225 protein-coding genes, 4 tRNA genes and 1 riboswitch (2 of these 230 cut by a window edge) are annotated in these 230,141 nt (G+C 60.3%); of the genes, 74 read left to right on the forward strand and 155 right to left on the reverse strand.

Translation table 11 applies throughout. The features are described 5' to 3' along the window. Both CAG47_RS01820 and CAG47_RS01825 read left to right on the forward strand, forming a co-directional pair. On the forward strand, window positions 1-110 hold the 3' portion of the coding sequence (locus CAG47_RS01820; RefSeq protein WP_085723209.1) for an alpha/beta hydrolase. 889 nt of this gene lie to the left of the window's left edge; the window shows 110 of its 999 coding nt (coding positions 890-999); the start codon falls outside the window, past its left edge; it ends in the stop codon at window positions 108-110. An 88-nt stretch (window positions 111-198) separates the two neighbouring features. Beyond that, the gene (locus CAG47_RS01825; RefSeq protein ID WP_085723210.1) at window positions 199-990 is read left to right on the forward strand and encodes a hypothetical protein; all 792 of its coding nucleotides are present in this window, start codon (window positions 199-201) and stop codon (window positions 988-990) included. A gap of 131 nt (window positions 991-1,121) precedes the next feature. Here CAG47_RS01825 and prmB read toward each other — a convergent pair whose 3' ends face one another. Further along, window positions 1,122-2,030, reverse strand: coding sequence for a 50S ribosomal protein L3 N(5)-glutamine methyltransferase (gene prmB / locus CAG47_RS01830; protein WP_085723211.1), 909 nt, complete (start codon window positions 2,028-2,030; stop codon window positions 1,122-1,124). A 239-nt stretch (window positions 2,031-2,269) separates the two neighbouring features. On the opposite strand from prmB, the gene CAG47_RS01835 reads away from it, so the two are divergent. The 5 genes from CAG47_RS01835 (at window position 2,270) to CAG47_RS01855 (ending at window position 5,057) form a co-directional block, all read left to right on the forward strand. Beyond that, a complete protein-coding gene (locus CAG47_RS01835; protein WP_085723212.1) occupies window positions 2,270-2,860 on the forward strand; it encodes a cysteine hydrolase family protein in 591 nt (196 codons plus the stop codon). 131 nt (window positions 2,861-2,991) lie between these two features. Further along, window positions 2,992-3,312, forward strand: coding sequence for a hypothetical protein (locus tag CAG47_RS01840; RefSeq protein WP_085723213.1), 321 nt, complete (start codon window positions 2,992-2,994; stop codon window positions 3,310-3,312). 88 nt (window positions 3,313-3,400) lie between these two features. After that, window positions 3,401-3,958 (forward strand): Smr/MutS family protein, encoded by a 558-nt coding sequence (locus CAG47_RS01845; RefSeq protein ID WP_085723214.1) that lies wholly within the window; start codon window positions 3,401-3,403, stop codon window positions 3,956-3,958. 77 nt (window positions 3,959-4,035) lie between these two features. Further along, the gene (gene folE, locus CAG47_RS01850) at window positions 4,036-4,581 is read left to right on the forward strand and encodes a GTP cyclohydrolase I FolE (protein WP_003204506.1); all 546 of its coding nucleotides are present in this window, start codon (window positions 4,036-4,038) and stop codon (window positions 4,579-4,581) included. Window positions 4,582-4,685: 104 nt separating this feature from the next. Then, window positions 4,686-5,057 (forward strand): glutathione S-transferase N-terminal domain-containing protein, encoded by a 372-nt coding sequence (locus CAG47_RS01855; RefSeq protein WP_085723442.1) that lies wholly within the window; start codon window positions 4,686-4,688, stop codon window positions 5,055-5,057. A gap of 159 nt (window positions 5,058-5,216) precedes the next feature. Here CAG47_RS01855 and CAG47_RS01860 read toward each other — a convergent pair whose 3' ends face one another. Continuing rightward, on the reverse strand, window positions 5,217-6,383 hold the full coding sequence (locus CAG47_RS01860) for a PLP-dependent aminotransferase family protein (protein WP_085723215.1): 1,167 nt from the start codon (window positions 6,381-6,383) through the stop codon (window positions 5,217-5,219). Window positions 6,384-6,465: 82 nt separating this feature from the next. On the opposite strand from CAG47_RS01860, the gene CAG47_RS01865 reads away from it, so the two are divergent. The 3 genes from CAG47_RS01865 (at window position 6,466) to CAG47_RS01875 (ending at window position 9,276) form a co-directional block, all read left to right on the forward strand. Beyond that, window positions 6,466-6,912, forward strand: coding sequence for a MarR family winged helix-turn-helix transcriptional regulator (locus CAG47_RS01865; RefSeq protein ID WP_085723216.1), 447 nt, complete (start codon window positions 6,466-6,468; stop codon window positions 6,910-6,912). Between the two features lie 315 nt (window positions 6,913-7,227). Then, on the forward strand, window positions 7,228-8,577 hold the full coding sequence (locus tag CAG47_RS01870; protein WP_085723217.1) for an NCS2 family permease: 1,350 nt from the start codon (window positions 7,228-7,230) through the stop codon (window positions 8,575-8,577). 72 nt (window positions 8,578-8,649) lie between these two features. Next, window positions 8,650-9,276, forward strand: coding sequence for a LysE family translocator (locus tag CAG47_RS01875; protein WP_085723218.1), 627 nt, complete (start codon window positions 8,650-8,652; stop codon window positions 9,274-9,276). A gap of 192 nt (window positions 9,277-9,468) precedes the next feature. Here CAG47_RS01875 and uraH read toward each other — a convergent pair whose 3' ends face one another. Then, window positions 9,469-9,822 (reverse strand): hydroxyisourate hydrolase, encoded by a 354-nt coding sequence (gene uraH / locus CAG47_RS01880; protein WP_085723219.1) that lies wholly within the window; start codon window positions 9,820-9,822, stop codon window positions 9,469-9,471. Window positions 9,823-10,257: 435 nt separating this feature from the next. Here uraH and puuE point away from each other — a divergent pair, with 435 nt between their 5' ends. The 8 genes from puuE (at window position 10,258) to CAG47_RS01920 (ending at window position 18,405) form a co-directional block, all read left to right on the forward strand. Next, window positions 10,258-11,184 (forward strand): allantoinase PuuE, encoded by a 927-nt coding sequence (gene puuE, locus CAG47_RS01885; protein WP_085723220.1) that lies wholly within the window; start codon window positions 10,258-10,260, stop codon window positions 11,182-11,184. Further along, a complete protein-coding gene (uraD, locus tag CAG47_RS01890) occupies window positions 11,181-11,696 on the forward strand; it encodes a 2-oxo-4-hydroxy-4-carboxy-5-ureidoimidazoline decarboxylase (RefSeq protein WP_085723221.1) in 516 nt (171 codons plus the stop codon). Before puuE ends, uraD begins: the two co-directional genes overlap by 4 nt. Before the next feature lie 88 nt (window positions 11,697-11,784). Continuing rightward, on the forward strand, window positions 11,785-12,780 hold the full coding sequence (gene alc, locus CAG47_RS01895; RefSeq protein ID WP_085723222.1) for an allantoicase: 996 nt from the start codon (window positions 11,785-11,787) through the stop codon (window positions 12,778-12,780). 120 nt (window positions 12,781-12,900) lie between these two features. Further along, complete coding sequence (locus CAG47_RS01900) at window positions 12,901-13,404, forward strand: ureidoglycolate lyase (protein WP_085723223.1); 504 nt, start codon at window positions 12,901-12,903, stop codon at window positions 13,402-13,404. A 51-nt stretch (window positions 13,405-13,455) separates the two neighbouring features. Beyond that, entirely contained in the window at window positions 13,456-14,757 is a 1,302-nt protein-coding gene (locus CAG47_RS01905) for a urate hydroxylase PuuD (RefSeq protein ID WP_085723224.1), read from the forward strand. A gap of 164 nt (window positions 14,758-14,921) precedes the next feature. Next, complete coding sequence (locus CAG47_RS01910) at window positions 14,922-16,274, forward strand: nucleobase:cation symporter-2 family protein (protein ID WP_085723225.1); 1,353 nt, start codon at window positions 14,922-14,924, stop codon at window positions 16,272-16,274. Window positions 16,275-16,457: 183 nt separating this feature from the next. Then, window positions 16,458-17,243, forward strand: a complete 786-nt coding sequence (locus tag CAG47_RS01915; RefSeq protein WP_085723226.1) for an outer membrane protein OmpK — start codon at window positions 16,458-16,460, stop codon at window positions 17,241-17,243. 376 nt (window positions 17,244-17,619) lie between these two features. Continuing rightward, window positions 17,620-18,405 (forward strand): outer membrane protein OmpK, encoded by a 786-nt coding sequence (locus tag CAG47_RS01920; protein WP_085723227.1) that lies wholly within the window; start codon window positions 17,620-17,622, stop codon window positions 18,403-18,405. Window positions 18,406-18,504: 99 nt separating this feature from the next. Here the strand turns inward: CAG47_RS01920 and CAG47_RS01925 are convergent, their stop codons facing one another. Together CAG47_RS01925 and CAG47_RS01930 are read right to left on the reverse strand one after the other, a co-directional pair. Further along, window positions 18,505-19,659: a patatin-like phospholipase family protein gene (locus CAG47_RS01925; RefSeq protein ID WP_085723228.1), complete on the reverse strand. Its 1,155-nt coding sequence runs from the start codon at window positions 19,657-19,659 to the stop codon at window positions 18,505-18,507. Window positions 19,660-19,824: 165 nt separating this feature from the next. Further along, window positions 19,825-20,757, reverse strand: coding sequence for a lipid A biosynthesis lauroyl acyltransferase (locus CAG47_RS01930; protein WP_085723229.1), 933 nt, complete (start codon window positions 20,755-20,757; stop codon window positions 19,825-19,827). 118 nt (window positions 20,758-20,875) lie between these two features. Between CAG47_RS01930 and minC the strand changes: the two genes are divergently transcribed. The 7 genes from minC (at window position 20,876) to CAG47_RS01960 (ending at window position 27,748) form a co-directional block, all read left to right on the forward strand. Then, window positions 20,876-21,613: a septum site-determining protein MinC gene (gene minC, locus CAG47_RS01935; protein WP_085723443.1), complete on the forward strand. Its 738-nt coding sequence runs from the start codon at window positions 20,876-20,878 to the stop codon at window positions 21,611-21,613. Between the two features lie 202 nt (window positions 21,614-21,815). Beyond that, window positions 21,816-22,628 (forward strand): septum site-determining protein MinD, encoded by an 813-nt coding sequence (gene minD / locus CAG47_RS01940; protein WP_085723230.1) that lies wholly within the window; start codon window positions 21,816-21,818, stop codon window positions 22,626-22,628. Window positions 22,629-22,631: 3 nt separating this feature from the next. Further along, complete coding sequence (gene minE / locus CAG47_RS01945; RefSeq protein ID WP_007974947.1) at window positions 22,632-22,886, forward strand: cell division topological specificity factor MinE; 255 nt, start codon at window positions 22,632-22,634, stop codon at window positions 22,884-22,886. Window positions 22,887-23,027: 141 nt separating this feature from the next. After that, window positions 23,028-23,663, forward strand: coding sequence for an RluA family pseudouridine synthase (locus tag CAG47_RS01950; RefSeq protein WP_007974948.1), 636 nt, complete (start codon window positions 23,028-23,030; stop codon window positions 23,661-23,663). 212 nt (window positions 23,664-23,875) lie between these two features. Next, window positions 23,876-25,165 (forward strand): M18 family aminopeptidase, encoded by a 1,290-nt coding sequence (locus CAG47_RS01955; RefSeq protein ID WP_085723231.1) that lies wholly within the window; start codon window positions 23,876-23,878, stop codon window positions 25,163-25,165. A 174-nt stretch (window positions 25,166-25,339) separates the two neighbouring features. Then, on the forward strand, window positions 25,340-25,516 hold the full coding sequence (locus tag CAG47_RS28630; protein WP_177408902.1) for a hypothetical protein: 177 nt from the start codon (window positions 25,340-25,342) through the stop codon (window positions 25,514-25,516). Window positions 25,517-25,642: 126 nt separating this feature from the next. After that, on the forward strand, window positions 25,643-27,748 hold the full coding sequence (locus CAG47_RS01960) for a mechanosensitive ion channel family protein (RefSeq protein WP_085723232.1): 2,106 nt from the start codon (window positions 25,643-25,645) through the stop codon (window positions 27,746-27,748). A 49-nt stretch (window positions 27,749-27,797) separates the two neighbouring features. Here the strand turns inward: CAG47_RS01960 and CAG47_RS01965 are convergent, their stop codons facing one another. After that, window positions 27,798-28,511, reverse strand: coding sequence for a UTRA domain-containing protein (locus CAG47_RS01965; RefSeq protein WP_085723233.1), 714 nt, complete (start codon window positions 28,509-28,511; stop codon window positions 27,798-27,800). A 363-nt stretch (window positions 28,512-28,874) separates the two neighbouring features. Here CAG47_RS01965 and CAG47_RS01970 point away from each other — a divergent pair, with 363 nt between their 5' ends. The 6 genes from CAG47_RS01970 (at window position 28,875) to CAG47_RS01995 (ending at window position 34,295) form a co-directional block, all read left to right on the forward strand. Beyond that, window positions 28,875-29,942 (forward strand): ABC transporter substrate-binding protein, encoded by a 1,068-nt coding sequence (locus CAG47_RS01970; RefSeq protein ID WP_085723234.1) that lies wholly within the window; start codon window positions 28,875-28,877, stop codon window positions 29,940-29,942. A gap of 165 nt (window positions 29,943-30,107) precedes the next feature. Next, window positions 30,108-30,914 carry an alkaline phosphatase family protein gene (locus tag CAG47_RS01975; RefSeq protein ID WP_085723235.1) on the forward strand — a complete coding sequence of 269 codons (807 nt, stop codon included), beginning with the start codon at window positions 30,108-30,110 and terminating at the stop codon, window positions 30,912-30,914. A gap of 5 nt (window positions 30,915-30,919) precedes the next feature. Beyond that, window positions 30,920-31,756, forward strand: a complete 837-nt coding sequence (locus CAG47_RS01980; RefSeq protein WP_177408903.1) for an ABC transporter permease subunit — start codon at window positions 30,920-30,922, stop codon at window positions 31,754-31,756. After that, window positions 31,743-32,543, forward strand: a complete 801-nt coding sequence (locus tag CAG47_RS01985) for an ABC transporter permease (RefSeq protein ID WP_085723237.1) — start codon at window positions 31,743-31,745, stop codon at window positions 32,541-32,543. The genes CAG47_RS01980 and CAG47_RS01985 overlap by 14 nt, the downstream gene beginning before the upstream one ends. Beyond that, entirely contained in the window at window positions 32,540-33,529 is a 990-nt protein-coding gene (locus tag CAG47_RS01990) for an ABC transporter ATP-binding protein (RefSeq protein WP_085723238.1), read from the forward strand. The genes CAG47_RS01985 and CAG47_RS01990 overlap by 4 nt, the downstream gene beginning before the upstream one ends. Window positions 33,530-33,641: 112 nt before the next feature. Next, a complete protein-coding gene (locus CAG47_RS01995) occupies window positions 33,642-34,295 on the forward strand; it encodes an HAD family phosphatase (RefSeq protein WP_085723239.1) in 654 nt (217 codons plus the stop codon). Between the two features lie 111 nt (window positions 34,296-34,406). On the opposite strand, the gene CAG47_RS02000 is transcribed toward CAG47_RS01995, so the two are convergent. Then, window positions 34,407-35,369 carry a zinc-binding dehydrogenase gene (locus tag CAG47_RS02000; protein ID WP_085723240.1) on the reverse strand — a complete coding sequence of 321 codons (963 nt, stop codon included), beginning with the start codon at window positions 35,367-35,369 and terminating at the stop codon, window positions 34,407-34,409. A 138-nt stretch (window positions 35,370-35,507) separates the two neighbouring features. On the opposite strand from CAG47_RS02000, the gene CAG47_RS02005 reads away from it, so the two are divergent. Together CAG47_RS02005 and CAG47_RS02010 are read left to right on the forward strand one after the other, a co-directional pair. Next, window positions 35,508-37,589 carry a carboxy terminal-processing peptidase gene (locus CAG47_RS02005; RefSeq protein WP_177408904.1) on the forward strand — a complete coding sequence of 694 codons (2,082 nt, stop codon included), beginning with the start codon at window positions 35,508-35,510 and terminating at the stop codon, window positions 37,587-37,589. Window positions 37,590-37,733: 144 nt separating this feature from the next. Beyond that, the gene (locus CAG47_RS02010; RefSeq protein WP_085723242.1) at window positions 37,734-39,524 is read left to right on the forward strand and encodes a bifunctional diguanylate cyclase/phosphodiesterase; all 1,791 of its coding nucleotides are present in this window, start codon (window positions 37,734-37,736) and stop codon (window positions 39,522-39,524) included. A gap of 24 nt (window positions 39,525-39,548) precedes the next feature. Here CAG47_RS02010 and CAG47_RS02015 read toward each other — a convergent pair whose 3' ends face one another. The 5 genes from CAG47_RS02015 to CAG47_RS02035 all read right to left on the reverse strand — a co-directional run bounded on the left by CAG47_RS02015 (window position 39,549) and on the right by CAG47_RS02035 (window position 42,245). Beyond that, window positions 39,549-39,956: a hypothetical protein gene (locus tag CAG47_RS02015; protein WP_085723243.1), complete on the reverse strand. Its 408-nt coding sequence runs from the start codon at window positions 39,954-39,956 to the stop codon at window positions 39,549-39,551. Next, window positions 39,957-40,328, reverse strand: a complete 372-nt coding sequence (locus CAG47_RS02020) for a hypothetical protein (RefSeq protein ID WP_003223109.1) — start codon at window positions 40,326-40,328, stop codon at window positions 39,957-39,959. Further along, window positions 40,325-40,666: a helix-turn-helix transcriptional regulator gene (locus CAG47_RS02025; RefSeq protein ID WP_085723444.1), complete on the reverse strand. Its 342-nt coding sequence runs from the start codon at window positions 40,664-40,666 to the stop codon at window positions 40,325-40,327. Before CAG47_RS02025 ends, CAG47_RS02020 begins: the two co-directional genes overlap by 4 nt. Window positions 40,667-40,780: 114 nt before the next feature. Continuing rightward, entirely contained in the window at window positions 40,781-41,236 is a 456-nt protein-coding gene (locus CAG47_RS02030) for a YkvA family protein (protein ID WP_085723244.1), read from the reverse strand. A gap of 292 nt (window positions 41,237-41,528) precedes the next feature. Continuing rightward, complete coding sequence (locus CAG47_RS02035) at window positions 41,529-42,245, reverse strand: FKBP-type peptidyl-prolyl cis-trans isomerase (protein ID WP_085723245.1); 717 nt, start codon at window positions 42,243-42,245, stop codon at window positions 41,529-41,531. Between the two features lie 269 nt (window positions 42,246-42,514). Here CAG47_RS02035 and CAG47_RS02040 point away from each other — a divergent pair, with 269 nt between their 5' ends. After that, window positions 42,515-44,317 carry a di-heme-cytochrome C peroxidase gene (locus CAG47_RS02040; RefSeq protein ID WP_085723445.1) on the forward strand — a complete coding sequence of 601 codons (1,803 nt, stop codon included), beginning with the start codon at window positions 42,515-42,517 and terminating at the stop codon, window positions 44,315-44,317. Window positions 44,318-44,345: 28 nt separating this feature from the next. After that, window positions 44,346-45,482: a catalase family protein gene (locus tag CAG47_RS02045; protein WP_085723246.1), complete on the forward strand. Its 1,137-nt coding sequence runs from the start codon at window positions 44,346-44,348 to the stop codon at window positions 45,480-45,482. A 129-nt stretch (window positions 45,483-45,611) separates the two neighbouring features. On the opposite strand, the gene CAG47_RS02050 is transcribed toward CAG47_RS02045, so the two are convergent. From CAG47_RS02050 to CAG47_RS02065, 4 genes are all read right to left on the reverse strand, one after another. Further along, window positions 45,612-45,688 (reverse strand) — tRNA-Asp (locus tag CAG47_RS02050). 15 nt (window positions 45,689-45,703) lie between these two features. Then, window positions 45,704-45,779 (reverse strand) — tRNA-Val (locus CAG47_RS02055). 199 nt (window positions 45,780-45,978) lie between these two features. Next, window positions 45,979-46,055 (reverse strand) — tRNA-Asp (locus CAG47_RS02060). A 19-nt stretch (window positions 46,056-46,074) separates the two neighbouring features. After that, window positions 46,075-46,150, reverse strand: a tRNA-Val gene (locus CAG47_RS02065). A gap of 159 nt (window positions 46,151-46,309) precedes the next feature. Here CAG47_RS02065 and rdgC point away from each other — a divergent pair. Both rdgC and sugE read left to right on the forward strand, forming a co-directional pair. Then, window positions 46,310-47,230, forward strand: coding sequence for a recombination-associated protein RdgC (gene rdgC / locus CAG47_RS02070; protein WP_007969735.1), 921 nt, complete (start codon window positions 46,310-46,312; stop codon window positions 47,228-47,230). Window positions 47,231-47,495: 265 nt separating this feature from the next. Then, complete coding sequence (gene sugE, locus CAG47_RS02075) at window positions 47,496-47,810, forward strand: quaternary ammonium compound efflux SMR transporter SugE (protein WP_007977599.1); 315 nt, start codon at window positions 47,496-47,498, stop codon at window positions 47,808-47,810. 111 nt (window positions 47,811-47,921) lie between these two features. Here sugE and CAG47_RS02080 read toward each other — a convergent pair whose 3' ends face one another. The 3 genes from CAG47_RS02080 to CAG47_RS02090 form a co-directional block, all read right to left on the reverse strand. Next, window positions 47,922-49,796 (reverse strand): MFS transporter, encoded by a 1,875-nt coding sequence (locus CAG47_RS02080; RefSeq protein WP_085723247.1) that lies wholly within the window; start codon window positions 49,794-49,796, stop codon window positions 47,922-47,924. Between the two features lie 97 nt (window positions 49,797-49,893). Further along, window positions 49,894-51,045: a TDT family transporter gene (locus tag CAG47_RS02085; RefSeq protein WP_085723248.1), complete on the reverse strand. Its 1,152-nt coding sequence runs from the start codon at window positions 51,043-51,045 to the stop codon at window positions 49,894-49,896. A gap of 130 nt (window positions 51,046-51,175) precedes the next feature. Then, window positions 51,176-52,366, reverse strand: coding sequence for an MFS transporter (locus tag CAG47_RS02090; RefSeq protein WP_085723249.1), 1,191 nt, complete (start codon window positions 52,364-52,366; stop codon window positions 51,176-51,178). Window positions 52,367-52,514: 148 nt separating this feature from the next. On the opposite strand from CAG47_RS02090, the gene CAG47_RS02095 reads away from it, so the two are divergent. Then, window positions 52,515-53,051: a TetR/AcrR family transcriptional regulator gene (locus CAG47_RS02095; protein WP_085723250.1), complete on the forward strand. Its 537-nt coding sequence runs from the start codon at window positions 52,515-52,517 to the stop codon at window positions 53,049-53,051. Between the two features lie 216 nt (window positions 53,052-53,267). Next, window positions 53,268-56,738, forward strand: coding sequence for a PAS domain-containing hybrid sensor histidine kinase/response regulator (locus CAG47_RS02100; RefSeq protein WP_085723251.1), 3,471 nt, complete (start codon window positions 53,268-53,270; stop codon window positions 56,736-56,738). 108 nt (window positions 56,739-56,846) lie between these two features. Here CAG47_RS02100 and rmuC read toward each other — a convergent pair whose 3' ends face one another. After that, window positions 56,847-58,211 carry a DNA recombination protein RmuC gene (gene rmuC, locus CAG47_RS02105; protein ID WP_177408908.1) on the reverse strand — a complete coding sequence of 455 codons (1,365 nt, stop codon included), beginning with the start codon at window positions 58,209-58,211 and terminating at the stop codon, window positions 56,847-56,849. 175 nt (window positions 58,212-58,386) lie between these two features. After that, the gene (locus tag CAG47_RS02110) at window positions 58,387-58,710 is read right to left on the reverse strand and encodes a hypothetical protein (RefSeq protein ID WP_085723253.1); all 324 of its coding nucleotides are present in this window, start codon (window positions 58,708-58,710) and stop codon (window positions 58,387-58,389) included. 1,004 nt (window positions 58,711-59,714) lie between these two features. Between CAG47_RS02110 and CAG47_RS02120 the strand changes: the two genes are divergently transcribed. From CAG47_RS02120 to CAG47_RS02130, 3 genes are all read left to right on the forward strand, one after another. Continuing rightward, window positions 59,715-59,939, forward strand: a complete 225-nt coding sequence (locus CAG47_RS02120; protein WP_008051046.1) for a hypothetical protein — start codon at window positions 59,715-59,717, stop codon at window positions 59,937-59,939. Window positions 59,940-60,214: 275 nt separating this feature from the next. Continuing rightward, window positions 60,215-60,697, forward strand: a complete 483-nt coding sequence (locus CAG47_RS02125; protein ID WP_007984504.1) for a hypothetical protein — start codon at window positions 60,215-60,217, stop codon at window positions 60,695-60,697. Window positions 60,698-60,843: 146 nt separating this feature from the next. Further along, on the forward strand, window positions 60,844-62,115 hold the full coding sequence (locus CAG47_RS02130) for an OmpP1/FadL family transporter (protein WP_085723254.1): 1,272 nt from the start codon (window positions 60,844-60,846) through the stop codon (window positions 62,113-62,115). 87 nt (window positions 62,116-62,202) lie between these two features. On the opposite strand, the gene CAG47_RS02135 is transcribed toward CAG47_RS02130, so the two are convergent. The 14 genes from CAG47_RS02135 to cobO form a co-directional block, all read right to left on the reverse strand. After that, complete coding sequence (locus tag CAG47_RS02135) at window positions 62,203-62,754, reverse strand: glutathione peroxidase (protein WP_085723255.1); 552 nt, start codon at window positions 62,752-62,754, stop codon at window positions 62,203-62,205. A gap of 70 nt (window positions 62,755-62,824) precedes the next feature. Then, window positions 62,825-62,947: a hypothetical protein gene (locus tag CAG47_RS28890; protein WP_256577361.1), complete on the reverse strand. Its 123-nt coding sequence runs from the start codon at window positions 62,945-62,947 to the stop codon at window positions 62,825-62,827. Continuing rightward, a complete protein-coding gene (locus tag CAG47_RS02140) occupies window positions 62,944-64,152 on the reverse strand; it encodes an MFS transporter (protein WP_085723256.1) in 1,209 nt (402 codons plus the stop codon). The genes CAG47_RS28890 and CAG47_RS02140 overlap by 4 nt, the downstream gene beginning before the upstream one ends. A gap of 52 nt (window positions 64,153-64,204) precedes the next feature. Beyond that, window positions 64,205-64,609, reverse strand: coding sequence for a MarR family winged helix-turn-helix transcriptional regulator (locus CAG47_RS02145; protein ID WP_085723257.1), 405 nt, complete (start codon window positions 64,607-64,609; stop codon window positions 64,205-64,207). 55 nt (window positions 64,610-64,664) lie between these two features. Next, window positions 64,665-65,396, reverse strand: a complete 732-nt coding sequence (locus CAG47_RS02150; protein ID WP_085723258.1) for an adenosylcobinamide-GDP ribazoletransferase — start codon at window positions 65,394-65,396, stop codon at window positions 64,665-64,667. A gap of 2 nt (window positions 65,397-65,398) precedes the next feature. Further along, window positions 65,399-65,974, reverse strand: coding sequence for an alpha-ribazole phosphatase family protein (cobC, locus tag CAG47_RS02155; RefSeq protein WP_085723259.1), 576 nt, complete (start codon window positions 65,972-65,974; stop codon window positions 65,399-65,401). Continuing rightward, window positions 65,971-67,026: a nicotinate-nucleotide--dimethylbenzimidazole phosphoribosyltransferase gene (gene cobT, locus CAG47_RS02160; RefSeq protein ID WP_085723260.1), complete on the reverse strand. Its 1,056-nt coding sequence runs from the start codon at window positions 67,024-67,026 to the stop codon at window positions 65,971-65,973. The genes cobC and cobT overlap by 4 nt, the downstream gene beginning before the upstream one ends. After that, window positions 67,023-67,544 (reverse strand): bifunctional adenosylcobinamide kinase/adenosylcobinamide-phosphate guanylyltransferase, encoded by a 522-nt coding sequence (gene cobU, locus CAG47_RS02165; RefSeq protein ID WP_085723261.1) that lies wholly within the window; start codon window positions 67,542-67,544, stop codon window positions 67,023-67,025. Before cobU ends, cobT begins: the two co-directional genes overlap by 4 nt. Before the next feature lie 93 nt (window positions 67,545-67,637). After that, window positions 67,638-69,089 (reverse strand): cobyric acid synthase, encoded by a 1,452-nt coding sequence (locus CAG47_RS02170; protein ID WP_085723262.1) that lies wholly within the window; start codon window positions 69,087-69,089, stop codon window positions 67,638-67,640. Continuing rightward, window positions 69,086-70,078, reverse strand: a complete 993-nt coding sequence (gene cobD, locus CAG47_RS02175) for a threonine-phosphate decarboxylase CobD (RefSeq protein WP_085723263.1) — start codon at window positions 70,076-70,078, stop codon at window positions 69,086-69,088. Before cobD ends, CAG47_RS02170 begins: the two co-directional genes overlap by 4 nt. Further along, window positions 70,071-70,979, reverse strand: a complete 909-nt coding sequence (gene cbiB, locus CAG47_RS02180; protein ID WP_085723264.1) for an adenosylcobinamide-phosphate synthase CbiB — start codon at window positions 70,977-70,979, stop codon at window positions 70,071-70,073. The genes cobD and cbiB overlap by 8 nt, the downstream gene beginning before the upstream one ends. After that, complete coding sequence (bluB, locus tag CAG47_RS02185) at window positions 70,976-71,626, reverse strand: 5,6-dimethylbenzimidazole synthase (protein WP_085723265.1); 651 nt, start codon at window positions 71,624-71,626, stop codon at window positions 70,976-70,978. The genes cbiB and bluB overlap by 4 nt, the downstream gene beginning before the upstream one ends. Then, a complete protein-coding gene (locus CAG47_RS02190; RefSeq protein ID WP_085723266.1) occupies window positions 71,623-72,960 on the reverse strand; it encodes a cobyrinate a,c-diamide synthase in 1,338 nt (445 codons plus the stop codon). Before CAG47_RS02190 ends, bluB begins: the two co-directional genes overlap by 4 nt. Further along, window positions 72,957-73,568, reverse strand: a complete 612-nt coding sequence (gene cobO, locus CAG47_RS02195; protein WP_085723267.1) for a cob(I)yrinic acid a,c-diamide adenosyltransferase — start codon at window positions 73,566-73,568, stop codon at window positions 72,957-72,959. Before cobO ends, CAG47_RS02190 begins: the two co-directional genes overlap by 4 nt. Window positions 73,569-73,649: 81 nt before the next feature. Beyond that, window positions 73,650-73,883, reverse strand: a riboswitch (cobalamin riboswitch). A gap of 152 nt (window positions 73,884-74,035) precedes the next feature. Here cobO and CAG47_RS02200 point away from each other — a divergent pair. Continuing rightward, entirely contained in the window at window positions 74,036-74,620 is a 585-nt protein-coding gene (locus CAG47_RS02200) for a hypothetical protein (protein ID WP_085723268.1), read from the forward strand. Between the two features lie 67 nt (window positions 74,621-74,687). After that, the gene (locus tag CAG47_RS02205; protein WP_085723269.1) at window positions 74,688-76,001 is read left to right on the forward strand and encodes a sorbosone dehydrogenase family protein; all 1,314 of its coding nucleotides are present in this window, start codon (window positions 74,688-74,690) and stop codon (window positions 75,999-76,001) included. A gap of 115 nt (window positions 76,002-76,116) precedes the next feature. Here the strand turns inward: CAG47_RS02205 and CAG47_RS02210 are convergent, their stop codons facing one another. The 6 genes from CAG47_RS02210 to CAG47_RS02235 all read right to left on the reverse strand — a co-directional run bounded on the left by CAG47_RS02210 (window position 76,117) and on the right by CAG47_RS02235 (window position 81,444). Then, window positions 76,117-76,779 (reverse strand): class I SAM-dependent methyltransferase, encoded by a 663-nt coding sequence (locus tag CAG47_RS02210; RefSeq protein ID WP_085723270.1) that lies wholly within the window; start codon window positions 76,777-76,779, stop codon window positions 76,117-76,119. 18 nt (window positions 76,780-76,797) lie between these two features. Next, window positions 76,798-77,334: a C40 family peptidase gene (locus CAG47_RS02215; RefSeq protein WP_085723271.1), complete on the reverse strand. Its 537-nt coding sequence runs from the start codon at window positions 77,332-77,334 to the stop codon at window positions 76,798-76,800. A gap of 165 nt (window positions 77,335-77,499) precedes the next feature. Then, entirely contained in the window at window positions 77,500-78,132 is a 633-nt protein-coding gene (locus CAG47_RS02220; RefSeq protein ID WP_085723272.1) for a C40 family peptidase, read from the reverse strand. A gap of 221 nt (window positions 78,133-78,353) precedes the next feature. Next, entirely contained in the window at window positions 78,354-79,058 is a 705-nt protein-coding gene (gene hda, locus CAG47_RS02225) for a DnaA regulatory inactivator Hda (RefSeq protein WP_007898944.1), read from the reverse strand. Between the two features lie 220 nt (window positions 79,059-79,278). Continuing rightward, window positions 79,279-80,352, reverse strand: coding sequence for an AI-2E family transporter (locus tag CAG47_RS02230; RefSeq protein ID WP_085723273.1), 1,074 nt, complete (start codon window positions 80,350-80,352; stop codon window positions 79,279-79,281). Between the two features lie 39 nt (window positions 80,353-80,391). Then, window positions 80,392-81,444, reverse strand: a complete 1,053-nt coding sequence (locus CAG47_RS02235) for a DUF2066 domain-containing protein (protein WP_085723274.1) — start codon at window positions 81,442-81,444, stop codon at window positions 80,392-80,394. 385 nt (window positions 81,445-81,829) lie between these two features. On the opposite strand from CAG47_RS02235, the gene purM reads away from it, so the two are divergent. The 3 genes from purM to CAG47_RS02250 are packed head-to-tail and all read left to right on the forward strand — an operon-like array spanning window position 81,830 to window position 84,260. Then, window positions 81,830-82,888, forward strand: coding sequence for a phosphoribosylformylglycinamidine cyclo-ligase (purM, locus tag CAG47_RS02240; protein WP_077047458.1), 1,059 nt, complete (start codon window positions 81,830-81,832; stop codon window positions 82,886-82,888). Continuing rightward, a complete protein-coding gene (gene purN, locus CAG47_RS02245; protein WP_085723275.1) occupies window positions 82,888-83,538 on the forward strand; it encodes a phosphoribosylglycinamide formyltransferase in 651 nt (216 codons plus the stop codon). Before purM ends, purN begins: the two co-directional genes overlap by 1 nt. Window positions 83,539-83,546: 8 nt before the next feature. After that, window positions 83,547-84,260 (forward strand): DUF3108 domain-containing protein, encoded by a 714-nt coding sequence (locus CAG47_RS02250; RefSeq protein ID WP_085723276.1) that lies wholly within the window; start codon window positions 83,547-83,549, stop codon window positions 84,258-84,260. 53 nt (window positions 84,261-84,313) lie between these two features. Here CAG47_RS02250 and CAG47_RS02255 read toward each other — a convergent pair whose 3' ends face one another. Then, window positions 84,314-85,939, reverse strand: a complete 1,626-nt coding sequence (locus tag CAG47_RS02255; RefSeq protein WP_085723277.1) for a methyl-accepting chemotaxis protein — start codon at window positions 85,937-85,939, stop codon at window positions 84,314-84,316. Between the two features lie 237 nt (window positions 85,940-86,176). On the opposite strand from CAG47_RS02255, the gene CAG47_RS02260 reads away from it, so the two are divergent. Both CAG47_RS02260 and CAG47_RS02265 read left to right on the forward strand, forming a co-directional pair. Further along, window positions 86,177-86,593 carry an OsmC family protein gene (locus CAG47_RS02260; protein WP_008049704.1) on the forward strand — a complete coding sequence of 139 codons (417 nt, stop codon included), beginning with the start codon at window positions 86,177-86,179 and terminating at the stop codon, window positions 86,591-86,593. Between the two features lie 62 nt (window positions 86,594-86,655). After that, on the forward strand, window positions 86,656-87,516 hold the full coding sequence (locus tag CAG47_RS02265; RefSeq protein ID WP_085723278.1) for a pirin family protein: 861 nt from the start codon (window positions 86,656-86,658) through the stop codon (window positions 87,514-87,516). 130 nt (window positions 87,517-87,646) lie between these two features. Here CAG47_RS02265 and CAG47_RS02270 read toward each other — a convergent pair whose 3' ends face one another. From CAG47_RS02270 to CAG47_RS02285, 4 genes are all read right to left on the reverse strand, one after another. Further along, the gene (locus CAG47_RS02270; RefSeq protein WP_085723279.1) at window positions 87,647-88,375 is read right to left on the reverse strand and encodes a dienelactone hydrolase family protein; all 729 of its coding nucleotides are present in this window, start codon (window positions 88,373-88,375) and stop codon (window positions 87,647-87,649) included. 67 nt (window positions 88,376-88,442) lie between these two features. Then, window positions 88,443-90,347, reverse strand: coding sequence for a molecular chaperone HtpG (gene htpG, locus CAG47_RS02275; RefSeq protein WP_085723280.1), 1,905 nt, complete (start codon window positions 90,345-90,347; stop codon window positions 88,443-88,445). Between the two features lie 82 nt (window positions 90,348-90,429). Then, window positions 90,430-90,882: a PaaI family thioesterase gene (locus CAG47_RS02280; RefSeq protein WP_085723281.1), complete on the reverse strand. Its 453-nt coding sequence runs from the start codon at window positions 90,880-90,882 to the stop codon at window positions 90,430-90,432. Beyond that, window positions 90,879-91,355, reverse strand: coding sequence for a PaaI family thioesterase (locus CAG47_RS02285; protein ID WP_085723282.1), 477 nt, complete (start codon window positions 91,353-91,355; stop codon window positions 90,879-90,881). Before CAG47_RS02285 ends, CAG47_RS02280 begins: the two co-directional genes overlap by 4 nt. A gap of 158 nt (window positions 91,356-91,513) precedes the next feature. Between CAG47_RS02285 and CAG47_RS02290 the strand changes: the two genes are divergently transcribed. Further along, window positions 91,514-91,786, forward strand: coding sequence for a hypothetical protein (locus CAG47_RS02290; protein WP_085723446.1), 273 nt, complete (start codon window positions 91,514-91,516; stop codon window positions 91,784-91,786). Between the two features lie 149 nt (window positions 91,787-91,935). Here the strand turns inward: CAG47_RS02290 and CAG47_RS02295 are convergent, their stop codons facing one another. From CAG47_RS02295 to sdhC, 11 genes are all read right to left on the reverse strand, one after another. After that, a complete protein-coding gene (locus tag CAG47_RS02295; protein WP_085723283.1) occupies window positions 91,936-92,673 on the reverse strand; it encodes a DUF599 domain-containing protein in 738 nt (245 codons plus the stop codon). 263 nt (window positions 92,674-92,936) lie between these two features. After that, complete coding sequence (gene brnQ / locus CAG47_RS02300) at window positions 92,937-94,250, reverse strand: branched-chain amino acid transport system II carrier protein (RefSeq protein ID WP_085723284.1); 1,314 nt, start codon at window positions 94,248-94,250, stop codon at window positions 92,937-92,939. Window positions 94,251-94,659: 409 nt separating this feature from the next. After that, complete coding sequence (gene sucD, locus CAG47_RS02305; RefSeq protein WP_085723285.1) at window positions 94,660-95,541, reverse strand: succinate--CoA ligase subunit alpha; 882 nt, start codon at window positions 95,539-95,541, stop codon at window positions 94,660-94,662. Next, the gene (gene sucC / locus CAG47_RS02310) at window positions 95,541-96,707 is read right to left on the reverse strand and encodes an ADP-forming succinate--CoA ligase subunit beta (RefSeq protein WP_085723286.1); all 1,167 of its coding nucleotides are present in this window, start codon (window positions 96,705-96,707) and stop codon (window positions 95,541-95,543) included. Before sucC ends, sucD begins: the two co-directional genes overlap by 1 nt. Window positions 96,708-96,888: 181 nt before the next feature. Next, window positions 96,889-98,325, reverse strand: a complete 1,437-nt coding sequence (gene lpdA, locus CAG47_RS02315) for a dihydrolipoyl dehydrogenase (RefSeq protein WP_085723287.1) — start codon at window positions 98,323-98,325, stop codon at window positions 96,889-96,891. A 105-nt stretch (window positions 98,326-98,430) separates the two neighbouring features. Continuing rightward, window positions 98,431-99,651, reverse strand: coding sequence for a 2-oxoglutarate dehydrogenase complex dihydrolipoyllysine-residue succinyltransferase (odhB, locus tag CAG47_RS02320; protein ID WP_085723288.1), 1,221 nt, complete (start codon window positions 99,649-99,651; stop codon window positions 98,431-98,433). Between the two features lie 42 nt (window positions 99,652-99,693). Beyond that, complete coding sequence (locus CAG47_RS02325; protein ID WP_085723289.1) at window positions 99,694-102,525, reverse strand: 2-oxoglutarate dehydrogenase E1 component; 2,832 nt, start codon at window positions 102,523-102,525, stop codon at window positions 99,694-99,696. Between the two features lie 261 nt (window positions 102,526-102,786). Beyond that, on the reverse strand, window positions 102,787-103,491 hold the full coding sequence (locus CAG47_RS02330) for a succinate dehydrogenase iron-sulfur subunit (RefSeq protein ID WP_085723447.1): 705 nt from the start codon (window positions 103,489-103,491) through the stop codon (window positions 102,787-102,789). An 11-nt stretch (window positions 103,492-103,502) separates the two neighbouring features. Beyond that, complete coding sequence (gene sdhA, locus CAG47_RS02335) at window positions 103,503-105,275, reverse strand: succinate dehydrogenase flavoprotein subunit (RefSeq protein ID WP_085723290.1); 1,773 nt, start codon at window positions 105,273-105,275, stop codon at window positions 103,503-103,505. Window positions 105,276-105,278: 3 nt separating this feature from the next. Continuing rightward, complete coding sequence (sdhD, locus tag CAG47_RS02340) at window positions 105,279-105,647, reverse strand: succinate dehydrogenase, hydrophobic membrane anchor protein (RefSeq protein WP_008049683.1); 369 nt, start codon at window positions 105,645-105,647, stop codon at window positions 105,279-105,281. Beyond that, window positions 105,641-106,015, reverse strand: a complete 375-nt coding sequence (gene sdhC, locus CAG47_RS02345) for a succinate dehydrogenase, cytochrome b556 subunit (RefSeq protein ID WP_085723291.1) — start codon at window positions 106,013-106,015, stop codon at window positions 105,641-105,643. Before sdhC ends, sdhD begins: the two co-directional genes overlap by 7 nt. A 364-nt stretch (window positions 106,016-106,379) precedes the next feature. Between sdhC and gltA the strand changes: the two genes are divergently transcribed. Next, window positions 106,380-107,669: a citrate synthase gene (gene gltA, locus CAG47_RS02350; RefSeq protein WP_085723292.1), complete on the forward strand. Its 1,290-nt coding sequence runs from the start codon at window positions 106,380-106,382 to the stop codon at window positions 107,667-107,669. 310 nt (window positions 107,670-107,979) lie between these two features. Here the strand turns inward: gltA and CAG47_RS02355 are convergent, their stop codons facing one another. The 3 genes from CAG47_RS02355 to CAG47_RS02365 all read right to left on the reverse strand — a co-directional run bounded on the left by CAG47_RS02355 (window position 107,980) and on the right by CAG47_RS02365 (window position 111,040). Further along, window positions 107,980-109,638, reverse strand: a complete 1,659-nt coding sequence (locus CAG47_RS02355) for a cation acetate symporter (RefSeq protein ID WP_085723293.1) — start codon at window positions 109,636-109,638, stop codon at window positions 107,980-107,982. Next, window positions 109,635-109,946, reverse strand: a complete 312-nt coding sequence (locus CAG47_RS02360) for a DUF485 domain-containing protein (protein WP_085723294.1) — start codon at window positions 109,944-109,946, stop codon at window positions 109,635-109,637. The genes CAG47_RS02355 and CAG47_RS02360 overlap by 4 nt, the downstream gene beginning before the upstream one ends. A gap of 242 nt (window positions 109,947-110,188) precedes the next feature. Beyond that, the gene (locus tag CAG47_RS02365; protein WP_085723295.1) at window positions 110,189-111,040 is read right to left on the reverse strand and encodes a glycine betaine ABC transporter substrate-binding protein; all 852 of its coding nucleotides are present in this window, start codon (window positions 111,038-111,040) and stop codon (window positions 110,189-110,191) included. A gap of 301 nt (window positions 111,041-111,341) precedes the next feature. Here CAG47_RS02365 and CAG47_RS02375 point away from each other — a divergent pair, with 301 nt between their 5' ends. After that, complete coding sequence (locus CAG47_RS02375) at window positions 111,342-112,937, forward strand: beta (1-6) glucans synthase (RefSeq protein WP_085723296.1); 1,596 nt, start codon at window positions 111,342-111,344, stop codon at window positions 112,935-112,937. A gap of 51 nt (window positions 112,938-112,988) precedes the next feature. Here the strand turns inward: CAG47_RS02375 and CAG47_RS02380 are convergent, their stop codons facing one another. After that, window positions 112,989-113,357: a hypothetical protein gene (locus CAG47_RS02380; protein WP_085723297.1), complete on the reverse strand. Its 369-nt coding sequence runs from the start codon at window positions 113,355-113,357 to the stop codon at window positions 112,989-112,991. Window positions 113,358-113,582: 225 nt separating this feature from the next. On the opposite strand from CAG47_RS02380, the gene CAG47_RS02385 reads away from it, so the two are divergent. Next, the gene (locus CAG47_RS02385; protein ID WP_085723298.1) at window positions 113,583-114,881 is read left to right on the forward strand and encodes a serine/threonine protein kinase; all 1,299 of its coding nucleotides are present in this window, start codon (window positions 113,583-113,585) and stop codon (window positions 114,879-114,881) included. Further along, window positions 114,874-115,662: a VacJ family lipoprotein gene (locus CAG47_RS02390; RefSeq protein ID WP_085723299.1), complete on the forward strand. Its 789-nt coding sequence runs from the start codon at window positions 114,874-114,876 to the stop codon at window positions 115,660-115,662. The genes CAG47_RS02385 and CAG47_RS02390 overlap by 8 nt, the downstream gene beginning before the upstream one ends. Window positions 115,663-115,792: 130 nt before the next feature. On the opposite strand, the gene CAG47_RS02395 is transcribed toward CAG47_RS02390, so the two are convergent. Continuing rightward, window positions 115,793-116,707: a DUF808 domain-containing protein gene (locus CAG47_RS02395; protein WP_085723300.1), complete on the reverse strand. Its 915-nt coding sequence runs from the start codon at window positions 116,705-116,707 to the stop codon at window positions 115,793-115,795. Between the two features lie 134 nt (window positions 116,708-116,841). Here CAG47_RS02395 and CAG47_RS02400 point away from each other — a divergent pair, with 134 nt between their 5' ends. After that, the gene (locus CAG47_RS02400) at window positions 116,842-117,450 is read left to right on the forward strand and encodes a TetR/AcrR family transcriptional regulator (RefSeq protein WP_085723301.1); all 609 of its coding nucleotides are present in this window, start codon (window positions 116,842-116,844) and stop codon (window positions 117,448-117,450) included. A gap of 126 nt (window positions 117,451-117,576) precedes the next feature. Here the strand turns inward: CAG47_RS02400 and CAG47_RS02405 are convergent, their stop codons facing one another. Further along, the gene (locus tag CAG47_RS02405; RefSeq protein WP_085723302.1) at window positions 117,577-118,017 is read right to left on the reverse strand and encodes a heme-binding protein; all 441 of its coding nucleotides are present in this window, start codon (window positions 118,015-118,017) and stop codon (window positions 117,577-117,579) included. A gap of 268 nt (window positions 118,018-118,285) precedes the next feature. On the opposite strand from CAG47_RS02405, the gene gcl reads away from it, so the two are divergent. From gcl to CAG47_RS02450, 9 genes are all read left to right on the forward strand, one after another. Then, window positions 118,286-120,061, forward strand: coding sequence for a glyoxylate carboligase (gene gcl / locus CAG47_RS02410; protein WP_085723303.1), 1,776 nt, complete (start codon window positions 118,286-118,288; stop codon window positions 120,059-120,061). A gap of 136 nt (window positions 120,062-120,197) precedes the next feature. Then, window positions 120,198-120,980 (forward strand): hydroxypyruvate isomerase, encoded by a 783-nt coding sequence (gene hyi / locus CAG47_RS02415; RefSeq protein WP_085723304.1) that lies wholly within the window; start codon window positions 120,198-120,200, stop codon window positions 120,978-120,980. 84 nt (window positions 120,981-121,064) lie between these two features. After that, entirely contained in the window at window positions 121,065-121,958 is an 894-nt protein-coding gene (locus CAG47_RS02420) for a 2-hydroxy-3-oxopropionate reductase (RefSeq protein WP_085723305.1), read from the forward strand. Window positions 121,959-122,168: 210 nt separating this feature from the next. Continuing rightward, the gene (locus tag CAG47_RS02425; protein WP_085723306.1) at window positions 122,169-123,449 is read left to right on the forward strand and encodes a glycerate kinase; all 1,281 of its coding nucleotides are present in this window, start codon (window positions 122,169-122,171) and stop codon (window positions 123,447-123,449) included. Beyond that, a complete protein-coding gene (gene pyk / locus CAG47_RS02430) occupies window positions 123,439-124,854 on the forward strand; it encodes a pyruvate kinase (protein ID WP_085723307.1) in 1,416 nt (471 codons plus the stop codon). Before CAG47_RS02425 ends, pyk begins: the two co-directional genes overlap by 11 nt. A 109-nt stretch (window positions 124,855-124,963) precedes the next feature. After that, window positions 124,964-125,878 carry an urea transporter gene (locus CAG47_RS02435; RefSeq protein WP_085723308.1) on the forward strand — a complete coding sequence of 305 codons (915 nt, stop codon included), beginning with the start codon at window positions 124,964-124,966 and terminating at the stop codon, window positions 125,876-125,878. 21 nt (window positions 125,879-125,899) lie between these two features. Then, window positions 125,900-126,724 (forward strand): ion transporter, encoded by an 825-nt coding sequence (locus CAG47_RS02440; protein ID WP_085723309.1) that lies wholly within the window; start codon window positions 125,900-125,902, stop codon window positions 126,722-126,724. Window positions 126,725-126,817: 93 nt separating this feature from the next. Then, window positions 126,818-127,816, forward strand: a complete 999-nt coding sequence (locus CAG47_RS02445) for a sulfate ABC transporter substrate-binding protein (RefSeq protein WP_085723310.1) — start codon at window positions 126,818-126,820, stop codon at window positions 127,814-127,816. Window positions 127,817-128,249: 433 nt separating this feature from the next. Continuing rightward, window positions 128,250-129,455: an MFS transporter gene (locus tag CAG47_RS02450; RefSeq protein ID WP_085723311.1), complete on the forward strand. Its 1,206-nt coding sequence runs from the start codon at window positions 128,250-128,252 to the stop codon at window positions 129,453-129,455. 42 nt (window positions 129,456-129,497) lie between these two features. Here CAG47_RS02450 and CAG47_RS02455 read toward each other — a convergent pair whose 3' ends face one another. Next, on the reverse strand, window positions 129,498-129,902 hold the full coding sequence (locus tag CAG47_RS02455) for a type II toxin-antitoxin system HicB family antitoxin (RefSeq protein WP_085723312.1): 405 nt from the start codon (window positions 129,900-129,902) through the stop codon (window positions 129,498-129,500). Continuing rightward, complete coding sequence (locus CAG47_RS02460; protein ID WP_085723313.1) at window positions 129,902-130,114, reverse strand: type II toxin-antitoxin system HicA family toxin; 213 nt, start codon at window positions 130,112-130,114, stop codon at window positions 129,902-129,904. Before CAG47_RS02460 ends, CAG47_RS02455 begins: the two co-directional genes overlap by 1 nt. 185 nt (window positions 130,115-130,299) lie before the next feature. Between CAG47_RS02460 and CAG47_RS02465 the strand changes: the two genes are divergently transcribed. Continuing rightward, complete coding sequence (locus CAG47_RS02465) at window positions 130,300-131,187, forward strand: LysR family transcriptional regulator (RefSeq protein WP_085723314.1); 888 nt, start codon at window positions 130,300-130,302, stop codon at window positions 131,185-131,187. A gap of 67 nt (window positions 131,188-131,254) precedes the next feature. Here CAG47_RS02465 and phnN read toward each other — a convergent pair whose 3' ends face one another. The 11 genes from phnN to ccmA form a co-directional block, all read right to left on the reverse strand. Further along, entirely contained in the window at window positions 131,255-131,848 is a 594-nt protein-coding gene (gene phnN, locus CAG47_RS02470; RefSeq protein WP_085723315.1) for a phosphonate metabolism protein/1,5-bisphosphokinase (PRPP-forming) PhnN, read from the reverse strand. 14 nt (window positions 131,849-131,862) lie between these two features. Next, window positions 131,863-132,270, reverse strand: a complete 408-nt coding sequence (locus CAG47_RS02475) for a hypothetical protein (protein WP_085723316.1) — start codon at window positions 132,268-132,270, stop codon at window positions 131,863-131,865. 15 nt (window positions 132,271-132,285) lie between these two features. After that, a complete protein-coding gene (ccmI, locus tag CAG47_RS02480) occupies window positions 132,286-133,488 on the reverse strand; it encodes a c-type cytochrome biogenesis protein CcmI (RefSeq protein WP_085723317.1) in 1,203 nt (400 codons plus the stop codon). After that, window positions 133,481-133,954 carry a cytochrome c-type biogenesis protein gene (locus CAG47_RS02485; protein ID WP_085723318.1) on the reverse strand — a complete coding sequence of 158 codons (474 nt, stop codon included), beginning with the start codon at window positions 133,952-133,954 and terminating at the stop codon, window positions 133,481-133,483. Before CAG47_RS02485 ends, ccmI begins: the two co-directional genes overlap by 8 nt. Then, complete coding sequence (locus tag CAG47_RS02490; protein WP_085723319.1) at window positions 133,951-134,487, reverse strand: DsbE family thiol:disulfide interchange protein; 537 nt, start codon at window positions 134,485-134,487, stop codon at window positions 133,951-133,953. The genes CAG47_RS02485 and CAG47_RS02490 overlap by 4 nt, the downstream gene beginning before the upstream one ends. Next, window positions 134,484-136,472, reverse strand: a complete 1,989-nt coding sequence (locus CAG47_RS02495) for a heme lyase CcmF/NrfE family subunit (protein WP_085723320.1) — start codon at window positions 136,470-136,472, stop codon at window positions 134,484-134,486. The genes CAG47_RS02490 and CAG47_RS02495 overlap by 4 nt, the downstream gene beginning before the upstream one ends. Window positions 136,473-136,475: 3 nt before the next feature. Then, the gene (ccmE, locus tag CAG47_RS02500) at window positions 136,476-136,931 is read right to left on the reverse strand and encodes a cytochrome c maturation protein CcmE (RefSeq protein WP_085723321.1); all 456 of its coding nucleotides are present in this window, start codon (window positions 136,929-136,931) and stop codon (window positions 136,476-136,478) included. Then, the gene (gene ccmD, locus CAG47_RS02505; RefSeq protein WP_057398391.1) at window positions 136,928-137,104 is read right to left on the reverse strand and encodes a heme exporter protein CcmD; all 177 of its coding nucleotides are present in this window, start codon (window positions 137,102-137,104) and stop codon (window positions 136,928-136,930) included. The genes ccmE and ccmD overlap by 4 nt, the downstream gene beginning before the upstream one ends. Beyond that, window positions 137,101-137,856: a heme ABC transporter permease gene (locus tag CAG47_RS02510; RefSeq protein ID WP_085723322.1), complete on the reverse strand. Its 756-nt coding sequence runs from the start codon at window positions 137,854-137,856 to the stop codon at window positions 137,101-137,103. The genes ccmD and CAG47_RS02510 overlap by 4 nt, the downstream gene beginning before the upstream one ends. 74 nt (window positions 137,857-137,930) lie before the next feature. Then, complete coding sequence (gene ccmB / locus CAG47_RS02515) at window positions 137,931-138,599, reverse strand: heme exporter protein CcmB (protein WP_085723323.1); 669 nt, start codon at window positions 138,597-138,599, stop codon at window positions 137,931-137,933. Next, window positions 138,596-139,231: a cytochrome c biogenesis heme-transporting ATPase CcmA gene (ccmA, locus tag CAG47_RS02520; RefSeq protein WP_085723324.1), complete on the reverse strand. Its 636-nt coding sequence runs from the start codon at window positions 139,229-139,231 to the stop codon at window positions 138,596-138,598. The genes ccmB and ccmA overlap by 4 nt, the downstream gene beginning before the upstream one ends. 199 nt (window positions 139,232-139,430) lie before the next feature. Here ccmA and CAG47_RS02525 point away from each other — a divergent pair, with 199 nt between their 5' ends. Then, window positions 139,431-141,005: a flagellar hook-length control protein FliK gene (locus CAG47_RS02525; protein WP_085723325.1), complete on the forward strand. Its 1,575-nt coding sequence runs from the start codon at window positions 139,431-139,433 to the stop codon at window positions 141,003-141,005. Continuing rightward, entirely contained in the window at window positions 141,002-141,331 is a 330-nt protein-coding gene (locus CAG47_RS02530; RefSeq protein ID WP_085723326.1) for an EscU/YscU/HrcU family type III secretion system export apparatus switch protein, read from the forward strand. The genes CAG47_RS02525 and CAG47_RS02530 overlap by 4 nt, the downstream gene beginning before the upstream one ends. A 122-nt stretch (window positions 141,332-141,453) precedes the next feature. On the opposite strand, the gene CAG47_RS02535 is transcribed toward CAG47_RS02530, so the two are convergent. From CAG47_RS02535 to CAG47_RS02880, 70 genes are all read right to left on the reverse strand, one after another. Continuing rightward, window positions 141,454-141,846 (reverse strand): DUF2802 domain-containing protein, encoded by a 393-nt coding sequence (locus CAG47_RS02535; RefSeq protein WP_085723327.1) that lies wholly within the window; start codon window positions 141,844-141,846, stop codon window positions 141,454-141,456. Beyond that, window positions 141,847-142,332, reverse strand: coding sequence for a chemotaxis protein CheW (locus CAG47_RS02540; protein ID WP_007980742.1), 486 nt, complete (start codon window positions 142,330-142,332; stop codon window positions 141,847-141,849). 73 nt (window positions 142,333-142,405) lie between these two features. Continuing rightward, window positions 142,406-143,347: a CheW domain-containing protein gene (locus tag CAG47_RS02545; protein WP_085723328.1), complete on the reverse strand. Its 942-nt coding sequence runs from the start codon at window positions 143,345-143,347 to the stop codon at window positions 142,406-142,408. A gap of 114 nt (window positions 143,348-143,461) precedes the next feature. Then, a complete protein-coding gene (locus CAG47_RS02550) occupies window positions 143,462-144,250 on the reverse strand; it encodes a ParA family protein (protein ID WP_085723329.1) in 789 nt (262 codons plus the stop codon). A 43-nt stretch (window positions 144,251-144,293) separates the two neighbouring features. After that, entirely contained in the window at window positions 144,294-145,184 is an 891-nt protein-coding gene (gene motD / locus CAG47_RS02555) for a flagellar motor protein MotD (RefSeq protein WP_085723330.1), read from the reverse strand. Between the two features lie 19 nt (window positions 145,185-145,203). Next, window positions 145,204-145,944, reverse strand: a complete 741-nt coding sequence (locus CAG47_RS02560; protein WP_085723331.1) for a flagellar motor protein — start codon at window positions 145,942-145,944, stop codon at window positions 145,204-145,206. Then, window positions 145,944-147,074, reverse strand: a complete 1,131-nt coding sequence (locus CAG47_RS02565; protein WP_085723332.1) for a chemotaxis response regulator protein-glutamate methylesterase — start codon at window positions 147,072-147,074, stop codon at window positions 145,944-145,946. Before CAG47_RS02565 ends, CAG47_RS02560 begins: the two co-directional genes overlap by 1 nt. A gap of 48 nt (window positions 147,075-147,122) precedes the next feature. After that, window positions 147,123-149,378 (reverse strand): chemotaxis protein CheA, encoded by a 2,256-nt coding sequence (locus CAG47_RS02570; protein WP_085723333.1) that lies wholly within the window; start codon window positions 149,376-149,378, stop codon window positions 147,123-147,125. Between the two features lie 53 nt (window positions 149,379-149,431). Continuing rightward, the gene (locus tag CAG47_RS02575) at window positions 149,432-150,220 is read right to left on the reverse strand and encodes a protein phosphatase CheZ (protein WP_085723334.1); all 789 of its coding nucleotides are present in this window, start codon (window positions 150,218-150,220) and stop codon (window positions 149,432-149,434) included. Window positions 150,221-150,241: 21 nt separating this feature from the next. After that, window positions 150,242-150,613: a chemotaxis response regulator CheY gene (locus tag CAG47_RS02580; protein ID WP_003183998.1), complete on the reverse strand. Its 372-nt coding sequence runs from the start codon at window positions 150,611-150,613 to the stop codon at window positions 150,242-150,244. Between the two features lie 167 nt (window positions 150,614-150,780). Then, window positions 150,781-151,521 (reverse strand): RNA polymerase sigma factor FliA, encoded by a 741-nt coding sequence (gene fliA, locus CAG47_RS02585; RefSeq protein ID WP_085723335.1) that lies wholly within the window; start codon window positions 151,519-151,521, stop codon window positions 150,781-150,783. Continuing rightward, window positions 151,518-152,348: a flagellar synthesis regulator FleN gene (gene fleN / locus CAG47_RS02590; protein WP_085723336.1), complete on the reverse strand. Its 831-nt coding sequence runs from the start codon at window positions 152,346-152,348 to the stop codon at window positions 151,518-151,520. Before fleN ends, fliA begins: the two co-directional genes overlap by 4 nt. A gap of 116 nt (window positions 152,349-152,464) precedes the next feature. After that, on the reverse strand, window positions 152,465-153,793 hold the full coding sequence (gene flhF / locus CAG47_RS02595) for a flagellar biosynthesis protein FlhF (protein ID WP_085723337.1): 1,329 nt from the start codon (window positions 153,791-153,793) through the stop codon (window positions 152,465-152,467). An 11-nt stretch (window positions 153,794-153,804) separates the two neighbouring features. Continuing rightward, window positions 153,805-155,934: a flagellar biosynthesis protein FlhA gene (gene flhA, locus CAG47_RS02600; protein WP_085723338.1), complete on the reverse strand. Its 2,130-nt coding sequence runs from the start codon at window positions 155,932-155,934 to the stop codon at window positions 153,805-153,807. 261 nt (window positions 155,935-156,195) lie between these two features. Next, window positions 156,196-157,335: a flagellar biosynthesis protein FlhB gene (gene flhB, locus CAG47_RS02605; RefSeq protein WP_085723339.1), complete on the reverse strand. Its 1,140-nt coding sequence runs from the start codon at window positions 157,333-157,335 to the stop codon at window positions 156,196-156,198. A gap of 3 nt (window positions 157,336-157,338) precedes the next feature. Beyond that, on the reverse strand, window positions 157,339-158,121 hold the full coding sequence (gene fliR, locus CAG47_RS02610; RefSeq protein WP_085723340.1) for a flagellar biosynthetic protein FliR: 783 nt from the start codon (window positions 158,119-158,121) through the stop codon (window positions 157,339-157,341). A 3-nt stretch (window positions 158,122-158,124) separates the two neighbouring features. Continuing rightward, entirely contained in the window at window positions 158,125-158,394 is a 270-nt protein-coding gene (gene fliQ, locus CAG47_RS02615) for a flagellar biosynthesis protein FliQ (protein ID WP_057398373.1), read from the reverse strand. Continuing rightward, window positions 158,391-159,149, reverse strand: a complete 759-nt coding sequence (gene fliP, locus CAG47_RS02620) for a flagellar type III secretion system pore protein FliP (protein ID WP_085723341.1) — start codon at window positions 159,147-159,149, stop codon at window positions 158,391-158,393. The genes fliQ and fliP overlap by 4 nt, the downstream gene beginning before the upstream one ends. Beyond that, on the reverse strand, window positions 159,149-159,604 hold the full coding sequence (fliO, locus tag CAG47_RS02625) for a flagellar biosynthetic protein FliO (RefSeq protein ID WP_085723342.1): 456 nt from the start codon (window positions 159,602-159,604) through the stop codon (window positions 159,149-159,151). Before fliO ends, fliP begins: the two co-directional genes overlap by 1 nt. Next, entirely contained in the window at window positions 159,605-160,051 is a 447-nt protein-coding gene (gene fliN, locus CAG47_RS02630) for a flagellar motor switch protein FliN (protein ID WP_085723343.1), read from the reverse strand. A 67-nt stretch (window positions 160,052-160,118) separates the two neighbouring features. Further along, the gene (gene fliM / locus CAG47_RS02635) at window positions 160,119-161,087 is read right to left on the reverse strand and encodes a flagellar motor switch protein FliM (protein ID WP_085723344.1); all 969 of its coding nucleotides are present in this window, start codon (window positions 161,085-161,087) and stop codon (window positions 160,119-160,121) included. Window positions 161,088-161,096: 9 nt separating this feature from the next. Continuing rightward, on the reverse strand, window positions 161,097-161,597 hold the full coding sequence (gene fliL / locus CAG47_RS02640) for a flagellar basal body-associated protein FliL (RefSeq protein ID WP_085723345.1): 501 nt from the start codon (window positions 161,595-161,597) through the stop codon (window positions 161,097-161,099). 231 nt (window positions 161,598-161,828) lie between these two features. Next, entirely contained in the window at window positions 161,829-163,193 is a 1,365-nt protein-coding gene (locus CAG47_RS02645; protein ID WP_085723346.1) for a flagellar hook-length control protein FliK, read from the reverse strand. Between the two features lie 99 nt (window positions 163,194-163,292). Further along, on the reverse strand, window positions 163,293-163,646 hold the full coding sequence (locus CAG47_RS02650; RefSeq protein WP_085723347.1) for an Hpt domain-containing protein: 354 nt from the start codon (window positions 163,644-163,646) through the stop codon (window positions 163,293-163,295). 30 nt (window positions 163,647-163,676) lie between these two features. After that, window positions 163,677-165,383 (reverse strand): fused response regulator/phosphatase, encoded by a 1,707-nt coding sequence (locus tag CAG47_RS02655; RefSeq protein ID WP_085723348.1) that lies wholly within the window; start codon window positions 165,381-165,383, stop codon window positions 163,677-163,679. Between the two features lie 5 nt (window positions 165,384-165,388). Beyond that, the gene (locus CAG47_RS02660; protein WP_085723349.1) at window positions 165,389-165,688 is read right to left on the reverse strand and encodes an STAS domain-containing protein; all 300 of its coding nucleotides are present in this window, start codon (window positions 165,686-165,688) and stop codon (window positions 165,389-165,391) included. 90 nt (window positions 165,689-165,778) lie between these two features. Further along, the gene (fliJ, locus tag CAG47_RS02665; protein WP_085723350.1) at window positions 165,779-166,228 is read right to left on the reverse strand and encodes a flagellar export protein FliJ; all 450 of its coding nucleotides are present in this window, start codon (window positions 166,226-166,228) and stop codon (window positions 165,779-165,781) included. Window positions 166,229-166,234: 6 nt separating this feature from the next. Next, window positions 166,235-167,593, reverse strand: coding sequence for a flagellar protein export ATPase FliI (fliI, locus tag CAG47_RS02670; RefSeq protein ID WP_085723351.1), 1,359 nt, complete (start codon window positions 167,591-167,593; stop codon window positions 166,235-166,237). Then, window positions 167,583-168,386: a flagellar assembly protein FliH gene (gene fliH, locus CAG47_RS02675; RefSeq protein WP_085723352.1), complete on the reverse strand. Its 804-nt coding sequence runs from the start codon at window positions 168,384-168,386 to the stop codon at window positions 167,583-167,585. Before fliH ends, fliI begins: the two co-directional genes overlap by 11 nt. Window positions 168,387-168,390: 4 nt before the next feature. Beyond that, complete coding sequence (gene fliG / locus CAG47_RS02680) at window positions 168,391-169,410, reverse strand: flagellar motor switch protein FliG (protein ID WP_085723353.1); 1,020 nt, start codon at window positions 169,408-169,410, stop codon at window positions 168,391-168,393. Further along, window positions 169,403-171,190: a flagellar basal-body MS-ring/collar protein FliF gene (gene fliF / locus CAG47_RS02685; protein ID WP_085723354.1), complete on the reverse strand. Its 1,788-nt coding sequence runs from the start codon at window positions 171,188-171,190 to the stop codon at window positions 169,403-169,405. Before fliF ends, fliG begins: the two co-directional genes overlap by 8 nt. Window positions 171,191-171,206: 16 nt before the next feature. Beyond that, the gene (fliE, locus tag CAG47_RS02690) at window positions 171,207-171,533 is read right to left on the reverse strand and encodes a flagellar hook-basal body complex protein FliE (protein WP_008021337.1); all 327 of its coding nucleotides are present in this window, start codon (window positions 171,531-171,533) and stop codon (window positions 171,207-171,209) included. Window positions 171,534-171,762: 229 nt separating this feature from the next. Continuing rightward, window positions 171,763-173,148 (reverse strand): sigma-54 dependent transcriptional regulator, encoded by a 1,386-nt coding sequence (locus tag CAG47_RS02695; protein ID WP_085723355.1) that lies wholly within the window; start codon window positions 173,146-173,148, stop codon window positions 171,763-171,765. A gap of 5 nt (window positions 173,149-173,153) precedes the next feature. Beyond that, on the reverse strand, window positions 173,154-174,365 hold the full coding sequence (locus CAG47_RS02700; RefSeq protein WP_085723356.1) for an ATP-binding protein: 1,212 nt from the start codon (window positions 174,363-174,365) through the stop codon (window positions 173,154-173,156). Window positions 174,366-174,474: 109 nt separating this feature from the next. Then, window positions 174,475-175,950 (reverse strand): sigma-54 dependent transcriptional regulator, encoded by a 1,476-nt coding sequence (locus CAG47_RS02705; RefSeq protein WP_085723357.1) that lies wholly within the window; start codon window positions 175,948-175,950, stop codon window positions 174,475-174,477. 172 nt (window positions 175,951-176,122) lie between these two features. Beyond that, entirely contained in the window at window positions 176,123-176,419 is a 297-nt protein-coding gene (locus CAG47_RS02710; RefSeq protein ID WP_015096255.1) for a hypothetical protein, read from the reverse strand. A gap of 11 nt (window positions 176,420-176,430) precedes the next feature. Beyond that, window positions 176,431-176,826 carry a flagellar export chaperone FliS gene (gene fliS / locus CAG47_RS02715; RefSeq protein WP_085723358.1) on the reverse strand — a complete coding sequence of 132 codons (396 nt, stop codon included), beginning with the start codon at window positions 176,824-176,826 and terminating at the stop codon, window positions 176,431-176,433. Between the two features lie 129 nt (window positions 176,827-176,955). Next, window positions 176,956-178,392 (reverse strand): flagellar filament capping protein FliD, encoded by a 1,437-nt coding sequence (gene fliD / locus CAG47_RS02720; protein ID WP_085723359.1) that lies wholly within the window; start codon window positions 178,390-178,392, stop codon window positions 176,956-176,958. Between the two features lie 83 nt (window positions 178,393-178,475). Next, a complete protein-coding gene (locus CAG47_RS02725) occupies window positions 178,476-178,829 on the reverse strand; it encodes a flagellar protein FlaG (protein WP_085723360.1) in 354 nt (117 codons plus the stop codon). A gap of 71 nt (window positions 178,830-178,900) precedes the next feature. Then, window positions 178,901-179,752, reverse strand: coding sequence for a flagellin domain-containing protein (locus CAG47_RS02730; RefSeq protein WP_085723361.1), 852 nt, complete (start codon window positions 179,750-179,752; stop codon window positions 178,901-178,903). A 242-nt stretch (window positions 179,753-179,994) separates the two neighbouring features. Continuing rightward, the gene (locus CAG47_RS02735; RefSeq protein WP_085723362.1) at window positions 179,995-180,261 is read right to left on the reverse strand and encodes a hypothetical protein; all 267 of its coding nucleotides are present in this window, start codon (window positions 180,259-180,261) and stop codon (window positions 179,995-179,997) included. Then, entirely contained in the window at window positions 180,258-181,550 is a 1,293-nt protein-coding gene (locus tag CAG47_RS02740; protein ID WP_085723363.1) for a motility associated factor glycosyltransferase family protein, read from the reverse strand. The genes CAG47_RS02735 and CAG47_RS02740 overlap by 4 nt, the downstream gene beginning before the upstream one ends. Window positions 181,551-181,640: 90 nt before the next feature. Next, window positions 181,641-182,567, reverse strand: coding sequence for a ketoacyl-ACP synthase III (locus tag CAG47_RS02745; RefSeq protein ID WP_085723364.1), 927 nt, complete (start codon window positions 182,565-182,567; stop codon window positions 181,641-181,643). Window positions 182,568-182,793: 226 nt separating this feature from the next. Next, a complete protein-coding gene (pseI, locus tag CAG47_RS02750) occupies window positions 182,794-183,846 on the reverse strand; it encodes a pseudaminic acid synthase (protein ID WP_085723365.1) in 1,053 nt (350 codons plus the stop codon). After that, window positions 183,839-185,344 carry a UDP-2,4-diacetamido-2,4,6-trideoxy-beta-L-altropyranose hydrolase gene (pseG, locus tag CAG47_RS02755; protein ID WP_085723366.1) on the reverse strand — a complete coding sequence of 502 codons (1,506 nt, stop codon included), beginning with the start codon at window positions 185,342-185,344 and terminating at the stop codon, window positions 183,839-183,841. The genes pseI and pseG overlap by 8 nt, the downstream gene beginning before the upstream one ends. Continuing rightward, on the reverse strand, window positions 185,341-186,048 hold the full coding sequence (pseF, locus tag CAG47_RS02760; RefSeq protein WP_085723367.1) for a pseudaminic acid cytidylyltransferase: 708 nt from the start codon (window positions 186,046-186,048) through the stop codon (window positions 185,341-185,343). The genes pseG and pseF overlap by 4 nt, the downstream gene beginning before the upstream one ends. Next, window positions 186,045-186,665 carry a pseudaminic acid biosynthesis-associated methylase gene (locus CAG47_RS02765; protein ID WP_085723368.1) on the reverse strand — a complete coding sequence of 207 codons (621 nt, stop codon included), beginning with the start codon at window positions 186,663-186,665 and terminating at the stop codon, window positions 186,045-186,047. The genes pseF and CAG47_RS02765 overlap by 4 nt, the downstream gene beginning before the upstream one ends. Continuing rightward, window positions 186,665-187,855 (reverse strand): UDP-4-amino-4,6-dideoxy-N-acetyl-beta-L-altrosamine transaminase, encoded by a 1,191-nt coding sequence (pseC, locus tag CAG47_RS02770; protein ID WP_085723369.1) that lies wholly within the window; start codon window positions 187,853-187,855, stop codon window positions 186,665-186,667. Before pseC ends, CAG47_RS02765 begins: the two co-directional genes overlap by 1 nt. Window positions 187,856-187,986: 131 nt before the next feature. Further along, entirely contained in the window at window positions 187,987-190,911 is a 2,925-nt protein-coding gene (locus CAG47_RS02775) for a TIGR00180 family glycosyltransferase (protein WP_085723370.1), read from the reverse strand. Between the two features lie 52 nt (window positions 190,912-190,963). Beyond that, window positions 190,964-191,692, reverse strand: coding sequence for a cephalosporin hydroxylase family protein (locus tag CAG47_RS02780; RefSeq protein ID WP_085723371.1), 729 nt, complete (start codon window positions 191,690-191,692; stop codon window positions 190,964-190,966). A gap of 30 nt (window positions 191,693-191,722) precedes the next feature. Then, a complete protein-coding gene (locus tag CAG47_RS02785) occupies window positions 191,723-192,388 on the reverse strand; it encodes an acetyltransferase (protein ID WP_085723372.1) in 666 nt (221 codons plus the stop codon). Further along, entirely contained in the window at window positions 192,385-193,506 is a 1,122-nt protein-coding gene (locus tag CAG47_RS02790) for a DegT/DnrJ/EryC1/StrS aminotransferase family protein (RefSeq protein WP_085723373.1), read from the reverse strand. The genes CAG47_RS02785 and CAG47_RS02790 overlap by 4 nt, the downstream gene beginning before the upstream one ends. After that, complete coding sequence (locus CAG47_RS02795) at window positions 193,503-194,729, reverse strand: class I SAM-dependent methyltransferase (protein WP_085723374.1); 1,227 nt, start codon at window positions 194,727-194,729, stop codon at window positions 193,503-193,505. Before CAG47_RS02795 ends, CAG47_RS02790 begins: the two co-directional genes overlap by 4 nt. Continuing rightward, window positions 194,726-195,286: a dTDP-4-dehydrorhamnose 3,5-epimerase family protein gene (locus CAG47_RS02800; RefSeq protein ID WP_085723375.1), complete on the reverse strand. Its 561-nt coding sequence runs from the start codon at window positions 195,284-195,286 to the stop codon at window positions 194,726-194,728. The genes CAG47_RS02795 and CAG47_RS02800 overlap by 4 nt, the downstream gene beginning before the upstream one ends. Further along, entirely contained in the window at window positions 195,283-196,365 is a 1,083-nt protein-coding gene (rfbG, locus tag CAG47_RS02805) for a CDP-glucose 4,6-dehydratase (protein WP_085723376.1), read from the reverse strand. The genes CAG47_RS02800 and rfbG overlap by 4 nt, the downstream gene beginning before the upstream one ends. After that, window positions 196,347-197,120 (reverse strand): glucose-1-phosphate cytidylyltransferase, encoded by a 774-nt coding sequence (rfbF, locus tag CAG47_RS02810; RefSeq protein ID WP_085723377.1) that lies wholly within the window; start codon window positions 197,118-197,120, stop codon window positions 196,347-196,349. Before rfbF ends, rfbG begins: the two co-directional genes overlap by 19 nt. A gap of 278 nt (window positions 197,121-197,398) precedes the next feature. Further along, window positions 197,399-200,989, reverse strand: coding sequence for a glycosyltransferase (locus CAG47_RS02815; RefSeq protein WP_085723378.1), 3,591 nt, complete (start codon window positions 200,987-200,989; stop codon window positions 197,399-197,401). Between the two features lie 114 nt (window positions 200,990-201,103). Continuing rightward, a complete protein-coding gene (locus CAG47_RS02820) occupies window positions 201,104-202,675 on the reverse strand; it encodes a flagellar hook-associated protein 3 (protein WP_085723379.1) in 1,572 nt (523 codons plus the stop codon). A 13-nt stretch (window positions 202,676-202,688) separates the two neighbouring features. Continuing rightward, the gene (flgK, locus tag CAG47_RS02825; protein ID WP_085723380.1) at window positions 202,689-204,734 is read right to left on the reverse strand and encodes a flagellar hook-associated protein FlgK; all 2,046 of its coding nucleotides are present in this window, start codon (window positions 204,732-204,734) and stop codon (window positions 202,689-202,691) included. 23 nt (window positions 204,735-204,757) lie between these two features. Continuing rightward, a complete protein-coding gene (flgJ, locus tag CAG47_RS02830; RefSeq protein WP_085723381.1) occupies window positions 204,758-206,047 on the reverse strand; it encodes a flagellar assembly peptidoglycan hydrolase FlgJ in 1,290 nt (429 codons plus the stop codon). Between the two features lie 11 nt (window positions 206,048-206,058). After that, a complete protein-coding gene (locus CAG47_RS02835; protein WP_085723382.1) occupies window positions 206,059-207,168 on the reverse strand; it encodes a flagellar basal body P-ring protein FlgI in 1,110 nt (369 codons plus the stop codon). Window positions 207,169-207,186: 18 nt separating this feature from the next. Continuing rightward, window positions 207,187-207,882 (reverse strand): flagellar basal body L-ring protein FlgH, encoded by a 696-nt coding sequence (gene flgH, locus CAG47_RS02840; protein ID WP_085723383.1) that lies wholly within the window; start codon window positions 207,880-207,882, stop codon window positions 207,187-207,189. 52 nt (window positions 207,883-207,934) lie between these two features. After that, a complete protein-coding gene (flgG, locus tag CAG47_RS02845; RefSeq protein WP_085723384.1) occupies window positions 207,935-208,720 on the reverse strand; it encodes a flagellar basal-body rod protein FlgG in 786 nt (261 codons plus the stop codon). Window positions 208,721-208,765: 45 nt separating this feature from the next. After that, window positions 208,766-209,506: a flagellar basal body rod protein FlgF gene (locus tag CAG47_RS02850; RefSeq protein ID WP_085723385.1), complete on the reverse strand. Its 741-nt coding sequence runs from the start codon at window positions 209,504-209,506 to the stop codon at window positions 208,766-208,768. A gap of 203 nt (window positions 209,507-209,709) precedes the next feature. Beyond that, complete coding sequence (locus tag CAG47_RS02855; RefSeq protein ID WP_085723386.1) at window positions 209,710-210,306, reverse strand: cytochrome c3 family protein; 597 nt, start codon at window positions 210,304-210,306, stop codon at window positions 209,710-209,712. 9 nt (window positions 210,307-210,315) lie between these two features. Then, complete coding sequence (locus tag CAG47_RS02860; protein ID WP_085723387.1) at window positions 210,316-210,807, reverse strand: nitrate reductase cytochrome c-type subunit; 492 nt, start codon at window positions 210,805-210,807, stop codon at window positions 210,316-210,318. An 11-nt stretch (window positions 210,808-210,818) separates the two neighbouring features. Next, window positions 210,819-213,323 (reverse strand): nitrate reductase catalytic subunit NapA, encoded by a 2,505-nt coding sequence (gene napA / locus CAG47_RS02865; RefSeq protein ID WP_085723388.1) that lies wholly within the window; start codon window positions 213,321-213,323, stop codon window positions 210,819-210,821. Next, complete coding sequence (locus CAG47_RS02870) at window positions 213,314-213,580, reverse strand: chaperone NapD (RefSeq protein WP_085723389.1); 267 nt, start codon at window positions 213,578-213,580, stop codon at window positions 213,314-213,316. The genes napA and CAG47_RS02870 overlap by 10 nt, the downstream gene beginning before the upstream one ends. Window positions 213,581-213,617: 37 nt before the next feature. Then, a complete protein-coding gene (locus CAG47_RS02875; RefSeq protein WP_085723390.1) occupies window positions 213,618-213,785 on the reverse strand; it encodes a periplasmic nitrate reductase, NapE protein in 168 nt (55 codons plus the stop codon). A gap of 82 nt (window positions 213,786-213,867) precedes the next feature. Further along, entirely contained in the window at window positions 213,868-215,427 is a 1,560-nt protein-coding gene (locus CAG47_RS02880) for a sigma-54-dependent transcriptional regulator (protein WP_085723391.1), read from the reverse strand. 370 nt (window positions 215,428-215,797) lie between these two features. Here CAG47_RS02880 and phhA point away from each other — a divergent pair, with 370 nt between their 5' ends. The 6 genes from phhA (at window position 215,798) to CAG47_RS02905 (ending at window position 220,178) form a co-directional block, all read left to right on the forward strand. Beyond that, window positions 215,798-216,583: a phenylalanine 4-monooxygenase gene (gene phhA, locus CAG47_RS02885; RefSeq protein WP_085723392.1), complete on the forward strand. Its 786-nt coding sequence runs from the start codon at window positions 215,798-215,800 to the stop codon at window positions 216,581-216,583. 105 nt (window positions 216,584-216,688) lie between these two features. Continuing rightward, entirely contained in the window at window positions 216,689-217,045 is a 357-nt protein-coding gene (locus tag CAG47_RS02890) for a 4a-hydroxytetrahydrobiopterin dehydratase (RefSeq protein ID WP_085723393.1), read from the forward strand. After that, window positions 217,045-218,238 (forward strand): amino acid aminotransferase, encoded by a 1,194-nt coding sequence (locus CAG47_RS02895; RefSeq protein WP_085723394.1) that lies wholly within the window; start codon window positions 217,045-217,047, stop codon window positions 218,236-218,238. Before CAG47_RS02890 ends, CAG47_RS02895 begins: the two co-directional genes overlap by 1 nt. A gap of 249 nt (window positions 218,239-218,487) precedes the next feature. Then, on the forward strand, window positions 218,488-218,619 hold the full coding sequence (locus CAG47_RS28895) for a hypothetical protein (protein WP_256577362.1): 132 nt from the start codon (window positions 218,488-218,490) through the stop codon (window positions 218,617-218,619). Window positions 218,620-218,693: 74 nt separating this feature from the next. Further along, entirely contained in the window at window positions 218,694-218,879 is a 186-nt protein-coding gene (locus CAG47_RS02900; RefSeq protein ID WP_085723395.1) for a hypothetical protein, read from the forward strand. A gap of 99 nt (window positions 218,880-218,978) precedes the next feature. Beyond that, complete coding sequence (locus CAG47_RS02905; RefSeq protein WP_085723396.1) at window positions 218,979-220,178, forward strand: MFS transporter; 1,200 nt, start codon at window positions 218,979-218,981, stop codon at window positions 220,176-220,178. On the opposite strand, the gene arfB is transcribed toward CAG47_RS02905, so the two are convergent. From arfB to CAG47_RS02950, 9 genes are all read right to left on the reverse strand, one after another. Beyond that, the gene (gene arfB / locus CAG47_RS02910) at window positions 220,175-220,588 is read right to left on the reverse strand and encodes an alternative ribosome rescue aminoacyl-tRNA hydrolase ArfB (protein ID WP_085723397.1); all 414 of its coding nucleotides are present in this window, start codon (window positions 220,586-220,588) and stop codon (window positions 220,175-220,177) included. The two genes, CAG47_RS02905 and arfB, sit on opposite strands and share 4 nt — an antisense overlap. A 777-nt stretch (window positions 220,589-221,365) precedes the next feature. Then, window positions 221,366-222,055, reverse strand: a complete 690-nt coding sequence (locus CAG47_RS02915; protein WP_085723398.1) for a DUF4225 domain-containing protein — start codon at window positions 222,053-222,055, stop codon at window positions 221,366-221,368. Then, the gene (locus tag CAG47_RS02920; protein ID WP_085723399.1) at window positions 222,048-222,548 is read right to left on the reverse strand and encodes an Hcp family type VI secretion system effector; all 501 of its coding nucleotides are present in this window, start codon (window positions 222,546-222,548) and stop codon (window positions 222,048-222,050) included. The genes CAG47_RS02915 and CAG47_RS02920 overlap by 8 nt, the downstream gene beginning before the upstream one ends. A 230-nt stretch (window positions 222,549-222,778) precedes the next feature. Further along, window positions 222,779-224,191 carry an amino acid permease gene (locus tag CAG47_RS02925; RefSeq protein WP_085723400.1) on the reverse strand — a complete coding sequence of 471 codons (1,413 nt, stop codon included), beginning with the start codon at window positions 224,189-224,191 and terminating at the stop codon, window positions 222,779-222,781. Window positions 224,192-225,044: 853 nt separating this feature from the next. Next, window positions 225,045-226,256, reverse strand: coding sequence for a 23S rRNA pseudouridine(2605) synthase RluB (gene rluB, locus CAG47_RS02930; RefSeq protein WP_085723401.1), 1,212 nt, complete (start codon window positions 226,254-226,256; stop codon window positions 225,045-225,047). Between the two features lie 292 nt (window positions 226,257-226,548). Next, complete coding sequence (gene scpB, locus CAG47_RS02935) at window positions 226,549-227,538, reverse strand: SMC-Scp complex subunit ScpB (protein ID WP_085723402.1); 990 nt, start codon at window positions 227,536-227,538, stop codon at window positions 226,549-226,551. An 11-nt stretch (window positions 227,539-227,549) separates the two neighbouring features. Further along, window positions 227,550-228,308 carry a ScpA family protein gene (locus CAG47_RS02940; RefSeq protein ID WP_177408910.1) on the reverse strand — a complete coding sequence of 253 codons (759 nt, stop codon included), beginning with the start codon at window positions 228,306-228,308 and terminating at the stop codon, window positions 227,550-227,552. A gap of 60 nt (window positions 228,309-228,368) precedes the next feature. Continuing rightward, entirely contained in the window at window positions 228,369-228,998 is a 630-nt protein-coding gene (locus CAG47_RS02945; RefSeq protein WP_143515798.1) for an L-threonylcarbamoyladenylate synthase, read from the reverse strand. A gap of 13 nt (window positions 228,999-229,011) precedes the next feature. Beyond that, window positions 229,012-229,875, reverse strand: coding sequence for a PHP domain-containing protein (locus tag CAG47_RS02950; protein WP_085723405.1), 864 nt, complete (start codon window positions 229,873-229,875; stop codon window positions 229,012-229,014). 87 nt (window positions 229,876-229,962) lie between these two features. Here CAG47_RS02950 and CAG47_RS02955 point away from each other — a divergent pair, with 87 nt between their 5' ends. Beyond that, on the forward strand, window positions 229,963-230,141 hold the start of the coding sequence (locus CAG47_RS02955) for a septation protein A (protein WP_085723406.1). 418 nt of this gene lie beyond the right edge of the window; the window shows 179 of its 597 coding nt (coding positions 1-179); its start codon is at window positions 229,963-229,965; the stop codon falls past the right edge of the window.

A 230,141-nucleotide genomic window follows, 5' to 3' on the forward strand; every position in this document is an offset into this window, starting at 1 on the left:
CCAACGACGTCAAGCGCCAGCTGGCTTCCTATAAAGATCCACAATTGCCCCTGGCGGCGGAACTGGGCACGCGAATTCTCGGGTTTATTGACGGACTTCGCGCCAGTTAAGCTCCAGTCCTGAAGAAAACGGCCGATAAGCCTTTGTCGCCAGTACATTGGTTGGCAACACGCTGAGCTTGCACAGGATCTCGCCGTTATGACTGACACCCAGACTTCACCCGACACCACCGCTGAAACAGACACACCGCCAGCGGTCGAGCTGCCTTGGGCGGACGTCCACGTCGAGCACCACAAAATGCTCCGCCTGGCGCCGCTGAAGACTGATCGCAATACAGGCGGGCGCCCGCTGCGCTTTGTCGAACTAGGCTATGCCGAACGCAACGACAAGGCACGCAGCCTGATGCGCATGAGCATCACCCTGCCCGGCCAGCGCGTACGCAAGGAACAGAACCATCTGGACGTGTGGGTCGATCATGCCGAAAAGCGCGTGCATTTCGGCCCCGACAGCGGCTTGCAGATTGAACCGCTCAACCGTGGCATTGGCCGCTATTTGGCGGCCCAGGGCATCAACTGGGCAAAAAAGCGCTGGCCGACCTACACCGTCGACGGCTTTGACCTGAACAACAAGGATGCACTGAACGAAGACACCCGCCTGCGCCGCGATCATTTTTTGCGCGTGCACGGTTTCGACGTGGTGTATGCCGATGCCCAGCATCTGAAAGGCAGCGTCAAGCCGGTCAAGGTCGGCGACCTCCTGGGCGACTGGAACAGCGAAAAACTGCAGGTCGTGGAAATTCTCGAGGCTGCGCAAATGCTCCAGCAAGCCGAGCAGAACCTGGCCGAGCAGGAAGTCAAACTCAAGAACCATGAAGAGAAAGTCAGCAAATACAAACGCGAAGACGCCGGGTTGCGCTTCACCATTACGTGCCTGGTGGCGTTCGCGGTGTTTCAGGCGGGGTTGCTGATCTGGATTGCCACGCACCGGTGAATACTTGGGATGTTGGCGCCGCGGTACTCTGTAGGAGCGAGCAAGCTCGCGATGGACGTTAACGATAACGCGTGCTCACTGAACAAACGCGTCGCCCTCAAGTCCATCGCGAGCTTGCTCGCTCCTACAGGTCAGATGCGGGAGGCGAACAGTGCCTGATGATCGCGGCACTGCTCGGCGCTCAGCATGAACACGCCATGCCCGCCTCGCTCGAAGTCCAGCCAGGCGAAGTCGACCTCCGGGTACAACGCCTCGACATGTACCTGGCTGTTGCCCACTTCGACAATCAGCAAGCCCTTCTCGGTCAGATGATCCGCCGCTTCGGCAAGCATGCGCCGCACCAGATTCAAACCGTCATCACCGCAGGCCAGGCCCAGTTCCGGTTCGTGCTGGTACTCGTCCGGCATGTCGGCGAAATCTTCGGCGTCGACGTACGGCGGGTTCGACACGATCAGATCGAAACGCTGACCCGGCAAACCATCGAAACCATCGCCCTGCACCGTGTAGACACGCTCCTCGACACCGTGACGCTCGATATTCTGGTTGGCCACTTCCAGCGCTTCGAACGACAGATCGGCCAACACCACTTCGGCGTTCTGGAACTCGTAGGCGCAGGCGATACCGATGCAACCGGAGCCGGTGCACAGGTCGAGGATCCGCGCCGGCTCGTTGGCCAGCCACGGGGTAAAACGGTTTTCAATCAGCTCGCCAATCGGCGAGCGCGGGATCAGCACACGTTCATCGACAATGAACGACATGCCGCAGAACCAGGCTTCGCCCAGCAGGTAAGCGGTCGGCACGCGCTCTTCGATGCGTCGCTTGAGCAGTTGCTGCAAGTGGACCCGTTCGTCTTCTTCCAGATTGCAGTCGAGGTAGCTGTCAGCAATTTCCCACGGCAGGTGCAACGCACCCAACACCAGTTGACGGGCTTCGTCCCAGGCATTGTCCGTCCCATGGCCGAAAAACAGATCCTCCCCATGAAAGCGGCTGACGGCCCAACGGATATGGTCACGCAGGGTACGAAGGCGGGAAGTGATCACGACGGCAAACTCCAGAAAAATCGACGGGCGATTCTACCAGTCAAACGGCGTCACGACGACGCGGGAAAACCACCGAGCCAAATGTAGGAGTTATCCGTTTTTTCGCCAGGCTATTGAACAAAACCTGACTATTGACAAGGCTACAGGCCAGCAAAGACGCCACCTACGATCGTAGCGATTCACAGAACCGCTCATCCAGAGGACAATGCCGCAAAAGCCCCACTCCAAGGAGCCCCAGAATGTCCGTTCCACAAACGATGTTTCAACTCAGCGGCCGCGGTTATCCGCCAGCCAAACTGAGTCATGCGACCCTGATCATCATCGATGCCCAAAAAGAATACCTCAGCGGCCCCCTGGCCCTGAGTGGCATGGATGAGGCTGTCGCGAACATCAAGCAATTGCTCGCCGCTGCCCGCGCCGCCGGCCGGCCGATCGTGCACGTCCGCCACCTCGGTACACTCGGCGGGTTGTTCAACCCCCAGGGTGTAGGTGGAGAGTTCATTCCAGGCCTGGAGGCGCAGAGCGATGAAACCGTCATCGGCAAAATGTTGCCAAGCGCGTTTCACGGCACCGAACTGGCAAAACGCCTGGAAGACCTCGGTGCCCTTGACCTGATCGTCTGCGGCTTCATGAGCCACTCCAGCGTCAGCACCACAGTGCGCGCCGCCAAGAACCTGGGTTTCCGCTGCACCCTGGTGGAAGACGCCTGCGCCACCCGCGATCTGCCCTACAAGGGTGGTGTGCTCAGTGCCGCACACGTTCATCAGACGGAGATGGCGATCATGGGCGACAACTTCGCCACCCTCGCGCTGACCCGCGAACTGATCTGATCGACACTCAATGAGCGGCCTGGAGCGCCGCTCATCCGCAAAAACCTCTCATTCCCCGTAATTGTCTTAGCCTCAGGAACATCCCGGTCAACTCCCGGTCGAAGGGCCGATACCCATTGAGGAAGGTCGGAATGAAGTTATCCGATGGTTTTGATGCTCGCCGCCTGCGGCCCAAAGGCCAACGCAACTGGCGTTTTAGAATCGGCGCAGCATTCGCTGCCTTGCTGGCAATGAGTGGCGTGCTGCTCGCCATGGCCGCTGCCGCCGCGCTGTTCGGCCATGTACCTGCCCTGGGCGAGTTGAACAGCAACCGCGCCGGTGCGGCAGTGATTCTGGCGATCGGCCTGTTCGTGCTGTACCTCGGAGTATGGCTGTGGCGTCGTTGCCGGCGCCGCTCGCGGCAATCGCGGGAGCTGGCCATGTCCCCGCACCTGATGAAAAAACACGACTGAGACCAGGGTCGAGACCGGGCTCCGTGCGTTTTGTCGCGCCCCATTCGCTTCGAGTTGGGTAAACTGGCCGCCCTTCGCGGAGGCTGACATGCAAGACGACGATTTTTCCCTGTTCAAAAGTGCGATCCAAGGCGTCAAGCCGATCAAGCACGATCGCGCCGAAACCGGCAAACCCAAGACTGACCGCGCGCAGATCGCCAAGCTGCGCCAGGCGGCCACTGTTCGCGCCGATGCCACCACCGTCGACGGCCTGTCCGATCAGTTCGTCATCGACGTCGGTCCTGAAGACGAACTGATGTGGGCACGTGACGGCGTGCAGGAAAGCCAGATGCGCAAGCTCAAGATCGGACAGATTCCGTTCGAAGGCAGCCTCGACCTGCACGGCATGAGCGTGGAAAAAGCCCGGGAAACCCTCTGGGCGTTCCTGGCCGAAGCGACCAGATTCGAAATCCGCTGCGTGCGCGTCACCCATGGCAAGGCTGTTCGCCTCGACGGCAAGCGGCCGATGATCAAAAGCCACGTCAACACCTGGCTGCGCCAGCATCCACAGGTACTCGGCTTCACCTCGTGCCAGGCCAGACATGGCGGTGCCGGCGCGGTTTACGTGATGCTCAAGCGCACCATGATGGAAGGTCGCGACGAGTAAAGCTGACGCGCCACGCTTGCAGCGTCGTGTCAGCCACCGTACCCTTGCCCTTTGCGTAAAATCCCACAGGTAGTTTCATGTCCCTGGAACAGAATTACACCGCGATCCTTGGCCAACTGGGCGAGGACGTCTCCCGCGAGGGCCTGCTCGACACGCCCAAGCGTGCCGCCAAAGCCATGCAGTACCTCTGCCGCGGCTATGAACAGACACTGGAAGAGGTCACCAACGGTGCCCTCTTCAGCTCCGACAACAGCGAAATGGTGCTGGTCAAGGACATCGAGTTGTACTCGCTGTGCGAACACCACCTGCTGCCGTTCATCGGCAAAGCGCATGTTGCCTACATCCCGAGCGGCAAGGTCCTGGGCCTGTCGAAGGTGGCGCGGATCGTCGACATGTACGCGCGCCGCCTGCAGATCCAGGAAAACCTCAGCCGCCAGATCGCCGATGCGGTCCAGCAAGTCACCGGCGCCCTGGGTGTTGCAGTGGTGATCGAGGCCAAGCATATGTGCATGATGATGCGCGGTGTGGAAAAGCAGAATTCGTCGATGATCACCTCGGTGATGCTCGGTGAGTTCCGCGAGAACGCAGCCACCCGCAGCGAATTCCTCAGCCTCATCAAGTAATTCGCTTTCGGAAGAAAACCGGCATTCATCGCCGGTTTTTTTTCGCCCGTGAAAAATCAGGTAAGCTGCGCGCCTTTCTTTCCTTGCACCGTGAGGCTTTCAACGTGTTCGTAAAAGCGCTTCGTGTCGGCCTTGGCCAACTGATCATCTTCATTGACTTCATCACTCGCCCAAGCAAAAAGAAGCGCCCCGCCGCTGCTCAGGCTCAAATCGATTCCGCCGCCAAGGGCCTGACCCTGTATCAATTCCACGCCTGCCCGTTCTGCGTGAAGACCCGTCGCACCCTGCGCCGCCTGAATGTGCCGGTGGCCTTGCGCGATGCGAAAAACAACGAACAGGATCGCCAGACCCTGCTGGAGCAAGGCGGCAAGATCAAGGTGCCGTGCCTGCGCATCGAAGAAAATGGCCAGACCACCTGGATGTATGAGTCCAAGGTGATCATTGATTATCTGGACAAGCGGTTTGCGACGGTCTGATGTTCTTCCGTTGGGGCTGATGGCCTTATCGCGAGCGTGCTCGCTCCTACAGTTGGAATGCGTTCCCCTGTAGGAGCGAGCATGCTCGCGATGAGGCCGGCACTCACAACGCAAATCTCAGACAAAAGTAAACCGGCCCTTGCGCCGGTTTATTTGTTATCAGGCCGCCTGCGCCGCTTGCGCCTGTCGCACCACCGCCGCCAACCGCTTGAGCCCTTCATCCAGCCGCGCCGGGTCGATGTGGCTGAAGTTCAAGCGCAAGTACCCCGGGTGCTTGTCCGGCTCAGGGAAGAACGGCTCGCCCGGCATGAATGCCACGTCATTGGCCAATGCGGCGTTGAGCAAGGTTCGAGTGTCCACTGGCCGCTTGAGCTTCAGCCAGAAAAACAGCCCGCCCTGCGGTTCGTTCCAATCCGCCAGTTCAGCAAAGTGAGTTTGCAGCGCCACCTGGAACGCATCCCGCCGCTCCCGGTAAAAATCACGCAATTGACTGCGGTGTTGTCGGTATTTTTCACTGCCGATCCATTGCAGCGCTTGCCACTGACCGACTCGATTGGTGTGCAGATCCGCCGACTGTTTGAGTTTCAACAGATGGGGAAACAGGTCCGGGCTGGCGATCAGGTAGCCAACGCGCAAACCCGGCAGCAGGGTTTTCGACACAGTACCGGTGTAGATCCAACTGGCTTTTTTCAAGCGACTGACAATGGGTGTGGCGCTGCCACCATCGAAGGTCAGTTCGCGATAAGGCTCGTCCTCGATCAGGGTGACGCCGAATTCATCGAGCAACGCCGCCACCGCGTCGCGCTTGGCTTCGCTGTAGCGCACCGCCGAAGGATTCTGGAACGTCGGGATCAGGTAGATGAAGGCTGGGCGGTGTTGTTCCAGGCGAGTGCGCAACTGCGCCAGGTTCGGACCGTCAGCCTCCAGCGGCACGGTCAGGCAGTCGGCGCCGAACAGCTGGAAAATCTGCAATGCCGCCAGATAAGTCGGCGCCTCAAGCAGGATCTCGGTGCCCTTGTCGATGTACAGCTTGGCCGCCAGATCCAGGGTTTGCTGGGAGCCGCTGACCACCAGCACCTGGCTGGCCTCGCATGCCACTCCCAACGCCCGTGCCTCGGCGGCCAACGTTTCACGCAGCGCCGGCTCGCCTTCGCTCATGCCGTATTGGCCCATGGATACCGGCATCTGGGCCCAATCGACCGTCGGCAGCATGGCTTCGGCCGGCAAGCCACCGGCAAAGGACATCATCTGTGGACGCTGAGCCGCGGCAAGGATTTCACGGATCAAAGAACTTTTAAGGCGCGAGACACGTTCGGAAAAAGCCATGGGGATCACCGGTAGCAAGGCATGGGAAAAATGAGTCAAACTTGTTGACCGAAATTACGCCTCCCGGAATGGATACGTCAATATGCTTGACCTTAAAAACCCGCTATCCCAGCAACAGGCCATGGAAGCGTTTTTCTTCGGCTACCAGGCCTTCACCGCCAAGGCCGATGAAATGCTCGAACGTCGCGGCCTGAGCCGGGTGCATCAGCGCATCGTGTTTTTCATCGCCCGCTATCCGAACCTCAGCGTCAAGGAACTGCTGGCGTTGCTCGGCGTAAGCAAGCAGGCGCTGAACATGCCGCTGCGACAATTGTTGGAGATGCATCTGGTCGACAGCGTCGCGTCCGAAACCGACAAGCGTAAACGCCTGCTGGCGTTGACTGCAGAAGGCGCTCGCTTTGAGCAAGCGTTGCGGCGCGAGCAGGTGAAATTGCTGGAGCGGGTGTTTGCCGAGGCTGGCGAGACGGCGGTGAATGGCTGGCTGGCGGTGAATCTGGCGCTGGGGAAAAGTCATTCGCAGGCTGATTGAGGGTTTTCCTGATGAATGTGCATTGGCTGATCAGCCCCCTTCGCGAGCAGGCTCGCTCCCACAGTTGACTGCATTTTCATGTGGGAGCGAGCCTGCTCGCGAAGGCGTCGGAACCGTCGATATATCCCTATCGCCAAACTTTTCGTCGACAAAACCAAAAACATTATTTGCTTTCTTTGTATACAAAAGCATAATCCATCTCGTGCGAGTTCCTGACCAAGCGGTCAACAAATTCGCAAGCACCTCAAAGGGCCGCTGCCACCCTCATGGGTCCGGCCCTGGAAATAAAAATAAAACTCTTGAGGAGTACTCGCTGTGGAAAGCCGCAAATCCGAAGCATCGACGCTGGATCTCTCGCCGCCACTACGTAGTGGCTTGCTGGAACGCCTGTTCAAACTCAGCTTGCATGGCACCACGGTGAAGACCGAGCTGATTGCCGGCCTGACAACCTTCATCACCATGGCTTACATCATTTTCGTCAACCCCAACATCATGGCTGACGCCGGGATCGATCACGGTGCCGCATTCGTCGCCACCTGCATCGCCGCTGCGCTCGGCTGCCTTTTGATGGGCCTGTACGCCAACTGGCCGGTCGGCCTGGCACCGGGCATGGGACTGAACGCTTTCTTCACCTACACCGTGGTCGGCACCATGGGCTACAACTGGGAAACCGCCCTCGGTGCGGTGTTCGTTTCCGGTGTGCTGTTCATGATCCTGACCTTCTCGCGAATCCGCGAGTGGCTGCTCAACAGCATTCCCGTCAGCCTGCGCTTCGCCATGGGCGCTGGCGTGGGTCTGTTCCTGGGGCTGATCGGCCTGAAAACCGCGGGTATCGTCGTCGATAGCCCGGCCACGCTGATCAAGCTCGGCTCCCTGCGCGAACCCGGCCCGCTGCTGGCCGCCGTATGTTTCCTGATGATCGCCATCCTCAGCTACCACAAGGTCTTCGGTGCAATCCTCATCAGCATCATCACCGTGACCCTCGCCGGTTGGGGCCTGGGCCTGGTGCATTACGAAGGGATCATGTCGGCCCCGCCAAGCCTGGCTCCGACCTGGATGGCCATGAATGTCGCCGGCGTGTTCAACGTCAGCATGATCAGCGTGGTCCTGGCGTTCCTCTTCGTGCACATGTTCGACACCGCCGGCACCCTGATGGGCGTTGCCCAGCGCGCCAACCTGGTCGGCGCTGACGGCAGGATCGAAAACCTCTCCCGCGCGATGAAAGCCGACAGTGCTTCCAGCGTATTCGGCGCGGTGGTGGGTGTTCCACCCGTGACAAGCTATGTGGAAAGTGCTGCCGGCGTGGCCGCTGGTGGTCGGACTGGTCTTACCGCCGTCACCGTTGGTGTGCTATTTATAGCCGCCATGTTTTTCGCACCACTGGCCGGCATGATTCCCGCCTATGCCACCGCTGGCGCATTGATTTATGTGGCAATGCTGATGATGGGCGGCATGGCCCACATCGAGTGGGACGAAGCGACCGACAGCATTCCGGCCATCGTTACCGCGATCATGATGCCATTGACCTTCTCGGTCGCCGACGGCATCGCGCTGGGCTTCATCACCTACGTGGCACTGAAGGCCGGCACCGGCAAGTACAAGGAAATTTCCGTGAGTCTGTGGGTGCTCTGCGCGATCTTCATCGCCAAGTTCATCTTCTTGTAAACCTTACGCGGGATTCGCTTCAAAACAGCCTCACCCCGTCGGGTGAGGCTTTTGTGCAAATGGAGGAAAGTGATGAGTCTGGAAACCTGGCTGCTGTTCAGCGGCGCTGCACTGGTAGTGATCCTGATCCCGGGGCCACTGTCGTTGCTGATGATCAGCAACAGTTTGAACTACGGTTTGGCCCGCTCTTACCCGGCGTTTCTGGGTGGCGTGATTGCTTCGATCTGCCTGCTCAGTGCTTCGGCACTGGGCCTGGGCGCCCTTCTACTGGCTTCGGAACAGCTGTTCAGCGCGCTGAAAATCGTCGGCGCGCTGTACCTGTTCTACCTCGCCTGGCAGAGCTGGCAGCAATCGCGCCAGCCGTCCCACGGCGCTGAAGTGCCACAGGCCGCGCCGGTGCCACGCTTTCGCGCGCTGTTCGGCCGCGCGTTCATGCTCGGCGCCAGTAACCCGAAAGACATTCTGTTCTTCGCCGCTTTCCTGCCGCAGTTCTTGAACGCCGAACAAGCGTTCCTGCCGCAGTTGCTGGTGATGATCGCGACCTGGACTGTGCTCGACCTGCTGTGCAAATTGGCCTACGGCCTCGGTGCCCATGGTGCGGCGCGTTATCTGCGTAGCGGCAAGGGGCAGAGCTGGTTCAACCGTGTGAGTGCCGGGTTGTTCAGTGGGGCGGGTGCTGCCTCCCTGTTGAGCCGCTAAGGCCAAAAGCTTCGCGAGCGTGCTCGCTCCTACAGGATTGCGTCTAGCACTGTAGGAGCGAGCAGGCTCGCGATAGCGTCAGTGCAGACACCCATTTTCTCAAGACGAAAAAAAGCCCGCAGTGTGAGCGGGCGAAAGACCAAAGAAGCTATATGCGCAGTCGCTTCCAGGGTACGGCAGCTGCCTGGGGGATCAGCTGCCGCGATAGGTGGAGTAGCTGTAAGGCGAAATCAACAACGGCACGTGGTAGTGATCCTGCTCGGCGGAGATGCCGAAACGCAGCACCACGACATCCAGGAAAGCCGGCTCCGGCAACTTCACGCCGCGGGCGCGGTAGTAATCGCCGGCATGAAACTGGACCTGATAGACCCCGGTGCGATAGTCATCGCCTTGCAGCAGCGGTGCATCGACACGGCCATCGCTGTTGGTGATTGCAGTGGCGACCAATTCCAGCTGCGAACCTTCAACGCGGTACAACTCGACCTTGATCGAACTGCCCGGGCAACCGTGTGCTGCGTCCAAAACGTGTGTAGTCAAACGTCCCATTGATTCTGCGCGCCTGCCTGCGTGGATGCAGTCAGACTTCGCGCCTCCCGAAGTCAGTTGAAAAGGAGACCGCACCGATTCGGAGCACGAAAAGCTGCGGCGAGCGACTGATTAAGACACTTTTCAAAAAAATTGTACACAATAAAAACGACATATTTCACCACAGCCCCGCCATTTGTCGATTTTCTGCCGATTTCCCGCCAAACCGCCCAGTCTATGAACCCTTCAGCAAATCACTGAGCAGTCAGGCAGATTTCTTGCTGGCTCACGCCAATAGCAGTAAAAGATGACGGTCGGTGAAAAATGCGAAAATTCAGGCTTACAAAGTGAAGATAAAGTTGTATACAATCACCCCATCGCTGTGACGCCAGCCTGCCAACCAATCTTCAGCTGCGTCACACCAATCGTCATCATCGAACAAGAAGGAAGCCTGCAGTGAGCGCTGACTACCCACGCGACCTGGTCGGTTACGGCAGTAACCCTCCGCACCCACACTGGCCGGGCAATGCCCGCATTGCCCTGTCGTTCGTACTCAATTACGAAGAAGGTGGCGAGCGCAACATCCTGCACGGCGACAAAGAGTCCGAAGCCTTCCTCTCGGAAATGGTTGCCGCCCAGCCGCTGCAAGGCGCGCGCAACATGAGCATGGAGTCCCTTTACGAGTATGGCAGCCGTGCCGGTGTGTGGCGGATCCTCAAGCTGTTCAAGGAATTCGACATTCCGCTGACCATCTTCGCCGTGGCCATGGCCGCCCAGCGTCACCCGGACGTGATCCGCGCCATGGTCGATGCCGGCCACGAGATCTGCAGTCACGGCTATCGCTGGATCGACTACCAGTACATGGACGAAACCCAGGAACGCGAGCACATGCTCGAAGCGATCCGCATCCTCACCGAAATCACTGGCGAGCGTCCGCTGGGTTGGTACACCGGCCGCACCGGCCCGAACACCCGTCGCCTGGTGATGGAAGAAGGCGGTTTCCTCTACGACTGCGACACCTACGACGACGACCTGCCCTACTGGGAACCGAACAACCCGACCGGCAAGCCGCACCTGGTGATCCCGTACACCCTGGACACCAACGACATGCGCTTCACCCAGGTCCAGGGTTTCAACAAGGGCGACGACTTCTTCGAATACCTCAAGGATGCGTTCGACGTGCTCTACGCCGAGGGCGCCGAAGCGCCGAAGATGCTCTCGATCGGCCTGCACTGCCGCCTGATCGGCCGTCCGGCGCGTCTGGCTTCGCTCAAGCGCTTTATCGAATACGCTAAAAGTCATGAACAGGTGTGGTTCAGCCGTCGCGTCGACATCGCGCGCCACTGGCAAGAAACCCACCCGTACACAGGGGCTGCCAAATGAGCACCTTTCAAACCGTCAAACCTTCGAGCCTGGGCCGCGACGCCTTCGTCGCCGCTTTCGCCGACATCTACGAACATTCGCCATGGGTGGCCGAGAAAGCCTTCGACCTGGGCCAGGACGCTTCGATCGACCAGATCGAAACCCTGCACCAGCGCATGAGCGACATCCTGTTGAGCGCCGATCACGCAAGCCAGCTTGCCCTGATCAACGCTCACCCGGACCTGGCCGGCAAAGCCGCCGTCCAGGGGCAACTGACCGAAGCCAGCACCAATGAACAGGCTGGCGCCGGTATTCACCAATGCACGGCCGAAGAGTTCCAGCGCTTCACCGAGCTGAACGACGCCTATAAAGCCAAGTTCAAGTTTCCCTTCATCATGGCGGTAAAAGGCAGCAACCGGCATCAGATCCTCGCAGCGTTCGAAACGCGCATCCACAACCCGGTCGACACCGAGTTCAAGTGCGCGCTGGCGGAGATCAACAAGATTGCCCTGTTCCGATTACTGACCCTATAGCAAGCCTGGCCCGAGTGTTTTCAAACGCAGAAAACACCCAGGGCCCTGCAAGCATCCCAAGCCACTTATTTAAAGGCAGACAAGAAGAATGAAAGCTTACGCCGTACCTTTCGAGAAGTTCGTCAACCTGGCCGACGCCCGCCTGGGCACCAAAATCATCTCGGTCACCGATGACTGGTTCGCAGACGCCAACCGTCTGTTCCAACCGACCCCGGCCGTATGGAAGGAGGGCGTGTTCGATGACAACGGCAAGTGGATGGACGGTTGGGAATCGCGCCGCAAGCGCTTCGAAGGCTTCGACAGCGCCGTAATCCGACTGGGCGTACCGGGTTCGATCAAAGGCGTCGACATCGACACTTCATTCTTCACCGGCAATTTCCCGCCATCGGCGTCCCTGGAAGCCTGCTTCCTGGCCGAAGGCGAACCGAACGAAAGCACCCAGTGGGTTGAAGTGCTGTCCGCCGTCGAGCTGCAAGGCAACAGCCACCACTACCACGAAATCAACAACGACCAGGCCTTCAGCCACCTGCGCTTCAATATCTACCCGGATGGTGGTGTGGCCCGCCTGCGCGTGTACGGCGTGCCGTTCCGTGACTGGTCGGCGATCGGCGACAACGAGCAAGTCGACCTGGCCGCCGCCCTCAACGGTGGCCGCGCCCTCGCCTGCTCCGACGAACACTTCGGCCGCATGAGCAACATCCTCAACCCGGGCCGTGGCATCAACATGGGCGATGGCTGGGAAACCGCGCGTCGTCGTACCCCGGGCAATGACTGGGTCATCGTCGCGCTGGGTCATGCCGGTGAAGTCGAGAAAGTCATCGTCGACACCCTGCACTTCAAGGGCAACTACCCGGACAACTGCTCGATCCAGGGCGCCTTCGTGAAAGGCGGTACCGACAGCCAGATTGAAACCCAGTCGCTGTTCTGGCGCGAACTGCTGCCAAGCCAGAAGCTGGAAATGCACGCCGAACACACCTTCGCCGAGCAGATCAAGGCGCTGGGCCCGATCACCCACATCCGCCTGAACGTGTTCCCGGATGGTGGTGTGAGCCGCCTGCGCGTTTTGGGCAAGGTCGCCAAATAAGCGCTGAGGCCATTCGCGAGCAGGCTCGCTCCCACAGGGATATGCATTGCAAATGTGGGAGCGAGCCTGCTCGCGAAAGCAATAGATCAGACAACAACGAATTCGGATAAGAAGAACAGCATGCGCACACTGACGATTGAACCGCTGACCAAAGAAGCCTTTGCCCCTTTCGGTGACGTGATCGAAACCGACGGCAGCGATCACTTCATGATCAATAACGGTTCGACCATGCGCTTCCACAAACTGGCGGTGGTCGAAACCGCAACGCCAGAGGACAACGCGATCATCAGCATTTTCCGCGCCGACGCGCAGGACATGCCGCTGACCGTCAGCATGCTGGAGCGCCATCCGCTGGGCAGCCAGGCTTTCATTCCGCTGCTCGGCAACCCCTTTCTGATCGTGGTCGCGCCACTTGGCGATGAACCTGTATCAGGCTTGGTCCGCGCCTTCGTCACCAACGGCAGGCAGGGCATCAATTACCATCGCGGCGTCTGGCACCACCCGGTGCTGACGATCGAAAAGCGGGATGACTTCCTGGTGGTTGATCGCAGTGGCACAGGCAATAACTGCGATGAGCATTTTTTCAAAGAGGATGAGCGTTTGATCCTCGCCCCCCACCAATAAGAGAAGGTCCGATCACTCGACAACAAGAGTGACGGGCGAGAGGTAAAGACTGTGGAAGCACATCTGTTGGAATGGCTGAACCTGAGCGTGCGCTGGGTTCACATGATTACTGGCGTGGCCTGGATCGGTGCGTCGTTCTACTTCGTATGGCTGGAAAACAACCTCAACCGGGTCAACCCGAGAACCGGCCTGGCCGGTGATTTGTGGGCAATCCACGGTGGCGGTATCTACCACCTGGAAAAATACAAGCTGGCTCCACCGACCATGCCGGACAACCTGCACTGGTTCAAATGGGAAGCCTACTTCACCTGGATGTCGGGTATCGCGCTGCTGTGCGTGGTGTTCTACTCCAACCCGACGCTCTACCTGCTGGCTCCGGGCAGCACCCTGAGCGGCCCTGAAGGCGTGGCCATCGGTCTGGGCTCGCTGTTCATCGGCTGGTTCGTCTACTCCTTCCTCTGCGATTCGGCCCTGGGCAAACGCCCTGCCCTGCTGGGTTTCATCCTGTTCGTCCTGATCATCGGCGCAGCCTATGGCTTCAGCAAGGTGTTCAGCGGACGTGGTGCGTACCTGCATGTCGGCGCCCTCATCGGCACCATCATGGTCGGCAACGTGTTCCGCATCATCATGCCGGCGCAACGCGCACTGGTGGCGGCCATCGCCGAGAACCGCACGCCGGATCCAGCGCTGCCGGCCAAAGGCCTGCTGCGTTCGCGTCACAACAACTACTTCACCTTGCCAGTGCTGTTCATCATGATCAGCAACCACTTCCCGAGCACCTACGGCAGCCAGTACAACTGGTTGATCCTGGGCGGGATCGCGGTACTGGCGGTGTTGGTGCGTCACTACTTCAACACCCGTCACGACAGCCACAAGTTTGCCTGGACGCTTCCAGTCGCAGCCGTCGGGATGATCAGCCTGGCCTACGTCACCGGCCCTGCGCCGCTGAACAGCCCGGAAGTGGCAAAGGCCCCGGCGAAGATCGAATACCAGCCGCTGCCGGAAACAGCAGTGGGCGGTGGTTTGAAACCGGCTGAAGCCAAGCCCGTTGAAGCACCGGCCACCGCACCGGCGCAAGCGTCCAACGCCGGCCCTGGCTTTGACAAAGTGCACAGCGTGATTCAGGAACGTTGCGCGGTTTGCCATTCGGCCAAGCCGACCAGCCCGCTGTTCAGTACGGCCCCTGCCGGTGTGATGTTCGACACCCCCGAGCAGATCCGCCAGAACGCGCCGCGGATTCAGGCACAAGCCGTCACCAGCCAGATCATGCCACTGGGCAACATCACGCAGATGACCCAGCAGGAACGTGACCTGATCGGTGCCTGGATCGTGCAGGGAGCTCCGACCAACTAAGTAAAAAGCTTCGCGAGCAGGCTCGCTCCCACACAGACAATGCAAAAACCTGTGGGAGCGAGCCTGCTCGCGAATGGCCGCAAAACGGCCCACCTGATTCGAATACAGCTGCCGGCAGCATTGCAGTTGTAAATCACAAGAATAAAAAAGATCCGAGGTGTTGCATGTCCGAGCTATCCGCAGCGCGCATCCCCGACGCACCCGCCATTCAGCGTTTGCCCCTCTTGCAACTGATCCTGGTCGGTTTGCAACATGTTCTGCTGATGTATGGCGGCGCCATCGCGGTGCCGCTGATCATCGGACAGGCCGCTGGCCTGAGTCGTGAAGAAATAGCCTTCCTGATCAACGCCGACCTGCTGGTCGCCGGTATCGCCACCATCGTCCAGTCCCTCGGCATCGGCCCCATGGGCATTCGCATGCCGGTGATGATGGGCGCCAGTTTCGCGGCCGTCGGCAGCATGGTCGCCATGGCCGGCATGCCCGGTATCGGCCTGCAAGGGATCTTCGGCGCGACCATCGCCGCCGGGTTCTTCGGCATGCTCATCGCCCCGTTCATGTCCAGGGTCGTGCGCTTCTTCCCGCCACTGGTGACCGGCACGGTCATCACCTCGATCGGTTTGTCGCTGTTCCCCGTGGCCGTGAACTGGGCCGGTGGCGGAGCGAGCGCCGCTCAATTCGGTTCGCCGATCTACCTGACCATCGCCGCACTGGTACTGGGCACCATCTTGCTGGTGCACCGTTTCATGCGCGGTTTCTGGGTCAATATTTCCGTGCTGATCGGCATGTGCCTGGGCTATGTGCTCTGCGGCCTGCTAGGCATGGTCGACCTCAGTGGCATGGCTCAGGCGCCATGGCTGCAGTTCGTCACGCCGCTGCACTTCGGCATGCCGAAGTTCGAACTCGCACCGATCCTGTCGATGTGCCTGGTGGTGGTGATCATTTTCGTCGAGTCCACCGGGATGTTCATCGCCCTGGGCAAGATCACCGGCCAGGAAGTCTGCCCACGCATGCTGCGTCGCGGCTTGCTGTGCGATGCCGGCGCCTCGTTCTTCGCCGGGTTCTTCAACACCTTCACCCACTCCTCCTTCGCCCAGAACATCGGCCTGGTGCAAATGACCGGTGTGCGCTGCCGCTCGGTGACCATCGTTGCCGGCGGTTTGCTGATCGTCCTGAGCCTGCTGCCCAAGGCCGCGTTCCTGGTGGCCTCGATTCCGCCAGCGGTTCTGGGCGGCGCGGCCATCGCGATGTTCGGCATGGTCGCCGCCACCGGGATCAAGATTCTCCAGGAAGCCGATATCGGTGACCGTCGCAACCAGTTACTGGTGGCGGTGAGCATCGGCATGGGTCTGATCCCGGTGGTGCGCCCTGAGTTTTTCGCCCACCTGCCCGTGTGGATGAGTCCGATCACCCACAGCGGCATCGCCATGGCCACCCTCAGCGCGCTGACGCTGAACCTGCTGTTCAACATCCTTGGCGGCGCCGAGCGCGCGACCATCAACGACTGTCACGCCCACTAACACAGAAGCGCCGCCCCTGTAGGAGCGAGCAAGCTCGCGATGAACCCGAGAACACCGCGTGTATCCAGATAACACGCGTAATCGTTGACGACCATCGTCGGAGCGCCGCCCGGAGCCTGCTCGCTCCTACAGGGTTTGGGGTTGCCTGCGCCTCGCAAAAATAAAAACAAGAGGGAGCAACAGATGATTCGGAGACAAACCAGCTTGCTGTTGAGTGGTGGCCTGTTGGCCGCGAGTCAGGCCATGGCCGGCGATTTACTGCTGTGGCAGACCAACAGCCTCAGTTACCTGTATGGCAAGGATTTCGTGGTCAACCCGCATATCCAGCAGACGATCACCTTCGAACACGCCGACCGCTGGAAGTACGGCGACAATTTCATGTTCATCGACAGCACTTACTACAACGGTGAAAAAGACCGCAACAAAGGCGTTCACGCCTACTACGGCGAGTTCAGCCCACGCCTTTCCCTCGGCAAGATCCTCGACCGCCGTTTCGAATTCGGCCCGATCAAGGACGTGCTGCTGGCGATGACCTACGAGAACGGCGAAGACGACACCGAGGCCTACCTGATCGGCCCCGGTTTTGACCTCGCAGTACCGGGCTTCAACTTTTTCACCTTGAACTTCTACTACCGCCAGACCGAAGGCTCGCGTCCTGGCGATGATGTCTGGCAGATCACGCCGGCCTGGTCCTACACCCTGCCTCTGGGCAACTCGAACCTGTTGATCGACGGCTACATGGATTGGGTCGTGGATAACGACCAGAACTCCAATGGCACCTACCACGCCAACCTGCACTTCAACCCACAGGTCAAGTACGACCTGGGCAAGGCCCTGGGTTGGCGGGAGAAACAGGTGTACGTCGGCGTCGAGTACAGCTACTGGAAAGACAAATACGGCATCGAAAACAGCGACAAATTCGACACCAATGAAAACACCACCAGCCTGCTGGTGAAGGTGCATTTCTGATGCAGCCCCGCAACCGTGCCCCAAACCTGTCGTCGGTGCGCCGTTGCGGAGCACTTGAGACCTGGCCGAGGAGTCAGTATTCTCCGCGGCCGCCCGAATCCGGTTTAAAAAAAAGCCCGGATGTAAAACCTGACCAGAAAGCCAACTTATCCCGGCTCTGGACGGTACCAAGGCATTCCCACCCCCCTCTCAATCGACTGCTCTCGAGCAGCCGAACGGGAGTTTTTTTGCTTTTCGAAAGCCTTGGCGCAGCCCTTGCCGACGGCATTGAAGCTGACCGATTGGATGGATTTTTTTACAGCTACAGAAAAAGGCGCCACACCAGAGCGCCGACCTTAAAAAACACGTGGAACACCTACTTTTTGGGAGCAACCGAATGAAACGTATGTGCACTAGCCTGATGCTGGCGGGATCGATGCTGGCGGGGGGGCAGGCCATGGCCGGCGACCTGCTGCAATGGCAGAACAACAGCCTGACTTATCTGTATGGCAAGGACTTCCAGGTCAACCCGCGCATTCAGCAGACGGTCACCTTCGAACACGCCGATGGCTGGAAGTACGGCGACAACTTCTTCTTTATCGACAAGATCTTCTACAACGGCAAGGAAGACGCCTTCGCCGGCAAGAACACTCACTACGGCGAGCTCAGCCCGCGCCTGTCGTTCAACAAGATCTTCGACCAGAAGTTCGAGCTGGGCCCGATCAAGGACGTGCTGCTGGCGATGACCTACGAATTCGGTGAAGACGACACCGAGTCGTACCTGATCGGCCCTGGCTTCGACCTGGCCATCCCGGGCTTCGACTACTTCCAGTTGAACTTCTACAACCGTCACACCGAAGGCGACCGCCCGGGCGACAACATCTGGCAGGTCACGCCGGTCTGGTCCTACACCATCCCGGTGGGTGGCTCGGATGTACTGATCGACGGTTTCATGGACTGGGTCGTCGACAACGACGTCAACAGCAAAGGCGAATACCACGCCAACCTGCACTTCAATCCTCAGGTCAAATACGACCTGGGCAAGGCACTGAATTTGGGTGCCAAGCAGTTGTACGTTGGTGTTGAGTATGACTACTGGAAAAACAAGTACGGGATTGAAGACAGCCAGGGCTTCAAGACTGATCAGAGTGTGACCAGCTTCCTGGTCAAGGTTCACTTCTGATCACGTAGGAGCGAGCAAGCTCGCGAGGGGCTGGAAAACGCCACGGGGGGGTCAGGCTCCCAGCGTCATCGTTAACGTCCATCGCGAGCTTGCTCGCTCCTACATCAACCCCAGAAACCGGCACAACTCCCCACGCTTGGCCAACGCATCGCGCCGCCCCAGTTCGATCAATTCACTGCAATACCCCGCCTCGAACAGCAGGTAACTCAACACCCCGGCCCCGCTGGTCTTGGTCGCACCCGGTCCGCGTAAAAAAAGGCGCAATGCAGGCGGCAGCTCCTGGCGATGTCGCGCGGCAATTTCGTCGATCGGCTGGCTCGGTGAAATCACCAGCACCTCCACCGGCGCCACGCCCAATGCCCGGGTGGGCGTGCCGTCGGGCATCAGGTGACTGAACTGGTTCAGGCGCTGCAACAGTTCGATGTCACTTTCCAGGCTGTCAATGAACGTACTGTTGAGCATGTGCCCGCCGATCTGCGCCAGGGTCGGCTGCTGGCCGGTGTAGCTGCGCTGCAAGGGTTGTTGCGGGTCGAAACCGCGGGGGTTGCCGCTGACACCCACCACCAGCACCCGGCTGGCGCCCAGATGCAGCGCCGGGCTGATCGGCGCCGACTGCCGAACCGCGCCATCGCCGAAATACTCTTCGCCGATTTTCACCGGGGCGAACAGCAGCGGAATCGCCGAACTGGCGAGCAAGTGTTCGACCGACAGTTGAGTGGGAACGCCGATGCGTCGATGGCGCAACCAGGCATCGATCCTGCCGCCGCCCTGATAGAAGGTGACAGCCTGACCCGACTCATAGCCGAACGCCGTGACCGCCACCGCATGCAATTGCTTCTGTGCGATCGCTTCGGCGATGCCGCCCATATGCAGTTTGTGGTTGAGCAAATGTCGCAGCGGAGCGCTGTTGAGCAGCGCCACCGGTATGTGCCTGCCGATGCCGAGCAAACTGTGGCCGACAAAGCGGCTGGCCTGGCGGATCACCCCTGGCCAGTCGCTGCGCAACACCATATGACTGCGAAAGCCCTGCCAGAACGCCGTCAGGCGTTCGATGGCGTTATGAAAGTCCATTGCTCCGCTGGCGAGGCTGACGGCATTGATCGCGCCCGCCGAGGTACCGACGATCACCGGAAACGGGTTGCTCGCCCCCGGCGGCAGCAACTCGGCAATCGCCGCCAGCACCCCGACCTGATAGGCCGCCCGAGCCCCGCCACCGGAAAGAATCAACCCTGTAACCGGTTCAGCTGGACTCATGCACGACTCTCCATGGTGCTTGATGGGATTTCATTGTTTCGACTTGTTCCCCTGTAGGAGCGAGCAAGCTCGCGATGGTGGACAACGATAACGCGGGGTACCTGACACCCCCGCCGCGTTTTAACGACCATCGCGAGCTTGCTCGCTCCTACAGGGAAGCGGGATTCAACGGCGCTTGGCGTACAGCTTGGGCTCGCCCGGCGGACGGCTCTTGAAGCGACGGTGGGCCCACAGGTATTGCTCGGGATATTCGCGCAGAACGCCTTCGATCCACTGATTGATGCGTATGCAGTCTTCTTCTTCGGTTTCGCCGGGGAAGCCCTCGAGCGGCGCATGGATCACCAGGCGATAACCGCTGCCATCCGCCAGACGCTCCTGGGTGAACGGCACCACCAGCGCCTTGCCCAGCCGCGCAAACTTGCTCGTGGCGGTGACGGTCGCGGCCTGGATGCCGAACAGCGGTACGAAGATGCTTTGCTTGGCGCCGTAGTCCTGATCCGGTGCGTACCAGATCGCCCGGCCCGAGCGCAGCAACTTGAGCATGCCGCGCACGTCTTCGCGCTCCACCGCCAGCGAGTCGAGGTTATGCCGCTCGCGGCCCTGGCGCTGGATGTAGTCGAACAGCGGGTTCTTGTGCTCGCGGTACATGCCGTCGATGGTGTGCTGCTGGCCGAGCAACGCGGCACCGATTTCCAGTGTCGTGAAGTGCAGCGCCATCAGGATCACGCCCCTGCCCTCGCGCTGGGCCTTTTGCAAATGCTCCAGCCCTTCGACATGAGCGAGATTCGCCAGACGTTTGCGCGACCACCACCAACTCATCGCCATCTCGAAAAAAGCGATGCCGGTAGAGGCGAAATTCTCCTTGAGCAGGCGTTTGCGTTCAGTGGCGGTCTTTTCGGGAAAACACAGCTCCAGGTTGCGTTTGGCAATGCGCCGCCTGTCGCCGGCCACGCGATACATCAAAGCGCCCAGGACACGACCGATCCACAGCAGGGCCGGATACGGCAACTGGACGATCAGCCACAACAGCCCCAGGCCACACCAAAGCGGCCAGAAACGTGGAGATAGAAATGCTTTTCGAAAACGCGGGCGGTCCATTAATGCTTCCGGAATGACAATGGCCGCGCATTCTACATCGTTCGACCCGGCTTGCGGCCTGCGGGCGTTCTCGTTATAAGTCTCGGCACTTTTAGTGACAAGTCGTTGTATGCCGACCATGAGCCAAACCGAACCGCTAGACCAAGATCCCGTGTTCCAGTTGAAGGGCAGCATGCTGGCCATTACGGTGCTGGAACTGGCCCGTAACGACCTCGAAAGCCTTGATCGGCAACTGGCCGCCAAGGTCGCCCAGGCGCCCAACTTCTTCAGCAACGCGCCGCTGGTACTGGCCCTGGACAAACTCCCGGCCAACGAAGGCGCGGTCGATCTACCCGGTCTGATGCGCGTGTGCCGCCAGCATGGCCTACGCACCCTGGCGATCCGTGCCAGCCGCATCGAAGACATCGCCGCCGCCATCGCAGTCGACTTGCCGGTGCTGCCACCGTCCGGTGCCCGGGAGCGTCCACTGGACCTGACCGAAGGCGAACCGAAGAAAAAACCGGAAAAACCGCCCGAGCCGACCATCAAGCCGACGAAAATCATCACTTCGCCAGTACGCGGTGGCCAGCAGATTTATGCCCAGGGCAGCGATCTGGTGGTGGTCTCTTCGGTCAGCCCGGGGGCGGAACTTCTCGCCGATGGCAACATCCATGTATACGGCCCGATGCGTGGTCGTGTGTTGGCCGGCGTCAAGGGCGACACCAAGGCGCGGATATTCTGTCAGCAAATGAGCGCTGAACTGATTTCCATCGCCGGGCATTACAAGGTTTCCGAAGATCTGCGCCGCGACCCTCTATGGGGTTCGGGCGTGCAGGTCAGCCTGTCCGGCGACGTGTTGAACATCATTCGGCTTTAACGGATACTGCCGCATTTTCCAAGCATCTCTAAAACGTAGCGAAAACGGCTCAAACGAAGTAGGAAAAAGGCCGAAAGCAGTGTTTACCGGGGGTAAACGCCGCTCAAAACCGGATTCCAGCCAAGGCTGTCCGACTGCAGTAGTTTTTCAGGAGATGTTTTTCAGGGACTGAAAGGTCCTTTTTCCTTAGGGGTGAAACACCTTGGCCAAGATTCTCGTGGTTACATCCGGCAAGGGTGGTGTGGGTAAGACCACCACCAGCGCCGCTATCGGTACCGGCCTCGCTCTGCGCGGTCACAAAACAGTTATCGTCGACTTCGACGTGGGTTTGCGTAACCTCGACCTGATCATGGGTTGCGAGCGCCGTGTGGTGTATGACTTCGTCAACGTGGTCAACGGCGAAGCCAACCTGCAACAGGCCCTGATCAAGGACAAGCGCCTGGAAAACCTCTACGTGCTGGCCGCCAGCCAGACCCGCGACAAAGACGCGCTGACTACCGAAGGCGTGGAAAAAGTCCTGATGGAGCTCAAGGAAACCTTTGAGTTCGTGGTCTGCGACTCCCCGGCGGGCATCGAGAAAGGCGCCCACCTGGCCATGTACTTCGCCGATGAAGCGGTCGTCGTGACCAACCCGGAAGTCTCCTCGGTGCGTGACTCCGACCGCATGCTCGGCCTGCTGGCCAGCAAGTCCCGTCGTGCCGAACGCGGTGAAGATCCGATAAAGGAACACCTGCTGATTACCCGTTATCACCCGGAGCGTGTGAGCAAAGGCGAAATGCTCGGCGTAGAAGACGTCAAGGAAATTCTTTCGGTGACCCTGCTCGGCGTGATCCCGGAATCCCAGGCGGTGCTCAAGGCATCCAACCAGGGTGTGCCGGTGATTCTCGACGACCAGAGCGATGCCGGCCAGGCCTACAGCGATACCGTTGACCGCCTGCTGGGCAAGACCGTGGATCATCGATTCCTCGATGTACAGAAGAAGGGATTCTTCGAGCGCCTGTTTGGAGGCAACTAAGCAATGAACCTTTTTGACTTCTTTCGTGCCAACAAAAAGCAAAGCACCGCGTCGGTAGCGAAAGAGCGTCTACAGATCATCGTGGCGCACGAACGCGGCCAACGCAGCACCCCGGACTACCTGCCGGCCTTGCAGAAGGAACTGGTCGAGGTGATCCGCAAGTACGTCAATATCGGGTCCGATGACGTGCATGTCGCACTGGAAAGCCAGGGCAGTTGCTCGATTCTGGAACTCAATATCACCCTACCTGATCGCTGAGTCGATCCGTCAGGAGCCACGGCGGTTGTAGGGGCGAGCTTGCTCGCGAAGGTGTGTCAGCGACATAGATTTCGCTGATACTCCATCGCGAGCATGCTCTCTCCTGCAGCCGCCGTTGGCGTTTGTTACGAGGCTGTTTCAATGCCGTTGTCCAACATCCACATCATCCATCAGGACGCCGCCGTGCTGGTGGTGAACAAACCGACCCTGTTGCTCTCCGTCCCTGGCCGGGCCGATGACAACAAGGACTGCCTGATCACCCGACTGCAGGAAAACGGCTACCCGGAAGCGCGAATCGTCCATCGGCTGGACTGGGAGACGTCCGGCATCATCCTGCTGGCCCGGGATCCGGATACCCATCGCGAGCTGTCCCGGCAATTTCACGACCGCGAAACCGAAAAGGCCTACACAGCCCTGTGCTGGGGTCAGCCGGAACTGGACAGCGGCAGCATCGACCTGCCCTTGCGCTACGACCCGCCGACCAAGCCACGGCACGTGGTCGATCACGAATTCGGCAAGCACGCGCTGACCTTCTGGCGAGTGCTCGAACGTTGCGGCGACTGGTGCCGCGTTGAACTGACACCGATCACCGGCCGTTCCCACCAGTTGCGCGTGCACATGCTCTCCATTGGCCATCCATTGTTGGGCGACGGGCTCTACGCCCACGAGCAGGCGCTGGCAGCCTGGCCGCGCCTGTGCCTGCACGCGAGCATGCTCACGTTCACCCATCCCCAGACCGGCGAACGCCTGCGCTTCGAGTGCCCGGCACCGTTCTGAGCGAAGGCGAACCCTGCAGGAGCGAGCATGCTCCGGGCGGCGTTCCGACGATGAGGCCGGCGCATCCAACATTGATGCTGGCTGACACTCCGCCATCGCGAGCATGCTCGCTCCTACAGATTCAATTTGGGTGACCAGCCCCCACCATCAGCGCGGCGCCATTTGACAAGCCAATACGTTAAACTGGCGCCATTGCTGTCTGGAGCTACTTTATGCGCGAAGAGTTGAACCAAGGCCTGATCGATTTCCTCAAGGCCTCCCCTACCCCGTTCCATGCCACCGCCAGCCTCGTTCAGCGCCTGGAAGCGGCGGGTTATCAGCGCCTCGACGAGCGCGAACCGTGGAATACCGAAGCCAACGGCCGTTACTACATCACCCGCAACGACTCTTCGATTGTCGCGATCAAGATGGGCCGCCACTCACCGCTGCATGGCGGCATTCGCCTGGTCGGCGCCCACACCGACAGCCCGTGCCTGCGGGTCAAGCCGCAACCGGAGTTGCAACGCCAGGGTTTCTGGCAACTGGGTGTCGAAGTCTACGGCGGCGCGCTGCTGGCGCCATGGTTCGACCGTGACCTGTCCCTGGCCGGCCGCGTAACCTTCCGTCGCGATGGCAAGGTCGAAAGCCAGTTGATCGACTTCAAGGCTCCGGTCGCGATCATTCCGAACCTGGCGATTCACCTCAACCGTGAAGCCAACATGGGCTGGGCCATCAACGCCCAGACCGAACTGCCGCCGATCCTCGCGCAATTTGCCGGTGACGAGCGCGTGGACTTCCGTGCCGTGCTCACCAATCAGCTTGCTCTGGAGCATGGCCTGAACGCTGACGTGGTGCTCGATTACGAGCTGAGTTTCTACGATACCCAAAGCGCTGCGGTCATTGGCCTGCATGGCGACTTCATCGCCGGCGCGCGGCTGGACAACCTGCTGTCGTGCTACGCCGGCCTGCAAGCACTGCTGACGGCCGACACCGACGAAACCTGCGTACTGGTCTGCAACGACCACGAAGAAGTCGGCTCCTGCTCTGCCTGTGGTGCCGATGGCCCGATGCTTGAACAAACCTTGCGTCGCCTGCTGCCCGAAGGTGATGAATTCGTACGCACCATTCAGAAATCCCTGCTGGTTTCGGCGGACAACGCCCATGGTGTGCATCCGAACTACGCCGACAAGCACGATGCCAACCACGGCCCGAAACTCAACGCCGGCCCGGTGATCAAGGTCAACAGCAACCAGCGCTACGCCACCAACAGCGAAACCGCCGGGTTCTTCCGACACCTGTGCATGGCTGAAGAAGTGCCGGTGCAGAGTTTCGTGGTGCGCAGCGACATGGGCTGTGGCTCGACCATCGGCCCGATCACCGCCAGCCACCTGGGCGTGCGCACCGTGGACATCGGCCTGCCGACGTTCGCCATGCACTCGATCCGCGAACTGTGCGGCAGCCATGACCTGGCGCACCTGGTCAAGGTACTGAGCGCGTTCTATGCCTGCCGCGAATTGCCGTAACAAAACCCTGTAGGAGCGAGCAAGCTCGCGATGGACGTGAACGATGACGCTGGACGCCTGACACCCCGCGGTGCTCTCTAGTCCATCGCGAGCGTGCTCGCTCCTACAGATACAGACAACTCCGCTCAAAAAAGCGGCCTAGACTTCAAGTATCTCCTCGACAAGGCTGTCTCCATGATTTCGCTGTCTACCTTTAACGCCATGCTGATCCCGATTCTCGCCGGAATGCTCCTGCTGGCTATAGGCTTCAACTTTCGCGACAAAAATGCCGGGGTGTTCGCCATGTGGATCGGCATGCTGACCATTCTCGCGACCGTGGTGATCAAGATCCTCGCCAAACTCAACGAATAATTCATCGCCCTTGTCTCGCATTGATTTTGACGGGCTCGTACACTCGGTCGATCCGCTCCTTGTAAGGTTGACCGCCTAGTGCTCGTTCGTCTTTTTGCCCTCCCGTGTATTGTCCTTGTCTGCCTGATGACGCTGCTGTCAGTAGCGCCCGCCCAGGCGGCCGGCCTGCCAGGCCTGCTCAACCAGGCCAAGGCGCAGCCCGAGGCACAGGAACCCCTCGGGCAATCCCTGGACGAAGTGATCAAGCAACTGGAAAACGATCAGCAACGCAGCAAGCTGCTGGCCGACCTGAAAAAGCTCCGCGATACCACCAGACAGGCCCAGCCGATTACCGAAGAAGGCGTACTCGGTCTGATTGGCGGGACCCTGGCCAGTTTCGAGAAAAAGTTTTCCGGCGACGACAGCCCCCTCACGCGCTGGTCCAGCGAGTTCGATCAAGCCAGGGAAGAACTGGTGGCCCTTGCCTTGCCGGCCAATGAATGGCTGCCCATGCTGTTCGCCTTTGCCATGATCCTGATGGTCTGGAGCCTGCTGGCCGCCGCCCTGATCTGGATCAGCCACCGCGTGCGGATGCGTTTCGGCCTGACCGAAGAACTGCCGCAACATCCCCGGGCCCTGGATATGCTGCGCTTCGCCTTGCGCAAACTCGGGCCATGGCTGATCGCCCTGGTGATCACGGTCTACCTGAGTTACGCCCTGCCCTCGTCCCTGGGCAAAAGCCTGGCCATGGTCCTGGCCTATGCACTGGTGGTCGGCACCTGCTTCTCGGCCATTTGCGTGATTGCCTTTTCCCTGCTTGACGGTCCGCACCGCCATCGCGCCTTGTATATCCTGCGTCACCAGGCGTTTCGGCCGTTGTGGCTGATCGGCAGCTTCGCCGCGTTTGGCGAAGCGCTGAGCGATCCGCAACTGGTCGACAGCCTCGGCAGCCATCTGGCCCATACCGCCGCGACCGTCGCCAATGTCCTGGCAGCGCTGTCCACGGGGCGGTTCATCCTGCGTTTCCGCCGGCCGATCGCCCACCTGATCCGCAATCAACCGCTGTCCCAGCGCCTCACCCGCCGCGCTCTCAACGACATCCTGTCGATTCTCGGCACCTTCTGGTACGTACCGGCGCTGGTACTGGTGGCCATCTCCCTGTTCGCGACGTTCATTTCTGCCGGCGACACCAGCACCGCTCTGCGCCAGTCGCTGATCTGTACCGTTTTGCTGGTGTTGTGCATGGTCATCAACGGCCTGGTACGCCGCCACGCCCTCAAACCCCAGCGCGGTATCCGGCGTTACGCCGTGTATTCGGAACGGCTGAAAAACTTCTTCTACACCATCGTCCACCTGCTGGTGTGGCTGGCCTTCATTGAGCTTGGCCTGCGGGTCTGGGGCATGTCGTTGATCCGCTTTACCGAAGGCGACGGTCACGAAGTCAGCGTCAAACTGTTCGGCCTCGCCGGCACGCTGCTGTTCGCCTGGCTGATCTGGATTCTCAGCGACACCGCCGTGCATCACGCCCTGACCCGTTCACGCAAAGGCCTGGCCAATGCCCGCGCACAGACGATGATGCCGCTGATCCGCAACGTTCTGTTCATCGCGATTTTCATCATCGCGCTGATTGTCGCCCTGGCGAACATGGGCATGAACGTCACGCCACTGCTGGCCGGTGCCGGCGTGATCGGCCTTGCCATCGGTTTTGGTGCGCAGTCATTGGTCGCCGACCTGATTACCGGGCTGTTCATCATCATCGAGGATTCCCTGGCCATCGACGACTACGTGGATGTCGGCGGCCACCTCGGTACAGTCGAGGGCCTGACCATCCGCACCGTACGCCTGCGGGATATCGACGGTATCGTCCACACCATTCCGTTCAGCGAAATCAAAAGCATCAAGAACTACTCCCGGGAGTTCGGCTACGCGATATTCCGGGTCGCCGTGCCCGCCAGCATGGACATCGACAACGCCATCAAACTGATGCGCGAAGTCGCCCAGAAAATGCGCACCGATCCGCTGCAACGGCGCAATATCTGGTCGCCGCTGGAGTTCCAGGGGGTGGAAAGTTTCGAGTCGGGCAACGCAATCCTTCGCGCCCGGTTCAAGACTGCGCCCATCAAGCAGTGGGAAGTGTCGCGAGCATTCAATCTGTCACTCAAGCGGCACATGGATGAAGCCGGACTGGATCTGGCGACACCGCGCATGAGTATCCAAGTCGTCACGGCAGGTAGCGGACCGCAGACAGAGTGATGCCACCGGTCATGGCTTCTCGCTTGAAGCTTGAAGCTTGAAGCTGCGTCTAAACCACCTCCACCCCGACATGAATTGCATCATGCCGCCAGAACTCCAGGTCGCAGTCGATCAACCGTTCATGCTGGTCATAGTTGACCCGGGCAATCCGCAGGCCCGGGCTGCCCACCGACACCTTCAAGGCCGCCGCCGCATCCACCGACAACGCCGTGGGCACAATCTCGAAACGCACCCGCCCGTAGTGCAAGTCGTAATGCCGCGCATACAGCTCGGTGATCGACTGATTCAAGTCGAAATCGAGTATCCCGGGAAAGTATTGCGGGTTCAGATAGTGCTCCACATACAGCACCAATCGCCCGTCGATGCGTCGTGAGCGGCAGATCTGGATCACACTCGACAGCGCCGGCAATTGCAGCCAGGCACAGACCGCCGCCGATGCCGGCTGCAATCGCGCCGAAATCACCTCGGTGGACGGCACCCGCCCCTGGGCGCTGACCATCGCGTGAAAATGGCTGCGCTGCATCAGGTTGTAGGCCAGGCGTGGCGGCGAGACGAACCAGCCGCGACGTTCCTCGCGGTAGATCTGCCCCTGGGACTCCAATTGCAACAACGCTTCACGCAACGTGATTCGCGTGGTGCCGAACAACTCACTGAGCTTGCGCTCGGCCGGCAGTTTGCTGCCAGGCGTCAACAGTCCGTGGTCGATCTGCTCCTGAAGGACCAGGCCAATGGCTGTTACCGCTTTTGTTGCCTCTTCACGCATCAACGTTTCCTATCTGGACTAGACCAGCACCAATTCAGGGCAGATCCGTAGCGCAAACCGGCCCATTCAATAGTCTGCAAGCGTAGGCAGCGCAGATGACCAAGGTGTGACAAAGCTGCCCAACGGTCACCACTCGCGGCGCCCAACAACCTGCAATTCATCGGCCAAGTCCCTTTCCTGCCGGGGCTTTGACCATGGTCTACGCTTATCAGGCCACTGGCGATACCGCCGAACAAATAGTCATTCCGGGCGACGAACGACATCAAAGTGTCATCCAGGCCCCTTAAATTGGCTCAGGTATTGCTGACCTAGACCAACACAAACCGCAATCGCAGCGTTGAACACGACCCAAGGAGCTTCGGAATGAAACAGTTTTTCCTGGCATCACTGTTAGGCTCGACCATTGCAATGTGCACCGCCGCCATGGCGGCCGACACCGATCTGAAAACCCTCGAAGCCGCTGCGAAAGCGGAAGGCGCCGTCAACAGCGTCGGCATGCCTGATGACTGGGCCAACTGGAAAGGCACCTGGGAAGACCTGGCCAAGACCTATGGCCTCAAACACATTGATACCGACATGAGCTCGGCCCAGGAGATCGCCAAGTTCGCCGCTGAAAAAGACAACGCCAGCGCCGACATCGGCGACGTCGGTGCCGCTTTCGGCCCGATCGCGGTCAAGCAAGGCGTCGTCCAGCCTTACAAGCCTTCGACCTGGGATCAGGTTCCAGCCTGGGCCAAGGACAAGGACGGCAACTGGGCGCTGGCCTACACCGGCACCATCGCGTTCATCGTCAACAAGAAGTTGCTGCACGGTTCCGAAATCCCGACCAAATGGGCAGACCTCAAGGGTGGCAAATACAAGGTCTCCATCGGCGACGTAAGCACCGCGGCCCAGGCCGCCAACGGCGTATTGGCCGCGGCACTGGCCAACGGCGGCGACGAGAAGAACCTGCAGCCGGCCCTGCTGCTGTTCGCCGACATCGCCAAGCAAGGTCGCCTGTCGATGGCCAACCCGACGATTGCCACCATGGAAAAGGGCGAAGTCGAAGTCGGCGTGGTCTGGGACTTCAACGGCCTGAGCTACAAAGCCAAGATGGCCAACCCGGATGACTACGTGGTGCTGATCCCGTCCGATGGCTCGGTGATTTCCGGCTATACCACCATCATCAACAAGTACGCGAAAAACCCGAACGCCGCCAAGCTGACCCGCGAATACATCTTCAGCGACGCCGGCCAGATCAACCTGGCCAAGGGCAACGCCCGTCCGATCCGTGCCGAGCACCTGACCCTGCCAGCCGAGGTGCAGGCCAAGCTGCTGCCTAACGAGCAGTACAAGAAAGTGACGCCGATCAAAGACGCGGATGCTTGGGAAAAGACCTCCAAGGCCCTTCCTCAGAAGTGGAACGAAGAAGTCATTGTCGAGATGAAGTGATGCTGTAAATCCCCCACTTCCGGGTCCCATAGGGATCCCTGTGGGAGCGGGCTTGCCCGCGATGAGGGACTGTCAGTCAACATCTGCGTTGAAAACAGATCGCCATCGCGGGCAAGCCCGCTCCCACAAGTGGATCGAGTGAATTTCAACTGGAGTTTTGCCCCTATGAAGCACAACGTCATCCTTGTCGTGCTCGACGGCCTCAACCATGAGGTTGCCCGCCACGCCATGGGGCACCTTCAGGCTTACGTCGGTGCAGGACGCGCCGCACTCTACAAACTGGAGTGCGAGTTGCCAGCCCTGTCCCGCCCACTGTACGAATGCATCCTGACCGGCGTTGCGCCCATCGACAGCGGCATCGTCCACAACAACGTCTCGCGCCTGTCCAACCAGCGCAGCATCTATCACTACGCCACCGACGCCGGCCTCGTGACCGCGGCGGCGGCCTATCACTGGGTCAGCGAGCTGTACAACCGTTCGCCCTTCGTGGCAGCCCGGGACCGTCACACCGATGACCCGCAATTGCCGATCCAGCACGGGCATTTCTACTGGAACGATCACTACCCGGACTCGCACCTGTTCGCCGACGCCGAAAGCCTGCGCCTGCGCCACGGGCCGAACTTCCTGTTGATCCATCCGATGAACATTGACGATGCCGGGCACAAGCACGGCCTCGACACGCCGCAGTACCGCAACAGCGCCCGCTCGGCCGACATCATCCTGGCCGACTACCTGCAAGGCTGGCTGGATGCCGGTTATCAGGTGCTGGTCACCGCCGACCACGGCATGAACAACGACCGCTCCCACAACGGCCTGCTGCCGGAAGAACGCGAAGTGCCTTTGTTCGTGCTCGGTGACGCATTCAGCTTCGACGCCAACGCCACGCCGAAACAGACCGACATCTGCGGCACTGTCTGCGAGTTGCTGGGCGCGCCCCACGACAAACCGGTCTGCCGGGAGTTGCTCAAGTGAATGCCATGACTCGCAGTAAATGGCTCGCAGCGCTTTGCCTGGTGCCCTTCGCAGTGTTTTTCATCGTGTTCGAAATTGCCCCGCTGACGTGGGTGATGATCAACAGCCTGGAATCGGAAGAGTTCGGCTGGGGCCTGGCCAACTTCAACAAGATCTTCAGCTCGAAGTTTTACCTGCAGGCCATCCAGTACAGCCTCGAGATCAGTTTCTGGTCCAGCGTGTTCGGGATCATCATCGCCATACTGGGTGCCTACTCCCTGCGCCAGGTCGATTCGAAACTGCGCAACTTCGTCAACGCCTTCGCCAACATGACCAGCAACTTCGCCGGCGTACCCCTGGCCTTCGCGTTCATCATTCTGCTTGGCTTCAACGGCAGCTTCACCATCATGCTCAAGCAGGCCGGCATCATTCAGGATTTCAACCTGTACTCGAAAACCGGGTTGATCATTCTCTATACCTACTTCCAGATTCCCCTCGGCGTGTTGCTGCTGTACCCGGCCTTCGACGCCTTGCGCGAAGACTGGCGCGAGTCTGCCGCGCTACTCGGCGCCGGCGGCTGGCAGTTCTGGCGGCACATCGGTTTGCCCGTGCTGACGCCGGCATTGCTGGGCACCTTCGTGATCCTGCTGGCCAACGCCCTCGGTGCCTACGCCACGGTGTACGCCCTGACCACCGGCAACTTCAACGTGCTGCCGATCCGCATCGCGGCGATGGTGTCCGGTGACATTTCCCTGGACCCGAACCTGGCCAGCGCCCTGGCCGTGGTGCTCGTGGCCTTGATGACCCTGGTGACCATCGTGCATCAGTTGCTGTTGAAGAGGAGCTACCATGTCTCGCGCTGAACTGGGACCCGCCGGTGTCTACCATCGCGCCGTGGTGTACCTGCTGTTTGCCATCCTGCTGCTGCCGCTGGCCGGCACGCTGGTCTATTCGATCGCCAGCAGTTGGTCGGCGACCATCCTGCCCAGCGGCTTCACCCTCAAGTGGTACATCCAGCTGTGGAGCGATCCGCGCTTCCTGAATGCGTTCGGGCAATCGCTGCTGGTCTGCGTCGGTTCGTTGATTCTTTCCGTGGTACTGATTCTGCCGCTGCTGTTCGTGGTGCATTACCACTTCCCGAAACTCGACGCGCTGATGAACATCCTGATCCTGCTGCCCTTCGCCGTGCCGCCGGTGGTGTCTTCGGTGGGGCTGTTGCAGCTCTACGGTTCCGGACCGTTCGCCATGGTCGGGACGCCGTGGATCCTGATCGGTTGCTACTTCACCGTGGCGCTGCCGTTCATGTACCGGGCGATCACCAACAACCTGCAAGCGATCAACCTGCGCGACCTGATGGACGCCGCCCAGTTGCTCGGCGCCAGCACCTGGCAAGCCGCCTTCCTGGTGGTACTGCCGAACCTGCGCAAGGGCCTGATGGTGGCACTGCTGCTGTCGTTTTCGTTCCTGTTCGGTGAGTTCGTGTTCGCCAATATCCTCGTCGGTACGCGCTACGAAACCCTGCAGGTCTACCTCAACAACATGCGCAACAGCAGCGGTCATTTCACCAGCGCACTGGTGATTTCCTACTTCTTCTTTGTGCTGGTCCTGACCTGGGCTGCCAACATCTTGAACAAGGACAAAAGCCAATGAGCTTCGTCAGCGTCCAACACCTTAAAAAAGACTATGCGGGCACCACGGTGTTCAGCGACATCAATTGCGAAATCCAGAAAGGCGAGTTCGTCACCCTGCTCGGGCCGTCCGGTTGCGGCAAATCCACCCTGCTGCGCTGCATCGCCGGCCTGACCTCGGTGGATGGCGGCAAGATCCTGCTCGACGGCCAGGACATCGTGCCCCTGAGCCCGCAGAAACGTGGCATCGGCATGGTGTTCCAAAGCTATGCCCTGTTCCCCAACATGAGCGTGGAACAGAACGTCGCCTTCGGTTTGCGCATGCAGAAGGTCAACGTCGACGACAGCCGCAAGCGTGTCGCCGAAGTGCTGAAACTGGTGGAGCTGCAAGATTTCGCCGCCCGTTACCCACATCAGTTGTCCGGCGGCCAATGCCAACGCGTCGCTCTCGCCCGCTCCCTGGTAACGCGACCACGGCTGTTGCTGCTGGATGAACCGCTGTCTGCGCTGGACGCGCGCATTCGCAAGCATCTGCGCGAACAGATTCGTCAGATCCAGCGCGAACTGGGCCTGACCACGATTTTCGTCACACACGACCAGGAAGAAGCCCTGACCATGTCTGACCGGATTTTCCTGATGAACCAGGGAAAAATCGTACAAAGCGGCGACGCCGAAACCCTCTATACCGCACCGGTGGATGTGTTCGCCGCCGGTTTTATCGGCAACTACAACCTGCTGGACGCCGACAGTGCCTCGAAGCTGCTGCAGCGGCCAATCAGCAAGCGCATCGCCATTCGCCCGGAAGCCATCGAGCTGAGCCTCAACGGCGAACTGGACGCGCAGGTACGCAGCCACAGCCTGCTGGGCAACGTCATTCGCTACCGGATCGAAGCCCGGGGCGTGGAGCTGGTCGTTGATGTGCTCAACCGTTCGGCCTCCGATCTGCACCCCGATGGTCAGCGCCTGGCGCTTTCCATCGATCCGACGGCCTTGTGTGAGGTAGCTTGACAGCAGCGGCAAGCTTCAAGCTGTAAGCTGCAAGTAAACTGCTGACTACCTCTATCCACCTTGCAGCTTGAAGCCTGCCGCTTGAAGCTGTTCTCAAGAGAGAACCCCACTAATGGCCCTGGCAATTTTTGATCTGGACGAAACCCTGATCCACGGCGACTGCGCCTCACTGTGGAGCGAGCAAATGGTCCGCCTCGGCTGGGTCGACAGCGAATCCTTCCTGCGCCGTGACAAGGAGTTGATGGATGCCTACGGTCGCGGCCACCTGGCGATGGAGGACTATATGACCTTCAGCCTCGAACCGTTGATCGGGCGTACACCGGAGGAGGTGGATCACTTGGTCGGACCCTGGGTGGAAGAGGTCATCGAACCGATCATCTTCAGCGACGCCACCAAAACCATCGCCGCCCATCGCAAGGCCGGCGACCGCATTCTGGTGATCTCCGCTTCAGGTACGCACCTGGTCGGACCGATTGCCGAGCGTCTGGGCATCGACGAGATTCTGGGCATCGAGCTGGAAGTTGCCCATGGTGCTTACACCGGCAATACCGTCGGCACCCTGACCTACCGCGAAGGCAAGATCACCCGCTTGCTGGAATGGCTGGATGCAGAGGAGGAAAACCTCGAAGGCGCGAGTTTCTATTCCGACTCACGCAATGACCTGCCGCTGTTGCTCAAAGTGGATCATCCCCACGTGGTGAACCCGGATCCGGTGCTGCGCGAGCAGGCTGAAAAGGCTGGGTGGCCGATCCACGACTGGGCATAACCAAGCCCCCTGTAGGAGCGAGCATGCTCGCGATAGCGGTGTGTCATTCAATAATGTATTGACTGACCCGACGCCATCGCGAGCATGCTCGCTCCTACAGGTTCCGTATTGTCAGTTCAGGCTTTCGTCAATCACCAACACCACCTTCCCCGCCACGGTATTGCTCGCCAATTCGGCAAACGCCGCCTCGGCCTCCTTGATCGGGAATGCCCTGGCAAGCTGCGGACTCAAGCGCCCCTCGGCAAACAACGGCCACACATGCTGGCTCAGGTCACTGAACAGATCGGCCTTGAACTGATCATCCCGGCTGCGCAACGTCGACCCCAGCAACTGCACACGCTTGGCCAGCACCTGGGCCAGGTCCAGTCTGGCCTCTCGCCCGCCCATCAGGCCGATCAACACCCAACGGCCATCCTGGGCCAGCAGCTTGAGGTTCAACGCCGCGTAATTGCCGCCCACCGGGTCGAGAATCACGTCGAAAGGCCCCAGATCCCTCAGGCTCTCCAGATCGCCATCACGCACCACGCCACCCTGGGCGCCGAGCGATTCGCAGTACGCCAGTCGTTCGGCGGAACCGACACTGACCCAGCACGGGTTGCCGAAAGCCTTGCACAACTGAATGGCCGCTGAACCGATTCCACTCGCTCCGGCATGCAGCAGAACTTTCTGACCCGGCTTGAGCGCAGCCAGTTGAAACAAATTCAGCCAGACTGTTGCATAGACTTCGGGCAATGCCGCCGCTTCGACCAATGACACTCCGTCGGGAACCGGCAGCACATGCCGCCCGTCGACAACCACCTCTTCAGCCATCCCGCCCCCGGCCAGCAAGGCACAAACCCGATCGCCAACCTGCCAGGAGGACCCGGCGCCGACCTCGCTGACCACCCCCGAGCACTCTAGACCGAGCACTTGGCTGGCCCCTGGCGGTGGCGGATAAAGACCTGCTTTCTGCAACAAATCGGCGCGATTGAGGCCCGATGCCGCCACTCGTATACGAACTTGTCCTACATCGCATGCAGGACTTGGTTCATCAACCCACACCACTTGACCGTCAACGCCTTGCAATGCTTTCACAGTGCCTCCATAGTGAGTCTGGACTGAGCCCGAAGCTATAGCGCCGGGCTTTTTGCATTATGCGACCGGTTCTCAAAGATCCGGCGACTTCAAAGACGGCCTAATATGCGTTATCAATTGTCCCCGCGTCGAATCAGCATGAAGCATCTGTTCCCCAGCACTGCCCTCGCCCTGTTCATCGGTATCGGCTTGCTGCCGATGTCGAGCAATACTTTCGCAGCCAATAGCTGGGACAAGCTTCAACCCGATCGTGACGAAGTGATCGCCAGTCTGAACGTCGTGGAATTGCTCAAACGCCACCACTACAGCAAGCCGCCACTCGATGACGCACGCTCGGTGATCATCTACGACAGCTACCTCAAGCTGCTGGATCCGTCGCGCAGCTACTTCATGGCCAGCGACATTGCCGAATTCGACAAGTGGAAGACGCAGTTCGACGATTTCCTCAAGAGCGGCGACCTGAACGCCGGGTTCACGATCTACAAGCGCTACCTGGACCGCGTGAAGGCGCGTCTGGACTTCGCCCTTGCCGAACTGAACAAAGGCGTCGACAAGATCGACTTCACCACCCGGGAAACCTTGCTGATCGACCGCAAGGACGCCCCTTGGCTCAAAACCACGGCAGAACTCGACGACCTGTGGCGCAAACGCGTCAAGGACGAAGTCCTGCGCCAGAAGATCGCCGGCAAGGATCCCAAGCAGATCCAGGAAACCCTGACCAAGCGCTACAAGAACCAGCTGGCGCGCCTGGACCAGACCCGCGCGGAAGACATCTTCCAGGCGTACATCAATACCTTCGCCATGTCCTACGACCCGCACACCAACTATCTGTCGCCGGATAACGCGGAGAATTTCGACATCAACATGAGCCTGTCCCTCGAGGGCATCGGTGCCGTGTTGCAGAGCGATAACGACCAGGTGAAAGTCGTGCGCCTGGTGCCGGCAGGTCCGGCGGACAAGACCAAACAGGTTGCACCGGCCGACAAGATCATCGGCGTTGCCCAAGGCAACAAGGAGATGGTCGATGTGGTGGGCTGGCGCCTGGACGAAGTGGTCAAGCTGATTCGCGGACCGAAAGGCACCGTGGTGCGCCTGGAGGTCATCCCGGCCAGCAATGCGCCGAACGACCAGACCTCCAAGATCGTGCCGATCACCCGTGAAGCGGTGAAGCTTGAAGACCAGGCCGTGAAGAAATCGGTCCTGAACCTGAAGCAGGACGGCAAGGACTACAAGCTCGGCGTCATCGAAATCCCGGCGTTCTATCTGGACTTCAAGGCCTTCCGTGCCGGCGACCCGGATTACAAGAGCACCACCCGCGACGTCAAGAAACTGCTGACCGAGTTGCAGAAAGAAAAAGTCGACGGCGTGGTCATCGACCTGCGCAACAACGGCGGCGGCTCCTTGCAGGAAGCCACCGAGCTGACCAGCCTGTTCATCGACAAAGGCCCGACCGTGCTCGTGCGTAACGCCGATGGCCGTGTCGACGTGCTGGAAGATGAAAACCCGGGCGCGTTCTACAAAGGCCCGATGGCGTTGCTGGTCAACCGCCTGTCCGCCTCGGCTTCGGAGATTTTTGCCGGCGCCATGCAGGACTACCACCGCGCGCTGATCATTGGCGGCCAGACCTTCGGCAAAGGCACCGTGCAGACCATTCAGCCGCTCAACCATGGCGAACTGAAACTGACCCTGGCCAAGTTCTACCGGGTTTCCGGACAGAGCACCCAGCATCAGGGCGTCCTGCCGGACATCGATTACCCATCGATCATCGACACCAAGGAAATCGGTGAAAGCGCCCTGCCGGAAGCCATGCCGTGGGACACCATCAAGGCGGCGATCAAGCCTGCGGTCGACCCGTTCAAGCCGTACATTTCGCAACTCCAGTCCGAGCATGACCTGCGCACGGCCAAGGATGCGGAATTCGTGTTCATCCGCGACAAGCTGGCCCTGGCGCAGAAACTGATGGCCGAAAAAACCGTCAGCCTCAATGAAGCCGAGCGTCGCGCCCAGCACGCCGACATCGAAGCCAAACAGCTGACCATGGAAAACATCCGTCGCAAAGCCAAGGGCGAAGAACCGCTCAAAGAGCTGAAGAAGGAAGACGAGGACGCCATCGCAGCCGAGGACGACAAGACCAAGCCGGAAGATGACGCCTACCTGAGCGAAACCGGGCGGATTCTGCTGGACTACCTGAAACTCAACACGGCAGTGGCCAAGCACTGAGTATTGAAAAGCAGCTGATGGCAATTTAATGCTGACGCTCCCCGGAGCGTCATCAAACAGTCATCATTCTGTCGTGAAATAAAGGACCGGACGTGCCCTTTTTACCAAGGCGCGCCCGGTCCTTTTTTATCGCCAGAGACCGCCATGACCACAACCGAACAGCTGAGCGCATTGAGCTCGATCCTGACTCAAAGTGGTTTGCACAGTTTGTTCCAGCCGATCATCAGCCTCTCGGAACGGCGCATTCTCGGCTATGAAGCCCTCAGTCGCGGCCCCTCCAACAGCCCTCTGCACTCCCCTGTCGCCCTGTTCGCCATCGCCCGCCAGGCCGGACGCCTGAGCGAGCTGGAAATCGCCTGCCGCGAAAGCGCTTGCCGACGCTTCAACGAACAACAACTGCCCGGCCTGTTGTTCCTCAACGTATCCCCGGAGTCCCTGCTGGAAGCGGCGCATCAACCGGGACGCACCCTGCGCTTGCTGCAGGACTTCGGCATCGCGCCGAGTCAGGTGGTCATCGAGCTTACGGAACAGACGCCGACGGATGATTTCCAGCTGTTGCAAACCGCGCTGCATCACTATCGGGCAATGGGGTTTTCGATCGCGCTGGATGATCTGGGGGCGGGTTATTCGAGTTTGCGTTTGTGGTCGGAACTACGACCGGACTACGTGAAAATCGACCGGCATTTCATTGATGGCATTCATCAGGATGCGCTAAAGCGTGAGTTCGTCGGCTCGATCCTGCAAATCGCCAAGGCCTCGCGGGCGCAAGTCATCGCCGAAGGCATCGAACTGCCGGAGGAACTCACGGTACTGACCGAAATGGGTGTGGACCTGGTGCAGGGCTATCTGCTCTGCCGCCCCCAGGAACACCCGCCACGGGATGCCCGGGCGTTGATGCCCCGACAGGACAGCACAGCAGTTGCACTGAGCGAAGACGGCAGCGACCTCAGCGCCCTGCTCAACGAGCAGCCTGCCGTGAGCAGGGACACCCCGACCGCCACGGTGCTTGAAGCCTTTCGTCGCCAGGCCAACCTGAACTCACTGGCGGTCCTGGATGAACAGGGTCAGCCCTGTGGCATTGTCCATCGGCATTCGCTTTCCGACGTCCTGCTCAAGCCCTTTGCCACCGACCTGTTCGCCCGCAAGCCCATCAGCCGCTTGATGAACGATGACTTCCTCGCCGTCGAGCTGAGCCAATCGCTGCAACAGGTCAGCCGCCTGATCACCAGTCGCGCCCGCCAGCGCATCGAAGAAGACTTCATCATCACCCTCAATGGCGGCTATCTCGGGCTGGGCCGCGTGATAGACGTACTCAAACTGATCACCGAACTGAAGATCCAGCAAGCCCGCTACGCCAACCCGCTCACCTTGCTGCCGGGTAACGTGCCGATCCAGCAATGCCTGACGCGGTTGCTGCAACAGCAACGGGAATCGGTGATCTGCTACGTGGACATCGATAGTTTCAAACCCTTCAACGACATCTACGGCTATGGTCGCGGCGACGAAGTCCTGCTGTGCCTGGCGCAATGCCTGAATGACCGCGTCGACCCATCCCGCGATTTTGTCGGCCACATTGGCGGTGATGATTTTTTGCTGGTGCTCGGCCCGGAAGACTGGCGCAAACGTTTGAACCAGTTGCTCGACGACTTCCAGAGCCAGTGCCGGCGCTTCTACCGCAACGAGCACCTGGAGGCCGGCTGCTTCATCGCACCGAACCGCCAGGGCGTACGGCAGGAATTTGCGTTGTTGTCGCTGTCGATCGGCGTGGTGCATTTGCATCCACAGGCCTGTGGACAACTCGATGCGAGCCAGTTGGCCGAAATGGCATCACAGGCCAAGCACCATGCGAAGAATGTGCAGGGTTACAGCGTGCATGTGATTGATAGCCTGGCACTGTTGCCTGTTGAAAAGGCGCTCGTTTCCGGGCATCGATAAGGGAGCTTTTCGGTTTCACGCCAATCAGCGAGGCCCCGGGGCAGACTTCAACTCGTTGAGCTTGATCGGCGCCAGCGGATGCCCGGCCTTCGCCGCGATCTCCCAGAATCGGGCCGCTTCAATCGGATCCGGGGCCTTGCTCGCTGTCCCGGCCAAACTGATCACCCCCACTTGATACGCCGCCTTGCCATCGCCCGCCAACGCTGCCAGGCGCAACAAACGTACGCCCTCCTCACGTGCACCAAGGCCGACGCCGCGAAACGTCAGGATGTGCCCATAGAAGCTCTGGGCGCCGACATTGCCCAGATTGGCCATGCGCGCGAACTGGCCTTCAAGCCAGCGCCAGCCACGAGGCTGACGGACAAACCACGACCAGTGGAACAACCGGCGCGCGAGCCAGTAACCGGCCCGCGCCTTGAGTTGCAGGAACACTCAGGCCTCGGCCGATTCCGGGTATTCGTATTCGAACACCCGCACCACTTCCGAGGCGTGCCAGGACGCGGCGGCAACGCCGTCCGAGGGCCCGGAGAAGCGCCCCAGACGTTCGACACACTCAAAGAATCCGGTGCGCGGCAAACGGCTGGCGCCCTGACTGATCACCAGTGAACTGCGCAATGGCTGCTCCGCCTTGGCATCCAGTGCGGCCAGATGCTCAAGGGCCGCCGTCAGGGTCTGCATGGCCGGGGTCGGCAGTTGCAAACGCTCCAGCAAGGCCCGATACGTCAACAGGTGGCGCTGGCGTCGCGCCTGATCCAGTTCGCCCAGTAATCCGTCCCAATGTTGACGACTGATCCGTACGCTCACGATTCATCCCTCCACCCAGGCACCGTCAATTCCCAGGCCAGGCTGCGGCGAATCGCGGCGTCGGGCAGACGCTCGCCACTTTCGATCATGGCCAGGTATGACGGGCTGATGCCTACCGTGCGGGCCAGCGCCTCGATGGCGATGCCCTTCCCCTCGCGCAAACTGCGTAGTTGATCCAGACCCGGAAGAATCGCGTCTGGAGTTGCCGCCTGAAGCTTCGTGCCTTGCGGTGACGCTTGCTCCTTGATGCCTGCTGCTTTGAGTAACGCCTGATACTGAGCCCATGGCAGAACCGCGTATTCGGGCTCGCCTTCGCGTGTAATTATCTGAATATCCATGACTACCCCGTAGGACAACAACACTTTGCGAGTCGGCACTTTTCCTTAGAAGTGTAATCCTAACAGCGGCCAAGGTCGCGGGGGGCATCAATCTGCGAACAGGTTGAAATCGACTCAGTGTTTTTTCGGACCCTGAAGTTGAAGTTGTTCGGGGGTAGCAGGCAGACGCTCGACCACCGCGAGCTTCTCCGGTGCCTGCCGTTTGCGCCAGATGCGGAAGGCATTGAGTTCGTCGTCGAGCACTTTCATCAACCACGCCAATACCGCGATGTCATCGAACATGCCGAAAACCGGAATGAAATCCGGGAGCGCATCCACCGGACTGAGGAAATACATCAGGCCCGCGACAACAGAAACCAGCGCCTTGGGGCTTATGGCACGATACTCACCCCGCCAGTACGCCAGGCAGAGTGCCTGCAACAGCTTCAAATCGTCCTTGATCTTGCCCAGTCGATAGCCCTGGCTCGCGCCTTTGCTGGCGACCGCGAACAACAGGGTCGGCAATCGACCGCGTGCCAGCAGGCGTCCGGCCAATGGCAGGAAACGAGCGAAACTCCAGGGTGCTTTCATCATTCCTCCCGTTGAAATGTTATCCACACAAATTGTGGATAACCTTGTGAACAGAGCCGTTTTACTCCGCTAAAAGCCCCGTTTTACAAGGTCTGCGTTCAGATCGGGCGTTTTTTACTCATCAAAAAAAACCCATAATTTCATTGACTTGGCGGCCTTGAGCGTCTACCGCCGAGGCTACCATGGCCAAGACTCCGGCCCAGAGCGTCTGTTCGCTTTGTTTACCCCTGCCGAACGCCAGATGCAACAACGCCCCGCAAAAGCGAGGCGTTGTTATCGAAACAGGCGCTGATTACTTGGCAGCAGCGTCTTCTTTTGCCGGATCCTTGATGGCCAGCAGTTCCAGATCGAACACCAGCACCGAGTTAGCCGGAATCGCCGGGCTCGGGCTTTGAGCGCCATAAGCCAGGTCAGCAGGAATGTACAGCTTGTACTTCTCGCCAACGTGCATCAGTTGCAGGCCTTCGACCCAACCCGGGATCACGCCGCTGACCGGCAGATCGATCGGGCTTCCGCGCTCGACGGAGCTGTCGAATACAGTGCCGTTGGTGAGTTTGCCGGTGTAGTGAACGGTCACTACGTCAGACGGTTTTGGCTGAGGGCCATCGGCCTTCTGCACGACTTCGTACTGCAAGCCCGAAGCAGTGGTGGTCACGCCGGGTTTCTTGCCGTTTTCCTCGAGGAACTTCTTGCCGGCAGCAGCCGACTCTTCGCTCATCTTGGCCATGCGCTCTTCGGCACGCTTTTGCAGTGCGGCGAACGCCTCAACCAACTCCTCGTCCTTGAGCTTCTGCTCTTTCTTGCCGACGGCGTCTTCGATGCCCTGGGCTACAGCTTTGGAATCCAGGTCATCCATGCCTTCCTGAGCCAGGCTCTTGCCCATGTTCAGGCCAATGCCGTAGGAAGCTTTTTGCGCCGGAGTTTTCAGCTCTACGCTGGTCTGCGAATCACAACCCGCGAGTACCAGGCTAACCAGGGCAACCGCCGCCGCCAACCGATGCTGTTTCATGCTATTTCCTTGTTCATGCGCCTAAAGGGCAATCGAGTAAAGCCGCGAGCTTATCAGGCCGCCACGACCAATGGCTACCGGCATGAGAGCCGGAAACAACTGATAAGTTCAGGCGTTAAAACGCATTTCACAATTCGACTGATGAAGCTTCTTTCATCTTGTTCCGACGCAGACTGATTCCTGTACCTACAACATCTGGCGTAATGGCCTCTTGCCGCACCCCGGGTACTGGGGCATAACGGCATGATCGTTCGACAAGGATGTTTATCTTGCGCCTCTTTATTCGCTTGTTGGCTCTCATGGCAGTACTGCTCGGACTGGTCATGGCCGTAGTGCTTTACTATGTCGCCAACCCGAAATTGCCGGTCTGGTCGCCAGCACAACAGGTGCATTACCTGGAGCAATGGAGCGCGGCCGACCGCGAAACCTACTATTTCACTCCCCAGGGCACTCAGGTCAAAGGCTTGCGTTACAGCTGGTTCACCGCCCTCGAACTGCCCTTCTCGCAGCAACGCTTCGCCGCCCCCGAGTACCTCGCCCGCTTCGGCTTTCTGGTGGACCCTGGCCAGGAAGCGACAGTGAACAACCCCGGAAACCTTCCGGTCGGCTTTACCCGCCATCAGAATGCGGGAAGCCCGGATACATTTCTGGACATCACTTGCGCGGCCTGCCACACCGGCGAACTGCGATTCAAGGGGCAAGCCGTGCGTATCGACGGCGGCTCGGCACAGCATGTCTTGCCGTCCAGTGTTCCTACACTCAGAGGGGGCAGTTTCGGACAAGCACTGGTGGCCAGCCTGGCCTCGACCTACTACAACCCGTGGAAGTTCGAACGTTTCGCACGCAACGTGCTGGGCCAGGACTACGACGCTCGTCACCAGGCGTTGCGCAAAGAATTCAAATCCTCGCTTGATACCTTCATCAAGGTGGCCTGGAACGACACCCATCGCGGGCTTTATCCGACCGAGGAAGGCCCGGGACGCACAGATGCCTTCGGGCGCATCGCCAACGCCAGCTTCGGTGACGCGATCTCCCCCGACAACTATCGAGTGGCCAATGCCCCGGTCGACTATCCGCAGTTATGGGACATGTGGACGTTCGAATGGGTGCAGTGGAACGGCTCGGCGAAGCAACCGATGGCGCGTAACATCGGCGAGGCGCTGGGCGTCGGAGCCACACTGAATTTCTTCGACAACAACGGCCAACCGTTGATGGGTGACGCCCGTTACCCCTCCAGCGTCCGTGTGCGCGACCTGCACCTGATCGAACAAACCCTGCAACGCCTCGCGCCTCCGGCCTGGCCGGAAGATCTGCTGGGCGCGGTCGACAAGACTCTGGCGGCAAAGGGTCGCGCCTTGTTTGCGGAAAACTGTGCGGGCTGCCATGTACCGCCTACCACCCAGGGCGAGGGGCGGTATGTCCAGCATTTGAAAATGATCCCGACGGACTATGTTGGCACCGACCCTGGCGCGGCCAACAACATCGCCGACCACCGCTTCGACCTGACAGCGCTGCAATGGAAGCAGGAAGAACTGGAAAAACTCGATGCCGAGCCCAAACCTGCCGAACCATTGGACCTGAGCAAAATGTCCGTGGCCAAAGGGCTGGCCTATGTCACTGCCTATGTCCAGGACCGTGCGTATCAAGACGCCCAGGTCACCCCTGCCGAGCGCCCGGAAATGGACGGTTTCGGTCTGCCGATCGGTGTGCGCGAGTTACGTTCATACAAGGCCAGGCCATTGGCGGGGGTATGGGCGACAGCGCCGTTTCTGCACAACGGTTCGGTACCGAGCATTTACCAGTTGCTGTCGCCTCAGGATGAACGTGCGACCACATTCTACAAAGGCACTTTCGAGTATGACCCGGGCCACCTGGGCTACCGCACCGAAGCCTTTACCAATGGCTTTTTGTTCGACACGCGCATCACTGGCAACCACAACAGCGGTCATGAATTCCGTGCCGGCAAACTCGGCAATGGCGTGATTGGTCGCTGGTTGCAGCCACAAGAGCGCTGGGCGCTGCTGGAATACCTGAAAGTACTGGGCGGCCCGCTGGAAGAGCAACTGCCATGACTACAGCCTCATTTAAAAGGATGCTCCCATGCTGATGACACTCTGGCTGCGACTGGGCGCCTTCCTCGGCAAATTGTTGCTGTGGTCACTGGGGCTCGGCGTGCTTGGCTGGGCATTGGCTACGGCCTGGTTTGCCTGGCAGCAGCGCGGACCGGTCTCGGCGCAGGAGTTGATTCCCGACGGAGAAGCTGCGATGACCCAGGACATCATCCAGACCGCCGTGCGCATCGTCGATCAGCACCGCGAAAACACCCGCTACCTGCGCGATGCCCATGCCAAGGCCCACGGCTGTGTGAAGGCCGAAGTTCAGGTGCTGCCGCAACTGCCCGATGAACTGCGCCAAGGTGTATTCAGCGAGCCAGGCAAGATCTGGCAAGCGACGATGCGCCTGTCCAACGGCAATGCCTATCCGCAGTTCGACAGCATCCGCGACGCCCGGGGCATGGCGATCAAATTGTTCGACGTGCCGGGTAAACAACTGTTGGGCGATCAGTTGGAGCGAGGCGAACAGGACTTTGTGATGTTCAGCCACCCGAACTTCTTTGTCAGTAATGTCGCCGAGTACCGTCAGAACGTCGCCGCTCAAGCCGACGGCAAAAAGGTGATGGCATTCTTCCCCGGCTGGGATCCACGCGCCTGGCAAGTTCGCCACCTGTTTATCGCCCTGGCGACGCTATCCCCTGCCCCGCCAAGCCCGACCCGGACGACCTACTTTTCGGTTTCACCCTATAAATTCGGTGCAGCCAATGCGAAATTCCGGGTCGCCCCCGATCCGGACAGTTGCCCCGCCTACGACCTGCCGGAACAAAATCGCAAGTTGCCGAACTTTCTGCGCACTGCGCTGAACCAGCAGTTGTCGACCGATCGGGTGCCCGCGTGTTTTGTCCTGCAAATCCAGCGACAGGACGCCAACAAGTACATGCCGATAGAAGACACCAGCATTGAGTGGCGCGAAAGCGATGCACCCTTCGAGACAGTGGCGCGAATCAAGGTTCCAGCGCAGGACTTCGATACACCGGCGCTGAACCTGCAATGCGACAACCAGTCGTTCAACCCCTGGTTCGGCATCGAAGCGCACCGCCCCATTGGCGGGATCAATCGGTTGCGCAGGGCCGTCTACGAAGCTGTCAGCGACTACCGGCACGACCGTAACGCCGAGCAATAATCTGGCAGGCACAAAAAAAGCGATCCTGAGATCGCTTTCAAGCACTGGCCAAGCGCCAGACAGCAGAAAGCCCGCACTGGGCGGGCTTTCTGTGGTGATCTGGCGTTCAGTGTTCCAGATTACCGAATATGGCGCAGCGGACGGGACTCGAACCCGCGACCCCCGGCGTGACAGGCCGGTATTCTAACCGACTGAACTACCGCTGCGCGTAGCGTTGAAAGTGGTGGGTGATGACGGGATCGAACCGCCGACATTCTGCTTGTAAGGCAGACGCTCTCCCAGCTGAGCTAATCACCCTTTACCTTCGTTGCGGGACACATTATGCCACAGGTTTTTATAAAGTGTTGATTTATTTGAAGTTTTTTTCAAAAAAATCTAAAAACCGGTGAAACGACGCAACCCACAGGAACAACAGTCAAACTTGAGGCAGAAAAAAGCCCGCATCAGCGGGCTTTTCCGTGGTGACCTGGCGTTCAGTGTTCCAGGTTACCGAATATGGCGCAGCGGACGGGACTCGAACCCGCGACCCCCGGCGTGACAGGCCGGTATTCTAACCGACTGAACTACCGCTGCGCGTAACACTGAAAACGAATGGTGGGTGATGACGGGATCGAACCGCCGACATTCTGCTTGTAAGGCAGACGCTCTCCCAGCTGAGCTAATCACCCTTCGCTTCGGTGTGGCGCGCATTCTACGGAGCGACCCAACCTCTGGCAAGCACTTTTTTAAATAATTTTCCGAGCCCTTCCAAAGGCTTAGAGAAAGGTTGGCCTATGGCACGGCGAAGACAATAATGCCCCCCTTTGTATAAAGGAGAGACTCACCCCATGTGGTTCAAAAACCTGCTTATCTATCGCCTGACCCAAGATCTGCCTGTTGATGCCGAGGCGTTGGAAACTGCACTGGCCACCAAACTGGCGCGCCCATGTGCAAGCCAGGAGTTGACCACCTACGGTTTCGTCGCGCCGTTCGGCAAAGGCGAAGATGCGCCACTGGTCCACGTCAGCGGTGACTTCCTGCTGGTGTCCGCTCGCAAGGAAGAACGCATTCTGCCGGGCAGCGTCGTGCGTGATGCGGTCAAGGAAAAGGTCGAAGAGATCGAAGCCGAGCAAATGCGCAAGGTCTACAAGAAGGAGCGCGATCAGATCAAGGATGAAATCATCCAGGCCTTCCTGCCCCGCGCCTTTATCCGTCGCTCGTCGACCTTCGCCGCCATCGCGCCGAAACAGGGCCTGATCCTGGTCAACTCGGCCAGCCCGAAACGCGCCGAAGACCTGTTGTCCACCTTGCGTGAAGTGATCGGCACCCTGCCGGTACGCCCACTGACCGTTAAAATGTCCCCGACCGCGACCATGACCGAGTGGGTCACCACGCAGAAAGCCGCGGACGACTTCTTTGTGCTGGACGAGTGCGAACTGCGCGACACCCACGAAGACGGCGGCATTGTGCGTTGCAAGCGCCAGGACCTGACCAGCGAAGAAATCCAGCTGCACCTGAGTACCGGCAAAGTGGTCACTCAATTGTCCCTGGCCTGGCAGGACAAGCTGTCGTTCGTCCTCGACGACAAGATGGTGGTCAAGCGCCTGAAGTTCGAAGACCTGCTGCAAGACCAGGCGGAACAGGACGGCGGTGACGAGGCCCTGGGCCAACTGGATGCCAGCTTCACCCTGATGATGCTGACCTTCGGCGACTTCCTGCCGGCACTGGTTGAAGCATTGGGTGGCGAAGAGACGCCGCAGGGGATCTAACGGCTTGTGATCACACACTGTGCGAGCAAGCCCGCTCCCACATTTGCCTTTGTGGTGCTTCGTGAGCAACAGGATCGGGAAATGGCCGCTCAACAGGCCAGCGACTGACTTGCGATCCTGATCCGCGATCTTGATCCGCGATCTTGATCTGAAAACTTGATCCCCGGGTTAATGCTGGGCACTATATTGCCCATCGCGAGGACGACCTCGCGGCTCGATCGAGTCATTAATCAGGGGACGACCCCGTCAGACGATGGAGGTCTTCATGTCCTGGATCATTCTGTTTTTCGCCGGCCTGTTCGAAGTGGGCTGGGCCGTCGGTCTCAAGTACACCGACGGTTTCACCCGCCCGCTCCCCACTGTTTTGACCGTTGCAGCCATGGCGATCAGCCTTGGCTTGCTCGGCCTTGCAATGAAGGAATTGCCGTTGGGTACGGCCTATGCGATCTGGACCGGTGTCGGCGCCGTTGGCACGGTGATCGCAGGGATCATTCTGTTTGGTGAGTCGATGGCGCTGGTGCGGCTGGCCAGTGTGGCATTGATCATTTCCGGGCTCGTTGGCCTGAAGGTCAGCGCTTAACTTTCAGACCGCCATCGTCGGAACGCCGCCCGGAGCCGGCTCGCTCCCACATTGGAACGCGATCAATTGTGGGAGCGAGCCTGCTCGCGAAGAGGCCAGCACAGCCACCGACTATCTAACGGCCCCGCGCAATTCCCCCACCAACACCTGCAACTTCGCAGGCTCCGCTGCCTCAACCGCCACTGCCGGCCCCGCCACCAGGGTCACCCGCGACCACAGGCGATGAAACAGTCCCTTGCCCGGATCGCGACTGAAGAAACTCCCCCACAACCCCTGCAAGGCCAGCGGAATCACCGGCACCGGCGTCTCTTCGAGAATCCGCGTCAAGCCGCCCTTGAACTCATTGATCTCGCCATCGGCGGTCAATTTACCCTCGGGGAAGATGCACACCAGTTCCCCGTCCTTCAGATACCGCGCAATGCGCGTGAAGGCCTTTTCGTAGATCTGGATGTCTTCCTGGCGCCCGGCAATCGGAATCGTCCCTGCGGTACGGAAGATGAAGTTCAGCACCGGCAGGTTGTAGATCTTGTAATACATCACAAAGCGAATCGGCCTGCGCACCGCGCCGCCAATCAGCAAGGCGTCGACGAACGAGACGTGGTTGCACACCAGCAGCGCCGCGCCTTCATCGGGGATCAGATCGAGGTTGCGGTGCTCGACGCGGTACATGGAATGGCTGAGCAGCCAGATCATGAAACGCATGGTGAACTCGGGGACGATCTTGAAGATGTAGGCGTTGACGCCGATGTTCAGCAACGAGACCACCAGGAACAGTTGCGGGATCGACAGCTTGGCCACGCTCAGCAAGACGATGGAGACAATCGCCGAGATCACCATGAACAACGCGTTGAGGATGTTGTTGGCGGCAATCACTCGTGCCCGTTCGTTCTCCGCGGTTCGCGACTGGATCAGCGCGTACAGAGGCACGATATAGAAGCCGCCGAAGACGCCCAGGCCGAGGATGTCGAGCAACACCAGCCAGGTGTGGCCGAAACCGAGGATTTCAATCCAGCCATGGCCGGCGACGCTGTCCGGAATTCCGCCGGAATGCCACCACAGCAGCAGACCGAAGACGGTCAGGCCGAACGAACCAAACGGCACCAGCCCGATTTCGACTTTGCGTCCGGAGAGTTTTTCGCAAAGCATCGAACCCATCGCGATGCCGACCGAGAACACCGTCAGAATCAGCGTCACCACGGTTTCATCACCGTGCATCCATTCCTTGGCATAGGCCGGGATCTGCGTCAGATAAATCGCCCCGACAAACCAGAACCATGAGTTGCCGACAATCGAGCGAGACACCGCCGGCGTTTGCCCCAGGCCGAGTTTCAAGGTGGCCCAGGACTGGCTGAAGATGTTCCAGTTCAGGCGCATTTGCGGCGTGGCGGCCGCCGCGCGAGGAATGCTGCGGCTGGCCAGGTAACCAAGCACGGCAATGCCGATGATTGCCGTGGACACCACCGGCGCGTAATGCGCCGAAGACATCATGATCCCGGCGCCAATGGTGCCGGCGAGGATCGCCAGGAAAGTGCCCATTTCCACCAGGCCGTTGCCACCCACCAGTTCATCTTCATGCAGGGCCTGCGGCATGATCGAGTACTTCACCGGACCGAACAGCGCCGAATGGGTGCCCATGGCAAACAGCGCCACCAACATCAACGACAGGTGATCGAACATGAAGCCGACGGCACCGACCGCCATGATGGCGATTTCCCCCAGCTTGATCAGGCGGATCAACGCATCCTTGGCGAACTTTTCCCCGAATTGCCCGGCCAGGGCCGAGAACAGGAAAAACGGCAGGATGAACAGCAGCGCACACAGGTTGACCCAGATCGAGCGGTCACCTTCGATGGTCAGCTTGTACAGAATGGCGAGGATCAACGACTGCTTGAACACGTTGTCGTTGAACGCCCCGAGGGACTGGGTGATGAAGAACGGCAGGAAGCGCCGGGTGCGCAGCAAGTTGAACTGTGAGGGGTGACTCATCTTCCATGTTTCCCTGAATTAGGTAACGAGTGGCCGGGATTCCTTTATTGGAGTATCAAAAATCGATCCAGGCCACACATTACCTATTCTTTGCCGGTTATTTCTTCAATCCGGCAATGCACGGCGAGACAAACAGCTCACCACGCCAGGCGCCCAGCACCGTGCGCTTGCCGACGATCAGCCACATCGCGGCCAACAACGCCACCAGCACGCAGCCAAACACACCGAAAAACGTCAGGCTCAAGGTACTGGCCAGTTTCAACGTCGCCAGCGAATAGACACCCAACGGGAAGGTGAAACCCCACCAGCCAAGATTGAAGGGAATGCCGTCACTCAGGTAACGCCCGGTGATCAGCAGCGCCATCAGCATCCACCAGAGTCCGAAGCCCCACAGAGTGATGCCGGCCACCAGGCCCAACCCGGCAGCGATCTCACCGACACCCGGCAACCCGTTCGCCGCGAAAATCAACGGTGCGTCGCCGCCCAGCACCAGCATGCCCAAGGCACCGGTGCCGATCGGGCCAAGGGCCAGCCAGCTTGAGGCGGCCATGTTTTCGTGAGGCAGTTTATGCAGGGCCATGCGCAGCAACAGAATGGTCAGGATGCTGAAAGCCACCGGCAGGGAAAAGGCCCAGAGCACGTAGCTGGTCACCAGCATCACCAGTTGCGAGTGAGCGTCGACCAAATGCGGTGCCAGCAAACCACCACTGGCGGCTGCGACTTCCGCCGCGACCACCGGCAACAGCCAGACGGCGGTCATCTGGTCGATGCTGTGCTCCTGACGAGTGAACATCATGTAGGGAATCAGCACGCCGCAGGCCAGCGACATGGCCACATCCAGCCACCACAACACTTCGGCGAGGTGAATCACTCCTTCACCCCAACGCGGCAGGCCGAACACCAGGAAGCCGTTGATGATGGTCGCCAGCCCCATCGGGATGGTGCCGAAAAACATCGAGACCGTGGAGTGGCCGAAGATCCGTCGTGCCTCGTCGAAAAACAGCAGCCAACGCGCCGCGTACAGCACTGTAAACAGCAGAAACAGTGCGATGTTGAACAGCCAAAGGGCTTCGGCGAAGGCGTGCAAGGCGGGCATGGCGACCGGCAATTGCGCCAGCGCCAACGCCAGCACACCGGTACCCATGGTGGCCGCGAACCAGTTCGGGGTGAACTGGCGGATCACCTCGCGAGGATGCTGCAAGTGAGTGAAAGGTTTGATTCCGGGCTTGATGCTATTGGCGCATGTCATGGCTAACTCCTGTCCTCTCGTGAGGTGGAGCCCATGTTAGATCCGAATCGAATATCTATATAACGGGTAATTTCTCTATATCTTATCTATTTTACAGATATACGATCGGACAGGCCCGCACCACCCCACTTCACGAGCCAGCCGTACAGGCATTGGCAGAACGCTGACGCAGCAAGCCGGCCAGCGCGCCAAGGGCCAGCACAATCAGCACCACGCCATAGCCATCGGTGGTGGTCACCAGGCCAAACGACCGCGTCAGGATCCCGGCCAGCAACGATGGCAGGCAGAACGCCAGGTAACTGAGTACGTAATACGCCGACATCAAACCCGCGCGCTCATGGGGCAACGCCAACGGCACCAGACTGCGTACGGCACCAAGGAAACCGGCACCAAAACCACAACCGGCGACAAGGGTGCCAAGGAAAAACAGCGACAGGCTGGCACCATGCACACCCAGTAGAACCAGGACGAGTCCCATCGGCAGCAAACTGCCACCCAACCGCAGCGCCTGGGTGGCAGGCCGGTTGCGCAAGGTGAAAATCATCAACGCGCCCGTCACCGTCAACGCAGCAACGGTCGCCCCGCCAATCAGGTTCGAGGTCGAGCCCGTCGCCGTGCGCACCAGCGAAGGTGCCAGCGATGCATAAAAGCCGCCAAGCGCCCAGGTCGCCGTGTTGAGTGGCAGCACCCGCCACAAGGTGGCGCGCGCCTGAACCGGCACATGCAAGGTCGGTCGCAATGATGTCCACACACCGGCCTGGCGCGAGACGCTTTCCGGCAATCGCCAGACATACAGGGCCTGCATCACAAACAGGACCAGAAGCACCCAGAAGGTCAAATGCAATGGCGCCGGGGCAAACTCGGCCAACACACCGCAACCCAACGCGCCGGCAGCCATGCCGAGCAGCGGCGCAACGCTGTTGACCAACGGCCCTTGCTGTCGGTCGGTGTCGAGCAGCGTTGCACTCAACACCGCAGTCGCCATGCCCGTCGCAAAGCCTTGCAGCACCCGTGCACTGATCAACCAGGCAACGCTGTCGGCGTGAATAAACAGCAACATCGCCAGGACGTTCAGCGCCACCGACGTAAAAATCACCGGCTTGCGCCCCAGGTAATCCGACAGCGATCCGACCGTCAGCAACGCCGCCAACAGACTGAGGGCGTACACGGCAAAAATCAGGGTCAGTATCGCCGCTGAAAAATGCATCTGCTCCTGATACAAGTGATACAGCGGCGTCGGCGCGGTCGAGGCCGCGAGGAAACTGAGCAGGGTTAACGCCAGAAACCACAGGCTGGCACGATTTGAATGGGAACCGGGCATGAACACACTCCACAAAAGCTAATTTTTTGCTTTTGTGGAGTGTGCTACTGGATTTCTCTTAAAGCAAATTCTTTGTGTTAAGGTCCGAAAAATGGCTTTCAGAACCGAGTGCCTGCAACAGGGCCCGGCGCGATACAGGAAACCCAGGATGACAGCTCCCACATTACGCCCCGGCGGCCGCAGCGCGCGGGTCCAGGAATCCATTCATGCGGCCGTGCGCCAGCTCCTCGAGGAGCAGGACCGCGCCAGCGTGACCGTGCCGCAAATCGCCGCGCGCGCAGGCGTCACGCCGTCGACCATCTATCGCCGCTGGGGCGATGTGTCGGCACTGCTGGCCGATGTCGCCCTCGCCCGCATGCAACCCGACAACGAGCCGATCAATACCGGCAGCCTGCACGGCGATATTCGGGCCTGGGCGGAACAGTACCTGGACGAGATGAGCAGCGAGCCCGGCCGCAACATGCTGTGCGATGTACAGGCGGCGCTGAAGCCGAGTTATTGCGCGACCATCATCGGCGGGCAACTGCAGACGATTCTGGATCGCTATCCGGATGAGCCCAGGCCCAGTGTCGATCGGCTGATCAATCTGATCGCCGCGCCGACGGTGTTTCGCATCCTGTTTGCCGAAGCGCCGCTTGAGGTTGAGGAATTGCACCGATTGATTGAAGTTGCATTGAATCAGTGAAGCCCCCTTCGCGAGCAGGCTCGCTCCCACAGAGGGCAGCGAACACAGGGCAAGTGTGGGAGCGAGCCTGCTCGCGAAAGGGCCAGCCCAGACACTGAAAATCCCCCTGCGACACCCCGCCACGCCACGACCTTGGTCGACACTGACTAACGCTGGCGGTCGTGCGAGACTGTCTGTCCGGGCGGGAGGTCCGGGTGTCTTTTGTCTGGAGTCCCCATGTCGCTGTCCACCGGGCTGATTGCCGCCGTCGCCCTGGCCTATATGGCCATCATGTTCGCCATCGCCTTCTATGGCGACCGACGCAGCGCGCCCTTGCCGCCGCGAGTGCGGGCCTGGGTGTACAGCCTGTCGCTGGCGGTCTATTGCACCAGTTGGACCTTCTTCGGTGCCGTGGGCCAGGCCGCCGAACAGCTCTGGTCGTTCCTGCCTATCTACCTCGGGCCGATCCTCTTGCTGATCGGCGCACCGTGGGTCCTGCAAAAAATGGTGATGATCAGCAAACAGGAGAACATCACCTCCATTGCCGACTTCATCGCTGCACGTTACGGCAAATCCCAGTCATTGGCGGTGGTGGTGGCGCTGATTTGCCTGGTCGGTGTGTTGCCCTATATCGCGCTGCAGCTCAAAGGCATCGTGCTCGGCGTGAACCTGCTGATCGGCGCCGGTGCCGATGCCATGGGCACCCGTGCCCAGGACACCGCGCTGATTGTGTCGCTGGTGCTGGCGTTGTTCACCATTGTCTTCGGTACCCGCAACCTAGACGCCACGGAGCACCACCGCGGCATGGTGCTGGCGATTGCCTTCGAATCGCTGGTCAAACTGTTCGCATTTCTCGCCGTCGGCGCCTTCGTGACCTACGGCCTGTACGACGGTTTCGACGACCTGTTCGACCAGGCCATGCTGGCGCCGCGGCTCGAACAGTACTGGAAGGAAACCATCAACTGGCCATCGATGGTGGTGCAAACCGGTGTGGCGATGATGGCGATCATTTGCCTGCCGCGACAGTTTCACGTGACCGTTGTCGAGAACATCGACCCTCAGGATCTGCGCCTGGCCAAGTGGGTTTTCCCAACCTACCTCGCCCTCGCGGCATTGTTTGTCGTGCCGATTGCCCTGGCCGGCCAGATGATGTTGCCCAGTTCGGTGTTGCCCGACTCGTTCGTCATCAGCCTGCCCCTGGCCCAGGCACACCCGGCGTTGGCCTTGCTGGCGTTTATCGGCGGGGCTTCGGCGGCCACCGGCATGGTGATCGTGGCCAGCGTGGCACTGTCGACCATGGTGTCCAACGACATGCTGCTGCCCTGGCTGCTGCGTCGCAACAACGCAGAACGTCCGTTCGAAGTGTTCCGTCAGTGGATGTTGTCGGTGCGCCGCGTCAGCATCGTGGCCATCCTGCTGCTGGCCTACGTCAGTTATCGCCTGCTGGGCTCGACCGCCAGCCTGGCGACCATTGGCCAGATCGCTTTCGCTGCCGTGACCCAGCTTGCCCCCGCCATGCTCGGGGCGCTGTACTGGAAACAAGCCAACCGCCGTGGCGTTTTCGCAGGCCTGGCCGCGGGCACCTTCCTGTGGTTCTACACCTTGATCCTGCCGATTGCCGCCCTCAGCCTCGGTCTGTCCTTGAGCACATTCCCGGGCCTGGCCTGGCTGCACAGCAATCCACTGAACCTGCCAATCACCCCGCTGACCCAAGGCGTGGTGCTGTCTTTGGCAGGCAACTTCACGTTGTTCGCCTGGGTCTCGGTGCTGTCGCGCACCCGGGTTTCCGAGCATTGGCAGGCGGGCCGCTTCATCGGCCAGGAAATCAGTGCCCGTCCCAGCGCACGTTCGATGCTGGCGGTGCAGATCGACGACCTGCTGCAACTGGCGGCGCGCTTTGTCGGCGAAGAACGGGCCCGTCAAAGTTTCATCCGTTTTGCCTATCGCCAGGGCAAAGGCTTCAACCCGAACCAGAACGCCGACAGTGAATGGATCGCCCATACCGAACGCTTGCTGGCCGGTGTGCTCGGAGCCTCTTCGACCCGCGCGGTGGTAAAAGCCGCCATTGAAGGCCGGGAGATGCAATTGGAGGACGTTGTGCGCATTGCCGACGAAGCCTCGGAAGTGCTGCAGTTCAACCGTGCCTTGCTGCAAGGTGCCATCGAGAACATCACCCAGGGCATCAGCGTGGTCGACCAGTCGCTGAAACTGGTGGCCTGGAACCGTCGCTACCTGGATCTGTTCAACTACCCCGATGGCCTGATCAGAGTCGGCCGGCCCATCGCCGATATCATTCGCCACAATGCCGAGCGCGGTCTGTGCGGCCCCGGCGAAGCCGAAGTTCACGTCGCGCGCCGCCTGCACTGGATGCGCCAGGGCCGCGCGCACACGTCCGAACGACTGTTCCCCAATGGCCGGGTGATCGAACTGATCGGCAACCCGATGCCCGGCGGTGGCTTCGTCATGAGTTTCACCGACATCACCGCGTTCCGCGAAGCCGAGCAGGCGCTGACGGAGGCCAACGAAGGCCTGGAGCAACGGGTTACCGAACGGACCCACGAATTGTCCCAACTCAACGTCGCCCTGACCGAAGCCAAGGGCACCGCCGAAGCGGCCAACCAGTCCAAGACCCGTTTCCTCGCGGCCGTCAGCCATGACTTGATGCAGCCGCTGAATGCCGCGCGGCTGTTCTCCGCCGCCCTCTCCCATCAGAACGAGGGTCTGTCGGGCGAGGCGCAGAAACTGGTCGAGCACCTGGACAGCTCGCTGCGCTCGGCCGAAGACTTGATCAGCGATCTGCTGGACATTTCCCGCCTGGAAAACGGCAAGATCAACCCGAATCGCCAGCCGTTCGCGCTCAACGAGCTGTTCGACACCCTCGGCACCGAGTTCAAGGTGCTGGCGCGAGAACAAAACCTGGAGTTCCGCGTGCGCGGCAGCGCGCTGCGGGTCGACAGCGACATCAAATTGCTGCGGCGGATTTTGCAGAACTTCCTGACCAACGCTTTCCGCTACGGCAAAGGGCCGGTGCTGCTGGGGGTTCGCCGACACAAGGAACAATTGAGCCTGGAAGTCTGGGACCGTGGGCCGGGTATTCCGGAAGATAAACAGCAGGTGATTTTCGAAGAGTTCAAGCGCCTCGACAGCCACCAGACACGAGCCGAAAAAGGCCTGGGCCTGGGCCTGGCCATTGCCGACGGCCTTTGTCGCGTGCTCGGCCATACCCTGCGCGTACGCTCCTGGCCGGGGCGTGGCAGCGTGTTCAGCGTCAGCGTACCGCTGGCCCGGTCACAGACCTCTGCACCGGTCAAAGTCGCCGAGCTCAATGGCAAATTGCTCAATGGCGCGCAGGTGCTGTGTATCGACAACGAGGACAGCATTCTGATCGGCATGAACAGCCTGCTCAGCCGCTGGGGTTGCCAGGTCTGGACCGCGCGCAATCGCGAGGAATGCGCCGCGTTGCTGGGCGAAGGCGTGCGTCCGCAATTGGCGCTGGTGGATTACCACCTCGATCATGGCGAGACCGGCACCGATTTGATGGCCTGGTTGCGCACGCAAATGGGCGAGCCGGTTCCAGGGGTGGTGATCAGCGCCGATGGCCGGCCGGAGACGGTGGACATGGTACACGCCGCGGGACTGGACTACTTGGCCAAACCGGTGAAACCGGCGGCGTTGCGGGCGTTGTTGAGCCGGTATTTGCCGTTGTAGGGTTTGGGTGATGTGGTGATGGGTCTGACGCCTTCGCGAGCAGGCTCGCTCCCACAGGTGTCGTGGTGACATACATGTGGGAGCGAGCCTGCTCGCGAAGCTTTTCAGTTACTCCGGCAACTCGACCAACCCATCGACATCGGTCATCGCCCGCTCCAGCAAGTCCGCCGGCAGGCTCTTGCTCGCCCGCGCACCCAGCAACTTGAGTTGCTCACTGCGGCTGACCAGGTTGCCACGACCCTCTGTCAGCTTGTTGCGTGCCGAGCTGTAGGCCTTGTCCAGTTGCTGCAGGCGATTGCCGACTTCGTCCAGATCCTGGATGAACAGCACGAACTTGTCGTACAGCCACCCGGCCCGCTCGGCGATTTCCCGGGCATTCTGGCTCTGGCGCTCCTGCTTCCACAGGCTGTCGATGACGCGCAGGGTCGCCAACAACGTGGTGGGGCTGACGATCACGATGTTGCGGTCGAACGCCTCCTGGAACAACGTCGGCTCAGCCTGCAACGCGGCAGAAAAAGCCGCCTCGATCGGTACGAAAAGCAATACGAAATCCAGGCTGTGCAAGCCATCGAGACGCTTGTAATCCTTGCCCGCCAGGCCTTTGACGTGATTGCGCAACGACAGCACGTGCTGTTTGATGGCGATCTGGCCAATGGCCTCGTCCTCGGCCGCCACGTACTGCTGATAAGCCGTCAGGCTGACCTTGGAGTCGACCACCACCTGCTTGTCGCCCGGCAGATAAATGATCACGTCTGGCTGGAAGCGCTCGCCATCGGGCCCCTTGAGATTGACCTGAGTCTGGTACTCGCGGCCCTTCTCCAGCCCCGCATGCTCAAGCACGCGCTCAAGAATCAGTTCGCCCCAATTGCCCTGGGTCTTCTGCCCCTTCAAGGCACGGGTCAGGTTGGTGGCTTCATCGCTCAAGCGCAAATTCAGCTGTTGCAGGCGCTCCAGCTCCCTGGCCAGGGAGAAACGTTCGCGAGCCTCGTTCTGATAGCTTTCCTCGACTCGCTTTTCGAAGGACTGGATGCGTTCCTTGAGTGGATCGAGCAACTGCCCCAGGCGTTGCTGACTGGTTTCGGCAAAACGCTGCTCGCGCTCATCGAAAATTTTCCCCGCCAGTTCGGCAAATTGCGCGCGCAGCTCGTCCCGCGAACCTTGCAGGTCGTTGAGGCGCTGTTGATGGCTGTCCTGTTGCTCGCGCAATTCGGCATTGAGCGATGCGGCCTGGGCATCCAGGCGACGCAATTCGGCTTCTTTGCCGGCGCGTTCGATATTCCAGGCATGGGCGGCGTCCCGGGCGTCGTCGCGCTCGATCTGCAGCAGTTCGACCTCCCGACGCAGCGCAGCCAGATCGGCCTGTTTCGCGGCGTTGGCCTGGGTCAGGTCAGCGATTTCGTCGCGACTGGATTCGAGCTGTGCATTCAGTCCGTCCTGCGCCAGTTGCGCCGTGGCCAGGCGCTCTTGCAGCAATGCAACGTCTGCCTGCGTGGTGCTGGCCCGACGCTGAAGTTGCCAGGCCAATACCAGCAACGGCAACCCAGCCGCTGCCAGCCCCAGCAACACGCTGGTCAAGTCCATTGCCATAGCCACTCCTGCCATTCGGATAAAGCCTGAAGGTTAACCAAGGCGTCCGGTCTTGGACAGCTCAGTCTTCGACCAGCCCCAGCTCCAGTTGAGCACGCAGATCACCGGCCCGGGCGGCCTGACGCAGCAGGTCCTGACCAATTCGGCGGTCCCGGGCATTCCCGCATTCGCGGCACATCAACTGGCCAAGGCGGCTTTGTGCAGCCACCACGCCCTCACGGGCCGGTTGCTTGAGCAGGCGTCCGGCGATGTGTTTGACGTTACGGTTTTCACCCAGATGCGGACTGTCCAACAGCCACTCCGCCACGCGCATGGAAAAGCGCTTGGCAGGTGCAACAGAAGGCGATTTGGAGGAAGAGGAAACGGGGGCTGAGCGAAACTTCATAAAGCACTGTGGGGCAGATCGGAAGGCGCGCAACTTTACTCTTTTTTTCTTACAGGTAAAGCTGAAAATATCCCGGCACGCCCGTCCTAGAGCAAGCGCTCGGGACAATCCACAGAAGCTGTGGATAACTCAGTGGACAACCGCCCCTCAAGCCGCTCAAAGCCCTGTGGAATGGGGCTCGCAGTCAAACTGACGATTTTTTCACCAGTAAAAAAAAGCGATGTTTTTCATTGACTTAAATTTTGGTTACAGGCAGCCACTGCGCTTGAACATGAGATGACAGCAGGGTGACAAACCGCACGACTAATGTGCACAAGTGCCTTTGCAACGGTTATATCGATGCAATTTTTCGGCGCTTTTTTTGGAATGCCTGGGGATAAGCCCTGGCAAACCCGGCGTCCAGACGGCTGCCCGGCTACAAACTTCGATAACCGGCGGTCGGATTTTCCCTGGATACAGGGGTGTATCAAACCCGGGCAATGCAATTTTTGTACATCCCCAAGGGCAAAACTGCCCGATCGGGCACCTGCCGGGAAATTCTTTTCGCTAGCACACTTCCATTGGCCAGTTCAATCCGTTAGTATCCGCGCCGTTAGTACCAAGCTGAAAGTCAATTCTGGTCGAACAATCCCCCCGGTCAGCCTTCCCAACGGAAGCCTCCACCGAACAAGCGGGATCGACCACCTCGATGGTTTCCAGGTAAATCCTGCGCCGACACAACCTTTGAATCGAAAGCAAAGGGTGTTGCTCCGCCTGCTTACTCTGCTCGAACCAACCTGCAAATTGATCAGGATCTTCACCCCGGGCCCAGAACCTTTGCCCTCGATGTGTTGCCTGCCCTCCTGAGTACCTACCTGCCAGCCCAAGCGCGCCAACTTTTCAGCGCTTCAAACTGGCTGCTTTGTTCCAGTCGGGTTCTTCGTTCGATCAATGGTGATCGACGTTACTGGAACGTTTTAACGTTGCACGGTTCTTATCCGTGTCATTTGTAGGAACACCCAATAATGTCTACTCAAATCCAGACCCAGGATGCCATTCGCACCCTAACCAACGCTTTTGCTCCAATGAACTGCCTGATCATGGCCGCTCGCAAAGGCTGCTTCAGCTTCACCCTGGTCAACGAACACGGCATCGCTCGCCACAGCGAACGCCTGTACCCCGATCAATACTCCAGCGCCGAGCCGCTGCAGGCCGTGATCGAGCGTACCCGTCAGGCACTGGTTGCCTGAAACGTCGGAAAGGCTGAAAAAGCGAAAGCCCTGCCCGAAAAGCGGGGCTTTTTATTGCCCGATGTTTCCCTTCCCTCGAATCACGACTAAGCACGATCGGATATAACAGTTATAACTGATCGCTGGAAATATTTTAAAAACAGACCTTTACAGCGCGAATATGACACTACACTTCAACTCAAGCGGCGTGACCCGCTTGCGGCGAACCTGAGTCGATTCACAGCTGCCAAGCCCCCTTTCAGGTATCGCCGTCCAATTCAGGTTTCGAGGGTTATATGGGTATCGCTGCCAGCGAACTGTGCCGCTACGTGATTCGTCCGACATTGATCTACCTCGGACGCCATAGCGCTACTGCCGAATCCCTGCTGCTGGGCATTGCCGCCAGCCAGTCAGCCCTTGGTTCCGCCCTGCACGACCGCCGTGGGCACGGCCTCTACCGCATCGCCGAGCCCCGCCACCAGGCCCTTTGGGACCATTACCTGGCCCTTGATCCGGAGCGTGCGAGCCTGGTCCGCGGCCTGGCCAGCCAGCATGCGTTTCTCAGTGGCCCGCATCTCGAATTGACCGTCAACCTGCGTTACGCCACAGCCATCGCCTGGCTGCTGGTGGAAGAACAGAATACCCCCCTCCCCGCCCCTGATGATTTGTTGGGCATGGCCAGAATCTGGCGCCAGACCTTTCAGCCCCAGGGACGTCTGCGTGATTTCACTTGCGCCTGGCAAACCTGTGTTTCACCTCTGAATCAGGTAGCCTGCTGATACTTCTGGATCCAAACATCGCGCAACAGGTCGCGAATCTGGTCTGATTGTCCTACAAAACCGCTCTAACTCAGGCCATACAGCCTATGGCGCTGGGGCGAAAATGTTGGTAATTTTCGCCCCGGTGATCACCAGGAGTTCTAATAATGAAAAAAGTAATGCTCAAAACCACCCTCAGTCTCGCCGTTGCCATGGCATCCACCCAGATTTTTGCAAGTGGCTTTGCCCTCAACGAACAGAGCATCAGTGGAATGGGCACTGGTTTTGCCGGGCGATCTTCCTCTGCCGATGATGCAAGCACTGTTTTTGGCAACCCTGCCGGCATGTCGCGAATCAAGCGCGAACAAGTGACCGGCGGTGTTGCATTCATCGATGCACACACCGACATAAGTGATGCCAGCTCTAGTCCGAACAGCGGCACCAACAAGGGTGACATGGTCCCCTTCATGGGCGTGCCGATGGGCTATTACGTCAAGCCAATCGATGACCAGTGGGCGTTCGGTTTCGGTGTCTACGCGCCGTTCGGCCTGGTAACCGACTACGAAAACAACTTTGCCGGCCGCTACTTCGGCAGCAAGAGCGAAGTGAAAATCGTCACACTGCAACCGACTGTCAGCTACGCCTTCAACGACAAGGTGTCCATCGGTTTCGGCCCGACCATCAACCGCATCGATGGCACTCTGGAATCGAACCTGTCGATCACCCAGTCCCAGCCTGATGGCAAGGTCAAGATCACGGGTGACGACACCGCACTGGGCTACAACATCGGCGTGCTGGTTCAAGCCACCGACAGCACCCGCGTCGGCATGACCTATCACTCGAAAGTGAAGTACAAGCTCGAAGGCGACACCAAGGTCAACTACGGCGTGCTGGGCCTGATCGGCCAGAACCCAAACCAGAAGTACGATGCTTCGCTGGATGTGACCACGCCTGAATCGGTGGACCTCTCGGTCACTCACCAGCTCGACGACAAGTGGACTCTCTACGCAGGCAGCACCTGGACCCGCTGGAGCCGCCTGAAAGAAATCACCGTTGAAAACAAAGGTGTTCCGGCTGTTCTGAACGGCCAGTTCGGCACCATCACCGAAGAACAGAACTGGCACGACACCTGGGCTCACGCCATCGGCGCGTCCTACCAGTTGAACAAACAATGGGTACTGCGTACCGGTCTGTCCGTTGACCAGGCACCGACCAACAACACAGACCGCTCCCCACGCATCCCGACTGGCGATCGCACGATCTTCAGCGTGGGCGCCGGCTGGAGCCCGACTGACGACCTGACCATCGACCTGGCGTATTCGTACCTGCACGAAGAGTCGGTCAAGGTCGACAACAGCAACGACCGCGGCCAGTCCTACAACGCCAAGTATGAAAACTACGCGAACGGTTTCGGTCTCGGCGCGACCTACCGCTTCTGATGATTCCCGGTGAGCCTGAACCGCTCGCCATCGGAATCAAAAAAGCCCCGCTCTCCTCACGGAGGCGGGGCTTTTTATTGGGCGCTGTCAGGGAGTCGAAGCCAGGGCCTTTTCCACCGCGGCGATGAACTCGGGATCATCCGGCTTGGTCAGGCTGGAAAAATTGGCGATCACCTTGCCCTGGCGGTCCACCACATACTTGTAGAAATTCCACTTCGGCGCGCTGCTTTGACTGGCGAGGATCTTGAACAAATGCGTCGCGTCGTCGCCACGAACCTTTTGCGGTTCAGTCATGGTGAAGGTCACGCCGTAGTTGGCATAGCAGACCTTCGCCGTCTCGGCGCTATCCCTGGACTCCTGCTTGAAGTCGTTGGACGGCACACCCAGTATTTCCAACCCCTGCCCCTTGTAGCGCTGATTGAGCGCCTCAAGGCCCTTGAACTGCGGGGCGAAGCCGCAGAAGCTCGCGGTGTTGACCACCACCAGCGGTTTGCCGGCGTACCGTTGACACAGGTCGATGGACTCCCTGGCCCGCAACTTCGGCAGCGAGCCCTGCAGTACCTCAGGACAATCAGCGGCCCAGGTCAGTCCGGACAACGCCATCAGCAACGCGGGAACAGCACACCAGCGCTTGAGCATCTCGAGCCTCCTTGAGCAAACGTCAAAATTCGACGTTACTCGCCATCCCCGCACGCTAGCAAGCCTGCGGCTAGCAAATGCTCATGCCCAACTGCAAAAGCGCCAGCCCGCCCTGATGCCAGCCCCACCACACCACGGCGAGCAGCAACGCGCAGAGGGCGAGAATGGTAATGCGTGGCCAAAGGCTGTTCATGTCGCACTCATTTGTGTTTGCAGGCGCTCCACCGGCCGCTCGCGCACCGGCCAGTTCAGGGCGGCGGCCAACAGGCTCAAGAGAATCGCGACCTGCCAGATCAAGTCATAGCTGCCGGTACGGTCGTACACCACGCCCCCCAGCCAGCCGCCCAGAAACGAACCGAGCTGGTGAAACAGGAAAACAATCCCGCCGAGCATGGACAGGTTTCGCACGCCGAACAAGGTCGCCACGGTACCATTGGTCAACGGCACCGTCGACAGCCACAAAAAGCCCATGGCCATGCCGAACAGGTAGGCCGAGGTCGTGGTCACCGGCGCCCACAGGAAAAGTGCAATGACCACCGCCCGCAACACGTACAAACCGGTGAGCAAGCGCGGCTTGGACATGCGCCCGCCGAGCCATCCTGCCGTGTAGGTACCGAAGATATTGAACAGGCCGATCAGCGCCAGCACCGTGGTGCCGACCGTCGCCGGGAGATGCTGGTCCACCAGATAGGCCGGCAGGTGCACCCCGATGAACACCACCTGGAACCCGCACACAAAAAAGCCGAACGCCAGCAGCCAGAATCCGGAGTGGGAGCAGGCTTCACGCAACGCTTCGCCAAGGGTTTGTTCGTGGCCCAGGACGGGCAGTGGCTTGTCCTTGAGCAGGCTCACCAGCGGCACGATCAACGCCACCAGCAAGCCCAGCGCCAACAGCGCCGCGGACCAGCCAAGCCATCCGATCAGACCGAGTGTGCCGGGCAACATCGCGAACTGGCCGAACGAACCGGCGGCACTGGCGATCCCCATGCCCATGCTGCGTTTTTCCGGCGGCACCGCGCGCCCGACCACCCCCAGGATCACCGAGAACGAGGTACCGGACAGCCCGATGCCGATCAGCAGGCCGGCGCTCAGGGACAGGGTCGCCGCCGAGTCGGAGAGCCCCATGCACATCAGCCCGGCCGCGTACAGGACGCCACCGATCAGCACCACTTTCGCCGCGCCGAAGCGGTCGGCCAGCGCACCGGTGAATGGCTGGGCGAGCCCCCAGATCAGGTTCTGCAAGGCGATGGCGAAGGCAAAGACTTCACGACCCCAGCCGAACTCGGCGCTCATTGGCGCCAGAAACAGCCCGAAGCCATGTCGAACCCCCAGAGACAACGCAAGGATCAACGCACTCCCCAACAGAACCCAGCCGCATGTACGCCACATCGATGTCATTGTTGTTCTCCGGTAGCGGGTATATACCCGCTTATCATCGGAAAAACCGGCGTCAGGCCAGTTCGTCCAGCAGCTTCAATAAGATTTCGCGTTTCTCGGCACCCAGGCGATCGACCAAACGTTGCTGCGCGACCTCCCAGGCTGGCAAGGCAGCCTTCAGGCGCTGCGCTCCGGCCTCGGTCAGCAGGACAATGCGATTACGCATGTCCTCCCCCTCGACCAGCGTCACCAGGCCTTCCCCCTCAAGCACCCGCAAATTACGCCCCAGGGTACTGCGATCCAGGCCCATGGCCTCGGCCAGGGTCGAGATGCTCGGTTGATCCAGGCGCTGCAGATTGCACAGCAAGGAATACTGCGCAACGTTGATCCCGAAGCCGTCGAGGGCGCCGTCGTAATGCCTGCTGACGCCACGGGCGGCGCGACGCAGGTTGATGCATAAACATTGGGAGTCGAGCATGGTGCGTGTATATACCCGCGAGTCGGTTAAATCAAGTACAGAACCGGAGTAACAGTTAGAACAGCGCCAAGCCTACCAGCACTGCAACTTCCAGCAACTCCAGCATCGCACCCGCCGTATCCCCCGTAGTGCCACCCAGACGCCGCAACATCACCTGCCGCAACCAGGCAAATCCGAGAACAGCCAGCACCACGGCCAGCACACCACTCAACCCGGCGATCAACAGACAAGCCAGCGCACTGGCAGCCAACACCTGCCTGCCCGCCGCACGCGGAAGATGATCGGCCAATGCCTGACCCAGCCCCCCGGTGCGCACATAGGGTGTAGTCAGGAACAACCCGAGCAAGGCGCTGCGACCTATCAACGGCACGATGATCAAGGCAAGCGAGTGCTGTTGCTCTATCAACGCCAGCAGCGCGGTGAATTTAAGCAACAACACCAGCACCAGCGTCACCACGGCGATCGGCCCGCTACGCGGGTCTTTCATGATGGTCAGTGTGCGCTCTCGGTCGCCAAAACCGCCGAGCCAGGCATCGGCGCTGTCGGCCAGGCCATCGAGGTGCAACCCGCCGCTGAGCAGTACCCAGACAGTCAGCAACAAGGCCGCGTGCAGCAACGTCGGCGTGCCCAGAAGCAGCCAGTTCACTACCCACAGAATCACGCCAAACAGCAAGCCCACCAACGGATAAAACAACAGTGACTGCCCCAGTTCCCGGGACTCAGGCATGCCGGGCAAGCGAATCGGCAGGCTGCTGAGAAATTGCAGGGCGATCCAGAATGGCAGCATGATCAGAGCACTTCCTTCAACACGCCCGCAGGCCCTAGCGTCAGCGAAAACAATGCGCCATGCCCGACTTCGACGTTGAGCAATTGCTCACGCGGCAGTCCCCGGGCCTGCGCCAGCAACAGACGCATCACGCCACCGTGGCTGATCAGCAGAATGCGCTCACCGGCACAGGTCCCGTGCAACCGCTCCAGCGCGGCCAGCACCCGTGCCGAAAAATCTGCGACCGGCTCCCCCTGAGGAGGCGTGAAAGAGTAAGGATCGGCCCAGAACAAACCCAGGGCCTGTGCGTCGGTTTCCATCAACGCCGCTGCGCTCTGCCCTTCCCAGGCGCCGAAATGCAACTCTTGCAGGTCTTTATCCAGTTGCACCGGCACACCCGATTGCGCTCCGAGCTCCTCGGCAAACCGCGCACATCGCTGCAAGGGTGAACTGACCAGCCGGTCCCATGGCCCTTGCCCAACCACGGCGGCGCGCATCTGCGCCCAGCCGGTGTCGGTCAATGCATCATCGATACTGCCGCGCAGGCCGCCGCCCAGTTCGGTTTCACCGTGACGCAACAGATCCAGGCGCAAGGTCATTCCGGACGATCCGCCACGGCAGCTTCGGCGAAGGTCGCCATCTGCCCGTGCAGGTCGCACGCCAGGCGCAACAACGGTACGGCCAATGCCGCGCCACTGCCTTCGCCCAGACGCAGGCCGAGATCGAGCAGCGGCTGCGCATTCAGGGTCTCCAGGACATGACGATGCCCCGGCTCGGCGCCACGATGACCGAACAACAGCCACTGGCGGCACTCGGGATTCAAGCGCACCGCGACCAACGCCGCGACGCTGCAAATGAAGCCGTCCACCAACACCGCGACACCCTCCTGGGCACAGGCAAGATAGGCACCGACCAGCGCGGCGATCTCGAAACCGCCAAGGTTGAACAACGTCTGCAGAGCATCGCCACGCTGCGCGCCATGCAAAGCCAGGGCGCGCTCGATGACCCGGGCTTTGTGGCTGACACCTTCGGCGTTGAGCCCGGTGCCTGGCCCGGTCAAATGACCCACCGGGCAATCGAGCAGCGCACACGCCAGGGCGCTGGCGGCGGTGGTATTGCCGATACCCATTTCGCCACCGATAAACAACTGCGCGCCGCTGGCCATTGCCCGCTGCACGCTGTCACGACCGGCCTGCAAGGCGCGTTGCCCCTGGGCCTCGGACATGGCCGGCCCCTGGACAAAATTCGCCGTGCCCGGACCAACGTTCAGGTGCCGCACACCCGGCAGATTCAACGACGGTGTCACCGTGCCAAGGTCCACCACCTCAAGGGAAGCACCCAGTTGCCGCGCCAGTACGCTGATCGCGGCACCACCGCTGACGAAGTTGTGCAGCATCTGCCCGGTCACTTCCTGGGGAAACGCCGACACACCCTCGGCGACCACACCATGATCGCCGGCAAAAATCGCGATCCACACCTGTTCCAGACTCGGCTTGACCTGCCCCTGCAAACCCGCCAGTTGCACCGCCACCGACTCCAGCTGACCGAGGGAACCGGCCGGTTTGGTCAGTTGCTGCTGCCGCGCCTGCGCTTGTTCGACCACTTGGGTATCGACCGGCTTGCACGGGTTCAGCCACCAGGATTGAGTCATAACGCAGTTCCTTTCAGGGTCAGGGGCAGGCCGGCGACGGTCAGGACGACACGCTCACAGCGCTCAGCCAGAGCTTGATGCAACCAACCGGCTGCATCGACATAGCGGCGAGTCAATTCGCCCAGCGGCACGACACCCATTCCGGTCTCGTTGCTGACAAAAATGATTTCACCCGGCAGCGACGCCAGGCAGTCCAGCAGCGCATCTCGCTCGGCTTGCACACGATCGGCATCGTCGAGCATCAGCAGATTGGTCAGCCACAGGGTCAGGCAATCCACCAGCAGGCAGCGATCGGCACGGGCGGATTCGCGCAGCACCCGTGCCAGTTCCACCGGTTCTTCGATCAATGCCCATTCAACAGGGCGACGGGCGCGGTGGTGGGCCACCCGGTCGTTCATTTCCCCATCCAGTGGCTGGCTGGTGGCGATGTAGGTCACGGCCAGCGCACTGTCGATGGCGAGTTTTTCAGCCAGGCGACTCTTGCCGGAGCGGGCGCCGCCGAGGATCAGTTGGAGCATGGTTGTTTCCTTGAAATCTTCGGTGATGCAACTCAAGTCATCGCGAGCAGGCTCGCTCCTACATGGAAATGCGATCGGGCCACAACAGGCACCTCAAATCCCGCAAAGCTGCCGCAACAGCCCGGTATCCAGATGCTTCTCCACCAGATCCGCCAGCCGTTCGATATCACGCTCGCGCAAGGCGTGGTAATCCACGGCCTGTACATCCTGCAACCCGGCCCAGCGCAGCAGCGCACTGCACGCCGCCGGCGATTCGAACAGCCCGTGCAGGTAGGTGCCGAGAATCTGCCCGTCCGCACTTTGCGCACCATCGCAGCGCCCATCATCCAGATGCACAGCGGGCTGTTCCAGGGCCGGTCCGGTGGTCACGCCAGCATGAATTTCATAACCCGCAACAGGCGCATCTTCCAACGCCAGGTGACCACGCACATTGCGCAACTGCTTCTCTTGTTCGAGCAGCGTCTGGAACGCCAGCAGCCCGAAACCGGCGCTGGAACCCGGTGCACCTTCAAGGCCCAACGGGTCATGCACTTGCTCACCGAGCATCTGCAGGCCACCACAGATCCCCAGCAGTTTCCCGCCGTAACGCAGATGCCGGGCGATAGCGGTTTCCCAGCCATTGGCCCGCAGATACGCGAGGTCACTGCGCACGCTTTTCGAGCCGGGAAGAATGATCAGGTCGGCAGGCGGGATCGCCTGGCCGGGGCCGATGAATTGCAGGTCCACTTGCGGATGCAGGCGCAGCGGATCGAAATCAGTGTGATTGCTGATGCGCGGCAGCACCGGCACCAGCACTTTCAATACCTGTTCGGCTTTATCGGTCTGGCGTTGATCGATGCCATCCTCGGCCTCCAGGTGCAGGTCCATCACGTACGGCAACACGCCGATCACCGGTTTGCCGGTGCGTTCTTCAAGCCAGTCGAGACCGGGTTGCAGCAACGCGATATCACCCCGGAAACGGTTGATCACGAAGCCTTTGACCCGCGCCTGTTCGCTTGGCGACAGCAACTCCAACGTACCGACCAAATGGGCGAAAACCCCACCGCGATTGATATCGGCGATCAGCAGCACCGGGCAATCCACCGCCTCGGCAAACCCCATGTTGGCGATGTCACCGGCGCGCAGATTGATTTCCGCCGGCGAACCCGCGCCCTCGACCATCACCAGCGGATAGGCCGTGCTCAGGCGTTCATGGGAGGCCAGCACTGCTTGCATGGCGATGGTTTTGTAGTCGTGATAGGCGACGGCGTTCATGGTCGTGACCGCGCGGCCATGGATGATCACCTGGGCACCGGTGTCACTGTTGGGCTTGAGCAACACCGGATTCATGTCGGTGTGCGGTTCGAGGTGCGCCGCCTGGGCCTGTACCGCCTGGGCGCGACCGATCTCGCCACCGTCGGCGGTCACCGCGCTGTTGAGCGCCATGTTCTGTGGCTTGAACGGCACCACCCTTGTGCCCTGACGCATGGCCCAACGGCACAGCGCGGTCACCAGCGTGCTTTTACCGGCATCCGATGTGGTGCCCTGCACCATCAGCGTGGTCATTGGTTTTCCCTGGCGAAATCTTCGAACGCCTGCGCCAGTCGCTCCCAGGCGATTTCGTCACCGGGCAGACCGAATCGCAGGCTGCTGTTGTGCGTGAACAACCGCAGCAGAATGCCGCGCCGGGCCATGAACTCATGCAGTTCTTCGGCACGCTCGGTGATCAGCCACTGGAACAGCGCACAACCGCCCTGCGGCGCAAACCCGTGTTGCTGCAACAGCGACGCCAAACGTGCGCTGGCCACCTCAGTGCGTAGCCGTTGCCGTGCCTGCCCCTGCGTATCGCGCAGGCAGGCCTGGCCCACTACCCGGGTTGCCCCGCTCACGGCCCACGGCCCCACCTGCTCGGCCAGCAACCTGAGCAACTTGCGCTCGGCCAGCACAAACCCCAGGCGCACACCGGCCAGGCCGAAAAACTTGCCGAAGGAGCGCAAGACGATCAACCCGACTTGATGGGCGAACGGCGCCAGGCTCAGTTGCGGCGTGTTATCCATGAACGCTTCGTCCACCACCAGCCAACCGCCACGCTGGGCCAGCCGCGCGTGCCAGTCGAGCAGGCGAGCGGGCGTCAGGCTCAAGCCTGTGGGGTTATTCGGATTGACCACCACCAGCACGTCGAGACTGTCGATAAAGAAGTCGACTTCGTGCTCCAGGATTTCACGCACGATGTAGCCGTTGCGGCGCCACGCTTCGGCGTGCTCGGCATAACACGGCGACAACACACCCACCTTGCCCGCCCGACGCAATCGCGGCAGCAACTGGATCGCCATTTGCGAACCGGCCACCGGCAATGCCTGCAAGGTGCCGTAGTAATCACAGGCCGCCTGCTCCAGACCGTCGTCCGCTTCCGGCAAACGGGCCCAGGCCCTCAGTGGAATATCCGGCACCGGGAACGGCCAGGGTGCGAGCCCCGTCGACAGGTCCAGCCAGTCGGCTTCATCCATGCCGTATTCGAGCGCTGCCTTGCGCAATCGCCCACCGTGCTCAAGCATAAAATTCGGCCCCCATGCAGAGAATCAGCAGCCATAACCATACCCCGCGCTGGACCAGTTGCCAGCCCCGCTCAATGGCGTCGGCATCCGCCGGTACGCCTTCGCCCAGTTGCGGGCGCTGATGCAGTTCGCCGTGATAAATCGCCGCCCCGCCCAACTCGACCCCCAGGGCACCCGCCCCCGCCGCCATTACCGGGCCGGCGTTCGGGCTGTCCCAGGTCGGGCCCTGGCTGCGCCAGCATTTCAGCGCCAGCCGGGTTTTGCCCAACAGTGCGTAAGTCAGTGCTACCAGGCGCGCGGGAATATAATTGAGCACGTCGTCGATCTTCGCCGCCGCCCAGCCAAACCGTTCGAAACGCTCATTGCGATAGCCCCACATCGCATCCAGTGTGTTGCTCAGGCGATAGAGCACCACGCCCGGCGCACCGGCCACGGCAAACCAGAACAACGCGGCGAACACCGCGTCGCTGCCGTTTTCCAGAACCGATTCGGTGGCGGCACGGGCGACTTCGGTTTCATCCAGATCACTGGTTTTACGACTGACCAGATAACTCACGCGTTTGCGTGCCTCATCAAGATCATCGCCACGCAAGGCCTTGGCCACAGGCGTGACATGTTCACCGAGGCTGCGCAGGCCGAGGGCGCAATAGAGCGCGAGAATCTCGACGATCCAGCCGACGTAAGGCGCCCAGGACAGTGCCGTGGCCACCAGCACCAGCGGCAACACGACGATCACCCACGCGGTGACGCCATGGCTGCGCCAGCCGCGACCGCCGCCATTGAAACGTTGCTCGATGCGCTCGGCAAAACGGCCGAACGCCACCAGCGGATGCCAGCGTTTGGGTTCGCCCAGCAGCGCATCCAGCGCAACCGCGGCGACACTCAACAACGCCACACTCATTGACTCACTCCCCAATAGTTTTCGTACAGCAATTCATGTAGCGCACGCGCCTGCGCCCAGCCTTCGAGCACCAGCATCGGTGCCGGATAAAATGCTTTGACAGGCCCCAGGCACAGCACCGCGAGCGGTTTGGCGCCTGGTGGCAATTTCAACAGATCGGCCAGGGCCTGCGGCTCGAACAACGACACCCAGCCCATGCCCAGCCCTTCGGCACGGCAGGCCAGCCACAGGTTCTGGATGGCACACGACAGTGAGGCCATGTCCATTTCCGGCAAGGTGCGACGACCGAAGATATGCTGCTCGCGATCGTCCATCAGAGCGGCGACCAGCACCTCGGCGCAATCGTTGATGCCTTCGACCTTGAGCTTCATGAACTCATCGCTGCGCTCGCCTAGGGCTTCGGCGGTGCGGATGCGCTCCTCTTCCACCAGGGCCTGGATTTGCCCGCGCAAGACGCGATCGCTGATGCGGATGAAGCGCCAGGGCTGCATCAGTCCGACGCTGGGCGCCTGATGTGCGGCCTCGAGCAGGCGCCGCAGCAACTCGGGTTCGACCGTGCCGCCGCTGAAGTGGCGCATGTCGCGGCGTTCGGCGATGGCGCGATAGACCGCTGCGCGTTCGGCTTCGGAGAATGCGTTGTCCGTCATGGCCGCTTCGCGAGCAGGCTCGCTCCCACAGGGTTTTGGTCCGGTGCAAACAGCGCGGCGATCGCCGAGGGGTTCGACGGAAAATAAAAGTGCACATACGAAGCAGTCATCCGCCCTTCACGGTAAACCGCCTCCGCTCCGCGCCCGCCATTCGGGCTCAGGCCTCGGGCAATCGGCTCCAGTGCAGTGGTCGTCAGCGAATGGTGATAGGTGTGCCCGCGCAACGAACCTTCCGGCAGCTCCACCGCCTGCAGCGCCAGCGCCGCCAGGCGTTTTTGCATGACCGCATCACCGGCCAGCAAGCCGACCAGTTCGGCGCGCGTGCCCTCGACATCGGTCAGGGAATCGAGCAGATACAGCATGCCGCCACACTCGGCGAGCACGGGTTTGCCTGCCCGGTGGTGGGCGCGGATCGCATCGAGCATCGCCGTGTTTCGCGCCAGCGCAACATGGTGCAGCTCCGGGTAACCACCCGGCAGATACAGGCTGTCCACTTCCGGCAACCCACGGTCGCGAATAGGCGAGAAGAACGACAACTCGGCCCCCATTGCCCGCAGCAAATCCAGGCTCGCGCCGTAGGTGAACGCAAAGGCTTCGTCACGGGCCACGGCAATGCGCACACCGGCGAGCAGCGGCTCGGCAGCGAGGACATCGGGGGCGGCGAACTCGACTGCCGGCGGCAACGCGACCTGGCAACTGCTGGCCAGGGCATCGGCCGCTGCATCGAGGCGCACATCGAGGTCGTTCAACTCGCCAGCCTGCACCAGGCCAAGGTGCCGGCTCGGCAACTCGATCCCGGTTTCCCGGGACAGCGCGCCGTACCAGCGCAAACCTTCAGTCAGGCTGCCTTCGAGCAATTGCGCATGACGCAGCGTGCCGACTCGGTTGGCCAGCACCCCGGCGAACGGCAAGTCCGGCTGATAACGCGCCAGCCCCAGGGCGAGTGCGCCAAAGGTCTGGGCCATGGCGGTGCCATCGATCACACCCAACACCGGCACACCGAAATGCCGCGCCAGATCGGCGCTCGACGGCGTACCGTCGAACAACCCCATGACGCCCTCGATCAGGATCAGGTCGGCTTCAGCGGCGGCTTCCCACAGCAACCGGCGACTCTCCTGCTCGCCGACCATCCACATGTCCAGTTGATACACCGGCGCACCGCTGGCGCGCTCAAGGATCATCGGATCGAGAAAGTCCGGGCCGCACTTGAACACGCGAACCTTGCGTCCCTGATTGCGATGCAGTCGGGCCAGCGCCGCGGTAACGGTGGTCTTGCCCTGGCCGGAGGCCGGCGCGGCAATCAGTACCGCCGGACAATGCCGAGGCTGGCTCACAGCTCGACGCCCTTCTGCGCTTTGATGCCGGCCTGGAAGGCGTGTTTGATCATGCCCATTTCGGTGACGGTGTCGGCCATCTCGATCATTTCCGGCTTGGCGGCACGACCGGTGACCACTACATGTTGCATCGGTGGCCGGGACTGCAAGTCACTGAGCACCTGATCGAGATCGAGGTAGCCGTGCTTGAGGGCGATGTTCAGCTCATCCAGCACCACCAGACCGATGGAGGGATCGCGCAGCAGTTGCTGCGACACCGCCCAGGCGGCTTCGGCGGCGGCGATGTCGCGCTGGCGGTCCTGGGTTTCCCAGGTAAAACCTTCGCCCATCACATGAAAGCGCACCTGCTCGGGAAAGCGCCGGAAGAACAACTCCTCTCCCGTGCTGTTGCGACCCTTGATGAACTGCACCACGCCGCACTGCATGCCGTGCCCCATGGCGCGAGCGAGCATGCCGAAAGCTGAACTGCTCTTGCCCTTGCCGTTACCGGTCAGTACCAGCAACAGCCCACACTCGTTCGGGGAATTGGCGATGCGTTCGTCGATCACCGCCTTCTTGCGCTGCATGCGCGCCAGGTGGCGTTCGTCACGATCGGGGGTATCAGTCATGGGGGAGCTCTCCGTTGAGGCAGGAATAACGGCGGGCAGGCACAGCAATAGAAGGCAACAAGCCTGGCATCGCCCACCGTGATGCCGCTGGATGAATCAGGCCGGTCTCCGGGCTCATGAGTGGCGCGAGGCCAGACTGTGCGCCTTCCCGTATCGCATCGACACAGTGGCATCACACACAGTTTTCACTCATTTACCGTTGCGGGGGCAGCGCCGGAATTGCAGGCCTTCGACCAACAGAAGGACTCGCTCACCGGCTTCCCTGTTTCACTCTGTCGACCCAAGCCACAGAGCACCTGAAACAAGTCGCGAAGGTTAGAGGGTTGGGGGTGGAGCGTCAATTAAAGCCGGGAAGCCAGCGGCCGAATAACTACCATCAACCAATAAACTGACGTCAATCTTGTGTCATACCCCCAGCAGTGATATCAAAGAGCCATAACCCACAACACAATAACAAGGGTGAGCCCATGCAAGGCATGATCATCAGCAATCCAAAGCTGGAATTCCTGCGTCCGGTGCTCGAACGCTGGTTCGAATGCATCGACCGCTATAACGCCGTCCGCGGCGATGGCGACACGCCGTACTGGCATGACGAAAAAGCCAATCTCGGCTTGCTGTCCGCCGCTGCCTGGATGGCCGATATGGTCACACTGCAACAGACGCCCACTCGCAAACAGACCGAGGAAGGCGAACGCAACAGCCGCGCCGACCTTTTCCTCGCCTCGCCCGAGACCCGCGCCTACCTCCAGACCAGCCAGCGCTGGCCACGCGTCAACAGCCTCAACCTGACCCAGGCCCTGCTCGACATCGCCAGCGATGCAAAGCGCCTGAGCCATGCCAGCGACCTGAAACTCGGCTGCCTGTTCGTCGCTCCGCAAAAAGCCCAGCAGGGAGCCACACCAGAAGAACTCCAGGACATGGTCGACGATCTGCAAAAGGAACACACCTGCGCGGTCGCCTGGTATTTCCCCTATGCCTATCGCAAGTTGCGCAACGAAGCCGGCAACTATCACCCGGGGATTGCCGTGCTGTTCAAGGAGGCGCGCGGCTGAAGGGTTGAACCATCGCACGACAACGCTTCTCTATGATTAGAACAAGGCATTCATAGGGAACATCTGCATGCGCACCATTCCGCTCGTTCTCGTTATCGCCCTCTGCGGAGGGCTCGCCGCTTGTGGCGAGACCTCCACACTACAAGTCTCCGACGGCACCGGCCCGTCGCCCCAACTGCCGAAACCCGACAAAACCCTGATCCCGACCGTGAACATCGCCCCGGCCATCGGCTGGCCGCAGGGTGCGAAACCCGTCGCTGCCACGGGCACTCGAGTGGCCGCGTTTGCCGAAGGCCTGGACCACCCGCGCTGGCTGTATGTGCTGCCCAATGGCGACGTGCTGGTGGCGGAAACCAACGCACCACCCAAACCCGAAGACGGTAAAGGCATTCGCGGTTGGGTGATGAAAAAAGTCATGGGCCGCGCCGGAGCCAGGGTGCCCAGCGCCAACCGCATCACCTTGCTGCGCGACAAGGACCACGATGGCGTCGCGGAAACCCGCACGGTATTCCTGCAAAACCTCAACTCCCCCTTCGGCATGACCCTGGTCGGCAATGACCTGTATGTGGCCGACACCGACAGCCTGCTGCGCTTTCACTATGAAAGTGGCGATACGCAGATCAAGTCGCCACCGCTCAAGGTGATCGACCTGCCGGGTGGCCCGCTGAACCACCACTGGACCAAGAACGTCATCGCCAGCAAGGACGGCCGCAAGCTGTACGTCACCGTGGGCTCCAACAGCAATGTCGCCGAAAACGGCATGGACAAGGAAGAAGGTCGCGCAGCGATCTGGGAAGTGGACCGCACCACCGGCCAGCACCGGATCTTCGCCTCCGGCCTGCGCAACCCCAATGGCATGGCCTGGGAACCCCACACTGGCGCACTGTGGACCGCGGTCAATGAACGGGATGAAATCGGCAGTGATCTGGTACCGGACTACATCACCTCGGTGAAAGACGGCGGCTTCTATGGCTGGCCCTTCAGCTATTACGGCCAGCATGTCGATACTCGCGTCGAGCCGCAAAACCCGGATTTGGTAGCCAAGGCTATCGCCCCGGACTACGCCGTCGGCCCGCATACCGCTTCACTGGGCCTGGCCTTTGCCGACAACAGCAAGCTGCCGGCACCGTTCACTCAAGGGGTATTCATCGGTCAGCACGGCTCGTGGAACCGCAAGCCCCACAGTGGCTACAAAGTGATTTTCGTGCCGTTCAGCGCTGGCAAACCCGCGGGGAAACCGGTTGAAGTGCTCAGCGGCTTTCTCAATGACAAGGAACAAGCCATGGGTCGGCCGGTGGGCGTGGTGATCGACCGGCAGGGCGATCTGTTGGTGGCCGATGATGTGGGGAACAAGGTGTGGCGGGTGTCGGCCGCCAGGTAACGGCAATACATCACCTGTGGGAGCGAGCCTGCTCGCGATGGCGGTGTGTCAGGCTACATGGATGCTGGATGTGCTGGCCTCATCGCGAGCTGGCTCGCTCCTACAGGGTTCAGCATCAACGCTTGCGACAGAGTGTGAGCCCATCACCCAACGGCAACAACGACAGATCCACCCGCGCATCATCTTTCAAGGCCCGGTTGAGTGCCTGGATCGCTCGGGTGTCCGCGCTCTCGGGACTGGCCTCAAGCACGCGGCCGCTCCACAAGGTGTTGTCGAACACCGCCAGTCCACCGACCCGCAGCAAACGCAGGGCGTGCTCCAGATAACCGGGGTAATTGGCCTTGTCGGCATCGATGAACACCAGGTCGTATTGCTCGCCCTGTCCTTGTCGCTCAAGCTCGGCGAGGGTTTCCAGCGCCGGGGCCAGACGCAGGTCAATCCGCCCGGCCAGCCCCGCTTCCTGCCAGTAGCGCAGCGCGATGGCGTTGTAGTCGCCGGGGATATCGCAGCAGATCAACGAACCGTCAGCGGGCAATGCCGCTGCCATGCACAGGGCGCTGTAACCGGTGAAAGTGCCGACTTCGAGCAGGCGCCTGGCACCCGTCAGCTTGACCAGCAAGGCGAGAAACTGCCCCTGCTCCGGCGCCACCTGCCAACGCGCCATCGGCAGCGCCTGGGTCTCGTCGCGCAATCGCTTGAGCAATGGCGTCTCGCGCAGGGAAACATCGAGCAGGTATTGGTACAGGGCGTCGTCAAGATTAAGCGTGCGAGCGGTCATGACCAGCAGCTCCGGACGTTACGGGTTGCGCGCCAGATGCTCAGGCTGCAGCACACGCTTGGCGCTCAGATAGGCTTTTTGCCAATAGGTCTTGGACAGACTGTCGAGCTTTACGGTGCCGCCGGTGGCCGGGGCGTGGACGAAGCGCCCTTCGCCCACGTAGATACCCGCATGACTGACCTGGGACCCGCCATTGGTGGCGAAGAAAAGCAGGTCACCGGTTTGCAGGCCTTCCTTGCCCACATTCGCCGCTTGCATGGAGATCATCTCGCGCGTGGTGCGCGGCAAGGAAATACCAGCGACATCGCGGTATACATAGGCGATCAAACCGCTGCAATCAAATCCGGAATCCGGTGTATTGCCACCCCAGCGATAGGGCGTGCCCACCAGGCCGAGCGCGCGAAACAGCACGTCTTCCGCCTCGGGCGAAAAAGCTTGCGAGGAGCCGAATACGAGGGGAGCGCGAACTACCTGCGCAGGAGGCGGTGTGCGGCTGGCGCAGGCACTGAGCAGCGCTGCGAAGAACATGATTGCGAGGCGGGCCGACATCGTCATAAGCAGAGCATCCTGATCTGGCAGCGGCTTTTTCTGCCGGGAATGCAGAAAAGAAAACCGCCTGCGCGGGACGCAGGCGGTTTGCCATCATTTGTACTTCAGGATTCTAGCCACTACGCGGCAAACTTCAAGTAAGACTTTAAGTTTGCCTTATAAAATGTGCGCTTATTTACGAGCAGTAACGATTGGCGACGCGTTAGGTGCCATTGCCAGGGCGCGCTTGGCTTCGATGAAGGTCTTGCTCCAGTAGCTGTCGCCCAGGCTGTCGATCCGCACGCCACCGCTGCGGCGGCTGCTGGAATGGATGAACTGGTTGTCACCCAGGTAGATCCCGGCGTGACTGACGCGGCCGCGACGGCCATTGGTTGCGAAGAACAGCAGGTCACCCGGCTCAAGCTTGCTGCGCGAGACCAGCGGAGCGTCCACGTTGATCATTTCGCGTGTAGAGCGTGGCAGGTTCATGCCCGCCTCTTCGCGGAACAGGTAACCGATGAAACCACTGCAATCGAAGCCGGCTTCGGAAGTACCGCCGAAACGGTAACGGGTACCGATCAGGGACATGCCACGTTCGAGGATGCTGTCGGCCAGGACCGGGAGCTGGTAGGACTTGCCGCCAGCGAAGTCTGCGAGTTCTTTTTCGGTCGCCAGTTCTTCCTGAAAGAGAGCGGAAGACTGGGCAGTAGCCGAGTTTTGAACCTGCGGTTGCGGAGCTTGCTGGGCCACTGGCGTGTGGGCAGCGCAACCGAACAGCAGGGTGACGAGTGCGAGGGGCACGAGGGGTGCGAAGCGATTGAGCATGGGCACGACCGTGGCTGAAGTTGTAAAGAAGTCGAGACTATGCCCGCTATCGACCTCATTTGCAAATTCAATCAATCTTTTTGTGACTTATTGGTTTCTCGTTTACATCTAAGCGCTTAAGCCCATTTTAAACGTGCACGCGGCCTGCAACCTTGCAGAAAAGCGGGTTTTCTGGCGCCTGAATTATGCCGGAATCGCTGCAAGCCCCGGTTTCAGCGGGTTTACCAGCCGAGGGTTTCTTTCAAAAACGGGATGGTCAGCTTGCGCTGAGCCTGGAGGGAGGCCTGGTCGAGACGCTCGAGCAGCTCGAAAAGCGCACTCATGCTGCGGGTACCGCGAGTCAGGATGAAGTGCCCGACTTCATCGGTCAGATGCAGCCCGCGACGGGATGCGCGCAATTGCAGGGCGCGCAATTTGTCCTCATCGGACAGCGGACGCATCTGGAAGATCAAGGCCAGGGTCAGGCGCGACTTCAGATCCGCCAGCTTCACCGGCAACTCTCGAGGGGATGTCGAGGCGGCGATCAGCAACCGTCGGCCGCTGTCGCGCAAGCGATTGAACAGATGGAACAGCGCCTCTTCCCAATCCGCCTTGCCGGCAACCGCCTGCAGATCATCGAGACAGACCAGTTCGTACTGCTCAAGGTTGTCGAGGATTTCGATACCACGATCCAGCAACTCCGCCAGAGGCAGATACACCGCCGGCTCCCCCAGTTGCTCGAAGCGCAGGCAGGCAGCCTGCAACAGATGCGTGCGCCCCACCCCGTCCTTGCCCCAGAGGTAGATCAGGCTTTCGGTCCACCCGGCGTCGGCTTCGCATAGCCGCTCGACATAGCCGAGTGCAGCGGCATTGGCGCCTGGGTAGTAGTTGATAAAGGTGGCGTCGTCACGCAGACGCACACCTAGGGGCAACTGAATCGGTTTCATGCTGACTGAACTGTTCCAAAGGAACGGTTAGTGGCCTCTGTGTAAAGTTTGCGAAGTTTATACCCGTGAGCCGGGTCGGCACAATGCGACAGACCACAAGCAAAATCAAAGGTTTGCGTTAACTCACCGAATTTATGACAGTTTCTTTGGCGGTGCGTGTGACAGTTGTTCAATACAGGCAGACTGACCCGGTACGAACCCGGACAACCCGCCAGGCCCTTTACCGCTCCGGCTCGTCGACCCCACCGTAGATTTCAGAATCCTTATATAAATCATGCACATGCCGCACCATCACCATGATCACCGCTGCGACCGGCAACGCCAATAGCACGCCAGTAAAGCCAAACAGCTCACCACCGGCCAGAATCGAGAAGATCACCGCCACCGGGTGCAGGCCAATCCGGTCACCGACCAGCAACGGCGTCAGCACCATACCCTCCAGCGCCTGGCCGACCATGAACACCGCGACGATGCCGAGCATCGGGTAAAGATCGCCGCCGAACTGGAACAGCCCCGCAATCAGTGCCGCGCCAATGCCAATGATGAACCCCATGTACGGCACGATTGCCGCCAGACCGGCAATCAGACCAATCAACAAGCCAAGTTCCAGCCCGACCAGCATCAGACCTGCCGCATAGATCACCCCCAAGGCCACCATCACCAGCAACTGCCCGCGAACGAACGCCCCGAGCACTTCATGGCACTCACCCGCCAGCAAAACCGCGCGTTCTTCGCGCTCACGGGGCAGCAGACCGCGGATCCTGGCCATCATCAGGTCCCAATCGCGCAGCAAATAGAAGCTCACCACCGGAATCAACACCAGGTTCGCCAGCCAGCCGATCAACGCCAGCCCCGAGGCCGTGGCATGACTCAGTACCACGCCGACAACATCGGTGGTCTGGCTCATGTGCTCGCTGATGGCTGCCTTCAGCTTGTCGAACTTCCAGAAACCATCCGACAGGCCGAACTTCGATTGCGCCCAGGGCAACGCCGTGTGCTGCATCCAGTCGAGCATCTGCGGAGCCAGTTCATACAAACGAAACAGCTGTCTGGCGAGCAGCGGCACCAACACCAACAGCAGCGCGGTAAAGATCAAGGTAAACAGCGCAAACACCGCCACTACACCCCAGGTACGAGACAAACCCGCCGCCTCCAGCCGGTCCACCAGCGGGTCGAACAGGTAAGCCAACAGCAAGGCCACCAGAAACGGCGTCAGGATCGGATGCAACAACCAGACAAACCCACAAAGCAGGACCACCCCACCGAGCCAGAACCAACGCCGCGTATCGGCCATGAACCACTCCATTGCTTCTTCTATATAAAGAAAGAAAAACTACCAGCGAAAACGCAGCTGCGGCATCGGTGCTGGCGGCGGGACCGGTACCGCACCCGCGGCGACGGGTTGAACCGGCGCAGCCGGAACCGGTGCCTGACCGGCGGGTTCTTCCTGCAATCTCGCCAGCGACAGTTGTGCACGCAGTTGATCGGCGCTGCCATTGACCCGATAGACGATCCGATCGCCGTCGACACTTTGTACGCGCCCGTCAAATGGCTCAAGCAAGCGTCCAAGGGACGCATAGTGCTCAAGATTCATACCCTGCACTTCCAGCAATTGCGCACTCGAAGCACCGGGTTTGGCGACGAACCGCGGCGCCAGGCGCTCGTTGACCGCCAGCATCACCGCATCGGCCACGGCGGCCTGATCGGCACCCTGTACGGTGCCCGCCTCTTTTTTATCCCCCAGCCACAATTGCCACTTGGCTTGCCACTGCCCGCCCTCTTCCTTGGCGTGTACCGCGAGCAAGGCATCGGCACTGTAGCGCTCCGACGCCGCCTGCAACGGCGTAGGATCCGCACTTTCCAGATTCGGCGCGGTCGCGACAATCTGCTCGTTCAGGTCCGCCAGCGGCAAACGCAATGGCAAGCCACGGTGCTGAGCAGCCCGCCGCAGCGGCACCGCACTGGCCTGGCCATCGCCTACCAGGCTTGAACCCTCGGTGGAATCATTCAGCCACCAACCGAGGATCGACGGGCGATTGGCCCCCCACATGGCCAGGCCGGCGCGGCGCAACGCCTGCTCGGTGGTGCCCGGATCAAAATCGACTTTGAGGACTTCCGGCGGCCCGGCATCAAAGCCGTATTGGCTGATGATCTGTTGCGGATCCTTGCGAATCGCTGCCAGTCCCGGACTTTGAGCGGCCTTGGGATCGCCGGTCAGGCGCAACACCAAGGTGTCCAACGCACGCTGAGTCGCCTGATCGCGCTCCTCGGGTGACTGGCCATTCACCGGCTCGCGTACCTGATAGAGGCCTTTGACGGTTTCGCCATGACTGACCAGGCTGACCACGGACAAACAACTCACAAGCAAGAATTTACACAAACGCATGGAGGATTCCTGACGACAAGAGCGGCTGGAACAGACCGCATGAAGACGATCGAGCAAGGCTGTGACCATCGCCCGACGCAAAACATTCACACGTCCCGGGTAAGTTTTCGCATTGTCATAACGATAGACGGTTAATCGCGACACCTTGTACAGCCATGCAGGATGCCACCAACCTCGCGCATGAACGGTTTTTTTTCAGCAGATATGGCCCTGCTGTCGGCCTGAGGATGGCCGCTGCGGCTCAAGCCTGATAAAATCGCGCGCCTTCGCAGACCGGCAACAGCCGGGTACCCTGAAATTCGCGCATGGCCCTCGCCTTCGCCTGTTTCGGCGGTCCCGATGGACTCGGTCGTTACCCAGAAATCCCCCCCTAAAGGCCTGGATCATGAGCAAGCAACCCTCCCTGAGCTACAAGGACGCCGGTGTAGACATCGACGCCGGTGAAGCATTGGTCGAACGCATCAAGAGCGTCGCCAAGCGCACTGCGCGCCCGGAAGTCATGGGCGGCCTGGGCGGTTTCGGCGCCCTCTGCGAAATCCCGGCCGGCTACAAGCAGCCTGTGCTGGTTTCCGGCACTGACGGCGTCGGCACCAAGCTGCGCCTGGCACTGAACCTGAACAAGCACGACAGCATCGGCATCGACCTGGTTGCCATGTGCGTCAACGACCTGGTGGTGTGCGGCGCCGAGCCGCTGTTCTTCCTCGACTACTACGCCACCGGCAAACTGAACGTCGACACCGCTGCCCAGGTGGTGACCGGCATCGGCGCCGGCTGCGAACTGTCGGGTTGCTCCCTGGTCGGCGGCGAAACCGCTGAAATGCCAGGCATGTACGAAGGCGAAGACTACGACCTGGCCGGCTTCTGCGTCGGCGTCGTGGAAAAGTCCGAAATCATCGACGGCTCCAAGGTCGCTGCTGGCGATGCCCTGCTCGCCCTGCCGTCTTCCGGCCCACACTCCAACGGCTACTCGCTGATCCGCAAGATCATCGAAGTCTCCGGCGCCGACATCGAAAACACCCAGCTCGACGGCAAGCCGCTGACCGATCTGCTGATGGCCCCGACCCGCATCTACGTGAAGCCGCTGCTCAAGCTGATCAAGGAAACCGGCGCAGTCAAAGCCATGGCCCACATCACCGGTGGCGGCCTGCTGGACAACATCCCGCGCGTACTGCCAAAAGGCGCGCAAGCCGTGGTTGACGTGGCCAGCTGGAACCGCCCGGCAGTGTTCGACTGGCTGCAAGAGAAAGGCAACGTTGACGAGAACGAAATGCACCGCGTGCTGAACTGCGGCGTGGGCATGGTCATCTGCGTGGCGCAAGAGCACGTTGAAACCGCGCTGAACGTACTGCGTGAAGCCGGCGAGCAGCCTTGGGTCATCGGCCAGATCGCCACCGCTGCCGAAGGCGCGGCTCAGGTTGAACTGAAGAACCTCAAGGCTCACTGATGCCTAAGACCTGTGATGTCGTGGTGCTGCTGTCCGGCACCGGCAGTAACTTGCAGGCCCTGATCGATAGCTCGCGGACCGGTGACAACCCGGTCCGCATCGCTGCGGTGATTTCCAACCGCGCCGACGCCTTCGGCCTGCAGCGCGCCAGGGACGCGGGGATCGACACCCGTACCCTGGATCACAAGGCTTTCGAAGGTCGCGAGGCCTTCGACGCCGCGCTGATCGAACTGATCGACGCCTTCAACCCAAAACTCGTGGTACTGGCCGGATTCATGCGCATTCTCAGCGCTGGCTTCGTACGCCACTACCAGGGTCGCCTGCTCAATATCCATCCCTCGCTGCTGCCCAAATACAAAGGGTTACAAACTCATCAGCGCGCGCTGGAGGCCGGCGACGCCGAGCACGGCTGCTCCGTGCATTTCGTTACCGAGGAACTCGATGGCGGACCACTGGTCGTACAGGCTGTAATACCGGTAGAGTTACAGGATTCGCCGCAGAGTCTGGCGCAGCGGGTCCATGTTCAGGAACACCTGATCTACCCGATGGCCGTACGCTGGTTTGCCGAAGGTCGTCTGGCCCTCAGCGAGCAAGGTGCTTTACTGGATGGACAGTTACTCGCGGCCAGCGGCCACTTGATTCGAAACTAGGAGATTTTATGCGTCGCGCCCTGCTCTTCGCTTGTGCTCTGCTGGCCTTGCCCTTCGCTCAGGCAGCAGACCTTCAACCCTTCTCCGCCAGCTACACCGCCGACTGGAAACAGCTGCCCATGAGCGGCACAGCCGAACGCAGCCTGACCAAAGAAGCCAACGGCGCCTGGAAGCTCAGCTTCAAGGCATCGATGATGATCGCCAGCCTGTCTGAAGAAAGCACCCTGACCGTCGACAAGGACACCTTGCTGCCACAGTCCTACCACTTCGAACGTGGTGGCCTGGGCAAAGCCAAGAAGGCCGATCTGGACTTCGACTGGACCAACAAGGTGATCACCGGCACCGATCGCGGCGACGCCGTCAAGCTCCCCCTCAACCGCGGCATGGTCGACAAATCCACCTACCAGTTGGCGCTGCAACACGATGTCGCCGCCGGCAAGAAGACCATGAGCTATCAAGTGGTCGATGGCGGCGAAGTCGACACCTATGACTTCCGCGTGCTTGGCTCGGAAAAAGTCGACACCAAGGCCGGCCAGATCGATGCGGTCAAGGTCGAGCGCGTACGCGACCCGACGCAAAGCAAGCGCATCACCGTGATGTGGTTCGCCAAGGACTGGGATTACCTGCTGGTCCGCCTGCAACAGGTCGAAACCGACGGCAAGGAGTACAACATCATGCTCCTGGACGGCAAGGTCAACGGCAAGACGGTCAAAGGCAGCTGATCCGGATCGATACAAAAAGCCCCGCGCTCGCGGGGCTTTTTTTCGCCTGTCATTCAGACCGAAAAACGCGCCACCAGCGTATTCAGGTCTACCGCCAAACGCGACAACTCCTGACTTGCCGCGCTGGTCTGGTTGGCCCCGGCCGAGCTCTGTTGCGCCAGGTCACGGATGTTCATCAAATTGCGATCCACCTCCCGCGCCACTGCCGCCTGTTCCTCCGAGGCGCTGGCAATCACGATATTGCGCTCATTGATCACAGTGAATGCCGAAGCGATATCTTCCAGGGCAGCGCCCGCCGCTTTCGCCGCTTCCAGCGTCGAGCGCGCCCGGGTGTTGCTCTGTTGCATCGAGCTGACAGCCAGATCGGTTCCCTGCTGGATACCGGTAATCATCTGCTCGATTTCCCGGGTCGATTGCTGGGTGCGATGGGCCAGGGCGCGCACCTCATCAGCCACCACCGCAAACCCGCGCCCGGCTTCCCCGGCTCGTGCGGCTTCGATTGCTGCGTTCAAGGCCAGCAAGTTGGTCTGCTCGGCAATCGCACGAATCACGTCCAGCACAGTAGTGATGCCATATACCTTCTGCGCCAGGTCTTCGACCTGAGTGACATTGGTGGTGACATCTTCAGCCAGCGACTCGATCGACAGCACCGTCTGGTGCACTTGTTCGCGCCCATGCCGGGCAATGCGGTCGGACTCGCGCGAAGCTTGCGACGTGGCCGCGGCATTGCTCGCCACTTCCTCCACGGCAGCGGTCATCTGGTTGACCGCCGTGGCCGCCTGCTCGATCTCCAGACTCTGCTGATGCAGGCCGCGAGTGGCGTCCTCCGTGACGCAACTGAGCTCCTCCGAAGCCGAGGCCAATTGACTGGAGGAATCGGAAATACGCTGGATGGTTTCCCGCAAACTCTGTTGCATGCTCTTGAGCGCGTGCAGCAGCCGCGCAGGCTCATCCTTGCCGGTAATGCTGATCGCTGCCGTGAGATCGCCACCTGCAACCACCTCGGCCACTTCCAACGACTGCGACAGCGGCAACACGATGCTGCGAGTCAACAGCAGTGCCAAGCCAATGGTGATCAGCGCCGTCACACCGATCATCACTCCGACCCAGATCCGCGACTGATTGAACACCAGACGTCCCGCTTCGGTCGCCAGGTTGGCGTTGTGCTTGTTGAGTTTGACCAGGTCCCTCAAGGTGCCGGTGATCTCGTCGGCCAACGGATTCATCTCGCCATTGAGAATCGCCGCCGCCTCTTCCACCCGTCCCTGGGTAGCCTGGGTCATCACCTGGCTCTGAAACTGCAGGTACTTGCCCTGGGCAGCCTTGAAGCGATCGAACAACTCACGCTCTTCAGGCAGCACGATCAACTTGTCATAGCGTTGCTGGGCCTCTTCGAGAACACTTTTGAGTTCATTGATTTTGCTGACGTTCTGCGCCTGCGCCTGTGGCTCGCGATTGATCAGCAGACGCATGGTCAACGCCCGCAGCCGCAACATGTCCTGACTCATATCACCGACCGCCATCACACTGGGCAGCCAGTTGTCATCGACCTGATCGGACTGCGCCCGCATATTCGACATTTGCAGCAGAGCGAACGCCCCCAAGCCAAAAACCATCAACGCCAACAGACCAAAACCGAGACTCGCGCGTGGCGCAATATTGAGACTTCTGATACTCATTCCCCTGGTTCCTTCCACAAGCACTGCGTCGGGCAGCTGGTTCTTTAGACGGTATCGGACTGTTGAAAATTTGCGTAAGACGAAATAGTGATATCAAAACACCACTACTGCTACGTTAACGATTCAGCGAAAAAGCCCTATCCGTACAAGAAAACCGGAACGCACATCCGGCACCATGCTCTATACCTTCAAGGTCTTTTTGATCGAATCAACACCCTATTGTTTGCGAGGTTTGCCATGACCGTTACTGTCAACACTGTCTCTGCCGAAGGTTTCCGGCACAGCGTACAAATCGATGACCATGAACTGTTCGCCGACGTACCCGTCACGGCTGGCGGAGAAGGTTCGGCACCGGAGCCGCACGATTATTTCGATGCCGCGCTGGGTGCCTGCAAAGCCCTGACCCTGAAGCTGTATGCCAGGAAGAAGGACATCCCGCTGACCGGAGTAGGCGTCGAGGTCAAGCGCGACAACAGCCTGGAACAGAAAGGCCAATACGCGCTGCACGTCAAACTGACCCTCAAGGGCGTGCTCACCGACGCCCAGCGCGATGAATTGCACCGCGTGGCCGATCGTTGCCCGATCCACAAGCTGATGACCACGTCCGAAGTCAGCATCGAAACGCATTTGTCCGAAGGCGCGTTCAGCCAATAGCGGCAATGGCTGCGCAAGCGGGTTATGCTCGACCGCATTACCCGCTCAGCCTGGAATGCACCATGAACACTCCGCTCGTGATCCGCCCCCGCACCGAAGATGTCGAAGGCCAGCCGATTCTCCGCCCATTGCCTTCCGCCAAGTGCCGCAGCGTCGGGCCCTTCGTGTTTTTCGACCACATGCTGGAAACCCGTTATCCGCCGGGCAAAGGCATGAACATCCGCCAACATCCGCATATTGGCCTGTCCACGCTCACCTACTTGTTCCAGGGAAAAATCCAGCACAAGGACAGCCTCGGCTCCGACCAGGTTGTCGATACCGGCGATGTCAGCTGGATGACGGCCGGCAGCGCCATCGCCCATGTCGAACGCACGCCCGAGGCTCTGAAAGAAAGCGGCTTCACGATGCACGGCCTGCAGATCTGGCTGGCTTCACCCAAGGACAAAGAACAGGGTCCTGGGCACTACAGCCACCATCCGGCAGCCACATTGCCGGTTAGCGAAAATCTGGGGGTGACGATTCGCATGATCGCCGGGTCAGGCTTTTGCCTGGAATCGCCAGTGCCGGTGCTGTCCCCTACGTTGTACGCGGAATTGCACCTGCAAACGGCAACGACATTGCTCATCCCCACCGAGCATGAAGAACGTGCGCTGTATGTGCTGAGCGGCGATGTGCAACTGGATGGCGAGCCACTGGAGCCACATTCGCTGGTGGTGCTGCCTGCCGGAGAAGAAATGACCCTGTCTGCTGACAGCGACAGTCACGCCGTGTTGTTTGGTGGCGCTGCGCTGGACGGGCCACGACGGATCAACTGGAACTTTGTCGCAAGCGATCCGGCGGCAATCGATGAAGCGCGCCGGCGCTGGGCAGAGGGGGATTGGCCGACGGTGCCGGGGGAAGTTGAGCGAATCGAACTGCCTTAGAATCTTTTCTGCCAGTTACACCGTCTTCGCGAGCAGGCTCGCTCCCACAAGGACATGCACTCCACTGTGGGAGCGAGCCTGCTCGCGAAGAGGCCGGTACTGACACCGACCGTAACAGGACTGAATGCAATCAGCCCTTGAACACTTCATCCAGCAAGTTATGCATCGAAGTAAATGCCCGCGCGGCAACCTTCGCGTCGTACATCATCATCCCCGGCACGTTGGCGTGCGGGTCGGTGAACGAGTGGAACGCACCGCCGTAGCTCAGCAATTGCCAGTCCACACCGGCCGCGTTCATTTCATCCTCGAACGCTGGCAACTGCTCCTTCGGCACCAGTGGGTCGGACGCACCGTGCAGCACCAGCACCTTGCCCTTGATGTTTTTCGCATCGGCCGGATTCGGCGTGTCCAGCGTACCGTGGAACGACACCGCGGCCTTCACCGGCGCGCCGGTACGGGCAAACTCCAGGGCGCAGCAACCACCGAAGCAGAAACCGTAGGTCGCCAGCCTGGATGTATCGACCGCCGCTTCGCCCTGCTTTTGCAACTGTTCGAACGCTACCTGCATACGCTTGCGCAGCAATGCCCGGTCGTTCTTCAGCGGCATCATCGCCGCCCCCGCCTCATCGTTGTTCGTTGGGCGAACCGCCTGGCCATAGAGGTCCGCCACCAGCACTACGTAGCCTTTGGCTGCCACGGACTTGGCGATCTCCTCGGCACCGGCGCCGACACCCATCCAGTTCGGTGCCATCAACAAACCCGGACGCGGACCTTTATGGCCGGCATCGAAGGCCAGACGGCTTTCATATGCCTGGCCGTCAATTTGATAAGCAACGGAACGTACAGTGATTTGGCTCATGTCTGACTCCTGATTGTTGAACACCAGAATGAAAAAACCCGCCGAAGCGGGTTTTCTTCCAACGCAGTTAAGCCGATAGCTCAACCAAAAGCTTGTTCAGACGGCGCACATAGGCTGCCGGGTCTTTCAAGCTGTCGCCGGCCGCCAGGGCCGCCTGATCGAAGAGGATGTGCGAAAGGTCGCCGAAGCGCTCGTCGCTCTGCTCGTTGTCGAGCTTCTCGATCAGCGGGTGAGCCGGGTTGAACTCGAAGATCGGCTTCGAGTCCGGCACCTTCTGACCGCTGGCCTCCAGAATCTGGCGCATCTGCAAGCCCAGGTCCTGCTCGCCGATGGCCAGGATTGCCGGCGAATCGGTCAGGCGATGGGACACCCTAACTTCCGCAACAGACTCGCCCAGGGCGGTCTTCAGGCGCTCAACCAGACCTTCTTTGGCCTTGGCGACTTCTTCCGCGGCTTTCTTGTCCTCTTCCGAGTCCAGGTTGCCCAGGTCCAGGTCACCGCGCGCCACGTCGACAAAGCTCTTGCCGTCGAAGTCGCTGAGATAGCTCATCAGCCACTCGTCGATGCGATCGGTCAACAGAAGCACTTCGATGCCTTTCTTGCGGAAGACTTCCAGGTGCGGGCTGTTCTTGACTTGTGCGTAGGTTTCGCCGGTCAGGTAGTAGATCTTGTCCTGACCTTCCTTGGCGCGCGCCAGGTACTCGGCCAGGCCGACAACTTGCTCGCCATCGTCGCCGTTGGTCGATGCGAAACGCAGCAGGCCGGCGATTTTTTCCTTGTTGGCGAAATCTTCGGCCGGGCCTTCTTTCATGACCTGGCCGAAGTTTTTCCAGAAGCCCTTGTATTGCTCAGGCTCGTTCTTCGCCAGTTTTTCCAGCATGTCCAGAACGCGCTTGGTGAGCGCCGACTTCATGGAATCGATGATCGGGTCTTTCTGCAGGATTTCCCGCGACACGTTCAGCGACAGGTCATTGGAGTCGACCACGCCCTTGATGAAACGCAGGTACAGCGGCAGGAAGGACTCGGCCTGATCCATGACGAACACACGCTGCACGTACAGCTTCAGGCCTTTGGGCGCTTCACGCTGGTACAGATCGAATGGAGCCCGGGCCGGCACGTACAGCAGCGAGCTGTATTCCAGCTTGCCTTCGACCTTGTTGTGGCTCCAGCTCAGCGGGTTCTCGAAATCGTGAGCGATGTGCTTGTAGAACTCCTGGTATTCCTCGTCCTTGATCTCGGTACGCGGACGGGTCCACAGAGCGCTGGCGCGGTTGACGGTTTCCCATTCGACGGCAGCCTTCTCTTCGCCTTCGGCGGCTGCCGCTTCTTTCGGCAGTTCGATCGGCAAGGCGATGTGGTCGGAGTACTTCTTGATGATGTTGCGCAGGCGCCAGCCATCGGCGAACTCGTCTTCACCGGATTTCAGGTGCAGGACAATACGGGTGCCGCGCTCGGCCTTGTCGATGGTCGCAACTTCGAAATCGCCTTCGCCCTTGGACGACCAGTGCACGCCTTCGCTTGCAGAGGCGCCGGCACGACGGCTGTACACGTCGACTTTGTCAGCGACGATGAATGCGGAGTAGAAACCGACACCGAACTGGCCGATCAGGTGCGAGTCTTTCTTCTGGTCGCCGGTCAGGTGTTTCATGAAATCGGCGGTGCCGGACTTGGCGATGGTGCCCAGGTGGGTGATCGCGTCTTCGCGGCTCATGCCGATACCGTTGTCTTCGAGGGTGACGGTTTTAGCGTCCTTGTCGAAGCTCACGCGGATTTTCAGTTCGGCGCCACCTTCCAGCAGCTCTGGCTTGGCCAGGGCTTCGAAACGTAATTTGTCGACGGCGTCAGAGGCGTTCGAGATCAATTCGCGAAGGAAAATTTCCTTGTTGGAATACAGCGAATGGATCATGAGGTGCAGCAGTTGCTTCACCTCGGTCTGGAAGCCCAGGGTTTCCTTTTGAGTTTCCACACTCATGGTCTTCAAACTCCAATCAGATGGCATTGGCCACGACCTTGAGCGGTCGGCGGCGGGTTGTCATCTGAGTTTGGGGCTGAGTTCAGGATTTCAAGGGCTCTTCGAGTTTGAAATGGGCGCGAGCGGTGGCAATGGGTTCGGCTTCGGTGCTTTGCCAGGCGGTAATCGCCACGTTGGCGACCCGGCGGCCCTGGCGCCAAACCTGGCATCTGGCCCAGGTATCGCGGAACTGCCCGGCACGCAGGTAATCCAGGGAAAAGTCGATTATCTTCGGCACCCCGGGCGAGCCGGTAAACACCAGCAGGTGCAGCGCGGCGGCCAACTCCATGAAACCGGCAATCACACCGCCATGGATCGCCGGCAACAAAGGGTTACCAATGTTGTCCTTGTTCGCTGGCAGCTTGAACAGCAACTCATCTCCCACCCGCGAACATTCGACGCCGATCAGCCGGGCATAGGGAATCAAATCCAGCAGCGCGGCGTAATCGCCCTGCTCGTGAGCCTTTTGCAATTGCTCCTTCAGCGATTCACTCATTGCACACCTCCGGCAATCACACCACCAAAGCCCTTGGTGCCCTTGATGCCCTTGCCCATGCGCATGAAAGTGCCCATCACATGGGCAATGGGCTGCCCGGGGTCGCCCTGGTAAGCGAAGCCACGCGCAAAAATCACGTCCGTGGTGACCCGATAACACTGGGCAAAACCATAGACATCCTTATGTGGTTCGGCGGCGTGCATGTAGTCGATGCGCAGGTCGAGGGTCGGGCAGACTTCAAACTCCGGGAGTACGCAGAGGGTCGCCATGCCACAGGCCGTGTCCATCAGCGAGGTCAGCGCCCCGCCATGAATGACGCCGGTTTCGGGATTGCCGACGATCTGCGGACTGTACGGCAGCACAATCGTCAGCCCTTCGTTGTTGGCGCTGTGAACGCTTAGTCCAAGTACCTGGCAATGTCGCAGCGCCGACAGAAAGCGCGTCGCACGCTCAAAAACGGGGTTTTCAGCCATTTGATAAAAGCTCTTGTTCAAGTCCGTACAGTGCGGTGGTGGTCCGGGCAAAAGTTCCGCATTAGTACAAACTTATATATCTGAAAGAATTAAGGAACTTAAACCTGATGCATGGGCTCTTAATGCCAGTAGATGCTTTTCATCAGGAGAAACACCCCATGCGTAAGACTTTAGCTATTGCCTTGATGTTGACCGCTTCCCTCGGTCTCGCTGCCTGCGATAAAAAATCCGAGGACAAAGCTCAAGATGCTAACCAACATGCTGAGCAAGCCCAGCAAAAAATGAACGAAGCTCAGGATAAAGTGAACGACGCGGCAAAAGAAAACGCCGAAGCCGCCAAAGATCAGGCTGAATCGAACGCAGAAGCGGCAAAAGAAGCTGCTCCGGCCACACCGGCCGCTCCAGCCGCTCCGGAAGCGCCCAAGAACTAATCCGGTTTTTAGCGCGATAAAAGAAAACCCGCCAAGTGCGGGTTTTTTTGTCTTCAAAAACACTGGTTAGATCAAAAACACTCGAAAAGTCGGACTGATCATCAGCAAGAGCGAACAGATTAACCCCACCAGCCAGACTGGAATACTCATCAAGAAGCCTCTTTGATCGACTCCGGCAATGGCGCCTCTGTAGGGGTATAGACCATCACGTCGAGAACGTCGGAATGAAACTCGCGGCGGTACAACACAAACACCACGCCGGCACTCATCAACATGAACAACCAGGGACTGACGAACCAGGCGAGCATGCTCATGCCGAAGTAATAAGAACGCAGTCCGAAGTTGAACTGGTTGGCGGCCATGGAGATCACGCGAGCCGCGCGGGAAGCAAACGCTTTGCGCTCTTGCTCCGAAACCAGGCGTTCGCCGACCATTGGCGCCGAACCCACCAGTATCGCCGCAAAGTTGTACTGGCGCATGCACCAACTGAATGTGAAGAACGCATAGACAAACACCAGCGCCAGGCACAGCAACTTGATTTCCGACATGCCCTGGGACGCCTGTTGCACCATCGGGATATCCGCCAGCAACGATACCGCCCGTTCCGAAGCCCCCAGCACCGTGAGAATGCCGGCCAGGATAATCAATGTACTGGAGGCGAAGAACGAAGCATTGCGCTCCAGGTTGCCAATCACGCTGGCATCGGCGATACGGTTGTCGCGCAACAGCATGCGGCGCATCCAGTCCTCGCGATACAGGTGCAGCACACTGGCCAGGCACGCAGTGTCACGGCCTTTCCAGGTGGCATAGCGGGTGTACCCGCCCCAGCAGATGACGAACCAGATAGCGGCAAGAATGTGGATCAGGTTGGCTTGGATGAACGACATGCAGGTCCTTGTGAAGTATTAGCGGAACACTGAAACCTTGTGGGAGCGAGCCTGCTCGCGAAAGCGGTAGATCAATCAACATTTTGCGCTGAATGAAGCGACGCCTTCGCGAGCAGGCTCGCTCCCACAAAGGGTGTTGCAGTGCTTCGACGTTAGCTCAACGGAAAAGGCACCGCATCCCTCACAAAAAAATGCCCCGTATCAATTGATACGGGGCATTTCTGTTTCTGCTTGTCCGACCCGCTTATGGCAGGTCGAAAGCTTTAAGCCAGCGCTTCTTCCCGCTTGCCCAACATACGATCGCAGACCACGGCAACCACCAGCGTCATCACCGACGGCACCAGCCAGGCCAGACCCTGTTCGCTCAGCGGCAGGTGCGCCAGTTGCGTCGGCATCCAGTCCGCCAGACCGGCCCCCTTCAGGGCGTCGATCAGACCGAAGATGAACGACACCAGCATCACCGGACCGACGATGCGACCCTGCTCATGCCAGAAGTCCTTGCAGAAGCTCAGGGCGACCAAGGCGATGCACGGCGGATAGATCGCGGTCAGTACCGGGATCGAGAACGCGATCAGCTTGGTCAGGCCCAGGTTGGACACCAGCAGGGAAAATGCAGCCAGGATGATGACCAGCGTCTTGTAGGACAGCGGCAGCACTCGGCTGAAGTACTCGGCGCAGGCACAGGTCAGGCCGACCGCCGTCACCAGGCACGCCAGCGAAATCAGCACGGCAAGGAAACCGCTGCCCAGCGAACCGAAAGTGTGCTGCACGTAAGCGTGCAATACCGCCGCACCATTGGTCGCGCCTGCGGCCACTTCATGGCTGCCCGAACCGAGGCGGAACAGGCTGACATACACCAGTGCCAGGCCCACGCCGGCGATCAGGCCGGCGATGATCGCATAGCGGGTGATCAAGGCAGGCGACTCGACGCCGCGGGAACGGATGGCGTTGACGATGACGATGCCGAACACCAGGGCACCCAGGGTATCCATGGTCAGGTAACCGTTGATGAAGCCCTGGGAAAACGGCGCAGCCACGTATTCAGGGGTTGCCTGCCCGATGTCACCGGCCGGCAATGCGAATGCAGCGATACCCAGCACGGCCAGGGCAATGATCTTCAACGGAGCGAGGAAACGCCCTACGGTATCCAGCAGACGACCCGGATACAGCGAGATGAAGAACACCAGCAGGAAATACACCGAACTGTAGAGGAACAGGGCCAATGGGCTCTCGCCGGTCAGCGGCGCCAGGCCCACTTCGAACGAAACAGTCGCGGTACGCGGTGTCGCGAACAGCGGACCCACAGCGAGATAGCACGCCGCCGCCAACAAACCAGCGGCAACCTTGCCAATCGGGCTGCTCAATGCATCCATGGCGCCACCGACCTTGGCCAGGGCCACAACGGTGATCACCGGCAAACCAACGGCGGTGACCAGGAAACCCAGCGCCGCCATCCAGACATTAGGCCCGGACTGCAAACCGACGATAGGCGGGAAGATGATGTTGCCAGCCCCGACGAACAGGGCAAACGTCATAAAACCAAGCGCCAGGATGTCCTGGCCTTTCAACACTTTCATTAAGGAAATACCACACTACTGAATCGGAATTTAGAGAGGGATTTCCCTATGGGTGAGGGAAATGCTGTCGGTCCGTATAAGACCAACCCTTTTAGCGCGTTGCCGCCTTGTGGGCAGCGGACGCAAAAATGGCGCGTAGACTAACGAATTTGGACCAGAAACGCACTGTTAGAGGGCGAACATTCCGATCTACGACATTTTCGTGTCGCGTTTATGCATGTAAATGGTGGGTGCCTGTAAGTCCGCCTTCGCGTGCAAGCCCGCTCCCACAGAATTTGCGAATACTTGAGATCCATTGTGGGAGCGGGCTTGCCCGCGAAGAGGCCAGCACAACCAACACATATGCCAGAAACGACAAAGACCACCCGAAGGTGGCCTTTGTCAGCAGGGTTCAAGCCAAGCGCGAGGCTTACTTGACTTCCCAGCCAGTCAGCTCGGCCAGGGCCTTGCCGATGTCTGCCAGCGAACGCACGGTTTTAACGCCTGCGTCTTGCAGAGCAGCGAATTTCTCGTCTGCAGTGCCTTTGCCGCCAGAGATGATTGCGCCAGCATGGCCCATGCGCTTGCCCGGAGGAGCAGTCACACCAGCGATGTAGGAAACAACCGGCTTGGTCACGTTTGCCTTGATGTAGGCAGCCGCTTCTTCTTCAGCCGAACCGCCGATCTCACCGATCATCACGATCGCTTCGGTCTTCGGGTCTTCCTGGAACAGCTTCAGGATGTCGATGAAGTTCGAACCCGGGATCGGGTCGCCACCGATGCCGACGCAAGTCGACTGACCGAAACCGGCGTCAGTAGTCTGCTTGACGGCTTCGTAGGTCAGGGTGCCGGAACGGGAAACGATACCGACCTTGCCTGGCAAGTGAATGTGACCTGGCATGATGCCGATCTTGCATTCGCCTGGGGTGATCACGCCTGGGCAGTTAGGGCCGATCAGGGTAACACCCAGCTCGTCGCACTTAACCTTGGCGTCCAGCATGTCCAGGGTAGGAATGCCTTCGGTGATGCAGACGATCAGCTTGATGCCGCCGAAAGCAGCTTCCAGGATCGAGTCCTTGCAGAAAGGAGCCGGAACGTAGATCACGCTGGCAGTAGCGCCAGTGGCAGCTACAGCGTCTTTCACAGTGTTGAACACTGGCAGACCCAGGTGCTCGGTGCCGCCCTTGCCTGGAGTTACGCCACCAACCATCTTGGTGCCGTATTCGATGGCTTGCTGGGTGTGGAAACTACCTTGCGAACCGGTAATACCCTGGCAGATAACTTTGGTGTCTTTATTGATCAGGACGCTCATTATTTGCCCTCCGCAGCTTTGACAACTTGTTGAGCAGCGTCGGTCAGGCTGGTAGCAGCGATGATGTTCAAACCGCTTTCTGCCAGTACTTTAGCGCCCAGCTCAGCGTTGTTGCCTTCAAGGCGAACAACTACCGGGATTTTCACGCCGACTTCTTTCACTGCACCGATGATGCCTTCGGCAATCATGTCGCAACGAACGATGCCGCCGAAGATGTTGACCAGTACTGCAGCGACGTTAGTGTCGGACAGAATGATCTTGAACGCTTCGGTAACGCGTTCTTTGGTAGCACCGCCGCCCACGTCCAGGAAGTTGGCTGGCTTGCCGCCGTGCAGGTTGACGATGTCCATGGTACCCATGGCCAGGCCGGCACCGTTGACCATGCAACCGATGTTGCCTTCCAGCGCTACGTAGTTCAGTTCGAACTTGGCAGCGTGCGCTTCGCGCGGATCGTCCTGGGACGGATCGTGGAAAGTCTTCAGCTTTGGCTGACGGTACATGGCGTTGGCGTCGATGTTGATCTTGGCGTCCAGGCAGTGCAGATCGCCGTCAGCCTTGATCACCAGCGGGTTCACTTCCAGCAGGGCCAGATCGTGATCCTGGAACAGTTTGGCCAGACCCACGAAGATCTTGGCGAACTGGGCAACTTGCTTGCCTTCCAGACCCAGCTGGAATGCCAGCTCGCGACCCTGGAATGGCTGAGCGCCAACCAGTGGATCGATAGTGGCCTTCAGAATTTTTTCTGGAGTGTCGTGAGCGATTTTCTCGATGTCCACGCCACCTTCGGTGGAAGCCATGAACACGATGCGACGGCTCGAACGGTCAACGACAGCGCCCAGGTACAGCTCTTTAGCGATATCAGTGCACGATTCAACCAGGATCTTGGTGACTGGCTGACCATTGGCGTCAGTCTGGTAAGTCACCAGACGCTTGCCCAGCCACTGCTGTGCGAAGGCTTTGGCGTCTTCTTTGTTGCGAACCAGCTTGACGCCGCCCGCTTTACCGCGACCACCGGCGTGGACCTGGGCTTTGACAACCCACTCGTTGCCGCCGATTTTGTCGCAAGCTGCTGCTGCTTCTTCCGGGGTGTCTACCGCGTAGCCTTTGGATACTGGCAGGCCGTACTCAGCGAACAGCTGCTTACCCTGATACTCGTGAAGATTCATGCTTATTACCGTCTTCGTTAGGTACTGCGCATTCGGTGCTGCACTCATTCGAGTGCCGCACCACCTGTGACTGCTGCTTGCATAGCTGGGCTATGCAAGACTGCGTCCAGCGGATATTCCGCGGTGAGTCTTGCAAGCAAGGCTCACGACGGGCCAAACCGCCGTGGTTTCTTATTATGTCTTAACGCTTCTTGCGGTTGGCGATGTGGATGGCGCCGCCATTCACTGCCAAAGCAGCTTCGTGCAAGGCTTCAGACAGGGTCGGATGGGAGAAAACCATCATGCCCAGGTCTTCAGCGCTGGTGCCGAATTCCATACCGATCGCGCCCTGCTGAACCAGTTCCGCAGCGCTTGGGCCAATCACGTGGACGCCCAGGACGCGGTCTGTCTTGGCATCGGCGATGACCTTGACGAAACCACCGGTGTCGTTGGCAGCCATGGCACGGCCAGAGGCTGCGAACGGGAAGGTGCCGACGTTAACTTCAACGCCTTCAGCTTTCAAGGCCTGCTCGGTTTTACCGACCCACGCGATTTCCGGGTGAGTATAAATAACCGAAGGGATCAGGTCATAGTTCATCTGGGCCTTGTGACCCTTGATGCGCTCGACAACCATGATGCCCTCTTCCGACGCCTTGTGCGCCAGCATCATGCCGCGAACCACGTCACCGATGGCGTAGACGCCCGGTACGGTGGTGGCGCAGTGATCGTCGACAAACACGAAGCCACGCTCGTCGATGGTCACACCGCTGTCGGCAGCCAACAGATCAGTGGTCACTGGACGGCGACCAACGGCAACGATCAGCTTGTCGAAAGTGATGGTCTGTTCGCCGTTGGCATCGGTGTAGTTCACCACGACTTCGTCGCCGTTCACTTTGGAACCGGTCACGCGAGCGCCCAGCTTGATGTCCAGACCCTGTTTGGTCAGGGTTTTCAGCGCTTCCTTGGAGACGGCGGTGTCCGCGGCCATCAGGAAGGTGTCCAGGGCTTCCAGGACAGTCACTTCTGCACCCAGACGCGACCATACCGAACCCAGTTCCAGACCGATGACGCCAGCACCGATCACGCCCAGACGCTTAGGCACGGCCTGGAATTCCAGGGCGCCAGTGGAGTCAACGATGACTTTCTGGTCGACAGGAGCAGGCGGGATGTCGATCGGACGGGAGCCGGATGCCAGGATCACGTTCTCGGCTTCGATGACTTCCACCGAACCGTCAGGCTTGGTGACTTCGACTTTCTTGCCAGCCAGCAGTTTGCCGTGCCCCTGGATCGAAGTGACGCCGTTGGCCTTGAACAGGGTGGCAACACCGCCGGTCAGGTTCTTGACGATGCCAGCCTTGCGGCCAACCATCGCAGCGACGTCCATTTTGACTTCGCCGGTGGAGATACCGTGGACATTGAAGCTTTCTTTCGCTTCCTTGTATTTCCAGGAGCTGTCCAGCAGTGCCTTGGAAGGAATGCAGCCTACGTTCAGGCAGGTGCCACCCAGGGCTTGCTTGCCTTCAGCATCGGTGTACTTCTCGATGCAGGCAGTGCTCAGACCGAGTTGTGCGGCCTTGATGGCTGCTACGTAGCCGCCAGGGCCGGCACCGATCACTACTACGTCAAATTTCTGCGACATGTAAAAGAATCCTCTTTTAGCAACAAGCTACAAGCCGCAAGCCGCAAGTTGGAAGCCCGCTCGTGTTGAGCCTAGGGCTTGTCACTTGCAGCTTGCCGCTGCTTTTTAAATATCCAGCAACAGACGAGCCGGATCTTCCAGCAGGTTCTTGATGGTCACCAGGAAGGTCACAGCTTCTTTGCCATCGATCAGACGGTGATCGTAGGACAGTGCCAGGTACATCATCGGACGGATAACGACCTGACCGTTGATGGCCATGGGACGCTGGATGATGTTGTGCATGCCCAGGATGGCTGCTTGTGGCGGGTTGACGATCGGGGTCGACATCATCGAACCGAAAGTACCACCGTTGGTGATGGTGAAAGTACCACCGGTCATTTCGTCCATCGACAGTTTGCCGTCGCGGGCTTTCTTGCCGAAGGTGGCGATGCCGCCTTCGATTTCAGCCAGGCTCATGTGCTCGGCGTTACGCAGAACCGGAACCACCAGGCCACGGTCGCTGGAAACCGCTACACCGATGTCGGCATAACCGTGGTAAACGATGTCGTTGCCGTCGATCGAGGCGTTGACCGCCGGGAAGCGTTTCAGCGCTTCGGTGGCAGCCTTCACGAAGAACGACATGAAGCCCAGGCGTACGCCGTTGTGGGACTTCTCGAACAGGTCCTTGTACTTCGAACGCAGTGCCATGACTTCGGTCATGTCGACTTCGTTGAACGTGGTCAGCATCGCCATGTTCGATTGAGCTTCAACCAGACGCTTGGCCACGGTGGCACGAACGCGGGTCATCGGAACACGCTTCTCGATGCGGTCGCCAGCGGCGAACACAGGAGCAGCGGCCGAAGGAGCTGCAGCCTTGGCAGGTGCGGCAGCCGGAGCGGCTTTCTTGGCGGCAACAGCTGCAACCACGTCTTCCTTGGTCACGCGACCGCCTTTGCCGGTGCCGGCAACGGAAGCGATGTTGATGCCGTTTTCTTCAGCCAGCTTGCGCGCAGCAGGAGCAGCAACAGGATCGTCTTCGCCTTCAGCGGCTGGGGCGGCAGCTTGTGCGGCGGCCGGAGCAGCAGCGGCTGGAGCGACGGCAGCAGCGCCGCCTTCCACAATGGAGCCCAGGACTTCGTCGGACAGGACGGTGTCGCCTTCGTTCTTGACGATAGCGCCCAGCACGCCGTCAGCGGTAGCCAGTACTTCCAGAACGACTTTGTCGGTTTCGATGTCGACGATCAGTTCGTCGCGCTTGACCGCATCGCCCGGTTGCTTGTGCCAGGTGGCAACGGTGCCATCGGCAACCGATTCCGGGAAGGTGGGGGCTTTGATCTCGATAGCCATTGTCTGTGGTTCCTTAAATTCGGTTTCAGGTGCGCGAAGGCGTTAAACAGTAAAGGCGTCTTGCAGCAGTTTTTCCTGCTGCTCGGCGTGCATCGATGCGTAACCACATGCAGGTGCAGCAGAAGCCTCACGGCCCGCGTACTCGAGTACGAGAGACTTGTTGAGGTTTGCGATGCTGCGACGCAGGTGGTGCTGGCTGCAGTACCACGCACCCTGGTTCATCGGCTCTTCCTGGCACCAGACGGCATTTTTGGCGTTGGTGTAAGGAGCCAGGACTTCCTTCAAGTCGTCCTCAGGGAATGGGTACAGCTGCTCGATACGCACGATGGCAATATCGTCACGGCCTTCGGCACGGCGTTTTTCCAGCAGGTCGTAGTAGACCTTGCCGCTACACAGAACAACGCGCTCGACCTTTTTCGGGTCCAGGGCATCGATTTCCGGGATAACGGTCTGGAACGAACCTTCGGCCAGGTCTTCCAGGGTCGAGATGGCCAGTTTGTGACGCAGCAGCGACTTCGGAGTCAGGACTACCAGAGGTTTGCGCAGCGGGCGAATCACCTGACGGCGCAGCAAGTGGTAGATCTGAGCCGGCGTGGTCGGCATGCACACCTGAATGTTGTGCTCGGCGCACAGCTGCAGGTAACGTTCCAGGCGAGCCGAGGAGTGCTCCGGCCCCTGACCTTCATAACCGTGCGGCAGCAACATGGTCAGACCGCACAGACGGCCCCACTTGTGCTCGCCACTGGTGATGAACTGGTCGATCACGACCTGCGCACCGTTGGCAAAGTCACCGAACTGGGCTTCCCAGATCACCAGCGCGTTCGGCGTGGTGGTCGAGTAACCATATTCGAATGCCAGTACGGCTTCTTCAGACAGGTACGAGTCGTACATTTCGAAACGCGGCTGACCGTCGTACAGGTTCTTCAGCGGTACATAGGTGCTGGCGTCTTTCTGGTTGTGCAGAACAGCGTGGCGGTGCGAGAACGTACCGCGGCCGATGTCCTGACCGGTCATGCGGATCGGGTGACCTTCGAACAGCAAAGTCGCGTAGGCCATGGTCTCGGCGAAACCCCAGTTGATCGGCAGGCCACCGGCTTGCATCTTCTGACGGTCTTCGTAGATCTTGGCAACCTGACGCTGAACAACGAGGCCTTCCGGAACTTCCAGCAGCTTGGCGGACAGCTCCTGCAAGGTTTTCAGATCAAAGCGAGTGTCGTGACGCGCGGTCCAGGCGTGGCCCAGATACGGACGCCAGTCCACGAACAACTCTTTGTTCGGTTCCTTGACCAGGCTTTTTACAACATGCAGGCCGTTGTCCAGCGCGTTGCGGTATTCGTCGACTTTCGCCTGAACACGCTCTGCGTCCAGCACACCGCTCTGGGTCAGACGATCGGCATACAGCTCACGGGTGGTGCGCTGCTTGGTGATCTGCTGGTACATCAGAGGCTGGGTGCCGCTTGGCTCGTCGGCCTCGTTGTGGCCGCGACGACGGTAGCAGACCAGGTCGATCACCACGTCACGCTTGAACTGCATGCGGTAGTCGATGGCCAGCTGGGTCACGAACAATACGGCTTCCGGATCATCACCATTCACATGGAGGATCGGTGCCTGGATCATTTTCGCAACGTCGGTCGCATACTCGGTGGAACGCGAGTCCAGCGGGTTGCTGATGGTGAAGCCAACCTGGTTGTTGATCACGATGTGCACGGTACCGCCGGTTTTGAAACCGCGGGTCTGCGACATCTGGAAGGTTTCCATGACCACGCCCTGACCTGCGAAAGCAGCGTCACCGTGGATGGAGATCGGCAGAACCTTCTCGCCGGTAGGATCGTTACGACGGTCTTGACGGGCGCGAACCGAACCCTCGACCACCGGGGAAACGATTTCCAGGTGGGACGGGTTGAACGCCATGGCCAGGTGAACTTCACCGCCGGTGGTCATCACGTTGGACGAGAAGCCCTGGTGGTACTTGACGTCACCGGAACCCAGCTCGACCTTCTTCTTGCCTTCGAACTCGTCGAACAGCTCGCGCGGGTTCTTGCCGAAGGTGTTGACCAGCACGTTCAGACGGCCACGGTGGGCCATGCCGATGACGATTTCCTTGGCGCCGTAGGAACCGGAACGCTGGATCAACTCATCGAGCATCGGGATCAGGCTTTCACCGCCTTCCAGACCGAAACGCTTGGTACCCGGGTATTTGGTGCCCAGGTATTTTTCCAGGCCTTCACCGGCGGTCACGCGCTCGAGCAGGTGACTCTTGATGTCGGCGGAGTACGTCGGACGGCCACGCACGCTTTCCAGACGCTGCTGGAACCACTGGCGCTGCTCGGAATCGGTGATATGCGTGAATTCAGCGCCGATGGTGCGGCAATATGTCTGCTGCAACGCTTCGTGAATTTCGCGTAGGCTCGCTTCCTCTTTGCCGATGAACAGGTCGCCGGCACGGAAGGTCGTATCAAGATCGGCATTGGTCAAGCCGTAATGATTGATCGACAGGTCTGCAGGTGCAGGACGCTGCCACAGTCCCAGCGGGTCAAGCTGGGCTGCCTGGTGGCCACGCATACGGTAGGCCTGGATCAATCGCAGCACTTCAACTTGCTTCTTCTCGTGCTCACTGCTCACGCTGCCGGCGGAAACCGGTTGGGCGCGGCGCTGGTTCTTTGCCAGCAAGACGAAATGATCGCGAATTGTGGAGTGCGAAACATCGGTGGCAGAGTTGCCGTCGGCAGGCAACTTCTGGAAGTAGGTGCGCCACTCTTCTGGCACAGCGTTAGGGTCGTGCAGGTAGAGCTCATAAAGCTCTTCCACATAGGCAGCGTTACTACCGGAAAGGTAGGCGCTGTTCCACATGCGCTGCATCACGCTTTCTTGCATGCTTGGTCACCCTCGGTTAGGGGAACACCATCGGTGTCGACACCGAGCAAACTTGCAGAAGTCCGAATGCAGCGACCAAAACAAGCCACTAGGATCACACTGATAGTCCGGGTACCAGCCCGGATGCCCCTGCTTGTCTCATTTCTTCAAAATAAGAGCCGCAGCCTTTTGGGCTGCTGCTCAGGTTAAAACTACGGCGCCGGTTGAAGCCTGCGCCGTAGCCTCTACGGGTACAGCGGTACTACGTTTACAACAGCTGAATCACACGCCGCTGGAGAGCAGCATGTTACGGATGTGACCGATGGCCTTAGTCGGGTTCAGGCCTTTCGGACATACGTTGACGCAGTTCATGATCCCGCGGCAGCGGAATACGCTGAACGGGTCATCCAGCGAAGCCAGACGCTCGGTGGTCTTGGTGTCACGGCTGTCTGCCAGGAAGCGGTACGCTTGCAGCAGGGCAGCTGGACCCAGGAACTTGTCCGGGTTCCACCAGAAGGACGGGCAGGAGGTCGAGCAGCAGGCGCACAGGATGCACTCGTACAGACCGTCCAGCTTTTCACGCTCTTCAGGGGACTGCAGACGCTCGATGGCTGGAGCCGGCGTGTCGTTCTGCAGGAATGGCTTAACCTTCTCGTATTGCTTGTAGAAGATGCTCATATCGACGACCAGGTCACGGATAACCGGCAAACCTGGCAGAGGACGAACGATCAACTTGTTACCTTTTACAACAGCAGACAGCGGCGTGATGCACGCCAGGCCGTTCTTGCCGTTGATATTCATGCCATCGGAGCCGCAAACGCCTTCACGGCAGGAACGACGATAGGAGAAACCCTCGTCCTGCTCTTTGATCAGCGCGAGCACGTCCAGCACCATCAGGTCCTTACCACCGGTATCGACCTGGAATTCCTGCATGAACGGCGCAGCGTCCACATCAGGGTTGTAGCGATAAACACTGACTTGCAACATGGCGGTCACCCTTAATAAGTCCGGACTTTAGGTTCGAAAGTCGGAACAGTCTTCGGCGAGAAGTTCACGGCACGCTTGGCAACGCGTTTCTCACCCGGGAAGTACAGGGTGTGGCACAGCCAGTTTTCGTCGTCACGGTCTTCGAAGTCTTCACGGGCGTGAGCACCGCGGGACTCTTTACGCACTTCAGCGGCGATGGCGGTAGCTTCAGCCACTTCCAGCAGGTTTTGCAGCTCCAGAGCTTCGATACGCGCAGTGTTGAACGCCTGCGACTTATCGTTGATCTTGACGTTGGCGATGCGCTTGCGCAGCTCGGCCAGTTGAGCAATACCCTTCTGCATGTATTCGCCGGTACGGAATACACCGAAGTAGTTCTGCATGCAGCTTTGCAGCTCGCGACGCAGAGTTGCCACGTCTTCGCCATCGGTACGGCCGTTCAGGGCCGACAGACGCGCCAGAGCGGCATTGATGTTGGCTTCGGTGGCGTCGTCGTACTCGATACCGTCGGTCAGCGCCTTTTCCAGGTGCAGGCCGGCGGCACGACCGAATACCACCAGGTCGAGCAGCGAGTTGCCGCCCAGACGGTTGGCACCGTGGACCGATACGCAAGCCACTTCGCCTACAGCGAACAGGCCCGGAATGATGGTGTCGACGCCTTCGGCGTTCTGGGTGATCGCCTGGCCGTGAATGTTGGTGGCAACGCCGCCCATCATATAGTGGCAAGTCGGAACGACCGGAACCGGAGCGACCACCGGGTCAACGTGAGCAAACGTCTTCGACAGTTCGCAGATACCTGGCAGACGGCTGTGCAGCACTTCCTCGCCCAGGTGGTCGAGCTTGAGCATTACGTGGTCGCCATTCGGACCGCAACCGTTGCCGGCGATGATTTCCTTGACCATCGAGCGGGCAACCACGTCACGACCGGCGAGGTCCTTGGCGTTCGGAGCATAACGCTCCATGAAACGCTCGCCGTGCTTGTTGATCAGGTAACCACCTTCACCACGGCAACCTTCGGTCACCAGTACACCGGCGCCGGCGATGCCGGTCGGGTGGAACTGCCACATCTCGATGTCTTGTACCGGTACGCCTGCACGCAGAGCCATGCCGACGCCGTCACCGGTGTTGATCAGGGCGTTGGTGGTCGAAGCGTAGATACGGCCTGCACCGCCGGTCGCCAATACGGTGGCTTTCGCGCGGATGTAGGTGGTTTCGCCGGTTTCGATGCAAATGGCGATAACACCGACGAAGTCGCCTGCGTCGTTCTTCACCAGATCGACAGCGTAGTACTCGTTCAGGAACGTGGTACCGGCTTTCAGGTTGCCCTGATAAAGGGTGTGCAGCAGTGCGTGACCGGTACGGTCGGAAGCAGCGCAGGTACGCGCAGCCTGACCGCCTTTACCGTAGTCCTTGGACTGACCGCCGAACGGACGCTGGTAGATGCGGCCGGTCTCGGTACGGGAGAACGGCAGACCCATGTGGTCCAGTTCGAAAACGGCGGCCGGGCCTTCCTGACACATGTATTCGATAGCGTCCTGGTCACCGATGTAGTCGGAACCCTTGACGGTATCGTACATGTGCCAGCGCCAGTCATCGTTCGGGTCAGCGGACGCGATTGCGCAAGTGATGCCGCCCTGGGCGGATACAGTGTGCGAACGGGTCGGGAACACCTTGGTGATCACGGCAGTCTTGTGACCGCCCTGTGCCAGCTGCAGCGCTGCGCGCATGCCGGCACCGCCACCACCAATAATGATGGCGTCGAAAGAAATCGTTGGAATGTTAGCCATGACTCAGATACCCCAGAGAATCTGCACGCCCCAGACGAAGTAAGCGAACATCGCAACGCCGCAGACTGCCTGGAAGAGGAAACGTATAGCGGTCGCGGACTTGCCGAACGCCATTGGCGTCAGGTAGTCGGTCGCGATGGTCCACATGCCGACCCAGGCGTGAGCGCCGAGAGCAACAAGGGCCAGGAGGCTGAAGATACGCATTCCGTTGTGGGCGAACAGTTCATGCCACTGGGCGTACTCGAGGCCAGGGTTGGCCACGATGTATCCGATCAGGAAGATGAAGTAAGCCGCGAGAACGACCGCAGACACACGTTGCGCCATCCAGTCATAGAGGCCCGAACGCGAGAGGTTCGTGACGTTAGTTACCATATCCAAACTCCTGCCAGAACGATTACCGCCACGGAAACGGCGATAACGATTTTCGAGCCCAGCTTGCCGCCTTCCAGCGTCTCGCCGATGCCCATGTCCATGATCAAATGGCGCACACCGGCTACCAGGTGATACAGCAGAGCGGACAGGATGCCCCATGTCACTAGCTTGGCTAGCGGACTGGTCAGACACGCTTTCACCTGACCGAAGCCTTCCTCGGAGCTCAGCGACTTGTCCAATGCGTAAAGCATGATGGCAAGGCACACGAAGAGGATGACACCGGAAATTCGGTGAAGGATGGACGTGTAAGCAGTGACTGGGAGTTTGATGGTCCTTAGGTCTAGGTTTACAGGTCGTTGGCTTTTCACGGCTTTTTTTTCACACTGAAGAGCCCCTAACAATCAGGGCAAAGTTGTTGGGGAGTGCACTGGTCAGGTAACCACCACCCAGGGATGCGACCCCCAATGAAAGCAAGCCCAAAAGCCCTTGGCGGTCGGTGGCCGAGTATAGACAGTTAGGCTACTAATGACAACGCAAACACCTAACCCAAACAGCGGATTGCACAACTGGCATAAAAGGCGTAAATGGCAGCCAATTTCGAGAAAAAAGTCCGGTTAAAGCCTTCTGGAGCAAGACTTTAGGCAAATTGACATTCGAATTTATCTCACTATAGTGGTGCGGGCCCTGCGTGGGGGGTCTGTCTGATGATTTCAAGCATAAATAGGAGGCCACATGGCTGACAAAAAAGCGCAGTTGATCATCGAGGGCGCTGCCCCCGTCGAGCTGCCCATTTTAACCGGCACCGTTGGTCCCGATGTTATCGATGTTCGAGGCCTGACGGCCACGGGCCGTTTCACCTTCGACCCAGGCTTCATGTCGACCGCTTCGTGCGAGTCGAAGATCACCTATATCGACGGCGACAACGGCATTCTGCTGCACCGCGGCTACCCGATCGAACAACTGGCTGAAAAGTCGGACTACCTGGAAACCTGCTATCTGCTGCTCAATGGCGAACTGCCGACCGCAGAACAGAAGGCCCAGTTCGTCGGCACCGTGAAGAACCACACCATGGTTCACGAGCAGTTGAAGAGCTTCTTCAACGGCTTCCGTCGCGACGCTCACCCGATGGCCGTCATGTGCGGCGTAGTCGGCGCCCTTTCGGCGTTCTACCACGACTCCCTGGACATCAATAACCCGCAGCACCGTGAAATTTCCGCGGTCCGCCTGGTGGCCAAGATGCCAACCCTGGCAGCGATGGTTTACAAGTACTCCATGGGGCAACCCATGATGTACCCGCGCAACGACCTGTCGTATGCGGAAAACTTCCTGCACATGATGTTCAACACCCCGTGCGAGATCAAACCGATCAGCCCGGTACTCGCCAAGGCCATGGACCGGATCTTCATCCTCCACGCCGACCACGAGCAGAACGCTTCGACCTCCACCGTACGCCTGGCCGGCTCTTCGGGTGCCAACCCGTTCGCCTGTATCGCTGCCGGTATCGCTGCACTGTGGGGCCCTGCCCACGGCGGCGCCAACGAAGCCGTTCTGACCATGCTCGATGAAATCGGCGATGTTTCGAACATCGACAAGTTCATCGCCAAGGCCAAGGACAAGAACGATCCGTTCAAACTGATGGGCTTCGGTCACCGCGTCTACAAAAACCGCGACCCACGCGCCACGGTAATGAAGCAGACCTGCGACGAAGTGTTGAAGGAACTGGGCATCAACAACGATCCGCAACTCGAACTGGCCATGCGCCTGGAAGAGATCGCCCTGACCGACCCGTACTTCATCGAACGCTCGCTGTACCCGAACGTCGACTTCTACTCGGGGATCATCCTCAAGGCGATCGGCATTCCAACCAGCATGTTCACCGTGATCTTCGCCCTGGCACGTACTGTCGGCTGGATCTCCCACTGGAAAGAGATGCTCTCCAGCCCGTACAAGATTGGCCGCCCGCGCCAGCTGTACACCGGTTACGAGTCGCGTGACATCACCAAGCTGGAAGACCGCAAGTAAGATTCGTCTTGCTGTAGCCTGTTGAGCTGTACCGGAAACGGCCTCTATTTCAATAGAGGCCGTTTTTGTTTGTGGCGGATGGCGCCCCCACCCTGCCCTGCAGGAGCGAGCATGCTCGCGATGGTCGTCAACGATAACGCTGGCAACCTGACGCCCCGCGGTGCCCTGTCGTACATCGTCGGAACGCCGCCCGGAGCATGCTCGCTCCTGCAAATCACGATTCAGTTCGATAACCGCCCAATAAAAAATGCCCCGATCTCTCGACCAGGGCATCTTTTTAATCGCTGCTATTTATATAAAGTAGCAAACCTTAGTGCGAAACCGCCCCGCTCGCCCCCAACCCAGTCTGCGAACGAACAAACTGCGGGAAGAACAGCGCCCGCTCATTGTCAGCCGCGGTGGACTTGTCGGTAATCGAGAAGAACCAGATCCCGATAAAGGAAATCATCATCGAGAACAGCGCCGGGTACTCATACGGGAAGATGGCCTTTTCGTGATGCAGGATCTGCACCCAGATGGTTGGACCCAGGATCATCAGGCCCACGGCACTGACCAGCCCCATCCAGCCACCGATCATCGCACCGCGAGTGGTCAGCTTTTTCCAGTACATGGAAAGCAGCAGCACCGGGAAGTTGCAGCTCGCCGCTATGGAGAACGCCAGGCCCACCATGAACGCAATGTTCTGGCTCTCGAACAGGATGCCCAGACCAATTGCCAGCACCGCCAGGGCGATAGTGGTTATTTTCGAGACGCGGATCTCGTCCTTCTCGTTGGCCTTGCCCTTCTTGATCACGCTGGCGTACAGATCGTGGGACACCGCCGAAGCACCGGCCAGGGTCAGGCCGGCAACCACTGCCAGAATGGTCGCGAATGCCACCGCCGAGATGAAGCCCAGGAAGATACTGCCACCCACCGCGTTGGCCAGGTGCACCGCCGCCATGTTGTTACCGCCCAACAGTGCACCAGCTGCATCCTTGAACGCAGGGTTGGTGCTGACCAGCAGGATCGCGCCGAAACCGATGATGAAGGTCAGGATGTAGAAGTAACCAATGAAGCCGGTTGCGTACAGCACGCTCTTGCGGGCTTCCTTTGCGTCACTCACGGTGAAGAAGCGCATCAGGATGTGCGGCAGACCCGCGGTACCGAACATCAACGCCAGGCCGAGGGAGAACGCCGAGATCGGATCTTTCACCAGGCCGCCCGGGCTCATGATCGCCTCAGCTTTCGGGTGGACCTTGATCGCCTCGGAGAACAGCATGTTGAAGTCGAAATTGACGTGCTTCATCACCATCAGTGCCATGAAGGAAGCACCGGACAGCAGCAGGACCGCCTTGATGATCTGCACCCAGGTGGTCGCCAGCATGCCGCCGAACAACACGTACAGGCACATCAGGATACCGACCAGGATCACCGCAACGTGGTAATCGAGACCGAACAGCAACTGGATCAGCTTGCCGGCACCGACCATTTGAGCGATCAGGTAGAACGCCACCACCACCAGTGAACCGCAGGCGGACAGCGAGCGGATCTGGGTTTGCCCAAGGCGATAGGACGCCACGTCGGCAAAGGTGTATTTACCCAGGTTACGCAGGCGCTCGGCGATCAGGAACAGAATGATCGGCCAGCCCACCAGGAAGCCGATCGAATAGATCAAGCCGTCATAGCCGGAAGTGAACACCAGCGCGGAAATACCCAGGAAGGACGCTGCCGACATGTAGTCACCGGCAATCGCCAGACCGTTCTGGAAACCGGTGATCTTGCCGCCAGCGGCGTAGTAGTCGGCCGCCGAATTGTTACGCTTGGAAGCCCAGTAGGTGATGCACAGGGTGGCACCGACGAAGGCGATAAACATCACGATCGCCGAGACGTTGAGCGGTTGTTTCTGCACGGCTCCAGTCAGGGCTTCAGCCGCCCAGGCGCCAGGTGCGAATGCTGCGATGCTCAAAAGAGCCATTAGACGGCGGATCATTGCTGAGCCTCCTTGAGAATCGCATTGTTCAGGTCGTCGAATTCGCCGTTGGCGCGGCGCACGTAGATACCGGTCAGGACGAAGGCCGAAACAATCAGCCCGACACCGATCGGAATACCCCAGGTAATCGAGGATTCAGGGCTGATTTTCGCCCCCAGCACCTGCGGCCCGTACGCAATCAGAAGGATGAATCCGGAGTAAAGCCCTAGCATGATCGCCGAAAGAACCCAGGCGAATCGCTCCCTCTTGCTAACCAGCTCCTTGAAGCGCGGGCTGTTTTGAATCGAGAGGTAAATGCTGTCGTTCATTGTTTTTATCCTCGCAGCACAGATTTAGTTGGAACGGTATCCACTCTATGCGGCTGCGGGGCAGGTTCCAGACGACCTTAGTCTTAGAACCATATGACGATTTCGCCAATTATCAGCATGCACTGAACAACTGTGGGAGCGAGCCTGCTCGCGAAAGCGTCCGATCAGTCGACAGCTCAGTCAACCGACAGAACGTTTCGCGAGCAGGCTCGCTCCCACAGGGTCAAGCGTACTCTTTGCTGTTACTTAGTCCAGTCAGCCACACGCTCAGGGTGTTTGGCCACCCAGTCCTTCGCCGCGGCTTCAGGCTTGGCACCGTCCTGGATCGCCAGCATCACCTGGCCGATTTCGTCCTTGGATTCCCACTGGAAGTTTTTCAGGAACTTGGCCACTTCCGGCGCCTTGGTCCCCAGCTCTTTGCTGCCGATGCTGTTCACGGTTTCAGCCGCGCCGTACACGCCTTTCGGGTCTTCGAGGAAACGCAGTTTCCACTTGGCGAACATCCAGTGCGGCACCCAACCGGTCACTGCGATGGATTCGTTCTTCTTCTCGGCACGGGTCAGCTCGGCGATCATGCCGGCGCCGGAACTGGCCTTGAGTTGATAGCCCGTCAGGTCGTAATCCTTGATGGCCTGATCGGTCTTGAGCATCACGCCTGAACCGGCGTCGATGCCGACGATGCGATTCTTGAAGCTTTCGTCGGTTTTCAGATCGTCGATGGACTTGGCTTTGACGTACTCAGGCACGATCAGGCCGATTTTCGCGTCCTTGAAGTTCGGGCCGTAATCGACGACCTGATCCTTGTTCTTCGTCCAGTATTCACCGTGGGTCACCGGCAGCCAGGCCGACAGCATGGCGTCGAGTTTGCCGGTGGCCACGCCCTGCCACATGATCCCGGTAGCGACCGCCTGCAGCTTCACGTCGTAGCCGAGTTTCTGTCTGATCACTTCTGCGGCCACGTTGGTCGTGGCGACACTGTCCGACCAGCCGTCGACATAACCAAGAGTCACTTCCTTACCGGCGGCACTGGCTACCGTAGCGCTGATCGCCAGCACCAAAGCGGCACCTGCGCCCAAGAGTCGTCGCATCTTCATCGTTACTTCCCCGAAAGTGCTGCGCTCGACGGATGCCGAGTCGCTCAAACGTATTGTTATGGTGCACAGCACCCCCATCACGCCTTACCGCAAACTCGTTCGATCATCAGCGCGTTTTATCAACAAGGGTACTGACACCTCCGATAATCAACCTGACGCTCTTGGCGACCTGATCTGCCAGCGACCTCGAGCCATCGAGAAACGACATCAGAAAGCCATTAATTCTGGGCGCGACCAACGTACAGGCGTACCGTCCGAACTTTGCATGTCAAAATCATGCAGGCCACCAAGCACACAATAAATGCAGGTAACATGCGCCGCTTTGCACCCACACGGCCTGACCATGTCCGCGACATCCCGCTTCCCTTTCGCCGCTTATCTATTCGCTTGCCTGTTGGGGGTATTTGCCCTTGGCGGCTTCTGGTACGGCCTCGGTAAACCGGTGATCCTGCCGGATGTCGCCAGTGCGACACACAAGCTGCAATGCGCCTCCTACACCCCATTCGACAAAGACCAATCGCCGTTCGACGTACCATTCAACCTGCGCCCCGAGCGCATGGACGCCGATCTCGCGCTGCTGTCAAAGAGCTTCGAATGCATCCGCACCTATTCCATGACCGGCCTCGAAGCCCTGCCGGATCTGGCACGCAAGCATGGCTTGAAGCTGATGATCGGCGCCTGGGTCAACAGCAATCCGGTAGACACGGAAAAAGAAGTCGACCTGCTGATTGCCTCGGCCAACGCCAATCCGGATGTGGTGAGCGCGGTGATCGTCGGCAACGAAACCCTGCTGCGCAAGGAAGTCACTGGCGCGCAGTTGGCCAGGCTGATCAACAAGGTCAAGAGCCAGGTCAAACAGCCCGTCACCTACGCCGACGTCTGGGAGTTCTGGCTCAAGCATCCGGAAATCGCCCCCGCCGTGGATTTCCTGACCATTCACTTGCTGCCGTACTGGGAAGACGATCCGTCGAACATAGACGCTGCCCTGCAGCATGTGGCCGAAGTGCGCCAGGTATTCGGCAACAAGTTCGCGCCCAAGGATATTCTGATCGGGGAAACCGGCTGGCCCAGCGAAGGCCGCCAGCGCGAAACCGCCCTGCCGAGCCGGGTCAATGAAGCCAGGTACATTCGCGGTTTTGTCGCCATGGCCGAACAACAGGGCTGGCATTACAACCTGATCGAAGCCTTCGACCAGCCATGGAAACGCACCAGTGAAGGTGCGGTCGGTGGTTACTGGGGACTGTTCGATGCCGATCGCCAGGACAAGGGCGTGCTGGCCGGGCCCGTGACAAACGTACCGTACTGGTCGCAATGGCTGGCGGCAGGTGGCCTGATCTTTATCGGCACCTTGCTGCTCGGTGGACCGGTTCGCACGACGCGCGCGGCGCTGGTGTTGCCGCTCCTCGGTGCGTTGGCAGCGTGTTCGATCGGCGCCTGGGGCGACCTGGCACGCGTCACCACACGCTTCACCAGCGAATGGTTGTGGGTCGGGTTGCTGACGTCGCTGAATCTGGTGGTGCTGGCCCATGCCGCGCTGACGTTGAGTCCTCGCTCCGGTTGGCGCGGACAGGCTTTCAACTGGCTGGAGCAGCGTGCTGGCTGGCTGGTTGCAACGACAGGTTTCGCGGCGGCCGTCATGATGCTGGAACTGGTGTTCGATCCGCGTTATCGCAGCTTCCCGAGTGTCGCGTTCGTCGTGCCGGCGCTGGTATATCTGTGCCGCCCGGTGAATGTGCCGCGCCGCGAGATTGCCCTGTTGACCTTTATCATCGGTGCCAGCATTGCGCCGCAGCTGTTCCGTGAAGGGTTGCAGAACCAGCAGGCCTGGGGCTGGGCGCTGGTGAGTGTGTTGATGGCGGCGGCGTTGTGGCGCTGCCTGCGGGTTCGCAAGACTTGATGCTTTAGCCTCAGATCCTGTAGGAGCGAGCAAGCTCGCGATGAGGGGCTATCAGGCGCTACGAGACGCTCTGACCAAGCGCAACCCTGCAATCACCACCGCAAACACCGCCAGCGTGGTGTTGTACAAAGCCAATGCCGGAAAGCCGAACACCAGCGCCAGCACCGCCAGCCACCACCCTGCCCGTCCCGGTACAACGAAGCCGACGATTGCTGCCGCCAACGCAGCCCAACCCAAAACCGCGAAGTGAATCATCAGCCCCAGGTTCGAACGCACCTGGCATTCCCAGCGACTTGCCTCATCCACGCAAATGCCGACCCACTGTGCATCCTCCATGAAGCCATAACGCGCGCCATAACTGGCGGCCAGCCATACAGGCAGCAAAACAAGCAGCAGGATCACGGGCAGGCGGCGAGACATGAAACACTCCAATTGGCGAAAAGCGGCGGCCAGCTTAATTGTCCGAAAGCGTTAAGCAAGCAATAACAACTGTTAACTGGTCATTCAATCACTGCAAAGTGTATCGTCCAGCTACTATTACTTCGCAATTAGGCCTGTTTGGTGCCGATGGTTGGCACTTTGGCGCAAATCCGATGGTCATAGCCTGCGAAATTCATTCGGCACCTCCTTCTAAGGGATTTAGTCATGCTCCGTTCCTTGCGCTTCGCCGCCCTGTTTGGCGGCCTGATATTGAGTGCGTCCGCATTGGCGGCCGACATTGACGCCGCCAGTTATGGCTACCCCCTGACCAACCCGTTCGAGGCGACCATCGCGACCACGCCGCCGGACTTGCGTCCGGAGTTGCCCCTGGACGACGACATCGACCAGACGGTGCGCAGCGTCACCTTGCGTCCGGAGCGGGAATTCGAATTGCCGGACAATTTCTGGGCGGTGAAGAAACTCGACTATCGCATTGCCACCCAGGATCACGCCGCGCCGCTGATTTTCCTCATTGCCGGCACCGGTGCGCGCTATGACAGCAGCCTGAACGAATACCTGAAGAAGCTCTACTACAAAGCCGGCTACCACGTGGTGCAACTGTCATCGCCCACCAGCTATGACTTCATGAGCGCCGCATCACGCTTCGCCACGCCGGGGGTTTCCAGGGAAGACGCCGAAGATCTGTACCGGGTGATGCAGGCCGTACGGGCACAGAACCCGAAACTGCCGGTTACCGATTACTACCTGACCGGCTACAGCCTGGGTGGACTGGATGCCGCTTTCGTCTCGCACCTGGACGAAACCCGCCGCAGCTTCAACTTCAAGAAAGTCCTGCTGCTCAACCCGCCGGTCAACCTCTACACCTCGATCACCAACCTCGACAAGCTGGTCCAGACCGAGGTCAAGGGCATCAACAACAGCACCACATTCTATGAACTGGTACTGGACAAACTGACCCGTTACTTCCAGCAGAAGGGCTACATCGACCTCAACGATGCCCTGCTCTACGACTTCCAGCAGTCCAAGCAGCACCTGAGCAACGAGCAGATGGCCATGTTGATCGGCACCTCGTTCCGCTTTTCGGCGGCCGACATTGCCTTCACTTCGGACCTGATCAACCGTCGCGGCCTGATCACCCCACCCAAGTTCCCGATCACCGAGGGCACCAGCCTCACGCCATTCCTCAAGCGTGCGCTGCAATGCGACTTCGACTGCTACATCACCGAACAAGTGATCCCGATGTGGCGCGCCCGCACCGACGGCGGCAGCCTGCTGCAACTGATTGACCAGGTGAGCCTGTACGCGCTGAAGGACTATCTGCACGAAAGCCCGAAAATCGCTGTGATGCACAACGCCGATGACGTGATCCTCGGCCCTGGCGACCTGGGGTTCCTGCGCAGGACCTTTGGTGATCGCCTGACCGTTTACCCCTATGGCGGCCACTGCGGCAACATTAACTACCGCGTCAACAGCGACGCCATGCTGGAGTTCTTCCGTGGCTAAATATCTCCTGCTTTTCGCAGCGTTACTCTGTGCAGGCGTCGCCAATGCCGACAACAGCAAAGCCGACGCTCCCGTGGTCGTCGACAGTGACGGTTTCAAGGAACCGCTGAGCAAACTCAAATTCAATCCGGGCCTGGATCAGCGTGAGTTCGAGCGGTCGACGCTCAGCGCGCTGGCCGTCTACGATCCGCTGGAAGAGTGGAACCGCCGCGTCTACCACTTCAACTACCGCTTCGACCAGTGGGTGTTCCTGCCGGTGGTCAATGGCTACCGCTATGTCACCCCGAGCTTCCTGCGCACCGGCGTCAGCAACTTCTTCAACAACCTCGGCGATGTGCCGAACCTGCTGAACAGCCTGCTGCAACTCAAGGGCCAGCGCTCACTGGAAACCACCGGCCGCCTGCTGCTCAACACCACCATCGGCATCGCCGGCCTGTGGGACCCGGCCACCGCCATGGGCCTGCCACGCCAGAGCGAAGACTTCGGCCAGACCCTGGGTTTCTATGGCGTACCGGCCGGCGCTTACTTCGTCCTGCCGATCCTCGGCCCGTCGAACCTGCGTGACACCGGCGGCCTGTTGGTGGATTACTCGGCCGAGAATGCGATCAACTTCCTCAACGTGGCCGAAGTCAGCTCCAACCATCCGGAGGTCTGGGTCCTGCGCAGCATCGACAAGCGCTACCAGACCAACTTCCGCTATGGCCAGATGAACTCGCCGTTCGAGTACGAGAAAGTGCGCTACGTGTACACCGAGGCGCGCAAGTTGCAGATCGCCGAGTAAACCCGGCGGCTACAAGTAACTGTGGGAGCGAGCCTGCTCGCGAAAGCGGTGCGTCAGACAACCTTTTGAGTAGCTGACACGACCTCTTCGCGAGCAGGCTCGCTCCCACACTTGTTGTCATGTGCTGTCTTCAGCCTTTCAGCGCTTTCCAGAGCTTGCTGACAGCCGTGACGCCAACCAACACCACCGCCCCTGCAACAATCCCCGCCACGCCATTGAGCAGCATCGGCACGATAAATCCGCCGCCACCCGCCGCAGCGCTGACACTTTCGATCCAGTGATGCACCACCGGCACACCGTGGGTCAGGATGCCGCCGCCGACCAGAAACATCGCCGCCGTGCCAATCACCGACAGGCTCTTCATCATGTACGGCGCAGCACGCAGAATGGCGCCACCGATGCTTTTCGCCATCTGCCCGGGCTTCTGCGTCAGCCAGAGTCCAAGGTCATCGAGCTTGACGATACCCGCCACCAGACCATAAACGCCGACCGTCATGACGATTGCGATCCCGGACAGCACAATGACTTGCTGGCTCAATGGCGCACCGGCCACGGTACCCAGGGTGATGGCGATGATTTCTGCCGAGAGAATGAAGTCGGTGCGGATCGCGCCTTTGATCTTGTCCTTTTCGAACGCCACCAGATCGGTGGCAGGGTCAGCCACAGCCTCGACCAACTGCGCATGCTCGGCGACATCCTCAGCCTTGCTGTGCAGGAACTTGTGGGCGAGTTTTTCAAAGCCTTCGAAGCACAGATAGGCGCCGCCGACCATCAACAGCGGCGTGACCAGCCAAGGAATGAACGCACTGATCGCCAGCGCCGACGGTACCAGGATCAATTTATTGATGAACGAACCCTTGGCGACCGCCCAGACCACCGGGATTTCCCGCTCGGCCCGCACGCCGCTGACTTGCTGGGCATTGAGTGCCAGGTCGTCGCCGAGTACACCGGCCGTTTTCTTGGCGGCCATTTTGGTCATCAATGACACGTCGTCCAGTACGGCGGCAATGTCGTCAATCAGCACCAGCAAACTGCTTCCTGCCATGAATCGGGTTTCCTTCTGCAATGAATGCGCAGCAGCATAGCGCGGCATCGCGGGCCGTGGTGCATTCTTGAGCGCCGCGCGAGGCCGGTGATACCATGCGCAACCGCCAGAACAGGCAAGGAATCACCGGGTTTATGAGCACTATCCGCGAGCGCAACAAACAACTGATCCTGCGTGCCGCCAGTGAAGAGTTCGCCGACAAGGGCTTCGCTGCGACCAAAACCAGTGACATCGCAGCCAAGGCGGGATTACCCAAGCCCAACGTCTACTACTACTTCAAATCCAAGGAAAACCTCTACCGCGAGGTCCTGGAAAGCATCATCGAGCCCATCCTGCAGGCTTCGACACCATTCAATCCGGACGGCGAGCCCGGTGAAGTGCTCAGCGGCTACATTCGCTCGAAAATCCGCATCTCCCGCGACCTGCCCTTCGCCTCCAAAGTGTTCGCCAGCGAAATCATGCACGGCGCCCCCCACCTGAGCAGCGACCTGGTCGAACAGCTCAATGGCCAGGCCAAGCACAACATCGAGTGCATCCAGACCTGGATCGACCGCGGGCAAATCGCCCCTGTCGACCCCAATCACCTGATGTTCAGCATCTGGGCCGCGACCCAGACCTACGCCGACTTCGACTGGCAGATCACCGCCATCACCGGCAAGGCCAGGCTGGATGAAGAAGATTACGAAGCGGCGGCGCAGACGATTATCCGCTTGGTGCTCAAGGGGTGTGAGCCCGAGCGGTAGACCGCAGCGCGGCCTTCGCGAGCAGGCTCGCTCCCACAGTGGAACTGCGGTGATCAGACATTTTGTGACCACCACCTCTTGTGGGAGCGAGCCTGCTCGCGAACGCAGTAGCTCAGTCTGCGAAGATCAAGCCGTAGCCCCCGCATCCGCCACCAACCCCAAGGCCTCGATGGCATTGATCGCGCACTGCTCATCGACATCCGACAGATCGCCGCTGATCCCCACTGCCCCCAGCACGTTCCCGCCCTGATCCCGAACCAGTACACCACCCGGTGCCGGTACGACGCTGCCCTGCCCCAGGCTGTTCAACGCGGCGATAAACGCCGGGCGTTGCTGGGCGTCCAATGCCAGCAGGCGTGAACCCTTGCCCAGCGCGATGGCGCCCCAGGCCTTGCCGATGGCGACGTGTGGGCGCAGCAGGCTGGCGCCGTCTTCGCGTTGCAGGGTGATCAGATGCCCGCCGGCATCCAGTACCGCAATGGTCAAGGGTGCCGCGGAAATTGCCCGCCCTGCGGTGATGGCCTCGTTGACCAGGTTGACTGCGACTTTCAAGGTTAAAGCGCTCATGGTGCCGTCCTCATTTTGTTTTTCGGAAAGCCGTTGGGCTGCGCCGTTGTGCCGCAGCCCGATGCAACAAATAGAACACAATGAATTATTTTTTTGTATACAATAATTATCGAAAGGCGCCACATGCGACGAAAAGCCACAGCAGAACGGGCTTCCGACGAATGAAACAAGCGCTTGAGAAAATGGATTGACCTGCGCCGTCCGCCGTGAATACACTCTGCGCAAAGCCACTTGTATACAATTACAAAACGTAAAGAGGCACAAAACCATGAGCAAAATGAGAGCAATCGAAGCCGCCGTTCTGGTGATGCGCCGTGAAGGGGTCGATACCGCTTTTGGCATCCCGGGTGCCGCCATCAACCCGCTGTACTCCGCCCTGCAAAAAGTCGGCGGCATCGAACACGTACTCGCTCGCCACGTTGAAGGCGCCTCGCACATGGCCGAGGGCTATACCCGCACCAAGGCCGGCAACATCGGCGTGTGCATCGGCACTTCCGGCCCTGCCGGCACCGACATGGTCACCGGGCTCTACAGCGCCTCGGCCGACTCGATTCCAATCCTCTGCATTACCGGCCAGGCACCCCGCGCCCGTATGCACAAGGAAGACTTCCAGGCTGTCGACATCACCAGCATCGTCAAGCCAGTGACCAAGTGGGCAACCACCGTTCTGGAACCAGGCCAGGTGCCTTACGCGTTCCAGAAAGCTTTCTACGAAATGCGCTCCGGCCGTCCTGGCCCGGTGCTGATCGACCTGCCGTTCGACGTGCAGATGGCCGAGATCGAATTCGACATCGACGCTTACCAGCCCCTGCCGCTAGCCAAGCCGACCGCCAGCCGCGTTCAAGTCGAGAAAGCTCTGGCCTTGCTGGATCAGGCTGAACGCCCATTGCTGGTAGCCGGCGGCGGTATCATCAATGCCGACGCCAGCGATCTGTTGGTGGAGTTCGCCGAGCTGACCGGTATTCCGGTTATCCCGACCCTGATGGGCTGGGGCACCATCCCGGACGATCACCCGCTGATGGTGGGCATGGTTGGCTTGCAGACCTCGCACCGCTACGGCAACGCGACCATGCTGAAATCGGACGTGGTGCTGGGTATCGGTAACCGTTGGGCCAACCGCCACACCGGTTCGGTCGACGTATACACCGAAGGCCGCAAGTTCATTCACGTCGACATCGAAGGCACGCAGATCGGCCGCGTGTTCACCCCGGACCTGGGCATCGTTTCCGACGCTGCCGCCGCGCTGACCGTATTCATCGAAGTCGCTCGCGAATGGCAAGCCGCCGGCAAGCTGAAGAACCGCAGTGCCTGGCTGCAAGACTGCCAGCAGCGTAAAGCCAGCCTGCAGCGCAAGACTCACTTCGACAACGTGCCGGTCAAGCCGCAACGCGTGTACGAAGAAATGAACCAGGTGTTCGGCAAAGACACCTGCTACGTCAGCACCATCGGTCTGTCGCAGATTGCCGGCGCGCAGTTCCTGCACGTCTACAAACCGCGTCACTGGATCAACTGCGGTCAGGCAGGCCCATTGGGCTGGACCATTCCGGCAGCGCTGGGCGTGGTCAAGGCTGATCCGAACCGTAAAGTCGTGGCCCTGTCGGGGGACTATGACTTCCAGTTCATGATCGAGGAATTGGCGGTGGGTGCGCAGTTCAAGCTGCCGTACATTCATGTTGTGGTGAACAACTCGTACCTGGGCCTGATCCGTCAGGCACAGCGCGGTTTCGACATGGACTACTGCGTACAACTGTCTTTCGACAACCTGAACGCGCCGGAACTCAACGGCTACGGCGTCGACCACATTGCAGTTGCCGAAGGTCTCGGTTGCAAGGCACTGCGCGTATTCGAACCGGAGCAGATCCAGCCTGCCCTGCGCAAGGCTCAGGAAATGATCGAAGAGTTCAAGGTTCCGGTGATCGTCGAGATCATCCTGGAGCGTGTGACCAACATTTCCATGGGCACCGAGATCAACGCCGTCAACGAATTCGAAGACCTGGCGCTGGTCGGCAACGACGCACCGACGGCGATTTCGTTGCTCGATTGATAGCTGACCGCTTCCCTGTGGGAGCGAGCCTGCTCGCGAAGACTGTTTCATATCCAACAAAAATGTTGGCCGACACACCGCTTTCGCGAGCAGGCTCGCTCCCACAGGGGACATCAAACACATACAGGAGACCACCATGCCGCGTTTCGCCGCCAACCTGTCCATGCTGTTCACCGAACAGGACTTTCTTGCCCGCTTCGAAGCGGCCGCCAAGGCCGGCTTCAGTGGTGTCGAATACCTGTTTCCGTACGACTTCAGCTCCGCCGAAATCAAGGCCAGGCTCGACGCCAACGGTCTGACCCAAGTGCTGTTCAACCTGCCGGCCGGTGACTGGGCCAAGGGCGAGCGCGGTATCGCGTGCCTGCCCGATCGTGTGGAGGAGTTCCGTGCTGGCGTCGACCTGGCCATCGCCTACGCGCAAGTGCTGGGCAACACCCAGGTCAACTGCCTGGCCGGCATTCGTCCGCAGGGCTTTGACGATGCCACCGTGGAGAAAACCTTCGTCGCCAACCTCAAGTACGCCGCTGAAAAGCTGCAGGCAGCGGGCATCAAACTGGTGATGGAAGCGATCAACACCCGTGACATCCCAGGCTTCTACCTGAACAACACGGCGCAAGCCCTGTCGATTCGTGAGCAGGTCGGCAGCGCCAACCTGTTCCTGCAATACGACATCTACCACATGCAAATCATGGAAGGCGATCTGGCCCGCACCCTGCAATCGCACCTGGGCGAGATCAACCATGTACAGCTCGCGGACAACCCGGGGCGCAACGAACCTGGTACCGGTGAAATCAACTACCGCTTCCTGTTCGAACACCTGGACCGCATCGGATACCAGGGTTGGGTGGGTTGCGAATACAAGCCGCTGACCACCACTGAAGCCGGCCTGGGCTGGTTGAAAACCCATAACGCAATTTGACGCACCCTTCCCCCTGCAGGAGCGAGCATGCTCGCTCCTACAAAAAACAGTTTGAAGCGGCAATAAAAACAAGAGGATTTTCTCATGGCTAAAATCGGATTTATCGGCACCGGCATCATGGGCCACCCAATGGCGTTGAACCTGCAGAAAGCCGGTCACAGCCTGTTCCTGTCGGCGCACCACGACGCCGCCCCTGCCGACCTGATCGCCGGTGGCGCCGTTGCCCTGGCGAACCCGAAAGAAGTCGCCCAGGAAGCCGAATTCATCATCGTCATGGTGCCGGATACCCCGCAGGTCGAAGACGTGCTGTTCCGTGCCGATGGCGTTGCCGCCGGTGTTGGCAAAGGCAAGGTGGTGATCGACATGAGCTCGATCTCGCCGACCGCCACCAAGGCTTTCGCGACCAAAATCAGCGAAAAAGGCGCGCAATACCTCGACGCCCCGGTTTCCGGCGGTGAAGTCGGCGCCAAGGCTGCGACCCTGAGCATCATGGTCGGCGGCGATGCCGATGCCTTCGAACGCGCCCTGCCGCTGTTCCAGGCCATGGGCAAGAACATCACCCTGGTCGGGGGCAACGGCGACGGCCAGACCGCCAAGGTGGCCAACCAGATCATCGTGGCCCTGAACATCCAGGCCGTAGCCGAAGCCCTGCTGTTCGCTTCGAAAAACGGTGCCGATCCGGCCAAGGTGCGTGAAGCACTGATGGGCGGTTTCGCGTCCTCGAAGATCCTCGAAGTGCACGGCGAGCGCATGATCAAGGGCACCTTCGATCCAGGCTTCCGCATCAGCCTGCACCAGAAGGACCTGAACCTGGCCCTGCAAGGCGCCAAGGAGCTGAGCATCAACCTGCCGAACACCGCCAACACCCAGCAAGTGTTCAGCACCTGCGCGGCCATCGGCGGCAGCAACTGGGACCACTCGGCACTGATCAAGGGCCTGGAACACATGGCGAACTTCTCGATTCGCGACAAGAAGTAAGCCCTGCCTGAACCTGACCCGTTCCCTGTGGGAGCGGGCCTGTGGCGAGGGGGCTTGCCTCCGTTGGGCTGCGAAGCAGCCCCAAAATCTCGGATGCACCAAAGATCTTGTGAGTGCTACGCACTCAAACGGGGGCAAGCCCCCTCGCCACAGGGCTCGCTCCCACAAGGTCCGCGCCACCCCCCATAACAAGAATTCCGGGAGCCCGCCATGTCGGTCGATCCGCAACAATTGCTGCGCGAGCTGTTTGCCACAGCCATCGACGCGGCGCATCCGCAACACGTCCTCGAAGCCCACCTGCCTGCCGACCGCAGCGGTCGTGTGATCGTCATCGGTGCCGGCAAAGCCGCCGCCGCCATGGCCCAGGTGGTCGAGCGCTGCTGGCAGGGTGAAGTCACAGGCCTGGTGGTGACCCGTTACGGCCACGGCGCACCTTGCGAAAAAATCGAAGTGGTCGAAGCCGCGCATCCGGTACCGGACGCCGCCGGCCTGGCCGTGGCCAAGCGTGTGCTGGAACTGGTCAGCGGCCTCAGCGAAAACGACCGCGTGATCTTCCTGCTCTCCGGCGGCGGCTCTGCCCTGCTGGCACTGCCGGCCGAAGGCATTACCCTGGCCGACAAGCAGTCGATCAACAAAGCCCTGCTCAAGTCCGGCGCCACCATTGGCGAGATGAACTGCGTGCGCAAGCACCTCTCGGCGATCAAGGGCGGCCGCCTGGGCAAAGCCTGCTGGCCAGCCACTGTCTACACCTACGCGATTTCCGATGTGCCGGGCGACCTCGCCACGGTCATCGCTTCCGGCCCTACCGTGGCCGACCCGAGCACCTCGGCCGAAGCCCTGGCGATCCTCAAGCGCTACGCCATCGAAGTCCCGGCCTCGGTGCGCAACTGGCTGCAAAGCCCCGAGTCGGAGACCGTCAAACCCGGCGATCCGAGCCTGGCCCGCAGTCATTTCCAGTTGATCGCCCGCCCGCAGCAATCCCTTGAAGCGGCGGCGGTGAAATGCCGTCAGGCCGGGTTCAGTCCGCTGATTCTCGGCGATCTGGAAGGCGAATCCCGCGAGGTGGCAAAAGTCCACGCCGGCATCGCACGACAAATCGTCCTGCACGGCCAGCCGCTGGCGGCCCCCTGCGTGATCCTCTCGGGTGGCGAAACCACCGTGACCGTGCGCGGCAATGGCCGTGGCGGGCGCAATGCCGAGTTCCTGCTGAGCCTGACCGACAGCCTCAAGGGCCTGCCCGGCGTCTACGCCCTGGCCGGCGACACCGATGGCATCGACGGCTCCGAAGACAACGCCGGCGCGATCATGACCCCGGACAGCTACGCCCGCGCCGCAGCAAAGGGCTTGAGCGCCAGCGACGAGTTGGACAACAACAATGGCTACGGCTACTTCGAGGCACTCGACGCGCTGATCGTCACCGAGCCGACCCGTACCAACGTCAACGACTTCCGCGCCATTCTGATCCTCGAGAGCACTAAACATGACGCCTGATAAAAAGGTCAAAATCCTCGCCACACTGGGTCCCGCCATCGACGGCATCGAAGACATCCGTGAGCTGGTGCTGGCCGGGGTCAACATCTTCCGCCTGAACTTCAGCCATGGCGATCACGCCGACCACGCCAAGCGTTTTCAGTGGATACGGGAAGTCGAACGCCAGCTGAATTATCCATTGGGCATTCTGATGGACCTGCAAGGTCCGAAACTGCGGGTCGGCAAATTTGCCGAAGGCAAGGTGCAACTGGTGCGCGGCCAGGCCATGCGCCTTGACCTGGATGCCACGCCGGGCGATGAGCGCCGGGTCAACCTGCCGCATCCGGAAATCATCGCCGCGCTGGAACCCGGCATGGACCTGCTGCTGGACGACGGCAAGCTGCGCCTGCGGGTAGTGACCAAGTACGCCGACGCCATCGACACCACCGTGCTCAACGGCGGCGAACTGTCGGACCGCAAAGGCGTGAACGTTCCCCAGGCAGTGCTCGACCTGAGCCCGCTGACCGCCAAGGATCGCCGCGACCTGACCTTCGGCCTGGAACTCGGTGTCGACTGGGTGGCGCTATCGTTCGTGCAACGTCCGGACGACATCCGCGAAGCCCGCACCCTGATCGGTGACAAGGCGTTCCTGATGGCCAAGATCGAGAAGCCGTCGGCCGTTGAACAACTGCGCGAAATCGCCGAATTGAGCGACGCGATCATGGTTGCCCGTGGTGACCTGGGCGTGGAAGTGCCGGCCGAAAGCGTGCCGCAGATTCAGAAGAACATCATCGGCACCTGCCGCCAGCTCGGTAAACCGGTGGTGGTGGCGACACAGATGCTGGAGTCGATGCGCTTCTCACCGGCTCCAACCCGCGCCGAGGTAACCGATGTGGCCAACGCCGTGGCCGAAGGTGCGGACGCGGTGATGCTGTCGGCGGAAACCGCATCCGGCGAGTACCCGCTCGAAGCCGTGCAGATGATGAGCAAGATCATCCGCCAGGTGGAAAACGGTCCGGACTATCAGACCCAACTCGACGTCAGCCGGCCAAAGGCCGAGGCGACCGTTTCCGACGCGATCAGCTGCGCCATTCGCCGTATCAGCAACGTGCTGCCGGTGGCGGTGCTGGTCAACTACAGCGAGTCGGGCACGTCGAGCTTGCGGGCTGCGCGGGAACGGCCGACCGTGCCGATCCTCAACCTGACACCGAACCTTTCGACCGCTCGTCGCCTGACCGTGGCCTGGGGCGTGCACTCGGTGGTCAACGATCGCCTGCGCCAGGTCGACGAAGTCTGCTCCACAGCATTGGAAATCGCCCAGGCCCAAGGCATGGCGCAGCGTGGCGATACATTATTGATCACCGCCGGTGTGCCCTTTGGCCAGCCGGGATCGACTAACTCATTGCGTATCGAGACATTGATCTAGCGCCTGTACTGGCCTCATCGCCAGCAGGCTGGCTCCTACAGTTGATTTGTGTAGGAGCCAACCTGCTGGCGACGTGGGCGACTCGGTTTCACAGACTTTCAGAACTGCCATGCCTGCCAACCATTTCAACACCCACTGTCCCGACTGGGCCGAAGCACTGCTCAACGGCTTCAGCCAGATCTTTCTCCAGCGCAATCCGCTGTGCGGCCTGCTGTGCCTGTCGGCCATTTTGTTCACCGCGCCCGCCTTGCTCGGCGGCGCCTTGCTCGGCGGTGTCGCCGGGCTGCTCACTGCGCAACGCCGCAACTACGCCAAGGCTGATCGTCAGGCCGGATTGTTCAGTTACAACGGCGTGCTGCTCGGTCTGTTGCTGAGCCTGTATTTCCCCTGGTCGGCGATGATGCCGCCGCTGATTCTGGCCGCCGGCGGCCTGAGCGCAATGATCACCCAGCAATGGCTCAAGCGCGTCCGGTTCAGCCAATACCTGCCCGCCTACACCGCCCCCTTCGTCGGGCTGGGCTGGTTGCTGTTGTGCTTCGCCACGCCCTCGACCGAGGCGCACTTGATCGAAGTCAGCACGCTGAACATGCTCGCCGCCCCTCTCAAAGGTATTGGTCAGGTCATGTTCCAGGGTCATCCACTGGCCGGCGCGATGATTGCCGCCGGCTTGCTGATCGCCGATCGCCGCGCCTTCTGCTGGGCAATGCTGGCGTCTGTCGCGGGCATGGGCTGGAGCCTGTTGAACCATGACGTCTACACCGCATTGCTCGGCCTCGGTGGCTATAACGCCGTACTCGCCGCCCTCGCCTTCAGCTCGCAGCGCCGCCAACCATGGCTGCCGCTGGTTGGCATCGGCCTGGCGCTGTTGCTGACGCCGGTGTTCGCCGCCGTCGGCCTGCCCACGCTGACCGCTCCGTTCATCCTTGCCGGCTGGCTGATCCGCTGCGTTGTGCAAATGCTCGGCAAGGCCACGGTCGAAAGCGCGCCTTGCGCTACCGGGGACAATCAACCTAGGCTGCGCTGATCTTCGAATCAGGCGTTACCCATGGACAGCAGCAAACACTGGCGTGAAGACCTTTACGTCATGATTTTCCAGACCGACACCCAGGCGGGTCGGCGTTTCGACGGCATCCTGCTGTTGATCATCCTCGCCAGCCTGGTGGTCGTGATGCTCGACAGCATCGACAGCGTTCACCGCAACTACGCCAACGTACTCGCCTATATCGAGTGGGGTTTCACGGTGATCTTCCTCGGCGAGTACATCCTGCGCCTGTACTGCTCGCCCAAGCCCCTGCGCTATGCCTTCAGTTTCTATGGGCTGGTGGACCTGCTGGCCATCGTGCCCGGCATCCTCGCGCTGTATTACGCCGATGCGCAGTACCTGTTGATCATCCGCATCATCCGGATGCTGCGGATATTCCGCATACTCAAGCTCAGCCCGTACCTCAAGCAGGCCCACTACCTGATGTCGGCGCTGCGCGGCAGCAAGCAGAAGATCGTGGTGTTCCTGGTCAGCGTCTGCACCCTGGTGACGGTGTTCGGCACGCTGATGTACGTGATCGAAGGGCCGGAACACGGTTTCACCAGCATTCCCAAAGGCATTTACTGGGCGATCGTGACCCTGACCACCGTGGGCTTCGGCGACATCGTTCCGAAAACGCCGCTGGGCCAGGTGATTTCGTCGCTGGTGATGATCACCGGTTACTCGATCATCGCCGTGCCAACCGGGATCTTCACCGCTGAACTGGCCAACGCCCTGCGCGGTGATCAACTTCAACACGACTGCCCGGTGTGCAAGAAAAACAGCCACGAACACGGCGCCGCGTTTTGCTCCCGTTGCGGCAACGCACTGTTCAAAAAACTGGAATAAGCAAAGAGCTTTTTAATCTTTAAAGGACTATGCGAGCCCAGTTATAGTCGCTGGCAAAATGCCCCATCTGTTAAATAGAACAAGGATTGCGCAGTGAAAAAACTCTTTGCCGCCTCTCTCCTGGCCGCAGGCCTGGCACTGACCAGCGTGGCTCAAGCCGCACCGACCCTGCTCAACGTTTCCTACGACGTGATGCGCGACTTCTACAAGGACTACAACACTGCGTTCCAGAAACACTGGCAAGCCGAGCACAACGAAAACATCACCCTGCAAATGTCCTTCGGCGGCTCCAGCAAACAGGCGCGCGCGGTGATCGACGGCCTGCCGGCCGATGTCATCACCATGAACATGGCCACCGACATCAACGCCCTGGCAGACAACGGCAAACTGGTGCCGGACAACTGGGTCACGCGCCTGCCCAACAACAGCGCGCCGTTCACCTCGGCCACTGTGTTCATCGTGCGCAAGGGCAACCCGAAAGCCCTGAAAGACTGGCCGGACCTGCTCAAGGATGGCGTTCAAGTCATCGTGCCGAACCCGAAAACCTCCGGTAACGGTCGTTACACCTACCTCTCGGCCTGGGGCTATGTACTGAAGAACGGCGGTGACGAGAACAAGGCCAAGGACTTCGTCGGCAAGCTGTTCAAGCAAGCGCCGGTGCTCGATACCGGTGGCCGTGCCGCCACCACCACCTTCATGACCAACCAGATCGGCGATGTGCTGGTGACCTTCGAGAACGAAGCGGAAATGATCGCCCGCGAGTTCGGCCGTGATCAGTTCGAAGTCATCTACCCAAGCGTTTCCGCCGAAGCCGAACCACCGGTATCGGTGGTCGACAAAACCGTCGACAAGAAAGGCACCCGCGCCGCCGCCGAGGAATACCTGAAATACCTGTGGTCGCCGGAAGGTCAGGAAATTGCCGCGGCGAACTACCTGCGCCCGCGTGACCCGGCCGTGCTGGCCAAGTACACCGACCGCTTCCCGAAAGTGGACTTCCTGTCGGTCGAGAAGACCTTTGGTGACTGGCGCACCGTACAGAAGACCCACTTCAATGATGGCGGGGTTTTCGACCAGATCTACAGCGGTAAGTGATGACTGGGCGATAACGAACAGGGCGACCTGCAGAGGTCGCCTTTTTTGTGGGTACAACACCTGTCTACTAATGTAGGAGCGAGCAAGCTCGCGATGGAGGCACAGGCACCGCGGGGTGTCAGGCAGCCAGTGTCATCGTTGACGACCATCGCGAGCTTGCTCGCTCCTACAGGTGCTTGTACGCAATTTCAGCTCGGATTCCCGCAGAAAATGGCCTGGTGACCGTCAGAGAACATAAGCACGCTATCGAAGCAGATGTAAGTGAATGTATCATTCACCCTTGATGTTCTGACGCCAGGCAGTTCGGCGGACAACACACTTGTCCGTCAGTCATTCCGCAATGGAATGATTGCTATCACTCCAATCCCGCTTCCGCCGATTCGATCAGCCCATTAGCCTGCGCGCATCCCTTTCCGTACAGCGAGACCCCGTTATGAACCCAGCGACCCAGGTGTCCCACGGCACCGCGACAATGACCCGAGGCATGGTGCTGCTCTTCGCCTTCTGCTGTGGCGCCATTGTCGCCAACATCTACTACGCCCAGCCGATCATCGGTCTGATCGCCCCGGACATCGGCCTGACCAACACCATGGCCAGCCTGATCGTGTCCCTGACCCAGATCGGCTATGCGCTGGGGCTGTTCTTCCTGGTGCCGCTGGGGGACCTGCTGGAAAACCGCCGGTTGATGATCATCACCACGCTGGTGGCGATCGCCAGCCTGCTGGGCGCGGCGTTCACCGACCAGCCGAATGTGTTTTTGCTGATTTCGCTGTTGGTGGGGTTCAGTTCGGTTTCGGTGCAGATCCTGATTCCGCTGGCCGCGCACCTGGCACCGGAAGAGAGCCGTGGCCGTGTGGTGGGCGGGATCATGGGTGGTTTGTTGCTCGGCATTCTGCTCGCCCGGCCGGTGTCCAGCGTCGTGGCCGACTACTTCGGCTGGCGGGCGATGTTCATGGTTGCCGCCATGTTGATGGCGGCCATCAGCCTCGTGCTGGCCATGACCATTCCCAAGCGTGAGCCCGACCATAGCGCTTCCTATGGCCAGCTGCTGGGCTCGTTGTGGACGTTGCTGCGCAATCAGCCAGTGCTGCGCCAGCGAGCGTTTTATCAAGGCTGCATGTTTGCCACCTTCAGCCTGTTCTGGACCGCCGTGCCGCTGGAACTGGCGCGCAATCACGGCTTGTCGCAGAGCGAGATCGCGATTTTCGCCCTGGTGGGAGCCATCGGCGCCATTGCCGCCCCGATCGCCGGACGCCTGGCCGATGCCGGTCACACCCGTATCGCGTCGTTGCTGGCGCTGTTGTTCGCCAGCCTGAGTTTCCTGCCGGCGTTTATCCATCCGGCGTACAGCGTCATCGGCCTGGCCATCACCGGCGTGGTGCTCGACTTTTGCGTGCAGATGAACATGGTCCTCGGCCAACGTGCGGTGTACGCCCTCGACGGCAAAAGCCGCAGCCGCCTCAATGCGCTGTACATGACCAGCATCTTCATCGGCGGCGCCTTCGGCTCCTCGGTGGCCAGCGCTGTGTACGAACACGGCGGCTGGTTGTGGATCGTGCTTGTCGGCAGTGCATTTCCGCTGTTGGCGTTGCTGCGGTTCCTGAGTGTTTCGCAAAAGGTTTCGCTGGCGACGGCCTAAGCTTTAGAAAGCTTGCCAGCAAATGCCAGCGGTGCCCCCAATTCATTGTCGAACCAGCTTCTCCATCGCCGCATCCGCCAAAAATGAGGAGCGGCTTTTGACGTTGTGCTCGCGCACATAGCGGTCGATGCGCTGTATGACATAGCCGGGCAGCGTGACATTGACCTTCTCGGTCTTGCCCATGTATGGCGAGATGTCCAGTTCCAGCATGCCCCAGCCCATGTCGGCGAATTCCGGATTGCCGCGGTGCAATGCCGCCGAAGTCGGCATCGGAATCGTATCGCCGTCTGCAGCCATCTCCTGCAGCAGGATGTGGGCAATTTCGACGGCTGCGTTGTACGCCTCTTCAAAAGTATCCCCGGCGGTCACCGCACCTGGAATATCGGGGATCTGGATACCGATGGCGGTGTTCTCATCGCCCCATTCGATACAGATTGGATATTGCATTATGGATCTCCTGCGTAACTGGCTGGCGGGCAGTTCAGCCCGGCCCGCCTCCTGATGCTCTTGACCGTCCCGATCGGTAAATCCTTCTTTGGATGAGGGACGGGAATGGTGTATGGGTTGTAAGCATGCGTGAAGATGTGATGACTGCCAGTAACCCGGTCCAGGGTCCAACCCGCTTCCACCAACTCCTTGATCAATAGCCTGCTCTGCACCACCAGCCTCCTTGCTTGGCAAAAACAAAAATAACCCTAGAGTTATCTTTACTCAAGCACAGAAAACCGAAGCACGACGTTCGGTTGTTTAACAGAGTGTGAGGCAAGCCCCTGATGGAAGCCCTGCCGTTCCCGATTACACTGGGACTTCCAATAACTTCCGGTTTTTGCACAAGGACCGCTCAATGGACCGCCTCGGCGCAATGGAAACTTTCGTCTGTGTGGTGGAGACCGGGTCGTTTTCCGCGGCTGCCCGGCGCCTGGACATCGGCCAGCCGGCCGTGTCGAAAACCATCGCACAACTCGAATCGCGGTTGGCGGTGCGGCTGTTGCTGCGCTCGACCCGTGGCCTGACACCCACCGAGGCCGGGCTGGCCTTTTTCGAACGGGCCAGGCGCGCCATCGAAGAAGCCGACGAGGCCGATAACGCCGCACGTGGTTCCGCTGGCGGGCTGAGCGGCAACCTGCGCATCTGCGCGGCGGTCACCTTCGGTCGGCTGCACATCGTGCCGCACCTTGGGCCTTTCCTTGAACAAAACCCGGCGCTGAACATCGATCTGATGCTCGATGATCGCAACGTCAACCTGGTGGAAGAAGGCGTCGACATCGCCCTGCGCCTGGGCGAGCTGAGCGACTCGGCGCTGACCGCCCGCAAGATCGCCGAATGCCGGCGCATGGTACTGGGCACACCGGCGTACTTCGCAAAACACGGCGAGCCCACCTGCCCCGCCGACCTGTGCAGGCATCAGGCAATCGTCTACTCCCTCGGTGGTGGCGCAAACTGGCCATTCAACAAGGCCGGCGAAGAGCAGTCGGTAATCATCAACGGCCGGATCCGCGTCAACGCCGCCGAGGGTTTGCGTGAAGCCGTGCTGGCCGATCAAGGGCTGGCCATGGCCTCGCAATGGATGTTCGCGCCGGAACTGGCGGATGGTTCGGTCCGGGAAGTGATGAAGGACTGGACACTGCCGAACCTGGATCTGTGGGCCGTTTTCCCCACCGGGAGAATGGCCAGCGCCAAGGCCCGGGCGTTTGTGGAGTATGTGCAGGGGTTGTTGGCCAGGAAGGCCTGACCGACCGTTCAATCAAGGTCAAATGACCGCAGGCTGCGTCAGCTCCCGCAATGACCGCGTACGTACGTCATCGCTCGTGTTCGTTCCCCGCTGCGTCAATGCCTTGGGCATGCACGTCAATACAGGCCAGCAAACGCTGGACCGTATGCTCAAGCGCCCCGGAGTTGTCGAGCAGGTGCACGGCCGGGTCTTGCGCCAGCAGTTGCTCGTTGAAACGGGCATTGCGTGCCAAACGCTGATCGATCTCGATCAGCGACTCACGCCCGCGCTCCAGCAGTCGTTGACGCAATACAGCCTGGTCCACGGTCAGCAACACCACCAACACATTCGGATAGCGCAGACGCGTATTTTGCAAATGCCCCCGGGAGCCATTGATCAGTACGTCCTGCCCGGCAGCCAGCCAATCGTCGATTTCCCGCGGGATGCCATAGGACAACCCATTGGCATGCCAGCTCAGGGCAAATGCGCCCCGGGCCTGCATATCGGCGAACTGCCGGGCACTGACGCCCAGCGCCTCTTCGCCCACGGCTTCGGCCGAGCGCGTGATGACCCGCCGCACGATGCGGCAGCCGCGTTCGGCCAGCCTCGTTCGCGCGGCATCCAGCAGGCTGTCCTTGCCCGAACCTGAAGGCCCGATGAGATAGATCAACCTGCCTGACATCAAACCACCCTCTTTTACTGCCCGAACTGCCGCCCCAGGCCACCCGGCACACCGTGGATGTCAGTCTCTTCCCACGGCCCGTTCGGACTGATCGACCGGCTCCAGCCGTTATCCCAGCGGTAATAGGTGCGCTGGCGATAAAAGGTATTGGGTTGGTTATCGAGCACATAAACCCCCAGCTTCGGATCCCAGTGGCTATTGCCCCCGGGTGGTGGCGCGAAGCTGGCGGAGGTGCGTGGCAACGGCTTGGAGGGCTTGGCCGGTATGGTCGGCTTGCTCGGCACGGGCGACGTCGATGGCGTTGGACTGGGCTGCGACGGCGGGAACGGTGGCGGCGCCTGATGTTCCGTTGGTTGCTGGACCGCACAAGCGCTTAACCCCATAACGACGCTGAGCAGGGTGATACGAGCGAATGCGGTCATGATTGCGTTTTCCTGTTATTTGTCCGGGCTGTCGATAGTCAGTGTCTGCGGCGCGGTGGTGCTGCTGGCCAGGGGCTGGCTGCGACCGATCCATTCGCCGGCGGTGGGTTTGCCGGCACGGGAAATGCGCGCAACCAGTTGGACTTCAGGGAAGTTCGACAGTTTCAATTGCGGCATCATCGCATCGGCATCACCCAGTTCGACAGTCACCGGCAGATCAGCCACGGTCATGCGCTTGACCGCCAGTGGGGCCGGAGGACCGGAGATCGCACGGGCGAAGATGAACACGCTGTCACCCGGCTGAACCCTGGCTTTCAAATCCGCAGCCAGATCGACGCTGACCTTGAGCAACGCCGAGGCCTTGGCCGCCGGTGCTTGCGCAACCTTGCCGCCACTGGCCACCAGCTTCTCCGTGGCCCGGGTGATCCCGCCTTGCAACGCCTCGCGGGATTTGTCGTCCGGTGGCAACTGCGCCAACAGGCGATTCCAATAGTCGATGGCGTCCTGATAACGCTCGCCTTCAAACGCGGCGATGCCAAGCAGGCCGAGGCTGGTGACCTCCTTCGGATCAGCCTTGAGCGCTTCGTCGGTCAGGGCCTGGACCTTGTCCGACCACTTCTTGCCATCGGCGAAATACTGGGCCTGGGCCCATTGACCGAGCAGCTCTGGCTGACGACCGGCCAGGTTCACCGTGCGTTCGAACATCTTCGCCGCGTCCGCCGGGCGATCCTGAGCCATATAGGCTCGACCGAGGAAGTACATGCCTTCGGCGGAATCCGGTTGAGCGGCGACCACGCGCTCCAGGCGCTGGGTCATTTCTTCCATCGACTTGGGTGCCTGGGAGAATTCGCGGGTCAGTTCGACCTTGTCGCTGGCACCGTAATGCATGTACAGCCCCAGTCCCAGCACCGGCACCAGAACGGCCGCCAGCAACGGCAAGGGTTTGCCCAGACGCGACACCCGTGGCGCTTCGACGCCCTCGGTATCCGCCAGCAACTCACGGGCGGCTTCAGCGCGACCGGCGTCCATTTGCGCGGCATCGAGCACGCCCTCTTCCTGCTGAGTCTGCAACTCAGCCACACGCTCCTGATAAAGCGCGACGTTGAGGGCGGTACGATCCTCTTCACGCTGGGCGCGACGGCTGCGCAGCACCGGGATCAACAGAAAACTCAGGGCAACCAGAAGCAGCAGACCTGCAGCGAGCCAGAAATCAATCATTCTTGGTTTTATCCAACAGGTGGTCGAGGCGCGAGCGCTCCTCGGCAGACAGCGAGCCCGGGGTGTCGGTGCGTTGCACGCGCCGACGGCGGACAATCACCGCGATGATCACGACACCGCCCAGCAGCAGGCCGGCGGGGCCGAACCAGAGCAAGGCGGTCTTGGCATTCAGGGCCGGTTTGTAGCGGACGAAATCACCGTAGCGATCAACCATGAAGTCGATGATCTGCTGGTTGTCCTTGCCCTCGCCAAGCATGCGGAAAATCTCTTTGCGCAGGTCGGCGGCAATCGGCGCATTGGAGTCGGCGATGTCCTGGTTCTGGCACTTGGGGCAACGCAGCTCCTTGGTCAGCTCACGAAAACGCTCGCGATCCCCTTCCCTGGCGAATTCGTAGGTGTCGATGGCCGCGTGGGCCGCACCCGCCAGGCTCAAGCCCAGTACAGCGGCAGCAATCCAGCGCTTCATGGCTTGGCCTCGTCGACCAGCGCCTGATACTTGGCCGCCAGTTTTTCACGCCAGACCTGCTCGTCGATCACGCCGACAAACTTGTCGCGGATGATGCCCCTGGCGTCTATGAAGAAGGTTTCCGGCGCACCGTATACACCGAGATTCAGGCCCAGCGAGCCGTCATCGTCACGAATGTCCAGCACATACGGATTGTGGAAGTCCGTCAGCCACTTCAAGGCATCGGCGTTGGTGTCCTTGTAGTTGATGCCGTAGATCACCACGCCTTGCTGGGCCAGCTTGTTCAACACCGGGTGCTCGACCCGGCAGGAAATGCACCAGGTGCCCCAGACGTTGACCAGCGCTGGTTTGCCCAGGATGTCGGCCTTGCTCAACGTCTTGTCGCCCTGCACCGACGGCAGGGAAAACTCCGGGAACGGCTTGTTGATCATCGCCGAGGGCAACTCGGCGGGATCCAGGTACAGCCCACGGTAAAGGAATACAGCGACCACCAGAAAAATCGCCAGTGGCAACAACATCAACCAACGCTTCATGCAGTGGCTCCCGACATGCCCAGTGCTTCACGCACACGGCTTTTGACCTTGACCCGATAACGCCGATCCAGCGCCGCCAGCAAGCCGCCTGCACCTGTCAGCAAACCACCGAACCAGATCCAGCGCACGAACGGCTTGACGTGCACGCGCACAGCCCAGGCGCCGTTACCCAGGGGCTCGCCGAGGGCGACATAGAGGTCGCGGGTGAAACCGGCGTCGATGCCCGCTTCGGTCATCACCGAATTCTGCACGGTGTACAGGCGTTTTTCCGGGTGCAGCACGCTGACTTCCTTGCCGTCGCGGATCACCCGTACGGTGCCCTTGTCGGAGGTGAAGTTCGGGCCTTCGAAGTGCTTGGCGCCTTCGAAAATGAAGTGATAACCGGCCAGGTCCATGGACTCGCCCGGTGCCAGGCGCAGGTCACGCTCGGCACTGTTCTGGCTCGACAGCACGACACCCAGCGCACACACGGCGATGCCCAGGTGCGCGACCTGCATGCCCCAGTAGCTGCGGGTCAGCGTCGACAAGCCTTTGATCAGGCCTTTGTGCCGAGTCTTGTCGAAGATGTCACGCACGCCGGCCAGCAACACCCAGGCGGCGAGCATGAAGGTGGCGAGCACGGCCCAGTTGAAATCGCCGTACGCGACCCCGGCCACCACGGCCATGGCGGCGCTGCCCAGCAAGACCGGAGTCAGCATGCTCGCCAGCCATTTCAGCGGGGTGTCTTTCCAGCGCACGATCACGCCGACCGCCATCACCACCATCAGCAACGCCATCAACGGAATGAACAGCGCGTTGAAGTACGGCGGGCCGACCGACAGTTTGGCGCCGGTCATGGCGTCCAGAATCAGCGGGTACAAGGTGCCGAGCAGAATCATCGACGCCGCCACCACCAGCACCAGGTTGTTGCCCAGCAACAGGGTTTCCCGGGACCAGAGGTTGAAGCCGACCTGGCTCTTGACCACCGGCGCGCGCAGGGCGAACAGCGTCAATGAACCACCGACCACGAACAGCAGGAAAATCAGGATGAACACGCCGCGCTCCGGATCGGACGCAAAGGCGTGCACCGAGGTCAGCACGCCGGAACGCACGAGGAAGGTGCCCAGCAGGCTCAAGGAGAATGCGGCGATGGCCAGCAACACGGTCCAGCTCTTGAACACGCCACGTTTTTCCGTGACCGCCAACGAGTGAATCAGTGCGGTGCCCACCAGCCATGGCATGAACGAGGCGTTTTCCACCGGGTCCCAGAACCACCAGCCACCCCAGCCGAGTTCGTAGTACGCCCACCACGAGCCGAGGGTGATGCCGATGCCCAGGAACGCCCAGGCCACGATGGTCCACGGACGCGACCAGCGCGCCCACGCGGCATCCAGGCGACCGCCCATCAGCGCGGCGATGGCGAAGGCGAAGGCCACCGAGAAGCCGACGTAGCCCATGTACAGCATCGGCGGATGCACGATCAGGCCGATGTCTTGCAGCAGCGGGTTGAGGTCGGCACCGTCGCCAGGCACTTGCGGCAGGATGCGCTTGAACGGGTTGGAGGTCATGATCAGGAACAGCAGGAAACCGCTGCTGATCATGCCCATCACCGCCAGCACGCGGGCCAGCATGACCTGCGGCAACTGCCGGGAAAACACCGACACCGCGAAGGTCCAGCCGCCAAGAATCAAGGCCCACAACAGCAGGGAACCTTCGTGGGCACCCCACACGGCGCTGAACTTGTAGTACCACGGCAAGGCGCTGTTGGAGTTGTTGGCCACATAGGCCACGGAGAAGTCATCGACCATGAAGGCATAGGTCAGGCAACCGAAGGCAAACGCCAGAAAGGTGAACTGCCCCCACGCGGCCGGCTGGGCCAGGCTCATCCACAGGCGCTCGCCGCGCCAGGCACCGAGCAATGGCACCACGGCCTGGGCCAGGGCGAAGCACAGGGCCAGGATCATCGCCAGATGACCCAGCTCGGGAATAAAGATGCCGGATGTCATGGATCAACCCTCCTTCGCGGGCGTTGGAGCCGATTGACCGCTGTCTTTGAGCGCCTTGGTCACTTCCGGCGGCATGTACTTCTCATCGTGCTTGGCCAGCACTTCATCGGCCACCACCACGCCATCGGCATTGAGCTTGCCCAGGGCGACGATGCCCTGCCCTTCGCGGAACAGGTCCGGAAGGATGCCGCGATAGGTGATGGTCACGGATTTGTTGAAGTCGGTGACGACGAACTTCACGTCCAGGGAATCACTGGAACGCTGCAACGAACCGGCCTCGACCATGCCTCCGGCGCGGATGCGCGTGTCATGCGGGGCTTCTCCGTTGGCAATCTGCGTGGGGGTGTAGAACAGATTGATATTCTGCTGCAGGGCGCTCAGGGCCAGGCCGACGGCAGCGCCGACCCCGACGAGGATCGCGAGAATGATGACAAGACGCTTTTTGCGCAGCGGATTCACTTACCGTTCTCCCGGCGCAACCGACGCGCCTCTTGTTGCAGATACCGCTTGCGGGCCAGGATCGGCGCCGCCACGTTGAGGGCCAGTACCACCAGGCAAATGCCATAGGCTGACCAGACATACAGGCCATGATGGCCCATGGCGATGAAGTCGCCGAATGAAGCAAAACTCATCGAGCGACCTCCAGGCTGTTTTCCACTTCGGTCTTGACCCAACTGGCCCGGGCTTCGCGCTTGAGCACTTCAAGACGCATGCGCAGCAGCAGGACCGCGCCGAAGAAACAGTAGAAGCCCAACGCAGTCAGCAGCAATGGCAGCCACATTTCGGCGGGCATTGCCGGTTTTTCGGTGAGGGTGAAGGTCGCGCCCTGGTGCAGGGTATTCCACCACTCCACCGAGTACTTGATGATCGGGATGTTGATCACACCGACGATCGCCAGCACCGCGCAGGCCTTGGCCGCACTGTCACGATTGCTGATCGCGTGGCCCAGCGCAATGAGACCGAAGTACAGGAACAACAGGATAAGCATGGACGTAAGTCGTGCATCCCAGACCCACCACGAGCCCCAGGTCGGCTTGCCCCAGATCGCCCCGGTGACCAGCGCCACGGCGGTCATCCAGGCGCCGATGGGCGCCGCGCATTGCAGGGCGACGTCGGCCAGCTTCATCTTCCACACGAGGCCGACGATGCCGCACACGGCCAGCATCACGTAGATGGACTGCGCCAGCATGGCGGCCGGGACGTGGATATAGATGATGCGAAAGCTGTTGCCTTGCTGGTAGTCCGGCGGCGCGAAGGCCAGGCCCCAGACCACGCCAACGCTGATCAGCAGCAATGCCGCGACGCTCAGCCAGGGCAGCAGTCTGCCGCTGATGCCGTAAAACCATTTGGGCGAGCCGAGTTTGTGAAACCACGTCCAGTTCATACTGTTTCCATCACGGTTGCTCTTTACTGTGAAGAGCCGGGGGTCTTTACTGGTTGTTTTTTAACCAGACCTCATTATTCGCCGACGCTGATCTTCAGGCCAGCAGCTATTGCAAAAGGTGCCAGGGTTATCGCCAGGGCGGTCAGGCTACCCAGCCACAGGAGATAACCGGTCGCCGGCATGCCCTGCAAGGCAGCCTGCAAGGCGCCACTGCCAAGGATCAACACCGGGATGTACAGCGGCAGAATCAACAGTGCCAGTAACAGGCCACCGCGCTTCAAGCCCACGGTCAGTGCCGCACCCACCGCACCGAGCAGGCTCAGTACCGGTGTACCGAGCAGCAACGAAAGCAGCAACACCGGCAGACAGGCGGCAGGCAAACCCAGCATCAACGCCAGCAAAGGTGCGAGCAAAACCAGTGCCAGGCCGGAAAAAGACCAGTGTGCCAGCACTTTGGCCAATACCAGAAGTGCCAGGGGGTGCGGCGAAAGGACCCACTGCTCGAGCGATCCATCCTCGAAATCACTGCGGAAAAGCCCGTCCAGCGAGAGCAAGACCGATAAAAGTGCCGCAACCCAGACCAGTCCCGGAGACAAGGTTTGCAACAATTGAGACTCGGGGCCGACCGCCAGCGGGAACAGGGAAACCACGATGGCGAAGAACACCAGCGGATTGGCCAGCTCCGCCGGACGACGGAACAGCAGACGTGCCTCGCGGGCGACCAACAGGCCGAAAACACTCATACGGCCCAATTCCCCAGATCGATGTCACGATAACCGGCCGGCATCCGGCTCAGCGTGTGGTGCGTGGTCAATACCACCATGCCACCGCGCTCGCAGTGGCCGGCGAGATGTTCTTCCAGCTGTGCCACGCCCTGCTTGTCGAGGGCGGTAAAGGGCTCATCGAGAATCCACAGCGGCGGGCTGTCCAGATACAGGCGCGCCAACGCGACGCGGCGTTGCTGACCGGCAGACAGGGTGTGGCAAGGCACATCCTCGAAGCCGCGCAGCCCGACCGCGGCCAGCGCCTGCCAGATCGCCTCGTGGGTCGCCGGATGATGCAAGGCACAAAGCCAGCTGAGATTCTCTTCCGGTGTGAGCAAATCCTTGATCCCGGCCGCGTGGCCAATCCACAGCAGATTGCGCGCCAGCTCAAAGCGTTGCTCGTTCAGCGGCCGGCCATTGAGCAACACCTGACCGGCGGTCGGCTGCATCAACCCCGAGAGCAAGCGCAGCAGGCTGGTCTTGCCACTGCCGTTGGGGCCGCTGATTTGCACCATTTCGCCACTGGCCAGTCTCAAATCGAGATTTTCGAAAAGCAGCCGAAGGTCTCGCTCACAGGCAAGGGCAACGGTTTGCAGGACTGGACTGGTCAAGGGTTCACGGGCCTTATACGGTTCAAGTCGGCACTGGCGCGGCCGTTAAAGAGATGCAGCATAGATGCAATGACGTCTTGTTCTAGAGAGCTGCGTCAAACAATTGCAAAGTTTTCGCCATTTTTGGATACAACGGCGCGGCATTATACATGCCAGACCTTACTCTAAAGAGAGCATTTTCCTCAGGTTGTGACCGCGTATGACAGGCGAAATGAACATCCTCCCGCTTCCGCAGATCCTCCCGGCGACGTCACGCCCGCAGGTGCTCAGCGGTGAACTGCTCAAATTGCTGACACCGATGGAGGGACTGATCAGCGCCGGCCAAACCGCCCAGGCCGAAGTGTTGTCGCTCAAGCAGGCGGATCAGACTTTCCAGATGCTGCTCAAGGTCACCCTCGACAGCGGCCGCCAGACTACGGTCCAGACCACCGGCCAGCAACCGCTGGCCCAGGGCACGACGCTGCTCGTCAGCCAACCTTCGGCCGGCAACCTGGCCGTGACGGTGCAACAGGCCATCGCGTCCAGCGTCGCCACCCTCACCCGTCTCGACACCGCGCAACTGCCGGTGGGTACCCTGTTGCAGGGCAAAGTGCTGACCTCGCAGGTTCTGCCGCAGGTCCCCGGCCAACCCATGGTGTTTCGCTCGATGGTGAGCCTGCTCAATACCGCACTGAGCGGCAGCACCCTGAGCATCGACAGCCCGCAGCCCTTGCGCATCGGCACCTTGCTGAGCGCCCAGGTGCAGGACGCCCGGACCGTGAAGTTCGTGCCCCTGAGCGGCCGCCAGGAGCAACTGGCGGTGACCCGGCAACTGGTCGACCAGCAAAGCCGCCAAGGCTCTCTGGATGGCTTGCTCAAGCTCCTGCAGAATCTCCCGCCCTCGGACCAGACCACCGCCGAACTGCGCAGCGTCGCTGCCCGCCTGCTCGCCGGCCTGCCGGATGTTCAACAGTTGAGCACCCCCAAGGGCCTGGCATTGGCCCTGGCCGGCAGCGGTGCGTTCCTCGAGAGCAAACTGCTGAACGGGCAAAACCCGTCGCTTGCGCCGGACATGAAAGGCGACCTGCTCAAACTGGTTGCGCAATTGAGTCAGGGCTTGCCGGCCACCACCAGCCTCGGCGCGATCATCGCCGCCAATACCCTGGCCCAGGCCATGCCGAATTTTGTTCGCAATGCCCTGGGCATGCTCGGTCAGGTCAGTGCCAAACCATCGCCGACCGGGTTCCCGCTGCCCGAACGCCTGTTGCAAAGCGCCGAAGGTGAAGGCGATCTCGAACACCTGCTACGCCTGGCCGCCGCCGCGGTTTCACGCCTGCAAAGCCATCAGTTGTCGAGCCTGGAACAAACCGGCGTAACCGCCGACGGGCGACTGATGAGCACCTGGCAGCTGGAAATCCCGATGCGCACTCTGCAGGACATCGTGCCCTTGCAGGTCAAGTTCCAACGCGAAGACACTCCCGAAAAAGAACCGCCAAAGGAGCGTCGCGAAGAGCGCGGGCCCAGTCAGCAGCTGTGGCGTGTGGAACTGGCCTTCGCCATGGAGCCTTTGGGGCCGCTGCAAATCCAGGCGCAACTGATCAAGGGCAGCCTCTCCAGCCAGCTCTGGGCCGAGCGGCCGTACACCGCCAGCCTGATCGAAAGCAATCTGGCCGGGCTGCGTGATCGCCTGCTGTCAGCCGGCCTGAACGTCGGCGACCTGGACTGCCACCTCGGCACACCGCCCCAAGGCCCGCAAACCCGCCTCGATCAACGCTGGGTGGATGACACCGCATGAAAGACCCCAACGCCCCACGCCAGGCCATCGCCCTCAAATACGACGGCACCCACGCCCCGACCCTCACCGCCAAGGGCGACGAAGAACTGGCGGAAGAAATCCTGCGGATCGCCCGCGACTGCGAAGTGCCGATCTACGAAAACGCCGAGCTGGTGAGGTTGTTGGCACGGATGGAACTGGGGGACAACACTCCCCAGGAGCTTTATCTGACAATCGCCGAGATCATTGCGTTTGCGTGGAATCTGAAGGGGAAGTTTCCGGCGGGGCAGGATCCGGATTTGCAGAAATTGGAGAAGGATGTGACCGAGCGCGGGGAAGACTACTGAGTTTTCACCGCCGCCATCGCGAGCATGCTCGCTCCTACAGTTGTTCTATGTCGGACATGGAGCATGTAATACCTGTAGGAGCGAGCCTGCTCGCGATGGCGATTTCAGCCTGAGCGCAACACTCAGTTCTTGTGAAGCTTGCTCATCAACTCCGCCTCAGCCTGGGTCAAGCCGCAGGACTGGGTCAGTTCGTTGACGCTGGCGCCCATCCCGACCAGCCGCGCCGCCTGGGCGAACGACAGGCTTGTAGGGTCGCGTTGTTCCAGCTGAGCGAGTTTGTCTGGCAACGGCGCAACGATCGCCCGCAGTTCGTGCAGGTCTTCGCCCATGCGCACGTTGCCGTTCTGGTAGTCGTCGACGCGCTTGCCCAGGTCCTTGATGCGCTGGTCACGCAGCGCATCAGCCTTGGCCTGTTGCGCGGCAATCTGCTTCTGGGCGCGAATGTACGCCAGGAACATTGCCAGCGTGCCCGCCCAGAACAGGAACAGGACAATGACCGCAACCTCGAGAATCAATCAGATACTCTCCAGTTCCGACCATTCTTCTTCGCTCATCATCTTGTCCAGCTCGACCAGGATGAGCAATTCGTTGTTCTTGTTGCACACGCCCTGAATGAACTTGGCGGACTCTTCGTTACCCACGTTCGGCGCGGTTTCGATTTCCGACTGGCGCAGGTAAACCACTTCGGCCACGCTGTCGACCATGATCCCGACCACCTGCTTGTCGGCTTCGATGATGACGATGCGGGTGTTGTCGCTGATCTCGGCATTCATCAGGCCGAAGCGCTGGCGGGTGTCGATCACGGTGACGACGTTGCCGCGCAGGTTGATGATGCCCAGCACGTAGCTCGGCGCACCCGGGACCGGGGCGATTTCCGTGTAACGCAGGACCTCCTGAACGCGCATCACGTTGATGCCGTAGGTCTCGTTGTCCAGCTTGAAGGTGACCCATTGCAGGATCGGATCTTCGGAACCTTTTGCCGCCGTCGCCTTATCATTCATACCCTGACCCCTCAAGTAACCGCCCTGGCGGTGTGTGTTCCGTGCAACGCCATCGAGTGGCGTCGCCTGTTGTTTATTTAACGTTTGTCGGTTTGTGGTTCGGCTTGCCGCCGGACATGTGCTTTGCCCCGCCACTGGCGATCAACTCCGCCAGCGAGGCGACGTCGAGCAAGGCGCACATGTGCTCAATCACCGTGCCGGCGAGCCATGGCCGCTGCCCCCGGTGACTTCTCCATTTGATTTCATTCGGGTCCAGACGCAACGAGCGGCTGACCTGATGCACCGCCAGCCCCCACTCGTAGCCTTGCACCGAAATCACGTATTGCAGGCCCTGCTTGAAATCGTCGCGGTAGCGATCGGGCATGACCCAACGCGCGGTATCGAGCACCTTGAGGTTACCGGCCTGGCTCGGCAGGATGCCCAGGAACCATTCGGGCTGGCCGAACAGCGGCGTCAGCTCGTGACCGGCCAGGGAATAGATCGACCCCAGGCACACCAGCGGTACCGCCAGGGTCAAACCGGCGACATCGAACAGCAGGCACTCGAAGGGTTCGGCAGCCCAGGACGGACGACCATCGCTGTCCATCGGTGGCGGTGTATTGCTCGGTGGCAGATGCACTTCGACGACGGGCGGGACCAGCGCTTGAGGCACTTCGACAACAGCGGGTTGCGCTGCCGGCTGCACCTCGACGGCCGGCGGAACCAACGCCTGGAGCAACGGTGCGATGGTCGATACCGGCGCCAGCATGGGTGTCGGTGCTTCGACCACGGCTATTGGAGCCTTCGCTAGCGGTGTGACCACAGGCGCGGGGGCAACCACGATTTTCTGCGCATCGCGGGCCTGCTCTTCAAGCACTGCCGCCTGGAATTCGTCCAGCGCCGCTTCAACCTCGACCACCTGGGCAGGCGCTTCGATTTCGGGCGCAAATTCCTCGGTGACGTCCTGCAGCAAGCTGTCCAGATAAGACTGAAGCGCCAGTTGCGGGCGCGAGGTGGTCTTCAATGGCCGGTTCATGCGCACACACCTGTGCTCGCGATGAACCTGTGCGCACCAGGGGGTGTCAGGTTTCCCGCGTCGTCGTTGACGACCATCGCGAGCGTGCTCGCTCCTACAGGGATGGAGGTCATGTCAGGCCACCTGCGCAACGAGTTGCGCCGCCAGCAGATGCTTGAGCAATGCGCGGTAAGCGAGAACGCCGCGGCTCTTGCCGTCGAACTGCGAAGGCGTCAGACCGGCACGGCTGGCATCGCGCAGACGCGTGTCCACCGGAATATAGCCTTGCCAGATTTCGTCGGGGAATTTGTCGCGCAGCACGCGCAATGTGCCGAGTGACGCCTGGGTGCGGCGGTCAAACAGGGTCGGCACGATGGTGAATGGCAATGCCTGTTTGCGTGAGCGGTTGATCATCGCCAGGGTGTTGACCATGCGCTCAAGCCCCTTGACCGCCAGGTGTTCGGTCTGCACCGGAATCACCAGTTGCTGGCTCGCAGCCAGGGCATTGACCATCAGCACGCCGAGCAATGGCGGGCTGTCGATCACCGCGTAATCGAAGTCCTGCCACAGTTGCGCCAGGCTCTTGGCAATCACCAGGCCCAAACCGCTCTGCCCCGGCGACTGGCGCTCGAGGGTGGCCAGCGCGGTGCTGGAGGGCAGCAGGGAGATGCGTTCGTCACTGGTCGACAGCAGCAGTTGACCCGGCAGGCCTTGGGGCACGTTGCCCTTGTGCAGGAACAGGTCGTAGTTGCTGTGTTCCAGAGTGTCGGGGTCGTAGCCGAAGTAGCTGGTCATGGAGCCGTGGGGGTCGAGATCGACCACGACCACACGCTTGCCCGCCTCCGCCAGCAACCCGGCTAAAGCGATGGAGGAAGTGGTTTTACCGACACCACCCTTTTGATTGGCGACTGCCCAGACTCTCATTCGGATTGTTCCTCCCGGCCGATTGGATCGACCGAGAAATAGCTCAACGTGTTAATGCGGGTGACGGAGAATTGACGGCGTTCTCTCGTACCGGCGACTTGACCGGGGTCGGTGCAGTTTGTGTGCCAGCACGCTTCAATGCCGCATCCGGTTGCGCATTGGCGGTTCCGGTGCCGGTCAGGCTGCGGCGCACATCGAGGTTGCGCGACACCACCAGCACCACGCGACGGTTGCGGGCACGGCCTTCGGCGGTGGCGTTGTTGGCCACCGGCTGAAACTCGCCATAGCCCACCGAGGCCAGGCGACCGGGGTTCACCCCCTGCATCGCCAGCATGCGCACGATACTGGCCGAACGGGCCGAGGACAGTTCCCAGTTGGTCGGATATTGCGCGGTGCGAATCGGTTGATCGTCAGTGAAACCTTCGACATGAATCGGGTTGTCGAACGGCTTCAGGATCGCCGCGACTTTGTCGATGATGTTGAACGCGATGTCGCTGGGCATGGCGTCGCCGCTGCCGAACAACAGGCTGGAGTTGAGCTCGATCTCGACCCACAACTCATTGCCGCGCACGGTCATCTGGTTGGAGCTGATCAGGTCACCAAACGCCGCGCTGATGTCGTCGGCGATGCTTTTGAGTGGATCGCTGGCGCCGGCGACACCGGCATCGACCTGGTCACTGTCCTTGACCAACGGCTTGGCCGGGGTCACGGTCTTCGGTCGCTCGTCACCGATCGGGATCGGCTTGAGCGCGCGATCGGTATCGGTGAACACCCCGATCAGCGCTTCGGAAATGACCTTGTACTTGCCTTCGTTCACCGACGAAATGGAATACATCACCACGAAAAAGGCGAACAGCAAGGTGATGAAGTCGGCGTAGGAAACCAGCCAACGCTCATGGTTTACATGCTCTTCATGCTGGCGACGACGGGCCATGAGGTTATTCCCTTATTGCCTAATCCATGAAGCCCTGGAGCTTCAACTCAATGGAGCGAGGGTTTTCACCTTCGGCGATCGACAGCAGCCCTTCGAGCAGCATTTCGCGATAACGCGACTGGCGCAACGCAATGGATTTGAGTTTGGCGGCAATCGGCAGCAGCACCAGGTTGGCGCTGGCCACGCCATAGATGGTGGCGACGAAGGCCACGGCGATGCCGTTACCCAGTTGCGACGGATCACCGAGGTTGCCCATGACGTGAATCAGGCCCATAACCGCACCGATGATGCCGATGGTCGGCGCGTAGCCGCCCATGCTCTCGAAGACCTTGGCCGCTTCGACATCGCGGCTTTCCTGGGTGTAGAAATCCACTTCCAGAATGCTGCGGATCGCTTCCGGCTCGGCACCGTCGACCAGCAGTTGCAGGCCTTTGCGCGCATAGTTGTCGGGCTCGGCATCGGCGATGCCTTCAAGGCCCAGCAGGCCTTCCTTGCGCGCCGTCAGGCTCCAGTTCACCACGCGGTCGATGCCACCGGCCAGGTCGACGCGAGGCGGGAACAGGATCCAGGCGAGGATCTGCATGGCGCGCTTGAAGGCGCTCATCGGCGATTGCAGCAGCGCGGCGCCAATGGTGCCGCCGAGCACGATCAGTGCTGCCGGGCCGTTGGCCAGGGCGCCGAGGTGACCGCCTTCAAGGAAGTTGCCGCCAATGATGGCGACGAATGCCATGATGATGCCGATCAGGCTTAGAACATCCATCAGATGCACGCCTCGACCAGGTGCCTGCCAATGTCGTCGAGGCTGTACACCGCGTCGGCGAGTTCAGCTTTGACAATGGCCATTGGCATGCCGTAGATCACGCAACTGGCTTCGTCCTGCGCCCAGATCGAGCTGCCGCCCTGCTTGAGCAGGCGCGCACCTTCACGACCGTCGGCGCCCATGCCGGTCAGGACCACCGCCAGAACTTTGTCGCCGTAGGACTTGGCCGCCGAACCGAACGTAATGTCCACGCACGGCTTGTAGTTCAGACGCTCGTCACCCGGGAGGATTTTCACCGCGCCACGGCCGTCGATCATCATCTGCTTGCCGCCCGGTGCCAACAGCGCCAGGCCCGGACGCAGGATGTCGCCATCCTCGGCTTCCTTGACGCTGATGCGGCAGAGCTTGTCCAGGCGTTCGGCGAAGGCCTTGGTGAAGGCTGCCGGCATGTGTTGAACCAGCACGATCGGCGCCGGGAAGTTGGCCGGCAACTGGGTCAGGACCCGCTGCAAGGCGACCGGACCGCCGGTGGACGTACCAATGGCAACCAGCTTGTAGTTTTTGCGTTTTGGCGCAGGCGACGACGGACTGGCCGCAGGCGTACGCGCAGGGATCGGTGCCGGTGCCGGACGCACAGGCGCGCTGTTGCCAAAGCTGCCAATGCTCGAAGGTGCGGGCGTCGGGGCTGGCGCGGCGACAGGTGCCGGGGCGCTGTAGTGACTGATGCGACGATTACTGCGCGAGATGCTGAGGATTTTCTCGCACAGCAGTTGCTTGACCTTCTCGGGGTTGCGCGAGATGTCTTCGAAATTCTTCGGCAGGAAGTCCACCGCACCGGCATCCAGCGCATCGAGAGTGACCCGGGCGCCTTCGTGGGTCAGCGAGGAGAACATCAGGACCGGGGTCGGGCAGCGTTGCATGATGTGCCGCACGGCGGTGATGCCGTCCATCATCGGCATCTCGTAGTCCATCGTGATCACGTCGGGCTTGAGGGCCAGCGCCTGATCGATCGCCTCTTTGCCGTTGGTCGCCGTGCCGACGACCTGGATACTGGAATCCGCTGAAAGAATTTCCGAGACGCGGCGGCGGAAAAACCCCGAATCGTCCACCACCAGGACTTTGACTGCCATAAACACTCCATTAGATGGAGCGAGGCCAGGCGCCCCGCTCCACCAGAATCAAATACGCCGTGTGGCGTAACGCTTGAGCATGCTCGGAACATCGAGAATCAGCGCGATGCGGCCGTCACCGGTGATGGTGGCGCCGGACATGCCCGCGGTTCCCTGGAGCATTTTGCCCAATGGCTTGATGACCACTTCCTCCTGGCCCACCAGTTGATCGACGACAAAGCCGATCCGCTGCGTGCCCACCGAAAGGATCACCACGTGGCCCTCGCGCTGCTCTTCGTGAGCGGCGGAGCTGACCAGCCAGCGTTTGAGATAGAACAATGGCAGCGCCTTGTCCCGCACGATCACCACTTCCTGGCCGTCCACGACGTTGGTGGTCGACAGGTCGAGGTGGAAGATCTCGTTGACGTTCACCAGCGGGAACGCAAACGCCTGGTTGCCGAGCATGACCATCAGCGTCGGCATGATCGCCAGGGTCAGCGGCACCTTGATGACGATCTTCGAACCCTGGCCCTTGGCCGAGTAGATGTTGATCGAACCGTTGAGCTGGGAAATCTTGGTTTTCACCACGTCCATGCCCACACCGCGACCCGATACATCGGAGATCTCGGTCTTGGTCGAGAACCCCGGGGCGAAGATCAGGTTGTAGCACTCGGTATCGCTCAGGCGATCGGCCGCATCCTTGTCCATCACGCCACGCTTGACCGCGATGGAGCGCAGGACATTCGGGTCCATGCCTTTGCCGTCATCGGAGATCGACAGCAGGATGTGATCGCCCTCCTGCTCGGCCGCCAGGATGACCTTGCCGCCACGGGCCTTGCCCGAGGCTTCGCGTTCTTCCGGCGATTCGATGCCGTGGTCGACCGCGTTGCGCACCAAGTGGACCAACGGATCGGCCAGGGCCTCGACGAGGTTCTTGTCGAGGTCGGTGTCTTCGCCGACCAGTTCCAGGTTGATCTCTTTCTTGAGCTGGCGAGCCAGGTCGCGAACCAGGCGCGGGAAGCGCCCGAAAACTTTCTTGATCGGTTGCATCCGGGTCTTCATGACCGCGGTCTGCAGGTCGGCCGTGACCACGTCGAGGTTCGACACGGCCTTGGACATGGCTTCGTCGCCGCTGTTGAGACCCAGGCGGACCAGGCGATTACGTACCAGCACCAGCTCGCCGACCATGTTCATGATCTCGTCGAGACGCGCAGTATCGACGCGTACGGTGGTCTCGGCTTCGCTCGCCGTTTTTTCCGCCGGTGGCGCGGCCGGGGCGCGGGACGGTGCCGGTGCAGCAGCGGCTGCCGGGGCTTCGGCTTTTGGCTCCGGGGCCTTGGCGACCGGTTTCGGCGCCGCCTTGGCTGCCGGTGCCACCACAGCGGCGCTCGAACCGTTGGCCACAGCCGCGGAGCCGACTTCGCTGAACTTGCCCTTGCCGTGCAGTTCATCGACCAGCGCTTCGAACTCGTGATCGGAAATCAGATCGCTGCCGGCCGCCGCGGCGGCGGGTGCTGCAGATGCAGGCACCGAAGCGATGGCCGACTCCAGTGCCTCGACAGCAAAGTTACCTTTGCCGTGCAACTGGTCGAGCAGTGCTTCAAATTCGTCGTCAGTAATATCGGAACTGTCGCTCGCCGCTTTCGGAGCCTCTGGCGCAGCCGGAGCCGGTGCAAGCGCATCGACGGCAAACTGGCCTTTACCGTGCAACTGATCGAGCAACGACTCGAACTCGGCATCGGTGATTTCGTCGCTGCCAGCCGCATCGCTTGCAGGTGCCTGAGCAACCGTGGGCGCCTCGGCCTGTGCCTTCACGGCGTTGAGCGAGTCCAGCAGCTGCTCGAATTCGTTATCGGTAACATCGCCTGCATCGGCTTCCACCACAGGTGCTTCAACCTCTGCGATCACTGGCGCAGCAGTCACTTCGTCCGCCGATTGCGGCTCGGCCAGGCGGGCCAGTGCCGCAAGCAGTTCCGGAGTCGCAGCCGTGATCGGGCTGCGTTCGCGGACTTCGCTGAACATGCTGTTCACCGCGTCCAGCGCTTCGAGAACCACGTCCATCAGCTCCGAATCGACGCGACGCTCGCCCTTGCGCAGGATGTCGAACACGTTCTCGGCGATGTGGCAGCACTCCACCAACTCGTTGAGCTGGAGGAAGCCGGCGCCCCCTTTTACAGTGTGAAAACCGCGAAAAATTGCATTGAGCAGATCCGCATCATCCGGACGGCTTTCCAGCTCGACCAGTTGCTCGGACAGTTGCTCTAGAATCTCGCCGGCCTCAACCAGGAAATCCTGAAGGATCTCTTCATCGGCGCCGAAGCTCATTAAGGGTGTGCTCCTACAGGTCTAAAAACCCAAAAACCTAAAATGCCTGAATTCTAAAAGCCCAGGCTGGATAACAAGTCGTCCACATCATCCTGACCGGATACAACGTCTTCTCTTTTATCGGCATGAATCTGCGGACCTTCACCCTGAGAGAGATGTTTTTGTGGATCTTTTTCAGCCAGCATCGCTTCACGGTCATGTTCGATGCCCGCAAAGCGGTCCACCTGGCTGGCCATGAGCACGAGCTTGAGCAGGTTGCTTTCAACTTCGGTGACCAACTGGGTCACGCGCTTGATCACTTGCCCCGTGAGGTCCTGGTAATCCTGGGCGAGCAGGATGTCGTTGAGGTTGCCCGACACCGCGCGGTTGTCCGTGCCGCTGCGTGCCAGGAAACCGTCGACCCGTCGAGCCAGCTCACGAAACTCTTGCGCGTCGACCTCGCGTCGCATGAAGCGTCCCCAGTCCGCGCTCAAGGCCTGGGCTTCGTCCGCCAGGCTGTTGACCAGCGGCGTGGCACTTTCCACCAGGTCCATGGTGCGGTTGGCCGCGGCCTCGGTCAGCTTGACGACATAGCCCAGACGCTCGGTGGCGTCGGTGATCTGGGACACTTCTTCGGCTTGCGGCATGTGCGGGGCAATCTGGAAATTGACGATCGCGCTATGCAGTTCGCGTGTGAGCTTGCCCACTTCCTGATACAGGCCGCGGTCACGGGTCTGGTTGAGCTCATGGATCAATTGCACCGCGTCGCCGAACTTGCCCTTTTCAAGGCTCGCGACCAGTTCGACGGCGTGTTTTTTCAGGGTCGATTCAAAATCGCCCAATGAAGTTTCGTTATTGCCCATAGCTCCCCCGTGGCGCACTCATCAACCGATGCGTTCGAAAATCTTCTCGATTTTTTCTTTCAACGCCTGGGCCGTGAAGGGTTTGACCACATAGCCGTTAACGCCGGCCTGGGCCGCTTCGATGATCTGCTCGCGCTTGGCTTCAGCGGTCACCATCAGCACCGGCAGGTGCTTGAGCTTTTCATCGGCACGCACGTGGCGCAGCAGATCGATACCGGTCATGCCAGGCATGTTCCAGTCCGTTACCAGAAAGTCGATGCTTCCGCTGTTGAGTACCGGAATGGCGGTAGTGCCATCGTCGGCCTCGACGGTGTTGGTGAACCCAAGGTCACGCAGCAGGTTCTTGATGATCCGCCGCATCGTTGAGAAGTCATCAACGATGAGGATTTTCATGTTCTTGTCCAATTCGACCTCCAAGCAGTCTTAAACGCGCCCAGCACCTGGACGCGCCGTTTCAATCAATCCGGCAAAGCACTCGATGACTGTCTGGAGCACAACAGATCGAGACCGGGGCAGTCAGCACCACACCAGCCTCGTTCGCAGTGTCCCCCACACTGCCTTCAGCGCGCTCGCCACTCCCCCAAACGCCCCCGCAAACGGGCCGCGCACTGGCTGTGTAACTGGCTGACCCGCGATTCGCTGACCCCCAGGACCTCACCGATTTCCTTGAGGTTCAACTCTTCGTCGTAGTACAGCGCCAACACCAGGCGCTCACGCTCCGGCAAATTGGCAATCGCATCCGCCAGCGCCGCCTGGAAGCGTTCATCTTCCAGATCGCGTGACGGCTCGAGATGAGCATTGGCGCCATCCTCGTGCAGCCCTTCGTGTTCGCCGTCCTGCAAAAGATCGTCGAAACTGAATAACCGGCTGCCCAGGGTGTCGTTCAAAATTCCGTAGTAATCATCGAGACTCAATTGGAGTTCGGCCGCAACCTCGTGATCTTTAGCGTCACGGCCGGTTTTCGCTTCAATCGAGCGAATGGCGTCGCTGACCATGCGCGTATTGCGGTGAACCGAACGTGGCGCCCAGTCTCCCTTGCGCACTTCATCGAGCATGGCGCCGCGGATTCGAATGCCCGCGTACGTCTCGAAACTGGCGCCTTTGCTGGCGTCATATTTGCTCGACACTTCAAGCAGGCCGATCATCCCGGCCTGGATCAAGTCTTCGACCTGGACACTGGCCGGCAAGCGCGCCAGCAAGTGGTAGGCAATGCGTTTAACCAGCGGCGCGTAACGCTCGATCAGCTCGTACTGCGCATCACGGGCTGATTTTTTGTAGAGGTTGTAACCGCTGGCCGTCATAGCACAGGACCTGCTGTTTGCTGCACGAGGCGCTCGACGAAAAACTCCAGGTGCCCGCGCGGATTGGCCGGCAGCGGCCAGGAATCGACCTTCTGCGCGATAGCCTTGAACGCCAGCGAGCACTTGGAACGCGGGAACGCCTCGTAGACGGCACGCTGCTTCTGCACAGCCTTGCGCACACTTTCGTCATAGGGCACCGCGCCGACATATTGCAGGGCGACGTCGAGGAAGCGATCCGTGACCTTGGTCAACTTGGCGAACAGGTTGCGCCCTTCCTGCGGGCTCTGGGCCATGTTGGCCAGGACGCGGAAGCGGTTCATGCCGTAGTCGCGGTTGAGCAACTTGATCAAGGCGTAGGCATCGGTGATCGAGGTCGGCTCGTCGCACACCACCAGCAGCACTTCCTGGGCTGCGCGCACGAAACTGACTACCGAGTCACCAATGCCCGCAGCGGTGTCGATCACCAATACGTCGAGGTTGTCGCCGATATCGCTGAAGGCCTGGATCAAGCCAGCGTGTTGCGCAGGGCTCAGATGAACCATGCTCTGTGTGCCGGATGCCGCCGGAACGATACGGATGCCGCCAGGCCCCTGCAGCAGTACATCGCGCAGTTCGCAGCGGCCCTCGATCACGTCGGCCAGGGTACGTTTGGGTGTCAGGCCCAGCAGAACGTCGACGTTCGCCAGTCCCAGGTCGGCGTCCAGCAGCATGACGCGCCGGCCAAGCTCAGCCAAAGCCAGGGACAAGTTCACTGACACGTTAGTTTTCCCGACGCCACCTTTGCCGCCGGTCACCGCGATCACCTGTACGGGATGCATGCTGCCCATGTTATTTCTTTACCTTGTCTTGCATAGACGGAGGCCACATTACTGGCTGCGCGTTCGTAGACGGAACAATGCATGGCAGACCATCGATGTAGGTACAAAAACTGTTCATTATTACCTTAGCCGACCTGCTTGGTCGGGCTGTGGTAGATGTCAGCGAACATGTCAGCCATGGCTTCTTCGCTGGGTTCTTCCTGCATTTGCACGCTGACGGCGCGACTGACCAACTGATGACGGCGCGGCAGATGAAGATCATCCGGAATCCGCGGACCATCGGTCAGGTATGCCACCGGCAGCTCATGACTGATGGCCAGGCTCAACACCTCGCCCAGGCTTGCCGTTTCATCCAGTTTAGTCAGGATGCAGCCAGCGAGCCCGCAACGCTTGTAACTATGATAAGCAGCGGTTAGAACCTGTTTCTGGCTGGTGGTTGCCAGAACCAGATAATTTTTCGCGCGGATGCCACGACCGGCCAGACTTTCAAGCTGCATGCGCAGGGCCGGATCGCTGGCCTGCAGGCCGGCGGTATCGATCAGCACCACACGCTTGCGCAGCAATGGCTCCAGGGCCTGCACCAGGGACTGGCCCGGATCGACGTGGGTCACCGACACATTGAGAATGCGCCCCAGGGTCTTGAGCTGCTCCTGGGCTCCGATGCGGAAGCTGTCCATGCTCACCAGCGCAATGTTCTGCGCGCCGTACTTGAGCACGTAACGGGCCGCCAGCTTGGCCAGGGTGGTGGTCTTGCCCATGCCGGCAGGGCCGACCATGGCGATCACACCGCCCTCTTCCAGCGGCTCGATTTCCGGGGTAACGATCATCCGTGCCAGGTGCGCCAGCAACATGCGCCAGGCCTGGCGGGGCTCTTCGATTTCCGTGATCAGCGCCAGCAAATCGCGCGACAGCGGCCCAGACAGGCCGATGCGTTGCAGGCGACGCCAGAGATTGGCCTGGTCCGGACGGCTGCCTTGCAGCTGATTCCAGGCCAGGGAGCCGAGCTGGACTTCCATGAGCTCGCGCAGGCTGTTGAGCTCGAAACGCATCGAGTCCAACGCGCGCGGGTCCACGCCAGCGGATGCCGGTGCAGCGGCAGGCGCGGGGCGAAGGGGTTCGCTGTACGTCGGCTCGATCAGCGGCTCGGCGGCGGTCAACGGCAGGCCGGCGAACAACTGACGGTTGGTGCCCTTGTCGCTCTCGCCTTCGCCGCGCAGGCTCAATTCGGCCTGGGCGGTGACGATCCGCGACTGTGTCTTGCGCAACTCATCTTCGAGTTCCATGTTCGGTACACGCGGCGCCAGCGCCGACAACTTGTAATCAAGCGCTGCCGTCAGCTCGACCCCGCCGGCGATCCGGCGGTTGCCGATAATGGCGGCATCGGCGCCCAGCTCATCGCGAACCAGCTTCATGGCCTGACGCATATCGGCGGCGAAAAAACGCTTAACTTGCATAAACCACTACCTCAGCCGTTGGGCCCTACTGTCGCAACGATGGTCACTTGCTTGTTGTCAGGGATTTCCTGGTAAGCCAACACGTGCAAACCCGGGACTGCGAGGCGGCCGAATCGCGAGAGCATCGCGCGAACCGGACCGGCCACCAGCAGAATCACCGGCTGACCTTGCATCTCCTGGCGCTGCGCCGCGTCGATCAGCGAGCGTTGCAGCTTCTCAGCCATGCTTGGCTCCAGCAGAACGCCCTCTTCCGAGCCTTGTCCTGCCTTCTGCAGACTATTGAGCAATATCTGTTCCAACCTTGGCTCCAGCGTGATAACTGGCAGCTCCGACTCAGTGCCTACAATGCTTTGCACGATTGCACGGGATACGCCAACACGCACGGCAGCCACCAGCGCGGCGGTATCTTGACTCTTGGCGGCATTGTTGGCGATGGCCTCGGCGATGCTGCGGATGTCGCGCACAGGCACTTGTTCGGCCAGCAGCGCTTGCAACACCTTGAGCAACTGCGACAGCGAAACCACGCCCGGCACCAGCTCTTCGGCCAGTTTCGGCGAGTTTTTGGCCAGCAATTGCATGAGTTGCTGCACTTCTTCGTGACCGATCAGTTCACTGGAATGCTTGTAGAGTATTTGGTTCAGGTGAGTGGCCACTACGGTACTGGCATCGACCACCGTATAACCGAGCGATTGTGCCTGGGCGCGCTGGCTGATTTCGATCCAGACTGCCTCAAGGCCAAAAGCCGGATCTTTGGCGGTAATGCCGTTGAGCGTGCCGTAGACCTGCCCCGGGTTGATCGCCAGCTCTCGATCCGGGTAGATCTCCGCCTCGGCCAGGATCACCCCCATGAGGGTCAGGCGATAGGCACTGGGCGCCAGGTCGAGGTTGTCACGGATATGCACCGTCGGCATCAGGAAACCCAGATCCTGGGACAGCTTCTTGCGCACCCCCTTGATCCGCGCGAGCAACTGGCCGCCCTGGTTGCGGTCCACCAGCGGAATCAGGCGATAACCCACTTCCAGGCCGATCATGTCGATGGGCGTCACGTCATCCCAGCCAAGCTCCTTGGTTTCCTGGGCGCGGGCCGGCGACGGCAGCAACTCCTGCTGGCGCTTGACCTCCTGCAGGGCCTGCACCTTGGCGACGTTCTGCTTTTTCCAGAACAGGTAGGCACCACCGGCCGCCAGGGCTGCCATGCTCAGGAACGAGAAGTGCGGCATGCCGGGCACCAGGCCCATGACCGCCATCAAGCCTGCCGCCACCGCCAGCGCCTTGGGCGAGGCGAACATCTGGCGATTGATTTGCTTGCCCATGTCTTCCGAACCGGAAGCACGGGTCACCATGATCGCTGCCGCTGTCGATAACAACAGTGATGGCAATTGCGCCACCAAACCGTCACCGATGGTCAACAGCGCATACACCTTGCCGGCGTCGGCGAAGTTCATGTTGTGCTGGAAGATACCGACCGCCATGCCGCCGATCAGGTTGATGAACAGGATCAGCAGGCCGGCGATGGCGTCCCCCCGGACGAATTTGCTGGCACCGTCCATGGAACCGTAGAACTCGGCCTCCTGGGCCACTTCCGCACGGCGGGCCTTGGCCTGGGCCTGATCGATCAGGCCGGCGTTGAGGTCGGCGTCGATCGCCATTTGCTTGCCGGGCATCGCATCGAGGGTGAAACGCGCGCTCACCTCGGAAATCCGCCCCGCACCCTTGGTCACCACCACGAAGTTGATGATCATCAGGATCGCGAAGACCACGATACCGACCACGTAGTTACCGCCGATCACCACCTCGCCGAACGCCTGGATCACCTTGCCGGCCGCCGCATGGCCGTCCTGGCCGTGGAGCATCACCACCCGCGTGGAGGCCACGTTCAACGCCAGGCGCAACAGCGTCGCCACCAGCAGAATGGTCGGGAATACCGCGAAATCCAGCGGGCGCAAGGCGTAGACGCACACCAGCAGCACGACGATGGACAGGGCAATGTTGAAGGTAAAGAACACGTCGAGCAGGAACGGCGGCACCGGCAACATCATCATCGCCAGCATGATCAGCAGCAGCAGCGGCACGCCCATATTGCCTCGACTGAGGTCGGCCATGTTGCTGCGGGCACTGTTGATTAACTGAGAGCGATCCACCGGTTTTCCCCGTTCCCTTAAAGCAAACTTTTGACGCCCGAAGCGGGCGCAGGGCCCCTACTGCAAGAAGCTTTCCAACTTTTGCAGAGACAGGGAATAGAAGGTTTTCAGGGGATTTTTACGCCTTCCCCCTGTAGGAGCGAGCATGCTCGCGATGCACGCCAGAACACCGCGGGTATCCAGTGAGCCGACGTTTTCGTTAACGACCATCGCGAGCATGCCGCAAGCGGGCACCCGCTCCTACAGGTAAGAGGCCGAACATCAGGAATCGCGGCGCAAATCCGGTGGAATCGGCAGGTCTTCCTTGAGCGGGTCCGGCCGCTTGCCCTTGCCCGCTCGGTATTGGCGAATCTGGTAGACATACGCCAACACCTGCGCAACGGCGAGGTAGAGCCCGCCGGGAATTTCCTGCTCCAGCTCGGTGGAGTGATAAATCGAGCGCGCCAGCGCCGGGGATTCCAGCAGCAGGATCTCGTTGGCCGCCGCGATCTCGCGGATCTTCAAGGCCAGGAAGTCAGTCCCCTTGGCCAGCAGCACCGGCGCATTACCCTTCTCCGGATCGTACTTGAGGGCCACGGCGTAGTGCGTCGGGTTGGTGATGACCACGTCGGCCTCTGGAATCGCCGCCATCATCCGCCGCTGGGACATCTCGCGCTGCAGCTGTCGAATCCGCTGCTTGACCTCCGGCCGCCCCTCCTGATCCTTGTGTTCGTCACGCACTTCCTGCTTGGTCATCAGCAGTTTCTTGTGGCTTTCCCAGAGTTGCACCGGCACGTCCACCACTGCGATGAGGATCAGCCCGCACGCCATCCACAAGGTGCTCCAGCCCACCACTTGCAGACTGTGAATGACCGCCATGTCCAGGGGTTCATGGGCGATGCGCAGCAGGTCATCGATGTCCGATGACAGGACCGCCAGCGCCACGAACAGAATGATGATGAATTTCGCCAGGGCCTTGAGCAGTTCGACCACAGACTTGGTCGAGAACATGCGTTTGAGGCCGGGACCGGGGTTCAAGCGGCTGAATTTGGGTGCCATGGAGCTCGTCGCGAACAGCCAGCCCCCCAGGGAAATCGGACCGATGATGGCGGCCAGCACCAAGGTGATCATCACCGGTTGAATCGACCACAGGGCAATTTGCCCCGAGCGCATCAGGTAGGTGGCCATGGAGCGCTGATCCAGAATCACCTCCCGCGGCAGGGAGAAGTTGATGCGCATCAGCTCCATCATGTCCTTCGCCATGGCGCCGCCAAAAATCAGCAATGCGCAGGCACCGACCAGCATGATCGCCAGGGTGTTGAGCTCTTTGGACCGGGCTACCTCACCCTTTTCACGGGAATCCTGCTTGCGCTTCTCCGTGGGGTCTTCTGTTTTGTCCTGACCGCTTTCGCTCTCAGCCATGACTCAGCTCGCCCGCGCCATTTCGCGCAGCAACTGCAAGGCCTCGGAAGCCAGCGGTTGGTACTGATTGAGGATGTCCGCCAGCCCGACCCAGACGATGAACAGCCCCAGGGCCAGGATCAGCGGGAAGCCGACCGAGAAAATATTCAGTTGCGGCGCCGCCCGGGTCATGACGCCAAACGCGATGTTGACCACCAACAGCGCAGTGATCGCCGGCAGCACCAGCAACAACGCCGAACCGAGCACCCAGCCGAGCTTGCCGGCCAGCTCCCAGTAGTGATTGACCATCAGGCCGCCACCCACCGGCAACGTGGTGAAACTCTCGGTGAGGATCTCGAACACCACCAGATGACCGTTCATGGACAGGAACAACAGCGTCACCAGCATGGTGAAAAACTGCCCGATCACCGCCGTCGATACACCGTTGGCCGGATCGATCATGGAAGCGAAGCCCATGCCCATCTGAATGGCGACGATCTGCCCGGCCACCACGAAGGCCTGAAAGAACAACTGCAAGGAAAAGCCCATCACCGCGCCGATGAGGATTTGCTCGGCGATCAGCAGCAGTCCGCTCAGGTCCAGAGGGTTGACCGGTGGCATCGGCGGCAGGCCCGGCGCGATGACCACGGTAATGGCCAAGGCGAAATACAGGCGGATGCGCCGGGGCAGCAGGGTCGTGCCGAACACCGGCATGACCATCAGCAGGGAGCCGACACGAAACAGCGGCAACATGAACGTCGCCACCCAGGTGCTGATCTGCGTATCGGTCAGCGCAAGCAGTGACATGGCTCAGCCGATGACCTGAGGAATACTGCCGTACAACTGCAGGATGTAATCCATGAAGGTCTGCACCAGCCAAGGACCGCCAACGATGAGCGTCACCAGCATCACCAGCAGGCGCGGCAAAAAGCTCAAGGTCTGTTCGTTGATCTGGGTGGCGGCCTGGAACATCGCCACCAGCAGGCCCACCAGCAGACTCGGGATCACCAGCACCGCCACCATCATGGTGGTCAGCCACAGCGCTTCACGGAAGATGTCGACCGCAACTTCTGGCGTCATGGCGAGACACCGCCAAAGCTGCTGGCCAAGGTGCCGATGATCAACGCCCAGCCATCCACCAGCACGAACAACATGATCTTGAACGGCAGGGAAATGATCAGCGGCGAGAGCATCATCATACCCATGGCCATCAACACACTGGCCACGACCAGGTCGATGATCAGGAACGGAATGAAGATCATGAAGCCGATCTGGAACGCTGTTTTCAGCTCGGAGGTCACGAAGGCCGGTACCAGGATGGTCAGTGGCGCCTTATCCGGCGTAGCAATGTCAGTGCGCTTTGACAGGCGCATGAACAACTCCAGATCGCTGGTGCGAGTCTGGGCGAGCATGAAATCCTTGATCGGCACCTGCGCCTTGGCGACCGCATCCTGGGCCGTCAGTTTTTCCGCCAGGTAGGGCTGCAAGGCGTCCTGGTTCACCCGGTCGAACACCGGCGCCATGATGAACAGGGTCAGGAACAGCGCCATGCCGGTGAGGATCTGGTTCGACGGTGTCTGCTGCAGGCCCAGGGCCTGGCGCAGGATCGAGAAGACAATGATGATCCGGGTGAAGCTGGTCATCAGAATGACGAACGCCGGGATAAAGCTCAGCGCGGTCATGATCAGCAGGATTTGCAGGCTGACCGAGTACTCCTGCGCACCCTGTGCGTTGGTGCCCAGGGTGATGGCCGGGATCGACAGCGGATCGGCGGCGAATGCCAGCGGCGCGGCCAGCATCAGGGCCAGCGTCAAGACGATGCGTAGCGCACCCATTACTTCTTATCCTTCTGATCTTTACCCAGCATCTCCAACAGGCGCTGGGCAAACTCCGGCGTCGGCTTCTCGGTACTCGGCACTTGCACCGGCTCCTTGAGGACATGCAGTGCAGTGATGCTGCCAGGGCTCAAGCCCAGCAGAATCTGCTCGTTGCCCACCTGCACCAGCATCAGGCGATCACGCGGCCCCAGTGCGCGAGAGCCGACAACCTCGATCACCTGCCCCTTGCCGGCCGGACCGGCCTGCTGGACCCGGCGCAGTAACCAGGCGAGGAAGAAGATCAGCCCCAGCACCAGCAACAAGCCGAACACCAGTTGCGTCAGCTGGCCAGCCACACCGCTGCTCACCGCCGGTGTTGCAGCCGCGGTCGCCGTAGCAACCGGTTCGGCCGCCAGCACGCCGAACGGCAAGGCCAGCACGGCCCCCAGCAAAACCCCCGGAACCTTTTTCACTCAGCGCAGCTTCTTGATGCGTTCGCTTGGGCTGATCACGTCCGTCAGGCGGATGCCGAACTTCTCGTTGACCACCACCACTTCACCGTGGGCGATGAGCGTGCCATTGACCAGCACGTCCAGCGGCTCGCCGGCCAGGCGGTCCAGCTCGATCACCGACCCCTGGTTCAGTTGCAGCAGGTTGCGGATATTGATGTCCGTGCTGCCCACTTCCATGGAAATCGACACCGGGATGTCGAGGATGACGTCCAGGTTCGGGCCTTCGAGACTGACCGGATCGTTGTTTTTCGGCACGCTGCCGAACTCTTCCATTGGCAGGCGGTTGGACGCGGAACTGCCGGCATCGGCGGCCAGCAAGGCGTCGATGTCCGCCTGCCCGGCATCGCCGGTTTCTTCCAGGGCCGCTGCCCACTCATCGGCCAGAGCCTGGTCGTCTTGCGTGTTCATATTGTCAGTGTCCTCGGCGAGCAAAAATTCAGAATTCGGTTCAATCGCGAATGGCTACGAGCGCCGGTCAACGGCGCTCGATCGGCTCGATCACTTGCAACGCCAGGTTGCCCTTGTGCGAGCCCATCTTGACCTTGAAGGCCGGCACGCCGTTGGCGCGCATGATCATGTCTTCCGGCATGTCGACCGGGATCACATCCCCCGGCTGCATGTGCAGGATGTCGCGCAAGCGCAACTGACGACGAGCCACAGTCGCACCGATCGGCACGTCGACGTCCAGCACGTCCTGGCGCAGGGCGTTGACCCAGCGCTCGTCCTGGTCGTCGAGGTCCGACTGGAAGCCGGCGTCGAGCATTTCACGCACCGGCTCGATCATCGAGTACGGCATGGTCACGTGCAGGTCGCCGCCACCGCCATCGAGTTCGATGTGGAAGGTCGACACCACAATGGCTTCGCTCGGGCCGACGATGTTGGCCATGGCCGGGTTCACTTCCGAGTTGATGTACTCGAAGTTGACTTCCATGATCGCCTGCCAGGCTTCTTTCAAATCGACGAACGCCTGCTCCAGCACCATGCGCACCACACGCAGTTCGGTCGGGGTGAATTCACGCCCTTCGATCTTGGCGTGCCGGCCGTCACCACCGAAGAAGTTGTCCACCAGCTTGAACACCAGCTTGGCGTCGAGGATGAACAGCGCGGTGCCGCGCAGGGGCTTGATCTTGACCAGGTTGAGGCTGGTCGGCACGTACAGCGAATGTACGTATTCGCCGAACTTCATCACCTGCACACCACCGACCGCCACGTCTGCCGAGCGACGCAGCATGTTGAACATGCTGATTCGGGTATAGCGGGCGAAACGCTCGTTGATCATTTCCAGGGTCGGCATGCGTCCACGGACGATGCGATCCTGGCTGGTCAGGTCGTAGCTTTTGACGGTGCCGGGTTCGGCAGCGTTTTCGGTCTGTACCAGACCATCGTCGACGCCATGCAACAGTGCGTCGATCTCATCCTGGGACAGCAGGTCCTGCACGGCCATGTCGTGTTCCTACTGCAGTACGAAATTAGTGAAAAGCAACTGTTCGACCACCACTTTGCCGAGCTCTTTCTGCGCCACTTCCTGCACGCTGGCGGTGGCTTTCTGCTTGAGCATTTCCTGGCCGACCGGCGAGGCGAGCGTGGCGAAGTCCTGACCGGAGAACAGCATGACAAGGTTGTTGCGGATCACCGGCATGTGGACCTTGAGTGCATCCAGGTCCGCCTGGTTGCGCGCAAGCATGGTGATGCTCACTTGCATGTAGCGCTGACGACCGTTCTGGTTGAAGTTGGCCACGAAAGCCGGTGCCATCGACTCGTAGATCGCTGGCTGCTTGCCGACCGGAGCGGTTTGCGCCACTTCGGCAGGTTTGCTCTGAGCGCTGTGCATGAAGTACCAGGTCGCCCCCACGGACACACCGACCGCCAGCAGCAAGGCCACCACGATCAGGATAATCAGCTTGAGTTTGCCTTTGGTTGTGGGGTCTTTTATTGCTGCGTCGCTCTTCGCCATGCCAATAATCCGTCACTAATCGGGTTTTCACAGTCGCACGGCAAGGCAAGAGCAAGTGTTATGCCAGAAATGTCGGGGGAGATGGGTGGCCGACTTCGGTTGAAAGATCACCATAAAGCCACTGTGGGAGCGAGCCTGCTCGCGAAGGCGGCATAGCATTCAACATCTCTGTTGACTGTCACACCGCCTTCGCGAGCAGGCTCGCTCCCACAGGGTTAGGTGTTGTGTTGATCAGGCGTAGTAATCGACCGCGCTGGAACCGATCACGCTGGTGGTATTGGCAGCCACTTCAGCGACGCCCGGGGTGATGTCGTCATCCATTGAATCAAGGCGACCACCGCTGGCACTGGTCCGCCCGGCCTGGCTTTGCCGGGCTTGTTCCTGCCCTTGCTGCGAACCACGGGACTGGTCGGAAACGTTGACATCGACCTGCCCCATGCCCTGCTGCGCGAACATGTCACGCAGGCGATGGGCCTGGCCATCCAGCGCCTCACGAACGCCCGGATGTGCGCTCATGAACGTGACCTGGGTCTGCTGGTCGGGAACCATGTTCACCCGAATGTCCAGGCGCCCGAGCTCGGCGGGCTGCAACTGAATGTCCGCCGCCTTGAGATTGGCACTGGACAGGTACATGACCCGGTTCACCACCTCTTCGGTCCACCCGCTCTGGTGCATGGCGATTGGCTGGTTCACCGGCAAGGCGTTGGCAGTCTTCGGCGTGGCCGCCTGGGTCAGCGCTGCCAGGCGGTTGGCGAAATCATCGACACGAGTGTCGCTGTCGGCGGACTTGAGATCCTTCAGGCCGTCATCGATCAAGCCGCTGAACGCCTTGTCGTCGCCCTGTTCGGTGCTGCTCTTGTCGGCCTGGACATCCAGCATGGTCGCCATGCCGGCGGCAAAGTTTTGCACCGATGTCAGTTCGCCGTCAGCCTGGGATTGCGCCTGTGTCGGTGCAGCCTTGGGTTGCGCCTGACTGGAAGCCGACATGTGACCGCTCTGCTCCATCGCCAGACGTAACGCCGGCAGGGCGTCGAGAGGATCGGCCTGCGGATCGAAATCGTCGTCTGCAGCGGTCTGTACCGGCGTGGTTGTCGTGGTGATGGCTGCTGCAACCGGCGTGTCAACCGCGGATGGCACAACGTCGACCACGGCGGGCGGTGTCGACACTTGCGCAGGCACCACTGGCTGTGCGGCTTGCAGCAAAGAGGGATCAAGCGCCGGATCGACCGGCGCGGCATCGACGACCGGCGCCTGGTCGTCATCTGACGCATCAACGTCGGCAGTTTTGCCATCACCCTGAACCGGCTCGTCGGCAGGCAAGGATTTGCCGCCATCGGCAACCACCGGCTCGCCGGCGGCAGACCTATCGTTGCCAGCGTCTTTTTTTCCAGCGACATCGGAGCTCTTGTCACGGCCCGGTTTGAACGAAGCATCCGCTACCGCATCGGGCTTGTTCCGGGCCTGATTGGCATAGACATGAGCGAAGCTTGCGGCCTTGTCCCCGGGCTCAGCGGCCGGCGCCGGAGGATTGGCGGACGCAGCCTGAGCCTTGGCCTGCCTGGAGGCCTGAAGCAGAATATCGGGGGTAACGGGCATGAAAGGGTCTCCGCTGCACGGGGGGCCAGGTACAGTTGAACGAGTTGACTGCAAAGGTCGAGCCAGTTTCACTCGAAGGAGTCCCGATACAACTTATGCTCAGATTTTCGCCGGGCAACGCTGTCGTTCAGCTTCGTACAGAGGCCGGATACCGGCAAACTCGTCATCGATTTTGTCGACCAGCTCCTGGACGGCCGCGCCTGGCAAACTTCTGGCCTGCTGCTCAAGTTGATGGCACAGCTCGGTCAGCCTGAGGGCACCCATATTGCTGCTGCTGCCCTTGAAGCTATGGGCGGTTTCAACCAGCAGTGCAACTGCACTGTCAGTTGCCTTCAAGATTTTCAGGCGCTCTTCGGAGTCTGCAAGAAAGATATCCAGCAGATCCGGATAACCCTCTTCCATCACTTCGCGCAATGCACTCAACACGCCGCGATCCACATGTGTGTCGTCCACTTGCTCACTCCTTGATCAAGAATGCGCGGATTATGCCAGAGCCTCCCAGACAAACTCCACGCGTGCACTTCGACCCTCGTCGGTCCAGCGGGCATTGCGCCCCAACTGGCGGATCAGACTGACCCCTCGTCCCGACAGGCGGATGTCATCCAAAGGTCTTGCCATCACCCGCTCGACATCGAAACCCTTGCCGCTGTCTTCGATGTGAATGGTCAGGCAGCCACCGCCGTCTGTCGGCGCCACCTGCAAATGTACCCGTACATAGCCTTCCTGCAGTTCGCCGAGCCGGGCGCTGCGCTCTTGATAATACCGCGCAAAACCCGACGCATCGCGCTTGAGGCTCGAATCCAGCCCCAGCACGCCATGTTCCAGCGCATTGGAATAGAGTTCCGCCAGCACACTGTAAAGCGCACCGCTCTGAGCCCGAAGACCATGAACCTCGAGCAGCAACTGCAACAGGTAGGGTAGCGGGTTGAAACGCTTGAGCGTGGCGGCGCGGAACTCGAAACTCGCCGACCAGTCCAGCGGACAGGACTGGCCGCTGTCGGAATAGACCAATGCCGGCGGCGTGAACTGCGCCGGCTCCAGCAGGCTGATTTCGACCATGCTGACATCGTCGCGTGTTTCACCACCGAAATCGCGCAGCGCCTGCTCGATCTCTTCGAACAGCGCCTGCGGCTGACGATTGCTGGCGAACACCCGCTGCAATCGTTGCTCCCCAAACAACTGTTCATTGGCATTGCAGGTGTCGATCACGCCATCGGACAAGAGGAAAACCCGATCCCCGAGCGCCATGGGAAACACTTCGGTGCGTTCATCGAAGGATTCCGGGCTCAGCACCCCCAAAGGCAAGTGCCGCGCCGGCAGAGGGGTACGCTCGCCACTGGCAATGCGATGCAAGTAGCCGTCGGGCATTCCACCGTTCCAGACCTCCACCGAACGACGCTGAAAACTCAGGCACAGCAACGTCGCACAGCAGAACATGTCCACCGGCAGGATGCGCTTGAGCTTGGCATTCATCTCGCGCAGGGTTTCCGCCAGGCCATAGCCCTTGGCGGTCATCCCGTAGAAGACTTCGGCCAGGGGCATGGCGCCCACCGCCGCCGGCAGACCGTGGCCGGTGAAGTCACCCAGCAATATGTGCATGTCGCCGGCCGGGGTGAACGCGGCCAACAACAGGTCGCCGTTGAACAGCGCATAAGGCGATTGCAGATAACGGATATTCGGCGCGGCATTCAGGCAGCCGGAGTGCGCCACCTTGTCGAAAACCGCCTTGGCCACGCGCTGCTCGTTGAGCAGGTAGTCGTGGTGCCGGGCGATCTGGTCACGCTGTTGCAGCACCGTGTCCTGCAAGCGCCGCAAACGATCCATCGCCTTGATCTTGGCCGCGAGAATCACCTGGTTATAGGGTTTCGCCAGAAAGTCGTCACCACCGACCTCCAGACACCGGGCCAGGGCTTCGCTCTCGGACAACGACGTGAGGAAGATGATCGGCACCAGGGTTTCCCCGGCCAGGGCCTTGATCTGCCGGGCCGCCTCGAAACCGTCCATGACCGGCATCATCGCATCCATCAACACCAGGTGCGGCTGCTGCCGGGCATACGTGTCGACCGCTTCGGCGCCGTTGGCCGCCGTCAGCACTTCGTGCCCCTGGCGGCGCAGGATGCTCGACAACAGCAAGCGATCGGCGGCGCTGTCCTCGGCAATCAGGATCGTCAGCGGCTCCAGTGGCTGCATGGCAATCAACTGATGTCGAACAGCTTGTCGAAATTGGAGATGGCGAGGATTTTGCGCACGTCTGTACTGCTGTTGACGACGCGGATGTCGGAGTCGTCGCCACCGGCATGATCGCGCAGCAACAGCAGCATGCCCAGGGCCGAGCTGTCGAGGTAAGTGGCCTCTTTCAGGTCGACCACCACCGCCGATAGCTGCTTGTTTTCATAAGACTGACGAAATTCCTGATGTTTGGCGAAATCGAAACGACCCTTGATCGAGATCGTCAGCTTTTGCCCATCCTGGGACACTTCCGAAACGACTGGCATTTTAGTGGCTTCCTTGTCTTTGAGAATCGTTTAGAAGGTTTAGCATCAGGTATGGATGGGGGCAAGGCGGCCCGGTTTTCGAAAGCACGTTCAGTACGGATTCTCGCGCGGCAAGCGCTGGGACAGTTCATCCAGCAATTTCTGTTCGCGCCGGTCCTCAAGCGCCCGCGCCTCATCGGCATAGCGCTGAACCAGCTTGCGCAAACCTTCGACCCGGGCAAACGCCTGCTGCCAGGTTTCCCGGGCCTTGTTCAGGTTGTTTTGATGCCAGGCCAGGCTTTGCCGCTGCTGGTCGATGGCTGTGCCAAGTTGCGCCAGAAATCCCTGATAGCCCAACAACCATTGGCCCGAGACGCCGCCGCTGCCACGTACGATCCATTGCTCCTGATAGTCGAGGCGGAAGGCTTCAAGGTCGGCGAGCTTGCTTTCCGCCAGGCGTACCTGCCCTTGAAAATGCCCCAGGCGCTGGACCGCGGTTTTCTCGGCCTTTTCGGCCATTTCCACCACGGGCGCCAGCTTTCCCGCCCGACTCAGGGCCACGACCGCTTAACCGCCCGCCGCGGGCGCGAAGATCGAGGCGAGATACGCTTCGCTTTCGCCCAGGCTGATGCTGTCGTTGAGGCCCTGACGCAGGTATTTGACCAGTTGCGGTTGCAGGGAGATCGCCAGGTCGGTCTCACGATCGCCACCGGCGACATAAGCGCCAACACTGATCAGGTCGCGACTCTGCTGATAGCGCGACCACAGTTGCTTGAAGTACTGCGCACGGGTCATGTGTTCCGGCGACACCACAGCCGGCATTACCCGGCTGATGGACGCCTCGATATCGATAGCCGGGTAATGCCCTTCTTCGGCCAGGCGCCGGGACAGCACGATGTGCCCATCGAGCACGCCTCGCGCCGAGTCGGCAATCGGATCCTGCTGGTCATCGCCTTCGGACAGCACGGTGTAGAAGGCGGTGATCGAACCTCCGCCCTTCTCCGCGTTACCCGCCCGCTCCACCAGTTTCGGCAGCTTGGCGAATACCGACGGCGGATAACCCTTGGTCGCCGGCGGCTCGCCAATGGCCAGGGCGATTTCCCGCTGGGCCTGGGCGAAACGGGTCAGCGAGTCCATCAGCAACAGGACATTCTTGCCCCTGTCGCGGAAATACTCGGCAATTCGCGTGCAGTACATGGCCGCTCGCAGACGCATCAGCGGCGCATCGTCCGCCGGGGACGCCACGACCACCGAACGCTTGAGCCCTTCTTCGCCGAGGATGTGTTCGATGAATTCCTTGACCTCACGGCCCCGCTCACCAATCAGCCCGACGACGATAATGTCGGCCTCGGTAAAGCGCGTCATCATCCCCAGCAGCACCGATTTACCGACACCGGTACCGGCAAACAGGCCGAGCCGCTGGCCGCGCCCGACGGTCAACATGCCGTTGATACAACGGATGCCAACATCCAGCGGCTCGCTGATCGGCTCACGCTTGAGCGGGTTGATGGTCGGGCCATCCATGGGCACCCAGTCTTCGGCCTTCATCCCGCCCTTGCCGTCCAGGGCACGACCGGCACCATCGAGTACGCGCCCGAGCATGCTCATGCCCATGGGCAGGCGACCGGTATCGGCCAATGGCACCACTCGGGCACCGGGCGCAATGCCAGCGACACTGCCGACCGGCATCAGGAAGACTTTACTGCCGGAAAAGCCCATCACTTCAGCCTCGACCTGCACCGGGTGATAGCTGTCGTCGTTGATGACCATGCAGCGGCTGCCCATGGCGGCGCGCAGGCCTTCGGCCTCGAGGGTCAGGCCGACCATGCGCAGCAGGCGGCCTTCAAGGATCGGCGCACCGGCCAACTCCGTGGCCTGGGCATAGCTGCCCAGGCGCTTGGCAAAGCTGGTGCGCTCAAGGCGCATCGGGCGCATCCGTTTCTGCTGAGGATGCAGGCGCGCTGTCGACCGGGAGTTCCAGGCTCAGGTCTGGCGCGGCCGGGTGCAAGACCTGCTCGTGCAATTGGTCGAACAGCTTGTCCATCACCCGCTCGACACGGGTCTCGACCGTGGCGTCGATGCGACTGTGTTCTGTCTCGACCCGGCAGCCGCCAGGCAGCAAGGATTCGTCCTCGACGATGCGCCAGGTTTCTTCATGGCGTTCGCGCAGGGCTTTGACCTGTTCGAAATCCTGCGGATTGATGTACAGCCGCACATTGCCCACGCCCAACGGCAGGAGCTTGAGGGCTTCGCGCATGACGTGTTCGATCTGCGTCGAGTCGATGGCCAGTTCGCGCTGGATCACCTGCCTGGTGATGTGCTGCACGAGGTCGACCAGGGATTTTTCGATCTGGGTGTCCTGCTCGGCGATCGGCTCGAACAGGTGGCTCATCAGTTGCTCGAGCGCCCCGATTTTGGCCGTCAGGGCCACTTCGGCCTCCTGGCGGACCTTGAGCGTGGTGCTGTGGAAACCTTCCTTTTCACCCACCGCGAAACCTTCGTTATAGGCTTCCTGGCGAATGCTTTCGAGCTCTTCCAGGGTCAGTGGCTGGACTTCTTCCAGCGGCACTTCTTCAATTTCCGGCGGCTCGGGTTCCGGCTCGGGTTCTGGCTCAGGCTCGGGTTCCGGTGGATCGAAGCTGGGCAGCGCCCAAACATCGAAGCCACTGACGTCCCTGGCCCGGATCAGGTCAGTGGGTGCTTCATCATTCTTGACCATGGTGTTAGATCATTTCCTCGCCGCCCTTGCCGCCGAGGACGATTTCTCCGGCTTCGGCCATACGGCGGGCGATGGTGAGGATTTCCTTCTGAGCGGTTTCCACGTCGCTGACGCGCACCGGCCCCTTGGCTTCCAGGTCGTCGCGCAACAGTTCGGCGGCACGCTTGGACATGTTCTTGAAGATTTTCTCCTTGACGCTTTCGTCCGACCCCTTGAGGGCCAGCACCAGCACATCGGAGGACACTTCGCGCAGCAGCGCCTGAATGCCGCGGTCGTCGACATCGGCGAGGTTGTTGAACACGAACATGAGGTCTTCGATCTGACCGGACAGGTCTTCGTCGACTTCGCGGATCGAGTCCATGAGCTGGCCTTCGATGGAGCTGTCGAGGAAGTTCATGATGTCCGCCGCACGCTTGATGCCACCCAGGGTGGTGCGCGAGGCATTCGAGTTGCCGGAGAACTGCTTCTCGAGAATCTGGTTGAGCTCTTTCAGGGCCGCTGGCTGTACGGTATTGAGCGAGGAAACCCGCAGGATGATGTCCAGTCGCACCTTGTGATCGAAGTTACCCAGCACTTCGCCGGCCTGGTCCGGATCGAGGTACGCCACCACGATCGCCTGGATCTGCGGGTGCTCGTAACGAATCACGTCGGCAACGGCGCGCGGCTCCATCCACTTCAGGCTGTCGAGACCGCTGGTGTTGCCACCGAGCAGGATGCGGTCGATCAGGCCGTTGGCCTTGTCTTCGCCCAGGGCCTGGGTGAGCATTTTGCGCACATAGTCGTCGGAACCGACGCCCAGGCTGGTCTGGTCGCCGACGATGTCGACGAACTCGCTCATCACCTGCTCGACCTGCTCGCGGTGCACATTACCCATCTGGGCCATGGCCACACCCACGCGCTGAACCTCTTTGGGGCCCATGTGACGCAACACCTGGGCAGCGTCGGTAGAGCCCAGGGACAACAGCAGGATTGCGGCTTTGTCGACCTTGGACAGTTTGGCGGCAACGGCTCGGTTATCACTCATCTGCGTTAATCCACTCTTTCACGACCTGGGCCACACGACCCGGATCTTCTGCCACCAGACTCTTGATTGCGTTCAACTGTGCGTCATAGCCTTCGCTCGGGCTCGGCAGCAGGATACTGGTCGGGCCGCCGAGGCTGACGCGGTCGTTGGCCAGCTCGCCATCCAGACCGCCCATGCCACCCAGTTCGACGTCGCTGCCGATACCGGCCAACTGCTTGCCTTTGCCACCACCGGTGATGTTGTTGAGCACCGGACGCAGGACACCGAACACCAGCACCAGGATGAACAGCACACCCAACACTTGCTTGACGATGTCCCAGAACCACGGCTGGGAGTAGAACGGAATATCGGCAATCACTTCACCGCGCTCGGCGGAGAACGGCATGTTGATCACGCTGACACTGTCACCACGACTGGCGTCGAAGCCGACCGCATCCTGAACCAGACGCGTGAAGCGCGCCAGTTCATCGGCGCTCCATGGCGCACGGGTGGTTTCGCCGTTGGCCGAGTTGATCTTGACCTGATCATCGACCACCACCGACACCGACAGGCGATTCAAACGACCCTGCTGCTGCTTGGTATGGCTGATGGATCGGTCGAGCTCGAAGTTCCTGGTCGATTGTTGACGCTTGTCCGCCGGATATGGCGCGAGCATTGGCTGGCCGGTGGCCGGGTCCATGATTTGCTGGCCGTTGGCATCGACCAGCGGCTGGCCTGGCTGCACCATGCCCGCCGACGCGGTGGCGCCACCGGTGGTCTGAGGCGCGGAGGCTGGCGACGGCGGCTGGTTGCTCAAGGCACCCGGCACACCTTGCGGGCCATTGCTGGCGGTACGCTGTTCGTTGACCGACTGTTCGCTGCGCAGGGCAGGCTGGTCCGGGTTGAACTGCTCGGAGGTCGACTCGACCGCACTGAAGTCCACATCGGCCGAGACTTCGGCCTTGTAACGATCGTTGCCCAGTACCGGCTGCAGGATGTTGTGTACGCGCTGGGTGAGCATGCTCTCCATGCGCCGGCTGTAGTCGAACTGCTTGCCGGCCATGGTCAGTTCGGAGTTTTCCGCCTGATCCGAAAGCAGGTTGCCCTTCTGGTCGACGACGGTGATCTGCGACTTGGTGAGTTCGGGAACGCTGGTCGCCACCAGGTTGATGATGGCCACGACCTGGCCCGGTTCGAGGGAGCGGCCGGAATAGAGTTCAACCAGAACCGAAGCGCTCGGCTTGCGCTCATCGCGCACGAACACCGAACTTTTCGGAATCGCCAGGTGCACACGGGCACCCTTGACGTTGTTCAGGCTGGAAATGGTGCGGGCCAGCTCGCCTTCGAGGCCGCGACGATAGCGGGTCGCTTCCATGAACTGGCTGGTGCCCAGCCCCTGCTCCTTGTCGAGGATTTCAAAACCGATGTTGCCATCGCTGGGAGTGACACCAGCGGCCGCGAGCTTGAGCCTCGCACGGGAAAGGTCATCGGCCTTGACCAGCAAGGCACCGGAGTTGGGCTCCACGGTGTACGGGATATCGGCGGAGGCCAGGGTATCCATGACCTGTTTGGCGTCCATGCCGGCAAGGCTGCCGTACAGAGGCCGGTAGTCCGGTTGCTGGGACCACAACACCACGGCAAAACCAATCGCCACGCTCGCCGCCAGGCCGACCAACAGGCCCACCTGACGCAACACGGTCATCTCGGAGAGGTTTTCCAGGAAAGACAACCCGAACAGCGGCGGTTTGCCGTCTACTGGAGTGGCCTTGGCCGGAACATTATCGGCGACTGCTTCTGCCATGACTCAATCTCGTCCTTTAAACCGGCATCTGCATGATGTCTTGGTAGGCCTGAACCAGCTTGTTGCGCACCTGGGTCAATGCCTGGAACGACACACTGGCCTTCTGCGAGGAAATCATCACGTCCGTGAGGTCGACGCCGCTTTTGCCGATTTCGAAGGCGCTGGCCAACTGCGTGGAAGCCTGTTGGGTGTCGTTCACTTTGTTGACGGCCTGGCCGAGCATGTCAGAAAAGCTGCTGCCCGCCACTTCAGGGACGGCAGTCGATTTCGGCGCAGACATGGCATCCATTTGCATGGCGCGCATATCCAGCATCAACCGATTGAATTCAATACCTTGGCTCATGATTTCTCTCTTTGGCAACCCGCAATTTTTTGACACTCACTCGGCGGGTGATGAGGTGTTAGCAACAAGGGTGCCAGCTCAGTGGCCTCAGGGAATAATCTGTAGGAGCGAGCATGCTCGCGATGGTCGTCAACGATGACGCTGGCAACCTGACGCCCCGCGGCGCTCTCAGGTTCATCGCGAGCATGCCGCAAGCGGGCACCCGCTCCTACAGGTGTGGGGTAAGCGGTTACGTGGCGAACAGATAGGCTTCCACATCCATGCCGGCATCGCGCATCTGCGCCAGCTTGTAGCGCAGGGTTCGCGGACTGATACCCAGGCGCTCGGCCGCCTCTTTGCGACGACCGCGCTCGGCACGCAAGGTATCGATGATCATCTGGAATTCACGGCGACGCAGGTCATCGCCCAGCGCACCGGCCGGTTCGGACTCGACCTCCACAGGACGCACCGGAGCCTGGACCAACGCCGGCAGTGGAGCGCAAGCCACCGGCCCGGCCAGGCAGAAGTCCTGCGGCTGGATCAAGCCACCCTGCTGCAGAATCAGCGCACGCTGAATCGCGTTATCCAGCTCTCGCACGTTACCTGGCCATGGATAACCGACCAGGCTCGCCTGGGCCTCGGGAGACAATCTGGCAGCCGAATGCTTCATTTTATTGACGTGCCTGGCCAGCAGACGCTCGGCCAACGGCAGGATGTCGGCGGTGCGCTCGCGCAGCGGACGCCAGGCCAGGGGAAACACCGACAGGCGATAATACAGATCCTCGCGGAAGCGCCCCGCCGCCACTTCCCCCGCCAGATCGCGATTGGTGGTCGCGACCACACGAATATCCAGCGTGATCGGTTTGCGCGCCCCAACCCTTTCGACCTCGCGCTCTTGCAGCACGCGCAGCAGTTTGGCCTGGAGCCCTAAAGGCATTTCGGAAATTTCGTCGAGCAGTATGGTACCGCCGTCGGCCTGCTCGAACTTGCCGGCTTGCGCGGCAATGGCGCCGGTGAAGGAGCCCTTCTCGTGACCGAACAAGGTCGCTTCGAGCATGTTGTCCGGGATCGCCGCGCAGTTGATCGCAATGAACGGTTGAGTGGCGCGATGAGAGTGCTGATGGATATAACGTGCCAGCACTTCCTTGCCCGTGCCCGACTCGCCCGAGATCAACACCGTGGAATCGCTGCGTGCGACCCGCGCTGCCAATTCGAGCAGCTGCGCGCTCGCTGGCTCGAACGCTACCGGCCCCTCGCTCTCGGCCGGACCGAAACCGCCCAGGGCATGACGCCCCACCAGATCAAGCAACGCCTTGGGCTCGAAGGGCTTGACCAGGTAGTCTGCCGCGCCTTGGCGCATCGCATCGACCGCACGCTCGACCGCGCCGTGAGCCGTCATCAGCAACACCGGCAAATGCGGTTGCCGCGCCCGCAACAGGCCCAGCAACTGATGGCCGTCCATACCCGGCATGTTGACGTCGCTGACCACCAGACTGAAGGCCTCGCTACCGACGGCAGCCAGCGCCTCTTCCGCCGACCCCACCGCCTTGTAATCGTGCCCCGCGAGCAACAGCGTATCAGCCAATGCCTCGCGCAACGCGCGGTCGTCCTCGACCAGCAGAACCTTGATGCCCATCTATCTCACTCCGCTCCCTGAGCCTTGCTGAACAGCGGCAGGATCACCTGCGCGCAAGTGCCGCGACCGGGTCGCGAACGCAGCTGCAATTCTCCCTGATGAGCACGCGCCACCGCCTTGACCACAGTCAGGCCAAGACCTGTACCAGTGGTCCTGGTGGTGAAAAATGGCTCGCCCAAACGCGCCAGAACGGCAGCATCGATACCCGAGCCGCTGTCACTGACGCACAGGCGCAGGTTGCTGCCGCGGGTGTAGAGATGAATCTTGAGGCGCAATTGACCGGTACTGGCCTGAATGGCGTTTTCGATCAGATTGAGGATCGCCCCAACCAGGGTGTCGCGATTGCACAGCAACTCTCCCGAGTGACTGTCGCACTGCCAGCGGACCGGCAGATCCTGCACGTGGGTCAGCGCGGCCGCCTGCAGCGATTGCATCAGTTGGCCAGGGGTGACGCGATCGGTCAGCGGCAACTCGCCACGGGCAAACACCAGCATGTCGCGCACCTGGTGCTCGAGCTCGTGCAGGCGCTCCTTGAGGCGCCCGGCAAAGCGCTGCTGGGTAGCGACCGGTAGCGCTTGTTCGGTCAGATGACTGGCGTACAGCAACGCGGCGGACAACGGCGTACGTATCTGATGAGCCAACGAAGCGACCATGCGCCCCAATGACGACAGTCGCTCATGACGAGCCAGTTGGTCCTGCAGATGGCGGGTTTCAGTCAGGTCATTGAGCAACACCAACTGACCAGGCTCGGCGTCCAGAGAGCGCGTTGCGATCGACAGACGCCGGCCATCCTTGAGGGAGACCTCATGCCCATCGTCGTCGCGCGGCGCAAAACAGCGGGCAATGACGTGGCGCCACAATTCACCTTCCAGTGGCAAGCCCAACAATTCGCACGCCGCCGGATTGGCTTCGCGCACGATGCCCTGGGCATCGATGACGATGACCCCGCCGGGTAACAGATCAAGGAGGTTTTGCAGGCGGTTCGCCAGGCGTTCTTTTTCCGCCAGTTCCTGCATGCGCTGGGCGCTGACCACCGCCAATTCGCCCTTGAGCTCGGTTACCCGGGCTTCAAGCATGCTGTAGGAGTCGGTCAACTGACTGGACATCTGATTGAACAGCGCGAATGCCTGCTCAAGCCCCTGCCGACTCGCCTGCTCTACGGACGACAGTTGTCCATTGGCATCAGGGACAGGAGACATCTGGGCGGCTTGGGGCATTGTGCTCTCTCGCTTGGCTGACCGTCAGTGAAACGGAACGTTGCGAGGGACTTAGCAATACCCGTGCCTAAAAAAACTTCTTGTAAATGAATGGATTGAAAAACAGGCGTCAATCATCCGCCTGTTCATCCCCATCACGACGACTCATGCCGTACTTGCGCATCTTTTCCACCAGCGTGGTCCGACGAATACGAAGCCGCTCGGCCGCCCGCGCCACAATGCCATTGGCATCATCCAGCGCCTGCTGAATCAACCCTTGCTCCAGACCACCGAGGTAGTCCTTCAGGTCCAGGCCCTCTGGAGGCAACATGGCGTTGGCCGTGAAGTCCTGCGTATGCCCGTTGATGGCCACGCGCTCTTCCAGATCGCTGCGCAGGCTGTCGACCATTTGCTCGTCTTCATCGTCGACGTAGCGGAATTTCTTCGGCAGCTCGACCACGCCGATCACGCCGTATGGATGCATGATCGCCATGCGCTCCACCAGATTGGCCAGTTCGCGGACGTTGCCCGGCCAGCCATGACGGCACAGCGACATGATCGCCGCCGAGTTGAAACGGATCGAACCGCGCTTCTCGTGCTCCATGCGCGAGATCAGCTCGTTCATCAGCAGCGGAATGTCCTCGACACGCTCACGCAGCGGCGCCATCTCGATCGGGAACACATTCAGGCGGTAGTACAGGTCTTCGCGGAAGGTACCGATCTCGATCATGCTTTCGAGATTCTTGTGGGTCGCCGCAATGATGCGAACGTCGATGCTCTGGGTCTTGTTGCTGCCCACGCGCTCGAAGGTGCGCTCCTGCAACACTCGCAACAGCTTGACCTGCATCGGCAGCGGCATGTCGCCGATTTCATCGAGGAACAGGGTGCCACCATTGGCCAACTCGAATCGGCCGGCCCGGCTGGTGATTGCCCCGGTGAAGGCGCCCTTTTCATGGCCGAAAAGTTCGCTTTCCAGTAACTCGGCCGGGATCGCCCCGCAGTTGACCGGCACGAACGGCGCTTCGCGGCGCTTGGAATGGTAATGCAGGTTGCGCGCGACCACTTCCTTGCCAGTACCGGACTCGCCGAGGATCAGCACACTGGCATCGGTATCGGCGACTTGCTGCATCATCTGACGGACGTGTTGAATCGCCCGACTGGTGCCGACAAGACTGCGGAAAAGATTGGGTTCGCGATGACGACCGCGCTCACGGGCCTGGTCGTACATCTCGCGATAGACCTGGGCACGGTGCAGCGAATCGAGCAACTTGCTGTAGCTGGGCGGCATTTCGAGGGTCGAAAGCACCCGACGACGCTGGTCTTCCGGCAGGTCAATGGAAGAATTATCGCCCATTAACAAAACCGGAAGGAACTCATCCCAGGTCGAGAGTGTCTTTAACAAGCCCGGAAGCGCACCAGGAGCATTGACCGTCCCGATGAGGACACAGATTACTTCACGACTTGACGACAAAGAGCCGACAGCCTGCTGCCAGTCATGGCTACCGCAGGGTAAATTTTCTTCGCCGAGAAAATTTAAAATCACCGCCAGGTCGCGGCGGCGGACGCTATCGTCATCAATCAGCAGAATTTTGGTTTCACGCCACATGCAATAGCAACTTCCCTAGTCAACTCAATGCCCAAAATGCTGGGGCAAGCTAGACGCTTGCAGACACGTTGTGCCTGAAGACGACTGAAATCTGGAACCAGCCACTAGTTAAGTCAAAAAACCGTGCACAGTCAAATTTATGGCGCACATGCCTGGATTAACTTGGGGTTAATTAACCAAACAGATGGTAAACCTTTGCAGCGTTCCGCGCTTGCTGGATCTGAGACATTTCATCGACTATCGCCTGCCTCTCCCCCATCGCCACCTCAAGAAGCTGCTTGTAGACATACAGCAACTCCTCAAGATTGCTACGCAGAACTTCCTCGTCCAGCGAAGCTTCGCTCAGGACGTCTTCCATGCAGGAACGGCAATCCAGGTCCAATTGACCGATAGCCTCCCAGTCGCGCTCGGCCAAGGCACCGACCAGCGCTTCACGAGTTTGCTCTATTCGCTGCAATACAAGACTCATGGCGCCCCCTCTTAGAACTGCGGACCCGGCTCAGCAATACCGTCCCAGCCTTCTTTCACCGTGCGAAGCAAGTCCGCGACCTCATCGAGAATCCTCGGGTCGCTGCTGATGTTCGCCTCGGCCAGGCGCTTCATCATGTAGATGTAAAGGCTGTCGAGTTCACCCACCGTATCGGCGCAGTTTTCAAGATCCAGGCCTTCACGCAAGCCACCGACGATGCCGATCGCCTTGTTGATCGATACACACTTGCCGGGAATGTCCTTGCGCTCCAGGGCACCTTTGGCCTGGGCGATACGGTCAAGGCCACCTTCCATGAGCATTTGTACCAAACGATGCGGACTCGCCTCGGACGTCTGGGCGTGCGAACCCACTTTCTGATATTGCCGAAGGGCTAACATTGGATTCATGTTCTACCTCATTACCACAATGACTCGTATGACCAGTGTATCGTCCACGAACCAGAGAACTTTAGGTCAAAAGACAAAAACCCGGCACACGCCAAAATGCGTAGCCGGGTTTTTGTCGTCAGTTCATGACTAGTCAGCGGACTTCTGGGCGTTCAACGAGGTGAAGAACGAGGTGATATTGTTCGCCGTCGCTTTCAGTTGCCCGACCAACAGGTCCATTGCGTTGTACTTGGCGGTCAACGTCTTGGTCATGTTGGCAACACGCAAGTCCAACGCGGACTGCTGGTTTGCAAGGTTCTTGCTGATGCTCTGCAGGTTGGAATTGCGCTGATCAAGCAACCCGCCGGTCTGCACATAAGGCTTGATTGCAGCGCCCATGCGCGTCAGCAGGCCGTTGGTAGCATCGGTACCGCTGAACAACTGCTGCACCTGGCCGCTCATGCCGTTGATGGCCATCGTCTTGTTGAAGGCCGTTGTATCGAACGCCAGGTTGCCGGTTTTCTCGTTCGTCATCACGCCGAGCTGCGACAGCACGGCCAATGGACCGCCTGCCCCCGGAGCCGTCAGCACGCCGCGGATATCGGAAATCAGCGTACGGGGCATCGAGTCGCCGGTAAACGCCGCCTGCACAGTCAGATTGCCATCGGCATCCGCTGTCGCCTTGGACAGGGAGTTGATGGTGTTCATCAGGGTGTTGTAGGAGTCAACGAACGACTGGATCGACGTCTGCAATCCAGCGGTGTTGTTCGCAACCGTGACGGTCGCCGCAGCCGGGGGCGTACCCGGGCTCACGGACGCCAGGTTCAGGGTCAGGCCACTGATCGCGCCGGTCACCGTATTGCTCTTGCTGGTCACTGCCAGGCCGTCGATGGTCAGCGATGCATCCACCGCAATCCCGTTGACAGCCCCTGAACTGGAAGCCGAGGGGTTGGCGCCCATCGGTTGGGTGCCGTCGATTTCAAGACCGGCGATACCGCTGACGGTAAGGTCGGAACCTGCACCCGTCTTGGTGGAGCTGATCACCAGACGTGACGCTCCCGTGCTGTCGGTCACGATGTTGGCGGAAATACCGTTGCTCGCCTGCGCAGAGTTGATGGCATCCCGAGTGCTCTGCAAGGTCGCATTGGCTGGAATCGTGACATCGTAATCAGTGCCATTCTGACTGATTTTCAGAGTACCACTCGGAATGGCACTGGCGGCACCGCCGGCAAAAGAAGCACTGGCTACTTTCGAGCTGGTGGCCAGGTTGTTCACAACAACGCTGTAGGTACCGGCAACGGCGGTGTTGTCGGAAGTTGCACCCAGGATCGACGGGGTGCCCGAAGTGGCGGTATAGCCCGCAAACGCAGGATTGGTCTTGCTACCGAGATTGGTCAGCGCCGTCTGAAAGGCCGTCAGTGCGCTTTTCAAGGAGCCGACACCGGAAATTTTCAGCGTGTTGGCTTTGGTCTGAGTATCGATCTGCGTCTGTTTCGCCGATTTGTCGGCGTTGACCAGCGCAGTAACGATCGCACCGATATCCAGGCCAGAGCCTAAGCCCGAACCCGGCAAAATTGGACTTGCCATTTTTCGTCTCCCTTCAGGTTGCTGCCACTCTTTTGACCTTTATCAGCGCCCAAAGAACGTACAAACACTATTCATGCCAGCTATCAGACTTTAGCGTCGAACAATACGTGGCTCGCATTGCTCAGGCTTTCTGCCAGCTTGAGAGCCTCTGCAGAGGGGATCTGCCGCACGACTTCGCCCGTTTCGCTTGCAATCACTTTGACGACGACTTTCCCGGACTGCTCGTCAATCGAGAACTCGAGATTGCGCTTGATCGACTGTACAAACTTTTCGATCTGCTGCACCGCTTGCTTGAGGTGGGTGTCATCGACATCCGGTTTCTTGTCCACCACAGGAACTGCACTGGCGGCTTCAGGCTTTTCCGGCGTTTTATCCGAAACGTTGCTCGCTGGCTGGGGAGCCGGATAAGACACGCCAAGCTTTACGCTCATCTCCATGCCCATCACCTCTTAATGTAAAAAGCGAGAGAGCGTGCAAGCACACTCCCCCGCTCAAACTCATTCCGAAATTACTGAAGCAGTTTCAGTACAGCGGAAGGCAGTTGGTTGGCTTGAGCCAGAACCGAGGTAGAAGCCTGTTGCAGAGTTTGCTGCTTGGTCAGGTTCGCGGTTTCCTGGGCGAAGTCGGTGTCTTGTACACGACCTTGTGCAGCAGTGGTGTTTTCCACGATGTTCTGCAGGTTGGAGATGGTGCTGGTCAGACGGTTTTGCGAAGCACCCAGGTTTGCGCGGGTGGCGTTGATCGTTGCCAGAGCGGCGTCGATCGCGGTGATCGCGTTGTCGATGTTGGCAGACAGGGTAGCGGAAGTCGCACCGGTCAGAACAACAGTACCGCTGCCTACGGACAGGGAAACGGCGTCGAACTTGGAGCTCAGTACCAGGTCGATGCGGTTGGCCGAGCCAGTGTTTGCACCAACTTGCAGCTGCATGGTACCAGCGGTACCGTCCAGCAGGTTTTTGCCGTTCAGGTTGGTGGAAGCGGAGATACGAGTGATTTCGTCAGACATCTGAGCGAATTCGGAGTTGGTAGCGGTCTGGTCAGCAGTGCTGTTGGTACCGTTACGTGCTTTAACAGCCAGTTCACGCATACGCTGCAGGATGTCGGTCGATGCTTGCAGAGCGCCTTCAGCGGTCTGGGCAACGGAGATACCGTCGTTGGCGTTCTGGATTGCCTGGTTGCCACCACGGATCTGTGCGGACATGCGGGTTGCGATCTGCAGGCCAGCTGCGTCGTCTTTGGCGCTGTTGATTTTCAGACCGGAAGACAGACGAGCCATCGAAGTCGACAGAGCGTCGGTAGCGCGGTTCAGGTTCTTCTGAACGCCCAGCGATGTGGTGTTGGTGTTTACTGTTAAAGCCATGACGAATTCCTCGTTGGTTGGGTACTGCGGCTTCCGGCCCTGGCAACCGCCGGGTATGGCCTAGAGAACCTTCGTAATAGTTATCGTCGGGTTGGCAGGTTGCTTGAGGGCTTTTTTAAAAAAAATTGCCATCACCCTGCCACCCCCGAGAAAACAAGGGCTTAGTGCCCCTCAACCGCGAAAAAATGACGCCATAAAACTGTCCATCCCACAAACGCCCGTGCCAAAGCTGTCGCCGCCCTTCAAGCCGGCAGGTTTTCGAGCAATTCGATCAACTCATATTCCATGAAGTCGGCGAGTCCCAACCAATCCTGGCGCTCCTGGCAAGCCAACATTTGCCCGAGCATCAAGGCCCAGGCCTGCTGATCATCCCGGGGCGCCTGTGCAAACAGCCGTTGTGTCTCATCGAACAGATCAACCATGGTCAATGCCGCTTCGACATCACGTCCCAGTCGAAACAATACTGCGCACTGCCGGCACTCATCGATGCCCTTCACTTGCGGCTTCATTGCACGAAATCCTGATTGAACTGCGTACCGGCAATCATTGCCCCTGCCCGGCTGCTATTGAAAAAAAGCACCTCGGGATGCCTGGCTATGTAACGCTCGAGCTCGCACAGGTAGCTGCGGAAGTTCAGTTGCGTCTTGACCTTCTGCCCATGACCGTCGTGCACCCAGTGCCTGGCCTGGTTCACCGGCGGCCCCAGATCACCATCATTCCAGCCGGTATGAGTCCTGTTCATCGGAAAGGAAAAATCGGCACCGAACAGCGTGATGCGCTGCGCGCCCATCTTCACCGCCAGGTCGACCGCCGGGTGGATCACGCTGCCGCTGACATAAAGCTGTGCACGCGGGTGCTGCTCACGCAACGCCGCGTAGACCGGGCTGGCGGAGTAACCGCCATAACGCTTGCCTTTCCAGGCCTTGAGCATGTGTGGATCGCTCAAAGGCAAATACACCAGCGGAATGTCTTCGGAGCCCTCGCCCGGCAAGTGCAGCACACTGATGCGCTGGTCAATGCTCACCACCAGGTCAGGTTTGACGCCGTGTTCGCGAAGGGGCCTGTAAGCGGTATCCACACTGATGAACAGAGGTCGCGGCGTTTGCTTGCGCGCGGCGGCCAGGCGCTCGAAATTGGCTTCAAGGCTGGGCCCTGTGCCGATCACATAGATTTCACGTTCAGTGCAGGTGCCAAACAGCTGTGCCACATCATCATCGGCCAGCAGCACTTCGAGGGTATCCTGCAAGCGCTGCTGAATGACCGGCGACTGCGGATCGAAGTCTCGATTATTGAAACTCAGGTGCACTTCGCTGACCAGGCGATCACGAATCTTCGCACTGTAGTCATCGGCCAGCAGCATTTCGGCCGGCAACGCAAAAAACGGAGTGCAGATGTCCGACATATCGCCGGCATACAGCAGTTGCACGCGCGGATCGCCCAGCCATTGGCGTTGATCGATCAGCTCCAGCACCAACAGGAAAAGCGCGCCGTTGAGAATGTGGACATAGAGTTTTTCAAGCCCGGCGCGCTCCAGCAAAACCGCAGGCAAATCGCCGAAGCCGGTGCCGTAGACGTGCAGTTGTGGCTTGTCGAGCGGGAGACTGGCGGCCTGAAGACGAGCCTCGTGCAGGCGATCATGGCGACTGGTGAGCTGGATGCCGCCCACACACAACGTCGAGTCACGACCTTCGATCAGCTCGACCTCGATGCCCAGACGATCTTCCCTTTTCAATCGCGCATACAGCGACGGCCAGCGCCGCTGGATAACCTGAGCATTGTCTTCAAAGCATTCGCTCATGCTACCTCGCACTCCTTACAAGCAAAAAAGCGCTCAAGGTTAACCCTTGGGCGCTTTTTTGTACCGGCCTTTTTATGAAAAGACTTTCACTCAAGGACGATAGATGATCGCCGAACCCCATGACAGGCCCACTCCGAAACCGCTGAGCGCAACGCGCTTCCATTCGGAATCGAGAATATGCTTTTCCAGCAGCAATGGAATGCTCGACGACACCGTATTACCGGTCTCGACCATGTCCTTGATGAACTTCTGCGGACACTCTTCGAAGCGCCGCGCGACCGCATCGACAATCGCCGCGCTGCCCTGGTGAATGCAGAACGCATCGATGTCGTCAGCGCTGAGCTGCGACTCACCCAGCAACTCATGCAAATGTGCCGGTACCTTGAGCAGTGCAAAGTTGAACACCTGGCGCCCGTTCATGAAGAACACGCCGTCGGTGACTTTCAAATGTGGAGCGCCGGAACCGTCGGTGCCGAACCTGGACTTGCCCAGTGCCCAGGTCGGGTTTTCACCCATCCAGGTCGCAGTGGCCGCATCGCCGAACAGCATGGTGGTGTTACGATCTTCCGGGTCGACGATCTTCGAATACGGATCGGCAGTGATCAGCAGGCCGTTCTTCAGGCCGGCGGCCTCCATGAAGCCCTTGATCGCATAGATGCCGTAGACGTAACCGGAACAGCCCAGGGAAATATCAAACGCTGCAACATTGGTCGGCAGGCCGAGTTTGTCCTGCACGATGGCCGCGGTATGCGGCAGTCCTTCCTCGTCACCGTTCTGGGTGACGACGATCAACGCATCGATGGATTCACGTTTCAGATCAGGGTTGCTGGCAAACAGCGCATTGGCCGCTTCAACGCACAGATCGGAAGTTTCCTGATCAACGCCCTTGCGCGGCAGGAAAGCCGAGCCGATCTTGCCCAGGATGAATTCTTCATCCTTATCGAATTTTGCACCTTGTGCGTAATTGTCCACGCCGGCTACAGGAACGTAGCTCGCAATGCTTTTTATGCCAATCATTACGGCTTCCCAATAATAAACAGCCCAATACCACCACTCGCAGGAATCGAGGGGCGCCGACAAACCTGGATTTCCGTCGCCCCAGGGCGACGACCGGGAAGCGTAAAGGGCTATCACTGAACCCGATAAAGGGTCAGGCGCCATCTTCCCGGCCAATACAATACAGTGAAGATGCGCGTTCTGACTCGCAGGTCACTCTATTTTGCCGAATCAGCCCGACAATGGGTTATTCGACCAAGGACCAGTCCAGCGCTGTTCCACGCTTGATAGCCTGCCTGGCACGGCGTCCCTGGAGGCTTTGCGCATGCCTGGGCGCCAGCCCGAGCCCCGGACGGATGGCTCTCAGATTTGTCGCACTGAAGGGCTCACCGGCCTCCATGTCCCGGGTGACATACAACGACCGACGGTACACCAGGGATGGGCGCTCAGCCTCGGTGACGCCGTAATGCACGTGCCCCATGGCTTGCCAGGCGCGCTCGGTTTCAATCACCAGGCTGGCCAGCTCGGAAGGCTCCAGCGAGAAACTGGCGTCGACGCCTCCGGCCGCACGCTCGAGGGTGAAATGCTTTTCCACCACCGTTGCGCCCAGTGCCACCGCTGCCACGGACACACCAACGCCCATGGAGTGGTCGGACAGCCCCACCTGGCAATCGAACAACTCGCGCAAATGTGCAATCGTGCGCAGGTTGCTGTTCACCGGTGATGCCGGGTAGGTGCTGGTGCATTTGAGCAGCACCAGATCCTTGCACCCGGCCTCGCGGGCCGCGCGCACGGTTTCATCGAGTTCAGCGATGCTGGCCATGCCGGTGGAAATGATCAGTGGCTTGCCCGTCGCGGCTACCCGGCGTATCAGCGGCAGGTCGGTATTTTCAAAACTGGCGATCTTGTAGGCCGGCACGTCGAGGCTTTCGAGGAAGTCCACGGCGCTCTCATCGAATGGCGTGGAGAACGCCAGCAGGCCCAGTTCTTTGGCACGGGCGAAAATCGGCGCATGCCATTCCCAGGGCGTGTGGGCCTTTTCGTACAGCGCATACAACGAAGTCCCGGCCCACAGACTGTTCGGATCCTTGATGAAGAACTCGCCCTCGGCCAGGTCCAGCGTCATGGTGTCGGCGGTGTAGGTCTGCAGTTTCAATGCGTGGGCACCGGCCCTGGCCGCGGCCTCGACGATTTGCAACGCCACGTCCAGGGACTGGTTATGGTTGCCGCTCATCTCGGCAATGATGAATGGCGGCGCATCAGCACCGATCAGGCGCTCGCCAATCTTGAAGCTAGTCATCTGCGTGATCCTTCAATACGCGCGTGAACGCGCAGGCACTCTGGGTAAAACCGGCTTCGCGAAAGACGTTCAGCGACGGCTGGTTAGCGGGCAACACCTGGGCGGTGAGCGACTCCAGTTCTGGCCAGTGGACTTTTACAACCGCTTCGCCACGGGACAGCAGCGCCCTGCCCCACCCCAGGCCGAACCGGCCTTCGAACAGGTAAATCGACACCTCGGCGGTTAAACCCCGCAGGTCATAACGCAGTACACCGACCGGACCATCATCGGCCTCGGCAATCAACAACAGCCGCCGGGGATTGCTCAGGCTCGCAACCAGCCAGTTTTGATGCGCAGGCCATTCGATCACGCCGGTCTCGAGTGACCAGCGGCGCACGGCCTCGTTGTTGCGCCCCTCGAACAACAGCTGCGCATCACCCAGGTTCGCCGGGCGCATCCTCAGCACCGCGCCGGCCAGCGCAGCCGCCACCCGTTGCGCGCCCCGACCATCGACAAGTCGTCGCGATTGCTGTGCCAGGCTCTGGCGCAAACCCTGGTTACCCGCGACAAAACCGATGGCCAGGCGCAGTTGCTCGACACTGACGTGCTCGCGGCCCCCCATGAACACATGGGCGCCCGCAGCCGCCATGACTTCGCCGTTGGCCTGCTGGTTGTTCGATACCGCAATGCAAATCGTCGGCAGGCCCATGGCCGCCCGTTCCCAACTGGTGCCCCCACCCGCCCCGACAAACAGGTCGGCTTCGGTCATCAATCGATAAAAGTCGCCGACGAAACTGTGCAGGCGCCAATTCGGGCGAGTCGCCGCCAATGCCTGCATCTGCGCCCAGGCCGGATTACCCGCACCGGCGACAAAATCGACTTCCAGCTCGGCAAAGTCCGCCAGCGCCAGCATCGCGTGATGAGTCTGCATCGCAGCGTCGAAACCGCCGAAATTCACCAGCACACGCCGGGCCTGGGGCTTGATCTCGATGGCCGGGCAATGGAACTCGTCGCGCAACATGGCAAACCCTGGGCCGAACAATGTCCGACAGCCAGGCGCCAGCAGCGACGTATAAGCCTGGGCTGTTCCCGAGAGGTTCTGGTTCAGCAGCAAATCGGCGCTGTAGGTCCGCGTCGCGAGGTCGTCCACCGCGGCGATCCGTGGCGCCCAGCGCCGGGCGGCGGTCTGCCAGTGATGATCGAGGCCGTAGTGGTCGACAATGATCCAGTCGAATGCCGGCTGCCGGTCCAGCAATGGCTCCAGCGCGGCGATGTCCGCCTGCCATGGCAGCATGGATTCGATGGCCTGCTGCGGGTCTTCGTCGCTGTAGCGCGCGGGCAGTTCAAAGGTTTCGAAACCTTCGGCGCGCAGTGCCTCCAGCCGATGCCCGGGTAGCAGGCGACAGGCGAAAGCCACGTGACTGCCCTGCCCGCGCAGCACGCGAGCCAGGCACAGGCAGCGCGCGATGTGGCCGCTGCCGATGGTCGGCGAAGCGTCAGAGCGAATCAGCACTCTCATTGCAGTTCCCCCCCGGCCTTGAGCGCGGCATACAGGTACTCCGCGCGTGTCCAGTCCTGCGGCGTGTCGATGTCCTGCACCAGATGCCGCGGCAGGATGACCGGCAGGCTGTACGGTGAATACAGCACCTCGCCACGCAGCCAGGCATCGCTGCGGCCCCAATAGAACTGCCCGGCATCCTGATAGGCGACTGACAAATCCTGGGAGCGGGTATCACGGTACTGCGGATACAGTGCCGTCAATGCGCCCTGGTCATCAAGGGTCAGGGCGCGCTGAACCGGGAAACCGAAGTCGCACACCGAGAATGCGAAGGACTTGTCGGGATGCTGATCCAGCAGGCTCAGCCCCTGGACAAGAAATCGCGACTGCAGCAACGGCGCGGTCGCGTAGATGCAGCAGGCGTGATCGAACGTCTGCCCTTGCTCACGCAGTGCTTGCAGGGCATGGGCGATCACCGCAGCGGTACCCGTGAAGTCGTCGGCCAGTTCCGCCGGACGCATGAAGGGCACCTGGGCGCCGCAGTCCAGGGCCAGCCCGGCGATTTCCTCGTCGTCGGTGCTGACCACCACCCGGGAAAACAATCCGGATTCCAGCGCCACCCGAATCGAGCGGGCAATCATTGGCACACCGGCGAACGGTTTGAGGTTCTTGCGGGGTATGCGTTTGCTGCCGCCTCGGGCCGGGATGATGGCTACGTTGTTCAACGGCGTTTTTCCAGGACGAACCAGGTGATGTCGTCCACCGGGAACTGCCGATCGCGGTGGTAGCCAAAACCGTAGTCAAGCAGTTGCAGGTCGTCATAGCGATCGAGCATTTCACCGGCGAAGTCGCGCTTGAACAGCTTGCCGCTGTTGCCGCGATACGGGACCTCGACCGGCGCCGGGTTGTAGTACTCGGCGATCAGGATATAGCGCCGGCTCAGCTCATACAGTTGCGCGTACGCGGCCGGCAGCAACTCCGGCGCCAGGTGAATCAGCACGCCTTTGCTCAGGGTCAGGTCGAAGGTGCGTTCGCGGGGGAAATCGAACAGCGAACCGTGCCAGATGTGGGCAATACCCAGCGCCTGGGCAGCGGCACAGGCACTGGCATTGATCTCCACGCCAAACAGTTCGCAGCGCGGCAACAGCTGACGCAGTGCCTGCAGGTTGTTACCGGCATTGGTGCCCAGTTCCACCAGGCTGTCGATGTGCCCGACCCGTGTCAGCGCCTTGGCAAACAGCGCCAGGTTGGCCGCCACCAGTGGCTGGCCGACATTGCGGTCAACGTACTGGTTGCCGAATTCGCCCTGCCAGAAAGTTTCCTGCTCGGTCAGTTCACGCATCACACATTTCCCACCCGTCGCAATGGCTGGATTATTTCGATCAGCTGTCGCATCTGCTCGACCACATAGTCCTGCTGTTCATCACTGAGCAACGGATACAACGGCAGGCTGATGGCCTCGGCGTAGTAACGCTCGGCCTGTGGAAAATCACCCTCGTTGAACCCGAGGTCGCGATAGTAAGGCTGCAAATGCACGGGAATATAGTGCAGGTTCACCCCGACCCCGGCCGCCCTCAGTCCTTCGAACACCTCACGATGAGTGAGGCTGATCTGATCGAGTTGCAGGCGCACCACGTAAAGGTGCCACGACGACTCGGCCTCTGGCTGCGCACTGGGCAGGGTCAGCGGCAAGTACGCCAGCAAGCGCTCATAACGCGCCGCCAGTTCACGCCGACGCTCGATAAACTCATCCAGCTTGTTCAACTGCGACAAACCGAGGGCCGCTTGCAGGTCGGTAATGCGGTAATTGAACCCCAGTTCCACTTGCTCGTAGTACCAGGGGCCGTGGCTGGGGCCGGTCATCTGCTGCGGATCCCGGGTCATGCCGTGACTGCGCAGGCGTTGCAAACGCTCGGCAAGCTCCGGGTTGTTGGTCATGACCATGCCGCCTTCGGCGCTGGTGATGATCTTCACCGGATGAAAGCTGAACACGGTCATCGCGGCAAACTCGCCACAACCCACCGGGCGCCCGGCGTAGGACGCACCAACGGCATGGGCCGCGTCTTCGATCACGGTAAAGCCATAACGCCTGGCCAGTGCGGCAATCCTGCGCATGTCGCAGCTCTGCCCCGAGAACGCCACGGCCACGAGCACTTTCGGCAGCCGGCCTTCACGCTCGGCCCGTTCCAGCTTGACGGCCAGCGCAGCGGCATCGAGGTTCCAGGTCCGCGGGTCGATATCGACAAAATCCACCTCGGCACCGCAGTAGCGACCACAGTTCGCCGAGGCGAGAAAGGTGTTCGGCGTCGTCCACAACCAGTCGCCCGGGCCGAGCCCCGCCGCCAGGCAAGCGATGTGCAGGGCCGCCGTGGCATTGCACACCGCCACGGCAAAATCAGCTTCGCAGCGGTCGGCCATCGCCCGCTCGAAGCGCTCGATGGTCGGCCCCTGGGTCAGCCAGTCAGACTGCAATACACCGATCACAGCGTCGATATCCGCCTGATCGAGGCTTTGCCGAGCGTATGGAATCATGCTGGCAACCAGGCATGGGCGAGCGTGCCCGGCAGACGAGCGCATTGACGCTCGCACGAACCGGTGCCGCCTGGGATGAAAATCGATTTTCCGTTGTACATGCCTTGAATCCTTATACCTGTTCGCCGTGCCTACCCGAGCATCTGCGCCCAGTTCACCGAAGCACTTTCGCCCAGGACAAAGCCTTTGCCGCTCAAGGCCAGGTTGGCGTTATACGCCGGGTCCTGGGCAAAGGCTGCCGCCCACTTGTCACGCAGCGCATCGAGGGCCTGCGCCCCCTGCGGCACTTGACCCGAGTGAATGACCTGTACCAGCGGCGTCCACACGGTAAGGTAACCGGTCTGGCCCGCCCGCAGGCACAGATCGACGTCGCTCAAGCCGTCGGCGAAGATCTCGTTGTCCAGACCGTCCAGTTCGTCGAACAACGCTTTACGCACCATCAGGCACGCCTTCGACACCGCCGAGTAGTTCTGCTCCAGCGCCAAGCGGTGCAGGTAACCTTCGGCGTCTTGTTTTTCCCCGACAAAGGCTGACCCTACACCACCGTTCATGCCGAGAATCAGGCCGGCCTGGGTGACCTTGCCGTCGCGGTCGATCAACTTGGGACCGACCACGCCGACTTCCGGACGCTGGGCGTGATTGAGCAGCGATTCAAGCCAGTTCGGGTTGACTACCTCGCTGTCGGCGGCCAACAGCACCAGGTACTCGCCCTGCGCCTGCTGACTGGCCGCGTTGTACAACGCCACGTCGCTCAGGGCCTGGTCGGCACGCAGCACGCTGACTTTCGGATGCTGGCAGGTGCCCAGCCAATCGTTGACCTCGGCCGACTGATTCGGGTTGAGCGCGATCAGCACTTCGTACTGGATGTAGCGGGTACGCAGCAACACCGCTTGCAGGCACTGCTGCAACGCCGCCAGGTCATCCCCGGCCGGCAGGAGGATCGACACCAGCGGGCGTTCGGTGTGGCGGTAATCGATCTGATAAGTGCCCGGCACCGTCGAAGTGACCTTGGCCTTGTAGCCACGATTGCCCAGATGGCGCAACAACGCCAGGCGTTCATCGGCGTTTTCTTCCAGTGCCGGCGCCCGCGCAATCACCAGCGGCTCATCCAGGTGGGCCAGCCCGTTGAGTCCACCCTGCTCGATGATGCGCAACAGCAAGTCGAACTCCAGGGCCTTGCTGAAGTCTGGCTGGTAGCCGCCGACTTCCATGAAGACCTCCCGACGGATCAACCAGTGACGCGCCATCAAGGCCGGCAGGCTTTGCAGCAAATCAAGGTTGAAGCCCGGACGGAATACGTCCACCAGTGCGCCTTCCGGGGTGCGCTGGATTTCGTCGGTGGCGACGGCGCGGCATTCCGTGTCGGACAACAGTTCCAGGCTGGCGCGCAACAGACCGCCGGCGGTGAACTCGTCACCGGCTTCAGCCAGCATCAACCAGTCGCAAGTCGACTGACGAGCACTCTGGTTCAGTTTGTCGACGTAGTTGCTTTGCGTGACCCGGACAAAGTGCAGGGTGTTCTGCGCCGTGGTCGCCGCCGGCGCTTCACCGGTGGTGAAGACCACAATCCTGAATGCCTTGCCGCGACCTTCGAGCAGGCTGTCGAGCGAGACTTGCAGCTTGTCGATATCGTTATCCAGGTCGAGCAGGAAGATCCCGAACTGTGGGCCACCGTCGTTGGCCACAAGGTACTGGTTGATCGACTCTGCCTCGTCGGCATCTGGCTGGCGGGGCGCGAGCCATTTGAGCAGCCGACCGGAGCGCATCTTGTCGAATGTCGCACGGTTGCCTTCGACCGACACCGCTTCAAGACGCGCGGCCCAGTCACCCATGGCCTGCGCTTCCTGGTCTTCGCCCAGCAGTGCGAGCTGTGCCGCCAGACGCTTGACCACCGTGCGGCTGAACACGTTGCTGTCGTGGGCTTGCCACAAACGGTCGACCACACTTTCCGGCGTGTCGTTGTTACGCGCCTGCATCAGGCTGTGCTGCCGCGTCCAGACACCCTCCAGGCCTTGCAGCTGGACGCGACCGGCCGGCATGGCGTGCAAGAGGAACTCGAACTGGGTCAACTGATCGAAAAACGCCTGGTTGTAGAACGGCATTTCAACGTATTGCTTGGGCCCGAAACGCCGTACCGGGCCGGTCTCGACACTGGTCCAGGCGGACTCGAAAATCAGCTCGGTGGTCAGTGCCCGGCCGGTGCGCAAGCTATCGGCCAAGGCCTCGAAGCTTTGCAGCGCGAACTGCCTGCCTTGCTCCGGGTCCTCGCCTTGTACTTGAGTTGGCAACCCGAAGAGGAAAGCGGCAAAGGCTTCCCGCTCGGCGACCGTCCTGGCATCCATATGAGCCAGCGTATGGAAGATCTCGGTGTTGTGGTCCGAGTACCCGTAGTTCATCTCGCGCACGACATACGGGATCGGCAGAATCCGCGCCTTGCCCCGCGCCAGCATGTAGTACGTATGACCGATTTCCTGCCATTGGAAGGACGTATCGTGAGGCATGACCTGATACCAGTCACGTACCAGGTCGGTGCGCTGTACGGCATAGAATGGCGGGAGGTACTGGTGCATGTAGTCCAGCACACGCTCCTCGGCGTGTTCGGAGCAATAGTCTTCGCAGACCTTCTTGTCACGCCGGAAGTAACTGACGCTATTGGCTTGCGACAGGTACATCATGCTGTAACCGTGGCACAGGCCGTAGTCGGGATTGGCCTGCATGAATGCCACGGCCGCACGCAGGGCGTCATGCACATGGAAGTCATCGTCGGCGGCGAACACCATGAACGGTGTGGTCACTTGCTCCACGCCGAAGGCCAGCTTGGCACGAACCCCCCAGTAGCCGAACTGCGGGACATGCTGGTAATCCACATTTTCAAACTGTCCGGCCAGGCCTGGCTGACCTTCAGCCGAAGAATCCAGCACCAGAATCCTGCAAGGCAAGCCGCTGTAGAATCGCGCAGCGCGACGCAAGAATGCCGGCCGCTCGTGAGACATCAGCACCACGGTCAACTGTTCGTTGAGTGCCAACCCGTGTTCAGAATTATTCTTGCCTTGCATACATCTCCCCACATCGGCCAATCGCCGAAAAAACCCAACGATGTCTTGTCGATTACCGCACGCGACGCAGATAGCCATCCGGCGCGACGGTGATCAGCAGCTTGCTGTGAATGGCCTGGTCGATCTCGAAATCGCGATTTTCTTCCAGGTAGGCCCATACCGCGGTTTTCGGGTTGTCGCCCTTGCCCCACGGGCGGTCCGGGAAGGCATCTTCCGGCATGTCTTCAACCACGGTATCCATCACCACGCAGTAGCTGCCTACCGAGGTCATGGGGGCATAGGCCCGCAGCTCTTCCAGTACGTGCTCGTGGGTATGGTTGGAGTCCAGTACCACCAGCACTTTCTTGCCCTCGACGCGCTGGCGAACCTGCTCGACGATCGCCGGATCAATGCTCGACCCCTGGATCATCTGGATCCGCTTGCTCATCGGGTGCGCTTCGATCGCCTCACGGTTGTGCTGGCGGATATCGATGTCGACGCCCAGCACTTCACCATGGCCGATCAGTTCCAGCATCGAGGCGTAAAACACCAGCGAGCCGCCGTGAGCGATTCCGGTCTCGACAATGATGTCCGGCCGCAGCGCCCAGATGATCTCCTGCATGGCGACCATGTCCTGGGGGAACTGAATGATCGGGCGCCCCATCCAGCTGAAGTTGTAGGTGTACTTGTGCCTGGCGGTCGTGCCGACCCAGTCCAGCGAAGTGGCTTGCAGGGCTTTGTCCTGTTGCAGGCCTTCGATGTTCTCTTTTACTTCTTCACGAAACTGCTCATGAGGATTCATTACAGACTCTCCGGAAATTAGTCGCGGTGGTTAGTTGAAAACCCGACCGTCTTGAAAGGAAACTGGATTGGTCTTGATGGTCCTGGCGGGACTGCCCACCACAACCGCGTAGTCTGGAACGTCTCTGGTCACCACGGCGCCCGCACCGATGGTGGCCCAACGGCCGATGCGCAAACGTGGCAGGATCGTGGCGTTGGTACCGATGAAGGTGCCGTCACCGACTTCGACACAACCGGCAATGCAGACACCCGGCGCCATGAACACCGAATGACCGATCCGCCCCTCATGCCCGACCACGCTGCCGGCGCTGATACTGGTGTTGTCGCCCAGGCTGACTTGCGCCTGCATGATCACGCCCTCTTGCAGATACGTGCCGACGCCCATCGTGATCATCGTCAGATCGATGCCCGGGTGGATGAAATTGCCCAGGGTGCCGCCAGCCTCGACGATCTCGCAGGTGGTCCGATGACGCAGCGCGGTGCTGCCGGTGATCAAATTGACAAAGCGTGTCTCGGGGCCTTTCAGCTCGGCCACCTTGTCGGTGCCACCCACTACCGGCACGCCATGAAACAGCGTGCCTTGCTTCGCCGGATCGTTATCGAGAAAGGCGAACTGCACGTCCGGCTGGCTGCGTTGCAGGGTGAGGATCATCCGTACCGCTTCGGGATTGGCCGCCCCCAGCAGGTAAACCTTCATAGCCGGGTCCTTTTGAGTACCAGCGCGCGCAGCACTTCGATGACCCGGTGCTGATCGTCATCGGTCATGTCGTGGTAACTGGGCAGATTGATCGCGCGCTCCGGCAGCGAATGCGCCACGGGCGAGTCGGCCGTCAGTTCGCTGAACATCGGCAAGGACGACAGCGGCCAGAAGAACACCCGCGCGTCGATATCGGCGGCCTGGAAGGCTGCGATCAGCATGTCCCGCGTAATGCCCAGTTCGCGCTCAAAGACCACGGTGGGCATCCAGTAGCCATTGCGCGCATGTTCGGGCTCAGGGTTCATGGACAAGCCCGGCAATGCAGCCAGGGCGTCGGCGTAACAGGCAAAGATCGCGCGCTTGCGTTCGATCAACTCATCGATCCGCTCAACCTGCGCGCAACCGACGGCCGCTTGCAGGTTGCTCATCTTGTATTTGAAACCGAGGAAATCCGGCCAGAACTGCTTGCTGCTGCCCGCCACCCGGCCATGGTTGGACAGGGTCAGTACGCGCTCATACAGGGCCTTGTCCGACGTCACGAAGATGCCGCCTTCGCCGGTGGTCATGGTCTTGGTGCCATGAAAGGAAAACGCGCCGAACGCGCCCAGCGAACCGGCCGACCGACCGCGCCACTGCGAGCCAATTGCCTCGGCTGCGTCCTCGATGACCGGCAGGCCAAACTCGTGACCGATGGCCAGCAACGCATCCATATCGCAGAGATTGCCGTAGAGGTGCACCGCCAGAATCGCTTTGGTGCGTGGGGTAATCGCCTGGCGCACCCGCTGCGGGTCGAGGCACCAACTGTCCGCCAGCACGTCGACGAACACCGGTGTCGCGCCCAGATAGGTGATGGGCGCGGCCGAAGCGATCCAGTTGGTATCGGCAAGGATCACCTCATCGCCGGCACCGATGCCCAGTGCCGCCATGCCCATGTGCAGCGCGCCGGTGCAACTGGACGTTGCAATCGCGTACGTCGCACCCACGTGCTCGGCAAAGGACTTCTCGAACCGCGTCAGGTACTCGTAGCAGCGCTCTCCCCAGCCATGGCGGACGGCATCGAGTACGTAGTCGGCTTCCAGCTCACCGACACTGGGTTTGGTGTAATGAATTCGGCTCATCGAATGATCAACTCGGGAATGGCAATGACAAAACGACCGTCCCATGCACGAATGCCGGCAAAGGCCTGGGTGATCTCATCCAGCAGGTTCCACGGCAGCACCAGCACGTAGTCCGGCTTTTCGATGTCGATCCGTGCCGGCGACACGATCGGAATGCGGCTACCGGGCAGGTACTTGCCTTGCTTGTGCGGGTTGGCATCGGCAACCCAGGCCAGCAGGTCCGGTTTGACCCCGGCATAGTTGAGCAAGGTATTGCCCTTGGCGGCGGCGCCGTAGCCGACCACGCGCTTGCCATCGGCCCTGGCCTGCAACAAAAAGCGCAGCAGGTCATGCTTGATGCGCTCGGCGGCCGGGGCCAGGGTCGTGTAGTACTCCGGGGTTTTCACTCCGGCGGCAAGTTCGGCCTGCAGTTGTTGCCGGACCGCCGGCTGCACTTCGCGACGCTCGCCGTCCAGTCGCTGCACGAACACCCGCAGCGAACCGCCATGGGTCGAGAGCTGACTGACGTCGAACACTTGCAGGCCATTGCGCTCGCACAAAGTCTGCACGGCAGTCAGCGACAGGTAGGAATAGTGTTCGTGGTACAGCGTGTCGAATTGCTGGCCGGCCATCAGCGTCAGCAGTTGCGGGAACTCGAAAGTCGCCACGCCGGTCGGCTTGAGCAACGTCGCGAAACCGCCAAGGAAATCGTTGATATCCGGGACGTGGGCCAGCACGTTGTTGGCGGCCATCAGGTCGGCGCCCCAGCCTTCGCTTTTCAGCTGCGCGGCGGTGTCGCGACCGAAAAACACTTCACGAATCTCCAGGCCTTTTTCCCGCGCCGCTTGCGCGGTGCTGCGGGTCGGCTCGACACCCAGGCAAGGGATGCCACGCCGGGCCACGTACTGCAACAGGTAGCCGTCGTTGGCCGCGACTTCCACCACACGGCTGTCGGCGCCCAGACCGAAACGCTCGACCATCTCGGCCACATAACGCTCGGCATGGGCCAGCCAGGTGCTGGAGAACGAACTGAAATAGGCGTACTCGGCATCGAACAGGCTGTCTGCGCTGGTGTAGTCCTCGGTTTGTACCAACCAGCACTGCTGGCACACGGCGACTTTCAGCGGCACCCATTGTTCGGCCTGCTCCAACTGGTCAGCACGCACGTAGGCGTTGGACGGTGGCGAGGTGCCCAGGTCGATCAGCGGCAGGGTCAGCGCAGTCGCGCAACCACGGCAGTTCATAGATGCACTCCGGTGAAGTGTTCATCGAGCGCCGGATGACGGCTATCGCGCACCGACAGATTATTGACAGGCAACGGCCAGGCAATCGCCAGCCGTGGATCGAGCACCGACAACCCGCCTTCGTGTTCCGGCGTGTAGTCGTTGCTGTGCAGGTAAAGCAGCTCGGCGTCGGCGCTCAGGGTCTGGAAGCCATGGGCGAACCCGGCCGGAATCAACAGGCTGCGACCATCGCCGGCCCGCAGGTGTTCGGCGTGCCAGTGCAGAAAGGTCTCGGAGTCGGGGCGCAAATCCACCGCGACATCCCAGACTTCACCGCGCAGGCAAGTGATCAACTTGGCTTCCGGCGCGCGCTCGTTCTGATAATGCAGGCCACGCACGCTGCCGCGTTCGCGGGTGCAGGAGTGATTGATCTGGCGGATATGAAACGCCTGGCCAAACGCACTCAGGCTGCCTTCGCAGAACAACCGGGAAAAGTGCCCGCGCTCGTCCTCGAAGCGCTTGTGCTGCACGCTGAACAAACCGCTCAGCGGCAACGCCTTCAACAGGAAATCACTCACAGCGCGCCTCGATACAGGTTCAACTGCGCCAGGCTGATGGCGCGCATGTCATCGCCGTTCTGCCATGCCAGATGCCAATCCAGGGTTTGGGTCAGGCATTGCTGCAACGACCAGCGAGGTTGCCAGCCGAGCAATTGACGGGCGCGGCTGCTGTCCAGGCGCAACAGGCCGGCCTCATGCATATCGCTTGGCTCGATGCGCAGGCCGCGCGCCTGGGGCCAGCGACTGGCGAGCAACTCGACCACTTCACCGACGCTGCACATGTCCGCTTCACCGGGACCGAAATTCCACGCTCCGGCGAATTGCGGGCCTTGCTCGAACAGGCCGGCAGCCAGTTGCAGATAGCCGGCCAACGGCTCCAGGGCGTGCTGCCATGGGCGCACAGCTTGCGGGTAACGCAAAGTCACCGGCTCGTTCGCCGACCAGGCCTTGAGTACATCGGGAATCAAGCGTTCCGGAGCGAAATCACCACCGCCCAGCACATTGCCGGCGCGGGCCGTGGCCAACGCCAGGCCATGCTCGGCGTGCTTTTCAGGGGCAAAGAACGAGGCGGCATAGGATTGCGCCAGCAATTCGCAGCAAGCCTTGCTGCTGCTGTAGGGATCGTGCCCGCCCAACGCTTCGTTTTCGCGGTACGGCCACAACCATTCCTGATTGGCGTAGACCTTGTCGGTGGTCACCAGCACGCAGGCACGCACGCCGCCGACCTGACGAATCGCTTCGAGCAGGTTGAGGGTACCCATGACATTGCTGGAGTAAGTGCCCAACGGGTCGCGATAACCTTCACGCACCAGCGGCTGGGCCGCCAGGTGCAGGACGATTTGCGGCCGGGTCTCGGCGATCAGCTCCAGCAATGCGCCAAGGTCACGCAAGTCGCCGCGCTGATCGTTGATGCCTTCATGAACGCGGGCCAGTTCGAACAGGCTCGGTTCGGTGGAGGGGTCGAGGGAAAAACCGCTGACCTCGGCCCCCAGGCTTTGCAGCCACAACGTTAGCCAACTGCCCTTGAACCCGGTATGGCCGGTGACCAGCACACGTTTGCCGCGCCAGAATTGCGGGCTCAGTCCCATTGTTTCCATGGGGCCTCCCCGCTCTGCCACAGCGCCTCGAGGTGGTTCTTGTCACGCAGGGTGTCCATCGGCTGCCAGAAACCGTCGTGCTGGAACGCCATGAGTTCACCGCGCTCGGCCAGGCCATCCAGCGGGCCGGATTCCCACGAAGTGTCGTCGCCTTCGATCAGCGGCAGCACCTTGGGCGAGAGGACGAAAAAGCCGCCATTGATCCAGCCACCGTCGCCGCGAGGCTTTTCGGTGAAACCCAGGACCTTGTCGCCATCGCGATTGAGCGCGCCGTAGCGGCCGGGTGGTTGTACCGCGGTGACGGTGGCCAGTTTTCCATGCTGGAGATGGAAGTCCACCAACGCCCCGATATTGAGGTCCGACACGCCGTCGCCGTAGGTAAAGCAGAAAGCCTTTTCGTCTTCAAGGTAACGTCGGGCACGGCGCAAACGGCCACCGGTCATGGTCTCTTCGCCGGTATCGATCAGCGTGACGCGCCATGGCTCGCTGTAGTTCTGGTGAACATCCATGCGGTTGTTGCGCATGTCGAACGTGACGTCGGAGGTGTGCAGAAAGTAGTTGGCGAAAAAGTCCTTGATCGCATAGCCCTTGTAGCCAAGGCAGATCACGAAATCGTGGATTCCGTGAGCGGAGTACTGCTTCATGATGTGCCAGAGAATTGGCTTGCCGCCGACTTCGATCATCGGCTTGGGCTTGAGGTGCGACTCCTCGCTGATCCGCGTACCCAGGCCACCCGCCAAAATAACTGCCTTCATCCCTTCCCCTCTTGTTCGTCACAGGGCTCAGCCAAGCTGTATCAAGCTTTTGCGGGCCATCTGGGTTAAACCTGCCGCCGTTCAGGACACGTCGCGGACTCACCGCAAGTGCTCGTTTTATGGCGATATTTGGGGGACTTGCAGGAAACGCGCCAGCTCTTTGAGTCCTGTGCTCGGCGGCCCCACGGGCAGGCCAAGACCCATACCCGCCGAATCACAGGCACAAAAAAGGCAGGTGACTAGAGGTCACCTGCCTTCGCGCAGAACAGACTGAAGGATCAGTCCGCGAGCCAGCCATTCTCCCAATAACGCAGGTTGTCGCCGCGCAGCACGTAGTCACGCAGCACGATCTCGCGCAGCTCATCGCCCATGCGATAACTGGCGTCCGGATCGGCCAGGTGCATGCGGATCGCCTGCAGCCATTCATCCGTGGAATTGGTCTTGATCCGGGTGCACGGCAGGTAACCGCGATAGGCCTCGGTGTCGGTGCAGATCACCGGGTAACCGCAAGCGCCGTACTCCAGCAAACGCAGGTTGCTCTTGCAGTCATTGAAGATGTGGAACTCCAGCGGTGCCAACGCCAGATCCAGGTTCAGGCTGGCCAGCTTGGCCGGATACACGTCCAGCCCGATCACCCCATGGAACTCATGCATGTACGGGCGCAGATCGTCCGGGCACATGCCGAAGAACACCCAATCGACTTCATTGGCCAGTTCGCGGACCACATCGGCGATCACCGCCAGGTCACCGTGGTGGCTGGTGCCGCCACCCCAGCCGACCCGAGGTTTTTTCGAAGTGCGGCGTTGACTGCGCAGGTCGGTCCACAAGTGCGCCGCCAACATGTTGGGCACCACGCGAATGTCGCGGTGCATGTCCGACAGCGCATTGCCCAGCGGCGCGGTGGAGACCACCACGCGATCGCACATGCCGATGGCGCGCCGCACCAGCTTCTCCATTTCGTCCTTGCCCGGCATGTTGCGGATATGCGCATTGCGGTGCGGAACGTTGATCACGAAGTCGTCCAGCTCATAGATGCGCCGTGCGCTGGAGTATTTTTGCAGGCTCGGGATTTCGTTGATCGGACCTTCGGAATAGCGCCCCTGCAGGATGATCACGTCAGGCGAATGACGCTCGACTTCGATGATGGTCGGCAGGTTGTAATGAATGCGTCCGTGCGCCCTTCCGGCCGCCTCCAGCTCAATCAGCGGTTGCGTGACCCGATAATGGCCGATGGCGGACGCATTGACCGGCAACGCAAGAATCTTCGGCAGTTGAGCCTTGGAAAACGGGCTCCAGCCGGATCGCAGGCCGGGTTCGAGGCTGAAGCTCGAACCACCCAACCCCTGCAACGCCAGGTTGGTGTTGTAGGCCGGATCACGGGCCACGATCGGCAGCCAGCGCTTGTAGAAAACTTCCTGCTCCTGTTCGCTGCGGGCCTGATCACCTGGCTGCACAACCGCCGGTTGCGCGCCCAGGGCCAATTGAGCGTGCGGCGTCCACACCACCAGATAACCTTCCTGGCCGACGCGCAGGCACAGGTCCACCTCGTTGAGGGACTGCGCCAGGCCCCGCTCGTCCAGGCCACCGACTGCGTCAAAGACTGCCTTGCGAATCATCAGGCAATCGCCGCCGACGGCACTGTAGTTGTGGGCGACCTGCAAGCGGTACATGTAGCCCGCCGCTTGAAGTGTCTCGCCATGGAACGGCACGCCGGCCGGCCCTTGCAACCCGAGAATCAGCCCGGCATGCAGCACGCGACCATCAGGATTGAACAGCTTGGCCCCCACCACGCCGACTTCCGGACGTTGCGCATGATTGAGCAACTCGGCCAGCCACTGCCCCTGGGTGATCACCGTATAGGGATTGAGCATCAGGACATATTCGCCGGCCGCCTGCCGCACGGCGAAATTGCGCACCGCCGCCGCATTGCCTTGCACGTCACAGCGCAACACCCGGACCCGCTCGCTGCCCAGTTGCGCCATGCCGGCGAACCACTCGAGCGCCTCGGCGCTCTCGCTGCCGTTATCCACCAACAGCAACTCGTATTCACCGTAGGCCGTTTTCTCCAGCAGGCTCTCGACACAACGCTGCAACGCCAGGGTCTGGTCCTTGCTGACGAGAATGATCGACACCAGCGGCCGGTCATCATGGTGATAATCGACCCGATTGAGCAGCTGGGAACTGCCCTGGCGAATTTCGTGGGCGACACCCAGGCGCTGCAGATGAGCTTCAAGCAAACGCGGGTTGTTATCCACCACTTGCGGCTGCGACAGCCATTTGGCCAGGTCGAACGCCGACTCCAGCAGAACCTCCGAAATGTGCCCGATCACATGCGTGCCAGCACGCTCGACCATGCGCCACAACACATCGTGTGGCGCCAGTTCGCCATGCAGCGAATCGAAACCGCCCAATGCCAGGAACCGCTCGCGCTCGAACGCCAGCGCACGCCCCACGTAGGGATAGCTGCGCATGAGATCCAGGTTGAAGTCCGGCTTGAATGCAGGCTCGGCCGACTCACCCTGATGCAGCCCGCCTTCATCGCTGTACAGGCAGGTCAGGGTGCGCGACAACGCAATTCGTTCAGCCATGATCAGCAAGGCCGGCGCCACCAGGCGATCACCGGCACGCAGCAGATAGAACCAGCCGGCCCCTTCCAGTTGCGGTAACAGGGCATTGATCTGCTGCTGCCAGTCGTCCTGCAGCGGCAAGCGAAACACGCGCTCATCCAACTCGGCTTCAGTGCAGGATGCCGACAGCACCAGCGTCAGTTCAGGGGCGTAATCCTGATCCGCCAGCGATTGCAGAGTGAGTTCCAGCGCCGAACGACTGCCCTGTTCATCGATGATGATCGGAACGATTTTGGGTCTGCTCGGCCAGGCTTCCAGCGTATCCGCCAACAGCTCGCGCTGACCGTCGGTGAGACTGCGGCACGCCAGCCACTGGGCATACAGCTGGGCAAAACTGACACTGGCGATGCCGACATGCCAGTCCTGGGTGGTCTGTTTCGTACCCAGGGTCCGGCTCAGCGGCAACTCTTCCCAAACCCGCGGTGACTCGTCCACCCCGGTCAACGGTACATAGCGCACCCAACCCTGTGCCGGCGCGGACTCCCCGCCACGCGCCTTGAGCATTTGCGACAACCATTGCCGCTCGGTTTCGGCCGCATCCTTCATCGACTGCTGACCGCTCAGGCGCTCCGGGTACAGGCGTTCGACGCCGAGCACGTGATTGGACACCGCCAGATTGCCGCGGCGCATCAGGCAGACATACAAGGCGAAATCAAGGGTGGCGACGAAGCAATGGTCGGGCTGAGTCAGGGCCGGCAGCAGTTCAAGCACGTCAGCCCTACGGAACATCGCATTGCTGAAGCCACCGAGGATGTTGACCGGGAAGTTTTCGAAGATCGCCAGCAGGTCCTCACCCTTGAACACCCCGCCCACCGGGGACAGCGGGGTATTTTCCAGACGCGAAGGCAGTGGCATGTCATCGGCATCCCAGAGCAACCGCTGGGCCACCACCAGATTGACGTCAGCGCAGTCGATGAGCACCTGTGCCTGAAACTCGATGCAGGACGAGAACAACTGGTCATCATCACAAAGGAACTTGATGTACTCGCCCTGTGCCTGCTCCAGGCAAGCCTGAAGGTTACCCACCAGCCCCAGGGTTCGAGGGTTTCGCACATAGCGTACGGACGCGCCCTGTTCAACCGCCGAAGCCACGATCTCTTCAATCTCGTGACCACGACTGTCATCGCAAACGATGATCTCCAGATTGCCGTAGCTCTGGCTCACAGCCGTATGCAAGGCGCGACTGAAAAAGCGCGGATTGAAGGCGGGGATGACCAGGCTGACAAGCGGGAGTGAATTCACGGCGGGCTCACAGGCGGCGCGAGCCCGCCCTGAAAAGCGAGCCCTTTGTTACCGCAAAAAAGACGATAAATACTGAAGGGGCAAGCAATCGGGCGCCTGCGCGCCCGACCACCGTCAGATCTTGTTGAACAGGCCCAACTGGGAAATCTTGCTGAACGCCAGCTGCGCAGCCTGCAGCATGGTCTGCTGCAAGGTCAGGCGCGTCATGACTTCGGCCGGGTCCGAATCGCGAATCGACGACTGGCTCGCGGTGTTCGCCAGGGTCAGGCTTTCGTTGGTCGCGGTCTGGTTATCCAGCGCCTGGCCGCGAGCACCGATCGTGGTGATGGCCGAACCGATCTGGTTGGCCGCACTGTCGATGTTGCCCATTCCCGACTCCATGGCGCCGAGAAACTTCTGCTTGGCCACCGAGTCTCCGTCGATTGGCGTGTTCAGCGCGGTGATCATCTGGCCCAGGGTGTCGAGCACGTTCTGGGTCTGATGGTTGTTGGACTGAATCACGAACTGGTCGCCGGACGCCGGGGCGCCACCGCCCAAGGCAAAGGTCACGCCCGCAGCGGTGGCATTGCCGCCCGACACGGTACCCGACGAGACGGGTCTGCTGTCGGCGGTGATCGGAGCAGCGTACAGGTCGAAATCGGTCGCACTGGTGAACTTGAGGATCGCCCCACCCGACGGGAAGGCGTTGGTGTAGGCCGTCTGGTCCGTCACGCTGGAACCGGTGATGACCGCGGTCGACGGGTTACCGGCGCTGCGCGACGTGTTGAAGGTATCCGAGGCGGAAGACAGATTGAAACTGTGGCCGGCGATCACCGCATCCGGGTTGGTATCGCCGGACTTGAGGTTGATGTTCAGCTTCAGGTCAACGCCACGGAAGCTGACGGTCTGGTTGGCCCCGTTGGCATTGCTGATGACGCCATTCTGGCTGGCTTCGGCGGTCACGTCGTTGCCCAGCGAGTCGGTGATCTTCAACTGGGTGCTGCTGAGGAAGCTGACCGTGTAAGGCTGGCCACCCGTGAATTTCGCATTGTAGGTGGAGCTGGTGCCGACCGTACCGTTGGACAGCACCACACGACCGTCATCCACCGCCGGAGCGGTCATGGAGACCTGGGTGCGACTGGTGTTGATGGTTTGCTGGAACGCATCCCAACCGGTGGTATTGGTGCCAACCGTCATGCCATCGCCAATACCGAGGTCGACGGTAGTCTGGTCACCGTTGTAGCGGTAGGTGCCGTCCGCGTTCTGCGAATAAGGCGCGGTGTCGGTTTTCGAACCGGAGAACAGGTAGTTGCCGCTCGCATCCTTGGAGTTCATCAGGCCCAGCACTTGTTGCTGGATCTGCCCCAGTTCCGATGCATAAGCCTTGCGGTCGGCGTCGGTGGCAATGCCGTTGCTGGCAGCGAGGGCCAGTTCCTTGACGCGCTGCAATGCGGTACCGATGGAGTTGAGCGTGGTTTCCTGCAGGCTCAACGCATTCCTGGTGCTGCTGATGTTGGTGCCGTACTGATCGAGCATCGCGCTCTGCTGACCCAGTTGCAGCAAACGACCGGCACCGATCGGATCATCGGCGGCGGTATTGATGCGGGTCAGGCTGCTGGCTTCGTTACTGGTCGCGATGGCCTTGTTGAAGTTGCGCTGGTAATTCGCAGCGGTGATTTCGTAATACTGGGCGGTGGAAATGCGCATGAATTACGACTCCTTAAAGGCTGTTGATCAGCGTGGTGAAAATTTCCTGCGCAGCCTTGATGATCTGCGAAGACGCGGTGTAGTACTGCTGGTACTTGACCAGGTTGCCGGTTTCTTCATCCAGGTCGACCCCGGAGTTCGAATCCCGCGCCCCTTTGGCGTTGTCCAGGATCGCGGTAGTGGCTTCGCTGTCGGACTTGCCCTGGGCAGCCTTGGCACCGACGTTGGTCACCAGCTTGTTGTAGGCGTCGGTCAGGCTGATGCCCTTGCTCGCCGAGCCGGTGTCTACGGTCTGTTTGGTTTGCAAACCCACCAGCGCTTGAGCGTTGCGGTTGTCAGAAGACGCCGCGCCGGTCAGGTTGATGGTGAAGCTTTCGCCGCTGGCGGGTGTGGCGCCGACCGTGGTCTGCACGGTGAAGGTCTTCTGCACGGCTGGCGTGACACTGTTGTCCATCACCGGCGCGCCGCTGGCATCGACCATGCCCACTTTGAGATTCAGGGTGTTGCTCTGGCCGGGAACGATGGTGCCGGTGCCGATCGAGTTGCCCTTGGCATCGACCAGGTTGTAGCTCTGGCTGCCGCCACTGGCCGCCCCGAACACCAGTTTGACCGGCGTCGAGTTCTTGAGCGCGGTCTGCATTTCCGCCTGGGCCGCCGGGTTGTAGATGTCGATGGTGCTGGTCAGCGTCGGCTGGGTGTAGGTGCCGGTGTTGTTGGCACTGGTCACGCCGGTCAAGGGTGCCGCGGCCGCGATTTTTTTCGGGTCGGTGAGCACGGTCTGGATACTGGCTGCCGCACCGCGGGTCGGCGTCACCTTGAACGAATCACCAGCGCTCGGCGCACCGCCGTTCAGGTTCAGGCTGAAGCCGTCGATCACCGGAGCCGGGGTCGTCGTGGTACTGAACGAGCCCATGTCGGTGCCGTCCGAGCGCTTGACGGTGTAGTCGGTCGCACTGGTGAACGTCACCTGGTAGTCGCTGGTGGTCAGCTTGCCGGTGTCCTTGATGGTGACATCCAGGTTGCCGGACCCGGCACTGTTGCCCGCCGACGCAATGCTGCGCTGACTGATCAGGGCGGCACTGTTGATATTGGTAAAGATCGCCGCGCCGAAATCACCGTTCTTGTCGATGCCTTGCGCCTGCTGGCTGTTGATCTGGTCAGCGACCACCAGTGCCACGCGCCCCAGCTCATTGAGCGAAGGGTCGAGCACTTCCTTGCGGTAAGTCAGCAGGCCACCGATTTCACCGCCGCTGATCACCGAAGTCACGTCGATGGTGCTGGAGCCACGGTCGAGCTGCAGCGACATGCGCGATGGATCATCCTGGCTCGGTACGGTTTTCAGCGTATTGGTGGTGTTGCCGACCACCAGTGGTTGACCGCTGCCGATGTAGATGTCGTAGCTGTTGCCACGCTCGACCACCTGGGTACCGACCAGCTCGGACAGTTGGCGCACGGCTTCGTTGCGCGAATCCAGCAGGTCGTTTGGCTGGTTGGTGCCGGTGGACAGTTCGGAAATCTTCTGGTTGAGCGTGGCAATCCTGGAAGACAGCTTGTTCACCTGATCCGCCATGTCGCCGAGGCTGCCGTTCAGGTTGGTGTTCTGGTCATTCAACTGCCTGGCAATCGAATTGAAACGGGCGGACAAGGCCTGGGCACCGGTCAGCACCGACTGGCGGGACGTGTCGTCGGTGGCCGAGGTCGAAACGCCCTGCATCGAGGTGAAGAACTTTTGCAGCACGCCGGTCAACCCGGTGTTGCTATCGGAAAGCGTGGCGTCCAGCGGAGTGGCCTGAGCGTTGTAGGACGACGCTTCGCTGTTGAGCGAGGTGGCGGTACGCAGCTGCGAATCGAGATAGGAGTTGTACACGCGACGCACATCGGCCAGCGTCGTGCCGGTACCGATGAATACGTTGCCGTACTGAATCGAGCCCTTGGTGCTCTGCACAGATTGCTGGCGCGAGTACCCGGCGGTGTCGACGTTGGCAATGTTGTTGCCGGTCGTCACCAACGAGTTATGGCCAGCACTGAGCCCCGACATCCCGATATTGAGCAAACTCATGATTCAGACCTTAATCCTTGTGCCTATAAAGGCGTGGTGGAAACGCCCGCCGCAGCGTAGTTCTGGTAACTCGTCATCTGCTTGGCTATCTGCGAAATCTTGCTTGCGTAGTCCGGGTCGGTTGCGTAACCGGCCTTCTGCAACTCGCGTACAAATTGTTCTGGGTTATCGGCCGACTTCACGACATCTTGATAGCGATTATTGGTCTGCAGCAAAGTCACAAGGTCATGGAAACTGTCCTTGTAGGAGTCATAGGAACGGAACTCGGCCGTCTCCTTGACCATCTGCCCGTTGCGGAACTCGCTGGTGATCGCCCGCGCCGAATTACCCTGCCAGCTGTTGCCGGCCTTGATGCCGAACAGGTTGTGGCTGCTGCTGCCGTCCTGAGCACGCATGACCGACTTGCCCCAGCCGGTTTCCAGAGCCGCCTGGGCCACCAGGTAACGTGGATCGACACCAATGCGGGCCGCCGCTTCCCTGGCCATCGGCAACATGGTGTTGACGAACTGGTCGGCGGAACTGAACGCTTTCTTCGCCGGCGCCAGAGGAATCTGCGCCATGGCGCGACCGTAAATCTGCATGCCGCCAGTGGAGGCCTGCTGCGCGTTCGCCAGCCAGTCGCCGTTGTACAGCGGCCCCGAGCCGGTGCTCGTCGTGCGCTCTGGCAATGACGTCTTGTTGAGCGTCGTGGTGGCAGCGGTCGTCGCCGAAGGCACCAGCCCGGCCAACAGTCGATCTGCCAGCTTCGGCGGCAATGCCAGGCGTCGCTGATTGATCAGCGCCATGTCATTGCGATGAGCCCCCTCACCCGCCTCTTGCGGCGCATGGACTGATCGCGAAGCCCACAACGGTCGCTGGCCATTGACCCGCGACAGCGGTCCGTTGATCGCGACCGTACCTGCCGCCACCGGCGTTTGCACGGCTGCCTTGGCGGCCTCTTGCTTGGCCAGAGACGCTGCGGCGGCCTCACCCGGTGCCATGGGCTTGTTCTTCGACATCTGGCGCATCAACACGTCAGCCAGACCGATACCCCCACCCTCGCGAGACATGGAAACAGCCAACTGCTGGTCGTACATTTCCTGGTATTGCCTGGCCGCCGGCGTATTCAGCGGATTGTCCTGAGCCAATGCTTCGGTGGCCGAGCGCATCGACTTGAGCATTTCCCCGAGGAACAGCGACTCGAACTCCTGCGCTACCTTGCGCAGGTTGCCATCGCTGTTCTTGTCGCCGACCTTGAGCTGGTTCAAACGATTCAAATCCGAATAGGAGCCCGAGTCGCTGCTGCTGACCAGACCGCTCTTGCGCATATCCACGATGGCCGCCCTCAGATCACGATCAGGTCGGCTTGCAGGGCGCCGGCCTGCTTCAGCGCTTCGAGAATAGCCATCAAGTCACCCGGTGCCGCGCCGACCTGGTTCACCGCCCGCACGATCTCGTCGAGGGTGGTGCCCGGGCCGAACTTGAACATCGGCTTGGCTTCCTGCTGGGCATTGACCTTCGAACGCGGCACCACCGCCGTGGTGCCATTGGACAGAGGGCCGGGCTGGCTGACGATCGGGTCTTCGGTGATGGTCACGGTCAGGCTGCCGTGGGTCACGGCGGCCGGGGAAACCTTGACGTTCTGGCCGATCACGATGGTGCCGGTACGGGAGTTGATGATGACTTTCGCCACCGCCTGACCCGGATCGATTTCAAGGTTTTCCAGGATCGACAGGTAGTCGACGCGCTGGCTCGGATCGAGCGGCGCGGTGACGCGAATCGAACCGCCGTCGATGGCCTGGGCCACGCCAGGACCGAGCATGTCGTTGATCTTGTCGACGATGCGCTTGGCGGTGGTGAAGTCGGAGCGGTTGAGGTTCAGCGTCAGGCTGTTGCCCTGGTTGAAACCGCTCGGCACCGCCCGCTCAACCGACGCACCACCGGGGATGCGACCGGCCGACGGAACGTTGACGGTGATCTTCGAACCGTCGCGACCTTCCGCATCGAAACCACCGACCACCAGGTTGCCCTGGGCCACCGCATAGACGTTTCCGTCGATACCTTTGAGCGGCGTCAGCAGCAAGGTACCGCCGCGCAGACTCTTGGAGTTGCCGATGGACGAAACGGTGACGTCGACCTGCTGACCCGGCTTGGCGAACGCCGGCAGATCGGCACTGATCGACACCGCCGCGACGTTCTTCAACTGCACGTTGCCCGAACCCGGCGGCACCTTGATGCCGAACTGCGAGAGCATGTTGTTGAAAGTCTGCAGGGTGAACGGGGTTTGCGTCGTCTGGTCGCCGGTGCCGTTAAGCCCGACCACCAGGCCGTAGCCGATCAATTGGTTGGAACGCACGCCGGAAATGCTGGCGATGTCCTTCAGGCGCTCGGCTTGAGCGTTGAAGGCCGCGGACAACATCAGGGCAGCCACCACAAGGTGTTTGAAATTCAACATGCTCAACTGGAAAGCCACTTAGAAAGGGAACAGCGGGCTGAGGAAGAAACGGTCGAACCAGCCTGGCTGACTCGCATCGGCAAACGAACCGGTGCCCGAGTAGGTGATGCGCGCATCGGCGACACGGGTCGACGACACGGTGTTGTCGGTGGCGATGTCATCGGCGCGAACGAGGCCGGCAATCCGCACCAGTTCGTCGCCGGTGTTGAGGGTCATCCACTTCTCGCCGCGCACCGCGATGATGCCGTTGGGCAACACATCGGCGACGGTCACGGTGATCGAACCGGTCAGGGTATTGCCCTGGGCCGCCTTGCTGTCGCCCTTGGTGGCGCGGTCGCCGTTGTAGGCGGCTTCCAGGCTCAGGTCGCCACTGCCGAACGGGTTGTTGGTGTTGGGCGTGGAGCCGAACAACGAGGTCAGGCCAATGCTGGTCTTGCTGTTCTTGTCGATCTGCGAGTTGGCGTTTTTGCTTGCCTGGGTCTTTTCGTTCAGGGTGATGGTGATGATGTCGCCGACCCGGAACGCCTTGCGGTCGGTGTAGAGGTTCTGCTCGAACCCGGCCTGATAGATCGAGCCGTTGTTCGCCGCCGCCGGCAACGGCGTGCGCGGCAACACCGGAGCGTAGTAAGGATCATTGGGCTTGGGCGTCGCAGGCACGCAACCTGCGAGCGCGACGATCCCACTCAGTGCCAGAACAGATACATAGCGATTCATGACCCTACCTCACGGTGTTGCAGGCAGCCTCATGGCCGCCTCATAGACTTGATTACAGATTCTGCGTTACGAACGAGAGCATCTGGTCGGCGGTGGAGATCACCTTGGAGTTCATCTCGTAGGCGCGTTGGGTCGTGATCATGTTGACCATTTCCTCGACGGTGCTGACGTTCGACGTTTCCAGGGTGTTCTGCAGCGTGCTACCGAAACCGTTCAGGCCCGGTGTGCCGACTTGCGGCGCGCCACTGGCGGCGGTTTCCAGGAACAGGTTGTTGCCCACTGCCTGCAGGCCGGCCGGGTTGATGAAGTCGGCGGTTTGCAGGTTGCCGATCACCTGGGCAGCCGGGTTGCCAGCCACGGTGATGGACACGGTGCCGTCGCGGCCGACCGTGAAGGTCTGCGCATCGTTGGGAATGACAATGGCCGGCTCCAGGGCAAAGCCGCTGGCGTTCACGATCTGGCCGTTGGAGTCCAGGTGGAAGGTACCGTCACGGGTATAGGAGGTGGTGCCGTCCGGTTGCAGGATCTGGAAGAAACCGCGACCGTCGATAGCAATGTCCAGTGGCTGCTCGGTGGTTTGCAGGCTGCCGGAGGAGAAGTTTTTCTGGGTGCCGACGATGCGCACGCCGGTACCCAGTTGCAGACCCGACGGCAGCTCGCTGTCCTGGGTCGACTGGGCGCCAGGCTGACGCTTGATCTGGTAGAGCAGGTCCTGGAACTCGGCGCGGTCACGCTTGAAACCCGTGGTCGACACGTTGGCCAGGTTGTTGGAAATGGTGGTCAGGTTGGTGTCCTGGGCGGACAGGCCTGTTTTGGCAACCCATAGAGCCGGAAGCATTCGATTCTCCTCGTGCGCCTGTTTTACGGCGCGACGTTCTGGTAATTAGCTGATCTGCAAGACCCGAGCCATGGCCTGGTCATCGTCTTTGGCGGTGTTCATCATCTTGATGTGCAGCTCGAACTGCTTGGACAAGGCCAGTACCGAGGTCATTTCCTCCACGGCATTGACGTTGCTCGACTCGAGGAACCCGGACACCAGCTTGACATCGGCATCGGCCTGCGCCGGCTGGCCGTCCTTGGTATGGATCGAACCGTCCAGGCCCTTGGTCATGTTCTTGAGGTCCGGATTGACCAGCTTGATGCGGTCGACTTCAGCCATCACCCGGGGACCTTCGCCCATTGCGCGGATGCTGATGGTGCCGTCCTCACCGACTTCGATCTGCTGCTCCGGCGGCACGGCAATCGGCCCGCCATTGCCCATGACCGGCATGCCGTTGCCGGCACGCAGCACGCCCAGGGCGTCAACGTTCAGGCTGCCGGTGCGCACATAGCTTTCACCGCCATCGGGATTCTGTACGGCAATCCAGCCGTTGCCTTGCACGGCAACGTCAAGGTCGCGGCCGGTTTCCACCAGCGAGCCCGGGGAGAAATCGGTGGCCGGGCGTTCGGACATGGCAAACGCTCGCGCCGGAAAGCTGTCACCGAACACCGGCATCGAACGGGCCTGCTCCAGGTCTTTCTGGAAGCCGTTGGTGGAGATGTTCGCGAGGTTGTTGGCATGAGCCTTTTGCGCCAGAGCATTCTGGCTGGCGCCGGTCATTGCCACATAAAGGTACTTGTCCACACTCTTTCCTCTGCCTGCCGGACGATTGCCGCCCACTGCTGTGTCGCGCAGGTTGTAGCAATTTGCAGACCAACTTGCGCATAGCGGCTTCACCCCCCTTGAAACCGGGGGGTTGAGGCTAAGAAGAGGAGAACCGAACAATGTATCGAAGACGAAAAACCGGCGCGGTTATGCCGCTTGGCGGCAACGCCGCGAAAAGCCGGCTACCAACCTTTCACGCCGCTCATGTCGGGCAATTTGTGGGCAATGCCTTTATGGCAGTCGATACAGGTTGCCTGGCCGCTGGCCAATGAGGTGGAGTGCATATTGGCGGCGCGCTTGCCCTGGCGTGTGAAGTCCATGAACTCGAAGTTGTGGCAGTTGCGACACTCCCGGGAGTCGTTGGCCTTGAGCCGTGCCCACTCGTGTTCGGCCAGTTCGCGACGCATGCCCAGAAACTTGTCCCGGGTACTGATAGTGCCGAACAACTTGCCCCAGACTTCCTTGGAAGCCTGCATCTTGCGGGCGATCTTGTGCGTCCACTCGTGGGGGACGTGACAGTCCGGGCACGTGGCGCGCACGCCCGAGCGGTTGGTGTAATGAATGGTTTCCTGCAATTCGACAAAAACGTTGTCGCGCATTTCATGGCAGGACGTGCAGAACTTCTCGGTGTTGGTCGCTTCCAGCGCAGTGTTGAAACCACCCCAGAAAATCACTCCGGCGATGAACCCGCCGAGGGTCAGGAAGCCCAGGCTGTAATGCACACTGGGTCGACGCAACACCCCCCAATAATCCTTGAGCAAGGCAAGCAAAGATTTCATGGCCTCTCCTCAAGGTTTCGGCTGTTGATTGATTTCGTCTTGCAGAACCTGGTCGATGTTCTTGAAGCTGTTATTCACCAGAGGCTTCACATCCGTTTGCGGCACATGACACTGGTTGCAGAAGTATCGACGCGGCGACACCGCCGCCAATGCCTGGCCTTCACGGTCCATGTAGTGGGTGATACTGATCATCGGCGCCTGGGTGCGCGCGCTGTTGGCGCGACTGTGGCAAGACAGGCACTTGTTGCTGTTCTTGTCGATGGCATACCCGCGAATACTGTGGGGAATGGTGGGCGGTTGCTCGGGGTAATTGCGCTCACGCTTGACGTCCTTGTTCTCGTCTTCCGCGATGGGCGGTGCCGGCAGTTCCTGGGTCAGGGTCCCGCCGACTCGCCGGCCATCCGGTGCCGGCGCATCCAGTGGGTAACCGGGCTCTGCGGCAAATATCGCGGGCAGCCACGCCAGCAGCACGACGAGCAAGGACAGCGAACGATAATTCATGAAAGCTCTCCTTATGCCGTCTTGATCAACTCAATCCTGATCGCACATTTCTTGTAATCGGTCTGCTTGGAGATCGGGTCCGTCGCATCAAGCGTGACTTTGTTGATCAGCTTGTTGGCATCGAAAAACGGCACGAACACCAGGCCTTGGGGCGGCTTGTTGCGCCCCCGGGTTTCAATACGTGCACGCATTTCGCCACGCCGACTGATCAGCTTCACTTCGCTGCCACGCCGGGCATTCAAGGCCTTGGCATCGGCCGGATGCATGTAGACCAGCGCATCGGGAACCGCTTTATAGAGTTCTTCGACACGCTGGGTCATGGTCCCGGTGTGCCAATGCTCAAGCACCCGTCCGGTGCTCAACCAGAATGGAAAGTCTGCGTCAGGGGCTTCCGCAGGTGGCTCGTAGGGCAGCGCGAAGATGATCGCCTTCTTGTCGGGGTAACCGTAGAACTGCACACCGCTGCCCTTTTCGACATAGGGGTCGTAACCTTCGCGGAAGCGCCACAGCGTTTCCTTGCCTTCGACGACCGGCCAGCGCAACCCGCGCTCGGAGTGATAACGATCAAAGGGGGCCAGGTCATGACCATGTCCACGGCCAAACTGGGCATATTCTTCGAACAGGCCTTTTTGCAGGTAGAAACCGAAATCCCGGGCCTCGTCGTTCTGATAGCCCGCGGCCATTTGCTCAACCGGGAACTGATCGACCTGGCCATTCTTGAACAGCACCTCATACAGGGTCTTGCCCTTGTATTGCGGTGAACCGGCCAACAGTTCCTGCGGCCAGACCTCGTCGGTTTTGAAGCGTTTGGAAAATTCGACCAATTGCCAGAGGTCCGACTTGGCGTCACCCGGCGCCGAGACCAGTTGATGCCAGAACTGCGTACGCCGTTCCGCGTTGCCGTAAGCACCCTCCTTCTCGACCCACATGGCCGTGGGCAAAATCAGATCGGCTGCTTGTGCCGAGACAGTGGGATACACATCCGAAACCACCACGAAGTTCTCGGGGTTGCGCCACCCCGGAAGCACTTCCTGCATGATGTTGGGCCCGGCCTGCATGTTGTTGCTGGCCATCGTCCAGTACACATTGAGCACGCCATCCTTGAGCATGCGACTCTGCTGCACGGCGTGGAAGCCGACCTTTTCCTTGATGGTGCCCGCCGGGAGCTTCCAGATTTTTTCCGCGGTGGCGCGGTGTGTCGGATTGGTGACCACGAGGTCGGCCGGAAGGCGATGGGAGAACGTGCCCACTTCACGCGCCGTCCCGCAGGCCGAAGGCTGGCCCGTCAGAGAGAAAGGACTGTTGCCGGGCTCGCTGATTTTCCCGGTCAGCAGGTGAATGTTGTAGATCAGGTTATTGGCCCACACCCCCCGGGTGTGCTGGTTGAAACCCATGGTCCAGAACGAAACCACCTTGCGCTTGGGGTCGGCGTACAGTTCGGCCAATGCCTTGAGGCGCTCGGCCGGCACACCGGTTTCCTTCGCGGTGCGTTCGAGGGTGTACGGTTTTACGAAAGCGGCGAATTGCTCGAAGTCGATATCGGTCCAGGTGTTCGCCTTGTCGGCATTTTTAGCCTTCATCTCCAGCGGATTATCGGCACGCAAACCGTAGCCAATGTCATCCGTGCCTTTGGCGAATCTGGTGTGTTTGCTGACAAAATCCTTGTTGACCGAGCCGCTTTCAATGATGTGGTTGGCGATGTAGTTGAGGATGAGCAAGTCAGTCTGTGGCTTGAACACCATCGGAATATCGGCCAGTTCAAAACTGCGGTGTTCGAAAGTAGAGAGTACGGCCACTTTCACATTCGGTTGGCTCAAACGCCGATCGGTGACCCGAGTCCAAAGAATCGGATGCATCTCCGCCATGTTTGAGCCCCACAGGACGAATGCATCGGTGACTTCGATATCGTCATAACAGCCCATCGGCTCATCGATACCGAAAGTGCGCATGAACCCCATGACCGCCGAGGCCATGCAATGGCGTGCATTGGGGTCGATGTTGTTCGAGCGGAACCCTGCCTTCATCAACTTGTTGGCCGCATACCCCTCCCAGATCGTCCACTGCCCGGAACCGAACATGGCGACGGACTCCCCGCCCTTGTTCTTCAGCGCCTCCTTGTACTTCAACTCCATCACATCGAACGCCTGTTTCCAGGACACCGGATGAAACTCGCCTTGTTTGTCATATTGCCCATTGGTCATGCGCAGCAACGGCTGCGTCAGCCGATCGACGCCGTACATGATCTTGGATAAAAAGTAGCCTTTGACGCAGTTCAACCCGCGATTGACCTCGGCTTTTACGTCACCGTGGGTTGCAACAACCCTGTTGTCCCTGGTCGCCACCATGACGCTGCAACCGGTGCCGCAAAAACGACAGGGCGCCTTGTTCCAGTCCAGGGCGACCCTGTCTTCTTCGGTAATCAGGTTGCTGGCAGAGGTAAACACCGGAAGGCCCGCAGCCGCCGCCGCGACCCCGGCCGCCTGGGCTTTGACAAACTCTCGCCGCGTCATAGGCATGTGCTTTCTCCCGTTACATCGAGAATTTCGTGATAAACCAGGGCTGCATTGAGCACGCCCGGCAAGCGATTGATCTGATCGATTCGCTGAAGAATCTGGCTTTCGTGTTCGGTTTCCAGCACAACCACCAGTTTGCCGGCGGGACTTTCCTGATGGAGTTCAACGCCTTTGAGCAAACGCAGGTTGGCTTTCACTGCCTCGAACAAGGCAGGACGAACATGTACCACCAGACTGGCAATGTGCAGCGTCTTGTCCACGGACTGACCTCCCTGCTGAGTGAAAGATGGATTTCGATCAGTCAGGGGGGCCAGGCGGACCGATGAGCATCTGCAGAAACCAGACGAAAAAACCGTAACCACCGACTATCGCCACCGATAAGAGTGGAAACAGAACAATGATCAGGAAATAGAAGAGGCGAGTTTCTTTGCGAACTCGCCCAGTAGAGTCATCCATTGATGGCATGGTCAGCGCTCCTGCCAAACGTTGAGAAGAGCCTAGATGGCTTGCTCGACAAGTTCCATGATTCAGATCAATGACAGAAGTTTTAGCGCTCCAGTTTCCCTATTTCGTATTCACGCAACTTGTTGGCAATCGTTGTGTGGGAAACCCCCAGTCGCTTGCCGAGCAATCGACTGCTGGCATGTTCCGAATAAAGCCGTTCCAGCACCGCCTTTTCAAAGCGCCCGACAATTTCATCCAGTCCGCCTTCGAGCGAAAAGTCGCCCAATGGCTGACGCACGCCATAATCCGGCAGTCGAATATGCTCGGCCTTGACCGTGCCGCCGTCACACAGGGAAACCGCCTGGAACAGTACGTTCTCCAGCTGGCGCACGTTGCCCGGCCAATGGTAGTGGCTGAGCCGTTCCATGGCCGCCGGGGCGAGTTTGGGTAACGGGCAACCAATCTGCCGACTGGCCTGGTCGAGGAAGTGCTCCACCAGCGGCGTCAAACCATCAAGGCATTCGCGCAGCGGCGGGATGTGCAGCGACAAGACATTCAAGCGGTGATAGAGATCCTGGCGGAACTCGCCGCGAGCGCACAGTTCGGACAGGTCGACCTGGGTCGCACAGATCACCCGCACATCGAGGTAGACCTCTTCATCGCTGCCCACGCGACGGAAGCAGCCGTCCTGCAAAAAGCGCAGCAACTTCACCTGCAAGCGCGGGCTCATTTCACCGACGCCATCGAGAAACAGCGTACCGCCCGCCGTCAGCTCCAGCAGCCCGAGCTTGCCCTCGGCCCGCGCCCCTTCGAAGGCACCGGGGCCGTAACCGAACAGCTCTGTCTCGGCCATGGACTCCGGCAGGCCCGCGCAATTGAGCGCCATCAACGGCGACTGCCCTCGAGGGCTGGCCAGATGGCAGGCCCGCGCCAACAACTCTTTGCCGGTGCCGGTTTCGCCTTCGATCAATAGCGGTGCATCCAGTGGCGCCATGCGTCGCGCCTCACGCACCACTGCCGCCATGACCCTGGAACTCTGGAAGATGCTGTCGAAGCCGCGCAATTCCTGCTTGCGCACGTTGTAGATGCGTTCGCCCACCCGGTCGGCGCGATGCAACGTCAACACCGCACCGGCCATGGCCTCGCTGTCGTCATGCTCCGATTGCAATGGCGCGATATCAGCCAGAAACACGTCACCCTTGACCTTGACCCGCAGCCCGTTGATCCGCGATTTGTTGGCGCGCACCAGCTCCGGCAAATCGAAGTCTTCGGCATACCGCGACAGGGGAATCCCCGGCACCTCGTCGACCCGCACCCCCAGCAGCTGCGCCGCTGCCCGGTTCGCCGCGACGATGGAACCGCCCATGTCGATCGACAGCACCGGAAACTCCAGCGCACCGAGCAGCGCATTGAGCTCCATATGCCGACGCTCGCTCGGCATAAGCCCTACACGCTTGACGCCAAAGACCCCGGCAATGGCTTCGAATTTCGGACGCAAGGCCTGGAACTGAATGTTGATCAGGTTCGGGCAATGCAGGTAGATGGCGTTGCCATGCTCCCCCCCCACCTCACCGCGGGCCACGTTGATCCCGTACTCCACCAGCAGGTTGAGAATGTCGCGCAGGATGCCGATGCGGTTCTGGCAGTGGACTTTGATACGCATATGAAGACCCAAAAAAACGGTGAATAAGGTGCGCAACCTGTGGGAGCGAGCCTGCTCGCGAAAGCGTCCGCACATCCAGCATTGATGTATCAGGCAAACCGCTTTCGCGAGCAGGCTCGCTCCCACCGGGATAATTTCTGCTGAAGCGCTCAGATAGTCGTCAAGATTATGTGACAGGCATAAAGCTTTTCCCACCCGCCAATATCAGTATTTACGCATACACGCCTCGTACGTAACGAAAACTTTACGATTATCGAGGGATTTTCCTGCGCCTGACGCCGAAGGCCTGCTGCAAGCGTGCATTTCATGGGGTATTTCTAAGTCAATGGCAGCACATAACAAGAACGAATCCCCCTAGCAGGAGAGCAGCATGAAGCAGACGCAATACGTGGCTCGCGAGCCCGATGCGCAAGGTTTTATCGACTACCCCGCCGAAGAACACGCGGTGTGGAACACGCTGATCACCCGTCAACTGAAAGTGATCGAAGGGCGTGCGTGCCAGGAGTACCTGGACGGTATCGAAAAACTCGGTCTGCCCCACGACCGCATTCCTCAACTTGGCGAAATCAACAAGGTCCTCGGTGAAACCACCGGCTGGCAGGTTGCCCGGGTTCCCGCACTGATTCCCTTCCAGACCTTTTTCGAATTGCTGGCCAGCAAGCAGTTTCCGGTCGCGACCTTCATTCGTACCCGCGAAGAGCTTGATTACTTGCAGGAGCCGGACATTTTCCACGAGATCTTCGGCCACTGCCCGCTGCTGACCAACCCATGGTTCGCCGAGTTCACCCACACCTACGGCAAGCTCGGCCTCAAGGCTTCCAAGGAAGAACGGGTGTACCTGGCGCGCCTGTACTGGATGACCATCGAGTTCGGCCTGCTCGACACCCCGCAAGGCCAGCGCATCTACGGCGGCGGCATCCTCTCCTCGCCGAAAGAGACCGTCTACAGCCTGTCGAACGAGCCCGAGCACCAAGCCTTCGACCCGCTGGAATGCATGCGCACACCGTACCGCATCGACATCCTGCAACCCCTGTACTTCGTGCTGCCGAACCTCAAGCGCCTGTTCGACCTGGCCCACGAAGACATCATGGGCATGGTCAAGCAAGCGATGCTGATGGGTCTGCACACACCGAAATTTCCACCAAAGGCTGCGTGAACCGCGACTTTTGCTGACAAGTGAGTCTGTCAGTCACCGTCGCTTTGGTTTAGCGTGACGGCACTGTCGACCAATATAAAAACACTCGATTCCAGGAAACACACCATGTCCACTTTGAACCAAGCCCATTGCGAAGCCTGCCGCGCCGACGCCCCACAAGTCAGCGATGAAGAACTGCCGATCCTGATCAAGCAGATCCCGGACTGGAACATCGAAGTACGCGACAGCATCATGCAGCTGGAAAAGGTTTTCCTGTTCAAGAACTTCAAGCATGCACTGGACTTCACCAACGCCGTCGGTGAAATCTCCGAAGCCGAAGGTCATCACCCAGGCCTGCTGACCGAGTGGGGCAAAGTGACCGTGACCTGGTGGAGCCACTCGATCAAGGGCCTGCACCGCAACGACTTCATCATGGCCGCGCGCACCGACGAAGTCGCGAAGGTCGCCGAGGGGCGCAAGTAATGCACTTCGACGCCATCGGTCGAGTCCCTGGCGACCCGATTCTGGGCCTGATGGAGGCCTACGCGCAGGACCCGAACCCGGGCAAGTTCGATTTGGGCGTGGGCGTCTACAAAGACGCCCAGGGCCTGACGCCGATTCTCGAGTCGGTGAAGCTCGCCGAGCAACGCCTGGTCAACAGTCAGCCCACCAAGACCTACATCGGCGGTCACGGTGAACCGGCCTTCGGCAAGGCGATCAGTGAGCTGGTGCTCGGTGCCGACTCGGCACTGATCGCCGCGCAATGTGCCGGTGCCACCCAGACTCCGGGCGGCACCGGAGCGCTACGCCTGAGCGCCGACTTCATCGCCCAATGCCTGCCAAGCCGTGGCGTATGGCTGAGCAACCCGACCTGGCCGATCCACGAAACCATTTTCGCGGCGGCCAAGGTCAAGGTCAGCCACTACCCCTACGTGGGCAGTGACAACCGTCTCGACGTCGAAGGCATGCTGGCGGTGCTCAGTGAAGCGCCCAAGGGCGATGTGGTGTTGCTGCACGCCTGCTGCCACAACCCGACCGGTTTCGACCTGTCGCACGACGACTGGCAACGGGTGCTGGAAGTAGTACGCAAGCGCGAACTGCTGCCACTGATCGACTTCGCCTATCAAGGATTCGGCGATGGCCTGGAACAGGACGCCTGGTCGACCCGACTGTTCGCCGCCGGGTTGCCGGAACTGCTGATCACCAGCTCCTGCTCGAAGAACTTCGGCCTGTACCGCGACCGCACCGGAGCGCTGATTGTCTGCGCGAAAACCGCCGACAAGCTCATCGACATCCGCAGCCAATTGGCCAACATCGCCCGCAACCTGTGGTCGACGCCACCGGATCATGGCGCGGCGGTGGTCGCAACCATCCTCGGCGACCCAGAGCTGAAAAGTCTCTGGGCTGGCGAAGTGGAGGCCATGCGCCTGCGTATCGCCCAACTGCGCAGCGGTCTGGTGGAGGCACTGGAGCCCCACGGTTTGCGCGAGCGCTTTGCGCATATTGGCGTGCAACGCGGGATGTTCTCCTACACCGGCCTGTCGCCTGCGCAAGTGAAGAACCTGCGGGATCATCACAGCGTGTACATGGTCAACTCCGGCCGGGCCAACGTAGCCGGCATCGATGCCACGCGCCTGGATCTGCTGGCCGAGGCGATTGCCGCCGTTTGCAAATAGCCCTCAAACACTGCCCCCCCTGTAGGAGCGAGCCTGCTCGCGATAGCGGTCGACCAATCAACATCACCGTTGAATGACACACCGCATCGCGAGCAGGCTCGCTCCTACATATATTTGTCTATACAACTCCATCCGTCGAAACAAATGGATATAAAAGTCCGTTTGTCATTTTCAGTGCTGTATCCTGCCCAGGCTTTTTCAAGCGCGGATCTACCAGATCTATCAACAGACTTAGCGAGGAGCGCAACCATGCACGAGATTCCCAATCTCCCCTTCCCAAGCCTGCACGTACCTGAGCAGACGACCACGCAGCAAGCCGGCGCCCAACAGCCCGAGCGCAAAGAAGCCACTGACAGCCGCCAGGCTGACAGAGAAGACTGAAACACCCGCCGTACAGACCGTGTGGAAAGCGCTAACATGCGCTTTCCACACAGCCTGAAACGAGAACACCCTCCATGACCGATGAATTCAGCGAAGCGCAGGCCAGCGTCTTGATTGGCACCGCCGAAAAAATGATCGAGATCTGGAATCGCCTCCCCCCCGAGAAACAAGCCTCATTGCTCGCCCGCTTCGGCACCCAGGAAAATGCACTGGCCGCACTGGTCACCACGCAACTGGTCGCCCCTGTCAAAGCCGAATGACACCACCCGGCAAATAGTTTTACTTTTTCACATCCAACGACCGTCCACACCGCTATCATAAGCAGCCTATCTATCCTGCTTTACCGTGGACCTTTACCCATGCCTGAAAACCAGCGCCCCCTGGCGGTCACGCTGCAAGTCGTTTCCATCGTCCTTTTCACCTTCATTGGCTACCTGAACATCGGCATCCCCCTGGCCGTACTGCCCGGTTACGTTCACAGCGACCTGGGCTTCGGCGCCGTGGTCGCGGGTCTGGTGATCAGCGTGCAATACCTGGCCACCCTGCTCAGCCGCCCTTATGCGGGAAAGATCATCGACAACAAGGGCAGCAAACTGGCCGTGATGTATGGCTTGACCGGTTGCGGCTTGAGCGGTGTGTTCATGTTGATTTCGGCCTGGACCCAGAGCCTGCCGGCCTTGAGCCTGATCAGCCTGCTGATCGGCCGCCTGGTACTCGGCAGCGCGGAAAGCCTGGTGGGCTCGGGCTCGATTGGCTGGGGTATCGGCCGGGTCGGCGCGGCGAACACTGCCAAGGTCATCTCGTGGAACGGTATCGCCAGCTATGGCGCACTGGCCGTCGGCGCGCCCCTGGGCGTGCTGATCGTCCATCGACTTGGCTTGTGGAGCATGGGCGTGAGCATCGTGCTGCTGGCGGTGCTCGGCCTGTTGCTGGCCTGGCCGAAAACCGCCGCACCTATCGTTGCCGGTGAGCGCTTGCCCTTCATGCATGTGCTTGGGCGGGTTTTCCCCCACGGCTGCGGCCTGGCCCTAGGCTCCATCGGTTTCGGCACCATCGCCACCTTCATCACCCTGTACTACGCCACGCAACACTGGGACAACGCCGTGCTGTGCCTGAGCCTGTTCGGCGCCAGCTTCATCGGTGCGCGCTTGCTGTTCGGCAATCTGATCAACCGCCTCGGAGGCTTTCGCGTGGCCATTGCCTGCCTGTCAGTGGAAACGCTTGGGCTGCTGTTGCTGTGGCTGGCAGCGGATGCGCATTGGGCGCTGGCGGGTGCGGCGCTGAGCGGCTTCGGTTTTTCGCTGGTGTTTCCGGCGCTGGGCGTGGAAGCGGTCAACCTGGTACCGGCCTCCAGTCGCGGCGCGGCTGTCGGTGCCTATTCGCTGTTCATCGATTTGTCGCTGGGCATCACCGGGCCATTGGCCGGTGCGATTGCGGCAGGATTTGGTTTTGCATCGATCTTCCTGTTCGCCGCCCTCGCCGCCCTCAGCGGTCTGATGCTGAGCCTCTACCTGTACCGTCAGGCACCGAAGCAACGCGAAGCGCGGGACGCCCGTTAGAAATCCACCTTGCCGCGCCCGGCCTTGATGCTGCCGCGCTTGCTCTTGGATTCGAGACGACGGGTCTTCGAGCCGAGGGTCGGTTTGGTCGGACGGCGCTTCTTCTCGACCTTGGCGGCACTCTGGATCAACTCGATCAAACGCTGCATAGCATCCGCACGGTTCTGCTCCTGCGTGCGGTACTGCTGGGCCTTGATGATCAGCACGCCGTCACTGGTGATGCGGCTGTCACGCAGCGCCAGCAACCGCTCCTTGTAGAACTCGGGCAAGGACGACGCCGGAATGTCGAAGCGCAGGTGCACGGCGCTGGAGACCTTGTTGACGTTCTGCCCTCCGGCGCCCTGGGCGCGAATGTACGTCAACTCGATCTCGGCATCCGGCAGATGCACGTTGTTGGAAATCACCAGCATGGAAAAGCGTCCGGGGTCGGGGGAGTTCAGGATACCGCGATAGAGTTTTGAATAGGAGACAATCACTGGAGCAGGTGAGATCGAAAAAGTTCTGACAGACTTTTCCTACAGCATTGTCGGATTTACAAAAGGGATGTTGCATTATTTCCAGCGACCACAATAATCTAAGCCCTCACGCCAAGCTGAATATTGAGATAATGAATTTTGAAAACATTCGATACCATATCGCCGTTACCCTCATGGTCCTTGCAGGCTCAGGCTTGCCAGCCGCGCTAATTATATTTGGAATAAGACAATTAGTAGACCTAGATAAAAACCAACTAGGCATGGCATTACTAGCAACATACGCGACTTTAGTTTTAGCAGGGCTTGTAATTTATATCCCAAGAATGCGCGGAAAGACTTAAGAGCTCACAACTAAAATACACGAATTCACTCGGGACTTTTTTCTGCTGAAACAATCATATTTACGGCAACCAAATCAACTAGCGACTCAAAAGCCAACCTAACAACTCTCCTTAGCTAAAACAGAACACACAAGAAACTAAAAAATGAATTATGAAAATATTCGATATTACACATCAGTTACCCTTTTGGTTTTTGCTTGTTCCGTCCTGCCTGCCGGACTCATCGTATTGGGAATAACAAAATTCATCGACCTTAACGAAAAGCATCGACACATCGCTTTTATTTCAATATACACAATTATCGTCTTCTGGGGCTTACGATTCTACATCCCAAGGATGCGCGGAATTATATAAAAACCACCAGCCTCATTTAATTCTCTACACCAGCTCCTGAAACCATCGTATTTATCGTTAACAAATCTACCAATACCTCCAGAGACAACGCCAATTTCCCGGCCTGTCGATAAGCCATCTCATAATTAATCGGATCGCGCCTAAACAACTCCACCGAACCGATCCTTGAAACTGGCCTGGATACCCCGTATACCGAAAGAGCCAAGTCAACTGTGTAATACTTCATATCACCTTCATAATCATTATCAAATGCCATTTGATAAATACGTCTAACAGGCCCAACGGTACCTATCGCATTGGGCCCGAGATAGATATTACCCAAGCCTTCATAAACATTATTCACACCATGGCCGACCATTAACCCCCCCGGAACTACACCCAGCCCTCTTGAGCTACCAATGACCGAAATACCGGTCCCAACCTGCATCACCCCCGCAACAACCCCAACACCATTTTGAAGATAGAAGCGCGCCTTTGACGACAAATCTTCATATTCAGCTCTTATTTCCTGCACTGCTTCCCAAGCACTAATAACCCCCTCATCAACCGCCTGAATCACTTCATCAACATAGGAAGCGATAATCGAACCAAATCGAAGCCGTGCAAAACCGTCAGAAATATGCACCATGCCAATGGCGCATCCAGTTGCAACCAGATCAGATGCAGCCCTGGTTACATCATGAATATCGCAGGAAGACTCATTCATCCTCTTTCATCCAGGAACTATAAGTGGTCGTTGCCCCTGGAACATGCGCCCAAGCAATATCTCTATATTGGATAGACACTAACTCTTGCGGCTCTGCATCGTTCATGCGAATGGCATGGGGGACCTGCTGACTGATATGCGCAATACGCGCCCCCTTAAGGTGTATCGAATAATATCGCTCCTGGCCTCCAGTCGAGGCGGTTCGGTATAAATTTATGAAGCAATCCAATTCTTCACCCTCATGCAGCGCGCTCGCCAGCAGAGGTGATGACTTATCGATGGCTTTGGTGATCATGACAGGCATATGTTTGCCCTGACCTCCGCCAACTCGGCCGTCATTGCCTGTGAGCATATCGTGCGAATACGCCAACACCATGATTTCGTCTTCATGGGCGAGTTGGCATTTATTACCGATAGATTTTTGGCCTGAGCAGCCGGAAGAAATCAATCCTTGGCGCTTACCGGTAATGCTTATGTAGCTATGACTCGCCATACCCATCGCTCCTTAGTGTATTCGGAGCGCCAGACTATAGAAAAACCGGCCAGCCCTGTTGTAGGCCGTTTCTGAACTTGCAACTTTTCGCGCGCGCCATTGAAAACTCCGAAATTATCGAAGGCAAATACAACTGCGCTTGTAGGAACAATACGTCAGCAAGGTATGAAAATTAGTAAGCCAAAAAAACAAACCCGGCACATGGCCGGGTTCGTTGTTTCTGCGCGGAGTTACTTCACTGCCGCCTGTAATACATGTTGCGCACTGCGCTTGGTCTTGATGCCGTAGCAGACCCACATGAACACGAGCCACACCGGAATCGCGTAAACCGAAGTCTGAATCCCCGGAATCAACAGCATCACGCCGAGAATGAACAACACGAACGCCAGACAGATGTAGTTGCCGTACGGATACCACAAGGCCTTGAACAGCGGCGTTTGCCCGGTCTTGTTCATGTGCTGGCGGAACTTGAAGTGCGAGTAGCTGATCATCGCCCAGTTGATCACCAGGGTGGCCACCACCAGCGACATCAACAGTTCCAGCGCGTTTTGCGGGATCAGGTAGTTCAGCAATACCGCGATCAAGGTCACGGCGGCCGAGGCCAGGATCGAACGCACCGGCACGCCGCGCTTGTCGATCTTCGCCAGGCCTTTCGGCGCATCGCCCTGTTCGGCCATGCCCAGCAGCATGCGGCTGTTGCAGTAGGTGCCGCTGTTGTACACCGACAGCGCCGCGGTCAGGACCACGAAGTTGAGGATGTGCGCAGCGGTGTTGCTGCCCAGCATCGAGAACACTTGCACGAACGGGCTGCCGCTATAGGAATCACCGGAAGCGTTCAGGGTGGTCAGCAGGCTGTCCCAAGGCGTCAACGACAGCAGGATCACCAGGGCACCGATGTAGAAAATCAGGATCCGGTAGATCACCTGGTTGATGGCTTTCGGGATCACGGTTTTCGGCTTGTCGGCTTCGGCAGCGGTGAAGCCGAGCATTTCCAGGCCGCCGAAGGAAAACATGATGAACGCCATGGCCATCACCAGACCCGTGACACCGTTCGGGAAGAAGCCGCCGTGGGACCACAGGTTACTGACCGCTGCTTGCGGGCCGCCATTGCCACTGACCAGCAGGTAGCTGCCCAGGGCAATCATGCCGACGATCGCCACGACCTTGATGATCGCGAACCAGAACTCCGCCTCGCCAAACACTTTGACGTTGGCCAGGTTGATGGCGTTGATCAGCACGAAGAAGGCTGCCGCAGAGACCCAGGTCGGGATGTCCGGGGCCCAGTAGTGGATGTATTTGCCGACTGCCGTCAGCTCGGACATGCCCACCAGAATGTACAGAATCCAGCAGTTCCAGCCCGACAGGAAACCGGCAAAGCCGCCCCAGTACTTGTGCGCGAAATGACTGAAGGAGCCGGCCACCGGATCTTCGACGATCATTTCGCCCAGTTGGCGCATGATCAGGAAGGCGATGAAGCCGCAGATGGCGTAGCCAAGGATCATCGATGGGCCGGCGGATTTCAGCACCCCGGCCGAGCCGAGGAACAAACCGGTACCGATAGCGCCACCTAAGGCAATCAATTGAATGTGGCGATTTTTCAGGCCGCGTTTCAGCTCGCCTGATTGCGGGTTTTGTCCACTCATGAAAAGGGTCTCACGCAAGGTTTGATGATGTTCAGTAGACGTTGCTGCTCAAGAAAGGCGTTAAGCGGCACCGATCAAACCCCAGCGCAGGCACCAGGAGTTCAGCGTATTTACAACGGTCATGCGTCACCTGTTTGTTCTTATCTGTGACGAAATCGAACCCGACACGCTCGTGACGCGGCGGAGTGAACAAGGCGGATAGCCTTGAGGGTTGCGCAGATGCGCAGGAGGTCACAGGTAAAACGCCGCGCATTGTACACCTGTAACCCCCTGCTGCCAGACCCGCTGGACAAGCGTGTCTATTGCCGGGATTGCCTGTGTCCACCCCGAGAGACTCGGGCGGCTGCAAAAAATGGGTCGGATCCTTGCGGATCATCGACAGGAAAGGCAGGAAAACCGCCTCTCACAGAGGGATGGAAATGGAATATGGCGTTCATTGCGCCTCCTTTTTGTTATGCACCTGCACGACAGGCATGCGCGCATCTGACCCTGCATGGAGTGTTGAAACAAGCGGGCCGGAAGACTGAAAGTCGAACGGAAGGCGCTGATGCGTAAGCGTTTTCTTACGACCTGCGGGGACAGGCGAATCCACTGGAATAATCGGCGGATTTCGTCAGGTTTTCTTTACAGTGTGTAATTTTGATTTTCCACTTCGGACATTTCTTTGCTGCGACTGGCGCCTTCGCGAGCAGGCTCGCTCCCACAGGAGACCGGGTTACTTCACAGAAATGCGATCCCTTGTGGGAGCGAGCCTGCTCGCGAAGGCGTCTTCATAAACAACACAGACACAAAACCGGGCCCCAAAAAAAACGCCAACCCGAAGGTTGGCGTTTCTCATGAAGCGCTCAGCCGATTATTCCGGCTTGCGACGACCGAAGCCTGGACGCTGGCCGGAACCGGCCGGCGCGCCACGGCGCTTGCCCGATGGCGAGTCACCGTCCACCAGCTTGATCCCCGGACGCTTCGGTGCAGGCTTGGATGGACGCTTGGTGTCGACCGGACGGTCGGCCACTGGCGTACCACGACCTTCACCACGCTCAGTACGGCCATTGGCAGGACGTGGCGTGCGTGGACCGCGCTCACCGTCCTGGCGGGCAGCCGGCTTGCGCCCCGGACGCTCGCCTTCGATATGCGGCTCGCGGCTGGCACGTGGCGCGGCAGGCGCGTCAGTCGCCGGACGCAGGGTACGCACGCGTTCAGTCCTGGCCATCGGACGCGACGACTTACGCTGCATCCGCTCGAGCTTGTCTTTGCTCTTGGCGTTCAACTGCGGCAACGCCACCGGTGTCAGGCCGACTTCGGCGCTGAGGATGTCGACTTCGTACTGGCTCATTTCGCGCCAACGGCCCATCGGCAGGTCGGAATTGAGGAACACCGGGCCGAAACGCACGCGTTTCAGACGGCTGACCACCAACCCCTGGGACTCCCACAGGCGACGAACTTCGCGGTTGCGACCTTCCATCACCACACAGTGGTACCAATGGTTGAAACCTTCGCCACCCGGAGCCTGCTGGATATCGGTGAAACGCGCCGGGCCGTCTTCGAGCACAACGCCGGCCTTCAGGCGATCGATCATCTCGTCATCGACTTCACCACGCACACGCACGGCGTATTCGCGATCCATTTCGAAGGACGGGTGCATCAGGCGGTTGGCCAGCTCACCGTCGGTGGTGAACATCAGCAAACCGGTGGTGTTGATGTCCAGGCGGCCGATGTTGATCCAGCGCCCCTCTTTCGGACGTGGCAGCTTGTCGAACACGGTCGGACGACCTTCCGGGTCGACACGGGTGCAGATCTCGCCGTCGGGCTTGTTGTACATGATCACGCGGCGGACCGATTCGGCGGCCTCTTCGCGCTTGATCACCTTGCCATCAATGGTGATGGCGTCGTGCATGTCGACGCGCTGGCCAAGGGTGGCGTCTTTGCCGTTGACCTTGATGCGGCCGTGGCTGATCCAGGCTTCCACGTCACGGCGCGAGCCGACGCCGATACGGGCGAGGACTTTCTGCAGTTTTTCGCCTGCAGGGCCGATTGGCTGGTCGTCTTGCGGGTCTTTGATACTCATCTGGGCACCTCCCGGTGTGGTCTGAAAACTGGGTACTTGGGCGAAGGGATCGCCGAAGGGTCGCGAATCATACGCGTATGCGGGCGATTGCGCATCAGAGACTAGCTGATCAAGACGAGGTTATTTGCTTTTCCGCTGGCCGGCGGCTCGCAGCTGGCTTGCGAACCCAAACCTTGTGGGAGCGAGCCTGCTCGCGAATGCAGTGGATCAGGCAGCAAGGATGTTGGCTGACACTCCGTCTTCGCGAGCAGGCTCGCTCCCACAGGAGGTCCCACAAAGATCGGGATTCGTATCAGTCCTCGAACTGGCGGCGCTCGGCTTCGATGGCTTCAGCCAGGGCCAGGGCTTCGGCCTCTTCGTCCGACAGCTCCGGCTCGGGTTTAGGCTGTTCGAGAGCGGCGACGGCGGCCAGGAGTTTTTCCCGGGCTTCGGCAACGCCGAGGATGTCGTCTTCCTGCTCCGGCTCGATTTCAGGCTCGGATTCGACTTCCGGCTCAGGCTCGGGCTGTGTCACATCGACCTCTGGCTCGATAACCGGCTGTTCCGGATCGAACCCAGGCGATGCGCCATCACGCAGCAAGTCGTCGAAGTCGGTCTTGAGCCCCTCCTCCATGCTGTCCAGCTCCAGCAACAGCGTGTGGAAACTGGTTTCTTCCTTCGGCTCTTCCGGCTCGGCGCTGGCGTCGGCCAACTCTTGCAGCCCTGCGGGTACCGGGGCATCGTCGAAGTCCAGCACCGGGTCCGGTTCCAGCTCGCGCAGTTCAGCCAACGGCGGCAGGTCATCGAGGTTTTTCAGGTTGAAGTGATCGAGGAACGCCTTGGTGGTGGCGAACATCGCCGGTTTGCCGGGCACGTCACGGTAGCCGACGATGCGGATCCACTCGCGCTCCATCAGCGTCTTGACGATGTTGCTGTTGACCGCCACACCCCGCACGTCTTCGATTTCGCCACGGGTGATCGGCTGGCGGTAAGCGATCAGGGCCATGGTTTCCAGCATGGCGCGGGAATAGCGCTGCGGGCGCTCTTCCCACAGGCGCCCGACCCAGGGTGCAAATTTCTCGCGAATTTGCAGGCGATACCCCGAGGCCACTTCCTTCAGTTCAAAGGCACGGCCATCGCAGGACTTGGCCAGAATCGTCAGGGCCTTCTTGAAGACCGGCGGTTCCGGGCGCTCGCCCTCCTCGAACAGTTCGAACAGGCTTTCCAGGGATTGCGGCTTTCCCGAGGCCAACAGAAAGGCTTCAAGCAAGGGTGCCAGGTCACGGGGTTCAGTCAGGTTCATGTTTCGACTCGTTATTCGGCTCGGGCTCGCACGTGGATCGCGGCAAATGGCTCATTTTGCACCAGCTCGACCAGGGATTCCTTGACCAATTCAAGGATCGCCATAAAGGTCACCACCACCCCCAGGCGCCCTTCTTCCGCGGTGAACAGCTCGACAAACGGCACGAAGCCACCGCCCTTGAGGCGTTCCAGCACATCGCTCATGCGTTCGCGGGTCGACAGCGCCTCGCGGCTGACCTGATGGCTTTCAAACATGTCGTCACGGCGCAACACCTCGGCCATCGACAGCAGCAACTCGGACAGGCGCACGTCCGGCAACAGCTTGCGTGCCCGGGCCTCCGGGGCTTCGAGCTTGGGCACCACCACCTCGCGACCGACGCGACTCAAGCCATCGATACCTTCGGCGGCCGCCTTGAAACGCTCGTATTCCTGCAAGCGGCGGATCAGTTCGGCGCGCGGGTCTTCCTCTTCGTCTTCGACGGTTTCTGCCCGCGGCAGCAGCATCCGCGACTTGATTTCGGCCAGCATCGCGGCCATCACCAGGTACTCGGCGGCCAGTTCCAGGCGCACCGATTGCATCAACTCGACATAGCCCATGTATTGGCGAGTGATTTCCGCCACGGGGATGTCGAGGATGTTGATGTTCTGCTTGCGGATCAGGTACAGCAACAGGTCGAGGGGGCCTTCGAAGGCTTCGAGGAAGACCTCGAGGGCATCGGGCGGGATGTACAGGTCCAGCGGCATTTCCATGACCGCCTGGCCATAGACCATGGCGAAGGGCAGTTCCTGCTGGGCTCCGGCCTGACTGTCGACGGGTTCTACGGCGGACATCTAGGCCTCGACCATGAACGGCGAAGGGTCACCGCAACCAACGCGAATGACTTCCGGCTCGCCGTCAGCGAGGTTGATCACGGTAGACGCCTTGATCCCGCCGAAGCCGCCATCGATGATCAGATCGACCTGGTGCTCGAGCAGCTGGCGCATTTCGTAAGGGTCGGTCATCGGGTCGGTGTCGGGCGGGATGATCAGGGTCACGCTCATCAACGGCTCGCCCAGTTCTTCGAGCAACGCGAGGGCGATCGGATGGCTGGGCACCCGCAGGCCGATGGTGCGTTTTTTCGGGTGCAGCAACAGCCGCGGCACTTCGCGGGTGGCATTGAGAATAAACGTATAGGGCCCCGGCAGATGGGCCTTGAGCAAACGAAACAGTCCAGTGTCGATCTTGGCGAACAGACCCAGTTGCGACAGATCGCTGCAAATCAGCGCGAAGTTGTGCTTTTCATCCAGCCCGCGCAAACGTCTCACGCGCTCGACAGCCACCCTGTCGCCGATCTGGCAACCAATGGCGTAGGAAGAGTCCGTGGGATAAATCACCACCCCGCCCTTGCGGATGATCTCGACCGCCTGTTTGATCAGGCGCGCTTGCGGGTTTTCCGGATGAATCTGGAAAAATTGACTCACATTCTCTACCTGTTCAGACGGCGGCAATAACTGGGTCATGTTTGAATCGACACCATAGTGGTGGCAGATCCTCCGGGAGCGGCCGGTATTCACCGATCTCCGACCAGCCTCCAGGGCCATGAAAATCACTGCCGGCACTGACCAGCAGACCGAACTCGCGGGCGAGAATGGCCAGGCTGCCCACTTGCTCGGCAGGCTGGTAACCATTGACCACTTCGATGGCGTGGCCCCCTGCTTGAATATAGTCGGCAATCAGGCGACGACGCTTGCTTCGGGTGAATTCGTAGTGCCAGGGATGCGCCAGACTGACCCAGGCCTTGGCCGCACGCAGGGTTTCGACGGTTTCCTCCAGGGTCGGCCAGTGCTGCTTGACGTCGCCCAGCTTGCCGGCGCCGAGCCATTTGCGGAACGCCTCGGCGCGGTCCTTGACGAACCCCTCGCGCACCATCCAGTCGGCGAAATGCGGGCGGGCTGGCGCGTTACCGCTGTCGCCCAGTTCGTGCTGGATCTCCCGGGCACCCTCCAGCGCCCCCGGCATGCCTTTGAGCGCCAGTTTGCGGCTGATTTCCTCGGAGCGCAGCCAGCGGCCATCATGCAATTTGGCGATGGCCTCGACCAACGGCGCGGCATTTACGTCAAAACCGTAACCCAGGACATGAATGGTCGCGCCGCCCCAGGTGCAGGACAACTCGACGCCGTTGACCAGTTGCATCCCCAGCGCGGTCGCCGCCTGGCGGGCCTCATCGAGGCCTTCAAGGGTGTCGTGATCGGTCAGGGCCAGGACTCGCACGCCTTTCTCGAACGCCCGCGCCACCAGAACCGCAGGCGCCAGGGCGCCATCGGAGGCCGTGCTATGGCAGTGCAAATCAACATTCACGGGGCTTTGTAACCTCAAATCAGCTGGCGCTATCGCGCGCCCATATGTTTGTTATTATGCCGCCACATCCTGCTTCTGGCTGCCACTGTGAAACAATTCATCGATTTCATCCCGCTCCTGCTGTTCTTCATCGTCTTCAAACTCGATCCCCGAGTGGTCGACATTGCCGGCCACGAGGTAACTGTAGGCGGTATCTACAGCGCCACCGCCATGCTGATCATCAGCTCCCTGGTAGTCTACGGCACGCTGTTCATCAAACAGCGCAA

The sequence above is a fragment of the Pseudomonas sp. R37(2017) genome, assembly GCF_002113375.1.
GTDB lineage: Bacteria > Pseudomonadota > Gammaproteobacteria > Pseudomonadales > Pseudomonadaceae > Aquipseudomonas.

Coding starts and splice junctions, on each gene's coding strand:
- CAG47_RS02235 (WP_085723274.1), bottom strand. CDS start 81,444: ATGCGTTTGTGTAAATTCTTGCTTGTGAGTTGTTTGTCCGTGGTCAGC.
- CAG47_RS02010 (WP_085723242.1), top strand. CDS start 37,734: ATGACCACAACCGAACAGCTGAGCGCATTGAGCTCGATCCTGACTCAA.
- CAG47_RS02925 (WP_085723400.1), bottom strand. CDS start 224,191: ATGAGTGGACAAAACCCGCAATCAGGCGAGCTGAAACGCGGCCTGAAA.
- CAG47_RS02120 (WP_008051046.1), top strand. CDS start 59,715: ATGTCTACTCAAATCCAGACCCAGGATGCCATTCGCACCCTAACCAAC.
- CAG47_RS01950 (WP_007974948.1), top strand. CDS start 23,028: ATGCCGTTGTCCAACATCCACATCATCCATCAGGACGCCGCCGTGCTG.
- CAG47_RS01900 (WP_085723223.1), top strand. CDS start 12,901: ATGCGCACACTGACGATTGAACCGCTGACCAAAGAAGCCTTTGCCCCT.
- CAG47_RS02395 (WP_085723300.1), bottom strand. CDS start 116,707: ATGGCAGGAAGCAGTTTGCTGGTGCTGATTGACGACATTGCCGCCGTA.
- sugE (WP_007977599.1), top strand. CDS start 47,496: ATGTCCTGGATCATTCTGTTTTTCGCCGGCCTGTTCGAAGTGGGCTGG.
- CAG47_RS02290 (WP_085723446.1), top strand. CDS start 91,514: ATGCGTAAGACTTTAGCTATTGCCTTGATGTTGACCGCTTCCCTCGGT.
- cobT (WP_085723260.1), bottom strand. CDS start 67,026: ATGACTCAATCCTGGTGGCTGAACCCGTGCAAGCCGGTCGATACCCAA.
- CAG47_RS02005 (WP_177408904.1), top strand. CDS start 35,508: ATGAAGCATCTGTTCCCCAGCACTGCCCTCGCCCTGTTCATCGGTATC.
- CAG47_RS02380 (WP_085723297.1), bottom strand. CDS start 113,357: ATGTCTCGCCGCCTGCCCGTGATCCTGCTGCTTGTTTTGCTGCCTGTA.
- CAG47_RS02220 (WP_085723272.1), bottom strand. CDS start 78,132: ATGCTCAATCGCTTCGCACCCCTCGTGCCCCTCGCACTCGTCACCCTG.
- CAG47_RS02475 (WP_085723316.1), bottom strand. CDS start 132,270: ATGACCGCATTCGCTCGTATCACCCTGCTCAGCGTCGTTATGGGGTTA.
- CAG47_RS02135 (WP_085723255.1), bottom strand. CDS start 62,754: ATGCTCAAGCGCTGGTGTGCTGTTCCCGCGTTGCTGATGGCGTTGTCC.
- CAG47_RS02295 (WP_085723283.1), bottom strand. CDS start 92,673: ATGTCGTTCATCCAAGCCAACCTGATCCACATTCTTGCCGCTATCTGG.
- fliP (WP_085723341.1), bottom strand. CDS start 159,149: ATGGGTGCGCTACGCATCGTCTTGACGCTGGCCCTGATGCTGGCCGCG.
- flhB (WP_085723339.1), bottom strand. CDS start 157,335: ATGGCTGAGAGCGAAAGCGGTCAGGACAAAACAGAAGACCCCACGGAG.
- cbiB (WP_085723264.1), bottom strand. CDS start 70,979: ATGAGTGTGGCGTTGTTGAGTGTCGCCGCGGTTGCGCTGGATGCGCTG.
- CAG47_RS02525 (WP_085723325.1), top strand. CDS start 139,431: ATGACAGGCGAAATGAACATCCTCCCGCTTCCGCAGATCCTCCCGGCG.
- CAG47_RS02270 (WP_085723279.1), bottom strand. CDS start 88,375: ATGAGCCAAATCACTGTACGTTCCGTTGCTTATCAAATTGACGGCCAG.
- CAG47_RS02740 (WP_085723363.1), bottom strand. CDS start 181,550: ATGAGCGAATGCTTTGAAGACAATGCTCAGGTTATCCAGCGGCGCTGG.
- CAG47_RS02285 (WP_085723282.1), bottom strand. CDS start 91,355: ATGGCTGAAAACCCCGTTTTTGAGCGTGCGACGCGCTTTCTGTCGGCG.
- CAG47_RS02330 (WP_085723447.1), bottom strand. CDS start 103,491: ATGTTGCAAGTCAGTGTTTATCGCTACAACCCTGATGTGGACGCTGCG.
- odhB (WP_085723288.1), bottom strand. CDS start 99,651: ATGGCTATCGAGATCAAAGCCCCCACCTTCCCGGAATCGGTTGCCGAT.
- cobD (WP_085723263.1), bottom strand. CDS start 70,078: ATGCTTGAGCACGGTGGGCGATTGCGCAAGGCAGCGCTCGAATACGGC.
- fliS (WP_085723358.1), bottom strand. CDS start 176,826: ATGAATCCAATGTTAGCCCTTCGGCAATATCAGAAAGTGGGTTCGCAC.
- CAG47_RS02855 (WP_085723386.1), bottom strand. CDS start 210,306: ATGAAATCTTTGCTTGCCTTGCTCAAGGATTATTGGGGGGTGTTGCGT.
- ccmI (WP_085723317.1), bottom strand. CDS start 133,488: ATGATTGATTTCTGGCTCGCTGCAGGTCTGCTGCTTCTGGTTGCCCTG.
- CAG47_RS02360 (WP_085723294.1), bottom strand. CDS start 109,946: ATGAACGACAGCATTTACCTCTCGATTCAAAACAGCCCGCGCTTCAAG.
- lpdA (WP_085723287.1), bottom strand. CDS start 98,325: ATGTCGCAGAAATTTGACGTAGTAGTGATCGGTGCCGGCCCTGGCGGC.
- CAG47_RS02565 (WP_085723332.1), bottom strand. CDS start 147,074: ATGGCAGTCAAAGTCCTGGTGGTGGACGATTCGGGGTTTTTCCGCCGC.
- flhF (WP_085723337.1), bottom strand. CDS start 153,793: ATGCAAGTTAAGCGTTTTTTCGCCGCCGATATGCGTCAGGCCATGAAG.
- CAG47_RS02130 (WP_085723254.1), top strand. CDS start 60,844: ATGAAAAAAGTAATGCTCAAAACCACCCTCAGTCTCGCCGTTGCCATG.
- CAG47_RS02745 (WP_085723364.1), bottom strand. CDS start 182,567: ATGATTGGCATAAAAAGCATTGCGAGCTACGTTCCTGTAGCCGGCGTG.
- fliN (WP_085723343.1), bottom strand. CDS start 160,051: ATGAACACGCAAGACGACCAGGCTCTGGCCGATGAGTGGGCAGCGGCC.
- CAG47_RS01910 (WP_085723225.1), top strand. CDS start 14,922: ATGTCCGAGCTATCCGCAGCGCGCATCCCCGACGCACCCGCCATTCAG.
- fliD (WP_085723359.1), bottom strand. CDS start 178,392: ATGGCAAGTCCAATTTTGCCGGGTTCGGGCTTAGGCTCTGGCCTGGAT.
- CAG47_RS02375 (WP_085723296.1), top strand. CDS start 111,342: ATGCAGGTAACATGCGCCGCTTTGCACCCACACGGCCTGACCATGTCC.
- CAG47_RS02905 (WP_085723396.1), top strand. CDS start 218,979: ATGCCTGAAAACCAGCGCCCCCTGGCGGTCACGCTGCAAGTCGTTTCC.
- CAG47_RS28895 (WP_256577362.1), top strand. CDS start 218,488: ATGCACGAGATTCCCAATCTCCCCTTCCCAAGCCTGCACGTACCTGAG.
- fliQ (WP_057398373.1), bottom strand. CDS start 158,394: ATGACGCCAGAAGTTGCGGTCGACATCTTCCGTGAAGCGCTGTGGCTG.
- CAG47_RS02645 (WP_085723346.1), bottom strand. CDS start 163,193: ATGCCCGTTACCCCCGATATTCTGCTTCAGGCCTCCAGGCAGGCCAAG.
- CAG47_RS02090 (WP_085723249.1), bottom strand. CDS start 52,366: ATGCCCGGTTCCCATTCAAATCGTGCCAGCCTGTGGTTTCTGGCGTTA.
- flgG (WP_085723384.1), bottom strand. CDS start 208,720: ATGCTTCCGGCTCTATGGGTTGCCAAAACAGGCCTGTCCGCCCAGGAC.
- cobC (WP_085723259.1), bottom strand. CDS start 65,974: ATGACCTTGCGCCTGGATCTGTTGCGTCACGGTGAAACCGAACTGGGC.
- pseI (WP_085723365.1), bottom strand. CDS start 183,846: ATGACTAGCTTCAAGATTGGCGAGCGCCTGATCGGTGCTGATGCGCCG.
- CAG47_RS02085 (WP_085723248.1), bottom strand. CDS start 51,045: ATGACATGCGCCAATAGCATCAAGCCCGGAATCAAACCTTTCACTCAC.
- CAG47_RS02080 (WP_085723247.1), bottom strand. CDS start 49,796: ATGAGTCACCCCTCACAGTTCAACTTGCTGCGCACCCGGCGCTTCCTG.
- fliM (WP_085723344.1), bottom strand. CDS start 161,087: ATGGCCGTGCAGGACCTGCTGTCCCAGGATGAGATCGACGCACTGTTG.
- CAG47_RS02705 (WP_085723357.1), bottom strand. CDS start 175,950: ATGTGGCGTGAAACCAAAATTCTGCTGATTGATGACGATAGCGTCCGC.
- CAG47_RS02890 (WP_085723393.1), top strand. CDS start 216,689: ATGTCCACTTTGAACCAAGCCCATTGCGAAGCCTGCCGCGCCGACGCC.
- uraH (WP_085723219.1), bottom strand. CDS start 9,822: ATGGGACGTTTGACTACACACGTTTTGGACGCAGCACACGGTTGCCCG.
- sdhD (WP_008049683.1), bottom strand. CDS start 105,647: ATGGTAACTAACGTCACGAACCTCTCGCGTTCGGGCCTCTATGACTGG.
- phnN (WP_085723315.1), bottom strand. CDS start 131,848: ATGTCAGGCAGGTTGATCTATCTCATCGGGCCTTCAGGTTCGGGCAAG.
- CAG47_RS02735 (WP_085723362.1), bottom strand. CDS start 180,261: ATGAAGCCGCAAGTGAAGGGCATCGATGAGTGCCGGCAGTGCGCAGTA.
- CAG47_RS02145 (WP_085723257.1), bottom strand. CDS start 64,609: ATGCTCGACTCCCAATGTTTATGCATCAACCTGCGTCGCGCCGCCCGT.
- CAG47_RS02170 (WP_085723262.1), bottom strand. CDS start 69,089: ATGACCACGCTGATGGTGCAGGGCACCACATCGGATGCCGGTAAAAGC.
- hyi (WP_085723304.1), top strand. CDS start 120,198: ATGCCGCGTTTCGCCGCCAACCTGTCCATGCTGTTCACCGAACAGGAC.
- CAG47_RS01925 (WP_085723228.1), bottom strand. CDS start 19,659: ATGAGTCCAGCTGAACCGGTTACAGGGTTGATTCTTTCCGGTGGCGGG.
- rfbF (WP_085723377.1), bottom strand. CDS start 197,120: ATGAAGGCAGTTATTTTGGCGGGTGGCCTGGGTACGCGGATCAGCGAG.
- CAG47_RS02920 (WP_085723399.1), bottom strand. CDS start 222,548: ATGGCGAGTCATAGCTACATAAGCATTACCGGTAAGCGCCAAGGATTG.
- CAG47_RS01860 (WP_085723215.1), bottom strand. CDS start 6,383: ATGGCTTTTTCCGAACGTGTCTCGCGCCTTAAAAGTTCTTTGATCCGT.
- CAG47_RS02820 (WP_085723379.1), bottom strand. CDS start 202,675: ATGCGCATTTCCACCGCCCAGTATTACGAAATCACCGCTGCGAATTAC.
- CAG47_RS01960 (WP_085723232.1), top strand. CDS start 25,643: ATGACGCTGCTGTCAGTAGCGCCCGCCCAGGCGGCCGGCCTGCCAGGC.
- CAG47_RS02455 (WP_085723312.1), bottom strand. CDS start 129,902: ATGCAATATCCAATCTGTATCGAATGGGGCGATGAGAACACCGCCATC.
- fliG (WP_085723353.1), bottom strand. CDS start 169,410: ATGAGTGATAACCGAGCCGTTGCCGCCAAACTGTCCAAGGTCGACAAA.
- CAG47_RS02425 (WP_085723306.1), top strand. CDS start 122,169: ATGTCGGTCGATCCGCAACAATTGCTGCGCGAGCTGTTTGCCACAGCC.
- pyk (WP_085723307.1), top strand. CDS start 123,439: ATGACGCCTGATAAAAAGGTCAAAATCCTCGCCACACTGGGTCCCGCC.
- CAG47_RS02780 (WP_085723371.1), bottom strand. CDS start 191,692: ATGAATCCTCATGAGCAGTTTCGTGAAGAAGTAAAAGAGAACATCGAA.
- CAG47_RS02835 (WP_085723382.1), bottom strand. CDS start 207,168: ATGTTGAATTTCAAACACCTTGTGGTGGCTGCCCTGATGTTGTCCGCG.
- CAG47_RS02545 (WP_085723328.1), bottom strand. CDS start 143,347: ATGAACCGGCCATTGAAGACCACCTCGCGCCCGCAACTGGCGCTTCAG.
- CAG47_RS02880 (WP_085723391.1), bottom strand. CDS start 215,427: ATGCGTATCAAAGTCCACTGCCAGAACCGCATCGGCATCCTGCGCGAC.
- CAG47_RS02775 (WP_085723370.1), bottom strand. CDS start 190,911: ATGCAAGGCAAGAATAATTCTGAACACGGGTTGGCACTCAACGAACAG.
- CAG47_RS01970 (WP_085723234.1), top strand. CDS start 28,875: ATGAAACAGTTTTTCCTGGCATCACTGTTAGGCTCGACCATTGCAATG.
- bluB (WP_085723265.1), bottom strand. CDS start 71,626: ATGACGGACAACGCATTCTCCGAAGCCGAACGCGCAGCGGTCTATCGC.
- CAG47_RS02110 (WP_085723253.1), bottom strand. CDS start 58,710: ATGAAGTTTCGCTCAGCCCCCGTTTCCTCTTCCTCCAAATCGCCTTCT.
- CAG47_RS02325 (WP_085723289.1), bottom strand. CDS start 102,525: ATGCAAGAAAGCGTGATGCAGCGCATGTGGAACAGCGCCTACCTTTCC.
- alc (WP_085723222.1), top strand. CDS start 11,785: ATGAAAGCTTACGCCGTACCTTTCGAGAAGTTCGTCAACCTGGCCGAC.
- CAG47_RS02095 (WP_085723250.1), top strand. CDS start 52,515: ATGACAGCTCCCACATTACGCCCCGGCGGCCGCAGCGCGCGGGTCCAG.
- fliH (WP_085723352.1), bottom strand. CDS start 168,386: ATGGTCAAGAATGATGAAGCACCCACTGACCTGATCCGGGCCAGGGAC.
- phhA (WP_085723392.1), top strand. CDS start 215,798: ATGAAGCAGACGCAATACGTGGCTCGCGAGCCCGATGCGCAAGGTTTT.
- CAG47_RS02100 (WP_085723251.1), top strand. CDS start 53,268: ATGTCGCTGTCCACCGGGCTGATTGCCGCCGTCGCCCTGGCCTATATG.
- CAG47_RS01930 (WP_085723229.1), bottom strand. CDS start 20,757: ATGGACCGCCCGCGTTTTCGAAAAGCATTTCTATCTCCACGTTTCTGG.
- CAG47_RS02530 (WP_085723326.1), top strand. CDS start 141,002: ATGAAAGACCCCAACGCCCCACGCCAGGCCATCGCCCTCAAATACGAC.
- CAG47_RS02570 (WP_085723333.1), bottom strand. CDS start 149,378: ATGAGCTTCGGCGCCGATGAAGAGATCCTTCAGGATTTCCTGGTTGAG.
- fliF (WP_085723354.1), bottom strand. CDS start 171,190: ATGGCAGAAGCAGTCGCCGATAATGTTCCGGCCAAGGCCACTCCAGTA.
- CAG47_RS02655 (WP_085723348.1), bottom strand. CDS start 165,383: ATGCAGCCACTGGAGCCGCTGACGATCCTGATTGCCGAGGACAGCGCC.
- purN (WP_085723275.1), top strand. CDS start 82,888: ATGCCTAAGACCTGTGATGTCGTGGTGCTGCTGTCCGGCACCGGCAGT.
- CAG47_RS02915 (WP_085723398.1), bottom strand. CDS start 222,055: ATGAATGAGTCTTCCTGCGATATTCATGATGTAACCAGGGCTGCATCT.
- CAG47_RS02210 (WP_085723270.1), bottom strand. CDS start 76,779: ATGACCGCTCGCACGCTTAATCTTGACGACGCCCTGTACCAATACCTG.
- CAG47_RS02725 (WP_085723360.1), bottom strand. CDS start 178,829: ATGGAGATGAGCGTAAAGCTTGGCGTGTCTTATCCGGCTCCCCAGCCA.
- CAG47_RS01825 (WP_085723210.1), top strand. CDS start 199: ATGACTGACACCCAGACTTCACCCGACACCACCGCTGAAACAGACACA.
- CAG47_RS02030 (WP_085723244.1), bottom strand. CDS start 41,236: ATGAAAGCACCCTGGAGTTTCGCTCGTTTCCTGCCATTGGCCGGACGC.
- CAG47_RS02205 (WP_085723269.1), top strand. CDS start 74,688: ATGCGCACCATTCCGCTCGTTCTCGTTATCGCCCTCTGCGGAGGGCTC.
- cobO (WP_085723267.1), bottom strand. CDS start 73,568: ATGACTGATACCCCCGATCGTGACGAACGCCACCTGGCGCGCATGCAG.
- CAG47_RS01990 (WP_085723238.1), top strand. CDS start 32,540: ATGAGCTTCGTCAGCGTCCAACACCTTAAAAAAGACTATGCGGGCACC.
- flgK (WP_085723380.1), bottom strand. CDS start 204,734: ATGAGTTTGCTCAATATCGGGATGTCGGGGCTCAGTGCTGGCCATAAC.
- CAG47_RS02695 (WP_085723355.1), bottom strand. CDS start 173,148: ATGGGCATCAAGGTTCTGCTGGTCGAGGACGACCGCGCGTTGCGCGAG.
- purM (WP_077047458.1), top strand. CDS start 81,830: ATGAGCAAGCAACCCTCCCTGAGCTACAAGGACGCCGGTGTAGACATC.
- ccmD (WP_057398391.1), bottom strand. CDS start 137,104: ATGAGTTTTGCTTCATTCGGCGACTTCATCGCCATGGGCCATCATGGC.
- CAG47_RS01865 (WP_085723216.1), top strand. CDS start 6,466: ATGCTTGACCTTAAAAACCCGCTATCCCAGCAACAGGCCATGGAAGCG.
- CAG47_RS01985 (WP_085723237.1), top strand. CDS start 31,743: ATGTCTCGCGCTGAACTGGGACCCGCCGGTGTCTACCATCGCGCCGTG.
- CAG47_RS02900 (WP_085723395.1), top strand. CDS start 218,694: ATGACCGATGAATTCAGCGAAGCGCAGGCCAGCGTCTTGATTGGCACC.
- CAG47_RS02710 (WP_015096255.1), bottom strand. CDS start 176,419: ATGAGTCTTGTATTGCAGCGAATAGAGCAAACTCGTGAAGCGCTGGTC.
- CAG47_RS28630 (WP_177408902.1), top strand. CDS start 25,340: ATGATTTCGCTGTCTACCTTTAACGCCATGCTGATCCCGATTCTCGCC.
- motD (WP_085723330.1), bottom strand. CDS start 145,184: ATGGCCCGTCGTCGCCAGCATGAAGAGCATGTAAACCATGAGCGTTGG.
- gcl (WP_085723303.1), top strand. CDS start 118,286: ATGAGCAAAATGAGAGCAATCGAAGCCGCCGTTCTGGTGATGCGCCGT.
- CAG47_RS01920 (WP_085723227.1), top strand. CDS start 17,620: ATGAAACGTATGTGCACTAGCCTGATGCTGGCGGGATCGATGCTGGCG.
- CAG47_RS02875 (WP_085723390.1), bottom strand. CDS start 213,785: ATGCCATCAATGGATGACTCTACTGGGCGAGTTCGCAAAGAAACTCGC.
- CAG47_RS02490 (WP_085723319.1), bottom strand. CDS start 134,487: ATGAAGCGTTGGTTGATGTTGTTGCCACTGGCGATTTTTCTGGTGGTC.
- sucD (WP_085723285.1), bottom strand. CDS start 95,541: ATGAGCGTCCTGATCAATAAAGACACCAAAGTTATCTGCCAGGGTATT.
- fliA (WP_085723335.1), bottom strand. CDS start 151,521: ATGACGGCCAGCGGTTACAACCTCTACAAAAAATCAGCCCGTGATGCG.
- fliR (WP_085723340.1), bottom strand. CDS start 158,121: ATGTCACTGCTTGCGCTGACCGATACGCAGATCAGCACCTGGGTGGCG.
- CAG47_RS02730 (WP_085723361.1), bottom strand. CDS start 179,752: ATGGCTTTAACAGTAAACACCAACACCACATCGCTGGGCGTTCAGAAG.
- CAG47_RS02365 (WP_085723295.1), bottom strand. CDS start 111,040: ATGAAGATGCGACGACTCTTGGGCGCAGGTGCCGCTTTGGTGCTGGCG.
- arfB (WP_085723397.1), bottom strand. CDS start 220,588: ATGCTGGTGATTTCCAACAACGTGCATCTGCCGGATGCCGAGATCGAG.
- CAG47_RS02250 (WP_085723276.1), top strand. CDS start 83,547: ATGCGTCGCGCCCTGCTCTTCGCTTGTGCTCTGCTGGCCTTGCCCTTC.
- CAG47_RS01915 (WP_085723226.1), top strand. CDS start 16,458: ATGATTCGGAGACAAACCAGCTTGCTGTTGAGTGGTGGCCTGTTGGCC.
- minC (WP_085723443.1), top strand. CDS start 20,876: ATGAGCCAAACCGAACCGCTAGACCAAGATCCCGTGTTCCAGTTGAAG.
- CAG47_RS01975 (WP_085723235.1), top strand. CDS start 30,108: ATGAAGCACAACGTCATCCTTGTCGTGCTCGACGGCCTCAACCATGAG.
- cobU (WP_085723261.1), bottom strand. CDS start 67,544: ATGCTCCAACTGATCCTCGGCGGCGCCCGCTCCGGCAAGAGTCGCCTG.
- CAG47_RS02465 (WP_085723314.1), top strand. CDS start 130,300: ATGGACCGCCTCGGCGCAATGGAAACTTTCGTCTGTGTGGTGGAGACC.
- CAG47_RS02765 (WP_085723368.1), bottom strand. CDS start 186,665: ATGCGTGAACTGACCGAGCAGGAAACTTTCTGGCAGGGCGAATTCGGC.
- sdhA (WP_085723290.1), bottom strand. CDS start 105,275: ATGGCTAACATTCCAACGATTTCTTTCGACGCCATCATTATTGGTGGT.
- CAG47_RS01955 (WP_085723231.1), top strand. CDS start 23,876: ATGCGCGAAGAGTTGAACCAAGGCCTGATCGATTTCCTCAAGGCCTCC.
- CAG47_RS02940 (WP_177408910.1), bottom strand. CDS start 228,308: ATGGTCTATGGCCAGGCGGTCATGGAAATGCCGCTGGACCTGTACATC.
- sucC (WP_085723286.1), bottom strand. CDS start 96,707: ATGAATCTTCACGAGTATCAGGGTAAGCAGCTGTTCGCTGAGTACGGC.
- CAG47_RS02485 (WP_085723318.1), bottom strand. CDS start 133,954: ATGAAGCGCTGGATTGCTGCCGCTGTACTGGGCTTGAGCCTGGCGGGT.
- CAG47_RS01980 (WP_177408903.1), top strand. CDS start 30,920: ATGACTCGCAGTAAATGGCTCGCAGCGCTTTGCCTGGTGCCCTTCGCA.
- CAG47_RS02895 (WP_085723394.1), top strand. CDS start 217,045: ATGCACTTCGACGCCATCGGTCGAGTCCCTGGCGACCCGATTCTGGGC.
- CAG47_RS01995 (WP_085723239.1), top strand. CDS start 33,642: ATGGCCCTGGCAATTTTTGATCTGGACGAAACCCTGATCCACGGCGAC.
- CAG47_RS02860 (WP_085723387.1), bottom strand. CDS start 210,807: ATGAATTATCGTTCGCTGTCCTTGCTCGTCGTGCTGCTGGCGTGGCTG.
- CAG47_RS02785 (WP_085723372.1), bottom strand. CDS start 192,388: ATGAAGGTTTACCTGCTGGGGGCGGCCAATCCCGAAGCGGTACGGATG.
- hda (WP_007898944.1), bottom strand. CDS start 79,058: ATGAAACCGATTCAGTTGCCCCTAGGTGTGCGTCTGCGTGACGACGCC.
- CAG47_RS02440 (WP_085723309.1), top strand. CDS start 125,900: ATGGACAGCAGCAAACACTGGCGTGAAGACCTTTACGTCATGATTTTC.
- ccmB (WP_085723323.1), bottom strand. CDS start 138,599: ATGAGTGTTTTCGGCCTGTTGGTCGCCCGCGAGGCACGTCTGCTGTTC.
- brnQ (WP_085723284.1), bottom strand. CDS start 94,250: ATGAAAGTGTTGAAAGGCCAGGACATCCTGGCGCTTGGTTTTATGACG.
- CAG47_RS02140 (WP_085723256.1), bottom strand. CDS start 64,152: ATGACATCGATGTGGCGTACATGCGGCTGGGTTCTGTTGGGGAGTGCG.
- CAG47_RS02280 (WP_085723281.1), bottom strand. CDS start 90,882: ATGAGTGAATCGCTGAAGGAGCAATTGCAAAAGGCTCACGAGCAGGGC.
- CAG47_RS02510 (WP_085723322.1), bottom strand. CDS start 137,856: ATGAACTGGACGTGGTTTCACAAACTCGGCTCGCCCAAATGGTTTTAC.
- CAG47_RS02495 (WP_085723320.1), bottom strand. CDS start 136,472: ATGACATCCGGCATCTTTATTCCCGAGCTGGGTCATCTGGCGATGATC.
- CAG47_RS02660 (WP_085723349.1), bottom strand. CDS start 165,688: ATGCCAGTCGTTTCGGAAGTGTCCCAGGATGGGCAAAAGCTGACGATC.
- CAG47_RS02405 (WP_085723302.1), bottom strand. CDS start 118,017: ATGAGCGCTTTAACCTTGAAAGTCGCAGTCAACCTGGTCAACGAGGCC.
- CAG47_RS01835 (WP_085723212.1), top strand. CDS start 2,270: ATGTCCGTTCCACAAACGATGTTTCAACTCAGCGGCCGCGGTTATCCG.
- fliE (WP_008021337.1), bottom strand. CDS start 171,533: ATGAGCCAAGGTATTGAATTCAATCGGTTGATGCTGGATATGCGCGCC.
- CAG47_RS02200 (WP_085723268.1), top strand. CDS start 74,036: ATGCAAGGCATGATCATCAGCAATCCAAAGCTGGAATTCCTGCGTCCG.
- fleN (WP_085723336.1), bottom strand. CDS start 152,348: ATGGGCAGCATGCATCCCGTACAGGTGATCGCGGTGACCGGCGGCAAA.
- fliI (WP_085723351.1), bottom strand. CDS start 167,593: ATGCGCCTTGAGCGCACCAGCTTTGCCAAGCGCCTGGGCAGCTATGCC.
- CAG47_RS02265 (WP_085723278.1), top strand. CDS start 86,656: ATGAACACTCCGCTCGTGATCCGCCCCCGCACCGAAGATGTCGAAGGC.
- rluB (WP_085723401.1), bottom strand. CDS start 226,256: ATGAGTATCAAAGACCCGCAAGACGACCAGCCAATCGGCCCTGCAGGC.
- CAG47_RS01845 (WP_085723214.1), top strand. CDS start 3,401: ATGCAAGACGACGATTTTTCCCTGTTCAAAAGTGCGATCCAAGGCGTC.
- CAG47_RS02420 (WP_085723305.1), top strand. CDS start 121,065: ATGGCTAAAATCGGATTTATCGGCACCGGCATCATGGGCCACCCAATG.
- pseG (WP_085723366.1), bottom strand. CDS start 185,344: ATGAGAGTGCTGATTCGCTCTGACGCTTCGCCGACCATCGGCAGCGGC.
- CAG47_RS02045 (WP_085723246.1), top strand. CDS start 44,346: ATGCTGATGACACTCTGGCTGCGACTGGGCGCCTTCCTCGGCAAATTG.
- CAG47_RS02580 (WP_003183998.1), bottom strand. CDS start 150,613: ATGAAAATCCTCATCGTTGATGACTTCTCAACGATGCGGCGGATCATC.
- CAG47_RS02355 (WP_085723293.1), bottom strand. CDS start 109,638: ATGATCCGCCGTCTAATGGCTCTTTTGAGCATCGCAGCATTCGCACCT.
- htpG (WP_085723280.1), bottom strand. CDS start 90,347: ATGAGTGTGGAAACTCAAAAGGAAACCCTGGGCTTCCAGACCGAGGTG.
- fliL (WP_085723345.1), bottom strand. CDS start 161,597: ATGGCGAAGAGCGACGCAGCAATAAAAGACCCCACAACCAAAGGCAAA.
- CAG47_RS02450 (WP_085723311.1), top strand. CDS start 128,250: ATGAACCCAGCGACCCAGGTGTCCCACGGCACCGCGACAATGACCCGA.
- uraD (WP_085723221.1), top strand. CDS start 11,181: ATGAGCACCTTTCAAACCGTCAAACCTTCGAGCCTGGGCCGCGACGCC.
- CAG47_RS02230 (WP_085723273.1), bottom strand. CDS start 80,352: ATGGCCGATACGCGGCGTTGGTTCTGGCTCGGTGGGGTGGTCCTGCTT.
- pseC (WP_085723369.1), bottom strand. CDS start 187,855: ATGATTCCATACGCTCGGCAAAGCCTCGATCAGGCGGATATCGACGCT.
- CAG47_RS02260 (WP_008049704.1), top strand. CDS start 86,177: ATGACCGTTACTGTCAACACTGTCTCTGCCGAAGGTTTCCGGCACAGC.
- CAG47_RS01965 (WP_085723233.1), bottom strand. CDS start 28,511: ATGCGTGAAGAGGCAACAAAAGCGGTAACAGCCATTGGCCTGGTCCTT.
- CAG47_RS02125 (WP_007984504.1), top strand. CDS start 60,215: ATGGGTATCGCTGCCAGCGAACTGTGCCGCTACGTGATTCGTCCGACA.
- CAG47_RS02400 (WP_085723301.1), top strand. CDS start 116,842: ATGAGCACTATCCGCGAGCGCAACAAACAACTGATCCTGCGTGCCGCC.
- minE (WP_007974947.1), top strand. CDS start 22,632: ATGAACCTTTTTGACTTCTTTCGTGCCAACAAAAAGCAAAGCACCGCG.
- flgH (WP_085723383.1), bottom strand. CDS start 207,882: ATGAATCGCTATGTATCTGTTCTGGCACTGAGTGGGATCGTCGCGCTC.
- CAG47_RS02700 (WP_085723356.1), bottom strand. CDS start 174,365: ATGCCCCAAGCCGCCCAGATGTCTCCTGTCCCTGATGCCAATGGACAA.
- CAG47_RS02215 (WP_085723271.1), bottom strand. CDS start 77,334: ATGACGATGTCGGCCCGCCTCGCAATCATGTTCTTCGCAGCGCTGCTC.
- gltA (WP_085723292.1), top strand. CDS start 106,380: ATGGCTGACAAAAAAGCGCAGTTGATCATCGAGGGCGCTGCCCCCGTC.
- CAG47_RS02035 (WP_085723245.1), bottom strand. CDS start 42,245: ATGAAACAGCATCGGTTGGCGGCGGCGGTTGCCCTGGTTAGCCTGGTA.
- CAG47_RS02435 (WP_085723308.1), top strand. CDS start 124,964: ATGCCTGCCAACCATTTCAACACCCACTGTCCCGACTGGGCCGAAGCA.
- CAG47_RS02025 (WP_085723444.1), bottom strand. CDS start 40,666: ATGGATATTCAGATAATTACACGCGAAGGCGAGCCCGAATACGCGGTT.
- CAG47_RS02790 (WP_085723373.1), bottom strand. CDS start 193,506: ATGAGCCGAATTCATTACACCAAACCCAGTGTCGGTGAGCTGGAAGCC.
- rfbG (WP_085723376.1), bottom strand. CDS start 196,365: ATGGAAACAATGGGACTGAGCCCGCAATTCTGGCGCGGCAAACGTGTG.
- napA (WP_085723388.1), bottom strand. CDS start 213,323: ATGCCTATGACGCGGCGAGAGTTTGTCAAAGCCCAGGCGGCCGGGGTC.
- CAG47_RS02150 (WP_085723258.1), bottom strand. CDS start 65,396: ATGCTGCCATTCTGGATCGCCCTGCAATTTCTCAGCAGCCTGCCGATT.
- CAG47_RS02575 (WP_085723334.1), bottom strand. CDS start 150,220: ATGGGCAATAACGAAACTTCATTGGGCGATTTTGAATCGACCCTGAAA.
- CAG47_RS02560 (WP_085723331.1), bottom strand. CDS start 145,944: ATGGATGTTCTAAGCCTGATCGGCATCATCATGGCATTCGTCGCCATC.
- rdgC (WP_007969735.1), top strand. CDS start 46,310: ATGTGGTTCAAAAACCTGCTTATCTATCGCCTGACCCAAGATCTGCCT.
- CAG47_RS02255 (WP_085723277.1), bottom strand. CDS start 85,939: ATGAGTATCAGAAGTCTCAATATTGCGCCACGCGCGAGTCTCGGTTTT.
- CAG47_RS02385 (WP_085723298.1), top strand. CDS start 113,583: ATGCTCCGTTCCTTGCGCTTCGCCGCCCTGTTTGGCGGCCTGATATTG.
- folE (WP_003204506.1), top strand. CDS start 4,036: ATGTCCCTGGAACAGAATTACACCGCGATCCTTGGCCAACTGGGCGAG.
- CAG47_RS28890 (WP_256577361.1), bottom strand. CDS start 62,947: ATGAACAGCCTTTGGCCACGCATTACCATTCTCGCCCTCTGCGCGTTG.
- CAG47_RS02550 (WP_085723329.1), bottom strand. CDS start 144,250: ATGAGAGTCTGGGCAGTCGCCAATCAAAAGGGTGGTGTCGGTAAAACC.
- CAG47_RS02540 (WP_007980742.1), bottom strand. CDS start 142,332: ATGAATGATAAGGCGACGGCGGCAAAAGGTTCCGAAGATCCGATCCTG.
- CAG47_RS01840 (WP_085723213.1), top strand. CDS start 2,992: ATGAAGTTATCCGATGGTTTTGATGCTCGCCGCCTGCGGCCCAAAGGC.
- CAG47_RS02795 (WP_085723374.1), bottom strand. CDS start 194,729: ATGAACTGCCGTGGTTGCGCGACTGCGCTGACCCTGCCGCTGATCGAC.
- scpB (WP_085723402.1), bottom strand. CDS start 227,538: ATGAACCTGACTGAACCCCGTGACCTGGCACCCTTGCTTGAAGCCTTT.
- CAG47_RS01875 (WP_085723218.1), top strand. CDS start 8,650: ATGAGTCTGGAAACCTGGCTGCTGTTCAGCGGCGCTGCACTGGTAGTG.